Genomic DNA, 223,343 nt, shown 5'->3' on the forward strand with positions numbered 1-223,343 from the left:
TCGGACGGGTGGGCGCAGGAGGGCGCCGAGCGAGCGTCCTCGCTCGACGATGCGCTCGCCCGGGCGCACGGCGACGCCATCTGGGTGATGGGCGGAGGCCGGCTCTACGCGGAAGCGATCCATCGCGCCGATGTTCTCGAACTCACGCGTCTCGACGTCGAGGTCGACGGCGACACGTTCGCTCCCTCGATCGACGGGTGGACGCTCGAGACCGCCGACCCCGCCGAGGGCTGGCACACCTCGGCGAGCGGCATCCGCTACCGCTTCGAGACCTACCGGCGAGCGGGCGCCTGACGTGGCCGTCGCGCTCGTCACGGGGGCCAGCTCGGGCTTGGGCGCCGAGTTCGCACGTCAGCTCGCCGCCCGCGGTGCCGACCTCGTGCTGGTCGCCCGCGACGGCGCGGCCCTGGAACGGGTGGCGGTAGGCATCCGAGCGCGCTCGGGCGTCGACGTCCACGTGCTCGCCGCCGATCTTCTCGACGACGACGCGCTCGCCGCGGTCGAGAAACGCCTCGCCGCGGGCGTCGACGTGCTCGTCAACAACGCGGGATTCGGGCTCGACCTCGCCTTCGAAGAGAACGACGTCGCCGTCGAGGTGCGGCACCTGCGCCTGCACGTCGAAGCCGCGATGAGACTCATGCACGCCGCGCTGCCCGCGATGCTCGAGCGGGGGAGCGGCCGCATCGTGAACGTGGCCTCGGTGGCCGGGTTCGTGCCGCGCGGAACCTACGGCGCGGTGAAAGGTTGGCTCATCTCGTTCAGCCGCTGGGCCAACGTCGTCTACCGGCCTCGCGGTGTCACCGTCACCGCGGTGTGCCCCGGCTTCGTCCACACCAGTTTCCATGAACGGCTCGGCCTGCCCCCGGGTCACGAGGGTGTTCCCGCGGGCATGTGGCTCGATGCGGACAAGGTCGTCCGCGAAGGTCTCCGCGACGCCGCGCGCGGCCGCTCGGTCTCGGTGCCGTCGTGGCGGTACGCCGCGCTCGTCGCGGCCTCGCGTCTGCTGCCCGATGCGGTCGTGGTGCGTGCCGCCTCGCGCGGGCGCTGACGCGTCCTGGGCGGAGAGTCAGCGGAAGCGCCCGAGGCGGATACCCGCCAGAGCGAGCGCGCCGATCGTCTCGCCGTCCGACACCGCTCCGCTCGCGACGAGCTCGAGCGCCTCGGCGAACGGGATCCACCGCACGGCGTCTATACCCTCCTCGCGCTGTGAGACCGCGGCATCCGTCATCGTCAGCCCGCGCGCGAGAAACACGTACTCCGGGGCATCGGCGATGCCGTTCAGGGCGTTCATCCGGCCGAGGGAACTCCAGTCCGATGCCGTGACCCCGGTCTCCTCGAGCAGCTCGCGCTTCGCGGCGTGGAGCGGGTCCTCTCCGTCGGAACCGCCCGCGGGGACCTCCAGCGAGCGGCCGGTCGTGTACCGCTCGAGCTCGACGAAGCACACGCGTTCTCGCTCGTCGAGAGCCACCACGAACACCGCGGGGTGCTGCATCCGCACGACGCCGTAGATGCCGTCGCCGTGGGGACCGGTCACCTCGTCTTCGCGCACGTGGATCCAGCGGTTCTCGTAGACGGTGCGCGTCGAGCGGGTCGTCCAGGCCATGACGCCCACCCTAGGACGTCACCGCCGTCACGCATTGTTCACCCGCGCCGTGGAAGACGCCGAGGGCGTCTCCTCGTGAACCGATACCCTGGAGCCATGACGCACTCCGGCAATCCCTTCGGTCAGGTGCTCGTCGCGCTCATCACCCCGATGACCGCCGACGGCGAAGTCGATTGGCCCGCCACCGAGAAGCACATCGACGACGTGATCACCGCGGGGGCGGACGGCATCGTCGTCACCGGCACCACGGGTGAGACCTCCACCCTCACCGATCCCGAGAAGCTGCGTCTCGTCGAGGTCGGCAAGAGCGTCTCGGCCGGTCGCGCCAAGATCATCACGGGCGGCGGGTCGAACGAGACCGCGCACGCGATCGAGCTCTACAAGGCGAGCGAGAAGGCCGGCGCCGACGGCATCATGATCGTCACGCCCTACTACAACAAGCCCACGCAGGCCGGCATCCTGACGCACTTCCGTCTCGTCGCGGACGCGACCGACCTGCCGGTGATCCTCTACGACATTCCCGGTCGAACCGGTGTGCCCATCAAGTACGAGACGATCCTGCGTCTCGCCAAGCACCCGAACATCCTCGCCATCAAGGACGCCAAGGGCGACTTCAGCGAGGTCAGCCGCGTGCTGAACCAGACCGACCTCATGTACTTCTCGGGAGACGACGCCAACGTGCTGCCGCACCTGTCGATCGGGGCTTCCGGTCTCATCGGTGTGACGGCGAACATCACCGCGACGCCCTACCGCACGATCGTGGACGCCGTGAACGCGGGCGATCTGGCCTCGGCCACGGCCGCGCACAAGAGTCTCGAGCCGCTGGTCCGCGCTGTCATGACGCACGTGCCCGGCACGGTCGCGGCGAAGTACATCCTGCACGGCCTCGGCCGCATCGGCAGCCCGCGCGTCCGCCTGCCCCTCGTCGGGCCGGAGGAGTGGGAAGCCGCCGTCATCGAAGACGAGCTGGCCCTGGTGAAGGACGTGGCCGGCGCCGACTTCTCCAACTTCCGCCCCGACCGCAACGCGGCCGCCGGCGGTGCCCTGCCGAAGGTGCACGGCACCACGAGATAAGCATCGGCGTCCGCCGAACCGCGGCCAGGGACGCCACACGAAGGGATGCCGCGAGGCGGCATCCGAGGAGGCTCATATGCCCACTACCCCGCTCGACCCGCCGGCGCTGGCCGCCGGAACCCTCCGCGTCATCCCGCTCGGCGGTCTCGGCGAAGTCGGCCGCAACATGACCGTGTTCGAGTACGACGGGAAGCTGCTCGTCGTCGACTGCGGTGTGCTGTTCCCCGAGGAGCACCAGCCCGGCGTCGACCTGATCCTGCCCGACTTCGAGCCCATCAAGCACCGCCTCGACGACATCGTCGGCGTCGTGCTGACGCACGGACACGAAGACCACATCGGCGCGGTTCCCTACCTGCTGAAGCTCAAGAGCGACATCCCCCTCATCGGTTCCGGCCTCACGCTGGCGCTCATCGAGGCGAAGCTCAAAGAGCACCGCATCCGGCCGTACACCCTGACGGTGAAGGAAGGCCAGCTCGAGAAGGTCGGCCCGTTCGATCTCGAGTTCATCGCCGTGAACCACTCCATCCCCGATGCCCTCGCGGTCGCGATCCGCACGCCCGCGGGTCTCGTGCTGGCCACGGGTGACTTCAAGATGGACCAGCTGCCCCTCGACGGTCGGATCACCGACCTCCGTGCCTTCGCCCGCTTGGGTGAGGAGGGCGTCGACCTCTTCCTCGTCGACTCCACCAACGCCGACGTCCCCGGGTTCACCCCCACGGAGCGGGGCATCGGTCCCGTGCTCGACCAGGTCATCGCCCGCGCTCCGCGTCGCGTGGTGGTCGCGAGCTTCTCGAGCCACGTGCACCGCGTGCAGCAGGTGCTCGACGCCGCCCACGCGAACGGCCGCCGCGTCGCGCTCCTCGGTCGCAGTATGGTGCGCAACATGGGCATCGCGGCCGATCTGGGCTACTTGAACGTCCCCGATGGCGTGCTGATCGACTACAAGAAGGCGCGCGATCTTCCCGACGACCAGATCGTCTACATGTCGACCGGTTCGCAGGGTGAGCCGATGGCCGTGCTCAGTCGCATGGCCAACCTCGACCACGCGATCGAGCCGGGCGAGGGCGACACGATCATCCTGGCATCCAGCCAGATCCCCGGGAACGAGAACGCGATCTACCGTGTGATCGACGGTCTGACGAAGCTCGGGGCGACCGTGGTACACAAGGGCAACGCCAAGGTGCACGTCTCGGGCCACGCTGCTGCCGGCGAGCTGCTCTACTGCTACAACATCCTCAAGCCCAAGAACGTGCTGCCCGTGCACGGCGAGTACCGCCACCTCATGGCCAATGCCAAGCTCGCGCGTGAGACCGGTATCGCCGAGGAGAACACGATCCTCGGTGAGAACGGCACGGTCGTCGACCTGCGTGACGGCGTCGCGAAGGTCGTCGGTCAGATGGACATCGGCTTCGTCTACGTCGACGGCTCGTCGGTCGGCGAGATCACGGATGCCGACCTCAAGGACCGGCGCATCCTCGGCGAAGAGGGCTTCATCTCGGTCATCGTCGTCGTCGACTCGGCGACCGGCAAGATCGTCTCCGGCCCCGACATCCACGCGCGAGGTGTCGCGGAAGACGACAAGGTCTTCGACAGCGTCAAACCGAAGATCGCCGCGGCGCTGGCCGAGGCGGCGAAGTCGGGCGTCAGCGACAACCATGCTCTCTCGCAGGTGGTCCGTCGCACGATCGGCCGCTGGGTCAATCAGTCGCTTCGTCGTCGGCCCATGATCGTGCCGATGGTCATCGAGGCCTGATCCGCCTCGAAGCGCCGCGGGTTCGCCCGCGGCGCTTCGTCGTTCCCGCCCCGCGCGCGGACGACGCTCGATATCATGCGGGCATGCCCGGTCTCCCGATCCGTGCGGCGCTCCCCTCCGACGGCGCCTTCCTCGCCGACATGACGGTGGAGGCCGCCACCTGGCGTGCCGGTGTCTCGAGGCCGCGTCACGAGATCGTGAGCAGCGCGGAGCACCGTCGGTACATCTCGGGGTGGATGCGTCCCGGGGATGCGGGATTCGTCGCCGAGTCGCCGAGCGGCGAGCCCGTCGGGGCGGCGTGGTACCGCATGCTTCCGCGTGACGAGCCCGGCTTCGGGTGGGTCGGCACGGGGGTACCCGAGCTCATCATCGGTGTGCGCCCCGTCTGGCGCGCGCACGGCACCGGGCGCGCGCTGCTGCAGCGCCTCGTCGACCACGCCCGCGCACAGGGGTACGCGCGGATCAGCTTGAGCGTCGAGCGCGACAATTTCGCGGTGTCGCTGTACCGGTCCGAGGGCTTCGCTGTGGTGCGGAAGGGGATGGGGCGCGACGTCATGGTCAAGCGCCTGGCCTGAAGTCCGCGTCGGTACCCCGGAATGTCGGAGGTCCGGCCTACCGTGGAGGAATGCCTCGTACCTCGTCACCGTCCGGCGGCCGCGCTCCCGCCAAGGGGTCGTCGCGCGCGAAGGCCGCTGCCCCCGCGTCGAAGCGCGCCGCTCCGGCACCCAAACGCTACGTCGACGAGCCTGAGAAGCCCGCCGCTGCGGTCCGTGCGTGGATGGCCGTCGCCCACGGCGTCGGCGGCATGTTCCGCGCTTTCGGCCCCGAGAACCTCGAGCGCGATCAGCGTCGGGACGGCTTCCCGTTCTTTCTCGTGGTGCTCGCAGCTCTCGGCGCGGTGGTCGAGTGGTTCTTCATCGGGACGGATGCCGCTGCGCTGATCAGTGCATACAGCTTCGGCGGACTGGTGGGTCGGGTCGCTTTCGTTCTGCCGGTGCTGCTGCTTCTGCTCGCGGGCTGGCTGTTCCGGTATCCGGCGTCTGTGCACGACAACGGGCGCGTGGGCATCGGTTTCGCCCTGTTCATCGTGACGGTGGCGGGGTTCTGCCACGTCGCCGGCGATCGCCCCGCTCCCAACGTCGGGGGTCTGCCCGCTCTGAGCCCCGCGGGCGGGCTCGCCGGTTGGATCGTGGGTGAACCGCTCGCTCTCGTGCTCACGAACGTCGGGGCCTACATCGCCCTCTCGCTGCTCGCGGTTCTGAGCATCCTCATCCTCACCAAGACCCCGCCGAACCGCATCGGCCGCCGTCTGGGCGACCTCTACGCCTGGATGTTCGGGGCCGAGCGGGCGGAGCGCGACGACGCGACTGCGACGCAGGTGCTGCCTGTCGATGACTCCGACGAGGAGTCGAGCGAGAAATCGCTGCCGTGGTGGCGTCGCAACAAGACCGGTCGTGAAGAAGAGACCGATGGGTCTCTCGGGTCGAATGACCTGACAGAGCTGTTGTCGCCCGGAACGACGCAGGGGGGTTTCGAATCCGCCGTGGTCGAGCCCGAGTCGACGACCCGTCCGACGCCGCCGCCGTTGCCTCCGACACCCGACGCTCTGACCGAGGTCTTCGATGCCACGGCACTCGCGGGTGCCGCTACCGGCCGCGGTCTGCACGACGACTCGCCTCTCGGAGAGTCCGCCGACGACGACCTGCCCGGGATCTCGGGCCTGGGCGGCGATCACGCCGGTGCGCCCCCCGCGGCGAACTACCGCCTGCCCGCGGTCACCGCTCTCGCCGCCGGAACGCCGCCCAAGGCGCGCTCGGCCGCGAACGACGCCGTGGTCAAGGCCATCGAGAGCGTCATGGAGCAGTTCAAGGTCGACGCACGCGTGACCGGTTTCTCGCGCGGCCCGACCGTGACACAGTACGAGATCGAGGTCGGCCCGGGCGTCAAGGTCGAGCGCATCACTGCACTGACCAACAACATCGCCTACGCCGTGGCCTCCAACGAGGTACGCATCCTCGCGCCCATCCCGGGCAAGAGCGCGATCGGTGTCGAGATTCCCAATGCCGACCGCGAGATCGTGACCCTGGGCGACATCCTCCGCTCGGATGCCGCGACCTCGTCGACGCATCCGATGACGATCGGTGTGGGCAAAGACGTCGGAGGCGGGTTCGTGGTCGCGAACCTCGCGAAGATGCCGCACCTTCTGGTGGCCGGTTCCACCGGCTCGGGAAAGTCGAGTTTCGTCAACTCGATGATCACGAGCCTCCTCATGCGCGCCAAACCGTCCGACGTTCGAATGGTGCTGATCGATCCGAAGCGCGTCGAGCTCACGTCGTACGCGGGTGTTCCGCACCTGATCACCCCCATCATCACGAACCCCAAGAAGGCGGCCGAGGCGCTGCAGTGGGTCGTGAAAGAGATGGACATGCGATACGACGACCTGGCGTCGTTCGGCTTCCGGCACATCGACGACTTCAACCGTGCCGTGGTCGCCGGCGAGATCACGCTGCCAGCCGGTAGCGAGCGCGTCCTCAAGCCCTACCCTTACCTGCTGGTCGTCGTCGACGAGCTCGCCGACCTCATGATGGTCGCACCGCGTGACGTCGAGGACTCGATCGTGCGTATCACGCAGCTGGCCCGGGCCAGCGGCATCCACCTCGTCCTCGCCACCCAGCGTCCATCGGTGGACGTCGTGACCGGTCTCATCAAGGCGAACGTGCCCTCGCGCCTCGCCTTCGCGGTGACCAGCGTCACCGATTCCCGCGTCATCCTCGACCAGCCCGGTGCCGACCGTCTGATCGGACAGGGCGACGGTCTCTTCCTGCCCATGGGGGCCTCCAAGGCCCTCCGCGTTCAGGGCGCGTGGGTGAGCGAGCAGGAGATCGAGAAGGTCGTCGCGCACGTCACGCAGCAAGCGCGTCCCGAGTACCGTTCCGACGTGCAGGCCGCGGCCGAGAAGAAAGAGATCGATGCCGACATCGGTGACGACCTCGAATTGCTGCTCGCCGCCGCCGAACTCGTCGTGTCGACCCAGTTCGGCTCGACCTCGATGCTGCAGCGCAAGCTCCGCGTCGGCTTCGCCAAGGCCGGCCGCCTCATGGACCTCCTGGAGTCCCGAGAGATCGTCGGGCCGTCCGAGGGTTCGAAAGCGCGCGACGTCATGGTGACCAACGAACAACTCCCCGCGGTGCTCGCGCGACTACGGGGCGACGACGCTCCGGCGCCAGGGGCCGACGACCGTTACGGCTCCGATCCCGTCGAGGCGCAGTTCGCCGGTCTTCCCGTGGTGAACGCCGACGACGAAGAAGGCTCCGAAGACGCGTGGCAGCTGACGGGGCGCGACTGATGGCCGTGCACCCTCAGTTGCCCAACGCGATCACCGTCGCGCGCATCGTCTGCGCGCCGATATTCCTTTGGCTGCTGCTGGCCGATGCGGGCTCTGGCGGCGGCCTCCGTTGGGCCGCGGCGGTGCTGTTCATCGTGGCGATCGCCACCGACGGCGTCGACGGATACATCGCCCGCAAGTACGACATCGTCAGCGACCTGGGCAAGCTTCTCGACCCCATCGCCGATAAAGCTCTCACCGGACTCGCCTTCATCGGTCTCTCGATCCTGGGCGAGCTTCCCTGGTGGATCACCATCGTCGTGCTTGTGCGTGAGATCGGTATCACCGTCTATCGCTTCCTCGTGGTCAACGACCATGTCCTGGCGGCCGCCTGGATGGGCAAGCTCAAAACCGTCTTCCAAGCCATCGCTCTCTCGATCGCTCTGCTCCCGTTCGCGTCTCTGTCCGACGCGAGCGCCTGGCAGGCCACCGTCTGGTGGGGGAGCGTCATCACGATGACGATCGCGGTCATCCTGACGATCGCTTCGGGTCTCGATTACGTCGCGACCGAGGTCCGGGCGGCGCGGGCGAAGCGAGGCGCGCGGTGATCGACGGCGTGCCCGACGACCTCGACGAGACCCTCGTCCGCACGCCTCGCGAGAGCGCGTCGGTTCTACTGGAACGGCTCGTCGAGCTGGGATGGACGGTCGGCGTTGCGGAGTCGCTCACCGGAGGACTTGTGGTCTCGGCGCTCGTCGACATCCCGGGCGCCTCGCGTGCCGTGCGAGGGGGAGTGGTCGCCTACGCGACCGACTTGAAGCATGGTCTGCTCGGCGTCGACCAGACGCTCCTGGAGGCGCACGGGGCCGTGCACCCGCGCGTAGCGCGCCAGATGGCCCGCGGGGTGAGAGACGTTCTGGGCCGGGACGGCGTGCCGACCGATGTCGGGATCGCGACCACCGGCGTCGCCGGCCCGGAGGAACAGGACGGTCAGCCGGTCGGCACCGTGCACATCGCGGTGTCCACGCCGCTGGGCACCCGGGTGGACTCGCTCGTCATCGCCGGCGACCGCGAGCGCATCCGCCGCGAGACGGCCCATCTCGCGATCCGTCGCGCATTGGCCGCCCTGTGACGACACCCGCTTTCCGGCTTCGAAAAAAGCGGGAACAAATCATGGCACATCCCGGTTTTGTCTCACGATTCCCATCCGGTGCACAGCGCGCGGCATTAGGGTGACCACAGAAGGTGTTTCACAGTCGTTCACAGCGGACGGCGACGGAATCAGCAGTGAGGAGGGCCCCAACATGATCCTGGTTCGTCAAGAGATCGGCGAAGTCCTGCGTGACCTCCGCCAGCAGAAGGGTCGTACCCTCCGCCAGGTCGCCAGCCGTGCGAGTGTGGCCCTCGGCTACCTCAGCGAGGTCGAGCGCGGGCAGAAGGAGGCATCGAGCGAGATCCTCGCGTCGGTCGCGGAAGCCCTCGATGTCCCCATCTCGACCATCATGCGTGAAGTCGGCGATCGACTCTCGGTACTCGAAGGCCTCCAGACCTTCCCCGACGTGGTGCCCGACGAGCTCGTCGCCTCCGTCGAGCCCGAGCTCTCGCTCCGCTGATCGACGCTCGTGCGTCGTAGTGAGTTCGACCGCGCCGTCAGTGATGAGTTCGGCGCACGAGGCGGCTCGCTGTTGACAGACCTTGTGCTGTCGGCCGTGGGTGGGCGTACGAGCGTCGACGCTCTCTCCGCCGGCGTCGATCCGCGCGACGTCTGGCTCGCGCTGTGCGAAGAGACCGACGTCCCCGCTGATCGTCGTTACGGAGTCGGCCGGCTGGAACCGCGGCGCTCCTGACCCGTTCGCGTCCGCTGCGGCGCGCCGCTGAGGATTTCGGCTCTCGGTGTCTGCTCGTCGGCGTGTCATCGAATCTACGTTCGATACGGGCGTAGGCTCCTGCACATCAGGTTTCGTTCCTCACGTCTCCCCAGTTGGGGGCTTCTCCGCAGCCGATGTCGGAGGCCCTCTCTAACGTGGGAAACGTCGAACGACACCCTGAACGCCTTGTCGGGCAGGCCCACCGTCGGTGGGAGGCTCGACAGCCTATAGGCGACCGGAACGCGAGAAGAAAGAAGACGTCATGCCCTCACCCGCAGAGCGCGAAAAGGCCCTCGAGTCCGCGCTGGCTCAGATCGACCGTCAGTTCGGAAAGGGCTCGGTCATGCGACTGGGCAGCGACGATCGTGCGCCCATCGAGACCATTCCCACGGGCTCCGTCGCTCTCGACGTCGCCCTCGGCATCGGCGGTCTGCCTCGCGGCCGCATCATCGAGATCTACGGCCCGGAGTCGTCGGGAAAGACCACGTTGACGCTTCACGCGATCGCCAACGCCCAGCGCGCGGGCGGCATCGCCGCTTTCATCGATGCTGAGCACGCTCTCGACCCCGAATACGCGAAGAAGCTCGGCGTCGACATCGACGCCCTTCTCGTGTCTCAGCCCGACACCGGTGAGCAGGCGCTCGAGATCGCCGACATGCTGATCCGCTCCGGCGCGATCGATCTCGTCGTCATCGACTCGGTCGCCGCCCTGGTTCCCGAGGCCGAGATCAAGGGTGAGATGGGCGACTCGCACGTCGGCCTGCAGGCTCGCCTCATGTCGCAGGCGCTGCGAAAGCTCACCGGTGGTCTGAACACCACGAAGACGACGGCGATCTTCATCAACCAGCTGCGCGAGAAGATCGGCGTCTTCTTCGGCTCGCCCGAGACCACGGCCGGTGGAAAGGCGCTCAAGTTCTACGCGTCGGTGCGACTCGACATCCGTCGCATCGAGACGCTGAAGGACGGTACCGAGGCCGTAGGTAACCGCACGCGCGTCAAGGTCGTCAAGAACAAGATGGCGCCGCCGTTCAAGCAGGCGGAGTTCGACATTCTCTACGGTGTGGGTATCTCGCGTGAGGGAAGCCTCATCGACTTCGGGGTCGAGCACGCCATCGTCAAGAAGTCGGGCGCCTGGTACACCTACGATGGCGAGCAGCTCGGTCAGGGCAAAGAGAACGCGCGCAATTTCCTCATCAAGAACCCCGATATCGCGGAAGAGATCGAGACGAAGATCAAAACCAAGATGGGCATCGGTGGCGCTCCCGTTGCCAGTGCGCCGGCAGACGACGAGCTCGCCGCGCGGCGCCCGGCCTGATGACCGACGACACGTGGAGCCCCGGTCGTCGCCCCTCCGCGGGAGCGGGTGACGACCGGAGCTTCGCTGACGCCGACGAGCGGGACAAGTCGAAACACGGGGGCACTCTCGAGGAGTTCTCGGTGCGCGATGGGATTCGGGCCGTCGACGACACCCGCCTCGCTCCCATCATCCCTCTCTTCGGCACGGGTGCACAGCCGGGTGGAGAGCACCCCTCGCGTCGGCAGGTCGTCGAGGACACACCGGGCGGAGTGCCCCGTGCCGAGGTGACGGCGATGCGCGGCGTCGGCCGTCCCCGCCTCTCGGTCGTCGATGACGACCGCGACGACGCAGGATCGTCGCCGGGCCGGGTCGAGATTCGTGAACAGGCGGAGGCGATACTTCTGCGCAAGCTCCGGTCTCGATCTCTTTCGCTGTCCGAGGCGCGTGCCGTCGTACGCGGCGTCGATGGTGCCGATGATTCCCTTGCGGACGAACTCGTCGACCACTTCGTCGACCTCGGGTACCTCGATGACGCGGCGTTCGCCGAGCAACTCGCGATGTCAGCCGTCGAGCGCAAAGGGGAGGGGCGGCGCGCCGTCGCCGAGACGCTGCGCAAGCGCGGCATCCCGAGGGAGGTAGCCGAAGAGACCCTCGCCGCTCTTCCCGACGACGACGCCGAACGTGCGCTCGACTTCGCGCGGTCGAAGGTTCGTGGGGTGGAGGGCAAGGAGTACGACGCCGCCCTGCGGAGGCTCGCGGGCCAGCTGTCGCGGCGCGGGTACCCGTCGTCGGTAGCTCTCACGGCCGCGAGGACAGCCCTCGAAGAAGCCGGGATCGGGCGTAGCCGGTCGTTCTCGCGGCCGTCGTCGGGCGTGAGGTTCAGCCCCGACCAGTGACGTCGGGGCACTCGTCGTCGACGCCGGTTCTCGGAACCTCAGTGGGCGACGCCGGCCCCCGAGCCGCCGCCGGACACGGCGGCCACGACCCGACCGAGCTCTCGCCGCGAGGGCGCTCCGACCTTCATCCGCGCCTGGTAGACGTGCGACTCCACGGTACGGATCGACAAGAACAGGCGCGTAGCGATCTCGCGGTTGGTGAGACCCTCGTCGGCCAAGAGTGCGATCTCGCGCTCTCGCGTGGTCAGCTCCTCGACAGCCTCCTCGGGGAGGCCATGCATGGTTCCCCGCGGGATGGCGACAGGGGGCTGGGACTCGGGCGCGTCCGGGGCAGACCACAGGCCGTGCAGCCGGAGCTCATCGACCGGGAGCAGCTCTTCTTCGCTGGTGCGGGCCGCCACCCGACGGACGGCCGCGACGGCGAGAGGGAGGTCGGTGGTCGCCGCGAGCTGGACGAGCTCGTCGATTTCCGCCTCTTTCGCCTCTCCCAGCGTGATCAGCCGGAACAAGTCTCGGATGCGTAGTGCGGCGGCAGAGCGGCCACACGAGAGGTCCGCCGCGGCGCGGACGGCCTGCCGCGCCTCGTCGGTGCGTCCCTCCGCCGTGAGAATCGTCGTCTCCACGTACAGACGGCTGCGCACCAGGAGCGGCGCGGGTCCTGTTCGCAGACGGTTCAGCATCGATCGAGCCTCTTCCGTGCGGCCCGCCGTCGCCAGCTCGTCCGCAACGGCGAGCCCGATCATGTTCGCGTCCAGCGGCGTCATCGCCGACGGCTCCCGCGAGAGCGCGGTGGCGAGTTCCCGCTGCGAGGCCTCCGGACGGCCGATGCAGGCGAGGGCGATCGCGGAGGCGGCCCCGGCGATGGAGAGGTCCTCGGACTCCCCTTCTCTGGCCGTGATGCGCACTTCGTCCTCGAGACGCTTGTGTATTGCCGTGCCGTCGGCGCCCGCGATCTGGTGGCCGGCAAGCATGCTCAACAGCGCCCTGAGACGGTCGCGCACGCCGATACCCTCCGGACGTTGACGAGCGTCGAGGATCCGCTCGATCGCTCGGTAGTGCTCCTGGGCACGGCGCCAGTCTCCGCGGAAAGTCTGCGCGGATCCGGCCGCGATGAGGGCACGGAGCCGGGCCGCGGGGGTCGCGGAGGGCTCGGTCAGCGCGTGCTCCGCCACCGTCGCGGCCCGCGCCCCGTCCATGTCGGCGACCGCGCCCGCAGCGTCTTCGAGCAGCGCATCGATCCGGCCGTCCGCGATCGTCGACACGGTGGCGCGGTCCTCGGCCGTTCCACGAGCGACACGCGCAGCGCGGGATCGTGCGATGCGACGGCGCGTCTGCGTGCCGGCGGTCTGCGCGGGCTCGGGCGACATGCCCGGGTCATCGGGGGTGGCAAGGCGCGCTTCGAGCCGGAGTTCGGGGTCCTCCACCGCCCGCAGGCCCCGCGCGGCGTGTGCAGCGGCGTGCGCGGTGTCGCCCCGGTCGTTGGCTTCGCGAGCAGCGTCCAGCGCGACGCGGGCGCGCAACTCCGGGGAGTACGCCTCCTCACCGGAGGCGCCGACGCCGAGCCGGTGCCAGCGCTCCGACACAGAGACGGCGATGATCGAGCTCCACCATTCCTCCGCCTCGGTCAGCATGCGCGTGCCGGCCGCCTCCACCAGTGCGTCGATCATGGATGGGCCGAGCTGTCTCTGCGCCTCCTGGGCGACGAGGTCGTTGGCGGTGAGGCGGCGATCAACGGAGGCGTCGGCGTGCAGGAGCCCCGTCGCGACGAGTGCTTGCACGCTCTCGGCATCGAAAAGTCGTGTGGCGACGGCGAGTTCGAGGTGGGGGAGCCGCCGCACTCCCGCGAGGCAGGCGAGGTCCTCCCGGGGGAAGTCGGCGACGTGTTCCGAGAGCGCGACGGCGAGCCGGCTGTGCCGAGCCACGGTCTGCAACGCGGTCAGCGGGTCGCGCCCGATGCGCGCCGCGGCGATCGCCTCGATGATCAGCTGTCGTAGAAGGGTCCGGGACCCGTCGGCTCGCCACGCGATCGCGGCGCGGGTCGTGTTGTCCAGCAGATCGGCGCCCGGGAAGAGGGCGATCATATCGAGGGCGTCGTCTGTGCTGAGCTCGGCGAGGTCGATCCGGCGTGCGAGACCGTCGAGCCAGAGGTCGAGAACAGTACGGCGCACGATGTCCGAATCGTCAGGGCGGGAGAGCGATCGAGCGCGCGCCGTACGCATCCCCACGACCGCCGTCACCCGACCCGCGGCGATGCCTCGGGCGAGGGCCCGCGTCGACGCGACATCGAGCGAGTCGACATCGTCGACGACCACCACACCCTCGACGACGCTCGTGGCGGTGTGCTCGCTGAGGGCGCGGAGCCCGACGTGCCCGGAGGCGTCGATGGCTCCGAACTCGACGTTCGACAGCGCGCAGGACGTCCGCAGCTCGACAGCAAGAGCGTCGTGCCGCTTCAGTTCTGCGGCGATGGTGCGCAGAAGATAGCTTCGTCCGCTCCCGCGCGGACCCGCCAGCACCAGCGATGTGCCGCCTCGCGCTCGCTTCGCCAGCGCCGCGGCATCCCGGTCCGTTCCGACCAGCCCTCTCGACCACTTCGTCGAACGGTCTTCCCCCATACTCTTCTCCCCCCGGAGACCGCCCGTGGATCTTGTAGGCGGTGATGTGTCCCCCAAATTACCTACACGAGACGCACTTTCTTGTCCCGAATACGCACCCTTTGACCCGGTATGCGCCAGAAGGTGCGAGCTCCGTGGGGGAGGGGATCGCACGAGAACAGACGGTCGAGGCGGTGCCGACGTTTAGACTTGCTCGCATCATGACCACCCCCGTTTCGACCCCGACGCTCATCGAACCGTCCGCCGCCGCTCACGGTGTCGATGGCCCGCGCACTTACGAGGTCCGCACGTTCGGCTGCCAGATGAATGTGCACGATTCGGAGCGGCTTTCGGGCTCGCTCGAGAGTGCAGGATACGTCCGCGCGGACGCCGGCGCCGAGGCGGACGTCGTCGTGATCAACACCTGCGCGGTGCGCGACAACGCCGCCGGCAAGCTGTATGGAACCCTGGGGCACCTGAAGTCGCGCAAGGATGCGCACGCCGGGATGCAGATCGCCGTCGGCGGTTGCCTCGCCCAGATGGACAAGGACGCCGTCCGGCAGAAGGCTCCATGGGTCGACGTGGTGTTCGGCACGCACAACATGGGCTCACTGCCCGGCATGCTCGAGCGTGCACGTCACAACGGCGAAGCCGAGCTCGAGATCCTGGAATCGCTGGAGATCTTCCCCTCGACGTTGCCGACCAAGCGCGATTCCGTCCACAGCGGATGGGTGTCGATCTCGGTCGGCTGCAACAACACCTGCACCTTCTGCATCGTGCCGAGCCTGCGCGGGAAGGAGAAGGACCGCCGCCCCGGCGACATCCTGAACGAGATCCGCCTGCTGGTCGATGACGGCGCCATCGAGGTCACCCTGCTCGGGCAGAACGTCAACTCGTACGGCGTCGAGTTCGGAGACCGTCTCGCCTTCGGCAAGCTGCTGCGCGCTGCGGGCGAGATCGAGGGCCTCGAGCGCATCCGTTTCACGAGCCCTCACCCGGCTGCCTTCACCGACGACGTGATCGCGGCCATGGCGGAGACCCCCGCCGTCATGCCGCAGCTGCACATGCCGCTGCAGTCGGGCTCGGATCGCATCCTCAAGGCGATGCGCCGCTCGTATCGTAGCGACAAGTTCCTCGGCATCCTGGACCGTGTGCGCGAGCGAATCCCGAACGCGGCCATCACGACCGACATCATCGTGGGCTTCCCCGGTGAGACCGAGCAGGATTTCCAAGAGACGCTGCGGGTCGTGGAGGCCGCGCGCTTCTCGAGCGCCTTCACGTTCCAGTACTCGATCCGCGAGGGCACCCCCGCAGCGACCATGGCCGATCAGGTGCCCAAGGCCGTCGTGCAGGAGCGTTACGAGCGCCTGCTCGCGCTGCAGGACCGCATCGCGGCCGAGGAGAATCAGAAGCAGCTGGGTCGCACGCTCGAGGTGCTCGTCTCGGCCGGTGAGGGTAAGAAGGACGCCTCGACCCACCGTCTGACCGGTCGCGCCGAAGACAACCGCCTGGTGCACTTCGAGCTGCCGGAGGGGTCGCCTCTCCCGCGCCCTGGCGACGTGGTGTCCGTCACGGTGACCCACGCGGCGCCCTTCCATCTGCTCGCCGATGCCCCCGACGGAGCACCGCTGCGCATCCGCCGGACGCGCGCGGGCGACGCGTGGGATCGTTCGCAGGCCGAGTCCTGCGGCGTCCCGGTGCCGGCGGGCGAGAGCGGCGTGGCGCGCGCCGTGTCGCTGGGGCTTCCCACCCTTCGCGTCGGCGTGTGACCGCGCCCGTCCTCTGGGCCGTCGTCGGCGCGACCGGGACGGGCAAGACCGGTCTTTCGCTCGATCTCGCCGAGGCTGTGGCCGCCCACGGACGGCGGGCGGAGATCGTCAACGCCGACGCCATGCAGCTGTATCGCGGCATGGACATCGGCACCGCCAAACTTCCCGAGACCGAGCGTCGCGGCATCCCGCACCATCTCTTCGACGCGCTCGCGGTCACCGACGAGGCCGCGGTGGCCTGGTATCAGGATGCCGCCCGCACGGCGATCCGAGAGATCCACGGTCGGGGGTCCGACGCGATCCTCGTGGGCGGATCGGGGCTCTACGTCTCGAGCGTTCTCTGGGACTTCCGCTTCCCCCCGCGCGACGAGAAGCTGCGCGCCGAACTCGAGGACGAGCTCGAGCGACACGGTTCGGGTGTGCTCTTCGCACGTCTCCGCGAGGCCGACCCCGCGGCCGCCGAGCGCATCGACCCGCGCAATGGCCGCCGGGTCGTCCGCGCCCTCGAGGTGCTGGCACAGGGCGACCAGACGCACGGTGGTGCTCTCCCCGAGGCGCCGGAGTTCTGGCATCCGGCGACCCGGATCGTGGCCACCGCCGTCGACCGCGAGGAGCTCGTGCCGCTACTCGACGCGCGCGTCGAGCGGATGTGGGCGGACGGGCTGCTCGACGAGGTCGACGCGCTGCGCGCGGAGGGCCTCGAGCGCGGCGCGACCGCGGGGCGGGCGATCGGATACGCGCAGGCCCTCGGGCACCTCCGGGGCGAACTCACCCGGGACCAGGCCATCGCCGAGACTCAGGCGCTCACGCGGCGCTACGCGCGTCGGCAGGTGTCGTGGTTCCGGCGGTATGCCGGAGCCCTCTGGGTCGATGCGCGGACCGCGGATGCCGGGCTCCTGGCATCCCGAGTGGGGGAGGAATCGTGACGATCGACATCCGGGCATTCGAGGCGACCGATGAGGACGCCGTCGTAGCGCTGTGGGAAGAAGCGGGTCTCACCCGTCCGTGGAACGATCCGCGCGCCGACATCCGCCGCAAGCTGACCGTGCAGCCGGAGCTCTTCCTCGTGGCGGTCGACGACGCCCGGATCGTCGCCAGTGTGATGGCGGGATACGACGGCCACCGCGGCTGGCTCTACTACCTCGCCGCCGCGGCCTCGCATCGTGGCCGTGGAATCGGTCGGCTCCTCGTGGCGGAGGCGGAGCGTCTGCTCGAAGCGATGGGCTGCCCCAAGGTGCAGCTCATGGTGCGTCCCGACAACACCGGTGCACGTGGGTTCTACGACGCGCTCGGCTACGAGCCCTTCGACACCTGGGCGACCGGCAAGCGGCTCGTCGTGGACGGGCCCTCGTCCTCGACATGAGCGGCCAGCGCGCGGCGACCGCTCTCTAGACTGGGCGCATGGCGACTCTCGCGTTCACCAAGGGGCACGGCACCGGCAACGACTTCGTGGTGGTGGCCGACCCCGACGGGGAACTCGAGCTCTCCGACGCGCAGATCGCCGTGCTCTGCGACCGTCACTTCGGCATCGGAGCCGACGGGTTGCTGCGTGTTGTCCGTTCCGCCGCTCTCGATGAGGGCGCCGAGGCCGCGGCATCCGGTGCCGAATGGTTCATGGACTACCGCAATGCCGACGGATCGAAGGCGGAGATGTGCGGGAACGGCACGCGCGTGTTCGCCCGGTACCTGAGCGACACCGGTCTCGCCACGCTCGACGGAGGGCTGCGTATCGGCACGCGCGCGGGGGTGAAGACCCTCACGCGCAGCGAACGCGGTTACGAGGTCGACCTGGGCGTCTACGCGATCGAGGGCGATGAGACGCTCGTGCGCGCCAAGGGGGTGCCGGTCGCGCGCCCGGGGGTGGGAGTCGACGTCGGCAACCCGCACGTGGTGGTGGCACTGTCCTCGGAGGCGGAGCTCGAGGGGCTCGATCTCACGTACCAGCCGGTCCTCGACCCGTCTCCCCGTCACGGTGCGAACGTCGAGTTCGTCGTTCCGTCCGACCCGCTCGTGCGCGACGGGGTCGGCGCGATCCGCCTGCGCGTGTTCGAGCGCGGAGTGGGGGAGACGCTGAGCTGCGGCACCGGCGTGGCCGCGGCAGCCCTGGCTGTGCGGCACTGGGCCGGGGTGGCCGCCCCCGACTCCTGGGTCGTCGATACGCCCGGGGGAACGTTGGGCGTGCGCGTGGCCGAGGGTCGCGTCTTTCTGTCGGGCCCGGCATCGCTGGTGTTCACGGGCGAGGTCGCGCTCGCCTGAGGCGCGCGGCCGTCTCGTGGACGCGCGAGATCACACGGTGGCGTGAGGTGCCCCGATCGGCGCACGAGCGATCGGATGACAGAACGCGGACGGTGCGATCGCGGCATCCGGTCGCGGCGCGGCGAGGAGGAGTCTCGGCGTCAGGAGACGACGTCGATGAGCTCGCTCGGCGGCGAACCGTGCTTGCGCACGCGCAGCACACGGAAGCCGCGGCCGGTGGCGGCGCGCTGCACGCCGTACCCCTCCGGGAAGGTCGCCGCGAGCCAGCGCTGCAGGGAGTCGGAGCCGAGATTGCGCTGGACGACGAACCAACCGTCGCTGCGCTCCGAGAGGCGCGGGATCCAGTGCTGGAGCATGCTGTGCAACTCGGACTTGCCGACGCGGATCGGCGGATTGGACCGGATGGTGCGGAACGACACGTCGTCGGGAACATCCTCGGGCCGCACCGCGTTGATGTTGTGGAGGCCGTGGGAATCCGCGTTCCGCCTCACGAGATCGAGAGCACGCTCGTTGACGTCGACCGCCCAGATGGTCGCGTGCGGTGAGGCGAGCGCCAGCGACAGCGAGATCGGACCCCACCCGCACCCCAGGTCGAGGAAGTGCCCACCGGCGGGAGGGGGCGGGGTGTTCGCGAGCAGCACCGAGGTGCCGGCATCCACGTGGTCGGGACTGAAGACGCCGCCGGCCGTGACCACCTCGAGTTCTCGACCGGCCAGCGTCACGCGAAGGCGGCGGAGCTGCTCGGGACTCGACGGCGACGCGCTGAAGTAGTGCTCGCTCCCCATCACGCCAGGATATCCGACCGGCCCCCACGCCGCCGGGCCGGATAAAGTGCCAGAACACGCGGGAACACCGCGAACGGAAGGAACCCATGACCGAACAGACCACACCCCCGAGCACCGACGCGTCTCCGGTGGATCCGGTGGACCGTGTGCTCTCGCGCGCCGAAGCGCACCGAGGGGTCCGGGTCTTTGGTGCCGCGCAAGCTCTCCAGGACGTCACCACGGCCTACGGCGGCGACTCCGACGGCGACCAGTGGGACCGCGAGGAACGTGCGGCGTTGCGTCGCGTCGCCGGTCTCTCGACCGAGCTCGAAGACGTCACCGAGGTCGAGTACCGACAGTTGCGCCTCGAGAACGTCGTGCTCGTCGGCGTGCACCCCCAGGGCGAGCAGGCGGATGCCGAGAACTCGCTGCGCGAACTGTCGGCGCTGGCCGAGACGGCCGGTGCCGTCGTCCTCGACGGCGTGCTGCAGCGGCGGCCCCATCCGGATCCGGCGACCTACGTCGGACGCGGCAAGGCGGCGGAACTGCGCGACATCGTCGCCGCCGTCGGTGCCGACACCGTGATCGCCGACACCGAACTGGCCCCCAGCCAGCGGCGCGCCCTCGAAGACGTCGTGAAGGTCAAGGTGATCGATCGCACGACGGTGATCCTCGACATCTTCAGCCAGCACGCGAAGAGTCGCGAGGGAAAGGCTCAGGTCGAGCTCGCGCAGCTCGAATACCTGCTCCCGCGCCTCCGCGGATGGGGTGACTCGATGTCGCGCCAGGCCGGCGGACAGGTGGGCGCGGGCGGCGCCGGCATGGGCTCGCGCGGTCCCGGTGAGACGAAGATCGAACTCGATCGCCGTCGCATCCGCACGAAGATGGCGCTCCTGCGCAAGCAGTTGCGTGATTTCGCGCCGGCCCGCGAGGCAAAGCGCGCCGAACGCAAGCGGCACACGATCCCCTCCGTCGCGATCGCCGGGTACACCAACGCCGGTAAGTCGAGCCTGCTCAACCGCCTGACGAGCGCCGGAGTGCTCGTCGAGAACGCCTTGTTCGCGACCCTGGATGCCACGGTCCGTCGCTCCGAGACGAGTGACGGCCGCGTCTACACGTTGACCGACACGGTCGGCTTCGTTCGGAACCTCCCGCATCAGCTCGTCGAAGCGTTCCGCTCCACGCTCGAGGAGGTCGGCGACGCCGACGTCATCCTCCACGTCGTCGATGCCTCGCATCCCGACCCGGCCGCGCAGCTGATGACGGTACGCGATGTGATGGGCGACGTCGACGCGAACTTCGGTCAGGAGATCGTGGTCTTCAACAAGGCGGACCTGGTCGGCGAAGACGACCGTCTCGTGCTGCGAGGGCTCGCGCCGAACGCGAAGTTCGTCTCGTCCCGGACAGGGGAGGGCATCGAGGAGCTTCGCGCCGCCATCGAGGACGCCCTGCCGCGGCCGGCGGTCGAGGTGCAGGCGATCGTTCCCTACGACCGTGGCGACCTCGTCTCTGCCGTGCACGAGAGCGGATTGATCGTCGCCCAGGAGCACCGCGAGAGCGGGACGTTCCTGCACGCTCACGTGGGCGCGCGCCTCGCGGCGGAGCTCGCCGCGTTCGGAGCCTGATCCCCGGTCGGATCACGGGCCCCCGCGCTTCGGCGTGGGGGCCCGTCCCTTTTGCCTCTGTCGGCCGCGCGGGGCGCCTCCGCCCGGAGGGTTGTCTGCGCCTCCGGCGCCTCGAGAGGTCAGCTGAGCTCGAGTGCCCGGACGCCGGGGGTCTCGAAGCCGAACACCGCGCCGAGGAAGCCGAGCTCGCGCTCGAGCGAGTCGATCACCGTCTCGGACCGCCGGAAGCCGTGACCCTCGCCCTCGTACAGCACGTATGCGTGCGGCACGCCGTGCGCGGTGAGAGCATCGCGGATGGCCTCGGCCTGCGAGGGCGGGACGACTCGGTCTTCCGAGCCCTGCAGGATCAGCAGGGGTACGCGGAACAGATCCGGGCGCCCCAGAGGTGATCGCTCGACATACACCGCCTCGGCCTCGGGCAGGGGGCCGATGAGTCCGTCGAGGTAGCGAGCCTCGAAATCGTGGGTGTCCTCGGCGAGAGCGCGAGCATCTCCCACGCCGTAGCGCGAGATACCGGCCGAGAACACGTCGGTGCGGGTCACCGCGGCCAGCACCGTCCACCCGCCCGCCGATCCGCCGGCGACGGCGAGACGACCGGGGTCGGCGAGACCCGCCTCGGCGAGGGCGGATGCCGCGGCGGCGACGTCATCGACATCGACGACGCCCCACTGTCCCTTGAGTCGGTCGCGGTACCTGCGCCCGTAACCGGTGGAGCCGCCGTAGTTGACGTCGAGAACGCCGATCCCGCGACTGGTGAAGAACTCCGTCTTCGCCGAGGGGGCAGGACCCACGTGCGAGGTGGGTCCACCGTGGACGAGGACGACGTAGGGCGGCCGCTCGTCTGCGGCGGGAGTGACGTCGGGGTTGGTCGGGGCGTAGGCGAAAGCGTGCACCGGGCCGTGGGGGCCGTCGGTCGACAGGGCGCGGGCTACCGGCATCCATTCGTCCCCCCAGGAGCCGGCACCGCCGGTGACGAGCTCGACCGAGCCGGAGTCGAGGTCGACCAGCCAGAGTCCCGAGCGTCCGCCCGCATCGGACCCCGAGACGAGCACGCGCGCGTCACGGACATCGTCGATCGCTGCTCCCGCGACGACGGGGACCCCGACCGGGCGCACGCCGCTGGGGGCGATCTCGACGATGTCGTCGGCTCCGTTCGTGCGGACCGCGACGACGCGCCCGTCGGCGGCGGCCCCGAACCACCGGGTGCCGAGGACCCACAGGCCGCCGCCGGTGTCGGCGTCAGCGGGGGCGAGGGCCTGGGCGTCGCCGTCGAGAGGGCGGCGGAAGAGGTTCCAGCGCCCGTCGGGATCGTCGGCGTAGAGCAGCTCGTCGTCCGCTATCCAGACGGGCTGCAGCGGCGCGCGAGCCTCGCCGCCCGCCACATCGCGGACGGATCCCGTCTCGAGGTCGGCAACGCGCAGGACCGTGGCATCCCACGGCATGTCGGGGTGGTTCCAGGCGACCCAGGCCAGACGCAGACCGTCGGGGGAGAGGGCCGGCTGCGCGAGGAAGTCGCTGCCCTCGGCGAGCACCTCGACCGTTCCGTCGAGCGGGATGCGCACGATCGCCCGGCGCGGAACTCGGGAAGAGCCGTGGGTCTCGCGGACGGCCAAGAGGACGCCGTGCTCCCAGCGGAGGCCGCCGTGGCGTACGGCGTCGTCGGCGGGAGTCAGCGCCCGCGCGGTCTCGCCCGGACGGAGCGCGTATACGCGCTGGTCGGTCTTCTCGACGTAGTACAGCTCACCGTCGTCGGACGCCGTCCACGCGCCGCCGCCGTACTCGTGGACCGCGGAGCGCGCATTGGCGGGTGCGGGGAGCACCGTATCGATCGAGCCGTCGGCCCGGCGGCGTTTCACCGCGACGCGACCCGCTTCGTGGGGGACGGACTCGCCCCACCAGATCTCGTCGCCCACGAGCCGTGCTCCGTCGACCCGCGGTGACGCCTGCGCGACCGACCCGGCCGTGATCGGGGAGGGCCAGGAACCGTAGGGGAGCGTGTCAGTCATGACACCAGCCTAGGCAGGGGCTCCGACATTCGACCCGGCGATCGCCCCGCATCCGTGGGAACCCGAAGGCGGGTGAGGTGCCGAGCGGCCCGGAGCGTGCAGAGGGCCGGATGCCGCCGCGCGTGCGGGCATCCGGCCCTGGATGGTGCGATCAGACGGTGCGCAGCACGGCGACCACGCGACCGAGGATGACCGCCTCATCGCCGAGGATCGGCTCGAACGCGCTGTTACGGGGGAGGAGCCAGGTGTGGCCGTCGCGCCGGCGGAACGTCTTGACGGTCGCCTCGTCGTCGAGCATGGCGGCCACGATCTCGCCGTTCTCGGCGGTGGCCTGAGAGCGGATGACGACCCAGTCCCCGTCGCAGATGGCCGCGTCGATCATGGAGTCGCCCGAGACCTTGAGCATGAACAGGTCGCCCTTTCCGACGAGCTGGCGCGGGAGAGGGAAGATCTCCTCGACCTGCTGGTCGGCCGTGATGGGCACGCCGGCGGCGATGCGACCGACCAGGGGCACGAGGGCGGCGTCGCCCAGGGCGGGGGCGGTGTCGGCGGGGTTCTCGGCGGCGGCGCCGGGAAGATCGATGAGCACCTCCATCGCACGTGTCTTGCCGGGGTCGCGACGGAGATATCCGCTGAGCTCGAGCTGATTGAGCTGGTGGGTGACGCTCGAGAGCGACTTGAGGCCGACCGCGTCGCCGATCTCGCGCATGCTCGGCGGATACCCGTGCCGAGCGATCGAGCGCTGGATCACTTCGAGGATCGCCAGCTGCTTGTCGCTGAGGTTCTTCCGCCGCCGCGTCTGCGGCCGCTCGCGGCCGGCAGCGGTCGTCGCGTCGGTCATCTGTGCTCCCCTCGCGCCGCGGGAACCACGGCGGAAATTCGAATGTCGGAGGTTGGTGATGAGGTCTCCGTGTCGAAACCGTATCCGGTCGACGACCCGAATGACACGGAGCCCCACGCGTGTCGCGTTCGATTCGTATGCGATACACGACGTCTTGACACTCGAACAGGTTCGAAGATAGATTCGGAATACAGATTCGCACCACCGCCCTCCCGGCCGAGGGCGGGGTGCGAATCTCTCCCCACCAAGGAGCACATCATGAGCAGCATCGCCCTCACCGCCCCGTCCACCCGCCTGCGCATCACCGCGCGCGGCCGTCGTGTCGTGGCGTTCCTCGTCTCGCTTCCGATCGTCGCCGTGCTTGCCGTGGCGATCGTCGGCGGCGGGTCCGCCCTTGCGTCCGGCGACGCCGGCGCCCCCGCCGGGGCGTTCACCGAGATCACCGTCATGAGCGGCGAGACCCTGTGGTCCATCGCTGAAGACGTGGCCCCCTCGGCCGACCCGCGTGACGTGGTCGCCGAGATCACTCGCCTCAACGCTCTTCCCGGCGGCTCGGTGTCGGCGGGTCAGCGCATCGCGATCCCCGCCGAGTACGCCCCCGCGGCCTGAGCGCCCCGACCCGGCTCGCGCACTCCGCCCTCCCTCGACGCCTACGATGGGTGAGGTGACCGTACGCCTCGACGACCTTCCTCTTCGCGACGATCTGCGGGGCATGACCCCGTACGGAGCCCCGCAGGCCGCACTGCCCGTGGCGCTCAACGTCAACGAGAACACGCATCCCGTTCCGTCCGAGGTGGCTGACGACATCCTCGATGCCGTGGCTCGGGCGTTGCGGGACGTCAACCGCTACCCCGACCGTGAGTTCACCGGTCTGCGCGAGGCCTTCGCGGGATACCTCGGGCACGGTCTGAACCCCGACCAGATCTGGGCGGCCAACGGTTCGAACGAGGTGCTTCAGCACATTCTGCAGGCTTTTGGCGGCCCCGGTCGCACGGCGATGGGCTTCGCCCCCACCTATTCGATGTACCCGATCCTCACGCGTGCCACGGGCGCGCGCTGGATTGTCGGGGAACGCGAGCACGACTTCACCCTGTCGCCCGAGTCGGCCGCCGCCCAGGTGCGCGAGCAGCGCCCCGACATCGTCTTCCTCTGCGCGCCGAACAACCCGACGGGCACCCCCCTGCGCCTCGACGTCGTCGAGGCGGTGTACGACGCGACCGACGGCATCGTGATCGTCGACGAGGCCTATGAGGAGTTCGCCCCCCGTGACGAGCCCTCGGCGGTGTCGTTGCTTCCCGATCGCCCGCGTCTGGTGGTCTCGCGCACCATGAGCAAGGCCTTCGCCTTCGCGGGCGCCCGGGTGGGCTACTTGGCGGCCGACCCCGCGCTGATCGACGCCCTCCGCCTGGTGCGGCTGCCGTACCACTTGAGCGCCCTCACGCAGGCGGCGGCGACCGCCGCGCTCGGCCACGCCGAGACGATGCTGTCGATGGTCGACGAGATCGTCGCGCAGCGCGACCGGATCTCGGCCACGGTGTCGGCCCTCGGCTACACCGCCCACGAGTCGTGGACCAACTTCGTCCTGTTCGGCGGCGTCGACGACCCGGCGGCCACCTGGAAGGCGCTGTACGACCGGGGCGTCCTCATCCGCGACGTCGGCATCGCCCACCACCTGCGCGTCACCGCGGGAACGGCCGACGAGACCACCGCATTCCTGGACGCGCTGGCCTCGGTAGGATCGCGATCATGACCGGCCCCGCCTCGCCCCGTACCGCCTCGATCGCGCGCGAGACGAGTGAGTCCCGAGTCGAGCTCGAGCTCGACCTCGACGGACGCGGCGTCAGCGACATCTCGACGAGCGTGCCGTTCTTCGACCACATGCTCACCGCGTTCGCGAAGCACTCGCTGACCGACCTGCGCGTCCGCTCGACGGGCGACACCCACATCGATGCGCACCACACGGTCGAAGACACCTCGATCGTGCTCGGGCAGGCTATCCGCCAGGCGCTCGGCGACAAGTCCGGTATCGCTCGCTACGGCGACGCCCTCGTGCCGCTCGACGAGGCCCTCGCGCAGGCCGTGGTCGACATCAGCGGGCGCCCATACCTCGTGCACACCGGTGAGCCCGCCGGCTTCGAGCACCACCTCATCGGCGGTCACTTCACCGGTTCACTCGTTCGCCACTCCTTCGAGGCGATCTCGATCCACGCCGGTCTGACCGTGCACGTGCGCGTCCTGGGTGGACGCGACCCGCACCACATCGCCGAGGCCGAGTACAAGGCGCTCGCGCGCGCCTTCCGTCAGGCCAAGGCTCTCGATCCCCTCGTCGACGGTGTCCCGAGTACCAAGGGCGCGCTGTGACCCGCAAACCCGTCGTCGCCGTCTTCGATTACGGCTCGGGCAACGTCCACTCCGCGGTCAAAGCGCTCATCAAGGCGGGAGCCGACGCCCGGCTCACCGCCGATCGTTCCCTGCTGCTCGACGCCGACGGTCTGCTCGTTCCCGGCGTCGGCGCGTACGGCGCGGTCATGGGTGCGCTGAACAACAGTCGCGGCGGCGAGATCATCGATCGCCGTCTGGCGGGCGGTCGCCCCGTCCTGGGTATCTGCGTGGGCATGCAGGTCATGTTCGAGCGTGGCATCGAGCGGGGCGCCGACACCCCTGGGCTGGGGGAGTGGCCCGGTACCGTGGCCGAGCTCGAGGCGCCGGTGCTCCCGCACATGGGCTGGAACACCGTGGCATCCGGTGAGGGATCGCGCTTGTTCGACGGACTCGACGGCGAGCGGTTCTACTTCGTCCACTCGTACGCGGCGCAGGACTGGTCGCTCGAGGTCACCCCGCCGTTCCCTCAGCCGGTCCTGACCTGGTGCACGTACGGCGCGCCCTTCCTGGCGGCCGTCGAGAACGGCCCCCTGTCGGCCACGCAGTTCCACCCGGAGAAGTCGGGCGAAGCCGGTATCCGGTTGCTCGCCAATTGGATCGACGGGCTGCGCGCGACTACTGTGTGACCTCGTGCCCCGGCTCGGCGAGATGCGCCGAAGGGTGCGAGGAGCCATGAACGATTTCGCGTCCACGCCCGAACTTGTGCTGCTTCCCGCGGTCGACGTCGCCGACGGCAAGGCCGTCCGTCTGACCCAGGGTGAGGCCGGTACCGAGACCAGCTATGGCGACCCCGTCGACGCTGCCGCCGACTTCGCCCGCCAGGGCGCGCAGTGGATCCACCTCGTGGACCTCGACGCCGCGTTCGGCCGCGGTAGCAACGCGAGCGTCATGCGCAAGGTGATCAAGCAGGTCAAGGGCGTGCAGGTCGAGCTCTCCGGCGGCATCCGGGACGACCGTTCGCTCGAGGCGGCGCTCGAGAGCGGAGCGACCCGCATCAACCTGGGTACCGCGGCCCTCGAGAACCCCGAGTGGGCCGCCGACGTCATCAACCGCTACGGCGAGGCGATCGCGGTCGGTCTCGACGTGCGCGGCACGACTCTGGCGGCGCGCGGCTGGACCCGCGACGGCGGTGACCTGTGGGCGGTGCTCGAGCGCCTCGAGAACGCCGGCTGCAGCCGCTACGTCGTGACCGACGTCACCAAGGACGGCACGCTCCGCGGTCCCAACATCGAGCTGCTGCGCGAGATGGCCCAGCGCACGCCCAAGCCGATCGTGGCTTCGGGCGGCGTCTCGAGTCTCGACGACATCGCTGCGCTGCGCGAGCTGGTGCCACTCGGCGTGGAGGGCGCGATCGTCGGCAAGGCGCTCTACGCGGGTCAGTTCACCCTGGCCGAGGCGCTGGATGTCGCCGGACACTGACGATCCGCACGGCCACGGCATCCACGGGGATTCCGCCGGCGTTCCGTGGGAGGGCCGGAGCTTCCAGCCCAATCAGCACTCGGGCGACGACGGCTCCGCCGATCCGGCGCTGCTCGCTTCTCTTCTGGCGTTCCGTGCCGGCGAGGGCGATGCCCGCGCCATCGTCGATGCCTATCGCGACGCGCGCCTGCTGATTCCCCTGGTCGCCGAGAAGGGCGACCACGGCGTCGGTCCGCACGGCCTCGAGGTCGACAAGACGCAGGAGCTCTCGATCGTGACGGTCGCCGCACCGGACGGCCGCAAGGTGCTTCCGGTCTTCACCTCGGTGGCGGCTCTCCAGGCGTGGGATGCCAAGGCCCGCCCGGTCCCCGCCGACGGGCGCCGCACGGCCCTGGCGGCGGCGTCGGAGGACACCGAGCTCATCGTCGTCGACCCCGCGTCGGAGACGGAGTTCGTGATCCGTCGTCCGGCCGTCTGGGCGATCGCCCAGGGTGAGCCGTGGGAGCCCGCGCACACCTCTCCCTCGATCTTCACGGGTCTGCAGGAGAGCATCTCGGGCGAGCTCGCCGTGCTGGACCTCGCCGTCGAGTCAGGGGATCCCACCGGTCGCCTTCGCGGCCCGGAGCTCGTGGTCCACCTGCAGCTCATGTCGGGCCTCGAGCAGGAGGAGTTGGATGCCACGCTGGCGCGCCTCGCCCGCCGCTGGTCGGCGGACGACCGCATCGCCGTGCTGGTCGACTCGCTGACGGTCAAGCTCCACCGCAGCACCGACGTCTGACCCGTCTGTCGACCTCGGTCCGACGGCACGCGCTCCGAGACCCCCGCAGTCTCGGTGAAGTCGGCCTGCGGCACAGGACGAAGGCGGTGCCCCTTCCCGAGTCGATCGGGGTAGGGGCCCGCTCATACCCGTACGGGTGTCACGGAAGAGGCGGCCTGCGGCACAGGGCGCAGTGATGCCCCCTTCCCCAGGCAATCGGGGTAGGGGGCCGCTCCCACACCCTCAGCGGTCACAGAAGAGGCGGCCTGCGGCACAGGACGAAGGGGGTGCCCTTTCCCTGGTCGATCGGGGTAGGGGCCCCGCTCTCGACCTGGGAAAGGGCACCCCCGCAGTCCGGTACCCCCGTACGACCGACTTACGTGACCGGCCCCGTCCACTTCTCGCCCGGCCCCTTGCCGATCGGGTCCTGGATCGTGGATGCCTCGCGGAACGCGAGCTGCAGCGACCGGAGACCGTCGCGCAGCGAACGTGCGTGCATGTCGCTGATCTCGGGGGCCCCGGCGGTGATGAGGCCGGCCAGCGCGTTGATGAGTTTGCGGGCCTCGTCGAGGTCGAGCTGCTGTCCGGGGTCGTCTGCGAGGCCGGTCTTCACAGCGGCGGCGCTCATGAGGTGCACGGCGGCCGTGGTGATGACCTCGACGGCCGGAACGTCGGCGATGTCGCGGGTGGCGGACGAGGCCGCGCGCTCCTGCTCCTCCCAGCGGGCGAGGCGCTCGTCTTCGGCTCCGTGGCGGTGCGCGGCCTGGTCGTCGGCGGGCTGGTCGGAGGGGATCGTGTCCACGTGAATCTCTCTGCTAGACTATGGCGGGCTTCGGAGTGTCTCACTCCGTACGAAAGAGGATCACATCCCACCCGCGCTTGCCGCTCCAGGCTACCGGGTTCCCGCACTCCGCTCCGTTTCGCACGGGGCCGTCAGGGTGCAGAAGCCGGTGCCGAAAGCACCGTGCCGGGTGGCGTGTTCTCCTCTTCGCCCGCGATTCCGACGGATCGCGGCGGCCACCACCCGTACGAAAGAGGAGTTCCGCATCAGCGATCCCCGCACCAACGAGCGCATCCGAGTCCCGGAGGTCCGTCTCGTCGGACCCAACGGCGAGCAGGTCGGCATCGTCCGAATCGAAGCTGCGCTGCGCCTGGCCCAGGAAGCGGACCTCGACTTGGTCGAGGTCGCGCCGAGCTCGAAGCCGCCCGTGGTCAAGATCATGGACTACGGCAAGTTCAAGTACGAGGCCGCTCAGAAGGCCAAAGAGACGCGTCGTAACCAGGCGAACACCGTCCTCAAAGAGGTCCGGTTCCGTCTGAAGATCGAGGCGCACGACTACATCACCAAGCTCAAGCGCGCCGAAGGCTTCCTTCAGGCGGGCGACAAGGTGAAGGCCATGATCCTGTTCCGTGGTCGCGAGCAGTCGCGTCCCGAGCAGGGCGTCCGTCTGCTTCGCAAGTTCGCCGAAGACGTCGCCGAGTTCGGCACCGTCGAGTCGAACCCCACGATCGACGGTCGCAACATGGTGATGGTGGTCGCTCCTCACAAGAACAAGTCCGAGGTCAAGACCGAGCAGAACGCGCAGCGCACGGCGAACCGTGAGGCCGCGCGCAGCGCCGCTCGAGGAGACTCGGCACCCACAGACGAAGCTGCTCCGGCGTCCGCCGAGTAAAGCTCCCCGACTCCCGCTCCGGCGGGAACCCCAACGAAGGAAGACAGATGCCGAAGCAGAAGACCCACTCGGGCGCCAAGAAGCGCTTCAAGCTCACCGGTAGCGGCAAGCTCATGAAGCAGCAGGCCGGCATGCGCCACAACCTCGAGGGCAAGGCCTCCAAGCGCACTCGTCGCCTCAACCAGGAGCAGGTCCTGGCCAAGGGTGACTCCAAGGTCGCCAAGAAGCTCCTCGGCCTCTGAGCGCCGACGCACGTTAGGAAGAATGAGAAATGGCTAGAGTCAAGCGGGCGGTAAACGCCCACAAGAAGCGTCGCGTCATCCTGGAGCGCGCCTCCGGTTACCGCGGTCAGCGTTCGCGTCTGTACCGCAAGGCCAAGGAGCAGGTCACCCACTCCCTGGTCTACGCGTACCGCGACCGCCGCAAGCGCAAGGGCGACTTCCGTCGTCTCTGGATCCAGCGCATCAACGCCGCCTCGCGCGCGAACGGCATGACGTACAACCGCTTCATCCAGGGCCTCGGTCTCGCGGGTGTGCAGGTCGACCGTCGCATGCTCGCCGAGCTCGCCGTGAACGAGCCCGCCGTGTTCGCGTCGCTCGTCGCGACCGCGAAGGCTGCGCTGCCGACCGACGTCAACGCCGCGAAGACCGCGTAAGACACGTCCTCTCGAGCGGGCGTCCTCTTCGGAGGGCGCCCGTTTCGTTGTTCCTGCGGGTCGTTCGCGCGGCGTCCCGAGCAGCATTCCGCCGGGGTCATACACTGGTGACGTGCTCGAGAACCCTCGTTCGCCGCGGGTGCGCGCCGTGGCCAAGCTCAGCAAGCGCGCCGCCCGCCAAGAGACGGGTCTGTTCCTGCTCGAAGGCCCGCAGGCCGCTCGGGAGGCGCTCGCCTGGGCCCCCCAGACCGTGCTCGAGGTCTATGCGACTTCTGCCGCGCTCGAGAAGCACACGGATGTGCGCGAGGCTGCGGAGCGAGCGGGTGTCGATCTGCAGGTCACCACTGAGGCGGTTCTGGACGCGATGGCCGATACGGTCACGCCCCAGGGGATCGTGGCGGTGGCGCGTCAGTCACCCACCGCGCTGGAGGACATCCTGGCCGGGGAGCCGCGCCTCATCGCGATCTGCGAGGAGGTGCGCGACCCCGGGAACCTCGGCACCATCATCCGGGCCGCGGATGCCGCGGGCGCGGACGCCGTGATTCTGACCGGCCGCACCGTCGACCCCTACAACCCGAAGGTCGTCCGCTCGACCACCGGATCGCTGTTCCATGTGCCGGTTGCCGTCGAGCTCGAACTCTCGGACGTCGTCGCCAGCGCTCACCAGGCGGGGCTGCGCATCGTCGCCGCCGATGTCGAGGGCACCGACTTCTTGGCATCCCGAGGGCTTCTATCGGAGCCGACGGCCTGGCTCTTCGGCAATGAGGCCCGGGGACTCGACGAGTCCGCCCTCGCCCAGGCGGACCTCGCTCTGCGCTTGCCGATCTACGGTCGCGCCGAGTCTCTGAACCTGGCCACGGCGGCGAGCGTGTGCCTGTACGAGACGGCTTTCGCCCAGCGAGCGCGCTGACGCCTGCTGTTACAGAACGGTTAAGGCGTGCGCCGGAATGTGGTCGGGCGCCCAGCATCCTCATAGGGTGAAGGCATGGCATCCGTTCCCCCGAAGACCGAGCCCCTGGTCGTCGTCGCCGACGTCCAGAAGCATTACGGGCAGTTCCAGGCTCTGAAAGACATCGACCTCACCGTCGACCGCGGCGAGGTCGTCGTGGTGATCGGACCCTCGGGGTCCGGCAAGTCGACGCTGTGCCGCACCATCAACCGCCTCGAGACCATCACGAGCGGTTCGATCATGATCGATGGCAAGGAGCTTCCCAAAGAGGGGAAGGGTCTGGCCGAGCTGCGTGCCGACGTCGGCATGGTGTTCCAGTCGTTCAACCTCTTCGCACATCTGACGATCCTCGAGAACGTCACGCTCGGGCCCATCAAGGTCCGCAAGATGAAGAAGGCGGATGCCGAGAAAGAGGCGCGTGCGCTTCTCGACCGCGTGGGCGTCGGACACCAGGCCGACAAGCTCCCGGCCCAGCTCTCGGGCGGTCAGCAGCAGCGCGTGGCGATCGCCCGCGCGCTGGCGATGAAGCCCAAGGTCATGCTCTTCGACGAGCCGACCTCGGCTCTCGACCCCGAGATGATCAACGAGGTGCTCGACGTGATGGTCGGCCTCGCCAAAGACGGCATGACGATGATCGTCGTCACGCACGAGATGGGCTTCGCCCGCAAGGCCGCGAACCGCGTGGTGTTCATGGCCGACGGGCAGATCGTCGAGCAGGCGACGCCCGAGCAGTTCTTCACGCGCCCCGAGTCCGACCGGGCGAAAGACTTCCTCTCGAAGCTCATCACCCACTGACGAGCCCCCATCATGACGGCGACGGACGAAGAGGTTCCTCGCCGAAGCGCGCAGTTCCGCCCCGGGCGATTCGCCGCGTGCTCTCCAGACTCTTGTATCCGCACAGCACACGTAACCAAGGAGACATCACATGCGTAAATCTCGTTTTCTCGCCGGCGCGAGCATCGTCGCCGCCGGCCTGCTGGCCCTGACGGCCTGCAACAGCGGCACCCCGGGCGCTGCACCCGGCTCCGACGGCGGCAGCGGCTCCGACACCCCCGTGTACGGCGCGGTCGCCAGCGACGTCAAGATCGACGGCAGCAAGACCTTCGACAAGATCACCTCCGCCGGCAAGATCGTCGTCGGTGTGAAGGAAGACCAGCCCGGTCTCGGGTACCTCGACCCCGTGACGGGCGAGCGCAAGGGCTTCGACGTCGACGTCGCACGCTGGATCGCCGCCTCGCTCGGCTACGACCCGGCCGACACCTCGAAGGTGGAGTACAAGGCGATCGCGTCGGCCAACCGCGAGCAGGCGCTCATCAACGGCGACATCGACTACTACGTCGGCACCTACTCGATCACCGACAAGCGCAAGGACCAGATCTCGTTCGCCGGTCCGTACTTCCTGACCGGTCAGGGCCTGCTCGTCGCCGCCGACAACGACACCATCACGGGCAAGGACTCGCTCACCGCCGAGACCACCGTGTGCTCGGTGACCGGTTCGACGCCGATCCAGCGCATCCGCGAGCAGACTCCGGCCAAGGTCGTCGAGTTCGACACCTACTCGCAGTGCGTCGAGAAGCTCAAGAACGGCGAGGTCGACGCGGTCACGACCGATGAGGCCATCCTCCTCGGCTACGCCGCCCAGGATCCCGACAACCTCAAGATCGCGGGCGAGCCCTTCAGCGAGGAGCGCTACGGCGTCGGCATCACCAAGGGCGACACCGCCTTCCAGGAGTTCGTGAACACCATGTTCACCGACGGCGGTTCCACCTGGGAGGCCATCTTCGAGAAGAACCTCGGCGCCTCGGGCGTCAAGGGCGAGCAGCCGGCGGTCGACCCCGTCAGCTGATCTCCCGGTGCGGGCGGCGCACTCCGCGCCGCCCGCGCCCCCGACGAGCACGACGAGAAAGAACGGACAGCGTACGGTGAACCAGATCTTCGACTACCCCGACCTGTGGGCGCAGGCGCTCTGGGGGACGGTCGTGCTCTTCGTGGGCGGCGGCCTGATTGCGCTCGTGCTCGGCTTCATCGTGGCGGCCATGCGCGTTTCGCCCGTGCCCATCGCCCGCGCGGTCGGCGCGGTCTACGTGAACTGGATCCGCAACACCCCGCTCACGCTGGTGCTGTTCTTCTTCGCGTTCTGCGTGCCGCTGCTGATCGACGTCCCGCGCGGGAGCTTCCTGACCCTCGCGGTGTGCGGCCTCGGCATCTACACGGCGACCTACGTGGCCGAGACACTGCGCTCGGGCATCAACACCGTGCCCGTCGGCCAGGCGGAGGCGGCCCGCGCTCTCGGTCTCGGCTTCGGCCAGGTCATGACGCTCGTGGTCCTGCCCCAGGCGACCCGTTCGGTCATTCCCCCGATGATGAGCGTCTTCATCGCCCTGCTCAAGAACACCACCGTCGCCGCCGGATTCTCGGTGGTCAACCTCGGGAACATCCGCGCGACGATGAGCGAGAACGGCGAGAACCAGCTCGTCACCATCCTTCTGGTGATGGCGGTCTTCGTCATCCTGGTCCTGCTGCTCGCGGCGCTGCAGAACGCGGCCGAGAAGAAGTGGAAGGTCGTCCGATGAGCTCCTCCGTCCTCTATGACGTACCGGGTCCCCGCGCACAGCTGCGCAACCGCATCCTCGGCGTCGTCACCCTCGTCCTCGTCGCCGCCGTCATCGGCTTCGTCGTCTGGCGCTTCATCGACACCGGCCAGTTCTCGGCGGCGAAGTGGAACGTCTTCAGCTACAGCGCGATCTGGGAGCGTTTCGGCCAGGCGACCCTCGCGACGCTCGCGGCGTTCGCCGTCGCGGCCGTCGGCGCGCTCGTCCTCGGCTTCATCCTGGCCATCGGCCGCATGTCCGACCACCGATGGGTGCGCCTCCCCGTCGGCTGGGTCGTCGAACTGCTCCGCGCCGTCCCCGTCCTCGTCTTCATGCTGCTGCTGTACTACGGTCTGCCCGTCATCGGCATCAAGATGTCGTCGTACTGGGCGGTCGTCATCGCCCTGATCCTCTACAACGGCTCGGTGCTGTCCGAGGTCATCCGCGCCGGCGTCGAGGCGCTCCCGCGCGGACAGAGCGAGGCCGGCTACGCCGTGGGGCTCCGCAAGGCCGGTGTGATGCGCCTGATCCTGCTCCCGCAGGCCATCCGCGCCATGCTGCCCGTGATCATCGCCCAGCTCGTGGTGACCCTGAAGGACACCGCTCTCGGCTTCATCATCACGTACCCCGAGCTGTTGTACTTCGCTCGTCTTCTCGGCTCCAACGGCGAATACGGGTCGCCGCTGATCCCGGCCGCGATGGTCGCCAGCGTCATCTACGTCGCGATGTGCCTCGCCCTGTCGTACACCGCGCACCGCGTCGAGCTCGGCCTCCGCCGCTCGCCCAAGGGCGGCAACGTCGCTCCCGCGGAGCCCGCGGGACAGACCAGCACCGACACCGAGCTGATCGTCGCCCAGCGCGGCCTCGGCAAGTACGACGCGGGTAGCGGCGGCGGAATCTGAGTCATCGGTCCGACGGGCGGGGGAGTGTCCCCGCCCGTCGGTAGACTCTCATCTCGTGTCCGACGCACCCGAGATCACCCCTGAGGCCGTCGCCTCCGCGGTCGATGAGGCCCTTGCCGCCATCGCCGCCGCCGCGACCACGGCCGAGCTCAAGTCCGCCCGCTCCGCGCACACGGGGGAGCAGTCCTCCCTCGCGCAGCTGAACGCCCAGATGCGCAACGTCGCCCCCGAGCACAAGGCCTCTTTCGGCAAGCTCGTCGGGCAGGCCCGCGGTCAGGTGAACCAGGCGCTCGCCGCCCGCGAGAGCGAGTTGGCCGAAGCCGAGACCGCCGCCCAGCTCGAGGCCGAGCGCATCGACGTCACGGCGCTGCCGCAGCGCGCACGCGTCGGGGCGCGGCATCCGATCTCGCTCCTGCAGGAGCAGGTGTCGGACATCTTCGTCGGCATGGGATGGGAGATCGCCGAGGGCCCCGAGCTCGAGCACGAGTGGTTCAACTTCGACGCGCTCAACTTCGACGTCGACCACCCCGCGCGTCAGATGCAGGACACCTTCTTCGTCGACCCGGTGGCACGCCACCTGGTGCTGCGGACCCACACCAGCCCGGTTCAGGTGCGGTCGATGCTCGAGCGCGACCTGCCGATCTACGTGCTCTGCCCCGGCCGGGTGTACCGCACCGACGAGTTCGACGCGACGCACCTGCCGGTGTTCACGCAGTTCGAGGGTCTCGTGATCGACAAGAACATCACGATGGCCCACCTCAAGGGCACGCTCGACCACGCCGCGCGCGTGCTGTTCGGGCCAGAGGCCAAGACGCGCTTCCGCGCGAACTTCTTCCCGTTCACCGAGCCGAGCGCAGAGCTCGACCTGTGGCATCCCACCTTCAAGGGCGGGGCGCGCTGGATCGAGTGGGGCGGCTGCGGAATGGTGAACCCCAACGTCCTGCGGGCCGCCGGTATCGATCCCGAGGAGTACTCGGGCTTCGCGTTCGGCATGGGCATCGAGCGCACGCTCATGTTCCGCAGCGACGTACAAGACATGCGCGACATGGCCGAGGGCGATGTCCGATTCAGCGAGCAGTTCGGAATGGTGGTCTGATGCGCGTCCCGCTCTCCTGGTTGCGCGAGTACGTCGACGTGCCCGCCGAGGCCACGCCCGAGGACGTCCTCGCGGCTTTGGTGTCGGTCGGCTTCGAAGAGGAGGACGTGCACCGCTTCGAGCTGTCCGGCCCGATCGTGGTCGGCGAGGTGAAGGAGTTCACTCCCGAGCCCCAGTCCAACGGCAAGACCATCCGCTGGTGTCAGGTCGACGTCGGAACCGAGAACGGGGGAGTGCGCGGCATCGTCTGCGGTGCGGGCAATTTCTTCGAGGGCGACAAGGTCGTGGTGACCCTGCCCGGCTCTGTGCTGCCCGGACCCTTCCCGATCGCGGCTCGCAAGACCTACGGCCACGTCTCCGACGGCATGATCGCTTCGGCGAAAGAGCTCGGTCTCGGCAGCGAGCACAGCGGCATCCTGCGTCTGATCGATCTGGGAATCGATGCGCCCGTCGGCACGGATGCCATCGCGCTGCTCGGTCTGGATGACCTCGCGGTCGAGATCAACGTCACTCCCGATCGCGGCTACGCCCTGTCGTTGCGCGGGGTCGCCCGCGAGTACTCGCACGCGACCGGCGCGGACTTCCGCGATCCGGGCCTCGGCCACGACGGCGCCGCGGGACGCACGCCCTCGGGCTTCCCGATCACGGTCGCCGACCAGGCTCCCATCCGCGGACGCAAGGGCGCCACGGAGTTCGTCGCGCGGATCGTCCGCGACGTCGATCCCTCGCGTCCGACCCCGCCGTGGATGATCACGCGCCTGTCGCTCGCCGGTATCCGCTCGCTCGGCGTGCTGATCGACATCACGAACTACGTCATGCTCGAGCTCGGCCAGCCGATCCACGGCTACGACCTCGACCGGCTGCAGGGCGGCATCACGGTGCGCCGCGCGGAGCAGGGCGAGAAGCTCGAGACCCTCGACGGTCAGGTGCGCACGCTCGACTCCGAAGACCTCCTGATCACCGACGAGTCGGGCCCCATCGGCCTCGCCGGTGTCATGGGCGGCGGTCCGACCGAGATGAGCGACGCGACTCGGAACGTCCTCATCGAGGCGGCGACGTTCGACCAGGTGTCGATCGCCCGAACGGCGCGTCGGCACAAGCTCCCCTCCGAAGCATCGCGGCGCTTCGAGCGCGGCGTCGACCCGCTCGTGCCGTACGTCGCGGCGGAGCGTGTCGCCTCGCTCATGGTGGAGCTGGCCGGCGGCACGCTCGACACCGAGCTCGGCGGGTCGCTCGGCTCGAGCTACCGTCGCGAGGCGATCACGCTCCCCGCGGGCTTCGTCCCCGGACTGATCGGCGTGGAGTACACCGATGACGAGATCGTGTCGGCGCTGCGACTCATCGGATGCACGGTCGAGGAGCGCGACGGAGGGTGGTCGGTGACCGCCCCGTCGTGGCGCCACGACCTCAGCGACAAGTGGACGCTCGCCGAAGAGGTGGCGCGCATCGAGGGCTACGACCGCATCCCGTCCGTGCTGCCGACGCCCCCGTCCGGTCGCGGGCTCACCGCCGCGCAGCAGGGGCGCCGCCGCGTGGCCAACGCCCTGGCCGCGGCCGGCTTCGTCGAGACGCCGTCGTTCCCGTTCACGACGGAGGAGCAGAACGCCCTGCACGGTTCACCGTCCGGTGACCCGCTGCCGAGCGTGAAGCTGGCGAACCCGCTCGACGGACTGGCGCCGTTCCTGCGTCGCTCGCTCGTTCCGGCCCTGCTGCAGGTCGCGCACCGCAACGTGTCGCGCGGCATCGTCGACCTCGCGCTGTTCGAGACCGGCACGGTCTTCCTCCCGAAGCCCGGCGTGCGATACGGCACCTCGTCGGTCCCGCCGCTGGCGGTGCGACCGGATGCCGCGACGCTCACGGCCCTCGACGCGTCGATCCCGCCGCAGCGTCGCCACGTCGCTGTGCTCCTGACGGGACACACCGTTGCCAAGCAGCCGGGTCAGCCCGCGGTGGCCGCGGACCTCGCCGCCGCCGTGGATGCCGTCCGAGTGCTCACCGCCGCCGCCGGCCTCGATGTGGAGCTGGTGCAAGCGCAGCGCGCGGCCCTGCACCCGGGTCGCACGGCTCGCGTGCTCGCCGCGGGCACCGACATCGGTTACGTCGGAGAGCTGCTGCCCGTCGTCGCCGCGGCCGCCGATCTGCCCGGTCGCGTTCTCGTGGCCGAGCTCGACCTCGACGCCATGCTCGAGCTCGCACACGCGCGCGTGGTCGCGGCATCCCTCTCGGGCTTCCCGGCCGCCACGCAGGACGTGTCTCTGACCCTGCCGACCGATGTCGCCGCCGGCGCGGTGCGCGCCGCGCTGCTCGAGGGCGGGGCTCCGCTGCTCGAAGGCGCCCGGCTCGTCGACGACTACCGCGGCCCGGGCCTCGCCGAGGGAACGAAGAGCCTGACCTTCGCGCTGCGTTTCCGCGCCGAGGACCGCACGCTGACCGCGGCCGAGGCGACCGCGGCGAAGCTCGCGGGTGTCGCCGTGGCCGCCGAGCGCTTCGGTGCCGCCATCCGCGACTGACCGTTCTGCACGACCCGGAGCGCCGCCGGCCCGCGCCGTGCGGCGCTCCGGCGTTCCGAGGGTCTCGTCGTGCGGGGCGGTGTGTGACGGCCGCGAGGCTGGACCGGGCCGCCTCGGCACGCGCCCGGGAGGGAGGCGCTCGCGTGCGCACAGGAGTCTGCCCTCATCGCCGGTAAGGGGGCAGTCGGACGTGCGCGGCGATGAGGGCAGGTTTCACAGCATACGTCCTTCGTGTCCCCCATTCGGGGGACGTGGTGGGAGGGTGTCGCCGGCGCGGCGTCTCCCCGAAGTCTGCGGCGACACCGGCGTTGATTTGCCCCTCCGCCTCCGCTGCCGTTACCCTCGCCACATGTCGTCGATCACCGTGCGCACCGAGGAGCTCTTCGTGAGCACCGGTGGCGAGCGTCGACGTCGGGTCGCGCGCCGATTCTCGGCGACCTCGTAACCCGCCACAGGTCGGGCATACGGGCGTCGCCGCCCCGGTTCATGCGGATTTCCGCACCAGCCCCGACTCGTAAGGTGGATACATGACCCTCTCGGTCGCCGTCTCCGGCGCTTCCGGCTATGCGGGTGGCGAGATCCTCCGCCTCCTGGCCTCTCATCCCGACGTCCAGATTCGTACCGTCACCGCGCACTCCAGCGCGGGACAGCCCCTCGTCGCCCATCAGCCGCACCTGCGGTCCCTCGCGCACCTCGTGCTGCAGCCGACCACACCCGAGGTGCTCGCCGGGCACGACGTGGTGTTCCTGGCTCTGCCGCACGGTCAGTCCGCCCAGTACACCGACGCCCTTGGCGGCACCCCCCTCGTGATCGACGCGGGTGCCGACCACCGGCTCACGTCAGCGGAGGACTGGGCGGCGTTCTACGGCGGACCGCACCCCGACCCGTGGGCGTACGGCGTTCCCGAGCTCCCCGTCGCGGGCGGCAAACAGCGTGAGAACCTCCGCGGGGCCACGCGCATCGCTGCCCCCGGCTGCAATGCGTCGACGGTCGCTCTCTCCCTCGCACCCGGCGTGGCCGCCGGGGTCATCGTGGCTTCCGATATCGTGTCCGTGCTCGCCGTCGGCCCGAGCGGTGCCGGGAAGTCGGCGAAGACGAACCTCCTCGCGAGCGAGATCCTCGGTTCCGCGAACCCCTATGCCGTGGGTGGCACGCACCGCCACATCCCCGAGATCCGGCAGGCGCTGATCGCCGCCGGTGCGCCGAGCGACGGCATCCGGTTGTCCTTCACCCCCGTGCTCGTACCGATGTCGCGGGGCATCCTCGCCACCTCGTCCGCTCCGATCCGGGAGGGGGCGACGGATGCCGAGATCCGCAGCGCCTGGGAGACGGCTTACGCCGACGAGCCGTTCGTGGAGCTCCTCCCAGAGGGGGTGTTCCCGCGTACGGCTGACGTGCTCGGCGCGAACGTCGCGTCGATGGGAATCGCCATCGATCGCGCGGCGAACCGGGTGACGATCGTCGCCGCGGTCGACAATCTCGTCAAGGGCACCGCCGGCGCTGCCGTCCAGTCCATGAATCTGGCGTCGGGTCTCGCCGAGACCACCGCCCTTCCTTTGAACGGAGTCGCCCCGTGAGCGTGACCGCCCCCGCAGGATTCGAAGCCGCCGGTGTGGCCGTCGGCCTGAAGTCGACGGGCGCGCGCGACGTCGCCCTCGTGGTGAACCGCGGTCCGCTCAAGGTGGGAGCGGCGGTGTTCACCTCGAACCGGGCCAAGGCCAACCCGATCCTCTGGTCGGAGCAGGTCGTCACGGACGGCACGATCGAGGCCGTGGTGCTCAACTCGGGCGGAGCCAACTGCTTCACCGGCTCGTTCGGCTTCCAGACCACGCACCAGACCGCCGAGCGCGCCGCCGCGCTCCTCGGCGTCGGAGCGGGCGACGTGGTGGTGTGCTCCACCGGCCTCATCGGCACGGGCGACGAGGTGTTCCGGGCCAAGGTCCTGCAGGGCGTGGACGAGGGCGTGGCTGCCCTCTCGCCCGAGGGGGGAGAAGACGCGTCGCTGGCGATCATGACCACCGACTCGAAGCCGAAGCGCGCCGTCCACACCGGCGAGGGCTGGTCGATCGGCGGCATGGCCAAGGGCGCCGGGATGCTCGCTCCGGGCCTGGCCACGATGCTGGTCGTACTGACGACCGACGCGGTCCTCGACGCCGCGGGGGCCGACGCGGCGCTCCGCTCCGCGACGCGCGTCAGCTTCGACCGGCTCGATTCCGACGGCTGCATGTCGACCAACGACCAGGTCACGCTCCTCGTGAGCGGCGCCAGCGGCATCCGCGTGGATGCCGAGGAGTTCGCCGCAGCCCTCGCCGCGGTGTGCGACGATCTCGCCGCTCAACTGCAGGGCGATGCCGAGGGATCCAGTCACGACATCACGATCCGCGTCGTGAACGCCGCGAACGAGGACGACGCCGTCGAGGTCGGTCGTTCGGTCGCGCGCAACAACCTCTTCAAGGCCGCGATCTTCGGCAACGACCCCAACTGGGGCCGCGTTCTCGCCGCGATCGGCACCACCGACGCCGCCTTCGACCCCTACGACGTGGACGTCTGGATGAATGGCGTCCGTGTGTGCACGGCCGGCGGTCCCGATCGCCCCCGCGACGACGTCGACCTCACGCCGCGTGCCACCGACCTCGTCATCGACCTGCGGGTCGGAGACGCCGCGGCCACGATCCGCACCAATGACCTGACGCACGATTACGTCCACGAGAACAGCGCCTACTCCTCATGACCCATGTCGATCTGCAAGACACCGATCCCGCCGAAGCCAGTGAACGGGCGGTCACGCTCGTCGAGTCGCTGCCCTGGGTGCGCAAGTACCGCGACCAGGTGGTGGTGGTGAAGTACGGCGGCAACGCCATGGTGAGCGACGAGCTGCAGGATGCTTTCGCCGCGGACATCGCCTACCTGCGCTACGTGGGCGTCAAGCCCGTCGTCGTGCACGGTGGGGGACCCCAGATCTCGTCGATGCTCGACCGTCTCGACATTCCCAGCGAATTCCGCGGCGGCTACCGGGTCACCTCGACCGAGGCGATCAGCGTGGTCCGAATGGTGCTGACCGGCCAGATCAACCCGCAGCTCGTGGCTAAGGTGAACGCCCACGGGCCGCTGGCCACCGGCCTGAGCGGCGAGGACGCGGGCCTCTTCGGGGGCCGCCGTCGCGGCGTCGTCGTCGACGGTGTCGAGCACGATCTCGGTCGTGTCGGCGACGTCGTCACGGTCGACCCGCAGCCGGTGCTCGACCACCTGGCCGCGGGCCGTGTGCCCATCGTGTCGAGCATCGCGCCCGACCTCGACAACCCGGGCACCTCGTTGAACGTGAACGCGGATGCCGCGGCGGCGGCGCTGGCGACGGCCCTCAACGCCAAGAAGCTCGTCGTCCTGACCGACGTCCCCGGGCTCTACGCCGACTGGCCCAACCGCGACTCGCTCGTGTCGCACCTGACCTCGACGGAGCTGCGCGCGATGCTGCCGACGCTCGAGTCGGGGATGATCCCGAAGATGCAGGCGTGCCTCGACGCCGTCGACGGGGGAGTGCCCACCGCGGCCATCATCGACGGACGGGTGCCGCACTCGGTGCTCGTCGAATTGTTCACCAGCAAGGGAATCGGAACGGAGGTGGTCGCATGACCACCGCAACCTGGCAGGACGACGCCGGACGCGATCTGGTCCGCAGCTTCGGCGACCGCATGGCGCTTTTCGTGCGCGGAGAGGGGGCCTACGTCTGGGACAGCGAGGGGGCGAAGTACCTCGACTTCCTCGCCGGCATCGCCGTGAACGCCCTGGGCCACGCGCACCCGGTCTTCGTGAAGGCCCTCACCGAGCAGGCGGCGACGCTCGCCCACGTCTCGAACTACTTCGCCACGCCCCCGCAGCTGGCGTTGGCCGCCCGTCTGAAGCGTCTCGCCGGTACGGGGGAGTCGGGTCGGGTGTACTTCGGCAACTCCGGTGCCGAGGCGAACGAGGCGGCGCTCAAGCTCGCTCGTCTGCACGGTCGCGGCACCGACCGCACGCGCATCCTGACCTTGAAGGGCGGCTTCCACGGCCGCACGATGGGTGCTCTCGCCCTGACGGGGAAGCCCGCGCTGCAGGCCGACTTCCTCCCCATGGTGCCGGGTGTGGAGCACATCGACGCCACCGTCGCGGCCCTCGAGGCCGCAATGGACGAGCGTGTCGCCGCTCTCCTCGTCGAGCCCATCCAGGGCGAGGCCGGGGTCGTCGAGCTGCCCGAGGGCTACCTTCAGGCGGCCCGTGAGATCACGCAGCGCCACGGTGCGCTGCTGATCGTCGACGAGATCCAGACCGGCGCCGGCCGCACCGGCGCCTGGTTCGGTTTCCAGCACGCGGGCATCGTGCCCGACGCGATCACGGTCGCCAAGGGCATCGGCGGCGGATTCCCGATCGGCGCGCTTGTCACCTTCGGCGCGGCGAGCGACCTCTTCTTCCCCGGCACGCACGGCTCGACCTTCGGCGGCAACGCCCTGGGCACCGCCGTGGGCGGCGCCGTGCTCCAAGAGATCGAGTCCGCGGGCCTGGTCGAGAACGCCGCCCACCGCGAGACCCAGCTGCGCGAGGGGATCGCCGCTCTCGGCTCCCCGCTCGTCGCGGGTGTGCGCGGTCGCGGTCTGCTGCTCGGCATCGGCCTCACGAGTCCCGTCGCCAAGGCCGTGGTCGCCGCCGCCCAGCAGCACGGTCTGATCGTCAACGCCGCGAACGACACCACGATCCGCATCGCACCGCCCCTGACGATCCAGGATGCCGAGGTCTCGGCGTTCCTCGACCTCTTCGGTGCCGCGCTGGCCACCGTCTCCGATGCCCTGATCCTCGAAGGAGCCCCCGCGTGACCCGCCACCTGCTGCGTGACGACGACCTGACCCCGGCCGAGCAGGCCGAGATCCTCGACCTCGCGATCGAGCTGAAGAAGGACCGCTGGGCGCAGAAGCCGCTCGAAGGTCCTCAGACCGTCGCCGTGATCTTCGACAAATCCTCGACCCGCACGCGCGTGTCGTTCGCGGTCGGGATCGCCGACCTCGGCGGCTCGCCCCTGATCATCTCGACCGCCAACAGCCAGCTCGGCGGCAAGGAGACCCCCTCCGACACCGCCCGCGTGCTCGAGCGGCAGGTCGCCGCGATCGTGTGGCGCACCTACGCGCAGGCGGGACTCGAAGAGATGGCGAGGGGAACGCGCGTTCCGGTGGTCAACGCGCTGAGCGACGACTTCCACCCGTGCCAGCTGCTGGCCGACCTGCTCACGATCCGCGAGCACAAGGGCGAGCTGAAGGGCCTGACCCTCTCGTTCTTCGGCGACGGCCAGAGCAACATGGCCCACTCGTATGTGCTCGCGGGGGTCACCGCCGGCATGCACGTGCGCGTCGCCGCCCCGGCGGACTACGCGCCGCGGGCCGACGTGATCGTGGATGCCGAGCGCATCGCCGCCGGGACCGGCGGGTCGATCACCCTGATCGACGACCCCGAGGTCGCGGCATCCGGAGCCGATGTCGTCGTCACCGACACCTGGGTGTCGATGGGCAAAGAGGAGGAGAAGATCGCGCGCATCCGCGACCTGGGCGGCTTCAAGGTCACGAGCGAGCTCATGACGCGTGCCGCCGACGACGCGATCTTCATCCACTGTCTGCCCGCCGACCGCGGCTACGAGGTCGACGCCGAGGTCATCGACGGCCCGCAGAGCGTCGTCTGGGACGAGGCCGAGAACCGTCTGCACGCCCAGAAGGCGCTCCTGGTGTGGCTTCTGCGCCAGCAGTGACCTCTTCGCCGCTCGGCCGCGCCTGGTCCCGTTTCGACGGACCGGGCCGGCTGGTCGGCGTGGACCTCGCGCGCGGGCTGGCCGTGCTGGGCATGCTCGCCGCGCACCTGCTCGACACCGAGCGCACCCTCACTGCGGATCCGAGCACGTGGGTCACCCTCGTGAACGGTCGTTCGTCGATCCTGTTCGCGGTGCTCGCGGGCGTGTCCGTCGCCCTCGTCACCGGTGGGCCCCGACCGCTCGCTCCGCAACGGCGCCCGCGTGCGGCGGCCCGGCTGGCGCTGCGGGGAGCCCTGCTCTGGGTGATCGGCCTGCTGCTGGTCATGACGGGGGTACCCGTCTACGTCATCCTCCCCGCCTACGCCCTGCTGTTCGTGCTGGCGCTGCCCTTTCTCGGCATGCGGGCGCGCACCCTGTTCCTCGTGGCCGCAGTCCTCGCGGTCGTCATGCCGTGGATCCAGCCGTTCCTCGACGCGGCGCCCGTGTGGGCGGGCCCGGCGGGTGCCGAACTCGAAGCCGCGGTGGGGTGGGCGTACCCGTTCACCGTATGGATCGCGTTCCTGCTGGCGGGGATGGGCGTCGGCCGACTCGACCTGCGCAACATCGCCGACCAGGGCCTGCTCGCCATGGCGGGTCTGTCGCTCGCGCTCGCCGGTTACGGCTTCGCGATCGCCACGGCACCGGTCGCCGAGGACACCCCTTTCCTCACGGCGGTGCTGACCGCCGAGGACCACTCCTCGGGTCTGTGGGAGGTCATCGGCTCGGGCGGCTTCGCCGTGATGACGATCGGGGTGTGCCTGCTGCTGTGCCGCACGCCGCTGCGCTGGGTTGCTGTGCCGTTGCGCGCGGTCGGCTCGATGCCGCTCACCGCGTACGTTCTGCAGCTGGTGGTCTGGGCCATCGTGGCGCAGGTCCTGCTGGGGGATACGTCCGACCTCGTCGGTATCCGTGAGGCGGGGCTGTTCGTCCCGCTGACGCTCGGGCTCATCGCGGGCTGCACGGTGTGGGCGCTCACGATCGGGCGAGGACCCCTCGAGATGTTCGTCGATAACGTCGTACGCCTGATCGTGGGGCGGGATGCCACGCCGGGAGCCCGGTCGTCGGGGCCCGCGCCCGTCACGGGCTCCGACGGTGTCGGCGGCCCTCGGTAGGCTGGGGGCATGAGCAGCGAGACCGGTCAGTCGACGAACGAGGGCGCCCTGTGGGGAGCCCGTTTCTCGGGCGGACCGTCTCCCGAACTGGCGGCGTTGAGCCGCTCGACCCACTTCGACTGGGACCTCGCCCTGTACGACATCCAGGGCTCGCACGCCCACGCCGCCGCCCTCGAAGCCGCGGGGTACCTCTCCGCCGACGAGGCGCAGTCCATGCACGACGGCCTCGACGAGCTCGCGGCGCGTGTGCAGGACGGCTCGCTCGTCGCCGCCCCCGGTGACGAAGACGTGCACGGCGCCCTGGAGCGCGTGCTGATCGAGACGGTGGGCCCGGCCCTCGGCGGAAAGCTTCGCGCCGGGCGCAGCCGCAACGACCAGATCGCCACACTCGTGCGGCTGTATCTGCTCGACCACTCGCGCACCCTCACGCGCGAGGTTCTCCGGCTGATCGACGCTCTCGTCGCGCAGGCCCAGGCGCACGAGAGCGCGATCATGCCCGGCCGCACCCACCTGCAGCACGCGCAGCCGGTGCTCCTGGCCCACCATCTGCAGGCCTACGGCTGGGCATTCGTGCGCGGCCTCGAGCGCCTGCGCGACTGGTCCGCCCGCGCCTCGGTCTCGCCCTACGGCGGCGGCGCGCTCGCCGGGGCGACCCTCGGCCTCGACCCGCAACTGGTCGCCGACCGCCTCGGTCTCGCCCGCCCGGCCGAGAACTCCCTCGACGGCACCGCCTCGCGCGACGTGGTCGCCGAGTTCGCCTTCATCACCGCGATGATCGGCGTCGATCTCTCGCGTCTGGCCGAAGACGTGATCCTCTGGAACACCCGCGAGTTCGGCTTCGTCACGCTCGACGACTCGTACTCGACCGGCTCGAGCATCATGCCGCAGAAGAAGAACCCCGACATCGCCGAGCTCGCGCGGGGAAAGGCCGGTCGCTTGATCGGCAACCTGGCGGGTCTGATGGCGACGCTCAAGGGGCTGCCCCTGGCGTACAACCGCGACCTGCAGGAAGACAAAGAGCCGGTCTTCGACTCGGTGCGCACGCTCGAGCTCGTGCTGCCCGCGTTCTCGGGCATGATCGCGACCCTCCGCTTCCACACCGATCGCATGGCCGAGCTCGCTCCGCAGGGGTTCTCGCTCGCGACCGACGTCGCCGAGTGGCTGGTGCGCCAGGGCGTGGCCTTCCGCGACGCCCACGAGATCTCCGGCGCCCTCGTGCGCGCGTGCGAGGAGCGCGAGATCGGGCTCGAAGACGCCGACGACGCCCTGCTCGCCTCCGTTTCGGCAGAGCTCACCCCGCGGGTACGCGAGGTGCTGACGATCGAGGGGTCGGTGTCGAGCCGTACGGGTGTCGGAGGCACTGCTCCGGAGCGCGTCCGCGAGCAGCGGGAAGAGCTGGTCGCTCGAGCGCAGGCGGCATCGCGATCCCTCATCGGCTGAATATCAGTTATTCGCTTATCAAAAAGAGATCATAAGCGTTAGGCTTATCGCATGACCGTCGCCGTGATCGCCGACATCGTCGCCTCCCGGCGGCTGGACGATCGCGCCGGGGCGCAACGGTCCCTCGTCGACGCCGTGCGCGCCGTCGAGCGCGATCTGCCCGTCGCCGCGGCGCCCCTCGCGTCCGTGGTGGGCGACGAACTGCAGGGCGAGTACGACGATCTCTCCGCTGCCCTCGCCTCTTTGCTGCTGCTGCGCCTCGCCCTGCCCGACGAGGTCGACTGCCGTTTCGGAGTGGGCGTCGGAGAGGTGCGGCCGATCGAGCTCGCCGATCGAACCGTTCCCGAGGGCCCGGCCTGGTGGGCCGCTCGCGAAGCCATCGGCCACATCGAACGACTGCAGCAGCGCGCCGCGCCGCTCGCGCGCACCTGGATCGTTCTGGCCGAGGGGCACGATCCAACCATGACCGAGACCGTCGCTCTCGCCCGCGCCTACGTCCTGAGTCGCGACCAGCTCGTGTCGGCGATGAGCGAGAGGTCGCGTCGACTGACCTACGGGCGCTGCGTCGGCCGTTCCCAGCGAGAGCTCGCCGACGCCGAGGGGATCAGTCAGTCTGCGGTCTCGCAGGCTCTCGCCGCCGCTGGCGCTGCCGTCCTCGTCGAGGGCTTCGAAGCCCTCACCGCGACGGTGCGCTCATGATCGCGGCCGGTCTCCTTCTGCTCGCGGTCGGGGCGGTCGATCTCATTCGCCAGATGATACGGAGGCGGCGCTGGCTGGCCATGGCGGTGGCATCGGTCGTGCTCGTCCTGATCTCGGCGGGGTTGGATGCCGTGATCGCGGGGCTCCTCGCCGTCGCCGTCGCCGCCATCTGGACGTGGGTCGTGCCCGAAGACGGTCCTGCTCGCGCGGGCCTGTGGCCGGTCGCCCTGCTCGCACTGGCCGCGGCGGCGTGCGTGGTCATCGCGCCGGGGCGCGCGAGGCCGGGGTTGCTCGGCGAGACGTGGGCCGCGTACCGGCCGGGGGCGACGGTGTCGATCGACGTCGCCGTCCTGGTCATCGGCTGCCTGGTGTTTCTGCTGGAGTCCGGCAACGCGGTGGTGCGCATCGCCCTGCGCTCCGAGATGGGCGGGCGCGTGGCCGACCCCGAGGGCGACGCGAGACCGACCCTCAAGGGCGGTCGTCTGATCGGGCCGCTCGAGCGCATTCTGGTCTTCGTGCTGACGCTGGCGGGCGCATACACGCTGCTCGCCGCTGTGCTCGCGGCGAAAGGGATCGTGCGTTTCCCCGAGATCTCGCGGGACCGCGACGACGGCGACCGCGCAGAGTACTTCCTCATCGGCAGTCTCGTGAGCTGGGTCACCTCGCTGGCGGTCGCGTTCCTCGTGTGGTGGGGCGTGCACGCGCGCTGACGCGTTTCGTGACCGACGCAGGGAGGGACCGGTACGGTCGAGGGACACTCCAGGGGGAGATGACGTCATGAACGCTGCACCGGGTTGGTACGAGGCGGAGACGCCGGGGCGCGTCCGCTGGTGGGATGGAACGCAATGGACGGCGCACGAAGCGCCGGCCGGGCCGTTCGCGACACCGCAGCCTGCGGCGCTCCCGCCGGCAGGTCCGCAGCCGGGTTGGTATCCCACCAAGCCAGGGGAACTGCGCTGGTGGGACGGCCGCATCTGGACGGGCTCGCGCGTGCGCGAGGGCAGAGCGGGAATCGACTGGGCCACCCTCGAGCAGCCCGTCTTCGGGTGGGTCGCGGGCGGGATGTTCCTGTTCGCGGCCCTGTGCTTCGTGCTGTCGGGCGTTCTCGCGCGAAACCCGACCGTTCTGCCCCTGTTCCTGCTCGCGCTGTCGGCACTGTGGTTCGCGATGGCCGCGCAGAGCACGCGTGTCCGGCGTCTCCCGATGCCGGCCGGAGCCCCGGCCGCACCCGACCACCTGCGCCCGTTGCCCGGTGAGGTCGACGGACCCGGCGCCGGGTGGTACCCGATCACCCACGCCGCCCATCGGTGGTGGACGGGTGAGCGGTGGGCGGCGTACCTCTCCTCGCGTTTCGGCGTGCGCCCCACCTTCCACGGCGAGCAGTCGCTTCGGACACTCCGTGTCGTGATGATCGTGTTCGCCGCGCTGACAGGCCTGGCGATCCTCACTGGCATCGCGCTCGTCGTGATCGCCGTCGGCCCCGTGCAGCTCGCGATCGGATGGTTGATGATCGTGTGCGCGTCCGTGTTCGGCGCCGTCATCGGCGTCATCTGGGGGGTCTCGCGGTCGCAGACCCGCCTCCTCCTGCTCCCGACGGAACCGCCCGGCCGGGCGGCCCACGGCGCCGGCCAGCCGGCGCAGCGACCGTGGTGAGCGTTCGAGGGGATGGCATCCAGAGTCGGACACCCCCGCTGATACCCTGAACCGGTGTCTGCCTCCACCGATGCGGCGCCCGTGAGCGCCCTCGCCCCCGCCAACGACCCGGCCTTCGACAACGTCTGGGACGAGCTCGTCTGGCGCGGTCTGGTGCACGTCTCGACCGACGAGGGCGAGCTGCGCGAACTGCTCGGCGCAGGCCCCATCACCTTCTACTGCGGCTTCGACCCGACCGCGCCCAGCCTGCACCTGGGAAACCTCGTCCAGCTGCTCACGATGCGTCGCCTGCAGCTGGCCGGCCACCACCCGCTCGGACTGGTCGGCGGGTCGACCGGTCTGGTGGGCGACCCGCGTCCCACGGCCGAGCGCACGCTCAACGCACGCGAGACGGTCGAGGAGTGGGTGGGCCTGCTGCGCGGCCAGGTCGAGCGCTTCCTCAGCTTCGAGGGCGAGAACGCCGCGCGCATCGTCAACAACCTCGATTGGACCGCGCCGCTCAGCGCCATCGACTTCCTGCGCGACATCGGCAAGTACTTCCGCGTCGGCACGATGCTGAAGAAAGACGCGGTCAGCGCGCGCCTCAACTCCGAGGCGGGCATCAGCTACACCGAGTTCAGCTACCAGATCCTGCAGGGACTCGACTACCTCGAGCTGCACCGTCAGTACGGCTGCGTGCTGCAGACCGGCGGCAGCGACCAGTGGGGCAACCTCACGAGCGGCACCGATCTCGTGCGCCGCGCCGAGGGGGTCTCGGTGCACGCCATCGGCACGCCGCTGATCACCAACAGCGACGGCACGAAGTTCGGCAAGAGCGAGGGCAACGCCATCTGGCTGGATGCCGACATGTGCAGCCCCTGGGTCATGTACCAGTTCTGGCTGAACACCGACGATCGCGACGTGATCGAGCGTCTCAAGGTGTTCACGTTCCTCACGCGCACCCAGATCGAGGAGTACGAGGGACTCGTCGCGTCCGAGCCGTTCCGCCGCGCCGCGCAGAAGCGTCTCGCGCGCGAGGTGCTGACGACCGTGCACGGCGTCGAGGCGACCGAGGCCGTCATCGCGGCCACGGAGGCGCTGTTCGGTCAGGGTGATGTGACCGTCCTCGATGCCGCGGTGCTGCGCAGTGCGCTCGAAGAGCTGCCGCACGCGACCGTCGCCGCCGGCACCACCGTCGTCGAGGCGCTCACCGCCACGGGTCTGTGCGCCAGCCTCAGCGAGGCGCGTCGCGCGATCTCGCAGGGCGGCGTCTCGCTCGACGGCGAGAAGGTCACGAGCGACGAAGCGGTCGTCGCGGGAACGCTGCCCGGCGGCGTCTCGGTGCTGCGCCGCGGAAAGAAGACGCTCGCGGGGCTTTTCCTGAGCTGACATGCCGTTCACGCCGAGCCACGCCGTCGTCGCACTGCCCTTCGTGCGCACGCGGCTGGTGCCGGCGGCGATCGCGGTCGGGGCCATGACCCCCGACCTGCCGCTGTTCGTGCGGGGGATGTGGCCCGGCTACGGTCTGACGCACGACTTCGCGTGGCTGCCGGTGACCGTCGCGGTCGCCTTCGTGCTGCTGTTGATCTGGCGGTGCGTGCTGCGTCCGGCGACCCGCGAGCTGCTGCCGCGACCGGTGGCGCAGAGGTTGCCCGTCGAGTGGGATACCGGTGCCCGCGCGGCCTTGCGCGAGAGCGTCGGCGGGGGACTCCCCGGCATCCTGTGGCTCGTCGTCTCGCTCGCGCTGGGCGTCGCGTCGCACATCGCGTGGGACCTGTTCACCCACGAGGGTCGAGTGGGGGAGCAGCTGCTGCCCGCCCTTGCGGGGCAGTGGGGGCCGTTCACGGGGGCCAAGTGGCTGCAACACGCCTCGAGCGCTCTCGGTGTGGTCGTGCTGGGGATCTTCGCCCTCGTGTGGTTGTCGCGGCGGCGGCCCGAGCCCTTGCGGCGCGTGATCCCGGATGCCGCCCGCTGGGCGTGGTGGGTCTCGCTCCCTGTCGCACTGATCGGCGCCTCGCTCGCGGCCATCGCGGTGCAGGGGCCGTTCGACGCGGACTACACCCCCACGCACCTGATCTACGGCGTCCTGACGAAGGTCGCCGCGGCCTGGGCGGCGCTGACGCTCGCCCTGGCGCTGTTCGTACAGTCGCGGCAGGCGCGGGCGGCGACTCGCGAGACGGCGTCTCGCTGACGAGTCGGTTGCAGGCTGTCACGGTGTTGTCAGCGAGATGCCGTCTCGGCGGTCGGGGGCGGTCCCGGCGCGGTCGGATGCTCGTGCAGGTGTGGCGACCACCCGCGGGTCACACGGGCCGGGCGACGGGCGGCGGCTAGACTCGGGGACGTTATGACGAAGGCGGGAGACTCGGTGTCGGCGAGCACAAAGGGCCAGAAGACGGGCGCAGACGAGGTCATCCTCGGACCCACCGGTCGCCCCTACCAGGGGTTCCCCACCCCGAAGCCGCTCGACAGCCACGGCCCCGCGCGCATCATCGCCCTCTGCAACCAGAAGGGCGGCGTCGGCAAGACGACCACCACCATCAACCTCGCGGCCTCTCTCGCCGGGTACGGCCGTCGCGTGCTCGCGATCGACTTCGACCCGCAGGGTGCGCTGTCGGCGGGACTCGGCATCCAGACGCACGACGTGCCGACCATCTACGACCTGTTGCTCGACACCAAGCGCGACCCGCGCGAGGTCATCGTCTCGACCCGCGTCGAGGGTCTCGACATCCTCCCCGCGAACATCGACCTGTCGGCGGCCGAGGTGCACCTGGTCAACGAGGTCGCGCGCGAGACGATCCTCGCCCGGGTGCTCCGCAAGGTCGCGGCCGACTACGACGTGATCCTCATCGACTGCCAGCCTTCGCTCGGTCTGCTGACCGTCAACGCGTTGACCGCCGCGCACGGGGTGCTGATCCCGCTCGAGTGCGAGTTCTTCGCGCTGCGCGGTGTGGCCCTGCTGGTGGAGACGATCGACAAGGTGCGCGACCGCCTCAACCCGGCGATCGAGCTCGACGGCGTCCTCGCCACGATGTACGACCCCCGCACGCTGCACTCGCGCGAGGTGCTCGAGCGCGTGGTCGAGGCGTTCGGAGACGACGTGCTCGAGACGGTCATCGGTCGCACGGTCAAGTTCCCGGATGCCTCGGTCTCGGGCATGCCGATCACGGAGTTCGCGCCCGAGCACGCCGCCGCCCAGGCCTACCTGCGGCTCGCGCGGGAGCTGGTCGCCCGTGGCGCCGTCGCCTGACGACACCCCCGCCGGTGCCGCTCTCGCGGTGCCATCGGTCCCCGAGCTCGGCGAAGGACCCGACGCCCCCGGCTTCCGCGTCACCCTTCCCGACTTCGACGGTCCTTTCGACCTCCTCCTCACCCTCATCTCGCGCGCCGAGCTCGACATCACCGAGGTCGCGCTGAGCCGCGTCACCGACGAGTTCATCGCGTACCTGCGCGCGATGGGCCCGGAGAGCGACCTCGACGAGGCGTCCGAGTTCCTCGTCGTCGCCGCGACCCTTCTCGATATGAAGATCGCCGGCCTCCTCCCGCAGGGAGAGCTGGTCGATGCCGAGTCGGTCGCGCTCCTCGAAGCACGAGACCTGCTGTTCGCCCGCCTGCTGCAGTACCGAGCGTTCAAGGAGGTGTCGGCTTGGTTCGCACGCTGCCTCCAGCGCGAGGACAGACGGCACACGCGCAACGTGCGGCTCGATGAGAAGTACCGCAGCGCGGTTCCCGAGCTGAAGTGGACGTTGAGCGCCGACGACTTCGCCGCGCTGGCGGTCGTCGCCTTCGCGCCCAAGCAGATCCCCACCGTGGGTCTCGACCACCTGCACGCGCCGCTCGTGAGCATCCGCGAGCAGGCCGCGATCGTGGTGACCCTGCTGCGGTCCGCGGGAACCCTGAACTTCCGCGACCTCGTCGCCGGCGTGACCGAGACCGGGGTCGTCGTCGCGCGGTTCCTGTCGATCCTCGAGCTCTACCGCCACGCGGCGCTGTCGTTCGAGCAGCTCGAACCGCTGGGAGAGCTGACGCTCCGCTGGACCGCCGAGAGGTGGTCGGAAGAGAACCTCGCCGCCCTGGGAGCCGATTATGACCGATGACGCCACGCCGCACCGCATGACGGAGGCGGCTCCTCCCGTGCGCCCGAGCGACCCGGCATCCGTCGCTCGTCGCCTCGAGGCGATCCTGCTGGTCCTCGACGAGCCGCAGAGCCTCGTGAGCCTCGCCGCCGCCGTCGGGGCGCCCGTTCCGGCCGTCCGCCAGGCTGTCGAGGCCCTCGTCGCCGACTACGACGGCGAGACAGGTGGACCGGTGCGCGGCTTCGAGCTGCGCGAGGTCGGCGGCGGCTGGCGCCTCTACGTGCGCGAAGAGTACGACGACGTGGTCGGCGAGTTCGTGAACACCCAGGCGCCCTCACGACTCTCCCAGGCGGCGCTCGAGACCCTGGCGGTCATCGCGTACAAGCAGCCCGTCACGCGCGGACAGGTGGCATCCATCCGGGCCGTGAACGTCGACTCGGTGGTCCGCACGCTGCTGTCGCGCGGACTCATCACGGAGGTCTTCACCGACTCCGACACGGGCGCCATCCATTACGGGACGACCGACCAGTTGCTGGTCAACCTCGGCATCAACTCGCTCGACGAGCTGCCGCACATCTCGCCGTTGCTCGACGACGGCTCGGACGGATTCGACGGAGAGGTATTGAAATGAGCGACGATTCGACAGGCTCGGCGGCCGAGGGCTCGGGCTCCGCGAGCGATGACGGGATCCGCCTGCAGAAGGTGCTGGCGAACAGGGGAGTGGCGTCGCGCCGCGTCGCCGAGCAGATGATCGTCGAGGGACGCGTGCGCGTGAACGGGCTCGTCGTCACCGAGCTCGGCCGTCGCATCCACCCCGAGACCGACCTCGTCGACGTGGACGGCACGGCCATCCAGCTCGATGAGTCCAAGCGTTACGTCATCCTCAACAAGCCCACCGGTGTCGTCAGCTCGATGAGCGACGATCGCGGCCGCCCCGACCTGCGCCAGTACGCGAAAGACTGGGACGAGCGGCTGTACAACGTCGGACGACTGGATGCCGACACGAGCGGCCTTCTCGTCCTCACCAACGACGGCGACCTCGCGCACGTGCTCGCGCACCCGTCGTTCGGGGTGACCAAGGTGTACATCGCGAAGGTCGAGGGGCAGGTGCTTCCCCAGACGATCCAGCGCCTCATCCGAGGTGTCGACCTCGAAGACGGGCGGATCGCAGCCGACAAGGCGCGGTTGCTCGACGCCTCCCGCGGCGAGAGTCTGGTCGAGCTGACCCTGCACTCCGGCAAGAACCGGATCGTCCGCCGCATGATGGCGGAGGTCGGTCACCCGGTCGTCGAGCTGGTCCGGCGTCAGTTCGGGCCGCTTCACCTGGGAACTCTCCCGGTGGGCAAGGCCCGCGAGTTGACTACAGTAGAACGCGGTGCCCTGCTCACGCTGTCCCGCCAGGACGACAGTACTCCGGCCGATCCGGCGGAGTGAGCCTCTCGGGCGCTTCGCGGTGCCAGCGGCGCCGCCCAGGGTAGGAGACCCGATGAGCCAAGTCAACGGAACGTCCGCGCGCGCGGCCGGGCCCTTGGCGACCCGTACGAGCGGCACCGTCCGCGTCGTCGGCTCGGGCCTGCTCGGGGCCAGCGTCGGTCACGCGCTCACCGCGCTCGGCGTCGACGTCGTGCTCGTCGACGCGTCTCCCTCACAGCTGCGCCTCGCGATCGACTACGGCGCCGGCCGCGCCGAGCGTCTCGACGACCGTCCCTCACTGATCGTGGTGGCCGTGCCGCCCGACGTCACGGCCGACGTCGTGCAGCGCGAGCTGGAGAGATTCCCGGATGCCGTCGTCACCGACGTCGCGAGCGTGAAGCTCGAGCCGCTGCGCACCCTGCGGGAACGCGGCGTCGACCTCACGCACTACATCGGCTCGCACCCCATGGCCGGTCGTGAGCGCGGGGGAGCCATCTCGGCCCGCGCCGACATCTTCGTCGGGCGCCCGTGGGTGGTGTGCCGCGACGGCGAGACCTCTGCGCACGATCTCTCGCTCGTCGAGGGGCTCGCCCTCGATCTCGGCGCGACCCTCATCGAGATGACGCCCGAAGAGCACGACGAGTCGGTCGCACTCATGTCGCACGTACCGCAGCTCGTGGCGAGTCTTCTCGCCGGGCGCTTCGTCGAGGCCCCCGACGGGTCGCTACGGCTCGCGGGCCAGGGCGTGCGCGATACGACGCGCATCGCGGCATCCGCCCCCGAACTGTGGGTGCAGATCCTCGGGGCGAACGCGGCACCCGTCGTCGCGGTGCTCGATCAGCTCGCCGCCGACCTCGCCGACGTCGCCGAGGCGCTGCGCGACCCCGAGGTGCCCGGCGCGCGGCGCGCGGTGGCCGACACCATCCGCCGCGGCAACGAGGGTGTGGAGCGTCTGCCCGGCAAGCACGGCCAGAACCGCCGTTTCGATACGTTCGTCGTTATGGTCGACGACACCTCCGGCCAGCTGGGGCGCCTGTTCGGCGAGCTCGGCGATCTCGACGTCAACGTCGAAGACCTACGCCTCGAGCACTCGCCCGGAGCCCCGTTCGGCTTGGCCGAGATCAGCGTCGTCCCCGACGCGGTCCGCCGCGCCGTCGACGGCCTCCAGCAGCGCGGTTGGCGGATTGCGAGCACCACCCATGACTGAGCCCACCCCCGCCCTCTTCCGGCCCGGCCTGGCCGCGCCCGCCGAGGGCTCGGCATCCGCCCCCGTCGTCGTCGCGATCGACGGCCCCGCCGGAAGCGGCAAGTCGAGCGTGTCGAAGGCCGCCGCCGCCCGCCTCGGGTACGGCTTCCTCGACACCGGCGCCGCCTACCGCGCCCTCGCGTGGCACGCCCTCGCTCACGAGGCCGACACCTCCGACGCGACGGCGGTGCTCGAGGTCTTCGGCGACTTCGAGTACGCCATCTCGCTCGACCCGACCGACCGCTGGGTGCGCGTCGGTGGCACCGACGTCACCGCGGCGATCCGCGAACCCCGGGTGACCGATGCCGTCAGCGGAGTGGCCCGCGTCGCTCCCGTGCGCCATGCGGTGAACGAGCTGTTCCGCCGGCTCGTGGCATCCGCGGTTCTTCCGGGCGTCGTGGTCGAAGGCCGCGACATCACCACGGTCGTGTTCCCCGACGCGCCCGTGCGCATCCTCTTGACCGCGGCCCCCGAGGTGCGCGCCGCGCGCCGCAGTGCGGAGTTGACGGATCAGGATGCCGCCAAGGTCGCCGCAGCCCTCCACCAGCGCGACGCCGCCGATTCCACGGTCGTCGACTTCCTCACCGCCGCCCCCGGCGTGCAGGTCGTCGATTCGACCCACCTCGATTTCGAACAGACCGTCGACGCCGTGCTGAGCGTCGTCGACAACACGATGGGAGCCCGCGATGGGCGTTGAAGACGAGTACGAAGGCGGGCCCGACCAGCTCGCCGAGAAGATGGAGCAGCTCGACGAGGTGCTCGCCGAACAGCGGGCCGAAGCGCTGCGCGCGGGCCTCGAGGACTTCGACCTCGACGAGGAGGACGCGGCTCTTCTCGCGGGTCTCGCCTCGGGTGAGGGAGCGATCGAGTTCCTGCCGGCGCTGCCGGTGGTCGCGATCGTCGGTCGGCCGAACGTGGGCAAGTCCGCGCTGGTGAACCGCATCCTCGGCCGCCGCGAGGCCGTCGTCGAAGACACCCCCGGCGTCACGCGCGACCGCGTCACCTACAAGGCGGAGTGGCTCGACCGCCGCTTCTCGCTGGTCGACACCGGCGGCTGGGAGCCCGACGCGAAGGGCATCGACCGCTCGGTCGCAGCGCAAGCCGAGGTCGCGATCGATCTCGCCGACATCGTGCTGTTCGTGGTGGATGCCACGGTGGGGGCGACCTCGACCGACGAGCACGTCGTGAAGCTGCTGCGCAAGAGCGGCAAGCCGGTGTTCCTCATCGCGAACAAGGTCGATGACGCCCGCCACGAGCCCGAGGCCGCTGCCCTGTGGAACCTCGGACTCGGCGAGCCGCACCCCGTCTCGGCGATCCACGGCCGCGGCGTGGCCGATCTGCTCGACGAGATCATGAAGGTGCTGCCCGACGTGTCGGCGGTCGCCAAGTACGAGATCGGCGGACCGCGCCGCGTGGCGATCCTCGGTCGCCCGAACGTCGGCAAGTCGTCGCTCCTCAACAAGGCGGCCGGCGAAGAGCGCGTCGTCGTCAACGAGCTCGCCGGCACGACCCGCGACCCGGTCGACGAGGTCGTGGAGCTCGGTGGCAAGCTCTGGACGCTGGTGGACACCGCCGGCATCCGTCGCCGCGTGCACCTGTCGCAGGGCGCCGACTTCTACGCGTCACTGCGCACCTCGACGGCGCTGGAGAAGTCCGAGGTCGCGGTCGTCGTCATCGACGTCTCGCAGCCCATCAGCGTGCAGGACCTCAACATCATCGACCTCGTGCTCGAGTCGGGTCGCGCGCTCGTGCTGGCGTTCAACAAGTGGGACCGCCTCAACGACGACGACATGGAGAACCAGGATCGTCGCCGCTACCTGGAGCGCGAGATCGAGCAGGACCTGGCGCACGTCGCGTGGGCTCCGCGCGTGAACATCTCGGCTCGCACCGGTCGTCACCTCGACAAGCTCGTGCCCGCTCTCGAGCAGGCGCTCGAGTCGTGGGACACCCGCATCCCGACCGGCAAGTTCAATGCGTTCCTGTCGGAGCTCGTCGCCGAGCACCCGCACCCGCTGCGCGGAGGAAAGCAGCCGCGCATCCTGTTCGGCACGCAGGCGGCCACGCGTCCGCCGACCTTCGTGCTGTTCACGACCGGGTTCCTCGACCCGGGCTACCGCCGGTTCATCCAGCGGCGCCTGCGCGAGATCTACGGCTTCGAGGGCACGCCGATCGTGCTCAACATGCGCATCCGCGAGAAGCGCCAGCGCTGAGTCGCGCAGCGAGCGCCCCGGTCCCCGTGTGGGGGTCGGGGCGCTTTCGCGCGCTGAACATGCGCCTCGCGCCCACGGCGGTGGGGCGGCGGCGTGTGCGCTCTGCGTCTGCGGGCCCGGATCTCGCGCGAGACGGCACGTCGCTGACGAGTCGGTCGCAGGCTGACGCGGGTGTGTCAGCGAGATGTCGTCTCGCGCGCGGTGGGTGCCGTCACGTACGGACGGGCACGAGCGCAAGCGGGGTCGGGCCGGACCGGGCGGTCGATAGAGTGCTCTCGCGACGGCGACGCCGTGGCATCCGCCCTCTGTCGACGCCGGGAGACCCCATGACCGCCGCCGCCCCGACGCTCGACCAGCCCTACTACGGCGCGCCGCTGGGCGCTGCGGTGCGCCGCATCTTCGCGAAGTACGCCACCTTGCGTGGGCGCGCGAGCCGCAGCGAATACTGGTGGTGGGTGGTGACCGCCGCCGTCGTGGGCACGGTGCTGAACGCGCTGCCCACGCTGACCGATGGCATCCGCATCGAAGCCGACGGCTCGACGACCATCACCGGACCGCTCGGGGTGATCCTCGGGGCGATCTGGCTCGTGTGGGCTCTCGTCACCATCGTCCCGACGTTCGCCGTGCTCGTGCGACGCCTGCACGACACCGATCGGAGCGGGTTCTGGGTGCTGATCGGGGTGGTGCCGCTCATCGGCGTCCTGGTTCTCTTCGTCTTCACGCTCCAGGGGCCGCGGCCGGAGGGCGCGCGCTTCGACGAGTGAATGTCGACGCATTACACGACGAGAGCTGCGGAATCGGTACAGTTCATGCGCACCGACATCCATGCCGGTGCGCATTACTCGCCAATGTGTCAGGGGGACACTCATGTCGTACTCGCAGAACACCGTCGCGCTGGATCAGCCGTACTACGGCGCGCCGCTGGGGGCAGCCGTCCAGCGCTTCTTTAAGAAGTACGCCACTTTCACCGGTCGGGCCAGCCGGAGCGAATTCTGGTGGTGGGTCCTGGTCAATGTCGTGGTCGTCGGCGTGCTGAACATCCTCTCTGCCGTCACGGGCGGCGCCGGTGGCGTCGATGAGTACGGAATGCCCACCGGCCCCTCGGGCCTCGGCGTGGTGTTCCTCGTCCTCACGGCCCTCTGGAGCCTCGCCGTGCTCGTCCCGGGCATCGCGTTGACGGTGCGTCGTCTGCACGACACGAACAAGAGCGGCTTCTGGATCTTCATCGCCCTCGTGCCCGTGATCGGGCCGATCGTCCTGCTCGTGTTCGAGCTGCTCCCGTCCGACCCGGCGGGCGTGCGATTCGACGCGTGATCCGCCGACGAGCGCCCCGGCCCGATGGGGCGGGGCGCTCGTCGTCCCGGATGCCGTGACTCCGACGCTCCACTCGCGCTCGGGCCTCAGCGGTGGGGGATGACGGACGGTGACCGACGTGTCAGCGGGATGCGGTGGCGTCGGCGGGGGCATCCGGTGTCTCAGAGGGGCGCCGCGGGGCGGACGAGAGCCGTCTGATCGGGCTCGGCGAAACCGAACCGACGGTAGAGGCCGTGCGCGTCGCTCGTGAAGAGAGTCCAGCGGAAGTGAGGACCCGGACCCTCGTCGATCATCAGCGAGACCAGGCCCTTGCCGAGGCCGTGGCCGCGGTGCGCGGCGACGACGAAGACGTCGGCCAGGTAGGCGAATCCGACGCCGTCGGAGATCGCCCGCGCGAAGCCCACCAACGCGCCCGTCTCTCGGTGGTACGCGGCGACGACACGCCAGGCGTTGTCGAGCTGGGCTTCGACGTCGGCGCGGGTGCGCCAGCGACCCCAGTACGCCTCGGTGCTCAGCCATTGCCAGACCGCGTCGCGGTCGATCCGGTCGGGGTCGTCGTCGAATTCGTACTCCATGCGACGATTGTGGCAACTCGAGGCGGTTCCGACTTCCCCGCGGTCGAGGAGCGGCGGTCATATTGCGATTCTCGGCGCGAACTGTGCGGCGGCGCGGGTGATCTCATGGCGTCTCGTGACGCTGGACGGGGACCGTCGGTCGTGTGTGTGCCAGGCTGGAGCCGATGACGATCGAGCCCCCTGCCCCCGGCGAGCCGCGGCGTCCGCACGGACCCCGCGACCCCGGCGACGCCTGGGTCGTCGCGCCCACGGGCGAGAAGTACTGGGGGCGTTTCGGTGCCGCGGGGCTGCTCGCCCTCGACCCCGAGCGCGGCGTGCTGCTGCAGCATCGCGTCTCGTGGAGCCATTTCGGCAACACGTGGGCACTGCCGGGGGGAGCGCGGCACGAGGGCGAGTCCGCTCGCGACGGCGCGCTGCGCGAATCGGGCGAGGAGGCCGGAGTGCCGGCGTCTGCCGTGCGGGCGCGCTTCGAGAGCGTGCTCGACCTCGGCATCTGGTCGTATTCGACCCTGGTGGCTGACGTCACGACGCCGTTCGAGCCCGTGATCAGCGATCCCGAGAGCGTCGCCCTGGAGTGGGTCGCTGTCGACGAGGTCGATTCCCTCCCGTTGCACCCCGGATTCGCGGCCTCGTGGCCGGCCCTGCGCGAGGCACTGGCCGTGCGCCCGGCGATCGTCGTCGACGTCGCCAACGTCATGGGCTCTGTTCCCGACGGGTGGTGGAAAGACCGCGCCGGCGCGGCGACCCGCCTGGTCGCGAAGGTCTCGCGGCTGACGGAGCGGGGACTGGATGCCGAGGCGCTCGGGCTTTCCGCGACGCGCTGGTTCCCGTCGGTCACGGCGGTGCTGGAGGGTCAGGCGCGGTCCGCCGAGCCCGTGGCACCTGCCATCGAGGTGCGGCATGCGCCGGGTGACGGCGACGACGAGATCGTCGCCGCCGTGCGCGACATCGCGGGGGCGTTTCGTCCCGTGGTCGTCGTGACGAGTGACCGCGAGCTGGCGGTACGCGTCGAGGAGCTCGGGGCGAGCGTGCAAGGTACGCGCTGGCTGTTGGATCAGCTGGACTGACGGCGGAGTCTTCGGCCCCGGAAGTCGTGCGTGAACCGAGGGACCGGCGGTGTCGCTCGATGAGTGATTCGCGCGAGGTCGGTGATTCGCGCGCGGTCAGTCTGCTGGCGGGGGATGCCGCTGAGGTTGTGCGGATTGCGGACGTTGCGCGGGCGGTGATCCGCGTGAAGTCAGTTACTCGCGCGATGTCAGTCGGCGGGTGGGGGATGCGACTGAGGTCGTGCGGATCGCCGAGTGTGTGACGCGACGGTCAGTGGCCGCGGAGCTTCTCGATGTCGCGGCGATCGCGCTTGGTGGGGCGTCCGGCACCGCGATCGCGTACCGGCACGAACGGCATGCTTTCTTTCGAGGGCGGTGGGGGAGTGCGGTCGTCGACGGACTCGGCGACGAGGGCCGCCCCGACACGCTTCGCGATCGTCTTCTTCACGACAAGAATCCGGTCGAAGCCCTGGATCCGCACGCGCAGTTCGTCGCCCGGACGTACGGGCTGCGCCGCTTTGGCGCGTTCCCCGTTGACCCGAACGTGCCCCGCGCGGCACGCGGTGGTCGCCGCGGACCGGGTCTTGTAGACGCGCACCGCCCAGAGCCACGCGTCGACGCGGGCGGTGGTCGTGGCATCCGTCATGTCGGGTCTTTCGTCGGTGAACCTCCATCGTAGGTCGGGCGGTCAGTCGTGGAGAGTCAGCGCGACGAGCGCGCGGTCGGGTTTGGGGCGATCGACGACGTCGAAACCCGCCTGCTCGAACATCGACACCGTGCCGCGATAGAGCTGGTTGGCCGAGCGTTTCGTGACGGTGGGATCGAGGGGATACGCCTCGACGACACGGGCACCGGCCGTGCGGGCGGTGGAGACCGCGGCATCCAGGAGCTTCTTCATCAAGCCGGTGCCGCGGTGCGCCGTGCGGACCACGAAGCACGAGACCGACCAGACGTCGTCGGCGTCGAGGGGCTCCTCTGTCGCGGTCGTGACGTCGCGGGTGCGGAGGAGGCGGGCCTGGTCGACGCGGGGGCCGACGCGCACCCAGCCCGCGGGTTCGCCGTCGACGTAGGCGATGAGCCCCGGCGAGCGATCACCGTGCATCTCGGCATGAAAGCGCGTGGTGAGGTCGTCGCGCGAGCTCTGCTGGAACTCCGCGTTCGTGAGCAGCCACCACTGGCACTGGCACCCGGGACCGTCTCCGCTGTCGAGCGCCGTCTCGGCGTCGTCGAAGCGGTCGCCGGTGGCGGGGAGGATCTCGATCGTCATGACCGAGACCGTAGCGAGGGGTCCCGACGTCGACAAGGGAGTGCGCACACGCCCGGGGTGGCCGTTGGTTCGCGGGGGAGTCGGCGAGGGGCTAATATAGGGGAGTTGCCCGCTCGCGGGTAACGGGATGTGGCGCAGCTTGGTAGCGCACTTGACTGGGGGTCAAGGGGTCGCAGGTTCAAATCCTGTCATCCCGACCAATTGATAGTTACTCAAACCATTGGACAAGTTGTCCTTCTGGTTGGTCGACGAGGAAGAGCCTTCCGCGGATACGCGGGAGGCTCTTTCGTTTGTGCTGGAGTTTGCTTGCCAGTTGTGTAGCGCTTAGTTGACGTCGGTCCTGATCGGACGAATCGACACGGTCGTTGGATTCTTGCAGCGGCGGAAGGACGGCCGGAAGTTCAGCGTGCAAAGCTCCTACCGAACGTTCCACTTCAACTGACCGTTGGCTCCGGTGGACTCAGGCCCCCGAGCCGGTTTGCTCGGCGGACGACGGGTCACGGCTTAGACGAGTTGTGAATCGGCGAATGCCGTTTCGTCGACGTACCAACGCGCCGCTAACTCCCCGGCGGTCTGTCCCGACTACTTTGTGAAGCGACGACCATCGGCGCTGATGGAGGGTGACGAGATGAGTGCACGAGGCGAAGGGCCGGTCCGTGGCTGATCCCTCCTACGACTGGGCGGCTCTGTATCAGAAGCATCGCGACGCGATGTGCGGGGTCGCCTACGAAGTGCTGCGCGGGAGTGGGCGTTGGGATCTGGCCGCCGATGCGGTCCAGGAGGCGATGGTGTCGCTCATGAAGGCGCCTCCGACGGAGCCTCCACGTAGTTGGGAAGCGTTGCTGGTGGCCACGTCGAAGCGACGGGCGCTCGACATCGTGCGATCCGCCGCGGTCGTGCGGGGTGTGGAGTACACCGAAGAGTGCGTGCCCGGAGTGGCGGCGCCAGATGAAGACCGTCAACGGCGCGACCGGTAAGTATCTCCGCACCGATCGGGACGACACGACCCGCAACAACCTGGACGACCTCCCGGACCTGTGACGGTAGCGCCGAACAGGTGAAGGACCGCCCCGTCTATACAGGTGCGGTCCTTCACCTGTTTGACGGCCGAACGGCAACGTTACGCGGTCTTTGCCTTCGTCGGCTCACGCAGCACGACACCAGCCCTCAGGATGGCTGTGTTGCCTCCGCGTTTACGTGCAAGTACCCGGCACCCTCGCGACCGCCAGAAGCCTCTAGACCGTCTGGCGCGGCCCCCACCGCAACTGCTGCCGACCGCCCCATGCGCACGCCGGTCTTCGCACCTTCGCCTCACAGCCCCTCCAGCGCAAAGCGCGGCTCTCGCATCTTCGTAGATGCGAGAGCCGCGCTCATGGGGGCGACGTCAGCTGATCTTTACTGTCGTCGGCTGCCCAAGACGTGCCGGGGCGATGACGACGTAATCGATGTCGGGGGCCCACGGTCCGTCGTTGCCGAGGATGATGGCCCCGTTTGTCGACGTCAGCGTGACCGGGATTGTGCGCTCCCAGAAGCTGTTCCACGCATATGTGTAGCGGAAGTAGCCTTCGCCGACCCGGCCCTTTCCGGCCTCCGTCACCTGGAGCCGACGGTCCACCACCTGCGGGTTGTAGTCGTGGCGACCTGACACCTCGGCGTTGGCATACTTCACCACGATGTTGAAGTCGCCTGCGGTGTTGAACCCATCGCTGCGCGCAATACTCAACGTGTTGCCGGTGCCGTTGCCGAGGTTTCCGACGAACTGGCCGCCTGACACGTTTGTGCCCGACGCCGCGTCGTACGTCCCGATCCGGGCACCGCCCGCCCGCGTACCCGACTCAGCTTCGACCTTGATCGCCGCCGAATCCGCGGAGGCCACGCGGGTCGTGGTCACCGCCGTCAGAGCGATACCCGCCTGCGAGCGCACCTCGATCTCGTTGATGCCCTCCGACATGTGCAGCCGCGCCGTGGTCGACCACGTTCCGGCCGCGTTCGCCGTGCCCGTCGCCGCGCGCCGGCCGTTGAGATCGACCGCGACATCAGACGCGCCCGTCGTGCGATAGTCGACCTTGACGTCGTAGTAGCCCGACTGGAAGGCCGTGGCGTACACGTCGGCGCGTCCGTCCGCACCGACGCGCGCCGCGCCGCGGCTACCCGACACGTCGTAAGCGAGAGCGGCCGAGCCGGCCAGGCGGATCGTGGATGCCGGGTAGACCGTCGCCTCACCGTCGGTGACATCAGTGAGCACGAACTTGTCGAGTGTGATGTCGGAGTTCGGCAAGACGCTTGACCCGTCGGCGCTCGCCCGCAGTGACAGCGTGTGCGTACCCTTCGTCAGCGCGATCTGCACCTCGGCGCTGCCGCGGTACTTCCACCGGCTGTTGTCGTTCAGCGCAAGGTCGGCGGTGTACTGCACGGTGGTGCGGTTAACCCCATCGACGAAGAGCGCGTGACGGCCCGGGGTCCCCGGCGTGGCGCCAATCACCTGGAAGCGGTATGTGCCGTCACGCGGGACGGTCACGCTCCAGTCCGCCTTCGCGGATGCGTTGTTGAACGAGCCCACGTCACGGCCGTGCGAGGCCAGGAACATCCACCCGCCGTTGCCGGTCGGAGACTGGTCGTAGACGCGCGCGCCCGTGATCGCGGTGTTCTCGGCCTCGATCGAGGTCGACCACACCTGCGCGGTCGACGGCACGGCATCTCGTTGCGGCGTCACGACCACCTGGTATCCGGCGTACCGGTCGTAGTTGGGCACACTGACCTGCAAGGAGCCGTTGCTCACGGCCACTCCCGAGAGTCTGGCGACCACGCGCGGCGTCGCTGCGAGGCCCTCGGCGCCGGAGAGCGGCGCCTCCCGGACCTCGACGTCTACACGCGAACCAAAGGTGGACGAGCTCAGTCCGTTGAGTGCCAGCGACACGGTGTCGGCGCCGGAGCCGCCGTAGAGAACGGTCGCCTTCTTATCCGTCGTGTCGATCGCACCGATGCCCTGCAGGGTGTCGGCGACGTTCAGCTGGGGAGGAGTGACCTTCACGGTCTTGCTACCGGCGAGATCTCCGTACCACTTGAACATCCACCAGCCGGCGTTGGCCCCGTTGGGGCGGGCGGAGTTGTCGGAGAAGTTGCCCGCGTAGTTCCAGTAGGCGGTCTGCGCGTCGACCTTGGTGTCTTCGAACATCGAGAACCACTGGATCAGCTGCCCCGGTACGCCCATGTCGCGCAGGAGGCCGTACTCGGTGATGTTGATCTGGCGCGGGCTGATGCCGCGCTCGGCTTCGAGCTTGCGGTACTCGTTGTAGTGCGAGCGGTAGGTGGCCAGGTTGTCGATGCCGAGTTCGTGCCAGATCATGAATTCGGGCAAGGTATTGGTCTGCTTGGCATAGTCCAGCCAGACGGCGGTCCGGTCGGCGCGCCACGCGGCATCGCCCGGGCCACCGATAACGGGCGTCAGCCCGTGGCGAGCATAAACCTGACGGATCTTGTCGACGGCCGCTTTCCAGTCGGGCAAAAACTGCTGATTGAAGAAGTCCCAGTTGGCGTACCAGTTGCCGGCGTCGGGCTCGTTGAAGGGGATGAAGACGTACTTGTCGGGGTACGCCGATTTCGTTGCGACGGCCTCAGTGACGAACTCCACCACTTCGAGGTAATCCCAGATGCCGTTGGGCTGGTTCGTGTAGGTGCCATCGGCCTGGTTGTAGGTGCGATCGTCGCCGGGGCGGTTCCCGCCGTTGTACGCCCAGTCGGGGTAGTAGTCCTGCACGTAGATGTCGAGCTGGGTACCGTTCTTCGAGAAGAATCCCTTCTCGATCTTCAAGGCATCGCCACTGGGGTGCTGCGTCCCGTAGGGCGCCTTCTGTGAGGTGTTGGTGATGTGGGCGCCGTTGATCAGCGCCTGTGTGGGGGCTCCGTCGTCACCCAGGCCGTACAGGGTGCCGGACGCGCCGCCGCGGAAGTCGCCGGTCGTGGCGGCGAAGTCAACGGACAGATTATCGGTTGTTGCAGCCGTCGCCGGGGGCGCGGCGGCCGCGAGTGTGCCGAGTGCGAGGGCTCCGGCTGCACCCGCTGCAATCCATCGGGGGTGTCTCATCGGGGTCATGTCTCCATCGATCAGAGGGCGCGGCGTTGCGCCCGGGAGCAATGTAACCGGAGTTTGATAGCGATTTCAAGAGAGAGTTGATAACGCTTTCACAATGGGCTAGCGTCCTCGACAGTTCGACACGACGGAGAGACGAATGACGACGATGCAGCCCGTGACCACCGGCGCGGCTCCCACCTCCACCCTGGACTGGGGCAACGACCTGGTGACGTTGACGTTCGGGTGGGATGCCGAGAAACCCGTCGCGTGCACCGCCGTCGAAGTCTCCGGGCACACGAGGACCGTGCACCGCGTGCCGTTCGTCGAGGTGCTCACCGCCGACGCCGGCCACCGCCCCGCGTCGGGACGCCTCGCCCACACCGAGCACGGAGCCCGCATGCGCTACGTGGCGCACGACGAGAGCGTCGAGAACGACCTGCACACCCTGGCGATCCTGCAGCGCTCGGGCGATCTCGAGGCGCGCATCGAGCTGACCGCCCACGCCGGCGTGGCGGCCGTGACAAGCCGGGTCGTCGTCGGAAACGTCGGCGAGGGGCGCATCGTCCTACGCGCCGTGGCATCCTGGGTCAGCGGGTTCACCGACCAGGGCAGTGAGGGCGACGCGCTCTCTGAGTGGGAGCGCCTCACAGGCGTCAGCGACTGGCTCGGCGAAGGACGCTGGTCCCGCACGCCCCTGCGCGGCCCCGACTTCGTCCCCCTCGCCGAGCACTTGACCGGACACAACCCCCGCGGCAGCCTCGCGGCCGTCTCCACGGGCACATGGTCCACCGCGCACGAGCTTCCCACCGGCATCCTCGAGTCCCGCGCGGCGCACCTCGCACTGGCGTGGCAGATCGAGCACAACGGCGCTTGGCGATGGGAGATCGGCGAAGACACCGCCGGCGGCTACCTCGCCCTCTCGGGCCCGACCGACGCCGACGCAGGGTGGTCGCACGTTCTCGCTCCCGCCGACCGTTTCGAGAGCGTCCCCGCAACAGTGGCCTTCGGCTCCGCGGCTCCCGCCGCCGCCGACGCGCTGACCGATCACCGACGTGCCAGTCGGCGCCCACACCCCGACAACGCGGCGATGCCCGTCATCTTCAACGACTACATGAACACACTCGACGGCGACCCGACCACCGAGAAGCTGCTTCCGCTCATCACAGCCGCAGCCGAGGTCGGCGCCGAGGTGTTCTGCATCGACGCCGGCTGGTACGACGACTCGGGCCACTGGTGGGACACGGTGGGTGAGTGGCTGCCCTCCACCACGCGCTTCCCCGGGGGTCTCGGCGAGGTGATCGACGCCATCCACGCCGCGGGCATGGTGTCAGGGCTCTGGCTCGAACCGGAGGTCGTCGGCATCCGGAGCCCGCTCGCCGAGCGTCTCCCCGCAGAGGCTTTCCTGCAGCGCAACGGCGAGCGTGTCGTGGAGCACGACCGGTTCCACCTCGACCTCCGCCACCCCGCGGCCCGCGCGCACCTCGACGCGGTCGTCGATCGGCTGATCGCAGACTTCGGCGTCGGCTTCTTCAAGATGGACTACAACATCAACCCTGGCCCCGGCACCGACCACGACGCCGACAGCGTGGGCGACGGACTGCTCAAGCACAACCGCGCCGTCCTCGACTGGCTCGACGGGGTACTGGATCGGCATCCCGCGCTGATCATCGAAAACTGCAGCTCGGGCGCGATGCGCATGGACTACGCGATGCTGTCGCGCCTGGCGATGCAGTCGACCTCCGACCAGCAAGACTTCCGCAAGTACCCCGCGATCGCGGTGAGCTCACCCCTGTCGATCCTTCCCGAGCAGGCCGCGAGCTGGGCATATCCGCAGCCGGAGATGGATGCCGAGGAGTCGGCGTTCTGCCTCGTCACGGGTCTGCTCGGACGCTTCTACGTCTCGGGGCATCTGAACCGCATGGATGCCGCGCAACGCGAGCGCGTCGCGACCGCCATCACCGTCGCGAAGGACCTGCGCATCGAGATAGCTGCGTCCCACCCGCACTGGCCCCTCGGCTTGCCGCGCTGGGACGACCCGTGGCTCGCCCTCGGGCTGCGCGGAGCGGACGGCGACCTCGTCTCCCTTTGGCGCCGCGGCGGCACCGCGGACGTCACGCTGAACTTCCCTCACCTCGTCGGCGCATCCGTCGAGGTGACCCCGGTCTTCCCCCTGGACCTCCCCTCTTGGCACACCGACTGGGATGCCACGACGGGAACCCTCCACGTGCACGGCGTCGACACCCGACTCGCCGCGCGCACCCTGCGTCTGACGACACGGCCCGCCGCGTCGATACCGACGCCAGCACCAGGTCACACTGATCACACCGAAGGAGCAATTCAATGAAGAAGCGGTTCATCGCCGCCGCGGCGCTCACCACCGTCGCGGCCATCGCCCTCGCCGGCTGCTCGGACCCCGGCGCTGGAGGAGGCGCCGCGGCCGGGCCCGCCGACTGGCCCGCGCAGGACACCAAGCTCGACGGCACCACGCTGACGATCTGGGCCGCGCAGAACTCGAACAAGATCCCGGACAGTGTCGTCAAGGGATTCGAGGCGGCCACCGGCGCCACCGTCGACGTCGTGACTATTCCCGACCCGTACGAGCAAAGCGTGCAGACCAAGGTCGCCACGGGAGACAAGCCCGATCTGGCGTTCTGGCAGCCCACCGCGTCGCAGCTGACGGCTCTGAATGCGTCGACCAACCTGCAGCCGCTCGATGGTGCGCCCTTCATCGACAAGTACACGCCGGAGCTGAAGGACATCACCGGCATCCTCGACGACACCCGCTACGCAGCGCTCATCACAACGCCGGCCGTGGAAGGCGTGTACTACAACAAGGAGGTGTTCGCGAAGGCGGGCATCACCCAGACGCCCGGCAACTGGGACGAGTTCCTCGCCGACGCACGCCAGCTGAAGGCCGCGGGCGTCACGCCGTTCTTCGACTTCGGCGGCGGCACGCCGTGGGCCACGCAGTGGTGGGTGCAGGTGCAGCTCGCCGACGCCGCCAAGGAAGGCCTGTGGGAGCGCGTGAACGAGAACAAGGAGAAGTTCACAGACCCGACGATCCAGGGCGCCATCGACACCTACCAGGGTCTGATCCAGGAGGGGCTGTTCAACAGCAACCTCAAGACCGCCACGTTCGAGGACCAGGGCCCGGCCCTGCTGTCGGGCGAGGCCGCCATGGCCGTCCAGGTGAACTCGTTCTTCGGCCAGCTGCAGTCGCTCGCCGACACGTCGGAGCTCAACCAGAAGATCGGCTTCTTCCCCATCTCCCCTACCGGCAACGTCGGCACCTTCATCCCCGACCAGGCGAACGCTCTCGTGGCCTTCAAGACGGGGGATGCCAAGCGCGAGGCCGCTGCGCGTCAGCTTCTGTCGTACTGGCTCGGTGACGGGTACCCGGACTTCGTCACCACTCAGAAGACGGTGTCGCTGCAGGCAGAGGTCGCGTCCTCGTCGGAGGTCCCGCAGGCGCTGCTCGACGTGAGCAAGTCTCTGGGCGGCTCCGTCGGCTCGATGCAGGCGCTCGCGGTCGCGAATCCCGACCTGTACCTCAATCTCGGCGACATGATCCAGGGCACCAAGACGCCCGTTCAGGTAGCCGAAGCCACCCAGGCGCAGTTCGCTGAACTCGCCAAGGCCATCGGAACACCCGGCTTCTGACCCACCCGGGGCGCCGGAACCCGATCCGGCGCCCCCTTCCCCGGGAGGAACCCCTCATGACTTCGACCCTCGAGCGTCCTCGTACGGTGACGCCGCCGCCACGGTCGGCCAGGATCGCCCCGCGAGGGCGACACGCAAAGGACCATCCCCTGTGGTTCCTCATCCCGGCACTCGCGGTGCTGGTTGTGTTCTTCGCCATTCCCACCGTCTTTAACTTCGTTTACGCCTTTACGAACTGGTCGAGCTTCAAGAGCTCGATCGACTTCATCGGCCCCGGCAACTTCGTCTCGCTGTTCTCGAACGGCTCCCTCGTGAACGCCCTCACGGTGACCCTCGTCTACGCCGTGCTCGTCGCGATCTTCCAGAACCTCTTCGGCCTCGCGCTCGCACTCCTCCTCGAATGCGACACCCGCGTAAACCGGACGCTGCGCGTCGCCTTCTTCGTGCCCGTGATCATGTCGGCCCTTGCCGTCGGCTACATTTTTCAGGCCATGCTCAAGCCGGACGGCGCCCTCAACGGCATCCTGAGCACCCTCACCGGGCAGAACATCGACATCGCGTGGCTCGGCAGTACGACGTGGACGATCGTCGTCGTCGCCCTGATCCACGCCTGGAAGTGGATGGGCCTGTCGATGCTCATCTACCTCGCGGGACTCAAGACCATCAGCGACGACGTCATCGAGGCCGCGCGTCTGGACGGCGCCGGGTGGTGGACGACCTTCCGCTCGATCCGTTTCCCGCTGCTCGCTCCCGCGGTGACCTTTAACGTCGCGACCGCTCTGCTGGGCTCGATGAACGGATTCGACATCGTGCAGGCGACCACCGCCGGAGGCCCCGGCGGCACCACCGAACTGCTGAACATCTTTATCTTCCGGACCTTCGGCCAAGGCCTGTTCGCACAGGCGACGACGATGAGCCTCGTGCTCTTCCTCGTCGTCGCGGTCCTCGCCTTCCCCGTCATCCGGGTTCTGCGCAAGCGGGAGGACGTGCTGTGAGCCAGACGATGACCATCACCACCGGGCGCACGCGCCGAGAACCGCGCCGACGACGCCCCTTCGCCCGCGTCGCGCAGCCTGTGGCCGCGATCATCGTCGCCGTCGCGCTGCTGGGCATCCCGTTCCTGCTCACGGTGCTCACGGCGTCTAAGACGCAGGCCGAGGCGTTTGTGCCCACTTTGGCGCTGCCGTCGGAGTGGCACCTCCTCGACAACTTCGCCACCGTGATCGGCGACGGTCGCATGCTCGCGGCCTTCGGCGGGAGCGTCCTGGTGATGGTGCCAGCCGTGCTGGGCGTGCTGATCCTGGGCTCGATGGCGGCCTGGATCCTCGGTCGCCGGAAGTCGAAGGGGTTGGCCTTCGTCTACGCCGTCGCTATCAGCGGGATCGTGCTGCCTCCGGCGGTCGTCACGATCGTGCTGCTGCTGCGTCAGCTCGGTCTCGCGGGTACCGCGATCGGCATGATCGGGGTGTACATGGGCATGTACATATCGACGGTGATCTTCTTCGTCACCGGGTTCGTCCGCACCATTCCGCTCGAGCTGGAGGAGGCGGCTCGGGTGGACGGCGCGTCGCCCGTGAAGGTGTTCGTGAAGATCATCCTGCCCCTGCTCATGCCGGTGCTGGCGACGGCGACGATCCTCATCTGCCTCTACATCTGGAACGACGTGTTCTACGCGCTGTTCGTCGTGGGGGGTCGACTCGACACGCTTCCGCTGAACCTGTACCAGGTAGCGAGCGCGGGTCTGTACCTTCAGAACTGGCACCTCATCTTCGCGTACATCATTCTGATGAGCCTGCCCCTGCTGATCACCTTCATGGTGGCCCAGCGCAAGATCATCTCAGGCATCACCAGCGGCGCCGTCAAATGACCATCGCCGCGTCCCAAGGACGGAGCACGATGGAGAACCCCCGCACCAAGCCGGCGACGATCGCCGACGTGGCCGCTCGGGCGGGGGTCTCGGTTCCGACGGTGTCGCGCGTGCTCACCGGCGCCGCAAAGGTGAGTGCGGGCAGGCGCGAGGCGGTGGAGGCGGCGATCGCGGCGCTGGACTTCCGGCCGAGCGCTGCGGCGCGCGTCCTCGCCTCGCGCAAGGCCCAGGTGATCGCTGTCATCGCCGGTGACACCTCGCAGTACGGCTACGCCGAGACCATCCGAGGCATCGAGGAGGCCGCCCGCGCCGAGGACTACACGGTCATGATCACCGTGGTCGAGAGCACCGACGAGGCCGAGATCGACCGCGCGATTGCCGCGACGCTCGCGCAGCCGCTCGCGGGGGTCTGCGTGTTGAAGTTCGACCCGCCCGGAGTGGCCGCGCTGCACCGAATCCCATCTGCCCTGCCGGTCGTGGCACTGTCGGGTGTTCGGGAGCCTGGACTGCGTCAGGCAGTCCTCGACGAGGCTCGGGCGGCAGAAGAGCTCACCGATCATCTCCTCGACTTGGGTCACGCCACCGTCCACCACGTGCGCGTGCCCCCCTCGCGCCGCGAGGACGGACGGACTACCGGCTGGAGACGCGCTCTTAAGCGCCGCGGTGCGGCCATGCCGCCGTTAGCCGACGCCACATGGGATCCGCGGTCCGGCATCGAAATCGGACGGAAGCTTGCAGACGACCCAACAGTGACCGCCGTATTTTGTGGCAATGACGAGATCGCTATGGGTGTGATTCGCGGAATCGTCGCATCTGGTCGCCGCGTTCCCGACGACATCTCCGTCGCGGGCTTCGACGACCATCCTCTGGCGGCGCTCTGGACGCCCGCGCTTACCACCGTGGACCAGGACTTTGCTGGCCTCGGCCGGCGCGGTCTGCAATTGCTGCTCAACGAGATCGCGGGCGAGACCGGGCGCCGCTTCTCTTCAGAGCGACCGCAACTTGTCGTGCGCGAGAGCACTGCGCCACCTCCGCCCAGCGCTGCGATGAGGCGCATTTCCTCGTTCCTGGGATAAAGCGTCAGGCCGCGACGTCCCACTCTGCCCGGTAGGCGGCGGACGCAGAGCGCAGGAACGCGATGCGACCGGGGGCGAGAGCCTAGCGATGGGTGATGCCGCGAGTAGGCCTGCCCCAACCCCGTTTCGCCGACGGCCTTCCTCTCGTCGGCGAGTGTTACTAGAGCTTCCCTTTCGAGAGGCGTGCAAAGGGGTGTCAGGCGCGTCCCAGCAGCTCGCGTAGACGGCGGGAGCCTTTGCCTGATACGCCTTGTGACATGACGTAAGACGCGGCCGCATCGGCATCCAGTCGGCTATCTCGGACGTGCTGCAAGAGGAGGTTCCGGGCATGTTGCTTCTCATGCGAGCCGCTCCAGCCGTTGTTGCCGCCGAAGAAGACAGCGCGGTCAAGATCACATCAACGCGCTGATTGTCGCTCAAACGGTTCCAGCCACGCTTCACGCGCGGTTGCAACTCGCGCCCACAACTCCCGATGCAGTCGGAAACCTGGCGGAGTTGCGCCGCCGTAACCGAGGTCGTCGATTTGTTGGAACAGAGGTAGACAATGTCGACCGAGAGGACTGTTTGCGAAACGGCCCGGTGTTGTCGTGGCGATCATGTTCTCTCAGAACTCGCGGTCTCGAAGCCGTTCCCCCTCGAGCGGCGGGATCACCTGTGCGGGGTCTTCGAGGTCAGCCGGCGTCGCCGGAACGCTGGAACCGAATGCGTCCTGCGCGTGCTGCGACGGCATCGATGCGGGTGCCCTCCGCGCCGGCTGCGTCCTCGACGAGCTTGCGTGCCGTGGCTTGTTCTTCGCGAATGTGCGAGGTGATCAATGCGAATTGATCGGCGAGGACGGTTGCCAGTCCCGTCTCGAGCTGTTCGAGGGTCGTATTGCGGATCTCGAGGCGCCGGTCGGAGACGCGCACGGTCACGGACGGGTATCCGGCGGTGGCCAGCGCCTGCTGCGTCGCTGCGGAATGGATCGCCACCACCTCTTCCGGGAGGGGGCGGCGAGAGAACACCGCGTCGACCTGGTAGGTGTCGGGAGTTTCGGGGGTGCCCAGGGTTCGAGGAAGCGAGCCCGCCAACACCGTCGTGAGACCGAGCAGATCCGAGCGATCGGAGGCGGGCGAAGGGGAACTGGTCATATGATCTCGACTTTTCGGCAGGCGTCGCAGAGCGAACTGAACGCGAGGGTCCCCCGTCGAAATGGCTCGAACGAAGGCTGGTTCTAGGAGGCGCGCCGACGTGTCCGAGATCGGATCACGCCGAACAGGAACGTGCCGACGAACAGGATGATGCCGATGATTGCGAGCCAGAGCAGCCCCTGGAAGGCGAATCCCACGACTGTCAGCACCGCCCACACGGCGAGCAGAATTACGAGAGTGCGCCACATATCGCCGACTCTACGCTCATTATTTTTTCTCGTCATTTTCTTTTTACGGGCATTTTGTGAAATCGAATAGTTCACCGATTAGCGCGCCGCACTTCGCGGGGAGCCGGTGATTCCACGGTCGACGGATGATGTCGGGTGCACATTCACAGCCCGTAGTAGTCTTCGTCGTCCCACGACGTGACGGGGGCCGGGTCCCAGGTTTCGAGTGACGAGGGCGCGATGGTGATCGCCGTTCGTGGGTAGGACGCCTGCATCCGCATCATGGTGACCTGATCGGAGAAGTCGGGCACCTCGCCGACCCAGGCGAGGGGCACACTCAGCATCGCGGGCGATGGGCCGACGGTCATCCACGCGGTTTCCTGGCCGCCACCGTCGCCCTCGACGACGATGGGCACCTCAACCCGCTGAGGAACGCCGGTCGCGGCGATCCCCACGACGAGGTGAAGGAGCGCGTCGGCGACTTCGTCGGTGGTGACGAACCGTCCACCCGCGTAGCTGACCTGTCGCATCTTCCCCAGTGTGCGCCCCGTCTTGCGGGGGCAGACGGTTTCGGGGGGTGGGTTGCTTATCGTCGCAACTTGCTTCATGGTTCCGAACCGTTCAGGCGGGCGGCTCGAAAGCACGTGCCGTCGAGGTCGTCGATGACACGCGCCACCTGATCGGCGCCTCGGACGCATCGAAAAGAACGTTCTGTGTCCTGAGGCTGGCAATTGTCTGAGCAGAATGTGCGCGCGGGGCGGCGAATATGCGGATTTCCGCCGATTCCGGCGTCGGCGTATACGTCGTGGCGCATACCGCCCCCGTAGCGTGGCCCTCACGTCGTCGGCATCCGCTTTCGTCGTCGAAGACTTCGGTCACCCCCACCGAGGAGCACGCATTGGCTGCACCCGTCATCGAGTCCCGGATGGGACCGATCCGTCAGACCTACAAGGGAACGACGGAGTTCCCGCCCATGGCCAAGGCCTACACCGAGTTGTCGCAGGTCGTCCGAGAGACGGGCCTGCTCGTTCGCGCCCGCCGGTTCTACGCGATGGTCGGCACCGTCCTCGCCCTCGGGTTCGGCGGGGCGATCACCGGATTCGTCCTGCTCGGCGACAGCTGGTTCCAGTTGCTGATCGCCGCGGCGCTCGGCATCCTGCTCACCCAGGTGGCGTTCCTCGCCCACGAGGCCGCGCACAAGCAGATCTTCTCCTCGGGTAAGGCCAACGACCGCCTCGCGCTGTGGCTCGCTGCCGGCGTCGTGGGCATGAGCCTGTCGTGGTGGACCTCCAAGCACACGCGTCACCACGCCAACCCCAACCGCGTGGGCAAAGACCCCGACATCGAGATCGACACGATCTCGTTCATCGAGGTCGACGCCGCCAAGGCGCGCGGCCTGCAGCGTTGGATCACCCAGCGCCAGGGGTGGGCGTTCTTCCCCCTGCTCACGCTCGAGGGCGCCAACCTTCACTTCATCGGTCTGCGCCACCTGCTCTCGAAGGAGCCGGTCAAGGGTCGCTGGACGGAGCTCGGCCTGATCGCCCTGCGCTTCGCGGTCTTCGTGGCTCCGGTGTTCGTCTTCCTGCCGCTCGGCATGGCCTTCGCCTTCGTTGGCGTGCAGCTCGCGGTGTTCGGTCTGTACATGGGCGCCTCGTTCGCGCCGAACCACAAGGGCATGGCCGTCATCGCTCCCGATGCGAAGCTCGACTTCTTCAGCAAGCAGGTGCGCACTTCCCGCAACATCTCCGGCGGCTGGTGGGCCACGTGGCTCATGGGCGGGCTGAACTACCAGATCGAGCACCACCTGTTCCCGAACATGCCGCGCCCGCACCTCAGCAAGGCACGCGCGATCGTCAAGGAGCACAGCCAGACGCTCCACGTCCCCTACGTCGAGACCACGTTGTTTGAGTCGTACGGCATCGTCATCCGTTACCTGAACCAGGTGGGGCTCGCCGCCCGCGACCCGTTCGAGTGCCCCATGACCTCGGCGGCCGCGCGGGCCTGACGCCCGCACGACCATTCATCCCAGAGGGCCCCGCATCGCGCGGGGCCCTCTGTCGTGGTTTCGGTGACAAATGTCACCGCGAGTGGTGACCGAAGGCTCTCCCGCCCACGGGCAGCCACTGGTCGACTGGAGGAACCTCGACCCGAAGGATCCCTGTGAAGAAATCCACCCGCCTCGCCCTCCTGCTCCCACCCGCCGCGATCGTCGGCGTCCTCGCGGTGACGCTGGCCACCACGGCCACCGTCAACGCCGTGGCCACCCGCGCCGAGGCCGCGGAGATCACCCCGTACGGCGAGCGGGTGCCCGTGGGGGATCGTTCGATGAACGTCGTCATCAACGGTGACCACGCGGAGACCATCGTGCTGCTGCCGGGCCTGGGCACCGCGGCGCCCGGCCTCGATTTCGCGCCGCTCATCGACCAGCTCGACGACACCTATCGTGTCGTCGCCGTCGAGCCGTTCGGCACGGGGTTGAGCGATCAGACCGACGAGCCGCGCACGGCCGCGAATATCGCGCGCGAGGTGCACACGGCCCTGGAGTACCTCGGCGTCGACCGCTACGCGCTCATGGGGCACTCGATCTCCGGCATCTACGCGCTGACCTACGTCGAGGCGTATCGCGACGAGGTGACGGCCTTCGTCGGCATCGACAGCAGCGTGCCGGACCAACCCGGCGGTGACGAGCCGATCGCGACCGACTCCCTCGCCCTCCTGAACACCCTCGGCCTCACCCGCGCCCTTCGAGCGCTCGCCCCCGACCCGTACGAGGGACTGCCGTACGGCGCGAACGAGAGGGAGCAGATGCGTCTGCTCACGAACGCCAACTCCGCGGCGCCGACCGTGCTCGACGAGATGGCCCACGCATCGACGAACGTCGCCGACGCGAGCGGTCGACGCTTCCCCGCCGACCTCCCGGTGCTGCTGTTCGTGCGCGAGGCCGACGATGACGTCGAGGGATGGGTCGATCTTCACCGCGCCCAGGCGGCATCCGTCGACCGGGGCGAGGTGATGCAGATGGCGGACGAGCACTACCTGCACCACACGCTCTCGCGCGAGATCGCCGAGGATACGCGCCGGTTTCTCGAAGTCTCGCGCTAGGGCACGTTGCTGAACCCCCGGTTGCGCTCCTCGGGCGATTCTGGATGTCGTGTCGCGTGAGGTGATCTCGGATGAGGCGTGGGCCGTGATCGGTCCGCTGTTCCCGGAAGCGTAGGCCACCGGGCGGCCTCCGGTTGATCGTCGGACGGGGTCGCGGCGATCGCGGCTATCAGGCCGAGCCGCCGGTACGGAGCCTTTGCCCGAGGAGCACGATCGTCATCAGGAAGGCGAACAGCGGCAGTCCCACGGCACCGAGCGCGAGCAGGGTGCCGGCGGGATAGTCGACGTTTCCCATCCGTCCGAGCCCCACGCCGCTACCGCCGCCGGTCACGTCGCCGGCCAGCCGGAACTTCCCGTCGTACGCGTCGAGCCGCGACGAACACGTGACGGATGCGGCGGCGCCGCCCGCATCCGCGATGCTCTGCACAGGTGAGAAGCCGTCGCCGTGGGTCATCCACCACAGGGTGTCGTCCCACCCCGGTGACGGGACCGACCAGATGCCGAGTGCGCGCCCGTCGGCGGTCTCGGCCCGGCACTCGACGAGTCCCAGCAGCGGTGCCACGCCCGACGCCCACACTCCCGTGACGCCCTCAGTGGGCAGCTCGACCGTCTGGCCCAGCGGCACCGTCTGCGCCTCCGCGACCGACCGCGACACCGGCATGACCCACAGACCCCAGATGAGTGCGCTCGCCCCGACGCACACCACGACGAGCGTCCATAGCAACAGCACCCTGTGCCGCATTTGCATCCGCGAGTCCTGCGCGCGAAACGCTTCGTCGGCGGGCGGTGGGGTCACGTGTCGAGTGTACGGATTGCATGCTGGCGGCAGCGGAGCATTCCCCCAGATCAGGCGCTCCACACGGGCCCGAGGCCGCGGTGCTACACCGAGTCGCGCGCGCCGGCCGCCACCCCTCACACGACCCCGGCCAACGCCCTCCCCGCCGTCCGCCCGGTGAACAGACAGCCCCCGAGGAAAGTCCCTTCCAGGGCGTTGTACCCGTGGGCCCCGCCGCCGCCGAAGCCCGCGGCCTCGCCCGCCGCGTAGAGGCCGGGGATCGGCATCCCGGATCCGTTCAGGGCGCGGCCGTCGAGGTCGGTCTGGATGCCGCCGAGCGTCTTGCGCGTGACGATCCAGAGTCGTACGGCGATGAGCGGGCCGTGGCGGGGGTCGAGGATCGCGTGGGCGGGGACCGTGCGGAACAGCCGGTCTCCGCGGAAGCGTCGACTGTTCTGGATGCCGATGGTCTGAGCGTCTTTCGAGTACGGGTTCACGACCTCGCGGTCACGCGCCTCGAGCTGCCGGCGGATCGAGTCCTCGTCGAGAAGGTCGTCGCCGGTGAGGGCGTTCATGCCGCGCACGAGTTCGGCCAGGGTGTCGGCGACGACGAAGTCGGCTCCCTCCCGCTTGAAGTCCTCGACGGGGCCGGGAGCGGCACGCCCGAGCCGCGTGCGCAGCAGCAGAGCCAGGTCGCGGTCGGTGATGTCGGGGTTCTGCTCCGACCCCGACAGGGCGAACTCCTTCTTGATGATCGTCTGATCGAGCACGAACCACGAGTAGTCGTACTCGACCAGATCGGGCGTCGATCGCAGGATCTTCAGGGTGCCGAGGGTGTCGTACCCGGGCAGCCCCGGGAGGGGCAACCGGCGACCGCGCGCATCGAGCCACATCGACGACGGACCGGGCAGGATCCGGATGCCATGACCCGGCCACACGGGATTCCAGTTCTGCAGCCCCTCGGTGTAGTGCCACATGCGATCGCGGTTCACCAGGCGCACTCCCTGGTCCGCGGCGATGTCGAGCATGCGGCCGTCGACGTGGGCGGGCACGCCGGTGACCATGGTGCGCGGGGGAGTACCGAGGCGCTCGGGCCACCACCGGCGCACGCGCTCGTGGTCGCCGCCGATGCCGCCCGACGCGATGACGACGGCCTGCGCCGAGAGCTCGAACTCGCCGACCACCTCGCGTGACGACGACACCCCGCGCGGGGAATCGTCGGGGGCGAGGACCGCGCCGCGCACGCCCGTCACGGCGCCGTCGGTGAAGACCAATTCGTCGACCCGGTGGCGGAACCGCAGGTCGACGGCATCCGCTTCTCTCGCTCTGTCGGCGAAGGGTTCCGAGATCCCGGTGCCCGTTCCCCACGGAACGTGGAAGCGGGGAACCGAGTTGCCGTGGCCCCCGGCGCTGAGCGACCCGCGCTCGGCCCAGCCGACGACGGGGGTGAACCTCACGCCCTGCTGCTGCAGCCACGAGCGCTTCTCGCCGGCGGCGAACTCGACGTACGCCCGCCCCCACTTCTGCGCCCACTCGTCTTCGGGGTGTGCGCCGTCGAGGCGGTCCCAGCCTGCGGAACCCTGCCAGTCCTGCCAGGCGAGGTCGAGGGAGTCCTTCACCCCGAGGCGGCGTTGCATGGGGGAGTCGACGAGGAAGATCCCGCCGAACGACCAGAAGGCCTGCCCGCCGAGGTTGGCCGCATTCTCCTGCTCGACGATGATCACGTGCTTGCCCGCGCGCACCAGTTCATTGCTGGCGACGAGGCCGGCGAGGCCCGCCCCGATGATGATGACGTCGGCGTCCATGTTCTCCCTCGGCGTCGAGTAGCGGGTCCACGTTACGCCGTCGACGCGTCCAGGGCCGGTGCCCGAGAATGTTCCCGCGCACCGGCCCTCGACTCACTCGTACCGCAGCGACTCGACCGGGTCGGCGCGCGCGGCACGCGCCGCCGGCAGTGTTCCGGCGAGGAAAGCGATCCCCATCACCGCCAGCGTCGTCACGACGATCGACACCGGATCGAAGGCGATGAGCTGCAGGCCGGGGAGGTCGCTGAACAGGCTCGTCGCGAGTTGGGCGCTGACCGCCGTCCCCACCCCGATCGCCACGACTGCGCCGAGCGCACTGCCTAGCAGACCGATGAAGATCGCCTCGAGGCTGAAGAGCGAGAACACGCGTCCGCTCCCCATACCCATCGCCTTCATCAGGCCGATCTCGCGGGTCCGCTCCTGCACCGACATGAGCAGGGTGTTCACGATGCCGAAGCTCGCGGCCAGCAGCGCGATGATCGCGAAGGCGTTCAAGACCAGCACGATCCCGTTGATCACCGCTTCGAAGGTGCCCAGCTGATCGGCGACCGTCGTGCCCGTGTAGCCGGCATCGGTGAGCGCGGCCTTCACCTCGGTCGCGTCCGCGTCCGCTGTCATCGTCGCGCTCGCCGAGGCGTACCGGTCGAGCTGGTCGGCGGGGACGCCGGTGTTCTGCGCGGCCGACAGGGCGTTCTCGAGCGCGGCGTTCGTCGTCAGCGTCGTGGTGCTGCCGAACGCCTCCTCGGTCACCCCGGTCACCGTCGCCTCGACCGTGTGTTGCGTGCGCACCGGATCGGTGACCGCGATGGTCACGGTGGCACCCACGGCCGCTTCGGCGCCGGCGAAGCCCATCGGCACCACCAGGGCGTCGGGGAGGGCGACCTCCAACGTCTCGGAACCGTCGTCGGGCGCTGCCCCCGCGCCCAGCTGCGGCGTCTGTCCCGCCACGAGGCTCCCGGCCCGCGCGACATACGGGTCACCGCCGGGCGCCTGCACGTAGTCGATCGTCACGGACTTCACCGGTACGACCCGCGCGATGCCCGGCACCGCCGCGAGCGTCGTGATGTCCTGATCCGTGAGCGCTGTCACCTCGCTCGTCGATCCCGGAGGGCCCGCCTGACGCCCCGACGAGATGGCATCCGGATCGTACTTCTGAGGAGCGGTGGATGCCGCGGCGTCGGTGCTCGTCTTCGTCACCGTCAGCGCGTCCGAGGCGCCCATCGCGCTCACGGTGCTGTCGATGAAGGCGTTGATGCCGGTTCCGAGTCCGTTGGTGATGGTGAGGGTGAAGGCACCGACGAAGATCGCCAGCACCGTCAGGATCGTGCGGGTCTTCGAGCGGAAGGTGTTGGCGACGGCGGTGCCGACGAGGTCGAGGGTTTTCATACCGCGCTCCGCTCTTCGGCGACGATCAGTCCGTCGCGGATCTGCACGCGGCGGTCGCACCGGGCCGCGAGCTCTTCGTCGTGCGTCACGACGATGAGGGTGATGCCGTGCTCCCGGTTGAGGCGGAAGAGGATGTCCTCCACCACCGCGCCGGTCGCCGAGTCGAGGTTGCCGGTGGGTTCGTCGGCGAAGATCACCTGCGGGTCGTTCACGAGCGCTCGCGCGATCACCGCGCGCTGCTTCTGTCCGCCCGACAGGGCCGTGGCCTTGTTGCGGGCTTTGTCGCCCATGTCGAGCTCGGCCAGGGCGGCCAGCCCTCGACGCTTGCGCTCGGCGCGCCCCACGCCGGCGATCTTCAGCGGCAGCACGACGTTGTCGAACACCGACGCGGTCGGCGTCAGGAAGAACTGCTGGAAGACGAAACCGAAGGTCTTGTTGCGCGTTCGGTTGAGCCGGCGTCCGCGCAGGGTCGTGGCATCCACTCCGTCGAGGCGCACGGTGCCGCGCGTGGGAGCGTCCATCAGCGCCAAGAGGTGCATGAGCGTGGACTTGCCCGAGCCGCTCTTGCCGAGGATGGCGATGCTCTCGCCGCGGTGGATGTCGAGGGTCACCCCGCGCAGCGCGTCGAAGCGGGCGGAACCTCGGCCGTACGACTTGTGCAGGTCGGTGACCGAGAGGAGTGGGGGAGCGGGATCGGATGCCATGACCCCACCCTCGCGCTCGGACCCCGGCTGCCGCGTCCCACCGCCGGGGAGGACGCCTCCCCCCACGGGGGTATTCGCGAATGACCCGCCGGGGCGATCGCCGGACAGGGAGCGAGGGGACAGACTGGTCGGGTGAGCGCCCCCGGATCGACCATGCCCGCGGGCCGCGCGCTGCGGTCGGCGCGTCCGTGGCTCGTCGACCTCGGCTTCGCCCTCCTCATCGTCGGACCCGCGTTCGCACCGATCCCCGTCGCCGAGATGCGCCCCGCCAACACTCTCGCCCTCGTTCTGGTGCTGCTTCCGGCCGCGGTGCTGCCGCTGCGACGCGTGCGTCCTCGGGTCGCGCTCGCCGCGTGCGCGGCCCTGTACCTGGGGGCGCTGAGCCTGGGGACCCTCTCGCCCGGTGCGACCCTCGCGCTGATCGTCTCGATGTACGCCGTCGCCCAGCGCACGACCCGCCGGGTGTCGGTCCCGGCCGGTCTCGTGGCCGTGGCGATCGTGGCGGGGGTGAGCATCGCGATCACGCTCGTCACCGGCACGGACACGCGTTTTCTGCAGGTGGCCCTCGCTCTCGCGCTTGCTGGCGCGGTCGGCGACGCATCCCGATCGCGACGCGCGTACGTCGAGGCGGTGGAGGAACGGGCACGACGGGCCGAAGAGACCCGCGAGGCCGAGGCCCGCCGCCGCGTGACCGAGGAGCGCCTGCGCATCGCTCGCGACCTGCACGACGCGGTCGCGCACCGCATCTCGGTGATCAGCCTCAACGCGGGCGTCGCATCGTCGTCGCTCGAGACGCGGCCCGAGAAGGCACGCGAGGCGCTCGCCACCATCCGCACCACCTCGCGCGACGTGCTCGGCGAGATCGGGGCGATGCTCAGCGTGCTCCGCGCTCCCGACGAGGCCGCGGCGCTCGAGCAACCAGGGCTCGCGCGCGTTCCCGAGGTGGTCGAGTCGGTGCGTGTGGCGGGGTGGGACGTCGTGGTGCGCGACGAGATCGGAACGGATGCCGAGGCCTCCGGCATCCCGATCGGAATCGGCATCGTGGCCTACCGCGTCGTGCAAGAGGGCCTCACGAACGCGGTGAAGCACGGCGCCGCGCGCCGCGCGCACGTCCTGATGCGTCGCGACCGAGGTGCCCTCGAGATCGTGGTGACGAACCCGCTCGATCGCGTCTCCGACCCCGAGGACGCGCCGCCGACATCGGGGTTCGGGCTCCTCGGCCTGCGCGAGCGCGTCGACGCCGTGCGCGGCGAGCTCGCCGCCGGTGTCGCCCCCGGCGGCTTCCGGCTGGCGGCGCGTCTTCCCCTCCCCGCCCCCGATCGTTCGGAGACCGCCCCGTGACCACTGTCCTCGTCGTCGACGATCAGTCGCTCATCCGCTCCGCCGTCCGCGACCTGCTCGACGCGGCCGAAGGGATCACGGTCGTGGGCGAGGCCGCCGACGGCGAAGCGGCTGTCGCGCTCGCCCGGAGCCTCCGACCCGATGTGGTCGTGTGCGACATCCGGATGCCGCGGATGGACGGCATCGACGCCACCGCGGTGATCTGCGCCGACCCGGCCCTCACCGACACCCGCGTGCTCATCCTGACCACTTTCGAAGAGGATGAGTACGTCGTCTCGGCCCTGCGCGCCGGGGCCAGCGGGTTCATCGGCAAGGGTGCCGAGCCCGACGACATCGTCCGCGCCGTGCTGGCGGTGCACGAGGGCGGAGCCCTCCTCTCGCCGGCGGCGACGCGCGCGTTGATCGAGACCTGGGTGCGCGCGGCGCCCGCGCGGGTGGGCGCGCCTGCGTCGCTCGAGGCGTTGACCGATCGCGAGCGCCAGGTGCTGCTGCTCGTCGCCCGCGGACGCTCGAACGACGAGATCGCCGGGGAGCTGTTCATCTCGCCGCACACGGCGAAATCGCATGTCAAGAACACGATGCTCAAGCTCGGGGCTCACGATCGCGCGCAACTTGTGATCGCGGCGTACGAGAGCGGGCTGCTCCGTCCCGGTCGCTGACTGTTCTCGCTCGTATGATCGGGTGGTGGCGATCACGACGAAAGAGATCGGTGAGCTCCGTCGGCGCTGGAAACGGGAGAACTACCGGATCGATCGCCAGGACCTCATCGACACGCTCCTGGACACAGCGACCCCGGTGGAGTTGCGCGGCACTGATCTCGCCGGCGTCGCCCTGAACATCACCGCGGCTCCCGAATTGTGGAGCGCGTGGATGCGCGGTTCCCATCTCGAACGCGTCGACTTCCGTTTCGCGCGTCTCGGGAGCACGTTCAACGACGCCACCATTTCGGCGTGCGACTTCACCCGCTCCACGATCGAGCGCGCCACCATGCTGGGGGCGCGGGTGATCGACACGTTGTTCGTCGAGACGAAGATCCGCCATGTCCTCATGGACAGAGCCGTGTTCGACCACTGCACCTTCGCGGGTGCGCATTTCGAGGGCAGCCTGCGGGCGACCACGACGAGCGGGGGTCGCGGTGTGGTGTTCCGCGGGTGCGACTTCGAAGGTGCCCGATTCACGGGACAGCAGTGGCGACAGGCAGCATTCGTCGACTGCCGGTTCCGGCACACGGTCGTCACGCAGTCGGATTTCGGTGCGGCGACGTTCTCCGAGTGTCGATTCGAGGGGGGTTCTTGGGACCCGGACTCGATCTCTCGAGCGAGATTCGACGGGGAGCAGCCGCGCGTCCGCAGCGAGGCGCACTGACCCGGAGGCTCATGTGCGGATCATGCGCGCACTCCCTCGCCGGGACGGGTGGTCCTCACGTCGAAGCTCGGGAGGGAGGCCTCGGCGGTCGGCCGTCTCCGCCCCGCTCCCTCACGATTCTCAGCGTGGGACGACGGGCGCCTCCGCTCGCCGCGGTGGGTAGTCGCGAAGCGAGATCTCGCGGCTGTCGAACATCCCTCGGCGTGCGCGGACCATGGTGACGCCGGAGCGGCGCAGGTTCTCGGCGAGTTCCGCCGTCAAGGGTGCGTGGTGCGTCTTCTGCCAGCCGCCCGCCAGCGTGTAGGTGTGGGTCACCGTGCGGGGTCGAGTCATGGATGCCTCCTGAGGGGAACCGTAGCGCCCGTGAATCGCACACGTCTCAAATGTTTCGCACCCGTCATCTGCCGGTTTTCCGGCGTAACCCGGTCGGTCACGAGGGGAGCCGCAGCGACACCCCCGATAATGTCGCGATGACCACCGCGCGCATCGTGATCCTGTTCGCTCTAGCCGCGGTCGCCGAGATCGGTGGCGCGTGGCTCGTCTGGCAGGCCGTTCGCGAGAACCGCGGCTGGTGGCTCGGGCTGCTCGGCATCCTGGCACTCGGCGCCTACGGGTTCATCGCCGCTCTGCAGCCCGAGGCGAACTTCGGGCGCGTGCTCGCCGCGTACGGCGGGGTGTTCATCGCGGGCTCGCTCGCGTGGGGGATCGTCGTCGACGGGTTCCGACCCACGGTGTGGGACTACGTCGGCTCGGCTGTCGCGCTGGTGGGCGCGGCGATCATTATGCTCGCGCCTGCGCTGGCAGGGACGGATCAGCCCGTGGGTGCGTGAGGCGTTTTACGCTGGCGCCATGACGAATGCCGCCGATGGCTCGAATCCGCTGCGCACCGTGCTCGCCAAGATCGACGCCGACGTGCCCCTCAAGACCCCGTTGCACTCCAACCAGGCCCACATCAGTCCGCGGCTCGACCGGCTCGAGGCGAAGCTCGCCTACATGGCCGACTACATCGCGTTCCTCGAGCAGCGCATCCAGTCTCTCGAGGGACGAGTAGTTAGCTAGGCGAGATATTAGGCGGTTGTCAAGCGCCCTCCGCGGCGAGGGCCTCTCGCGGACACTTGATCCATGAAGAACGAGAACACGCCTCACGAGGGCCTTGCCGACGACTTCGCCGATCTCGACACCGCGCGCCCCTTCGGCTCGTACCTGTCGGTGATCAACGGCGGCAACTAGTCGTCCGGAACCTCCGAGCGGGGTTCGCACGAGAGGGCCGGATGCCGTGGGCGTCCGGCCCTTCGTCGTCCCCTCACGCGTGGAACGTCGCCCCCTTGACCACCCGGTCGACGACGTTGCGCGGCCCGCGCACGGCGATGCCGACCAGATCGAGATCGGATGCCGTCACGGCGGCGACCGCGGCGCGGTTGGCGGCGTCGTGCGACGTCCCGAAGAGCTCGCGGGTGTAGATCGCCAGGGCGACGTCGTCGCGTGCGGCGGCCTTGGCCCGTGCTCGGGACAGGGCGTCGCTGTCGCCCGTGAGCACGATGACCGGTTGGCGCAGCATCGGCAGGTAGGTCGTGCCGTCGGCGTCGCGGTAGGGCTCTCCGAGGAGGCCGTCGGCGCTGGTGGCGATCCCCGACATCAGGAAAGCCGTCACGTTGAGTTCCTGCCACGCGGCGAGGTCGGCTGCGAGCAAGACGACCACCTTCGTGTCGAAACGGGGCGGGTCAATCACATCGGTCATGGATCCAGCTTCGGCCCGCGGTGTCGGAGGCGTCTTGTACGTTTCTTGCATGGTCGATCGCGTACGGGCTTGGCATCCCGAGGTGCCGTTCCTGCGCGAGACGTACCACGCCGATCTCGATCATGCCTATCCCGTGCACACGCACGACGACTGGGCCGTCATGCTCGTCGACCGCGGGGCCGTGTCGTACGGTCTCGACGGCGCGGCGCATCAGGCGGTGCCCGCGGCGGTCACGCTCCTGCCTCCGGGCATCCCGCACGACGGGCGTCCGGCGCGCGCGGGCGAGGGGTACCGCAAGCGCGTGCTGTACCTGTCAGGCGACTGGTTGTCCGAAGCGACGGCAGCTCGTATCGCGCGACGGCCGACCCTCGCCCGCGACTCGGCGGTGGCCGCAGCACAAAGGATCCACGCGGCGCTTCGGCATCCCGGAGATGAACTCGCCGCCGAGCACTGGCTGATCGCCGTACGCGAGGCCGTGCTGTCGCACGCGGGGTCGGAGGCGGCGGTGTTTGCCGATGTGCCGTTGGCGAGGCGATTGCGCTCGTTCCTCGACGACCGGTGGGGGGAGTCGTTCACCCTCGCCGACGCCGCCCGTGAACTGCACGCGCACCCCAGCCACCTGGTGCGCGTGTTCTCGCAGACCTACGGCATCGCCCCGCACCGCTATCTCGTGACGCGTCGGGTCGACGCCGCGCGCCGCATGCTCGTCGACGGCGGCCGGCCTGCCGAGGTCGCCGCCCGCACGGGCTTTCACGATCAAGCCCACCTCACGCGTCACTTCCGCCGGGTGTTGGGCGTCACTCCGGCGGTCTTCGCCGGCTCCGGACGAGGGATGCCATGACCCCGCGCACCATCGAGATCGACGGTGCGGCGGTCCACGGCATCCCTTCGTTGTACTCCGAACTGAACCGCGTGTTCATGCCCGACGAGGACTGGACGCTGGGGGAGAGCCTGGATGCCCTCGACGACCTGCTGTACGGCGGGTTCGGGGTGCTCGACGGGGCGGAACCGGTGCGGGTGGTGTGGGAACGCTCGGACGTCGCTCGAGAAGCGTTGGGGGTGGAGGCCACCCGCGAGTACTACCGCGCGAAGCTCGCTCGGCCGCAGGTGTATTCCGTGGCCACCGCTCAACGCGCCCTCGACGCGCTCGAGGCGGGCGTGGGAGAGACGTACTTCGAGCTGGTGGTGCGGGTGTTCCGGGATCACGGGAACATCGAGCTCGTGCTCGATTGAGTCGGCGCACGGGGGCCGCAGGGTGAGGCTCACCGCGCGTTGCGGGTGAGGACGGATCGAACCAGACGCTCCGCGGCCGCGGGGTAGAGGGGAACGGCATCGGTCTCGGCATCGATCGGTCGCCAGACCACCGGCACCACGGAGCCGTCGGACTCGGTGAGGCTGCCGCCGTGCTCTCCGGGCGAGGGATCGAGTCCACCGGAGTAGAGCGCGACGATCTCGTGACCCCTCTCGCCGTCGGAGCGGAAGAGGCTCTCGACCGTGTCGAGGTAGGTCAGATCCGTGATGCGCGCACCGAGCTCCTCCTCGACCTCGCGGACGATCGCCTCGCGATGCGTTTCGCCAAATTCGACGCTGCCGCCGATCAGGCGATGGAAGCCCCGCGGGTTCTCGAGGGTCGGGGCGTGGGCGCTCACAAGGTGGGCCGGTGAACCAGGGTGAGGGACGACGAGCATGGCTTTCACGCGGATCCGTGAAGGGGCGTGCCGGGATTCTTCGGTCCGGTCGACATCAGGCATGGTCGCGCAGATGCTCGTTCATCCGAGCCAGGATCGCGCTCCGATAGGGCAGCTTCGTGGCGGCGGTCAGAGGGGAAAGCCGGGTGGCGTCTCCGGTTCGGTACGTCGCAAGGAAGTCCGCGACGGGCCTCAGGTAGGCGGTGAGAAAAATGTCCATGAGTTTCTCCTCGGGCAGGCCCGCTAGCGACGACCGACGCAGTGCGACGCGGCCGCGGAGACGACATGCGTTTGAGGGGTCACGTCATCGCGAATGCGCGCGGACATAGCTCTCCATCCGGTCCACGACGGAGCCGCGGAACGGGAGCTTCTTGGCGAAACTGATCGGGGACACTCCGTGTACCGATACCAACGTGAAATCGGCATCTTCACGCTCGAACCACAGGTCGTAGATCGGATTCAGGTCCTCGTCGCTGTACTTCATGTTGAGGACTTCGAGGAAAGGGACGCGTCCGTTCTCGTCCAGCGCGTTGATATCGGCGCCGGCATCGATCAGACGTCGCGCGATGCGCGCGTCTTCTCCGACGTCGTGGGAGACCTGACCGAAGAGGACGTGAAGAGCGGTTGCCCCACCATCACCAGCCGTGAGGGGGGCGCCCTCGTCGAGCAAGAAGTGGCCGAGGCTGTATCTACTCGGCAGGTCTTTATTGGCGAGTGCCTGCAGCAGGAGCCCACGTCCTCTCGCGTCCACCTTTTGAGCGTCGCCGGGGCGAAAGAGTGAAAAGAAGGTGTGTGCGGGTTCCCTAGAGGCGGTTGCGAAGAGATCGATGATCAACTCGCAAACGGAATCGGCCCCGCTAGCTGCGTGGTGAACGCGATGTGCTCGAAAATGCGGGAACGGGTCAGGTACTCGACCCCTTCTGGACCTCCTGCAGGCAACGGAAGCTTGTACGCATAGATGTAATCGAAATCCTCGAGGGTGTTGAGTGAGCCATACGTCACGGCAGCCTCGGCGTACGGCGCGTAGTCCATGAATCTGTTGAGCCAGCTCTCCTGGGCTGCGAACAGTCCGATGAGGTCCAGACTCGATCCGACTCCGCCGGTGGCCCGGGCATAGCGGAACTGCAGGACGCGGTACTTCCCGTCGAACGAGACCACCACGTCCCCCATGGCCGTGGCGAGGACCGGAATCATGTCCGACCGGGGAAGAAATTCTCCGATCATCGAGGTGTAGTAATCCGGGTTCACCACGCGCAGGAACCCGTCGGCAGCCAGGCCGAATCCTTGCGCCTGCCACAGCTCGACGAGAGCCGGCTCTACCGACGGGCGGTATCGGTCGATGACCGCCTCGGGAACCGGGGCAACCGGCACGAAATCTCTAAACAGTTCGACACTCATCATCGAAATCCTATCCGCCGAGTTTGATGTTGAGGAGGGTGTTCCGGAGTTGCTCCGGCGTCATAGTCGCAGCGATGTCTCTAACCGCTTGCTCGAGATCCGGGACGCGTGACCGCCACTGAGAACCGATTGATGAGTTGACAGCGGCATCCCCGACTCCGTCGAAGTCGAGGGGATCCCCGCCAGCCACAGCATCCAACCGATGGATGGCATGTTGAGACTTCATCCACTCAAGGGCAGCTTGCTCCGCCTCGTCGTACGGCATGCCAGACCGCACGCGCTGGGCGATCGCGTCACTCAGGGCGACCTCTCTCACCGCGGCCTGTTCGGCCTTCACTGCGCTCGAGCGGTCCCCCGTGAACTCATCCCTTCGCTGCAGCCATGTCTCGAACGTCGTGTTGTCCAAGACGTCCTGAGCGTTGGTGATCTGACGATCCCACTCGGGGCGACTGTGCTTCGGGTTGTACGTGAAGTCGACGTTCAACTGAGTCGGATGGCGCACGAGGCTCTCGGCTGCAGTTTCCGCGGCGTGTACCGTGCTGGAGCCCTTGTTGCCCCCGGCCCACTTCGTCAGGAACTGCAGCGCCTTGCCCGCCATGCCACTCAGCTCGTCGACGAGCCCGCGCAGCTTCGTGAAGGCGTTGACGACCGTGGTGATGGTCTTGCTGATGCGCGGCACAAGCGCAGAGACCCGCGAACCGACCTGCGCGGCGATCACGGGTGTCGCGAGGCCGACCGTCGCGACCGCGGTGATGGCGGCCGAGATCGCCATGCCGACGATCTGACTGATGGCGTCTCGCACGAGATCGTGGGTCATCTGCACGAGAGAGGACGCCATCGACAGTCCCGTCGAGATCGCCCCCGCCCACTGGCCCGACGTCGTCAGGTGCTGCGACAGCCCCTGCACGTGCGCCGTGTACGCGGTGATGGTCTCACCCGACAGTCCGTCGAGGTCAGCGAGCCGGTTCTGCGCGGTGACGCCGAGCTCGCTCATCCGGGCGCCCACGTTGCTCCAGGTCGCGGCGAATGCCTGCACTTCGGCCGCGTTTCCGGTCAGATCGTTCAGCCACCCCTTGAGCGGCTCGATGTGGTCGAGCAGCCACCCCAGGCCGTTGGCGATCAGCGTGCCGATGGGGTCCATCACGGCGGCGACGGTGTCCATCGCGGCCGAGAATCCCGCGATCCCTCCCTCGACCCAGTTACCACTCTGGATGGCATCGGCCAGAGCCTGCCCGTCGGTGATGAGGAACGCGCCCGAGAACGCGGACGTCGTGTCCACGGGAGCCGCCACGAGCGAGTTGCTCATCCAAGGCCTCCCTCGAGGTGCTTCGTCACCTGGATGACGGTCTCTTCGAACGTGTCGAAGTCGGCGACGACTCCGCGTAACTCCTGCCCCGTGCGTTCGAGTACGCCCTCCGCGCCGCTGATGTGCTGAGAGACCGCCCCCGACACCATTCCGACAGGGGGAACGATCCAGGCGCAGAGAACGCCGAACGCCCCTCCGCCGAGGTTGACGCTTTGAATCGCCGATGCGGCCTCGGCAGCATCCGAGGCCAGCTGCTGCACGCGCGAGGCGTGCTGCAGCAGAATGTCCGAATCCATCCGGATCTGCTGGCTCATCGCAGCCCTCCTCGGCGCGTCACTCCGTCGTCTTCCTGGTCGGGAATGAGCTCCGCGGCGACGACGCCGACGATGGGGTCGGATTCGCCCATGATCTCGGTGGTCACCTCCAGGGTGCGAACGCGGGCGTTCTTCGTCGCCTTCGCGACCAGCTCCATCACCTCGGCGCTGACGCGTCGGCCCCCGCGGTCGAGCGCCGAGTCCGCGATCTCGAGGTCACGGATGACCCCCGCCGCGTCCACCTCGACCGAGATGTCCCGGGTGCGTGCCACGGCTTTCGCCCGTACATCCGCGATCGCGGCCTGGAGCATGGGCAGCTTCTCGCCGCGTTCCTGCGCCCGACGCGTATCTTCTTCGATCCGCGCGAGCGTCTCTTCCGGTGATCCGTACACGCTGCGCCCCCACCCCAGGCCACACGCGGCAGACGTTCCTCCACAACGCGCGGCAATCGTCACTTATCCACAGACGAGGTTAGGTCGGAAAGCCGTCGAACAGGATGAGAATCGTCTCATCCGCGTGCGAGCGCCTGGCTCAGTCGACGGCCTGCAGGGCACCCGCGCGCGCGGCGACGCCGACGGGCCGTGGGACCTGGTGGGCGAGGTCACGGTCACCGGGCCGCCGCCCGCGACGCTGTCGCTCACGATGATCGACGGGTACGTGCCGGTCACGTGTTCGATGCGCTACCTCGGCGCAGATCCCCATCAGGTCGCGGCGATCGTCCGTTTTTTCCGCGACCATCCCGAAGAGCGCGGTGTGCTCGAGACCGGGGGAGAGGCGGCGCTCAACCGCGCAGCAGACGTGCTCCGTCCCGTCGGAGGCTGATTACGACGCGGGACATCCCGCCGATCCCCCTACTCGCTCGCCTTCTCGAGCCCCCGCGTGCGGATCTCCTCGAGGTCGAGGCCCGCGAGGATCTTCCGCGCGACGAGGTCGTCGATCGTTCCCTCGCGGCGTAGGCGCAGCAGCACCTCGCGTTTGCGCTCGAGGACGGCAAGCCGCAGTCGTTGCGCTTCCTTGTGGCGTAGCAGAGGAGAACGTTGGGTGACGTCGATGTCGTCGCTCACGGCGATCATCTGCAGGGGCCCGGTGAAGGCCGCTGCCTCGTCGGGGCTGTCCGCCGTGCTGTCGGCGCCCGCGCGGCGACGCTCGGCTTCGGGACCATCCGGCGGCACCGGTCCCGTCGATGAGGGGTCATCGCCGAGCGACGCGTCGAGCTCGGCGAGGTCACGCTCTTCGATCGCGCGTTGCCGCGCGATGGCGCGGGCGTTCGCCAGCTCGAGACGCTCGTAGCCTTCGCGTCGCGCACGGTCGCGCACGCGATCGCTGATGCCGTGCTCGGTCGCCAGATCGTCGAGGGCCGCGAGGGCGGCACCCGAGATCGCGCGCTCGGCGAGCTCGTACTCCTCGATCGCGGCGTCGTCGTTCGGAAGCTTCGCCCACCGGATCACGGCGGGCAGCAGGGGGCCCTGGACGAGCAGGGTGAGCACGATCACACCCGCCGTGACGAACACGATGGCGTCGCGACCCCCCACGGGCGCGCCCTCGGCTGTGGTGACCGGCACCGACAGGGCGATCGCGAGCGATACAGCGCCGCGGAATCCCGCGACCGTACTCACCACGCGAGATCGATGCCGCAGCGAGCGTGACGATCCGGCGGCGGGTCGCGAGAACGGCGAGAAGAGCCACTGGAACAGATACCGCACCACGAAGAGGGCGATCCACGCCGCAACGGTGACCAGGAGCAGCAGACCGATCTCCGACCCGGAAATTTCGTGCAGCACGAGTTGCACCTCGAGCCCGATCAGCACGAAGAGCGCACCGTTGAGCAGGTAGACGCCGAAGGGCCACGTGGCATCCGCCGCTCGTCGCGACATCGCGGTGGTGATGCGCGGCGACACCCACGCCATGATCAGACCCGCGAACACCACGGCGAGCACCCCTGAGGCCTCGACGAGTTCGGCGATGAGGAATGACACGAACGGGACGAGCACCATCGTGAGGTTGATCGTGAGCGTCGACTGCATGCGGCGCAGGGCGAAGAAGGCGGCCGCCGCCACCGCGATACCCGCCGCCGCGCCACCGAGGTACGACAGCAGCACCATGCCGGTGATCTGCAGCGGCGTGATCTGATCGCCGAGCAGAAGAGCGACGGCGATCGCGTAGAGCACGAGCGCGGTGCCGTCGTTGGTGAGGCTCTCGGCCTTGAGTTTCATGAAGGTCTTGGCGGGCAACAGACGTCCGAGCGCTGCGACGGCCGTGGCGTCGGGCGGAGCGACTGCCGCACCGAGCACGAGGGCTGCCTCCCACGGCACCCCCATCCAGGTCGCGACCCCGGCGACGGCGAAAGCGGATGCCACGACGAGAAGGGTGCTCATCGGGATGATGTAGCGCAGCGACCGGCGCACCGACCTCAGAGAGGTCGTCCACGCCTCGCGGAACAGCATGACGGGCAGGAAGAGCAGGAGAACGGTCTCGGGCGGGAGCTCGATCTGACGGAGCTCGGGGATGAAGCCGAGAGCGAGGCCGATGACCAGCAGCACGAGCGGTGTCGCGACGCGCAGTCGGGGAGCCAGGACGGTGCCCACGAGCATCGCCAATCCCAGCAGAACCGTGATTTCGAGTCCTTGCATGTCTGCCGCCTTCCGCCGTGCCCCTGAGCACAGCGTAGAGATGTGCGTGGACATTCCCGATTTCTTGCCCATGCGTTCGCAGGAGTGTCCACGGGCAACCTACGGGCGATCCTTCACGGCCGCACTAGTCTGGCTAGACGTTCGGCGATCGGGGATCTTTGATGTCGCTCGTCGGAAACGGCGGAGACACGATGCGGCGCGAGGTCATCGTGCCACCCGCTCTCTACCTGCCTCTCGCGGACGATCCCGATAGGCGCGGGCGACTTGCCGTCGTCCAGAAGCTCGCCGGCAACGTGATCGACGTCGTCTCCCTCGCCGCTGATGTCGCAGAGGGCGGTTCGCTCAGCTCCGGCATCGCGGAGATCGCGGGAGGCATGGCCGGCGGTGCCGGAGGTGCGGCGGCCGGTGGAGCTGCGGCAGCCGCCCTCGGAAGCAACCCGGTCGGGTGGGTCATCGGCGGAACGGTCATCGGCGGCCTTGCCATTGGAGCCGGTGCCAGGTGGTTGTGGGAGGCCGCGGTCCCCCTGGACTCACGCGAAACCGTCGACGACTTCTTCACCGGGCGTCAGGCGAGGTTGGAAGGGTATGTTCCCCCGTCCCCCCGATCGCAGCCGTCTCAAGGAGCGAACTGACCGTGGCCATCAGCACGATGTCACCCCGACTTCCGTCCACCGACCCGCGCATCCCCGTCTTCCCGAATGGTCGGCGCCCCACCTGGCTCGTCGCCGTCGTCATTCTGTTCGCCGTCCTCCCCGTCCTCATGGCGGTCGCCGACGACCGGGTCGGGCTGCGCCTGATGATGGGAGCGCTGACCCTCACCATCCTCGGGGCGGCGGCGTGCCTGCATGTGCTTTTCCGCACGATCCAGGAACGCCTCCTGCGCGTCGACCAGTCGGCATCCGGAATCTGGTTCCGTCCGGCTCCGGCGGCGACCGCGGTGCCCTTCGTGTGGGGAGCGCTGCTCCTTCTTCCCGCGATCGCCCAGATCGTGGTGGATGCCGGGAACCTTGCAACCATGCCGTCGTTCCTCCTGACCCGCGCGCCCTATGCCCTGGGCCTCTTCGGCGTCGGCGTACTCGTCGTGAGTGCTCTGCGTCTGCGCGAGCCCGCCGGTCTGCATCTGACGCCGGAAGGTCTCACAGGCATCCGGGGTAGAGGTCGAGTGAACTGGTCGTGGGATGAGCTCGCCGAGGTCGGGGTCGGCTCGGGTCCGGTCGCCAAGCTTCACCTCATCGCCGCGGGGGCTGGCCCGCGCGTCGAGGCACCGATGCTCGCGCTCGGCTCAGACCCCAATCAGGTGGCGACCGTCGTCCGGTACTTCCGCAACGATCCGGCGGCTCGTTCGCAGTTGAGCGAGAAGGGCCCCATGGTCCTTCGCCGAGTGGACGACTCTCTTCGCGCTCTCGAGCGCTGACCGACGGCGCGCAGGAATCCCGCGATACCGCGAGCGCGGACCCCGCGAGCCCTCGCGGCGCTCACTCCGCCGCCAGCCCCACCTTCGCCTTCGCCCACGATCGGCCGCGCGTGTCCTTGAGGATGTCGTACTCGACGTCGACGTGCGGCTCGATCGCGCTGTACTTGTCGTTCGGCGCCCCGATGACGAGCTGGAAGCCCAGTCCGCGCCACGCGCCGATCGCGCGCTTGGTGAAGTGCGCGTCGGCTTTGATGAGCGCCTCGTCGAGGAAGACGGGCGCGTATCGCGGCCGCTCCGCACCGGCATCCCCGAGCTGATACCTCAGCGCAGCGCCGACGATGAAGGCGATGAGCTCCTGCGACTCGCCTCCCGACTTCTCGCCGATGTGGTCGTAGAGGGCGACGTGCTCGCCGGTGTCGGCGCGGAAGCGCTCGGCGCTGACCCGCACGTGGTTGCGCACGTCGACGAGGTCGGCGAAGTCGGGTGCGGTCGGCCGGATGCGGCCGATGAGCCGCGCCATCCGCCCGTACACGGCTTCGCGCTCCTCATCCGATGAGGCGGCGTCGATCGCGGCTCGCACGTCGCGGAGCTCCCGGCGGAAGCGCTTGCGCACCTCCGACTGGCTCTCGCGCGGCACGATCTGCAGCCGGTGCTCGTCGTCGTAGAACGGAAGGTCCCGCATGATGTCGTTGATCGGCGCAATCCGCTCGCGGATCTCGCGCAGGGCCCGGGTGAGAGCGGAGTCGAGGCTCGTGAGGTCGTTGCCCGACAGGCGCAGCAGTGAGTCGCGCCACTCCGCCTCGAGCTCGTGCAGGCCGCTGGCCTCGAGGTCGGCGAGGATCCGCTCGAAGTCGCCGAGCGACTCGTCGGGGTCGGCGAGCAGGTTCGGGCTCGGCCACCGGTCGGTGAACGCGGTCATCGTGCGGCGGAGGCTCTCGCGCTGGTCGGCCCACGTCTCCTGCGCCGCGCGCTGCTCCTCGAGCAGACGCTTCGACGCCGACTCCAGGGCCGCGTCGAATCGGGCGAGCTGCTGTGACGGCGTGGCGTCGGACGAACCGGGCGCCACGAAGAGGCTGTCCAGATAGCCCGCTTCGTCGTCGGTGAGCGTGAGACCCGCGTCCTCGGCGCGTTCGAGACGCACGTGCGCGGCATCCACGTCGTCGGTGATCTGCGCCCACCGCGCCGCGAGCGCCTGCTGCTCGGTCTTGGCCCCGCCGATCTCTTCGCGCAGACGCGCGGCGCGGGCACGGGTGCCCGAGATCTGTTCCTGCAGTTCGGCGATCCGCGGGTTTCCGGCGGTGATCTCGACGATCGTCTCGTTCCAGCGGTCGAGTTCGCGCTGGACGGATGCCACGTCGACCTGGTCCCAGGTCAGGTCGGCGATCTTCTCGTACGCGCCGCGCCGGTCGTCGAACGCGTCGAGCGCGGCCGCGGCTTCGTCGACCGCGGCCTTGGCGGCGGTCAGATCCCGGCGCATCGTGACGATCTGCTCGCCGAGCTCTGTCAGCCGCACGCGGGAGGAGAACCCGAGAACGCTGTGACGGATCGACCCGCCGTGAGCACCGCGCGCGCCCTGGCTCGTCTGCCCCGAGATCGTCAGCGCCATGCGGTGCCGCGACAATTCGGCCGCGGCATCCACGCAGACGAAGGCGAACTGCTGATCGAGCCGGTCCTGCAGCCACCCGGTGAAGGGGGAGCGCCGGTACTCCAGGCGCCCCGGCAGCGTCGCGGGGTCGAGCCCGGTGCGCTCGGGCAGGGCGGTCGACACGCCCTCGAACCGCAGGCGCTCCGACAGCCGCACGCCGTCGATCGCGGAGCGGAAGGATGCCAGGTGTGGGGCATCCACGAGCAGCGTCGTCGCGAATCCGCCCAGGGCGAGCGTGAACGCTCCGCGCCAGGGCTCGTACTCGGTGCGGACGTCGACGAGCTCGGCGACGAACGGCAGCTCGGCGGCGGTCAGCCCGGCGGCCTCGGCCAGCGCCTCGCGGGCCTCGTGCAGGCGCGGGGGGATGTTGTCGTCGCGGGTCTGCGTGCGCCGGTGCTCTGTCTCGAGGGCGGACAGCTGCTGGCGCAGATCGGTGTGCCGGCTGCTCGCGGCGACGAACGCGTCGCGCACGGCGGCCTTCGCATCCGCGTCGCCCAGGGTCTGCCGGGCCTCCTCGACGAGCGCGGCGAACTGCTTCTCGGACGACACCTCGGTCGACAGCACCGCGAGCGCCGCTTCGAACCGCTCGCGGTCGCGCTGCATGCCGGCGAGGCGCCGCTCGAGGTTCCGCAGCTCGCGCTGGGCGGCGTCGAGTCGATCGCCGCCGGCCGCGCGCAGCACGTCGCCGAGCCCCTCGCGCTCCGCTTCGGCGGCGTCGGCGAGGGCCTGGCGTTCGCGCACGAGCGCATCGGTGGCGTGCGTACGATCACGCAGCTCGGCCTCGACGGCGCCGAGCAGGTCGACCCGGCGCTGGGCGCGCCAGAGCGAGGCGCGCGAGTCGGGGTCGCCGAGGCGCCCGAGCGCGTCGATGAGGCGCAGGCGCTCGGCGGCGTCGTCGATGCGTGTCTTCATCCCGCGGATGGGCTGCAGCGCCCGCACCTGCTGGCGGGCTTCGAGCATGCGCGTGCGCGTCGATTCGAGGCCGTCGAAGTGCGTGACGACGGCGTCGGCGACCGCGAGCGTCTCGGGCTCCTCGAGCACCATGCGCTTGTACAGGTCGTCGACGGTGGTGATCTGCTGACCGGCCTGGATGCGCGCGAGCAGGCTCATCGCCTTCGTCCCCGCTCCCGCCGCCCCGATGCCGAGAACCGCGTGCAGCCGCGCCGAGAACTCGCGGTCGGTCGCGAGGGTGTCGAGGCCCGTGGCCCGTACCGCGGAGTCGGAGAGGTGGCTCTGTGCCGCCCGCTCGAGCTGGCGCAGGTCGAACGCGCCGTGCACGCTCGCGCGCACCTTGACGGCGTCGTCGAGCGTGCGGGCGGCGGCGGGGAAGTACCAGGCCCGCACCGCGGTGAACCGTGCGCCGTCGTGGTCTGCCCAGGTCATGCCGATCGCGGTCCACGTGTCGACGCCGTCGCCGCGCAGCACCCGCACCTTCGTGCCCTCGTCGGTGCGCGACTCGTCGAGCTTGCCGCGGCCGTACGAGAGGATGTTGCGCTGCTCCTGCCCGCGCGGCCGACCCACGACGGCACCGTTCGAGGCGCCGTTGAAGGGGGTCGTGTGCGGCATCATCAGCGCGACGTACGCGTCCATGAGGGTGGACTTGCCCGAGCCCGATCCGCCGCACAGCAGCGTCGCGGTCGGCGCGAAGCGCACGCGGTGCGTGCCGTCGTATCCGCCCCAGTTGATCAGCTGCAGGTCTTCGGCGACCCACTGCTGCCCGCGGGAGGCGGCGGGGATCAGCCCGAACAGCGTCTCGAGCATGGTCATGCGCGCTCCTCCTCGAGGATTCCGGATGCCACGGCGTCGGCGTCATCGGTCAGGGGCGTCGGGGTGTCGGCATCCCGTGTCTGCTCCTCCAACCACCGCTGCAGATCGCGCAGCACCTCGGCGCTGAGCACGATCTCGATGAGCGGCCCGATGCGGTAGCGCCCCTCGGACTCCTCCTCGATGATGCCCTCGCGATCGAGACGGGCGATGGCGGTGCGGACGGCGCGTTGCTGGCTCGCGCGCGTGCCATCCGTTTCGCTGAAGTAGGTGAGCACGGTCTGCTCCACCTCTTCGACGTCGACGCGGGCGGATGCCGTGCCCGCGGTCGTCTCGCGCTGGAACACCGTCCGCAGGTACACCAGCACCAGCGTCTCGGCGCGCGAGTACGCCTCGTCCTTCAGCAGGATCGGCACGTCGACGTCGTCGCTGCGGACCTGCTCCTTGTACGCGACCCCGCGGGCGTGGTCGACGACGAGGCGCACGAACAGGTCGTTCAGGCGCGACTCGATCATCTGCTGGTGCTCGAGCAGCAGCTTCCACTCGGCGGGGGAATTCTCGGCGACGAGGAAGCGGCGCTGCAGAATGCGCACGAGCACGCGCCGCACGTCGGCGTCGAGGATGCCGCGATCGCCGGCGAACAGCGCGTCGGGGTCGTTCTCCATCGCCACCGGGGCGATGAAGGCGGGGGTGTCCGTGTCAGGGGCGGACGGGTCGATGTCAGTCATCGGCATCCGTTTCTGTGGCAGTCGGGGGTTCCGCGTCCGAGACGCGGGCGGGCGCAGCGGTGACCGCGCCGAAGGCGAAGCGCCGGGTGGTGCCGTCGGGGCGCACGGCCTCGACGATCGAGACGTCGTCGGTCTCGACCAGGCCCTCGCGGTGGACGATCTCGAGCAGACCGACGAGGTCGACCGGGCGCCGGGTCTCGGCATCCGCTCCCGCGAAGGCCGTCGCGAGGTCGAAGCCACCGGGAAGCGTGGCCACGTACGCCTCCAGCTCGGCGTAGTGCGGGCCGCCCCACGCGCGCGTGTCGGCGTTCACGAACTCGACGTCGGAGTCCCCGGATGCCAGCGGCTCCGGCGCCCCGGGAGGACGCACGTCGCTGAGGGAACGACGCAGGTGCCCGATGTCGGCGAGGGGGAGCGTCCGCACGGGCTCGACGCGGCCGGGGGAGCGGGTCTGGCTCCAGCGGTGCAGCCCCGCCATGACAGAGCGCAGCAGGTCGTCGACGTGTCGGTCGCGGATCGGGTCGTGCGTGCGCACCTGCGCGGTGATCACGTGCGAGGCCCGCCGCTGGGCGGTGAGCACCTCCTGCACGCCGGCCTCGACGCGGCGCGCGATCGCGTCGAGCTCTCCGCGCTGCTCGGGGGTCATCAGGCGCGAGAACGGCTGGGTGAGCACGGCGTGCAGCTGGTCGGTGAGGTCGTCGATGTTCTCGGGGTCGCCGATCAGACGCAGCGCACCCTGGAACGCGCGGCCCTCGGGGGTCGCCTGCATCACCTGGCGCCCGCGCTCGAGGTACTCGCGCAGCACCTCGCCGGTGGGGCGCACGTCGCGACGCAACTCGGTGACCACGTCGCGCTGCATCGCGGCGATCGACTCGGCCACGCGCGAGAAGTCGGCGGGGAGTTCTCGCGCGAGGTGGATGACGTTCTCGGCCTCTTCGAGCAGATGATCGTCGTCGAGCGGTTCGACGACGCCCTCGTCGAGGGCGGCGATCTCGGCGTCCAGGGCCGCTCTCTCTTCGAGCAGCGCCTCGCGGCGACGACCGGGGTCGCTCTCGGCGTCGCGCGCGAGCCGGTCGACGGCATCGAGCAGGGTCCGCACGCGAGAGCGCGAGACGCGCGCGCGCCCGCCGCCGGCGCGACCGGCGATCTCGAGGGCGCCGACCGCGTGCGCCGAGAGCCGGTACACCTCGACGTCGTCTTCGATCTGCAGACCGAGCCATCCCACGCGCACCCACCCGCGGCAGATCTCTCGAGCGGAACCCGCGGGGATCCGCCGGTCATCGTCGGTGTCGATGCCCGCCGCGCGCAGCTCGTCGATCGCCTCGGCCACCTCGACGTGGGCGTCGGCGACCGCGACGGCGGGTCGGTCGGGGGTGAAGACGATCGACAGCACCGCGACGACGAACGGCGCGAACCGTCCGTGCAGCAGGTCGAGCGTCGGGTTCTTGAACGCCGTCACCGAGCGCAGGTACGCGGCTTCGGTTCGGGTGCTGCTCACTGGCTGAAGTCTACCGGCGGCGCGGCGCGCGCCGTGGCGCGGTCCGTGGAGGGCGGATCACTCGCCCGCGCACTCGTAGAGGGTGGCGCCGGTGACCTTGTTGACCTCGCCGCCTTCCTTCGACTGGCTGAAGTCCCACTCCTTCACCTCGTGGCATCCGGGGCCGGTCGCCACGCGTCTCACCGGGTCGCCTTCGGGAGCACCGGATGCCACGACGAACAGTCGCGCGTGGCCGCTGCGGACCATCTGCTCGAGGTCGTCCGTCGTGAACACGGGCACGTGTCCGCTGTAACCGCCGTCGGTCAACACGCTCGCCCCGGTGGCGTCGATCACTTGCGACGACAGGGCCCACGAGTCGGTGACGAAGAGCGGCGTGCCGTTCTCTCCGCCGCCGTGCTGACGAGCCGCCGCCACCATCTGCGTGACCGCCGGGCTCATCTGCGGGGTTCCGCCCCAGATCGAGGGGGACGAGACCGTGAACGTCTCATCGGGGTGGCCGCCGCGCGCGGTGACACCGACGTACGCGTCACCGCCGCTGCCGTCGCGCGCATCATCGAGCACCTGCAGGCTGGTCGCCACGGGCAGGCAGAGTAGGGCCACGGCGAGCGCGGCGGGGGCGACCCGTCGCAGGTGAGACAGCGTCCCCCGCATCGGCAGCGCGGCGAGTGCGCCGACGACCAGCCCGGTCCCGCCGATCGCGACCGCGGGCACGAGGAGGACCGCGGGAAGCCGCGCTCCGCCGATCAGGACGACCCACCACACCGCCTGCACGGTCACGACGGCGGGCAGCACGAGGCGGAGGTGTCGGCGCGTCGAGCGCAGGAGGCGCGCACCCTCCCGCCACGCGATGGCGACGAGCAGCACAGTCGGGACGCCGAGCGATGCGACGTAGGCCGTGTGCGGTACGCGCGTGACCGTGAGGACCGCCGCTGCGGTCGCGAACCACGTCGCGGCGACGACCACCAGAGGAAAACGCGCGACGGACACCGGCGTGCCGGGGCGGCCGCGTCTGGGCAGGTACCGCCAGAAACCGAGGGCGATGCCCGCGAGAGCCGCCGGGTACAGCCAGCCGATCTGTGTGACGAGCGGCAGTTCCAGCAGCTTGGTGAGCGTCGGCGAACCCCCCGAGCCGGAGGGGGCCGGCGTCGTGAGTGCGTGGCCCAGAGCGGCGAGGGTTGCGCCCAGCCCGCCCGCCGAACTCGAGGCGCCCACCGACCCCGGCACCGCTCCCGGGGCGAGGCGGTCGAGGCCGTTGTATCCGAAGACCATCGCGAAGATGTCGTCGTTCGTCGAGCCGTCGACGTAGGGGCGCGCATCGGCCGGCACGAGGGCGAAAACGGTGATCCAGGCGACGGATGCCACGACGGCTGCGCCCGTGACGACTCCGGCGCGGACGAGGCCGCGGCGCCACCCGGGGGTCGCGGCGAGCGTGCCCGCGACGAGGGCGGGAAGGAGGAACCACGCGGCCATCATCTTCGCCTGGAAGCCCACGCCGATGAACACCGCACAGACCACCAGGGGCCACCACCTGGCGGTGAGCACCGCGCGCTGCCACCACACGAGGGCGACGGCGAGGGCCATCGTGAGCAGTCCGTCCTCCATCGGGTGGGCGAACATCGACACGAAGATCGGCGTCGAGGCCGCTGCGGCGGCGGCGAGCAGCCCGGCGCCGCGTCCTCCCCAGCGCAGTGCCAGCACCGCGCACGCGACGATGGTCACGACGCCCTCGATCACCTGGGGGAGGGCGATGGCCGAGATCGACATCCCGAACAGCCGGATGCTGAGCGCCTGGGGCACGGCGAAACCGCTGAGCTTGTCGAGGGTGACCGTGGCATCCGGATCGAACGCTCCGAAGAAGAGCGCATGCCAGGACTGCGACATCGACCGGGCCGAGGCCTCGTAGAACGAGAAATCACCGCCGCGAGCCAAATTCCAGCCGGTCAGCACGACGAAGCCCGCGACGATCAGCGTCAGCGAGATCCGCGCCCACCAGGGTTCGCGCCACCAGCGCGCGAGGGGGGCGGAGAACGGCACGGTCCACAGCATCGACCTTCCGGTGCGGGCGATCGTATGCGCGAGGTATCAGTCTGCTGTGACGCGGGAAGCGCTCAAGTAGGGGGGACCGAAGGGTGGGGTGCGCAGGAACTGGGGTGCGTCGGTTCGTCACGGCCCGTCCACGGGGCGGCCGCGACACCCCTGCAGAAGGGATGCCGCGGCCGAGGCGATCAGACCTCGGAATGAGGCCCGGGGACGGTCTTGTTCACCCCGGTCACCGGCTCGTTCTCGTCGAAGGAAGCGATCGGTCGACGGAAGCCGCGCGTGAGGATCACGAGGTAGATGACGCCGAGCGCGGTCCAGATCAGCCCGCCGATGAGGGCGTGCATGTCGAGGTTGACCCACAGCAGGCCGGTGAGCAGCATGCCGATGCCGGGCATCACGATGTAGCGCAGGATGTCGCCGGGGGTCTTGTGCAGGCCCTTGCGGACGGCGAACCACGCGATCACCGAGATGTTCACGAACGTGAAGGCGATGAGCGCGCCGTAGTTGATGTACGCCGCGATCTGCTCGAGCGTGAACTCGATCGCCAGCAGGCTCACGAGCCCCACGATGACGATCGAGAACGTGGGGGTGTGCGTCTTGGGGTTGATGAAGCCGAAGACTCTCCGCGGCAGCACGTTGTTGCGCCCCATCACCATGAGCATGCGCGACACCGATGCGTGCGAGGCGAGCCACGAGGCGAGCGTCGCCGCGAAACCCGCCGCGGTGAGCACCGCCTGCAGCACGGGGCCGCCCACCTGCACGCCGATCTCGGGCAGCGTGCTGTCTTCGATCGCCTCCTGCGGGAACGCGGTCGAGTCGGGGAAGCGCAGCTGCGTCACGTACGAGGCGATGAGGAAGATGAGACCGCCGACGACGAGCGTCAGCACGATGGCGCGCGGCATGATTCTCGGGGTCTTGGCTTCTTCGGAGTACATCGACACCGCGTCGAATCCGATGAACGAGAAGCACACGACGGTGGCTCCCGCGAGCACCGCGCCGAACTGCACGTCGCTGTGGGCGAAGGGGGCGATCGACACGGGCGTGCCGGCTCCCGCGCCGCCGACGAGCTGCACGACGACCATGACGACGAAGACCGTCATCACGAGGATCGAGAACACCAGCAGCAGCATGTTGACGTTCGAGGTTCCGCGCATCGTCAGGTAGATGATGCCCGTCACACCCGCCGTGAAGACGACGACCCAGAGCCAGCCCGGGACGTCGGGGAACAGGGCTTCCATGTAGCTGCGCAGGATGAGCGCGTTCACCATCGGCAGCAGCATGTAGTCGATGAGCGCGGTCCACCCGACGACGAAGCCGACGCCCGGGTGGATGGACTCGCGCGCGTACGTGTAGGCGGAACCTGCGCTGGGGATGACGCGGACCATCTTCCCGTAGCTGATGGCGGTGAAGATCAGCACGACGAGCGCGACCGCGTAGGCGGCCGGGACGACGTTGTCCGTCTTCTCGGCGACGAGGCCGAAGGTGTCGAACACGACGGTCGGGGTCATGTAGCCCAGGCCCAGGCCGACGATGGACCAGAGCCCGAGCGTGCGGGCGAGCTTGGCGCTCGAGTGGGACGGGGCCGCCGAGGCGGCGAGGTTCTCGTTCGTGGCTCCTCCTGGAGGGTGCGGGGCGCGACGTCGTCGCGACCGGAGATGGTGTCGGGTACAGCATCGAGAGCACCGCTCGCGGGTGGGAGCGGGAGTACCGGCGGGGGTGGTGCCGGGAGAGCGGCGGGCGCCGCCGGTGGAGCGGGAGGGATGCCGACAGGGGTGGCGCCGGCATCCCGAGGTCAGAGGCGGGTCCAGGCCTCGGTCAGGACGGAACGGAGGATCTGTTCGATCTCGGTGAACTCGCCGGGGCCGATCGTGAGGGGCGGGGCGAGCTGGATGACGGGATCGCCCCGATCGTCTGCGCGACAGTAGAGTCCGGCGTCATACAGGGCCTTCGAGAGGAAGCCGCGCAGCAAGCGCTCGGATTCGTCGTCGTCGAAGGTCTCTTTCGTCGCCTTGTCTTTGACGAGTTCGATGCCGAAGAAGTATCCGTCGCCGCGCACGTCGCCGACGACGGGCAGGTCCAGCAGCTTCTCGAGCGTCGAGCGGAAGACGGGGGAGTTCGTGCGGACGTTCTCGAGCAGCCCCTCCTCCTCGAAGACGTCGAGGTTCTCCAGCGCGACCGCGGCCGACACGGGGTGTCCGCCGAACGTGTAGCCGTGCGGGAAGGTCGCATCGCCGTGGGCGAAGGGCTCGTACACCCGGTCGCTGACGATCGTGCCGCCCAGAGGCGAGTAGCCGCTCGTGACGGCCTTGGCGAACGTGATCATGTCGGGTTGGTAGTCGTAGGCCGTGGCGCCGAAGTAGTGGCCGAGGCGGCCGAAGGCGCAGATGACCTCGTCGGAGACGAGCAGGACGTCGTAGCGGTCGCAGATCTCGCGCACTCGTTGGAAGTAGCCGGCCGGGGCGGGGAAGCAGCCGCCGGCGTTCTGCACCGGCTCGAGGAAGACGGCCGCGACGGTCTCGGGCCCCTCGAACTGGATCATCTGCTCGATGCGGTCGGCGGCCCACAGGCCGAACTCTTCGGGGGTGCCGCCCCCGAACCCCGATTCCTCGGCGCGGTAGAAGTTCGTGTTCGGGACGCGGAATCCCCCCGGCGTCACGGGCTCGAACATGTGTTTCATGACGGGAAGGCCCGTGATGGCCAGGGCGCCCTGCGTGGTGCCGTGGTACGCGATGGCGCGCGAGATGACCTTGTGCTTGGTCGGCTTCCCCTGCGTCTTCCAGTACTGCTTCGCGAGCTTGAACGCCGTCTCGACGGCCTCGCCCCCGCCGGTGGAGAAGAACACGTGGTTCAGATCACCGGGGGCGAGATGGGCGATCCGCTCGGCGAGCTCGATCGCGGCCGGATGGGCGTACGACCACAGCGGGAAGAACGCCAGTTCCTCCGCCTGCTTCGCCGCGGCCTGAGCGATGCGTCGTCGGCCGTGGCCCGCGTTGACGACGAAGAGCCCGGCGAGACCGTCGATGTACCGCTTGCCCGCGGCATCCCAGATGTGGTGTCCCTCGCCTTTGACGATGATCGGCACCCCGGGGCCGTCCGTCATGACGGACTGCCGGGCGAAGTGCATCCAGAGGTGATCCCGGGCCTTGGCCTGGAGATCGGACTGCTGATCGGTGCCGAGAAGGGTCATCGCGTCCCCCAGTTGTAGAGCTGACGGTGGAGTTTGAGGTAGACGAACGTCTCGGTCGAGACGACGTCGGGCAGGGCTCGGATGCGGTCGTTGAGCAGATCGATGAGATCGTCGTCGCTCTCGCACACGACCTCGACGAGCAGATCGAACGAACCCGCGGTCGAGACGACGTAGGTGACTCCGGGAAGATCCGCCATCGCGGTGGCCACGACCCGGGTGTCGCCAGAGACGCGGACGCCGATCATGGCCTGGCGCGCGAAGCCCAGCTGCATCGGATCGGTGACCGCGACGATCTGCAGGATGCCGGCATCCTGAAGTTTCTGCACGCGCTGGCGCGTCGCGGTCTCGCTCAAGCCCACCGCCTTGCCGATCTCGGCGTAGGAGCGGCGCCCGTCCTCCTGCAGCTGCTCGACGATGGCCTTCGAGACGGCGTCGAGGGCGGTGCTGCGTTCGATCGATGGGCTCATGATGGGCGACGGTATCAGCGGGATCATCCGCAGTACAGCGCTGGATCCGACGTTTACAGCCGCGTAATGGAGCGGAAACCGCGGTCCACGCGGAGTCGGTTCGAGGGGGCTCGTTGTCCCAGTACGATGACCGCGGGGGTGCACATGTCCGCACTGCGCACGAACTGGTCGTCCACGCGTCGCGTCCTCCGCCGCGCGGCGGCCTTCGTCGCGGGCGCGACGCTGGTCGCCGCGGGCGCGATCGCCTCTCCCGCATCGGCCGCGTCGACGCTTCCGGGCTGGCTCTCGACCAACGGGTCGACGATCGTGACGGCGGCCGGTGCTCCGTTCACGATCAAGGCCGCCGCGTGGTTCGGGATGGAGACCTCGAACTGCGCTCCGCACGGACTGTGGTCGATCTCGCTCGACGACGGTCTCGCCGCGATCGCGGGCATGGGATTCAACGCGATCCGCCTGCCCTTCTCGAACGAGTGCCTCACCGCGAAAGCGTCGAACTCGATCAACGCGGCCGTCAACCCGGGACTGGTCTCGCTCACTCCGCTCCAGCTGATGGACACCGTCGTCGCTCGCGCCAAGGCCCACGGCCTCTCGGTGATCCTCGACCGGCATCGCCCCGATTCCGCCGCGCAGAGTGAGCTCTGGTACACCGCGCAGTACAGCGAGCAGCGGTGGATCGACGACTGGAAGATGCTGGCGGGCCGCTACAAGAACGAGCCCTCGGTCATCGGCGTCGACCTTCACAACGAGCCCCACGGCGCCGCCTGCTGGAACTGCGGCGACCCGGCACGCGACTGGCGCGCGGCGGCCACCCGCGCCGGCAATGCCGTGCTCGCGGTGAACCCGAATCTGCTGATCATCGTCGAGGGTGTCGAGCGCCAGAACGACGGGTCGAGCACGTGGTGGGGCGGCGGGCTGAAAGATGCGGGTGCCGCACCGGTGACCCTGGCGGTGAAGAACCGGGTGGTCTACTCCCCGCACGACTACCCCGCGAGCGTCTACGCGCAGCCCTGGTTCTCGGCATCCGGCTATCCCGCCAACCTCGAAGCGGTGTGGGATGCCAACTGGGGTTACCTCGTGCGCAAGAACATCGCTCCCGTGCTGCTCGGCGAGTTCGGCACGAAGCTCGAGACGGCCAGCGACCGCGCCTGGCTCGACGCGCTCGTGGGGTATCTCGCGAAGACGAAGATCAGCTACGCCTACTGGTCTTTCAACCCCAACAGCGGCGACACCGGAGGGCTCGTCGGCGACGACTGGCGTACGCCGCAGAAAGCGAAGCTCGCGGCTCTCGCGCCGATCCTGACACCGGCCGCGGCACCGGCACCGCAGCCGAACCCCGCGCCGACAGCGACTCCCCAGCCGACGCCGAAGCCCAGCGCTTCCGCGTCGACGACCCCGAAGCCCACGGCGACGCCGAAGCCCACGGCGACGCCGAAACCGGCCACGCCCAGCGCGTCGCCCACGCCCACCGCACAGCCGGGGGCGAGTTCACCCGCCGGCATCACCGCCGCGTGGGTTCCGCAGAGCACGTGGGGCGAGGGATACGTCGCCGAGGTCACGGTGACGGCCACCGGGCCGGTCAAGAAGTGGTCCGTGTCGTTCGACGCCCCCGGTACCACCGCGGTGTCGAACGCGTGGGGCATGAGCTGCTCCGTCGCCGCGGGCCGGGTGACGTGCACCGGTCGCGACTGGGCGGCTGCGCTCGCGCCCGGTCAGACCGTGCGGGTGGGTCTGCGGGCCGCGGCCACGCGAGCGCCATCCGCTCCGACGCTCACCGTCTCGGCATCCTGAGTCGCCTCCGCGGAATGAGCGGAACCTCATCCATCGCTTGCACATAGCCTCCGCAGGGCTGCGGTGAGGCAAGCGCTGCCTACGATGCGCCGGTGACCGCTGCTTCTCCTCACCTTCCCGCACCGACGCTCCCGCTGGCGTCGACCTTGCGCCGCCCCCGCCGGTGGACCGTCGGTCTCCTGGCCATCGGGCTCGTCTCGCTCGTCCTCACGGGGTGGCAGATATGGGCGGGGGCGCCGAGCGAGTACTACGCATCGATCGCTCTGTCGATGAGCCGATCCTGGTCGAACTTCTTCTTCGGAGCCGTCGACCCCGCCGGGACCGTGACGCTCGACAAGATCCCCGGGTCGTTCTGGATCCCCGCGCTGTTCGTGCGGGCCTTCGGGTATTCGGCGTGGGCGGTGATCCTGCCGAACGCCCTCGCGGCGGTGGCCGCGGCCCTCGTCACCGCCGTCACCGCACGACGCGTCGCGGGAGAACGTGCCGGGCTGATCGCCGGAGCGGTGGTCGCCGTGACGCCGATCCTGGTGGCGGTCGCGCGCTCGAACCAGCCCGAGACGTTCTTCGTGCTCGGTCTGTCGCTGACGGCCTGGGCGGCGGTGCGAGCCGTTCAGGCGCGGAGCCTCGGGTGGCTCACCGCCGCGGGAGCCCTCATCGGCCTGTCGTTCCAGTTCTACGAACTCGAGGCCTGGGCGGTCTGGCCGGCACTGGCCGCCGCGTACCTCTTCACCCGGCAGTCCTGGGGCCGACGGATCGGCCACCTCGCGCTCGCGGGGCTGGTGAGCCTCGCGGCCTCGCTGTGGTGGGTCGCGATCGTCTCGCTCATCCCCGCCGGAAGCCGGCCGTACATCGGCAGTACGATCGCGAACAACCCGTGGGAGATGGTGTTCGGCTACAACGGACTGGGCCGTTTCTCGGCGACCGCCGACAGCGGAGCCTATGAGTCGTTCACTCCGCCTTTCTCGGGGGAGCCCGGGGTGCTGCGCCTGTTCAACGCCCAGCTCGCGGGCCAGGTGGCGTGGCTCATCCCGGCCGCCATCGTCGGCCTCATCGTGCTGTGGGTGCTGCGCTTCTCGCGTCCACTCACGGTGCTGCTGACCGTGTGGCTCGTGACGTTCGCCGCGATGTTCTCGGCCGTCGCGGGAATGCACCAGTTCTACACGGCCTCACTCGCGGTACCGCTCGCTCTCGCGGTCGGCACCGCGCTCGCCGCGGCACATCGCGCGGGGAAAGTCTGGCCGCAGATGGCGATCGTCTGCGCCGCGGGGGCGACGGCTCTGGGCATCGGCTTCTCTACCGGCGGGTACAGCGTGCCCGTGTCGATCGCCCAGGCGCTTGCGGCGGTCATCGCGATCGTGCTGCTGTCGACGCGTCATCGCGGGCGCCCGGTGGCGACCGTCGCACTGATGGTGGGTCTGCTGCTGACCCCGGCCGTCTGGTCGGCGGTCACCGTCGCGCACCCCAACTCGATCAACCCCGTCGCGGGAGGGGTCTCGGAGAGCTCGGGTTTCGGCGGCCGGGGTTTCGGTGGAGGCGAGTTCGCCGGGGGGATGCCGACTGGCGGGCGCGGTAGTCAAGGACTGGGTGCCGCGCCCGGTGGCGCAGGAACGCCAGGGCAGGGCTTCGGGCAGGGATCCGGCCGGGGAGGAGCGCCCGGCGGCTCGACCTCGGGGCACACGCGCGGGGGATCAGGTGGGGCGCCGACCGGTGGGGCGGGCTTCGGTGCGGGCGGCGGCGAGGACAATGCCGCACTCCTGTCGTGGTTGCAGGCCCGCAGCGCGGGGTCGACGTACCTGGCCGCGACCTTCGGGGCGCAGTCCGCAGCGCAGTTGATCATCGGTTCGAACGGCGGGTCGTTCCTCCCGATCGGTGGATTCAACGGCACGGACGACGTGCCGACCCTGCAGGCGTTCACCGCGATGGTCAATTCCCGTCAGGTGCGGTACGTCATCGGCGGCGATCAGCGCGGCGGCGGCACGTCCATGGCGGCCGCGGCCACGACCACCGCGTCGTCGCAGATCCGCACCTGGGTGACCCAGCACTGCGCGACCGACGCGTCCGCCCCCGCGACCGTCTACGACTGCGGCTGATTCGGCATTCCCGCGTGGAGCGAGCCCCGAGCACGTCGAGTGTCCGAAACACCCGGACGACTTCGAAAACGCCCCGGGTGTCTTGGACACTCACCACGCGGCGCGGGATCCGCCGCGATGCACGGCGCGAGATGCCGGCGGGCGGCGCGACAGGCACAGCGCCCGTAGCGTGAGTCAGCGCCCCAGGAAGTCCATGCCGGCCTCGCGGAACGCCCGCGCGCCGGGAGCGTTGACGTGGTGGCGGCCGGGGATGTCGGCGAACTCGCCCCGGGGCAGAAGCCCCGCCAAGTGCTTCGACTGGTCGTGGATGGGGTCTTCCGTTCCCGTAGCGATGAGCACGGGCTGCTGCGGGGGCGACGAGGGATCGGGGTCGGTCTCGCCCAGGCGCATCCCCTCGGCGATCGCGACGAGCGCACGCAGGTCGTTCCCCGGGACGCGTTCAGCGAGCGAGACGTAGCGCAGGGTCGTGGCATCCTGAACCGGTTCTCCGTGGTCGAGGAAAGCGCGAGCCTGGTCGACCCGCAACCGGGCGAGTGGACGACCGTCCGGGATGCCGCCGAGCACGGCGCGCTCGACATGTTCGGGCGCGTCGACGGCGAGCTGCCAGCCGACCCGCCCGCCCAGGGAGTATCCGAGATAGCGCACCTGATCGAGCAGGTACGTGTCGAGCACGGCGACGAGGTCGGAGACCAGCGTGGGCATCGTGTACGACGCGGCGTCGTGCGGCTTGTCGCTCGCGCCGTGGCCGCGCTGGTCGACCGCGATGACGCGGTATCCGGCCCGCAGCAGGTCGCGCACCCATCCGGTGTTCACCCAGTTGTCGCGGGTGCTGGACCCGAAGCCGTGGACGCAGAGCACGGGGTCGGCCTCGACGTCGCCCCACGAGTAGGTGGCGAGACGCACGTTGTCGCCGACGATGACGAACTGCGCGGGAGGGACCTCGGTCAGGGCGGGAACGGCATCCATTCCTCCGATCCTGGCAGAGCGGGCCGGCCCGTACGCGGTAGTGGTCATAGTGGTCTCATGGGATATACGCGCGCCGAACTCGAGTCGTATCGGGATGCCACGCGGCCCGACCTCGTGGAGTCGGGCGTGCGGCTGCTCTTCGTCGGCATCAATCCGGGACTGTGGACAGCGGCGACCGGCACCCCGTTCGCGCGTCCGGGCAATCGCTTCTGGCCGGCGCTGGTGAGGGCGGGGATCCTTCCGCGTCTGCCCGCGTACTCGAAGCCTCTTGGCGACGAGGACCGCCGCATGATCTTCGACGCCGGGGTGGGCGTGTCCAACCTCGTCGCGCGGGCGACCGCGCGGGCCGACGAGCTGTCGCGGGAGGAGCTGCGCGCGGGTGCGGCGTCGCTCGTCGAGCGGGTCGCCGGGTGGCGGCCTCAGGCTGTCGCGGTCGTCGGGCTGACCGCCTACCGTCAGGGCTTCCAGCGGCCCCGCGCGACCGCGGGGCGACAGCAGGAGTCGATCGCGGACGTCCCCACCTGGGTGCTGCCGAACCCCAGCGGGCTGAACGCCCACGACACCGTCGACTCCCTCGCTCGCGCGTACGCCGACCCGGCGCGGGCCGCGGGGGTCATCCGCTGACGCGGGTCTCACGTCGCGGCGGAAGGTGTCACGATGGCAGGATGCCGCCCACCCGACGCCGCGTGATCGCCCTGTTCGCCCTGGCCGCGGTCGTCGCCGCGGGGCTCGTCGTCCACCTCGTGCTGCCCTCGAGCGCCGCGACCGACATCGCGGGGGACGCGCTCTACACGGTCGCGATCTATGCCGGGGTCGTGGTGGTTCTCCCGCGGCTGCGGCCGTTCTTCGTCGGCCTGACCGCCGGAGGGTGGAGCGTCGCCGTCGAGCTGTTCCAGGCCACGGGGATTCCTGTCGAACTGGCGGAAGGGTTCCGGCCCATCGCGCTGGTGCTCGGGACGGGGTTCGACGCGCGCGATCTCGTCGTCTACCTCTGCGCGGCGGTGGTCGCCGTCGGAGCGGATGTCGTCGTCGGGCGTTCGCTGGAGCGCGGCACGGGAGCATCGAGGCTCCTCCCCAGGGGATGACGTCCTCCGTCGGTCGTTCCTCGCCGGTATCGTGACCAGCTCGTGAGAGAAGAGGAGCGGCGATGAGGGTGCGGTTCGAGGGAGACGTCTTCCGCTGGGCAGCACGCAGCGACAGCGACTGGTACTTCGTCGCGCTGCCACCCGAGCCGAGCGCGGAGATCCGCGAGACGCAGACGTACCGCCGCGGTTTCGGCGGGGTGCGGGTCGACGCCACGATCGGCCGCACGACCTTCCGCACCTCGATCTTCCCGCAGGCCGGGGGCGTCTACGTCCTCCCTCTCAAACGCGCGGTACGCGACGCCGAGGCGATCGACCCCGGGTCGGTCGTGCGGGTCGATCTCTTCGTGCTCGACGCCTGAGCGGTGCCGGTGTTGGTCGCGCTCGCCGCCGCCGTGTTCGCCGTGGCCAGCGTCGGACTGGTCGTGGTCGACGTGCGCACCCACCGCTTGCCCGATGCCGTCGTGCTGTCGGCGCTCGTCGTGGTCGCGGGGCTCCTGACAGCCGAAGCCCTTCGCGTGGGCGACACACCGCGCGCGGTCGGCGTCGTCGGGGGTGCGGGAGCGACGTTCGCCGTCGCCCTCGCGCTGCACCTCGGCCGCCCCGGGGCGTTCGGAGGCGGAGACGTCAAGCTCGCCGCCCTCGTCGGCGCGCCGCTCGGATGGTACGGGCCCGAGGCCGTGGCATCCGGTCTGCTCATCGCTCTTCTTCTCGGCGGGGTCGCCGCAGCGGGCGTGCTGCTCGCCGGCGGTCGGCGCGTGCAGATCGCCTACGGCCCCTGGCTGTTGCTGGGCGCGTGGCTGCGCCTGCTGAGCGGCCCCGGAGAGCCGACACCGTCGAGCTGACCTGTCGCTCCCGACCCCGGCGGTCAAGCCCGAGGGGCTCGCCCCCTCGCGCCGATACCCTGACCACATGGCTGACCTCATCCGTCGTGTCACGGCGTGGGCGCTGCGGCTCCGTCTCGTGCGCGCGTTCCTCGTCTATTCGGGGGCGCGCGGCCCCATGCTGGCCGACAGTGTGACCTATCGCACCCTGTTCAGCCTGTTCGCTGCGGTGCTCATCGGGTTCTCGTTCGCGGCGATCTGGCTCTCGGGCAACCCGGAGGGTCTTCAAGCTCTCGAACGTTCGGTGAATAGCGTCGTTCCAGGCCTCGTCGGGCAAGACGGACTGCTACAGGTCAGCGATATCAAAGCCCCGCCGGAGTTCACCGTCGCGGGGGTCATCGGAACCATCGGTCTGCTCGGCGCCGCGATCGGTGCCGTGGGCTCGTTGCGCTCGGCGCTGCGGCAGATCGCCGGCGTCGCCACCGACGACACGCTCCCCATCCTCGTCATCGTGCGCAACCTCGCGGTCGCGATCGGCATCGGCGTCGCTCTCGTCGGCGCGGCCGTCGTGACCTTCCTCGCCACCGCGGGGCTCACGTTCGTGCGGGAGCTGCTGGGCATCTCCGCCGACTCCTGGATCTCCGCGGTATTGACCTGGCTGGTCTCGACGGTCGTCGTCCTGGTTCTCGACACGGCCGCCGTGGCCGTGGCCTTCGCCGCCCTCTCGGGCGTCAAGACGCGCCGACCCACGCTCCTACGGGGTGCCCTTCTCGGCGGTGTGGGACTGGTCGTCCTGCAGCAGTTGTCGGGGCTATTCGTCGGCGGGGCGGGGAACAACCCGCTGCTCGCGACGTTCGCCTCGCTCATCGCTCTGCTGCTGTGGCTGAACCTCTCCAGCCAGGTGATCCTCATCGCGGGCGCGTACATCACCGTCGCCACCGAAGAGGACCACGACCGCGTCCGCGCGAAGTACGGCGCGTCGACCATGATCCAGTTCCGCGTCCGCCGGGCCGAGAAGGCGGTGCGGGCTGCGACCGGCGAGCTCGACGCCGCCCGCGCCGCAGAGGCGAAGGAGCGTGAGAACCTCGCGAAGAACGACCCTGCCGCGGCCGCTCGCGAGGACCGCGCCGAGGCTCGCGCGGGGTCCCCCGATGAGTGAGTCCGCGAGCGGGCTGCTGGCCTCGGGGGAGCGCGTCGCCGCGTACAGCGCCGACGCCGTCCGTGCCGCTGAGAAGCCTCTGCTGGAGGAGGGCCTGCCGCTCATGCGCTGGGCCGCCACGGCCCTGGCCGACATCGTCGCGCAGCAGCTCGCCGCGCGCCCCGGAAGAGTTCTCGTCCTCGTGGGCGCGGGCGACAACGGAGGAGACGCCCTGTACGCCGCGGCCGACCTCTGTGGCGTCGCCGAGCGAGTCGATGTCGTGCTCGTGCGCGATCGCGTGCACCGAGCGGCGCTCGATGCCGCGGTGGCCGCGGGAGCGCGCGTGCGTTCGGCATCGGAGGCCTGCGGCGACATGGCCGACTACGCGCTGGTGCTCGACGGCATCCTGGGTATCGGCCGTCTGGCGGACCGGCGCCTGCGCGGGGGAGCGCGAGCCCTCGTGGAGTGTGTCCTCGGCCTCGAGAAGCAGCCGCTCGTCGTCGCGGTCGACCTGCCCAGCGGTCTCGATCCCGACGACGGGACAGCGGATGCCGCCGTGCTCGCCGCCGACGTCACGGTCACGTTCGGTGCCCTCAAGTCGGGCCTGGTCCGTGGACGGGGTCCGGAGCTATCGGGACGCGTGCATCTGGTCGACCTGGGGCTTGGTCCGTACCTTCAACTCGCGCATCCCGCCGTCACCGCCTCGGTCGAGGTCGTGCGGGTCACTGCGCCGCAACGCCGGTGACGACGACGCCTCAGCGGGCGTAGCGCTCGACGAACGTCCGCAGCATGCGCGAGGGAGAGGTCACGGGCGCTCGGCGAACGGCGGCCAGCGTCAGGCCGAGTTCGTCCGCCGCGAAGTAGCCGTAAGAGGCGTAGGCATGGATGCGCGTGACGATGCCGTCGAGGTCGAGCTCGGGGTGGAACTGGGTCGCGTAGACGTTCTGCTTGACCCGGAACATCTGGACGGGGCACGTCGGCGACGACGCGAGAAGGGTCGCCGCGGGCGGAAGAGAGCGGATCGCCTCTTTGTGTCCGACGAATGCGGGGAAGGTCGCGGGGAGGCCTTCGGCGAGCGGATCGGCGCGGCCGGCCGGGGTCAGCGACACATCGACCACGCTGATCGGCTCGGCGAACGTGCCGTCGATGGGCGCGGCGAGGTGCGTCCCCAGGGTGCCGACCCCGTAACAGGCGCCCAGGAAGGGGAGGTCTCGGGCGACGACCTCGTCGACGAGGGCGGCCATCTCGGCTTCGACGCGCTGCTGAACGGCGGATTTCCGCTCGATCGGATCGGAGGCGTTGAAGGGGCTTCCACCAACCAGGATTCCCGACACCTCGTCGAGGTCGAACTCGGGCATCGGATCACGCTCGAGCCGCACGCGGAGCAGTCGCTCGGGCGGCAGACCCGTGAACCGCAGGAAGAGGGCGTACTCCTCGTCGGCCGGCTGGTTCTCGGCGCGCGTCGCCAGCAGCACGAAAGGGCGGTCGCCGGGTAGGTCGGTCGAGGTCACTCCAGCGATTGTAGGTCAGCGCTGTCAAGGCGCCGGGCGGTGTCGGTGCCGCGGTCTACGCTGGCGTCATGGCTATTGCACGACTGACCGGAGGCCCGCTCGACGGGCAGGTGCTCCCTCTCGAGAACGAGTCCGACGACACGCTGATCATGCCCTACAGCGAGGGCCAGCTGGTGTACCGACGCGACGGCGGCCTCGCGAACGAGGGCGAGTCCGATGGACCCACCGAGGCCGTCTTCGTCTACGCGGAAGAGACCGAAGACATCAACCCCGACGCCGACGGACGCGACGATTGAGCGGAGCCCCGAGCGGGTCGTCGAACGTCGAGATCGAGTCGAAGTACGACGTCGACGATGAGACGCCCCTTCCCGACTGGGCGGCCCTTCCGGGCGTGACGCGGGTCGGCAGCCCCGAGCCACGCGATCTGGACGCACGCTACCTCGACACCGCCGACGCCGACCTGGCGCGGGCGGGGATCGCGGTCCGCCGACGCGCGGGTGGCCCCGACGCCGGATGGCACGTGAAGGGTCCCGTCGAAGGCGCCGGGCGCAGCGAGACGCAGTGGCCGCTCGAGGACGCCACCGATTCCGACACCGATCCGGTGGTGCCCGAAGCGATTCAGCATGCCGTCGCCGCGGTCGCGACGCCGCCGTTCACGCCCCTCGCCCGCGTGCGAAATCACCGCACGGCCTACGCCCTGCTCGACGCCGACGGGAACGAGGTCGCCGAGTTCGTCGACGATCGCGTCCGTGCGCGCGACGAGCGACGCGGTGTGGAGTCCGCGTGGCGGGAATGGGAGGTCGAGCTCGGTCCCGCAGCTCCCACCGACGACGAGGGCCGCGAGGCGTTCTTCGCGGCGGTCGATGCGGCGGTGTTCGCTGCGGGCGGCCGCCCCGCGGCATCCGGATCCAAGCTCGCGCGCGCTCTGGGACACTGACCCCTTCGCGCCACGCGTACCCGGGGCGTCTGCCCGACGACACGGTTGTTTCGCGCAGCCGAGACGTCGAGCAGGCGCCCTCTCGCGTTCATGCCCGCGGAGACGACGAAGGCCCGCCCGGTCGAACCGGGCGGGCCTTCGTGCGTCACGCGATCAGAGGTTGATCATGTGTCCCGTCAGGCCGTGGAAGGCCTCCTGCAGACCCTCCGACAGCGTCGGGTGGGTGTGCACGTTGCGGGCCGCCTCGAGGGCCGTGAGGTCCCACTTCTGGGCGAGGGTGAGTTCGGGCAGCAGCTCGGACACGTCGGGGCCGATGAGGTGGCCGCCGATGAGCTCGAGCGTCTCGGCGTCGGCGACGAGCTTGACGAAGCCGACGGGCTCGCCCAGGCCGTTGGCCTTGCCGTTGGCCGAGAAGGGGAACTTCGCGACCTTGATGTCGTGACCGGCGTCGCGAGCCTGCTGCTCGGTGAGGCCGAACGAGGCGACCTGCGGGTTGCAGAAGGTCGCGCGCGGCATGTTGCGGTAGTCGCCGAGGGTCTGCGTCTCGGCGCCGGCGATGGTCTCGGCGGCCACGACGCCCTGCGCCTCGGCCACGTGGGCCAGCTGCAGCTTCGCGGTGACGTCGCCGATCGAGTAGATGTGCGGGACGTTGGTGCGCATGTGGTCGTCGATCTCGATGGCGCCGCGCTCGGTGAGCTTCACGCCGGTGTTCTCGAGACCGAAGCCGTCGACCTTGGGAGCGAAGCCGATCGACATGAGCACGCGGTCGGCGTCGATCGAGCCGGTCGAGCCGTCTTTCGCGGTGTAAGCGACGGTGACCTTGTCGCCGTGGTCGGTCACAGAGTCGACCTTGGTCGAGGTGAGGATGTCGACGCCGTAGCCCTTGTACTGCTTCTGGATCTCTTTCGAGACCTCGGCGTCTTCGTTCGGGAGGGCACGGTCGAGGAACTCGATGATCGTGACCTTCACGCCGTAGTTCGTCATGACGTAGGCGAACTCCATACCGATGGCGCCGGCGCCGACGATGACGATCGACTCGGGGAGCTCGCGGGTGAGGATCTGCTCCTCGTAGGTCACGACGTTCTCCGACAGGCTGACGCCGGGGAGCAGGCGGACGGTGGAGCCGGTGGCGATGATCACGTTGTCGAAGGTGACCTGCTCCTTCGAGCCGTCGGTCAGCGCCACGTCGAGCGTGTGGTCGTCGGCGAAGAAGCCGCGGCCCTCGTACTCGGTGACTTTGTTCTTCTTCATCAGGTAGTGGATGCCCTTGACGTGGCCGGCGGCGACGCTGCGCGAGCGGTCGAACGCCTTGCCGAAGTCGAAGGTGACATCACCCGAGATGCCGAACAGGTCGGCCTTCGCGTGGAACGTGTGCGCGAGGTCGGCGTTGCGCAGGAGGGCTTTGGAGGGGATGCAGCCCACGTTGAGGCACACACCGCCCCAGTACTTCTCTTCGACGATCGCGACCGACAGTCCGAGCTGTGCGCCGCGGACGGCGGCGACGTACCCGCCGGGACCCGCACCAAGAATGACCAGATCGTAATGAGGCATGGTTCCAGCCTATCGCCCGGTGCCGCCGCCGCCGGCGGTCTTGCGACCCGCGCGCGAGGCGAAGACGTAGACGAGGACGCCGGCCACGACCACCAGGAGGACGGCGAGCAGGATCCACGGCAGAGGGGACGTTTCCGAGGTGTTCTCAGACGGCGCCGCGGTGTCCTCCGTCGGGGCCGAAGCTGAGGCGCTCTCGGCGGGCGTGGGGCTCGCCGAGGCCGTGGGGGTCGCGGTCGCGGTGGTGGTGGGGGCGGCCGCAGGGACGGTGAAGGCGAAGTCGCCGTCGATGGGGTGCCCGTCGCTCGAGACGACGCGCCACTTCACGGTGACGGTCCCGGATGCCGGCCCCGCCAGGGCCTGCGTCACCTCGGCGCCCGAGACGGTCGGGGCGCCGTTCGCGAGCGAGACTCCGGAGGAGTCGGTGACCTCGATGACGGTCGCCCCGGCGTCGGTGAGGATGTCGGCGCTGTACGAGAAGGTGATCTGCGCGGGCAGCGATTCGAGCGTCGCGCCGGCGGCGGGGTCCGTCGAGACGAGTTCGTCGTGGGCGGCGGCGGGCAGTGCCGGCACGAGGAGGGCCGCTGCCGCCAGCAGGCCGGCGGCCAGGATGGCGGGAAGGGTGCGTCTGCGAGGCGTCTCGGTGGAAGTCACGCATCGAGCCTAGCCAGGGTGAACGCGGCCGGGCTGGGGCGTGCACGGGACCCCGGCGGCCGTCAGGGCGGTCCGGGGTGAAGACGGCGCGCCGACAGCAGGTGATGCGGACTCGACAGGGGCACGTTCGGGTCGATAGGTTCGAGTGTCTCGTCGACCGCCTCCGCATCCCCCAAACCGCGGTGTCCCGGTTTCGGCGAATACAGACACATCACGCCTCACCATGGCCTGCTCGAAGTCGGTCGACCCCGCCGCTGGCGACCGATCGGTTATGGTGAATATGAAGGAGAAGCCGTGGACGAGACCAGCCGATTCGAGCGAGACGAGATCCGGCGCGCGGCCGATGCCGCCGCAGCCGGTGGTTCGCACGACACGACCCAGACCCACGACGCCGACCTGTCGTTCGTGCCCTTCGGAGCCGACCTCACCGAGGCGGAGCTCGAGGCGATCGAGGCTCTCCCCTCGGGGGCTGCCCTGCTCATCGTGCGCTCCGGCCCGACGACCGGCGCTCGTTACCTCCTCGACACCGACGTGACCACCGTCGGGCGTCACCCCGAGGCCGACCTCTTCTTCGACGACGTCACCGTCTCGCGTCGGCACGCCGAGATCCTTCGCTCCGGCAGTTCGTTCGAGATCGTCGACCAGCGCTCGCTCAACGGCAGCTATGTCAACGGCGAGCGCGTCGACCGCTCGGCTCTCGTCAACGGCGCCGAGGTGCGCATCGGCAAGTTCCGTCTCAACTTCTTCGGTTCGCCGGTCGACCTGCCCGCGGCAGAGCACTGATGGCGGCAGCCCCCTCCCGTAGTCGACAGGCGGCTGCGGGGCTGCTCAGCATCGGGCAGGTGCTCGCGCGGCTGACCCCCGACTTCCCGGCACTCACTTCGAGCAAGCTGCGCTTTCTCGAGGTGCAGGGGATCGTGTCGCCGACGCGCACGGAGTCGGGCTATCGCAAGTTCTCGCCCGCCGACCTCGAGCGCCTGCGTCTCGCGCTCACCCTGCAGCGCGACCACTACCTTCCGCTCGTCGTCATCCGCGACTACCTCGCCGATCTCGATGCGGGGCGCAACCCGGCACCGCCCACCTCGATTCCGTCCATGACGAGCGCTCCGCGCCGCTATCGCCGCGAAGAGCTCTTGTCCGCCGCGGGTGCACGCCCGCAGCTCCTGAACGACGCCGTCAGCACCGGCGTGATCGCCGGTGCCGACACCTATTCCGAGCAGACCGTCACGCTGCTGCGGGCGCTCGTGGCCCTCGATCGCCACGGCATCGAGCCACGCCACATCCGCTCGCTCCGCCAGAGTGCGGAGCGCGACGTCTCGCTGGTGGAGTCGGCGCTGTCGGCCCTGCTGCGGCGCCCCGACGCGCCGTCCCGGGCCCGTGCGAGCGAGCTCGCACCCGAGCTCGCGGCTCGTCTCGACGAAGTGCGGACCATGTTCGTGCGCGACGCTCTCGAGCGCATCCTGTCCTGATCGCGACACGCCGCGGCCCTCGGAGCGGATGTCATTGCCGGGGGACCTCCGCTGATCTAGCGTGGAGGAAACGAACCGATGAGGAGGACGCGAGCATGAACGCTGGCGACGCGCTCGGTGAACCTCGGTTCGCCGCTGATCTCCTCTTCACCGACGGTCTGCCCGAGATGGACGACGACACCGGTTACCGCGGAGCCGTCGCTGCACGTGCCGCCGGTATCACCTACCGCCAGCTCGACTACTGGGCCCGCACCGAACTCGTCGTCCCGACGGTGCGCGGGGCGAGCGGTTCGGGTTCGCAGCGCCTCTACGGGTTCCGCGACATCCTCGTGCTCAAGCTCGTCAAGCGCCTTCTCGACACCGGCATCTCGCTGCAGCAGATCCGCACGGCGGTCGAGCAGCTCCGCGCCGCGGGTATCCGCGACCTCGCCGGCACCACGCTCATGAGCGATGGAGCGTCGGTCTATCTGTGCACCTCGAACGACGAGGTCATCGACCTCGTCAGCCGCGGCCAGGGCGTCTTCGGGATCGCCGTCGGCAAGGTCCTTCGCGAGGTCGAGTCGACGTTGGTCGATTTCGAGAGCGCGACGCCCGACGCCGTTGACGAGCTCGCCGCCCGTCGCGCCGCGCGCACCGCCTGACAGCGGCCCCGACTCCACGGTTCCCGGATGCCATGGCATCCGGGATTCTCATCGTGGGCAAGGTCGTTCAGTGCCGACGAGGTCTGGAGCGGCGGAGAGCGCCTTCTCCCGCGATGACGCGTTTCCGAAACGGGAGACGCCGTCCGGCTGCGGGGCAGCGGGACGGCGTCTGACGGGACGTCTGCTCAGGCCTGGGGTGCTTCGTTGTCGACGGGGATGCGGCCGGTGCGGACGATCCGGTCGAGCAGCGCGTCGAAGTCTGCGGCGAGCTCCTGCGCCGAGTCGCCGGGCCAGACGTGCAGCGGCTTGGCCGCTCCCTGCGCCTGCTGGAGCGAGGTGCGCTCGGGCAGCTGCGGGTTGAGCACGAGAGGGCCGAACATATCGCGCAGTTCCTTGATGCGGAACTGGTGCTCGATCGACTGGGGGCGCACGCGGTTGACCACGACACCGAGGGGTTGAAGACGCGGCGAGAGGCCGCGACGGATCTCCTCGATCGCGCGGAGGGCGCGATCGGCGGCGGCCACGGAGAACAGACCCGGCTCGGTGACCACCACGACGCGATCGCTCGCCGCCCACGCGGTGCGCGTGAGGGCGTTGAGCGAGGGGGCGCAGTCGATCAGCACGAGGTCGTAGTCGGCCTCGATCGTCGCCAGGGCCTCTTCGAGCTTCCAGACATCGCGGACGCTGGGGTGCGGACCGTCGAAGTTGATCGCCGAGGGGCTGCCGATGAGCACGTCGATCGTGCCCGGATGCACCTTCGCCCACCCGCTGGAGGTGATCGCCTGTCGGACGACCTTCTCTTTCGGGTTGGCCAGGACATCGGCGATGTTGAGCCGACCGGCGACCTGGATGTCCATCCCGGTCGACACGTCGGACTGAGGGTCGAGGTCGACGACGAGAGTGCGGACGCCACGTGCGAAGGCCGCGGAAGCCAGCCCGAGTGTCACGGTCGTCTTGCCGACCCCGCCTTTGAGAGAGCTGACGGAGAGTACGTGCACGAGAGTCCACGTTACCGTCCCCTAGGCTGTGAGCACATTCAGCTCCGCCAGCTTGACGTGAGGTGCGCATGTTCTCGAAAATCCTGGTCGCCAATCGCGGAGAGATCGCGATCCGCGCCTTCCGCGCTGCATACGAGATCGGAGCCCGCACCGTCGCGGTGTACCCGTACGAGGATCGTGCTTCCCTCCACCGCCTGAAGGCCGACGAGGCCTATCAGATCGGGGAGCGAGGCCACCCGGTCCGCGCCTATCTCGATGTCGACGAGATCATCCGCGTCGCGCGCGAGTGCGGTGCGGATGCCATCTACCCGGGTTACGGCTTCCTCTCCGAGAACCCGGAGCTCGCCGAGAAGGCGGCCGCCCACGGCATCACCTTCATCGGACCTCCCGCCGAGGTGCTCGCGATGGCCGGTAACAAGGTGACCGCGAAGGAACACGCGATCTCCGCCGGAGTGCCGGTGCTGCGCTCGACCCCGGCGTCGGACGATATCGACGACCTGCTCGCTCAGGCCGACGACATCGGGTTCCCCGTCTTCGCGAAGGCCGTCGCCGGCGGGGGCGGGCGCGGCATGCGGCGGGTGGAGTCGAAGGGCGAACTCGCCCCCGCGCTGGCCGAGGCCATGCGCGAGGCCCAGAGCGCCTTCGGCGACCCGCGCATGTTCCTCGAGCAGGCCGTTCAGCGTCCGCGCCACGTCGAGGTGCAGATCCTCGCGGATGCCGCGGGCGAGACGGTGCACCTGTTCGAGCGCGACTGCTCGGTGCAGCGGCGGCACCAGAAGGTCATCGAGATCGCGCCCGCGCCGAACCTCGACCCCTCGGTCCGCGACGATCTGCACCGCTATGCCATCGCGTTCGCCCGCTCGATCGGCTACCAGAACGCCGGAACCGTGGAGTTCCTGCTCGAGACCGCGGGCCCGCGCACCGGCGAGGTCGTCTTCATCGAGATGAACCCGCGCATCCAGGTCGAGCACACGGTCACTGAAGAGGTCACCGACGTCGATCTCGTGCAGTCGCAGATGCGGATCGCCGCGGGCGCCACGCTCGCCGATCTGCACCTGCAGCAGGACGACATCCGCCTGCGTGGTGCGGCGCTGCAGTGCCGCATCACGACCGAAGATCCCACGCAGGGGTTCCGCCCCGACACCGGAAAGATCACGACGTACCGTTCGCCCGGTGGGGCCGGCATCCGTCTCGACGGAGGCACGACCGCCGCGGGTTCGCAGGTGAGCCCGCACTTCGACTCGATGCTGTCGAAGCTCACGTGCCGAGGCCGCGACTTCGAGGCGGCGGTGTCCCGCGCGCGTCGGGCCCTCGCCGAGTTCCGCATCCGCGGTGTCTCGACGAACATCCCGTTCCTTCAGGCCGTTCTCGACGACCCCGCCTTCGTCGCGGGCGATCTCAGCACGTCGTTCATCGACGAGCGTCCCGGTCTGCTGAAGGGCCGCGAATCGAAGGACCGCGGCACCAAGATCCTCTCGTGGCTCGTCGACACGACCGTCAACCGCCCCCACGGGGAGAACCCGCTCTCGATCGACCCGAGCGCGAAACTGCCCGCACTCGATCTGGTCGCCCCGGCTCCGGCGGGCTCGCGCCAGCGGCTTCATGAACTCGGCCCGATCGGCTTCGCGAAGGCCCTGCGCGAGCAGACCGCCCTCGCCGTCACCGAGACGACGTTCCGCGACGCGCACCAGTCGCTGCTCGCCACGCGGGTGCGCACGCGCGATCTCGTACGGGTCGCCCCCTACGTCGCACGTCTGACACCCGGACTCCTGTCCGTCGAGGCGTGGGGCGGAGCGACCTACGACGTCGCGCTCCGCTTCCTCGGCGAAGACCCGTGGGAGCGCCTCGATGCGCTGCGCGAGGCCCTACCGAACGTGGCGATCCAGATGCTCCTCCGTGGCCGCAACACCGTCGGCTACACCCCGTACCCCACGGAGGTCACCGATGCCTTCGTGGCCGAGGCCGTGGCATCCGGAGTCGACATCTTCCGAATCTTCGATGCGCTCAACGACGTCTCGCAGATGCGGCCGGCGATCGACGCGGTGCTGCGCACCGGCACCGCCGTCGCCGAAGTGGCCTTCTGCTACACCGGCGACCTGCTGGATCCCGCCGAAGACCTGTACACGCTCGACTACTACCTGCGTCTGGCGGAGCAGATCGTCGACGCGGGCGCGCACGTGCTCGCGATCAAGGACATGGCGGGACTTCTGCGTCCCGCGGCCGCGGCGACGCTCGTCTCGGCCCTGCGCGAGCGCTTCGACCTGCCGGTCCACGTGCACACCCACGACACCGCGGGCGGGCAGCTCGCGACCCTGCTGGCCGCGTCGGCGGCGGGAGCGGATGCCGTCGATGCGGCGTCGGCGCCCATGGCGGGAACGACGAGCCAGCCGTCGCTGTCGGCGCTCGTCGCCGCCCTCGCGCACACCGATCGCGACACGGGTCTCGACCTCGCGGCCGTGAGCGACCTCGAACCGTACTGGGAGGCCGTGCGTCACCTGTACCGCCCGTTCGAGTCGGGGCTGGCGGGCCCCACCGGGCGCGTCTACCGGCACGAGATCCCCGGCGGGCAGCTGTCGAACCTGCGCCAGCAGGCGATCGCCCTGGGGCTCGCCGACGACTTCGAACTCATCGAGGACATGTACGCCGCGGCGAACCGCATCCTCGGGCGCGTGCCGAAGGTCACGCCTTCGTCGAAGGTCGTGGGCGACCTCGCCCTGCACCTCGCTGCGGTCAAGGCCGACCCCGACGACTTCGAGCAGCACCCCGACACGTACGACGTTCCCGACTCCGTCGTGTCGTTCATGGCGGGCGAGCTCGGTGACCTGCCCGGCGGGTGGCCCGAGCCCTTCCGCTCGAAAGTCCTCGCCGGTCGGGATGCGAAGGTGGGCACGACCCCGCTGACCGACGACGATCAGGCCGCCCTCGCGGGGGAGTCCGCCGACCGGCGCGCCCGCCTGAACCGGCTGCTGTTCCCCGGGCCGACACGCATCTTCGAGCAGGCCCGCGAGACGTACGGCGATCTCAGCGTGCTCGACACGGCCGATTATCTCTACGGACTGCGTTCCGGAGGCGAGCACACCGTCGAGATCGAGCGGGGCGTGCAGCTCTTCGTCGGGCTGGAGGCCGTCGGTGAGGCCGACGACAAGGGCATGCGGACCGTGATGACGACGCTGAACGGTCAGCTGCGCCCGGTCTTCGTGCGCGATCGTTCGATCGACGTCGAGGCGCGCCAGGCCGAGAAAGCCGACACCTCGAAGCCCGGGCAGATGGCGGCGCCGTTCTCGGGGGTCGTGACGATGAAGGTGTCGGCAGGCGATCGCGTCTCACTCGGTCAGGCGGTGGCGTCGATCGAGGCCATGAAGATGGAAGCGGCCATCACCGCGACCGTCGACGGCGTGGTCGAACGCGTCGCGATCGGTACCACACAACAGGTGGAAGCAGGAGATCTTTTGCTGGTAATCCGTCAAGCGCAGTAGCCTGGGAGGGGGCGCTTTCGCGCCCTCTTCCCGTTTGGAGACTGCAGTGACCCCCGACCGCACCGACGCGAACCCCGACGAGAACGCCGAGCACGGCGTGCTCGAGGACGGCGGGAACCTCGATACAGCCAGCATCACGATCCTCGGCGGACACATCGCGCAGGTCAATGTCGACCTTCCCGTGACCGGCGACGATGACGACCTCGACGACGACGTGATCGAAGATGAGATCCCCCTCGACGAGGCCGATCTCGCCGCCCTCGACGCCCCGCGCATCCCCTCTGCCGCGCCCGCCGACGATCACGCCGACGTCGTTCACCACCCGCACGTCGAGCAGATTCCGACGGGCGACATCATCATCGAGCCGCATCACACCGACGCCGACGAGGAGTCGTTCGCCGACGACGACGTGCACGACGCGGAGATCGTCGACGAGACGCCCCGTGGCGGCTCCGAGCACGAGATCCCGGATGCCGATCACCCGGCCGCCGAAGAGAGCGTCGGCGACGAGGTTGCTCTTCGCGCGACCACCGAGACCTCGGACGACCTGCCGGGAGCGGACGGACTCGCGGAGGGGGCGGACGAGTCCCGCGTGGCGGCCGAAGCCGAGAACCTTCCCGCCGACGACCCGACGGGAGCGGACGACCGCTCCGACGACGACGTGCCCGCGCAGAGCGATCCGGTGGAGACCGAGCGGCGGACCGATGATCGCGCGGGTGCCGAGATCGTCGACGACGTCGAACTGCTCGAGACGGACGCGGCCGAACCGGTGGACGCGTTCGACGACGTCCCCCTCGGAGCGCACGACCTCGAGCACGATCACGCGTCGGTCGATCCGGAAGAGCCCGGCACGCACGACGAGCCCGCGACGTACGGCGAGGCCGCAGACATCGCGGAACCGCTGACGCGCGCGCCCTGGATTCCCGCGGCCTCCGACGAGGCGGAGGCCGGCAGCTCCGGCATCGGCGAGGCGCACGAGCTCGAGCCGGGGGATGCCACTCCCGAAGACGCGGAGCCCTCCCACCCCGAGCCGGAAGATGTCGCCGACGACGGCGCCGATGACGCAGAGGTCGAGGAGACCGAGATCGTGGCACAGACGCCCGCAGACGCCACGCAGCCGGTCGACGCGCCGCGCCCGGAAGCCGCGGCCGAGCCGCAGACCGCCGCTTCGACGGCCGCCGCCGAGATCGAGGCCGATGCCGCCGTCGCACGGGCCGGTCTCGAGGCCGCCCCGGCCTCCGCCCCGGCACCGACCACGCGCGCCGAGCGCGCCGCGACGGGCGTCATCGGAACGATCCCGCTCACGCGCCGCGGCGCCCAGCAGGCCGACGACGCCGCCCGCGTCGATCGCTCGCATTCGCTGGAACGCGTGCGCACGCCGGCCCCGAGGTCACGCTCGCCTCGAAGCGCATCGGGCAGATCGACGACGCGCGCGAGAGCTCCGATCTGCTCACCGCCGACCGTCTGCTCGACCCGCGGCAGATCACGCGTCCGGAGCCCGAGGGCCTGTGGCAGCAGCTGGTCTACTCGGTCTCGCGCCACCGCATCAACCTGGGTGACGGTCGTCGCGCCCGCCAGCGCAAGGATCTCGACCGTCGGATCGCCGCACCGCTCGCCGGCGGCGCTCGGTTCGTGCCGGTGCTCTCGCGCAAGGGCGGCGTGGGCAAGACCACCGTCACTTCGCTGTTGGGCATGGCCCTGGCAGACGCCCGCGACGACCGCATCATTGCGGTCGACGCCAACCCCGACCGCGGTACGCTCGCCGACCGCGTGGGTCGCGCGAACGGCCGCACGGTTCGCGACCTCGTGCGTTCCCACGACGAGATGGTCGGCTACAACGACGTCTCGTCGATCGTGGCACGCGATGCCACGCGTCTCGACGTGCTGGCATCCGACTCCGATCCGCGGGTGTCGGAGGCCTTCAGCGACGAGGACTACCGCCAGGTCGCCGACGTCGCCGCGCACTACTACTCGATCGTCCTGACCGATACGGGCACGGGGATCGTGCACTCGGTCATGGGTGCCACGCTCGAGCTGGCCGACACACTGGTCATCGTCGCGGGTCTCTCGGTCGATGAGGCGCGCCTGGCGTCGGAGACACTGACCTGGCTCGAGACCAACGGGTACGCATCGCGCGTCCGCGACGCTGTGGTGGTGCTCAACACCTCTCGCCCCGGCACGCCGCTGGTGCGCGAGAACGAGCTCGAGGCGCACTTCCGCTCGCGTGTGCGCACGGTCATCCGCATGCCGTACGACGCCCGTATCGCCGCGGGCAGCGCCATCACTTTCCGCGAACTCCAGCCCTCGACCCGACAGGCCGCGCGCGATCTCGCCGCCGCCGTCGTCGAAGGCCTGCGCACCCCGGCGGCCGCCGCATGACCGTCCGCCCGATCCGCCTGTTCGGCGACCCCGTCCTGCGCGCGACGAGCGCGCCCATCGAACAGATCGACGACGGCATCCGTGCTCTCGTCCAGGACCTCGTCGATACCGTCGAGCTCCCCGGGCGCGCGGGCGTCGCGGCCCCGCAGATCGGTGTGGGGCTGCGCGCCTTCAGTTACAACATCGACGGTGATATCGGCTACGTACTGAACCCCGTGCTCGTCGAGACGCGCGGAGAACCGCAGCCGGTGGGCGAGGGCTGCCTCTCGGTACCGGGTCTGTGGCATGACGCGCTCCGCTACCCGTGGGCGAAGGTCGTCGGGAGGGACCTCGACGGCAACGAGGTCGTCCTCGAGGGCGAGGGGCTGCTCGCCCAGGCCCTGCAGCACGAGACCGACCACCTCGACGGCATGCTCTACCTGTCGCGCCTGTCACCCGAGACCCGCCGCGAGGCCATGCGCCAGGTGCGCGAGAGCGACTGGTTCTGACCTGATCTCTGCAGAAGGGCCCGGATGCCGGCATCCGGGCCCTGTGTCTGCCCCCGCTCGTCACGAGAACAGGAGGGGCGCGACGAGAACAGGCCGATTCGAGGCGATCGTCCTGTATCCGTGACATCTCCTGTTCTCGCGACGCGAAACGGCCCGGCCCCGCGAGGGAACCGGGCCGTCGTCGTCGCGCGTGTCAGGGAAGAGACACGTTGGTCGTGTTGACCGGCACCGCGTAGATGTCCTCGATCGCGTCGGCGAAGTCCGACGTGATGACGTTGCGCTTGATGCTCATCTTCGGGGTGAGGTGGCCGCTGGCCTCGGTCCATTCGGTCGGCAGGATCGTGAACTTGCGAATCGACTCCGCGCGCGAGACCCGCGTGTTGGCGCGGTCGATCGCGCCCTGCACCTCGGCGCGGACCTTGTCGTTCTCGGCCGCCTCGGTGAGCGGCATGTCGGCGGGGAGGCCGTTGTTCGACAGCCACGTCGGCAGCATCTCGGTGTCGAGCGTGACCAGCGCCGCGATGAACGGCTTGTGGTCGCCCACCACGACGACCTGGCCGACGATGGGATTGGCGCGGATCGGATCCTCGAGGGCCGCGGGAGCGACGTTCTTGCCGCCGGCGGTGACGATGATCTCTTTCTTCCGTCCGGTGATGGCGAGGAAACCGTCGCTGTCGAACGCCCCGATGTCGCCCGTTTTGAACCACTCCCCGTCGAAGGCCTCGGCCGTGGCCTCGGGGTTCTGCCAGTACTCCCGGAACACGTTGATGCCGCGCACCTGAATCTCGCCGTCATCGGCGAGACGGATGCCGACACCCGGCAGCACGGGACCGACGGTGCCGATCTTCGACTTGGTGGCGAGGTTCACGGTGGCCGGTGCGGTGGTCTCGGTGAGGCCGTAGCCCTCGAGGATCACGACGCCGAGGCTGCGGAAGAAGTGGCCCAGGCGAGTACCGAGAGGAGCCGACCCCGACACCGCGTAGACGATGTTGCCGCCCATGGCATCCCGGAGCTTGGAGTAGACCAGCTTGTCGAAGAGCGCGAACTTGATCTTGAGCAGCAGGGGGATCGGCTTCCCCTCCTGCAGGCGCTGGGAGTGCTCGATCGCGGCGTCGGCGGCGGCTCGGAAGATCTTGCCTTTGCCACCCGCCTCGGCCTTCTGCTCGGCGGAGTTGTAGACCTTCTCGAACACGCGGGGGACCGCGAGCAGGAAGGTGGGGCGGAAGCTGCCGAGTGCCGGGAGCAGCTGCTTCGTATCGGGCTGGTGGCCAGTCTTCACGCCCGCGTGCACGTTCAGCAGCGAGATGAAGCGTGCGAACACGTGCGCCGTGGTGATGAACAGCAGGGTCGAAGCGCCAGGGGTCTCGACGACCTCGTGCAGCGACTTCGCGGAGTTGCGCGCCAGCTCGACGAAGTTGCTGTGGACGAGCACGCAGCCCTTCGGGCGACCGGTGGATCCCGAGGTGTAGATGAGAGTCGCGACATCGGAGGCCTTCGCCAGGTGGCGGCGGCGCTCGATCTCTTCGTCGGTGATGTGCGTGCCGCCCGCGACGAGCGCGTCGAGAGCGCCCGAGTGCATCGCCCACACGTCGCGGACGAGGGGAAGGTCGCTGCGCACCTCGTCGAGACGCGCGGCGTGATCGGTCGACTCGACGACCACGGCGATCGCGCCGGAGTCCGACAGGATCCACGAGATCTGCGACGGCGAGCTGGTCTCGTAGACCGGGACCATGATGGCGCCGGCGTAGAACAGCGCGAAGTCGACCAGGGTCCAGTCGTAGGTGGTGCGTGCGATGAACCCCACCTTCTCGCCGGGCTGGATGCCGGCGGCGACGAAGCCTTTCGCGAGGGCGATGACCTGCCGTTCGAATTCGACGGCGGTGACATCGCGCCATCCGTCTCGGTCGGGAACCGCGAACAGCGGTCGGTCGGGGGTGGCGCGGACGCGGTCGGCGAGCAGGTCGGACGCGTTCGCGTCGGGGTCTGCGGGAATGAGGGCGGGTTGATCGAACTGGATCACGGCAACTCCTTTGGCACCGGAAGAACGTCGAGCTGTGGGACGAGTCTATCCGCACCGAGGCGCTCTACCCGGGGAGCGCAGCGCATCGTCGTCGGTTGCACGGCATGGCTAGACTTCTCCGGGCCGAGCCGCACGGTGGGCCCGGAAGGGAGCGCGGTGCGCAACGTCGGCATCGATATCGGGGGAACGAAGATCGCGGGGGGCGTCGTCGACGAAGACGGCACCATCGTCGAGAAGCTTCGAGTCGACACTCCCATCGACCCCGCGGCTCTCGTGGATGCCGTGGTCGACATGGCCGATCACCTGCGCCGGGCACACGAGATCCACGCGATCGGCGTGGCCGCGGCCGGTTTCATCAGCCGCGACCGCAGCACCGTGATCTACGCACCGAACATCGACTGGCGCGACGAGCCCCTCCGTGCGCGCCTCGAGCAGCGCCTCGACGCCTCGGTCACGATCGAGAACGACGCGAACGCGGCGGGCTGGGGGGAGTACCGCTTCGGCGCCGGCCGAGGCGTGCGCGACATGGTCATGCTCACGATGGGCACCGGCGTCGGCGGCGCCGTCGTCACCGACGGCGAACTCTTCCGCGGCGGGCACGGCATCGGTGCCGAGCTCGGTCACATGCGGTTCGTGCGTGGCGGCCACCCCTGCGGATGCGGACAGAACGGCTGCCTCGAGCAGTACGCGTCGGGGCGCGCGCTGCAGCGCGAGGCCAACGCGATCGCCGACGAGGGCGGCATCGGCGCGGCCCTCGCGGCCGTTCGCGAAGAGCGGGGCGCGATCCCCGGGCCCGCCGTCTCGCGCCTCGTCCTGGCCGGAGATCCCGGGGCCGTCGAGGCTCTCCGTCGCGTCGCCACCGCCCTGGGCGAGGCGTGCGGCGGTTTCCAGGCCGTTCTCGATCCCGAGGTCTTCGTGATCGGCGGGGGAGTGGCGCAGCTGGGCGCCGACCTGCTCGAGCCCGTGAAGCTCGCGTACGAGACCTCCCTCCCGGGGTACGGTGAACGTCCGGTCGCGGAGTTCGCGATCGCACGCCTGGGCAACGATGCCGGTCTCATCGGGGTCGCGGACCTCGCCGGGAAGGAGCGCTGACGATGTTCTACTGGCTCATGAAGTACGTGGTGATCGGACCGGTGATCAAGGCCGTGTTCCGTCCGTGGATGGTGGGCCGGCGCAACATCCCCGTCGAGGGGGCTGCGATCCTTGCGAGCAACCACCTGTCGTTCTCCGACTCGATCTTCCTGCCGCTCATGATCGACCGCCGCATGGCGTTCCTCGCCAAGAGCGACTACTTCACCGGTAAGGGCCTCAAGGGGTGGGCCACCCGCATGTTCTTCACCGCGACGGGCCAGCTGCCCATCGACCGATCGGGGGGCAAGGCGTCGGAGGCCTCGCTCAACACGGGCCTCGGGGTGCTCGGGCGGGGCGAGCTGCTCGGCATCTATCCCGAGGGCACGCGCAGCCCCGACGGCACCCTGTACCGCGGCCGCACGGGCATCGCTCGGATGGCGCTCGAAGCGCACGTCCCGGTCGTCCCCGTCGTCATGGTCGACACCGGCGCCGTCATGCCCATCGGGCGGCGTCTGCCCCGCGTGGGGCGCGTCGGCATCGTGATCGGCGAGCCCCTCGATTTCTCGCGTTTCGAAGGGATGGAAGGCGATCGTTACGTCCTCCGCTCCGTCACCGACGAGATCATGGTGGCCCTGCAGCGTCTCGGCGAGCAGCGCTACGAAGACGTCTACGCCTCGACCGTCAAGGACCGTCTCGCCGCGTCACAGGCGGCGAAGGCGCCGGTCTCCCGCCACTAGACTTCAGGGGTGAATCAGCAGCTCCACGACCTCGACCACTGGCGAACCCTGCCCATCAAGCAGCAGCCGCAGTGGTATGACGAGGCCGCTGTGGCCGCGGCATCCGCAGAACTCGCCACCCTTCCGCCGCTGGTGTTCGCCGGCGAGGTCGACATCCTGCGCGACCGCCTCGCGCGTGCCGCCGCCGGCCAGGCCTTCCTCCTGCAGGGCGGTGACTGCGCCGAGACCTTCGCGGGCGCGACCGCCGAGCAGATCCGCAACCGCATCAAGACCGTGCTCCAGATGGCCGTCGTCCTCACCTACGGCGCTTCGATGCCGGTCGTGAAGATGGGCCGCATGGCGGGCCAGTTCGCCAAGCCGCGCTCGAGCGACGTCGAGACGCGCGGCGATGTGACGCTCCCGGCCTACCGTGGCGACATCGTCAACGGGTACGACTTCACCGAGGAGTCGCGTAAGGCCGACCCCGCACGCCTGCTCAAGGGCTACCACACGGCCGCATCGACCCTGAACCTCATCCGTGCGTTCACGCAGGGCGGCTTCGCCGACCTGCGCGAGGTGCACAGCTGGAACAAGGGCTTCGCCAGTACCCCGGCCAACCAGGCCTACGAGAGCATGGCGACCGAGATCGACCGGGCCATCAAGTTCATGGAGGCCGCCGGGGCCGACTTCGACGAGCTCACGCGCGTCGAGTTCTACACCGGGCACGAGGGCCTGCTCATGGACTACGAGCGTCCCATGACGCGCATCGACTCGCGCACGGGTCAGCCCTACAACACCTCGTCGCACTTCCAGTGGATCGGTGAGCGCACGCGCGAGCTCGACGGCGCACACGTCGACTACTTCTCGAAGATCCGTAACCCCATCGGTGTGAAGCTCGGCCCCACCACCACGGCCGAAACCGCGCTGGCGCTGATCGACAAGCTCGACCCCGAGCGCGAGCCCGGGCGTCTCACCTTCATCACGCGCATGGGTGCGGGCAAGATCCGCGACGCCCTGCCGCCGCTGCTCGAAGCCGTCCGCGACTCGGGCGCGACCCCGCTCTGGGTCACCGACCCGATGCACGGCAACGGCATCACCACCCCCACCGGTTACAAGACGCGTCGCTTCGACGACGTGGTCGACGAGGTGCGCGGGTTCTTCGAGGCACACCGCTCGGTGGGTACGCACCCCGGTGGCATCCACGTGGAGCTCACCGGCGATGACGTCACCGAGTGCCTGGGCGGCTCGGAGCAGATCGACGAGGCGACCCTCGCGACCCGCTACGAGAGCCTGTGCGACCCGCGTCTGAACCATCGTCAGAGCCTGGAGCTGGCGTTCCTCGTGGCCGAGGAGCTCGAGAAGCGCTGACCCCCGTCCGAACGAGACGACGCCCCCGGCCCCGAGGTCGGGGGCGTCGTCTCGTTCCGGATGCCGTGAACGAGTGCGCTGCGTCGAGTCACACACGTCGTCCGAAGCCGTGCGGCGCGGGAGGGGCACCGCCGGGAAGCGTTACAGCGTCGGCGTCAGCGTGATCGTCGAACCCTGCGGCGCGGTCGTTCCGGCCTTGGGGTTCGTCGCTCGCACCTTGTAGATGTCCCAGTACTTGAAGCCGAGGGGGAGCGTTCCGTCGTCGATGCCCGCGTTGACCTGGAAGCCGAGTGCTTCGAGGGTCTTCACGGCATCCCGGATCGACATTCCCACCACGTTGCCCGGGATCTCGACGGGCTTCGGACCGATCGACACCCGCAGGGGAACCGTGTCGCCGGGGCGCCAGTTGCCGCCCCCGTCGCGCTGGCCCATGGCGATGACGTTCCCGGATGCCACGGAGTTGCTGTACTCCTCGGTCACCGAGGACTTCAGCCCGACGCCGTCGAGGGCTCGCTGAGCCTGTGAACGCGAGTCCCCGGTGACGTCGGGGATGGGGCCGAGGGAGACGACGAGCGTGGCCGCGTCTCCTTCGTAGACGGTGCAGCCCTCGGTGCAGTCGATCGCGTCGCCGCCGGAGCGGGGAATGACCGAGGCACCGAGCACCGTGCCGTTCGCCGGATCGGCGAACTGACGCTCGGGGTCGCCCGCGACACCCACGAAGGCCTGTTCGAGGATGGCGCGCACCTCGTCGGCGCTCTTGCCGGCGAGGGCCGGTATCTGATGGGTCGCCGGCCCGATCGAGACGAAGACCGTGACGACCGTCTCTTTGTCGAGCCGCTCGCCCGGGGCGGGGTCGGACCCGACCGTGGTCCCCGAGGGGATCTCTCGATCGGTGACCTCCTGCGCCTGCGCCCGCAACTGCTGCTCGGTGAGCAGGGTCTCGGCGTCGGCGAAGCTCCGGCCCGAGATGTCGGGGACCGCGACGAGCGAGCCCGGTCCTGAGCCGAAGTACCAGCCGGTGAATCCGGCGCCCCCGGCGAGGAGCAGCACGAGCACGAGGATCCACGCGCCCCGCGTCGTGCGCCGACGAGTGCGCGTGCGCAGGCGTGCGGCGTTGTCGGGCTCGTCGATGGTGGCGGAGGGGAGGGATGCCGTCTGCGGCAGCACCTTGGTCAGCTCGCGCGACTCCGCCGCGTTCGGGGGGCTCGTGGTGCCCACCGCGACGGCGCGGGCCACCTGGGGGGCGAGGCCGAGCTCCTTCTCGATCGCGCGCAGGCGCTCGAGCATCGCACCCGCGTCGAGGGGGCGATCGCCCGGCTCCCGCTCGGTCGACCACAGGACGAGCTCGTCGAGTTGCTCGGGCACCCCGGGATTCTTGGCGCTCGGGCGGGGCACCGAGTCGGTGGCGTGCTGGTAGGCGATCTGCATCGGCTGCTCGCCCTTGTAGGGCTGCTCGCCGACGAGCATCTCGTAGAGCATGATGCCGAGCGAGTAGATGTCGCTGCGGGCGTCGGCCGTGCCGCGCGTGACGAGCTCGGGTGCGAGGTAGGCGATGGTGCCCATGAGCTGAGCGCCGCTCGCGGTGTTCGCGGTGGTCGCGCGGGCGAGGCCGAAGTCGCCGATCTTGATGCGGCCGTCCTCGGCGAGCAGGACGTTCTCGGGCTTGACGTCGCGATGGACGATCCCGGCCCGGTGCGCGGCCGCGAGCCCCGAGAGGATGGCATCCATGATCGTGAGGGTCTGATCGACCGTGAGGCGCCGGTGCTCGCGGAGCAGTTCGCGCAGGGTGATGCCGGGCAGGTATTCCATCACCAGGTAGGCCATCTCGCCGTCCTGACCCTGGTCGAAGACGTTGACGACGTGCGGGTCGCTCAGCCGGGCGGCCGAGCGGGCTTCCTGGATGAAGCGGCTCTGGAACACGGTGTCGTCGCTGAGGTGGCCGTGCATGACCTTCAGGGCGACGCGGCGCTCGAGGCGCAGGTCGGTCGCGACGTACACGGTCGCCATGCCGCCGCGCGCGATGCGCGCGCGCACCCGGTACCGGCCGTCGACGAGACGGCCGATCAGCGGGTCTGCCTGCTGACTCGTGCTCACACGTCGAGTCTACGGAGCGCCCCCTGTGAGCCAGGGGAGCGGCTCGCCTTCACCTCGGTCGAGAAGCTCAGCCGAGAACGGAGAGCCAGACGGTGGCGGGTTGCTCCCATTGGGCGTAGCGGTCCGGGTAGGCCGAGATCTGTACTGCCTGCGCGGCGTCGGCGTAGGGCAGTTGCTCCCATCCGGGGATATCGAGCAGCCCGCGGGTGGCGGCGCCGTTGGGATCGCCTGCTCCGCCGAAGAACACGCGGGTCGAGCGGTCCCGGTCGAGGATCTGGTCCGGCGTACCCCAGCCGGTGCTGGGTCGCTGCTGGAAGAGGCCGAGCGAATCGCGGTCGCCCCAGTCGAGGTTGCGCAGCCACGATTCCTGCATCGCGGTGCCGAGGGCGATGACGATGCCGCGGTCCGAGACGCCGAGTTCGCGCCCGATGCGGATGATCAGACGAGCGTTCTCGCTCTGTTCGGCGTCCAGCCCGGGTGCGGTGGCGGGAGCGACGGCGGCCGGGGCAGGGGCCGGCGCGGGGGTTCCCGAGGGAATCTGCAACACGTCGCCGGGGTAGATGATCGAGGCACGCGTGAGCCCGTTCGCGCCGAGGATGGCGTCGACCGAGACGCCGTTGGCGCGAGCGATCGCCGAGACGGTGTCGCCCGGGCGGACCTCGTGCGATCGAGGCGCGGCCTCCGGCGTCGTGGGAGTGGTCGGAGCGGGAGACGCCGCGGGCGTGAGCGCGAGCACCTGACCCGGGCGGATGACGCTGCCGGGCGTCAAGCCGTTGGCCGCGAGGACCGCGGCGGTATCGAGGCCGTGCGCGCGGGCGATGCCCCACACCGTGTCACCCGCGGATACCGTGTAGGTGGTCGGGGCGGCGAGAGCGGTGAGAGCCGGCATCCCGAGACCGCGGGGAACGGGCGGCAGGACGGTCAGTGCCGGTTCGGGGGGAGCGGCGTGGGCGGAGTGCTCGGCGGTGAGGGTCAGAGCGATCGTGCCGGCCACGGCGGCCGGCCAGATGGCGACCGCGCGGCGTCGCGAGGGCAGGGGGGACAGCGTGAGTCGTCGCATGGTGGGGGGATTCCGTTCGTTCGACTGCCCGCAACCGTGGCATGCCCGGGGGCGGATGTCAACGGAAGTGGCTCCTGTGACGCATGGGACTCACCGCACAGGCGTCCTCGGGAGCGGTCCGGTGCGGCGGAAATGAGAGGATGGGGGAGTGAGCGAGACTTCCCGGTACGAGACAGCGTGGCTGACCATCCCCGACCTGGTCGAGTTGCTCGACGAGTCGCTCGGACGCGTCCGCCGCCTCTTCGACGAGCACTACCTCGTCGGTTCGCGCCGCGAGGGCGTGTTCAAGGTGCCCGCGGTCTTCATCGTCGACGGGCGCCCGTTGGCGTCGCTGCGCGGCACGATCATCGTTCTGCACGACGCCGGGTTCGACCCCGACGAGACAATCGATTGGCTCCTCAGCCCGGAAGAGACCATCGGCATGGCGCCGATCGAGGCTCTGCTCGCCGGGCGCAAGAGCGAGGTTCGCCGAGTCGCGGCGACTCTCGCCTGAGCCGTTTCGGCGTCAGGCGGCCCGCTCGGTGGCCGCGCGCGCAAGAGCGCGGAGGTCTTCGAGAGCCGCGGTGTCGACCCGCGCGGCGTCGAGCGCAAGATCGGCCTGCCTCGCGTAATCGGCGATCAGGCCCTCCGTCCGCTCGAGCGCACCGGTGTCGGCGATCGTGCGCTGGAGTGCCGCGATCTGCGCCGCGTCGAGATCCGGATCGCCCAGAAGTGTGTCGAAACGCGCACGATCGTCGGCCGAGAGGATCTCGCGGGCGTAGGCCACGAGGACCGTGCGCTTGCCCTCGCGCAGGTCGTCCCCGACCGGTTTTCCGGTGACGACGCTGTCGCCGAAGACGCCGAGCACGTCGTCGCGCAGCTGGAAGGCCATGCCGACGTCGTGACCGAACCGACCGAGGGAATCGAGCTGCGCCTCATCGGCACCGGCGAGAGCCGCCCCGATCTGCAGGGGCTGCTGGATGCTGTACCGCGCCGACTTGTACGACGCGATGCGCAGAGCTCGCTCCGCGTGGCTGTCGTCGGGGTAGACGGCGTACGCGGACTCCTCGGCGACGTCGAGGAATTGCCCGACGGTCACGTCGCGGCGCATCCGCGCGTAGGCGCGGCGGGTCGAGGCGGCGTGGGGGTGGCTCTCGAGGCCCGCTTCGAGCAGGTCGTCGCTCCAGGCGACGAGGAGGTCTCCGAGCAGGATGGCCCCCGACCGGCCGAACGCGTCGGGATCACCCGCCCAGTCGGCGTCCTGATGCGCTTTCTGCAGAGCGCGGTGCGCCGCGGGCTGACCTCGGCGCGTGTCGCTGTTGTCGACCAGGTCGTCGTGGACGAGGGCCGCCGCATGGAAGATCTCGAGCGAGGTGGCCACGGCCAGAGCGGGTTCGTCGAACGGGGGAGAGGTCGGCGCCTCGAGAGCGCGGACGGCACGCCAGCCGGCGAGGCAGAAACGGGCTCGCAGGCGCTTGCCGCCCTGGAGGGCGGATGCTCCCGATCGGGTGAACGACTCGGCCTCCGGGCCCAGGGCGGAGGCGTACGATATCTGTTCGGAGAGGAACTTGTCGAGTCGCTGGGAAACAGCTTCGATCGGTTCCGAGGAGGTCGCCACGGGCCTAGCCTAGTGATCTACGTGGCGCGTAGAATCGCCGGCAACGAACAACAGAGGGGGATGCATGCCACTGTCAGAGCAGGAGCAGCGTCTGCTGGACGAGATGGAGCGCCATCTCATGAGCAACGACACCGATGTCGTCTCGGCCCCCAGTCGCGCCCTCAGCTACCGCAACATCGTCCTCGGCTCGATCCTCGTCCTCGCGGGTCTCGGTGCGCTCGTCGCGGGTGTGTCGATCGGATTCACCACGGGCTTCGTCGGCATCGCCGTCGGCGTCCTCGGCTTCCTCCTGATGGTGGGGGGCGTCGTGTTCGCCGTCACCCCGACGCGCGGCGCCGCGCAGGCATCGCCCTCCGTCGCCAAACCCCGCCCCGCGCGCGCCTCCGGCTCGTCGTTCATGGATCGCATGAACGAACGCTGGGATCGCCGCCACGACGGGCCCTAAGCCTCCAGCCCCCCTCATCTCAGCACCGGCTCTTCGGAGCCGGTGCTTTTTCGTGCGCCCGGGAACCCCGTGCACCTCGGGAGCGGGGAGTGCGGCGGAAACGGCACGCATCCGACCTCGGGCGCTCCTTTTTCCTCCACCCCGACGTGCACCCGGGGTGATCTGCCGTGATCGGCCGCGGGATTCTGCGGGTTGCGCTCCCGGGTGTCGCGACGGAAGGACACAGTACACGGCTGTGGTTTTCCGCAGAAGACCCCCGATTTCGATAGCGAAGTGGAGGGCTGTGGAGTAAAGTGGGGGAAACTTCGCAGGCCGGACGAAGGGGGTGGACGCCCGAATGCTGCTCGGAACGCACACACCCAAGCTCGACGACAAGGGTCGGGTCATCCTGCCGGCGAAGTTCCGTGACGATCTCGGCGCCGGAGTGGTGATCACGCGCGGGCAGGACCGCTGCCTCTACGTGTTCAGTACCGAGGAGTTCGAGCGCGTTCACGAGCGGATCCGCGAGGCCCCGCTCAGCAACAAGCAGGCCCGCGACTTCCTGCGCATGTTCCTCTCGGGGGCCAGTGCCGAGAAGCCCGACAGTCAGAACCGCATCACCGTCCCGCCCGCGTTGCGTACCTACGCGGGGCTCGGGCGTGAACTCGTCGTCACCGGTGTCGGAGCTCACGCCGAGATCTGGGATGCCGAGGCATGGAACTCCTACGCGGAGAGCAACGAAGAGACGTACGCCGAGATGGAGCAGGAGGTGATCCCGGGACTTTTCTGACCCTTCGGCTGTGATGCCCAGCCGCTCGCCCTGACGCACTTCCCCGGCGCCAGGTCGATGCGGATGGGGATCAGAGTCCGAAGGTTCGGCCCGAGACATCATGGATATCCGCGACATCCACACCCCCGTCCTGCTCGAGCGCTGCGCCGAGCTGTTGGGTCCTGCCCTGCAGAAGCCCGGCTCCGTGTTCGTCGATGGCACGCTCGGCATGGGCGGCCACTCGGAGGCGTTTCTCCAGCGGTTCCCCGAAGCCCGCCTCATCGGCCTCGATCGCGACACCGAGGCCCTGCGTATCGCGGGCGAGCGCCTCCAGCGCTTCGGCGACCGCGTCACCCTCGTGCACACCGTGTACGACGGGATCGTCGAGGCCGTGGCGTCAGCCGGAGTCGACAAGGTCGACGGGATCCTTTTCGACCTCGGTGTCTCGTCTCTGCAGCTCGACGTCGCCGACCGCGGCTTCGCCTACGCGCAGGACGCGCCGCTCGACATGCGCATGGACCAGACCGCCGGCGTCACGGCCGCGGAGGTTCTCGCGACCTACGGCGAGGGCGACCTGCGTCGCATCTTCGAGCGCTACGGCGAAGAGAAGCTCGCCGGCCGCTATGCCCGCGCGATCATCGCCGCTCGTTCCGAAGCGCCCCTCGAACGCTCCGGCCAGCTGGTCGACATTCTGCAGGCAGCAACCCCCGCCGCCGTGCTGCGCGAGCGTCACCCGGCCAAGCGCGTCTTCCAGGCCCTGCGCATCGAGGTCAACGCCGAGCTGTCGGCGCTCGAGCGCACGATCCCGGCGGCGCTGAGCGTGCTCGGCGTCGGTGGGCGCATCGTCGTGCTGTCGTACCAGTCGCTCGAAGACCGCTTGGTCAAGCGCGTCTTCGCTGACGTGTCCACGTCCACCGCTCCGCGCGGACTGCCCGTGGAGCTTCCCGAGCACGCCCCGAAGTTCCGACTCCTCGTGCGCGGCGCCGAACTCGCGAGCGACGAAGAGCGCGCGGCCAACCCCCGCGCCACCCCCGTGCGTCTGCGCGCGGCCGAGAGAATCCGGGAGGACGCATGAGTGCACCCCAGGCCGTCGATGCAGTTTTCCTGCCCGACTTCCCGACGCCCGTTCGCGAGCGCCGGCTCACCGTCGTCCCCGCCACCGCGCGTCGTCGTGCCCCGCGGCGCGTGTTCGGCGTCATCGCCGTGCTCGGCGCGCTGGCGATCGTGCTGGTGCAGATGGGCCTCGGCATCCTGACGACTCAGAGCTCCTTCGAGATCTCCTCGCTCACCCAGCAGCAGCGTGATCTGACCTACCAGAAGCAGATCCTCTCCGACGAGAGCGCGGGGCTCAGCTCGCCCCAGTACCTTGCGGCCAACGCCGCAGCGCTCGGCATGGTCATCGACGAGTCGCCGACCTACCTGCGTCTGAGCGACGGGGCCGTGATCGGTTCCGACAAGCCGGCCGACACCGCCTCCTCGGTCGACGCCAAGGGCCGCGGCTCGGTCGGCAACGCGCTGATCTCGGGCGTTCCGCTCGTCACCGACCCGGCAGCGTCCACCACCGAGAACGGTACGTCGACCCCTGCCCCCGCGGCGCCCGGACAGCCCGCGCCCACCGAGGCCGCCCCGGCCACCCCATCCGCGACACCCCCGCCGATCAGCGACGGTTTGCCGACTCCCGCGACACGATGAGAGCCATGACGACGACAACCTCCCGTTCCCCGCGGCGTCGCACCGTCGTCGCCCTCGCGGTCGTGCTGATCGTGATCATCGCCTTCGTCGTCCGCCTGGTCGACATCCAGGTCGTGAACGCCCGCGACCACGTGGACGACTCGCTCTCGATGGGTCTGCAGAACTCCCGCATCGAGTACGCCTCGCGCGGATCGATCGTCGACGACAACGGGGTGCCGCTGGCCACCAGCCTCAATCGCTACGACGTGCAGATCGACCCGATGCTCGCCGCGAAGGGCGTGACCACCCGCGACGACGACGGCGACGAGACCACGACGGCGTGGCCCGACCTGGCCGCTCAGATCGCCGGCGTCACCGGTCAGAACGCCGCGGACGTGCAGAAGATCGTCCAGGACGCCGTGGCCGACAACCCCGAGTCGCGCTACGCGATGATCGCGAAGAACGTCTCGACCGAGCAGTACCGAGCCCTCGTGGCCCTGGGGCTGCCGTTCCTCAGCTTCCCGCCTCAGGCGGGCCGCATGTACCCCGACGGCGCGGTCGCCGGTAACCTGCTCGGGTTCGTCGGCGGCGACGGTCAGGCCCTCGCCGGCCTCGAGGCGGCCGACAACGACTGCCTGGCCTCGACCAACGGCAAGGTCGTCTTCCAGCAGAGCCGCGACGGCGTGGTGCTCCCCGGTACCGAGGTCGTCACGCAGCCCGCGGTCGACGGCGGCACCCTCAAGCTCACGATCGACCGCGACCTGCAGTGGTACCTGCAGCAGCTCATCGCCGAACAGGTGCAGAACACCGGGTCGCTGCGCGGCACCATCACCGTGGTCGAGGCGAAGACGGGCAAGATCCGCGCACTCGCGGAGTACCCGACGGTCGACCCGAACGACCCCACCGCCACCGCGCCCGAAGATCGCGGCAGCCGCGCGTTCTCGAGCCCTTTCGAGCCCGGTTCGACCTTCAAGGCGCTCACGACCGCGATCGGCCTGGACAGCGGCTCGTACACGCCGCAGACCACGGTGACGGCCTCGGGTCGGGAGGTGCTGGACGGCGACGCGCGCGTTTCCGACGCGTTTTCGCACGGCCCGAACGTCTACACCCCCACGGGCGTCCTGATCGACTCCTCCAACGTGGGTATCTCGAAGTTCGCCCAGATGATCCCCGCCCAGACGCGCTTCGACTACCTGCAGAAGTTCGGCATGGGAACGACGAGCGCGATCGACTTCCCGGGGGAGTCGGGCGGCATCCTGCACCCCGTCCAGGACTGGGACAAGCAGACCTTCTTCAATACCGCGTTCGGCCAGGGTCTGTCGGTCACCGTGCCCCAGCTCGTGGGGGCGTACCAGACCATCGCCAACGGCGGCGTGAAGAAGCCGCTGTCGATCGTCGAGGGCTGCACGGCGGCCGACGGCACCGTCACCGACGTCCCCTCGACCGAGGGCACGCAGGTCATCTCGACAGACACGGCGAAAGAGGTCTCGCTCATGCTCGAGAACGTCGCCACGCAGGGCGAGCTCGCGTCGAAGATCGCGATCCCCGGTTACCGCATCGCGATCAAGACCGGTACCGGCGAGAAGGTCGACGAGAACACGGGCGCCTACAAGCCCGACGCGTACTTCACCACGATGATCGGTTTCGCCCCCGCCGACGACCCGCAGTACGTGGTCGCGGTCAACCTCGACGAGCCGCGGACGGTAAAATCGTCGGCGGCCACCGCCCCCGCGTTCCAGAAGGCCCTCACCCAGGTTCTCAAGTCCTACCGGGTGATCCCGTCCGGAACCACGACCCCCGAACTGCCCAAGTTCGGCTGAGAAAGAGCCCGCATCGGTCTCGTCTCGGTAACGAATGCGACCGGAAAGGGCGTCCCACAGCAATGATCTCCCTCAGCCTCTCCCACCTCGCCGACGTGCTCGGCGGCCGCCTCGTCGTCCGAGGTGACGACACCCCCGACACGCTCGTATCGGGTCTCGTCGATACCGACTCGCGCCTCATCGGACCCGGTGGGATCTTCGTCGCCAAGCCCGGCGAGACCACCGACGGCCACCTTTTCGTCGGCACCGCCGTCGAGCGCGGCGCGGCCCTCGCGATCGTCGAACGCGAGCTCGACGACGCGGTGAGCCAGATCGTCGTCCCGGATGCCGTGGCCGCCCTCAGCGACCTGGCCCGCGACGTGGTGGCCCGGGTGCGCGACGCGGGCCCCCTCCAGATCGTCGGCATCACGGGATCCAACGGGAAGACGACCACGAAGAACCTCCTCGCCCGCATCCTCGAGGACGAGGGCGAGACGGTGGCGCCGCGCGCCTCGTTCAACAACGAGGTCGGCGCTCCGCTGACGATGCTGCGCGTCACCGAGAACACCCGCTACCTCGTGAGCGAGTTCGGAGCCAGCGCCCCGGGCGCCATCGCGCACCTCGCGGGTCTGGTCACACCCGACGTCGGCGTCGTGCTGATGGTCGGCATGGCGCACGCCGGCGGCTTCGGCGGAATCGAGTCCACCTTCCACGCCAAGAGCGAACTGGTGAAGGCCACCCGCGAAGGCGGCCTCGCCGTGCTCAACGCCGACGACCCCCGCGTCGCCGCGATGGAGCCCATCGCACGCGAACGCGGGCAGGAGGTGCGGTGGTTCGGCCGAGGCGAGCGGGCCGAGGTGCGCGCCCTCGACGTCGAGGTGTCGGCATCCGGAACCCGCGCCGATCTGCTGGTCGACGGAGAGCCCTTCACCCTCACCCTGCGGGTGCTCGGCGAGCATCACGTGATGAACGCCCTCGCGGCCCTCGCCGCCGCCACGGCGCTCGGCGTCGCCGCCGCCGATGCGATCGCGCGTCTCGAGACCGTCGAGATCGCCGAGCGCTGGCGCATGCAGCCGCTCGGCTCCGACCGCGTGCGCATCATCAACGACGCGTACAACGCCAGCCCCGACTCGATGGCCGCCGCTCTGCGCACCCTCGCGCAGATCACCGGCCCCGACGAGCGCACCGTCGCCGTGCTGGGTGCGATGAGCGAGCTGGGGGAGTACGCCGACGAAGAGCACGATCGCGTCGGGCTGTTGGCCGTGCGCCTGCGCATCCAGCGCATCGTCGTGATCGGCCCCGAGGCGCGCCGCATGTACCTCGAGGCGATCGCCCAGGGCTCGTGGGACGGCGAGGCGGTCTTCTTCGCCGATGCCGACGCGGCCTACGACTACCTTTCGACCGAACTGCGCGACGGTGATCGCGTGCTGGTGAAGTCGTCCAACTCGGCGGGGCTCCGGCACCTCGGCGACCGTCTGGGAGACTTGTTCGCGTGAGATCACTTCTGACGTCGGCTGCGATCTCGCTCGCCTTCACCCTTTTCCTCACCCCGGTCTTCCTCCGGTGGTTCCGCAAGTGGGGCTGGGGTCAGGTCATCCGCACCCCCGAGAACGTGCACAACCCCTCGCACGGGGCCAAGCGCGGCACGCCCACCATGGGCGGAACGATCTTCATCCTCGGCACGATGGTCGGGTACTTCATCGGCTCGTACGCCGGCAACAACCCGCCCACGGTCTCGGGCCTGCTCGTGCTGTGGCTCATGCTCGGCTTCGGCGTGGTCGGTTTCATCGACGACTACATGAAGATCCGCCAGCAGCGCAGTCTGGGGCTCTCGGGCTGGCGCAAGATCGCCGGTCAGGTCATCGTCGCGGTGCCCTTCGCGATCATCGCGTTGAACTTCCCGAACACCGTCGGACAGACCGCCGCCTCGGGGTACGTCTCGGTGTTCCGCGACATCCAGCTGCTGTCGTTCTTCGCCCTCGGGCCGATCCTCGGCTGGCTGCTCTACCTCGCGTGGATCTCGCTGATCGGGACCGCGACGTCCAACTCGGTCAACGTCGCCGACGGCCTCGACGGCCTCGCAGCGGGCTCGGGCATCTTCGTGGTCGGCGCCTACAGCCTCATGGCGTTCTGGCAGAACAAGCAGGTCTGCGCCGACGTGCTCGACCCCACCGTGCAAGCCGGGTGCTACGCCGTGCGCGACCCCTTCGATCTCGCGATCGTCGGTGCCTCGTTCGTGGGAGCCCTCGTCGGATTCCTCTGGTGGAACGCACCCAAGGCGAAGGTCTTCATGGGCGACTGCGGTTCGATGGCGATCGGCGGCGTGATCGCGGCGATGGCGATCTTCACCCGCACCGAACTCCTGCTCATCCTCATCGCGGGCGTCTACGTCATCGCTTCGGGCTCGGTCATCCTCCAGCGGGCCTACTTCAAGATCACCCGGGGCAAGCGCCTCTTCCTCATGAGTCCCCTGCACCATCATCTCGAGATGCGCGGATGGCCCGAAGTCACGATCGTCGTGCGCATGTGGATCATCGCCGGCCTCCTCGCCGTCTCGGGCATCGGATTCTTCTACGTCGAATGGCTCTCACGCGTATGACCGACCTCTCCACCCTCACCAGCTGGCACGCCGACTGGAAGGGGCTGCGCGTCGTCGTCCTCGGCCTGTCGGTGACCGGGTTCTCCGTCGCCGACACCCTCGCCGAGCTCGGCGCCGAGGTGCTCGTGGTGACGGAGCGGGCGGATGCCGAGTACTCCCGCCTCCTCCCCGTGCTGGGCGTGAGCCTGCACGAGGGTCCGCTCGAGACCGTGCCCGCCGAGATGACCGACTTCGCGCCCGAGGTGGTCGTGGCATCCCCGGGCTTCCCTCCGCACCACCCCGTGATCACGTGGACGCGGGAGCGGGGCATCGCACTGTGGGGCGATGTCGAACTCGCGTGGCGCGTGCGCGACAAGGTCGTGCGGCCCGATGGGCGCCCCGCCGACTGGGTGCTCATCACCGGCACGAACGGCAAGACCACGACCACGCGTCTCACGGCAGAGATGCTCATGACGGCGGGTCAGCGGGCGGTACCCGTCGGCAATATCGGAACGCCGGTGCTCGACGCGGTGCGCGATCCGGGGGGCTTCGACGTCTTCGTCGTCGAGCTGTCCAGCCATCAGCTCTGGTATCTGAACCTCCAGAGCGGGCCCGACGCCCTGTCACCGCATTCCGCGGTGTGCCTGAACCTCGCGGACGACCATCTCGAGTGGCACGGCGGCGCCGACGCGTATCGCGCGGCGAAGTCCGGCGTGTACACCCGCACGCGGGTGGCCTGCGTCTACAACAAGGCCGACATCGCGACCCGCGAGATGGTCGAAGACGCCGAGGTGATCGAGGGCGCCCGCGCCATCGGCTTCGACCTCGGCGTCCCGGGTCCCAGCGACCTCGGCGTGGTCGATGGCATCCTCGTCGATCGCGCATTCCTCGAGGAGAGGGCCACCTCGGCCCTCGAGCTGACGACGGTGACCGACCTCGCCCAGCGGGGACTCGCCGCTCCCCACATGGTCGCGAACATCCTCGCCGCGTCGGCCCTCGCCCGTTCCCTCGGCGCGACACCCGCGCACATCCATGACACGCTCGAGCGCTTCCGTCTGGACCCGCACCGCATCCAGGTCGTCGGCGCCCACCTCGGCGTCACCTGGGTCGACGACTCCAAGGCGACCAACCCTCACGCGGCCGCCTCGTCGCTCGCGGCCTATCCCGGCGCCGTGTGGGTGGTCGGGGGACTGCTCAAGGGTGTCGACCTCGGCGACCTCGTCCGAGCCCGCGGCGCGTCGGTGCGCGCGGTCATCGTGATCGGCACCGAGCGCGACGAGATCGTGACCGCGTTCCAGCGACACGCCCCGGCGGTGCCGCTGTTCGAGGTCGACCACGCCGAGACTGAAGACGTCATGGCCCAGGTCGTCGAGCTGGCGGCGGGTGTGGCCCGGGATGGAGACACCGTTCTTCTGGCTCCCGCGGCGGCCTCGTTCGATCAGTTCGCGTCCTACTCCGACCGCGGCGACCGCTTCGCCGAGGCGGTGCGGGAGTGGATCGCGGGCCACGACGGAGATTCTCGACCGCACGACTGAGGGGACTCGCGTGACCACGACGGCGCCTCCTCCGCGGCAGACACCCGACGAACCCGAGCGCGCCGGCCTCGCGGCCCGCGTCTCGCTCGGTCGGGCGTTCCGCCCCGTGCCGAGCGAGTTCCTGCTCATCACCTCCGCGGCGCTCCTGCTGACCGGTTTCGGTCTGGTCATGGTGCTCTCGGCGACCTCGGCCCTCGATGGCGCGCAGAACCCCTTCGATCACGTGCTCAAGCAGGGCGTGTTCGCCGTCATCGGCATCCCGCTGATGTTCGTCCTGAGCCGGGCGCCCCTGCGTTTCTGGAAGCGCATGGCCTGGCCGGCGCTGATCTTCGCGACCCTGTTCCAACTCCTCGTGTTCACGCCGTTGGGCATCTCGGCGAACGGTAACCGCAACTGGATCAACCTCGCGGGCATCCAAGCTCAACCGGCGGAGTTCCTCAAGCTCGCCCTGGCGCTCTGGCTCGGTTACGTCCTGTATCGCAAGCAAACGCTGCTGGGCGACTGGCGGCACGTGTTCATCCCGATCGTTCCGGTCTTCGCCCTCGTCGTCGCCACCGTCATGGGCGGTAAGGATCTGGGCACGACGATGATCCTCGTGCTCGTCCTGCTCGGCGCCCTGTTCTTCTCGGGCGTGAAGCTGCGCATCTTCGTCCTCCCCGCCCTCGCGGCCGTCGGCGCCATCGCCCTCTTCGCCATCACGAGCGCAGACCGCATGCGCCGCATCATGAGCTTCCTCGACCAGGACTGCATCGCCAACTACCTCGGCGACTGCTATCAGCCGCTGCACGGCATCTGGGGGCTCGCCGCGGGCGGCATCTTCGGTGTGGGTCTGGGCAACTCCGCCGAGAAGTACGACTGGCTCCCCGCCGCGGCGAACGACTACATCTTCGCCATCGTGGGTGAGGAGCTCGGGCTCATCGGCTGCATCGTGGTCCTCCTGCTCTTCGGCCTGTTCGCCGTCGGCGCCTTCCACATCATCCGCCGCACCGACGACCCCTTCGTGCGCATCGTCGCGGGTGGCATCACCATCTGGATCGTCGGCCAGGCCATGATCAACGTCGCGGTCGTGCTCCGCGTCTTCCCCGTGCTGGGCGTGCCGCTGCCGTTCATGTCGCAGGGAGGTACGTCGTTGCTGTCGGTGCTGATCGGGTGCGGCGTGCTGCTGTCGTGCGCGCGGACGCTGCCCGACCGCCGCGCGGTGAGCGAGGCGCCCCCGCGCGCGGCGCGACGGGCCGCGGCATCCCCCCGTCGTCCGCGCGGCTGAGCGCCCCCGACCGCCGCGCGTGCGCGTGCGAGGTGGTTAGGGTCGAACGGTGACGACTTACCTTCTCGCCGGCGGCGGCACCGCCGGGCACGTGAACCCCCTGCTCGCGGTCGCCGACGGACTCCGCGCCCGCGACGCCTCGGCCGACGTCCTCGTGCTGGGCACCCGCGAGGGCCTCGAAGCGCGCCTCGTTCCGCTGCGCGGTTACGAGCTGCTCACCGTCGCGAAGGTTCCGTTCCCGCGCCGACCGAACGGGGCGGCCGCAGCGTTCCCGGTGCGGTTCCTGCGCGCGGTCGCCCACGTGCGCCGCCTGATCCGCTCGCGCGGCGTCGACGTCGTCGTCGGATTCGGCGGATACGCCGCGGCTCCCGCCTACGTCGCGGCGCGCCGCGAACGCGTGCCGTTCGTCGTGCACGAGGCCAACGCGAAGCCGGGCCTCGCCAACGTCCTGGGCGCCCGGGGCGCGGCGGCGGTCGGCGTGGCCTTCGCGGACACACCGCTGCGCGGAGCCCGAGAGGTCGGGATGCCACTGCGGCGGGAGATCGTCGAGCTCGACGCCCCGGCCCTGCGCGCCGAAGCGGCCGCCCACTTCGGGCTCGATGCCGATCGCCCCACGCTCCTGGTCTTCGGCGGATCGCTCGGCGCTCTGCGCCTGAACACGGCCTTCGGTGGAGCGTGGCGCGACGTCCTCGACGCGGGCTGGCAGTTGCTCCACGTCACGGGCCAGAATTCCGACCTGGCCGACCCCGGCGTCGACGGGTATGCCGTCGTCCGCTACGTCGACCGCATGGACCTGGCCTTCGCCCTCGCCGATCTCGTCGTCTCGCGTTCGGGCGCGGCGACCGTCAGCGAGATCAACGCCCTCGGTATCCCCGCGGTCTACGTGCCCTACGCGGTCGGCAACGGCGAGCAGAGTCTCAACGCCGCCGCGGCTGTGCGTGCGGGGGCCGCTGTGCTCATCGCCGACGCCGATCTCACGCCCGAGCGCGTCCGCTCCGACATCGTGCCCCTGCTCGCCGACGAAGACCGCCGGACCGCGATGCGGGACGCTGCGGCGCAGACCGGCATCCGGACCGGGACCGAGAACGTCATCGCCCTCGTCGACGAGGCCCTCGGCGGCTGACGTATCCGGCCCGCCGTAGCCGGCACCCTCCGCTCGTGCCATCGTGCGGAGTTCGCCGGAGACACGGGCGGTTCGAGCTGTGTGCGCTCGGTGCGTCGTCCGATGACTCCGCCCGATGGCCCGCCTCGGGCAGCTGGCCCGCGCTCGTCTGTCTGACGGCCGGCCGCCGACGACCGGCCCGACCGCCCCGCCTCCCCAGCGCGCCGGGGCCGACGCGCAGGATCGGCGACGTAAACTCGCAAGCGCCATGATCAGACCCGACCTGAGCCTCCCCATCCCCGAGACCATCTCCTCCGCGCATTTCATCGGCGTGGGTGGTTCGGGCATGTCGGGACTCGCGCGCATGTTCCTCGACCGCGGGATCCGCGTCTCCGGCTCCGACCGCGCCGACAGCGCTGCGCTGCGCGACCTCGCCGCGCGCGGTGCGACGGTCCACGTCGGTCACGACGCGGCCTATCTGGGAGATGCCGACACCGTCGTGCACACCGGCGCGATCTGGCCCGAGAACCCCGAGTTCGTCACGGCCAAGGAGCGCGGGCTGCACGTCATCCACCGGTCGCAGGCGCTGCACTGGCTCATCGGCGGTCGGCGTCTCGTCTCGGTCGCCGGTGCCCACGGCAAGACCACCTCGACGGGCATGATCGTCACGGCCCTCCGCGCTCTCGACGTCGACCCCACGTTCGTCAACGGCGGCGTCATCGCCGATCTCGGAGCCTCGAGCGGCACGGGGAGCGACGACCTCGTCGTGATCGAGGCCGACGAGTCCGACGGCACGTTCGAGCTGTACGACACCTCCGTCGCTCTCATCACCAACGTCGACCCCGACCACCTCGACCATTACGGCTCGCGTGACGCCTTCGACGCCGCGTTCGCCCGATTCGCGGATGCCGCGAGTGAAGCGGTGGTCATCTCGTCCGATGACGCTGGCGCCCGCTCGGTGCGCGAGCGCATCACGCACGCGAACGTCGTGACCTTCGGCGAAGACGCGGCCGCCGACGTGCGGCTCAGCGGCATCCGGACCGACGGTCCCGTCGCTTTCACGCTCACCGCCGACGGCGAGAGCGTCGAGGTGCGCTTGCGCGTTCCTGGGGCCCACAACGCCGTCAACGCCGCCGGTGCGGTCGCCGTGCTCCGCGTGCTCGGCCACTCGCTCGGGGAAGCGGCGCGCGCCGTCGAGGGTTTCGGCGGCACGGTCCGCCGTTTCGAGCTGCACGGCGTGCAGCAGGGAGTGAGCGTCTACGACGACTACGCGCATCACCCCACCGAGGTCGCCGCCGCGCTCTCGGCCGCGCGCACGGTCGTCGGCGAGGGACGCATCATCGCGATCCAGCAGCCGCACACCTACTCGCGCACGCAGGAGATGTACCGCGAATTCGCCGAGGTGCTCGAGACCCACGCCGACCACACGGTCATGCTCGACGTGTACGGCGCCCGCGAAGATCCAGTGCCCGGGGTGACCGGTGAGCTGGTCAGCGGCGCCTTCGCCGACCCCGCTCACGTGCAGTACGTGCCCGATTGGCAGGCGGCGGCCGATTACACGGCCGAGATCGCCCGCCCCGGCGACTACGTCATCACCCTCGGCTGCGGCAACGTGTACCAGATCATCCCGCAGGTGCTCGAGGCGCTGTCCCGCACCGAGGCCACGGCGGTCTGAGCATGAAGCGGCCCTCGCCTCTGCCGTCGACGCCGGAGTCCGCGCGCCGCGCCGCGACCTCCCGGTCCGCAGCCTCGCGGCACCCGGGTTCCGTCGACGACACCGCGGCGGCCAGGCGCTTCGCGTCGTCCGACACCGGCCCGGACGGGAAGGATCCGGATGCCGGGGGAGCGGGGCTGCGTGACGTGTGGCGCGCGTCGCGGGCCCGGCGTCGGGCGCTCTCGGCCGAGGTCCGCCGGTTCACGGTGCGTCAGCGGCGACGGAGACGGGTGTGGATCGGGGTCGTCTCGGCCTTCCTGGTCATGGCGCTGGGAACGGCGGGTGCGGCCTACAGCCCGCTGTTCGCGGTCGAGAAGGTCGACGTGGTCGGTACGGCGCAGCTCGACCCGGCGGCCGTCTCCGCCGCCCTGAGCGATCAGCTGGGTGTTCCGCTCGCGATGGTCGACGACAGTGCGGTCAAGGCGGCGCTGGTGCGCTTCCCGCTCGTCGAGTCGTACACGCTCGAGGCGCGTCCGCCCCACGACCTCGTCGTGCGCATCGTCGAGCGCACCCCCATCGGAGCGATGCAGTCCGCAGCAGGTTTCACGGTGGTGGATGCCGCCGGCGTCGCGCTGTCGACGACTCCCGACGCGCCCGCGGGTCAGCCCGTGCTCGACATCACGGGGGGGACCGATTCGGCCGCCTTCCGCGCGGCGGGCCGCGTGGTGCGCTCGCTTCCGGAGGCCGTGCGCTCGCAGGTCACCGCGGTGTCGGCCTCGACGCCGGACGACGTGACGCTGACGCTCGGCGCCTCCGGATCGAAGGTCGTATGGGGAAGCGCCGACCGCTCGGCCGAGAAGGCGGTCGTCCTCGACCGTCTCATGCAGAAGAGCCCGCCGGATCGGGCCAAGGAGTACGACGTGACCTCGCCCGAGGCGGGCGTCGTCCGCTGATCTTCGAGGCGATAATCCAACACGCCGCGTGTCGGGCGGGCGGGGTCGGGTCCGCCGCATACCTTCGAGCTAAGGAATTGCATACCGGGCAATTCTTTAACCCTCAACATGAGGTTTAAAGTTTCGGGTTCGGGGACAAACGGAGGCCGGCATGAGCCACAACCAGAACTACCTCGCCGTGATCAAGGTCGTCGGTGTGGGCGGGGGCGGCGTCAACGCCGTCAACCGCATGATCGAGCTCGGCCTTCGCGGCGTGGAGTTCATCGCGATCAACACCGACGCCCAGGCGCTGCTGATGAGCGACGCCGACGTCAAGCTCGACGTCGGTCGTGAGCTGACCCGCGGCCTCGGTGCCGGCGCTGATCCCGAGGTCGGCCGACGTGCCGCCGAGGATCACGCCGAAGAGATCGAAGAGGCCCTGCGCGGTGCCGACATGGTCTTCGTGACCGCGGGCGAGGGCGGCGGCACGGGCACCGGAGGCGCCCCCGTCGTCGCGAAGATCGCCAAGTCCATCGGTGCACTGACCATCGGTGTCGTGACCAAGCCCTTCTCGTTCGAGGGGCGCCGTCGGCAGAGCCAGGCCGAGGGCGGTGTGCAGCGCCTGAAGGAAGAGGTCGACACCCTCATCGTCGTCCCCAACGACCGTCTCCTCGAGATCAGCGACCGCGGCATCTCGATGATCGAAGCCTTCGCGACCGCCGATCAGGTGCTGCTCGCCGGTGTGCAGGGCATCACGGACCTCATCACGACCCCTGGTCTCATCAACCTCGACTTCGCCGACGTCAAGTCGGTCATGCAGGGTGCCGGTTCCGCCCTCATGGGTATCGGCTCCTCGCGGGGTGCCGACCGCGCCATCAAGGCCGCTGAACTCGCCGTCGAATCGCCTCTGCTCGAGGCGTCGATCGAGGGAGCGCACGGTGTGCTGCTGTCGATCCAGGGCGGCTCGAATCTCGGCATCTTCGAGATCAACGACGCCGCTCAGTTGGTCAAGGAAGCCGCTCACCCCGAGGCGAACATCATCTTCGGAACGGTCATCGACGACACTCTCGGCGACGAGGTGCGCGTCACCGTCATCGCCGCCGGTTTCGACGGTGGAGAGCCCTCCCTGCGTATCGACGCGGTCGGGGCCCAGCGTCCCGTCTCGGCGCCGGTCGTCCCCGTCATCCCGGCCGACGACGTCGCCCGTGACCTCGACGCCGCCGAAGAGCAGAAGGCAGCGACCGAGCGCGCACCCGAGCGTCGCCCCGAGCCCGCGCCGGTGACCGCGCGCGTGCCCGAGAACTCGTACGACGGCGGTTACGCCGACGACGACCTCGACGTGCCCGACTTCCTGAAGTAAGAGCGAACGCTGCGACGAGCGGGTCCGGTGTCCACCGGGCCCGCTCTCGTCGTCGAAGGAGCACCATGGACACCGCCCTGGCCGACCGCCTCGCCGCCGTCGACGAGCGCATTCGGGATGCCGCCGTCGCCGCGAACCGCGACCCCGGCGAGATCACCCGTATCGTGGTGACGAAGTTTCACCCCGCCTCTCTGGTCGCCGAGCTGCACGCCCTGGGCGTGCGGCACGTGGGGGAGAATCGTCAGCAGGAGCTCACCGCCAAGCGCGCCGAGCTCGACGGCATCCCGGATCTCGTCTGGCATTTCATCGGTCAGGCGCAGACGAACAAGGCGCGCGCGGTGCGGGCGGGGGCGGATGCCGTGCACTCCGTCGACCGATCGCGGATCGCCGACGCGCTGCACGCCGCAGGCGCCGGGGGCGAGATGCTGGACGTGCTCGTGCAGGTGAACCTCACGGATGATCCCGGTCGCGGGGGAGTCGGTCCCGGCGCCGTGGAAGAGCTCGCGGCGCACGTCGCGGGGCTCTCGACGCTGCGCCTGCGCGGGGTCATGGCCGTCGCCCCGCTCGACGAGGAACCCGCACGAGCCTTCGAGCGACTGCGCCGCTGTGCCGACGCGGTGCGCTCCGTCGTCCCCGACGCGCGCTGGATCTCGGCCGGTATGACCGGAGATTTCCCCGAAGCCATCGCAATGGGCGCGACACACCTGCGGATCGGCTCCGCAATCACGGGCCCGCGCCCCCCGCGCGACTAGCCTCAAACCAGACGAGCGAACGGAGGATGCGATGTCGAACCCCCTCAAGAAGACGATGGTGTACCTGGGCCTCGCCGACGAGGAAGAGACCTATGAGGAGACCGCGCCGCAGCCCATCGCGCGCAAGCAGCCCACAGCTGCCGCTCCCCTCGAGAAGGCCGCGCCGGTGACCCCCTTGCACCGTCCCGCCGTGGTGCGTCAGCCCGCGGCCGGACCCGTGAGCGAGATCCTCACGGTGCACCCGAAGCAGTACCGCGACGCGCAGACGATCGCCGAGAACTTCCGCGAGGGAATCCCGGTCATCATCAACCTGTCGCAGATGAGCGACGCCGACGCGCGCCGTCTCATCGACTTCGCGAGCGGACTCTCGCTCGGGCTGTACGGTCGCATCGAGCGGGTCACGAGCAAGGTCTTCCTGCTCTCGCCCGAGAACATCGCCGTCTCCGGCGATGGTGCGATCGCGCAGGCCGATCCTGAGGCTGCGCCCTTCGCGTCCCAGTAACAGTGGCCGTTCTGAGCCTCGTCGGCTCCATCCTCAGTGCGATCCTGTTCATCTTCATCGTGCTGCTGCTCGCGCGCCTCGTGCTCGAGTACATCCCGATGTTCAACCGGGAGTGGCGTCCGCGCGGCGTCACGCTCGTGTTGGCCGAGATCGTTTACACCGTGACGGACCCGCCTATCAAGCTGATCCGTCGCTTCATCCCGCCCCTGCGCATCGGGGGGATCGCCATCGATTTCGGTTTCGCGATCGTCATGTTCGTCTGCTTCATGCTCCTGAGCGTCACACGGTCCCTCGCGGCCGTGTGATCTCTTCGCCGCCGCTTTCTCACCGGTGATCTTCGACACCGGTGGAGGGCGGCGGCTATGCTGTTCCGAAGCGGTACGCCCCGGTGCGACACCCCCCGCAGTTCCAACATCAGAGCTCTCGAAAGAGGAAACACCATGGCACTGACCCCCGATGACGTCGTCACCAAGCAGTTCCAGCACGTGCGCTTCAAGGAGGGCTTCGACCCCGACGAGGTCGACGACTTCCTCGACGAGATCGTCGTCGAGTGGCGCAAGACGATCGCCGAGAACGAAGAGCTGAAGACCAAGCTCGCGGCCTACGAGTCCGGCGAGGCCTCCCCGTCCGCAGGCAGCGCCCCCGTCGAAGCCCCCAAGGTCGAAGAGCCGGTCGTCGCCGAGACTCCTGCTGCCGCTCCCGTCGCCTCCGCGCCGACGAACGACGTCGAGCCCGCCGCCCAGAGCGCCGGCATCATCGAGTTGGCCCAGCGTCTTCACGACGAGCACGTCGCCGAGGGTAAGGCCCAGCGCGACCAGCTGATCGGCGAGGCCCAGGCCCAGGCCGCGTCCATCGTCGCCGAGGCCGAGCAGAAGGGCCGCGAAGAGCGCGCCCGTCTCGAGAAGGAGCGCACGACGCTCGAGGGTCGCATCACCGAGCTGCGCAACTTCGAGCGCGACTACCGCTCGCAGCTGCGCTCGTACATCGAGGGTCAGCTCCGCGACCTCGACACCACCGCGACGTCCTCGGGCTCGACGCCGGTGTCGGCGATCGGTCTGTAGGCCGACTCTTTGCGCAGTCGACCTCCTCTGCGTTCGGCGGCGGCCGGCATCACCATCGCGGTTCTCGCGGTGCTGGTGCTGGCCGCCGACCAGTTTGCGAAGAACGCCGCGATCGCCGCTCTCCCTTCGGAGCGCGTGGTCCCGATCCTCGGTGACTTCCTGCAGTTCTACCTCGTCCGCAACCCCGGTGCGGCGTTCTCTCTCGGCGAGGGCGTCACGTGGGTGTTCACCATCGCTCTCGCGGTGGTCGCCTGCGTGATCGTCTATCTCGGTGCACGCCGGGTACGGTCCCGCCTCTGGGCGGTCGCGCTGGGTCTGCTCCTCGGCGGGGTGCTCGGCAACCTCACCGACCGCCTGGTGCGAGAGCCCGGCTTCCCCGTCGGACACGTCGTCGATTTCATCTCGACGCCCTGGATGATGCCGGCGATCTACAACGTCGCCGATATGTTCATCGTCACGATGATGATCTCGGTGGCGGTCCTCGTGCTCTTCGGGCTCAAACTCGATGGCACCCGCGAGACCAAGGCCTCACGTGCCGCGGCGGATGCCGCCGAGGGCGAGGTCGAGGCTCCCGTCGACCCGGGCGCTCGCTGACATGGAGTCGCGGAGCCTGCCCGTCCCCGACGGGCTCGACGGGACGCGCATCGACCAGGGCCTGGCCAAGATGCTGGGCTTCTCGCGCACCTTCGCGGCCGAAGTGGCCGATGCCGGAGGGGTCAACGTCGACGGCCGGGTGGCCGGTCGTTCCGACCGCTTGCGCGCCGGTACCTGGCTGAGCGTCGAGTGGGAGCCCAAACGCGATCCCGAGATCGTGCCGGTCGAGGTCCCCGACCTCGGGATCGTGCACGACGACGACGACATCGTGGTCGTCGACAAGCCCGCGGGCGTCGCCGCTCACCCGTCCGTCGGGTGGGACGGACCGACCGTGCTCGGGGCCCTCGCCGCGGCGGGGTTCCGGATCGCCACCAGCGGCCCGGCCGAGCGGCGTGGTGTCGTGCATCGCCTCGACGCGGGCACGAGCGGCCTCATGGTGGTCGCCAAGACCGAGCGCGCCTACACGCTGCTCAAGAGTGCGTTCAAAGACCGCGAGGTCGACAAGATCTACCATGCGGTCGTGCAGGGGCACCCCGATCCGCTCTCCGGCACGATCGACGCGCCGATCGGTCGGCATCCGCATCACTCGTGGAAGTTCGCGGTGACGCCGGACGGCAAGGACTCGGTGACGCACTACGAGACGCTCGAGGCGTTCCCGCGCGCCTCGCTGCTCGAGATCCATCTCGAGACCGGGCGCACGCACCAGATCCGCGTGCACATGGCGGCCCACCGCCATCCGTGCGCCGGCGATCCTCTGTATGGTGCCGACCCCACGCTGTCGGCCCGCCTGGGACTCACGCGCCAGTGGCTGCACGCGCATCGGCTCGCTTTCACGCACCCCGGCTCGGGGGAGTGGGTGGAGTTCGAGTCCCCGTACCCCGCCGATCTCGCGCATGCCCTCGAGCTGCTCGGCGACGGGGTCTGACAGAACGATCGACATGCGTCCGGGCGCAGACCAATGCGCCGGATGCCGGGACCCCGGCGACGCGCCCGGGGGAGCGTGTCGAACTGAGCGCCGGCTGCGAACTTCCGTGGTCGATGTCGGGGGCCGAACGTAGACTCGACCCGTGGCAGCAGACTCCTTCGTTCACCTTCACGTGCACAGCGAGTATTCGATGCTCGACGGCGCGGCCCGCATCGGCCCGATGGTCCAAGAGGCCGTCAGGCAGGGCATGCCGGCCATCGCGGTGACCGACCACGGCAACACGTTCGCGGCGTACGAGTTCTACAAGACCGCGAAAGACGCGGGCATCAAGCCGATCATCGGGATCGAGGCCTACGTCACCCCCGGGACGCACCGCTCCGACAAGACGCGTGTGCGCTGGGGGACGCCCGAGCAGCAGAGCGACGACGTCTCGGGTTCGGGGGCGTACACGCACATGACCCTGCTGTCCGAGACGACGCAGGGCATGCACAACCTCTTCCGTCTCTCGTCCAAGGCGAGCATGGAGGGCTACTACTTCAAGCCCCGTATGGACCGCGAACTGCTGCAGACCTACAGCAAGGGTCTCATCGCCACGACCGGCTGTCCCTCCGGCGAGGTGCAGACGCGCCTGCGCCTCGGCCAATACGAAGCCGCTCGGGCGGCCGCCGCCGAATTCCAGGACATCTTCGGCAAAGACAACTACTTCGCCGAGATCATGGATCACGGTCTCTCGATCGAGCGCCGCGTGATGGGCGACCTGCTCAGGCTGTCGAAAGATCTCGGCATCCCTCTGCTGGGAACCAACGACCTCCACTACACGCACCAGCACGACGCGACGAGCCACGCCGCCCTGCTGTGCGTGCAGTCGGGCTCCACGCTCGATGACCCGAAGCGCTTCAAGTTCGACGGCGACGGCTACTACGTCAAGTCGCCCGCCGAGATGCGTGCGGTGTTCCGCGACCACCCCGAGGCGTGCGACAACACACTGCTGATCGCCGAGCGCTGCGACGTCGAGTTCGATACCTCGGCCAACTACATGCCGCGCTTCCCCGTGCCCGACGGCGAAACCGAGGGCAGCTGGATGATCAAAGAGGTCGAGAACGGTCTCAACGACCGTTACCCAGGCGGCATCCCGGATGCCGTGCGCAAGCAGGCCGAGTACGAGACCGACGTCATCCTTCAGATGGGGTTCCCCGGCTACTTCCTCGTCGTCGCCGACTTCATCAACTGGGCGAAGAACAACGGCATCCGGGTCGGACCCGGCCGCGGTTCGGGGGCAGGTTCCATGGTCGCGTACGCGATGAAGATCACCGATCTCGACCCTCTGCAGCACGGCCTCATCTTCGAGCGCTTCCTCAACCCCGACCGCGTCTCGATGCCCGACTTCGACGTCGACTTCGACGACCGTCGCCGCGGCGAGGTCATTCAGTACGTCACCGAGAAGTACGGCGACGAGCGCGTCGCTCAGATCGTGACCTACGGCACGATCAAGGCCAAGCAGGCCCTGAAAGACGCCGGACGCGTGCTCGGCTTCCCCTTCAGCATGGGAGACCGCCTCACGAAGGCCATGCCTCCGGCCGTGATGGGCAAAGACATGCCGCTCGACGGCATGTTCAACCCCGAGCACCCCCGCTACAAAGAGGCGAGCGAATTCCGCACCCTCATCGAGACGGACGCCGAGGCGAAGACGGTCTTCGACACCGCCCTGGGACTCGAGAACCTGAAGCGTCAGTGGGGCGTGCACGCGGCCGGTGTCATCATGTCGAGCGAGCCCCTCATCGACATCATCCCGATCATGCGCCGCGAACAGGACGGCCAGATCGTCACGCAGTTCGACTATCCGGCGTGCGAGTCGCTCGGCCTGATCAAGATGGACTTCCTGGGGCTTCGCAACCTCACGATCATCAACGATGCCCTCGACAACATCGAGGCGAACCGCGGCCACCCGCTCGTGCTGGAAGATCTCGAGCTCGACGACGCCGCCTCGTACGAGCTTCTCGCGCGCGGAGACACGCTCGGCGTGTTCCAGCTCGACGGTGGGCCGATGCGTTCGCTCCTGCGTCTCATGCGCCCCGACAATTTCGAGGACATCTCGGCCGTCCTCGCCCTGTACCGTCCCGGCCCGATGGGCGTGAACTCGCACATCAACTACGCGTTGCGCAAGAACAAGCAGCAGGAGATCGAGCCGATCCACCCCGAGCTCGAAGAGCCGCTGGCCGACATCCTCGACACGACGTACGGCCTCATCGTGTACCAGGAGCAGGTGATGGCCGTGGCACAGCGCGTCGCGGGCTACACGCTCGGTCAGGCCGATCTGCTGCGTCGCGCGATGGGTAAGAAGAAGAAGAGCGAGCTCGACAAGCAGAAAGAGATCTTCTTCGGCGGCATGACCGAGCGCGGCTACGGCGATGTCGCTCAGCAGACCCTGTGGAAGGTGCTCGAGTCGTTCGCCGACTACGCCTTCAACAAGGCGCACACCGCGGCTTACGGTCTCGTGTCGTACTGGACCGCCTACCTCAAGGCGCATTACCCCGCCGAGTACATGGCCGCGCTGCTCACGAGCGTCGGAGACTCGAAAGACAAGATGGCGGTGTATCTCAACGAATGCCGTCGCATGGGCATCAAGGTGCTCCCGCCCGACGTGAACGAGTCGATCCGCTTCTTCGCGGCCGTCGGCGAAGACATCCGCTTCGGCCTGGGCGCGGTCCGCAACGTCGGAACGAATGTCGTCGACGGCATCGTCTCGGCCCGGCAGGATGCCAAGTACACGTCGTTCCACGACTTCCTGTCGAAGGTCCCGATGCACGTGGCGAACAAGCGCACCGTGGAATCCCTCATCAAGGCCGGTGCCTTCGACTCCCTCGGCTCGACCCGTCGCGCCCTCGTCGAGATCCACGAGGACGCGTGCGAAGGGGCCGTGCTCGACAAGCGACGCGAGGCGAACGGCGAGGTGGGCTTCGACTTCGACTCGCTGTGGGACGAACCGCAGCAGGTCGAGAAGGTCCCCGAGCGACCCGAGTGGACAAAGAAGGACAAACTCGCGTTCGAGCGCGAGATGCTCGGGCTCTACGTATCCGATCACCCTCTGGCCGGTCTCGAGGTGCCGCTCGCGAAGCACGCCTCGACATCGATCCACGATCTCCTGGCCTCGGAAGACGTTCAAGACGGAGACCAGGTCACCGTCGCGGGCTTGTTGACGAGCGTCCAGCACCGCGTTGCGAAGCAGAGCGGCAACCCCTACGGCATGGTCACCGTCGAGGACTTCAACGGCGAGGTGACCGTGATGTTCATGGGCAAGACCTACGCGGAGTTCGCGCCGATCCTGCAGGGCGACTCGATCCTCGTCGTCCGCGGCCGCGTGTCGCGTCGAGACGACGGGCTGAATCTGCATGCGCAGAGCGCTTTCGCTCCCGACCTCGAGGGCCTCGACGATGCGGGCGGACTCACCCTCGTCGTTCCCGAGCAGCGCGCCAACGAGGCGCTCGTCGGCGAGCTCGCGCAGATGCTGCGTCGGCATTCCGGGTCGACCGAGGTCGTCCTCAAGTTGCACAAAGGCGGGACCGCCAAGGTATTCGAGGTGCCGATGCCCGTTCGTGTGACCGCCGACCTGTTCGGCGAGCTCAAGGGCCTCCTCGGCCCGAACTGTCTCGGCTGAACGACGCACCTCCGCAGCGAGGTGCAACCCCAGCGAACGCTGGAGACCCCCTGGTTAGGATGACCGGGCGCTTGCCGCCCTCCGAAAGGACCACCGTGACCGATCCGACCCCCCACGACGGCTTCACACCCAGCGACCCCGACCGACTCGACGGCGCCCCTTCCGACCCGCGCGCGCCCTATGAGCCGACCGGCGCCCGCCGCAAGGGCTCCGACGGCGCCGACGCGACCGACCTCGCGGGTCATGACACCGGTGCTCTCGACGCCGCATCCCGCGGGGCGTTCCTTCCTGCCACCGCCCACGCGAACGCTCACGCCGGCGGTCATCCGCACATCGACGCAGACGCCGACCGCCCGAACTACGGCGTCGGCCCGTTCTCCGTTCGCGAGGTCTCGCTTCTCGGTATCTGGGTGGTGGCGTTCTTCGTCTCGTTCTTCCGCACCAACATCCTCGAGTCGGGGTCCGGCGTCCTCGTCGGCGGTGCCAACGTCTGGCTCTCGGGCCTGTGGTGGATCCCCGCCATCGCCCTTCCCACCGTCGCCGTCGGCCTCATCGTGCTCCGGCGCCTTTCTCCCCAGGGAATCCGCCGCGTCGGTTCGCTCGGCATCGACCAGTTCTCCTCCGTCGCGTTCACGGTTGCGGCCCTGGTGTGGGTCGCGTGGGTATGGGATGCTGTCGCGGTCTTCGACTCGAACGGGGTCTGGACGCGCTCCTGGGTCATCTGGGTCGAGGCCGTGCTGCTGCTCGCAGGCGTCGTTCTCACGGTGTTCGCGCCGTTCATCCCGCCCTTCTCCGCCGACTTCCGCGGTCGAGAAGAGATTCCCGCTCACCGCACCGCGCGTCCGATCCGTCCGGTGGTGGTGCGGCCTCGTACGCCGCGCACCCCCAAGGCCCCGACGGCCGCGCAGGCGTCGATCCCCACGGCGGCCACCCCGTCGGGCGCTGAGGTCGGGGCAGAGGTCCCCGCCCCGGGGAGCTACACCGGCTCGACCGATCTCGCGCACGACGCCGCACCGGCGACAAGTGTTCTCCCGGCCCACGCCGATGAGAACGACACTGACGTGTTCGCTCCGCTTCGTGCCGACGACGACGATCGCGACGACCACTCGCGGTGGGTCGCTCCGGTCGGTGACGAGCCGACGGCGGAGCAGCGCGCCGCTCACGACGACCACCCGCACGCGCAAGCGTTCTGGGCTCTCGCTCCGGAGCAGCGCGAGATCGTCGACGACTACGGCTCACCGATCTTCCACATCGGTCCCACGGCATGGGCGCTCGTGATCGAGGACCGCGGCGAGACCTTCGTCGTCCGCCACGACGACGGTCGTATCGGGTACCTGCACGACGTCTCGGGCGTCACGCGCGGCTGAGCGGAGCCTGCGAGCCACCCGCCTCGCGCGAGGCGGCTCGCGGGCGCCGGTAGCCTGGGATACATGCTTCGCACGATCGATCTCCGCGGCCGCGTGCTCTCGCCGGCCGAGCTTCTCGCCGTCGTCCCGCGCGCCGACGCCGCGCGCGACGAGGCCCTCGCCACCGCCGCTCGGCTCGTCGACGACGTCGCGCGGCGCGGTGAAGAAGCACTCCGCGAGCAGGCTGCGCGTTTCGACCGGGTCAGCGATCACGCCCTGCGTGTGCCCGCCGACCACCTCGACGAGGCCCTGCGCGATCTCGATCCCGGCATCCGTGCCGCTCTCGATGAGGCGATCGTGCGCGTGCGCGCAGCTTCCGCGGCGCAGGTGCCCGCCCCCGTCGTCACCCAGCTCGGCGCGGGAGCCCGCGTCACGCAGCGCTGGCAACCGGTGCGCCGTGTGGGCCTCTACGTTCCGGGCGGCAAGGCCGTCTACCCCTCCAGCGTCGTCATGAACGTCGTGCCCGCTCAGGTGGCCGGAGTGCGCGATGTGGCCCTCGCCTCCCCGCCACAGGCGGCGTTCGGCGGTCGCGTCCACCCCGTCATCCTCGCCGCGGCGAAGTTGCTGGGCGTCACCGAGGTCTACGCCATGGGCGGCGCCGGGGCCATCGGCGCCTTCGCGTACGGCGTCGGCGAAATCGGGCTCGACCCGGTCGACGTCGTGACCGGACCCGGCAACAATTTCGTCGCCTCGGCCAAGCGCGCCGTCGCGGGTCGGGTGGGCACCGACTCCGAAGCCGGAGCGACCGAGATCCTCGTCGTCGCCGACGACAGCGCGATCCCCGCCCTCATCGCCGCTGACCTGATCAGCCAGGCCGAGCACGACGAACAGGCTTCCGCGGTGCTGGTCACCGCTTCCGCCGACCTGGCCGAGGCTGTCCGCGCTGCCCTCCCCGAGCGTGTCGCCGCGACGCGCCACACGGAGCGCGTCACGGCGGCGTTCCATGGTCCCCAGTCGGCCGTCGTGCTGGTAGACGACCTCGCGCAGGCCACCGCGTTCAGCAACGCCTACGCACCCGAGCACCTCGAGCTGCACCTCTCCGATCCGCGTCCGGAGGATTTCGTGAATGCGGGTGCCGTGTTCGTCGGCCCTTACACCCCGGTCAGCCTCGGCGACTACCTGGCGGGCAGCAACCACGTGCTGCCGACCGGGGGACAGGCGCGCTACGGCTCCGGACTGTCGGCGGCGACCTTCCTGCGCCCCCAGCAGGTCGTCGAGTACGACCGCGATGCGCTCGCGCGTGTGCGCGATGCCATCGTGACCCTCGCTGACGCGGAGGCGCTGCCCGCGCACGGTGAGGCCGTTACCGCCCGTTTCGACGCGTAGTCTGGCGGCGTCATGCACTGCCCCTTCTGCCGCAACCCGGACTCCCGCGTCATCGATTCGCGCACGAGCGACGACGGTCTGAGCATCCGCCGGCGGCGCCAGTGTCCGAAATGCGGCGGGCGCTTCTCGACGGTCGAGACCGCGAGCTTGAACGTCATCAAGCGATCCGGCGTCGTGGAGCCGTTCAGTCGCGAGAAGGTCATGTCGGGCGTCCGCAAAGCCTGTCAGGGGCGACCGGTGACCGATGGCGACCTCGCGGTGCTCGCCCAGCAGGTGGAAGAGAACATCCGCCAGACCGGGTCCTCGCAGATCGAGGCGAACGAGATCGGCTTGTCGATCCTCGGCCCCCTTCGTGAGCTCGACGAGGTCGCCTACCTTCGCTTCGCGAGCGTCTACCAGGCCTTCGATTCGCTCGACGACTTCGACGCCGCGATCGCTCAGCTGCGCGCCGATCACGCCGAGCGGTCTGCGGGACGGATCGGCGAAGGCGACACGGTCCAGTAATCTGGCGGGGATGTATCCCCTCCTCTTCCGCACGGTCCTGACCCGCTTCGACCCCGAGTTCGCGCATCATCTCGGCGCTCTCGTGATCCGTGTCGCGGGCGTGGAGCCGGTGGCATCCCTCATGCGCCGCCTCACGGCACCCGGGCGCACGCAGAAGGTCCACGCGCTCGGTCTCGAATTCGACTCGCCGTTCGGCGTGGCCGCGGGTTTCGACAAGAACGTCACGATGGTCAGCGGTCTCGGCGCCCTCGGCTTCGGCCACGTCGAGGTCGGGACGGTCACCGCCCTTCCACAGCCGGGCAATCCCAAGCCCCGCCTGTTCCGTCTCGTCGCCGACCGGGCGGTCATCAACCGCATGGGGTTCAACAACGACGGAGCCGCCGCGGCCGCCGCGAAACTGCGACGTGTGCGTCGCTCGCGTCGGCGCCCGGTGATCGGCGTCAACATCGGAAAGAGTCGCGTGGTCGCCGTCGAGGACGCCACGACCGATTACGTCCGCAGTGCCCTGCTACTGGCCCCTCTCGCCGACTACCTCGTCGTCAACGTCTCCTCGCCCAACACGCCCGGTCTTCGCGGTCTGCAGGCGGTCGAGACGCTGCGTCCCCTGCTGACGGAGGTTCGGGATGCCGCGGGCGACACGCCCCTGCTCGTGAAGATCGCCCCGGATCTCGATGACCCCGAGGTGCAGGACATTGCGCGCCTTGCCGTCGATGCCGGGCTCGCGGGCATCATCGCAACGAACACCACGATCGCCCGGTCGCACCTGGCCACCGACGCAAAGGCGGTCGAGGCGATGGGGGCCGGCGGTCTGTCGGGTGCGCCGCTGAAAGCGCGAGCTCTGCAGGTGCTGCACCTCGTGCGCGACGTCGTGCCCGAGGAGTTCGTCGTGATCTCGGCAGGGGGAGTGGAGACAGCCGACGATGTGCGCGAGCGGCTCGCCGCCGGAGCCACGCTCGTACAGGGGTACACCGGTTTCCTCTACCGGGGCCCGCTGTGGGCCCGGCAGATCAACCGCGGTCTCGCGCGCGGACGCTGAAAGCGGCGGCCGCGCGTCGTGCAGCCGACCACGCGTGGGTCGCGCAGGTCACGGTGCCGCACGCGTCGGTTGCCCGCGCCGGGGGCGTCGCCACGCCCGGCGGCGGCGATCTCGCGACGTCTGCCGCCCTGCGGCGCGCCTGGCGCCGTCCGAGTGTCCAGAGCAGCCCCCGCTCGCGGGTCGCGCGGCGCGTCGTGAGCACTCCACCGGGGTGAAAGAGAAGCGGCACGCCCGAAGGCGTGCCGCTCGATAACGTCGGAACCGGTCAGACGGGGTACTGCCCGCGCTTGACCTGTGCCTTGGGCAGGCGCATGAAGCGCATCTGCACGGTGCGCATGGCGGCGTACCAGCCCAGGCCCTTCTCGAGGCGGCTCTCGCCGAACTTCTCTTTCGCGGCGCGCTTGATGCGGATCGACGTGATGATCATGTCGCCGACGACGAAGAGGATGAAGATCCACAGCGCCACGAACGACCAGTACTGGAAGAACGAGACGGGAATCAGCGTCGCCACGATCACCACGATCATGAAGGGCATGACGCCCTCGCCGAGGTGCCAGCCGGCGTCGACGAAATCGCGGGCGAAGCGACGCTGCGGGCCGCGGTCGCGGGCGGGCAGGTACTTCTCTTCGCCGGCGGCCATGCCGATGCGTGCCTTCTCGCGTTGAGCGGCGAGCTCGGCGCGGGCGCGGGCCTTGGCCTCTTTGGTGTCGGGCACCAGCGGACGCTTACGAGCGGCCTCCTGCTCGGCGCGCGACGGGGTTGCACGCCCCTTGCCCGAACCGAGCTCCGTCGGCTCGACGGGGGTGTCGTTGGGGGCGGGGGCGGGGGACTTGGCCACGGGAAACCTCGGTGCTTCGCTGATCGGGAGATTTAAGATTACCCGCATGACCCTCGACCTGTCCCGGCAGGACGCTGTGCAAAAAGCAGCGGACGCCGGCATCCCCTCCGCCCTCGCCGATCTCGGCTCCCTCGTGCGCATCCCCTCCATCGCGTGGCCGGCCTTCGACCAGTCCGCGCTCGTCAAGAGCGCGGATGCCGTGGCCGCCCTCCTCGAGGGCACCGGCGTCTTCGATTCGGTCGAGGTGAAGCGCGCCGCGATCCCCGGAACAGACGAGACCGGCCAGCCCGCCGTCCTCGCCACGCGCGCGGCCCGCAACGGGCGCCCGACCGTGCTGCTGTACGCGCACCACGACGTGCAGCCTCCCGGAGACGAGGCGCTCTGGGACTCCCCGCCCTTCGAGCCCACCGTCCGCGACGGGCGTCTCTACGGGCGCGGCGCCGCCGACGACAAGGCCGGCGTCATGGCGCACGTCGGTGCGATCCGCGCTGTCTCCGAGGTGCTCGGCGACGACCTCGACCTTGGCATCGCCGTCTTCATCGAGGGGGAGGAGGAGTACGGCTCCCGCTCGTTCGGGCAGTTCCTCGCCGACAACGCCGACGTGCTGCGCTCCGACGTCATCGTCGTGGCCGACTCCGGCAACTGGGACGAGCGCACTCCCGGTCTGACGGTCTCGCTGCGGGGCAACGCCCGATTCACCCTCACCGTCCGCACCCTCGAGCATGCCTCCCACTCCGGGATGATGGGCGGAGCGGTCCCGGATGCCATGCTGGCCACGGTCAAGCTGCTCGCGACCCTGTGGGACGACGACGGTGCCGTCGCGGTCGATGGCCTCGCGGTGCGCGACGCCGAGACCCCCGTCTACGACGAGGCCACGCTTCGCGCGGAGTCCGGCCTCCTCGAGGGTGTGAGCCCGATCGGCCGCGACTCGATCCTCAGTCGTATCTGGAACAAGCCTTCCATCACGATCACCGGATGGGATGCCACGCCCGTCGAGGCGGCATCCAACACCCTCTCTCCGCAGACCAGCGTCGTGATCAGCGCGCGTGTGGCTCCCGGACAGAACGCCCAGGACGCCTTCGCCGCCGTCGAGGCGCATCTGCGCGCCCACGCCCCGTTCGGGGCGCAGCTCGAGTTCACCGACGTCGACTGCGGTGACTCCTTCCTCGTCGACACGACCGGCTGGGCCGTGGAGGAGGCGCGTGCGTCGTTCGCCGAGGGCTATGGCGTCGACTCGGTGGACGTCGGTATCGGCGGCTCCATCCCGTTCATCTCCGATCTCGTGCGCGAGTTCCCCGAGGCGCAGATCCTCGTGACCGGTGTCGAAGACCCCCACGCCCGCGCGCACAGCCCGAACGAGTCGCTGCACCTCGAGACGTTTCGTAACGCGCTGGTCTCCGAGGCCCTGCTGCTCGCCCGCCTCAACGCGCGCGGGCAGTGATCGAGGCCGCGGGGGCGGGACGGGCGTAGACTCGTCTCGTCCCCGCGACCGAACAACCCGAAGGGCATCGCCATGACCGACACCACACTGTCGTCCTCCGCCGAGACCCGCGAGCACGGCGTCGGCCTGACCGCGGCCGCCTCCGACAAGGTGAAGAGCCTGCTCTCGCAGGAGGGTCGCGACGACCTGCGCCTGCGCGTCGCGGTTCAGCCCGGCGGCTGCTCCGGCCTCATCTACCAGCTGTACTTCGACGAGCGGTACCTCGACGGCGACAAGGTCGTCGACTTCGACGGCGTCGAGGTCATCGTCGACGACATGAGCGTCCCGTACCTCGACGGCGCCAACATCGACTTCAAGGACACGATCTCGGAGCAGGGTTTCACGATCGACAACCCCAACGCGCAGGGATCCTGCGCCTGTGGAGACAGCTTCCACTGACACCCCGACGCCGTTCTCCGGCGTCGAATCGAGAGCCCCCGGAACCCCGGATCACCCCGTGGAAACCGGGGGCTTTCGATGTCTCGGCACTGGACGAATGGCCTGAGAACGGTGAGAGGTTGCTCTAGACTGTCAGAGCAACATCCACGACCCGGAAAGGTGCATTGTGCCCTCCAAACGTCGCCTTCGCTGGGCAGCGCTTCCCCTCGGGATCGCATCCGTCGCGGTCCTCTCCGGCTGCACCACCACTCAGCTTCACGGCTTCCTGCCCGGCTTCGTCGATGACGGCCCGGCCGCGACGAACCACACCGACATGGTCGCAGGGCTCTGGGTCAACTCGTGGATCGTGCTCCTCGCCGTGGGTGTCATCACCTGGGGCCTCATGCTGTGGTCGGTCATCGCGTATCGCCGCCGCAAGGGCCAGTCCGGTCTCCCGGTGCAGCTGCGCTACAACATGCCGGTCGAGATCTTCTACACCGTCGTGCCGCTGATCCTCGTCGTGGGATTCTTCGCCTTCACGGCGCGCGACCAGAACACGCTCGAGACGCAGTACGAGAACCCCGACGTCTCCATCACCGCCTACGGCAAGCAGTGGGCGTGGGATTTCCAGTACAACGGCACCAAGGAAGACAATTCCGACGCCGTGTACTCCATGGGTGTGCAGGCCAAGGCCACGTCCGACGGCTACGACCTCCAGGACGTCCCGACCCTCTACCTGCCGGTGAACAAGACCGTGAAGATCGACCTCCGCTCGCGCGACGTCATCCACTCGTTCTGGATCATCGACTTCCTCTACAAAAAAGACATGTACATCGGTCGCGACAACGAGTGGTCTTTCACGCCCACCCGTGAAGGCACCTACGAGGGCAAGTGCGCGGAGCTCTGCGGTGAGTACCACTCCGCCATGCTCTTCAACGTCAAGGTCGTCAGCGAAGACGAGTACAACACCTACCTCGACTCGCTGCGCCGTGCCGGCGACGTGGGCGACATCAGCGACCTGTCGCGTCTTCAGAACCTGACGACGGCCGGTACCGAAGGGAACGAGTGATCATGGCCACGACGCTTCCGCTCCAGGGGACGGGCCCCTCGCGCCCGACGACTCTCCCGCCGCGTCAAGCCGCACTGCTCAGCACCACGCGTGTGGAGCAGAAGGGCAATCTGGTCGTCAAGTGGATCACCTCCACCGACCACAAGACCATCGGGTACATGTACCTGATCGCCTCCGTCATGTTCTTCATGCTCGGTGGCGTCATGGCGTTGATCATCCGCGCCGAGCTGTTCGAGCCCGGCATGCAGATCATCCCCACCAAAGAGCAGTACAACCAGCTGTTCACGATGCACGGCACGATCATGCTGCTCATGTTCGCGACGCCGCTGTTCGCGGGGTTCGCCAACGCGCTGCTGCCGCTGCAGATCGGTGCGCCCGACGTGGCCTTCCCGCGCTTGAACGCGTTCGCGTTCTGGCTGTTCCTCTTCGGCTCGACCATCGCCGTCTCCGGCTTCCTCACCCCGCAGGGTGCGGCCGGGTTCGGATGGTTCGCCTACCAGCCGCTCGCCAACGCCAGCTTCTCTCCGGGCGTAGGCGGAAACCTCTGGATGCTCGGTCTCGGCATCAGCGGTTTCGGCACGATCCTCGGCGCGGTCAACTTCATCACCACGGTGCTCACCATGCGTGCACCCGGTATGACCATGTGGCGCATGCCGATCTTCTCGTGGAACACGCTGATCACGAGCATCCTGATCCTGCTCGCGTTCCCCGTGTTGGCCGCCGCGATCTTCGCCGCCGCTGCCGACCGCGTGCTCGGCGCGCACATCTACAGCCCCGAGAACGGTGGCGTGCTCCTCTGGCAGCACCTCTTCTGGTTCTTCGGTCACCCCGAGGTCTACATCATCGCGCTGCCGTTCTTCGGCATCGTGTCCGAGATCTTCCCCGTCTTCAGCCGAAAGCCGATCTTCGGTTACAAGACGCTCGTGTACGCGACCATTGCGATCGCGGCCCTGTCCGTCGCGGTGTGGGCGCACCACATGTACGTCACCGGCGGTGTGCTGCTTCCGTTCTTCGCCCTCATGACGATGCTGATCGCCGTTCCGACCGGCGTGAAGATCTTCAACTGGATCGGAACGCTGTGGCGGGGCTCGGTCACGTTCGAGACCCCCATGGTCTTCGCCCTCGGCTTCCTCGTGTCGTTCGTGTTCGGTGGTCTGACCGGCGTCATCCTCGCCTCGCCCCCCCTCGACTTCCACCTCTCCGACTCCTACTTCGTCGTAGCGCACTTCCACTACGTCGTGTTCGGCACCGTGGTGTTCGCGATGTTCGCCGGCTTCTACTTCTGGTGGCCCAAGTGGACGGGCAAGATGCTCAACGAGCGTCTCGGCATGGTGCACTTCTGGATGCTGTTCATCGGCTTCCACATGACCTTCCTCATCCAGCACTGGCTGGGCGTCGACGGCATGGTCCGCCGCTACGCCGACTACGCAGCCGCCGACGGGTGGACCTGGGAGAACCAGCTCTCCACCGTGGGCTCGATGATCCTCGGCGCCTCGATGATTCCGTTCCTCCTGAACGTCTGGATCACCGCCCGCAAGGCACCGCGCGTCACGGTCGACGACCCGTGGGGGTACGGAGCGTCGCTGGAGTGGGCCACCTCGTGCCCGCCCCCGCGTCACAACTTCACCTCGATTCCTCGCATCCGTAGCGAGCGCCCTGCCTTCGACCTGAACCACCCCGAGGCCGGTATCCCGGTCGGTGTGGGGCCCGCGAAGGATGCACCCGAGGCGCCCGTGGTCGACTCCGCGGCCGGAGAGGTCAAGTAAGAATGCGTACCAACGTTGGACTCTGGTGGCTGCTGGCCGTCTTCGGTTTCCTGATCGCCGCCGTTTACACCGTCTGGAGCCTCCTCCAGCACGGTGGCGTCGAGTGGGTCGGCAGTGTCGCGCTCGTCTTCCTCGGCCTCATGTCGTCGATGATTGCGTTCTACATCTCGCGCGTCATGAAGGCGCAGCGCGGTGACCTGCCCGAAGACACCCTGACGGCTGACATCGACGACGGCGACCCCGAGATGGGCGAGTTCAGCCCGTGGTCGTGGTGGCCCATCGTGCTCGCGGCCTCCGCCGCCATCGCGGTGATCGGTCTCGCGGTCGGCAGCTGGCTCGTCCCCGTCGGCTTCGCGGTGTTCGTCATCGCCATCGTCGGCTGGGTGTACGAGTACTACCGCGGGTACTTCGCGCGCTGACCCCGTGCCCATTCGGCTGAACGCGGCCGCCGTCTCCGACGCCGGCTCCCACCGTCCCACCAATCAGGACGCCGCCTTCGCGGCGTCCTGGGGTGCGGCGGTGGCCGATGGCGTCGGGGGAGGGCCCTCCGGGGACCTTGCCTCCGCCGCTCTTCTGCACCGTCTCGTGGCGACGCGAGGTGGTGGAATGGATGCCGACGGCCTGCTCGTCCGCATCCGCGAAGCGAACTGGGACATCCGTGCCCACGTCGAGCGCGATCCTGCGCTGCAGGGCATGGCGACGACGTTCACTGGCATCTTCCTCAGCGTGAGCGGTGAGCTCCTGCTCGCTCACACCGGAGACTCGCGGGCCTATCTGCTCCGCGACGGCGAGTTCACACGCGAGACGCGTGACGACTCGTACGTTCAGGCGCTCGTCGACCACGGCATCATTCCCCCCGAGGCAGCTCAGGCACACCCGCGGCGTAATATCATCACCGCCTCTCTCGGTGGTGCCGAGGGAGATGTCGTTTCCGTCGCTGAACGTCCGCCGGTAGCCGGAGATCGTTGGGTCCTCTGCAGCGATGGCTTGACCGACTACGTGCCGGAGGCTGACGTCGCTCGCCTTGTCGCTGAGTCATCAGACCCGCGCTCGGCTGCGGCCGCTGCCGTGGCTTTGGCACTCGAAGCTGGTACGCGTGACAACGTCACCGTCGTCGTGTGCGACGTCATCGACGACGATCAGACGGTGAGCAGCGATCCGGTGTTCTTCGGCTCCGCCGCCCGTTGGTTCGCCGAAGACGTCGAGACCGCCTGATCCGTTTCTCGACCGCGCATTCGGCTCGGCTCCAGGGTTCGTGATCTGCGTTCAGCGCGATGCCCGGGCGAACTCGTCCATCGCATCCTGAGCCAGCTGGGCGCTCCGCGGACCGCCGTGGCCGTCTTCCTCGACGATCTCGAGGCGAGAGCCCGGCCAGGCGCGGTGCAGCTTCCACGCGGTCAGCGACGGCCCGCTGATGTCGCGCCGCCCGTGGATAAGGACACCGGGGATGTCCGCGAGCTGCTCTGCGCGATCGAGGATGGCTGTGTCGCCGGGGAGGAAGCAGTCCCGCGCCCAGTAGTGGGTCACGAGGGTGGCGAAATTCAGCCGGTGCCGCTCATCGTCGTGCAACGGTTCCGGGGTTGAGAGGGGCCCGAGGGACATATGCGTCGCTTCCCACTCGTCCCACTGGTCGGCGGCTGTCTGACGCGCGGATGGGTCAGGGCCGGTGAGAAGTCGCGCGTATCCCTCGATCGTGCGCTCATCCCTACGCAGAAGCGAGCGGAGGCGCTCGTACGCTTCAGGGAAGACCGGGGCGATCCCGTCGGTGATCCAGTCGATCTCCCAGCGTCCTCCGGTGGTGACGGCGAAGTTGACGATCTCGCTGACGCGGTCGGGATGCTCGAGGGCGTACGCGAGTGCCAGGGTGGAACCCCATGACACCCCGTGCAGGAGCCAACGGTCGATGCCGAGGTGGACCCGCACCGCTTCGATATCCGCGAGCAGGTTGTCCATCGTCTGGTGCCGCAGGCTGGCGAGATCATCGGCGGCCCAGGGCTCGCTCCGCCCGCATCCTCGCTGGTCGATCCCGATGATGAGATGAAGGTCGGGATCAAAGCGGCGCCGGTACCCACCTTTGCCGAGCCCACCGCCGGGGCCGCCGTGCAGATACAGGGCCGGCCGCCCCCGGGGGTTTCCCGAGGTCTCCCAGTACACCCTGGCACCGTCCGGTCGCTCCACGAATCCGGAGGCGAACGGCTCGAGAGGAGGATGTTGCATGTCGCAAGCCTAACCGCGGGGCTGATCGCACTCGAGGATCAGGAGCGCACCACCATGACGGTCGGGTCGAAGACCCGTTCGCACGGCCCGTCGTCGTTCTCGGTGGGCTGGCCCTCGCGAACCCAGTACTCGTAGCCGCCGATCATTTCGCGCACGTCGTACCCGAGCTGCGCGAAAGCGAGCGCACCCTTCTGGCCGGCATTGCAGCCCGGGCTCCAGCAGTAGACCACCACCGGCGTGCCCGCCGGGATCTCGTGTGGAGCGCGTTCGGCGATTTCACGGTAGGGCATGTGGATGGCCCCGCAGATGCGTCCCTGCGCCCACGCGTCGTCGCCGCGCACGTCGACGAGTACCAGCTCGTGTCCGGACTTCTGGGCAGCATAGACGTCGCTCGGGTCGGTCTCGAAGGCGAGACGGCGAGAGAAGTAGTCACGGGCGTCGCTCATGGCTCTCACGCTAGAGGCGCGGACGGGATGGGGAAAGACAGCGGATGCCATGCTGCTACGCTTCCCTGCCAGATGGCGCTGGCGGGGGAGCGGACCTCTGGGACGGCGTCGCGCGACACGCGCGCTCCCCGCGCACTGAGCACGGTTCGTCCCGGGCAGGAAACGCGAAACCCCGGTGCCTCGGCACCGGGGTTTCGTCGACGGGCGATTACTCGCTCTTATCGCCCTCCGGGCGGTTGCGCTCTTCGAGACCCTTAGGAGCCGGGATCTCGACCTCGGCACGCTCGCCCACCGCGTTGCGGGGTCGACCGTCCTCATCGGCGCGAGCGTTGGCTCCGGCGATCTCGTCGGCCTCCTCGTGGTCGATGTGATCGAGTTCGTGGTGCTGATGAGCGACCGCGGCGTCGAGCTCGGCCTGGGTGAGGGGAGCGAGCCGGTCCTCGAAGAACCAGCGCGAAACCGCACCACGGACGTTCTCGTACCAGGGGATCTCACCGTTGGCGTTGGGACGGACGACGAGGGGCTCGTACGTCTCGTTGTCGACCAGCTTCCAGCGCTCGTACTCGTCGACCGGCTGGTGGACCTCGATGTACTCGCCACCGGGGAGGCGGACGATGCGGCCGGACTCGTAGCCATGCAGGGCGATCTCGCGGTCTTTCTTCTGCAGCGCGATGCAGACGCGCTTCGCGATGAAGTAGGCGAGGATCGGGCCCAGGATCAGCAGGGCCTGCAGGACGTGGATGACACCTTCCATGGTGAGGTGGAAGTGCGTCGCGATGATGTCGGACGACGCGGCCGCCCACATCACGGCGTAGAACGTGACACCGGCCGCGCCGATCGCCGTGCGCGTCGCGGCATTGCGCGGACGCTGGGCGATGTGGTGCTCGCGCTTGTCGCCGGTCACCCACGCCTCGATGAAGGGGTACACCAGCACGAGAACGATGAAGAGACCCAGGACACCGACGGGGATGATGATGTTCCACGAGAAGGTGTGGTCCCAGAGCACGAACTCGAGGTGCGGCGGGATCAGACGGAGCATGCCGTCGGCGAAGCCGATGTACCAGTCGGGCTGCGTACCGGCGGACACCGGGGACGGGTCGTACGGACCGTAGTTCCAGATGGGGTTGATCGTCACCAGCGCGGCGATCAGAACGATCACACCGAACGTGATGAAGAAGAAGCCACCCATCTTGGAGGCGTACACCGGGAGCATCGGGTAGCCCACGACGTTGCTGTTCGTGCGGGCGGGCCCGGCGAACTGCGTGTGCTTGTTGATGATCATCAGCATGAGGTGCACGGCCAGCAGGGCCACGAGGATCGCGGGCAGCAGCAGGATGTGCAGCGTGTACAGGCGTCCGACGATCGCGGTACCGGGGAACTCGCCGCCGAAGAGCAGGAACGACGTCCAGGTGCCGATGATCGGCAGGCCCTTGATCATTCCGTCGATGATGCGCAGACCGTTACCGGAGAGCAGGTCGTCGGGGAGCGAGTAGCCGGTGAAGCCCTCGGCCATCGCGAGGATGAAGAGGATGAAGCCGACGACCCAGTTGAGCTCGCGGGGCTTGCGGAACGCACCGGTGAAGAAGACGCGGAGCATGTGGACGCCGATACCGGCGACGAACACGAGGGCGGCCCAGTGGTGGATCTGTCGGACGAGCAGGCCGCCGCGCAGGTCGAACGAGATGTGCAGAGCCGACTCCATGGCGGCCGACATCGCGATGCCGCGCATGGGCTCGTAGGCGCCGTTGTAGTGCGTTTCGACCATGGACGCCTGGAAGAAGAACGTCAGGAACGTGCCCGAGAGCAGCACGACCACGAAGCTCCACAGGGCGATCTCGCCGAGCATGAACGACCAGTGGTCGGGGAAGACCTTGCGGCCGAGCTCCTTGACGATGCCCGACATGCTCGTGCGCTCGTCCATGTAGTTCGCGACGGAGCCGACGAAACGGCCGCCGAGCGGCTTTCCGTCGCGTCCGCTCGTCGCCGGCGCACCCGCGTGCACTGCGGGTTCGGTGGTGACGTTCTCGGTGGGATGGGTACCGATGCTCATGAGCGCTCCCAGAAGCTGGGGCCGACGGGCTCGTGGAAGTCACTCTGCGCGACGAGGTAGCCCTCGGCGTCGACGGTGATGGGGAGCTGCGGCAGGGGACGGGCGGCCGGGCCGAAGATGACGGCCGCACCGTTGGCGACGTCGAACTGCGACTGGTGGCAGGGGCACAGGAGGTGGTGGGTCTGCTGCTCGTAGAGCGCGACGGGGCAACCGACGTGGGTGCAGACCTTCGAGTACGCGATGATGCCGTCGTACGACCAGTCCAGGTTGTTGGTCTCGGGGTTGAGCTGCTCGGGCTGCATGCGCATGAGCAGGACGATCGCCTTGGCCTTCTCTTCGAGGTAGCCCTCGTCATGGCCGAGTCCCGCGAGTTCTTCGGGGATGACGTGGAATGCGGAGCCGAGAGTGACGTCAGCCGCGCGGATCGGACGACCCGAGGGGTCGTGCGTCAGGCGCATGCCCTCTTTCCACATGGTGTGGCTGAGGAGCTTGACCGGGTCCTGGTCCTGCGGAGCCAGGCCGCGGAACAGCGTGATGCCGGGGATGACGGATGCGGCCAGAGCGGCGAACATCGAGTTGCGGATGATCTCGCGACGACCGAAGCCGGAGTCCTTGTTCGCCTCTTCGAAGACGTTGATCGCGCCCTCGCGCACCTCGTCGCGACCACGAGTGGCGTGGCGGTCCTCGATGTACTCCTTGTCGGACATGACCGACTTGCCCCAGTGAATGGTGCCGATGCCGATCGCGAGCAGCGCGAACGCGATGCCGAGCCCGATGAACAGGTTGTTGTAGCGGATGTCGATCAGCGCGCCCGACTCGATCGGGAAGATCATGTAGGCGATGCTCGCCCAGATGCTCGCCGCAACCGAGAAGTAGAACAGCGTGTAGACCGTGCGAACCGCACGCTTCATCGACTGCGGGTCCTGGTCGGTCATGCGCTGACGGTGGCCGGGAAGGCCGGGGTTCTGTACGGCGTCGGGAACCGCGACGGCGAGCCCCGAGGTGGGCTTCCAGGAAGCCCTCTCGTGCTCGAGTGCGTCGTCCTCGTGTGCCATGGTGCTCCTCGTGCGTTTACGTAATGTCGAAGACGACGGTCAGTTGGACTTCGCCGTGATCCACACGGTCAGGGCGATGAGCGCTCCGATACCGAAGATCCAGATGAACAGGCCCTCAGAGACCGGGCCGAGCGAGCCGAGGGCGTAGCCGCCGGGGGACTCGTTCTTCTGCAGGTACATCAGGTACGAGATGACGTCGCGCTTGTCTTCGGGGGTCAGGTTCAGGTCGTTGAACACCGGCATGTTCTGCGGGCCGGTGACCATGGCCGCGTAGATGTTGACCGGCGAGACCGTGTGCAGGTCGGGGGCGTACTTGCCCTCGGTCAACGCTCCACCGGCGCCGGCCACGTTGTGGCACATGGCGCAGTTGATACGGAACAGCTCGGCGCCGTGAGAGAGGTCGCCCTGACCGTCGACGATGTCCTCGCTGGGGTAGCTGGGGCCGGGCGCAGAGGACTGCACGTAAGCGGCGATCGCGTTGATCTGCTCTTCGGTGAACTGCACCGGCTTGACCGGAGCCTGCGGCCCCTGCGCCTGCAGCGGCATACGACCGGTCGACACCTGGAAGTGCACCGACAGTTCTCCGACGCCGAAGAGGGACGGACCCTGCTGGCTGCCCTGCAGGTCGAGACCGTGGCACGTGGCGCAGTTGGCCTGGAAGAGCTTCTGCCCTTCTTCGACCGCCGACGCCGAGTTCGCCTCGCTCGTGGGGGTGCTGGAGGTGGCGGCCATCGCGGCCGATGCGCCGGCGTAGACGCCTCCGGTCAGGAGGAGTCCGATGCCGATGAGCGCGGCGGCGGCCAGGGGGCTACGACGCCCGGACGCCCGACGAGTCTTCTTCTCGCGTGCCATGTGGAGTACTGCTCTCTTACTTGAGGAAGTAGATGACGAAGAACAGGGCGATCCAGACGACGTCGACGAAGTGCCAGTAGTACGACACGACGATCGAGGTGGTCATCTCTTTCCGACCGAAGTTCTTCACGGCGTATGCACGACCGATCACGAGCAGGAAGGCGATGAGGCCACCCGTCACGTGCAGGGCGTGGAAGCCGGTGGTGATGTAGAAGGCCGAGGCGTAGGGGTTGGCGCTGATGGGCATGCCTTCGGCCACCAGGGTCGCGTACTCCCACACCTGACCCGACACGAACACCGCGCCGAGGATGAAGGTGAGGTAGAACCACTCCACCATTCCCCACTTCAGGAAGCCGGTGCGTCCGCCGGTGCGGTACGGCTGGTACCGCTCCGCGGCGAAGACGCCCATCTGGCAGGTGACCGAGGACAGCACGAGGATGATCGTGTTGACGGTCGCGAAGGGAACGTTCAGCAGCTGCGTCTCTTCGGCCCACAGAGAGGCCGACGTGCTGCGGAGAGTGAAGTAGATCGCGAACAGGCCGGCGAAGAACATGACCTCGCTGCCCAGCCACACGATGGTGCCCACGGCGACCGGGTCGGGCCGCTTCACGGCACGCACAGCCTGGGAATACGTCGCTGAGGTCGTCACCGTTCCATTATGCGCGATCCGGGAGCTCGATATTCCCATCCCCACCCTGCGATATTCCATCGTCGAGACTTAGGGAAGCCTCAGAATCTGCACATAAGCCCCGGTACGGAGGCTGTTTCATCGCCGGGTCCCGGGGGCCGCCGCGCGACACGCGTGTGGAAGGATCGTGGCATGGCGGAACGCTTCACCTGGCCCGATCTCCTCTCGTCGCTGCTGGCCGGCACCGACCTCAGCGTGTCGGAGTCCACCTGGGCCATGCGCAAGGTCATGGCGGGGGAGGCGACACCGTCGCAACTCGGCGGATTCCTCATGGCGTTGCGGGCCAAAGGCGAGACGGTCGAGGAGATCGTCGGCTTCCGCGACGCGATCCTCGAAGCAGCGGTGCCGCTCCCGGTCCGCGCCGACGTCCTCGACATCGTGGGTACGGGCGGTGACCGCTATGGCACCGTGAACATCTCGACGACGGCGGCCGTGGTGGCCGCGGCATCCGGAGTTCCCGTCGTCAAACACGGCAACCGCGCCGCGAGCTCCGCCTCGGGCTCGTCGGACGTGTTGTCGTCGCTGGGCATCGGGTTGACGCTCTCTCCCGAGAACGTCGCCGAGATCCTCGACCGGACGGGAATCACCTTCGCCTTCGCCTCGGCGTTTCATCCGGGCTTCCGCCACGCGGCGGCCACCCGTTCGGAGCTCGGTGTGCCGACGGTGTTCAATTTCCTCGGTCCGCTCTGCAATCCCGCGCGTGCCGAGGCCAACGCGGTCGGCGTCGCGCACCTCGACCGCGTTCCACTCATCACGGGGGTCTTCCGCACGCGCGGGGCGACCGCCCTGGTGTTCCGCGGCGACGACGGTCTCGACGAGCTGACCACCACCGGGCACAGCCGTGTCTGGGAGATCAGCCGTGGCGACGTCCACGAGCACGATCTGGATCCCCGGGATCTCGGCATCCCTCTCGCCGACATGGACGACCTGCTGGGCGGGTCTCCCGATCACAACGCCGCCGTGGTGCGGCGGGTGCTCGGCGGCGACCGCGGGGCCGTGCGGGACATCGTGCTGCTGAACGCGGCGGCGGGGCTCGTGTCGTTCCGTCTGTTCCAGGATGCCGCGCAGGTGCAGCGGCCGATCCTCGAGCGGCTGGGTGAGGCCATGGCCGACGCGGCCGCGGCGATCGACGACGGCCGCGCATCGGCGAAGCTCGACGACTGGGTCGAGGCCTCGAAGGCGCTGGCGGAGTAGGCGTGGACCCGCTCGACGCGCTCACCGAGATCGCGTACCTGCTCGAGCGGGAGCGGTCCTCGCGGTACAAGTCGAAGGCGTTCCGCACGGCGGCCGCCGCGATCGAGGGGCTGAGCGACGCGCAGTTGCGGGATCCGTCGCTTCGTCGCCGCGCGGGCATCGGGGAGTCCACCTTCGCGGTCATCCAGCAGGCGCTGAGGGGCGAGGTGCCCGAACGCCTGGCGACGCTGCGCGCGGAGTCCGCCCCCACCGGAGGCGCGGAGCTGCGGGCGCAGCTGAAGGGCGACCTGCACAGCCACAGCGAATGGTCCGACGGACTGACCCCGATCGAGACCATGATCGACGCGGCGCGCGGACTCGGTCACGAGTACCTCGCTCTCACCGATCACTCTCCGCGACTCACCGTCGCGAACGGACTCTCGCCCGAGCGGCTCCGCGCGCAGATGGACATCGTCCGTGGTCATCGGGGCGACGGGTTCACGCTCCTCAGCGGTATCGAGGTCGACATCCTCGACGACGGAGCCCTCGACCAGGAGGACGAGCTGCTGCGCGCGCTCGATGTGGTGGTGGCATCCGTTCATTCGAAACTGCGCATGGAGCGCGGGCCGATGACGAAACGGCTCGTCGCGGCGGCGAGCGACCCGCGGGTCGACGTCCTCGGGCACGTGACCGGCCGTCTCGTGGAGGGGGCGCGCGGAACACGACCTCCGTCGGAGTTCGATGCACGCGAGGTTTTCGCCGCGGCCGCGGCCTCGGGGGTGGCGGTGGAGATCAACTCGCGGCCCGAGCGGCAGGATCCGCCGGACGACCTGCTCGCCCTCGCGATCGACGCCGGGTGCCTCTTCTCGATCGATTCGGACGCGCACGCTCCCGGTCAGCTCTCGCTGCTGGACTTCGGTGCCGCGCGCGCCGAGGCTCTGCAGGTGCCCGTCGACCGGATCGTCACGACCTGGCCGCTCGAGCGCTTGCGCGCCTGGCTCGAGCGCGGTCGCTGAGACCGCTCAGGCGGGGAGGGCGGCCAGCGCCCTCGTCATCGACGACCCGAGGTTCCAGCGCTCGGCGAGTTCTTCGGCGGCGGACCGGTCCACGGGACCGAGGCGGTCGTCGAAGGGCTCGAGGTCGAGCTCGCGCGCGACACGCACCACGGTCGGGGCGACCTCGAGGTAGTCCGCGGCGGCGGCGATCTTCGCGCGCTGGGCGGGTGTTCCCGCGGTGCCCTCGAGGACCCCCGCGCGGATGCCATCGAGGTCGCCGCACGCGGTGAGCAGCGCCGCCGCGGACTTCTCTCCGATGCCCGACACGCCGGGCAGCCCGTCGGAGGGGTCGCCGCGCAGCACGGCGAAGTCGGCGTATTGCTTCGCGTGGACGCCGTACTTGGCGAAGACGGCCGCGTCGTCGACGAGTTCGAGATTGCTCATCCCTCGAGCGGTGTAGACGATCCGGATGCCGCGATCGTCGTCGACCAGCTGGAAGAGGTCGCGGTCTCCGGTGACGATGTCGACCGGGACGTCGGAACGGGTGGCGAGGACTCCGATCACGTCGTCGGCCTCGTGCTCGGCCGCCCCCACCACCGGGATGCCGAGCACGGCCAATGCCTCGCGGATGAGGGGGATCTGCGCCTCGAGGGGGTCGGGCACCTCCTCGACGTCGGGTCCGGCCGGAACGGCTTCGACCACGCGGTGGGCCTTGTAGCTCGGCAACAGGTCGACGCGCCAGGCGGGGCGCCAATCGTCGTCCCAGCAGGCGACGAGACGCGAGGGCTCGTAAGCCGTCGCGAGCTTCGCGATCATGTCGAGCAGCCCGCGCACGGCGTTCACCGAGGACCCGTCGGCCGCCTTGACCTTGTCGGGCACCCCGTAGAACGCGCGGAAATAGAGCGAGGCGGTGTCGAGGAGCATGAGGCGATCGGTCACGCTGTCGATCCTGGCACGCGGGGTGGCCCGCTGACCTAGAGTGGCCGGATGTCCTTCGGCTCCGTCTCACGTCGTCCGGCACCGGATGCGACGTGTCCGTGCGGTCGCGCGCCGTTCGGCGAGTGTTGTGGACCGATCCTGGACGGTGCGACCGCTCCGAGCGCAGAGCGGTTGATGCGGTCTCGATACACCGCCTTCTCGGTCGGCGATGCGGTGCACCTCGCCCGGTCATGGCATCCGCGCACCCGCCCCGACGACATCACCGTCGACGACGGCACGGAGTGGACGGGGCTCGTGATCGAGGATGCGTCCGAGGACGGGGACGCCGCGACCGTGGCGTTCCGCGCCGCCTGGCGGCACGGCCGTGAGCGCGGCGAGGTGCGCGAACGCAGCCGGTTCTCCCGGCGTGGCGGGCGCTGGGTCTACGTGGACGGCGACATCGACTGAGTCGGGGCGGCTCGCCGAAGCCGTCAACCCCGCGGGCGATGTCGGGGGTCGTGCGTAGGGTCGGTCGCGGATCCTCGGCGAAAGGACACGGATGATCCCCGACGACCAGCGCGATCTTCTCGAGAACGCGAATTACGGCAGCCTCGGCACCGTCCGTCCCGACGGCACGGTGCAGGTCAACCCGATGTGGTTCGAGTTCGACGGTGAGCATGTGCTCTTCACGCACACCACGACGCGTCAGAAGTTCCGCAATCTGCAGCGGAACCCCTCGATGAGCCTGATGGTGTTCGACCCCGAACGCCCGTACCGGTACATCGAGGTGCGCGGGCGCCTCGTCGCGGCGGAACCCGACCCGACGGGGGCGTTCTACGTCCGCCTCGGACAGCGTTACGGCAACGCCCAGCAGGAGGCGCCGCCGGACAGCGCCGACCGAGTGATCCTGAAGATGTCGATCGACAAAGTAGGAGGACAGTGACATGGAACGCATCGTGATCATCGGAGGGCACGGCAAGGTGGCCCTCCACCTGGCTCGGCTGCTCGCCGACCGGGGCGACGAGGCGACGTCGGTCATCCGCAAGACGGAGCAGTCGTCCGACGTCGAGAAGGCGGGCGGCACGCCGCTCGTGCTCGACGTCGAGAAGGCCAATGTCGACGAGATGGCCGAGGCCTTCTCGGGAGCCGACGCGGTGGTCTGGTCGGCGGGAGCGGGCGGCGGCAGCGCCGAGCGCACCTACGCGGTCGACCGCGATGCCGCGCAACGAGCGATCGACGCGGCCTCGAAGGCCGGCGTCCGGCGCTTCGTCATGGTGTCGTGGATCGGCTCGACGCCGGACCACGGCATCGACCCGGACGACTCCTTCTTCGCCTACGCCGACGCGAAGCTCGCGGCCGACGACCATCTCCGCTCCAGCGATCTGGACTGGACCATTCTGGGTCCCGGGACGCTCACGACGGACGAGCCCACCGGCCGCATCACCACCGCGCCCCAGGGCAAGGCGGAGGTCTCTCGTGCGGACGTGGCGGCCGTCGTCGCCGCGGTGCTCGTGCAGCCCGCCTCGGTGGGGCGGTTCATCCGCTTCGGCGCGGGTGAGACGCTCATCGCCGAGGCCATCGTGGCCGATGCCGGTCGTTCGGAGGGGGGACAGGCATGAGCGCCCTGAGCGAAAGGGCCGAGTCCTTTGCGAAGCTGCACACCGCCCCCGAGATCCTGCGGGTCGTGAACGTGTGGGACGTCGTCTCGGCCCGCGCGATCGCGGCCCTGCCCGAGACCCGGGCCCTCGCCACGGCCGGACACTCGATCGCCGCGACCTTCGGGTACGAGGACGGAGAGAACATCCCGCTCGAGGTGATGCTCGACATGGTGGGGCGTATCGTCGCCGCGGTGGACGTGCCGGTGACGGCCGACCTCGACGCCGGCTTCGGCGACCCGGGCGAGACGACGCGTCGCGCGATCGGGGTGGGCGTCGTCGGCGCGAACGTCGAGGACCGGGTCAAGCCGTTCGATGAGGCGGTGGCCGCGGTCGAGGCCGTGATCGCGGCGGGTGAGGCCGAGGGCGTCCCCTTCGTGCTCAACGCGCGCACCGACGTCTTCGTCAAGGGTGGCGATCGTCCACTCGACGACAAGATCGCGGATGCGGTGAAGCGCGGCCGCGCCTTCCTCGACGCCGGAGCGACCTCGGTGTTCGTTCCCGGTCTGCTCGACGCCGAGACAACCCGTCGACTGGTCGAGGGGCTCGGAGACCAGCGGTTGAGTGTCATCGGCTTCCCCGGAGCACTGTCAGCCGGAGAATACGAGAAGCTCGGCGTCGCTCGGATCTCGTACGGCCCGCTCACGCAGCGCGTCGCCCTGACCGCGCTGCAGGACCTCGCCATCGACCTCTACGGCGACGGGGTCATTCCGTCGTCGGTGCGCGAACTCAACTGACGAGAGGGTCGGGGCGTCACTCGCCCCGCGTGGCGTCCCGGCCCTCTCCGGGTGTTCGCGGGCTCAGTCCTCGTCGGTCGGTCCCTCGTCGTCGACGACGATCACGCCGTCGGGAACGGGGTCGCCGAGCAACGGCTCGGCCGCGAGGGTGAGGTCGATCGTGGCGCGCAAGAGGCCGCCGAGAGTCATCGACCGCAGCAGCTCCATCTGGTCGAGCTCTCCGAGCGGGGCGATCGCCGCGACCTGCCATGCGCGGGGGAGCGGCTCCTCCGCCAGCTCCACCTCGGGATCCCACCGCGTTCCGCCGAACAGTTGCGCGCGGCCGAGCACGCGACGCACGATTCGCTCGGCTTCCTCGAGGAGGGGGAGAAGAGCATCGTTCCACTCGAGGTCGGGAAGCGCGCGTATGTCGGCCCTCGGGTAGGGGTCGTCGTCGAGCCACGCGACGATCTCGAAACGTTCGGTTCCCCGCGCGACGATCTGCATCTGGCCGGCCTGCGGAACCACCTGGCTGAGCTGCGCCATCGTGCCGAGGGGGAAGCGCTGATCCCCACCACCGGTCTCGCTGCCACGCTCGATGAGGACGACGCCGAAGGCGGGATCCGTCTCATCGAGCAGGCGTCCGAGCATGACGAGATAACGCTCCTCGAAGATCCGCAACGCGAGGGGCGTGTGCGGGAAGAGCACGGCCCCGAGGGGGAACATCGCGGTACCCATGTCCTCAGTCAACCAGGGGAGGACCGACCCGGGGGCGAGTGGGCGCGATCAGCGAGAGAGTTCCCAGGTGGAGGTCACTCGTGCTCGTCGCGCAGCGTCTGGTGGACGCGGTGGAGGTCCATCAGCAGGGAGCCCACGAGCACCCAGTGCGCGGTCGACGGCGTTCGGATCTGCAGGGGACGCGTGAGGGCCGGCTCCTCGTCGACCGCGCGCTCGGGGCCCGCGTCGAGGGCGAAGGCCAGTCGCACGTCGTGCGCGGCGCGATGCAACTGCTCGGCGATCGCGCGGACGGCGGGTTCGTCGGCGATCGTCTGCTCGTAGCCGTCGTAGACCGCGCGGGTCATCCCGATGGTCTGCGTGACGACGGGGCTGAAGCGGTCGACGAGTGCATCCATCTCCGCGAGGTCGGTGCGGTGTCGGCCGCTGCGGGGGTTCAGCGCCAGCGAGTCGGCTCCGTCGCGGATCGCGTCGGCTGCGGCATCCCGAACCGGACGGAGAAGGCGTGCTTCGAGGAGAAGTCCCTCGAGAGAGGCCGGCGTCTGCGGAGTTTCGAGGGCATCGGCGAGACGCTCGAGCGCCGCGGCGAGTTCGCGACCGAGGACGTCGACCTTCGTCCGAGCGGGGGGAACGAGCACGGGAGGCACGAGGACGGCGTTCACGACGATGCCGATGGCCGCGCCGATGAGGGTCTCGAGCACGCGGTCGAGGGCGTAGTTCGGGGTCGCCGTGCCCAGGGCGAGCACGAGCAGGGCGCTGATGGCGATCTGATTGGTCGCTCCGGGGGAGATGCGCGCGGCCCATGCCACCAGGAGCGCCACCCCGGCGGAGAGCAGCGCCACCCAGGGCTGCGACCCGAAAACCAGACCGAGCAGAGCCGCGATGAGGACGCCGACGATCACGCCCACACTGCGCTCGACCGCCCGGGTGAAGGACTGATTGATGCTCGGCTGCACCACCAGCAGCGCGGCGATGGCGGCGAAAATCGGCGGAGGACCCTGCACGAGCCACCCGGCGAGCAGCCACGCGGCGACGATCGCGATGGCCGACTTGGCAACCTGGAGCAGGGGCACACGGCGCGGGGCGCGGAAGGTGAGACTGTCGCGCATGGCGCGGGCAGAGGGAACGCGCACGCTCACTCCCGCGGGCCGACGATGTCGTTCGCGTTGTCGGCCACCCAGCCCATGAGGGGGATGACGTGCGTCATGAGGTCGTGTCCGAGGTCGGTCAGCGCGTACTCGACGCGCGGCGGCACTTCGGGGTAGGCGGTGCGCAGGACCAAGCCGTCGGCCTCGAGCGTCTTCAGCGTGCTCGCGAGCATCTTCTCGCTGATCCCGTCGATGTTGCGCCGCAGAGCTCCCCATCGCTGGGTGCCGTCCGAGAGCGTGAGAAGCACGAGGATGCCCCACTTGCCCATCACGTGATCCAGGACCGTGCGGGTCGGGCACCCGTCGGCGAAGATTCCGGGGTGTTCGGCGCGCATCGACGCAAGACTGACGCTCATGTGAGTACCTAACCACAAAGTGGGTACCGGCATTTCGGAATGTTGAGGTCGACGGGGCGTTGAGCCCCACGAACCCATCGAAAGGATTCCACCATGACCCTCCTCGTCACCGCCGCTTCCGGTCACCTCGGTCGCCTCGTCATCGACGCTCTGCTCGAGCGCGACGTTCCCGCATCCGACATCGTGGCGGGCGTGCGTACGCCCGCCCGGGTCGACGACCTCGCGGCCCGCGGAATCCGCGTCGCCGAGCTCGACTACGCCCGCCCCGAGACCTTCGCCCCCGCTCTCGCGGGCGTGACGCGCGTGCTGCTCATCTCGGGCACCGACGCCGACCGCGTCGCTCAGCACCGCGCCGTCGTCGAGGCCGTCCGCGCCGCCGGCATCGAGCGTCTCGTGTACACCAGCGCTCCGCGCGTCGACGAGGTCGATTACGCCCTCGGCGCCGACCACAAGGCCACCGAGCAGGCCATTGCGGACTCGGGAGTGAGCGCCACGATCCTGCGCCACAACTGGTACACCGAGAACTACCTCGACACCGTCGCGCGTGCAGCAGACACCGGCGAGATCGTCGCGGCGACCGGCGATGCCCGCGTGGCGAGCGCGAGCCGTCGCGACTATGCCGAAGCGGCGGCGATCGCCCTGACCACCGACGAGCTGGCCGGTCGGACCGTCGAGGTCGGTGGCGACGTCGCATGGACCTACGACGAACTCGCCGCGGCCGCGTCCGAGGTGCTCGGCCGACCGGTGACCTACACGCGCGTCTCGGTCGAGCAACTGACGGAGGGGCTGAAGGCGGCGGGACTGGATGCCGGCACCGCGGCGTTCGTGGCCGGGATCGACGACGCGATCGCCCGCGGCGCGCTGGGCACGACCGACGGCTCGCTGTCGCGCATCATCGGTCGCCCCACCACCCCGCTGGCCGAGGGCCTGCGTCAGGGTCTCGCCGCGCGCTGAGCGCTCGCGTCGCGACGTCCAGGCTGAGGGTCCGGTGCGCCTCATGAGAGGCGTGCCGGACCCTCTGCGGCGAGGGCGGTGATGCGCCGCTGGCGCATCGCGAGGAACAGAGGGAAGGTGAACGCGAAAGCGGTCACCCCCGAGAGCACGACGTACAGCCACACGAAGCGCATGCCGAGCCGTCGCCCCTCGACGATCACGAAGATGCTCCCCGCGACCGCGACGACGAGCAGGTCGACGGTGATCGACGACACCGCCGGTCCGCTGGACACGAGATCGCCGAAGAAGTCCCGCATCTGCACGATCGCGAAGACGTTGAAGGTCCACGTGCCCACGAGACCGGCGAGGGCCAGCACGAGGAAGGCCGCGGCGGTGGGGGTCCAGTGTCGTCGGAGTGCGCTCATGAGCCGATCCTCCCGCAGCCCGCATGTCGGCGGTGGGGGCTAGCGTCGAAGGATGGATGCCACGACGGCGACGCGCATGCTCGACGACCGCGAGCGCGAGGTGGAGCACCGCCTCTCGCGCTTGCGCGACGATGAAGCGAGCCTGCGGCACGACCGTGCCGATGCCACGGCCGACGATGAGCACGACCCCGAGGGCTCGACGCTGTCGGGGGAGTGGGCCCAGGTCGATGCCCTCCGCCGGGGCGCCGAAGCGGAGCAGGCCGAGATCGCCGCGGCGCGCGAGCGAGTGGCATCCGGGACGTTCGGCGTGTGCGAGAACTGCGAGCAGCCGATCGCCGACGCCCGGCTCGAGGTGCTCCCATTCGCGCGCCGCTGCATCGCGTGCGCGGCGTGAGCTCCGGGTCGCGGCTGAAGAAGCGAGGGGCAGGCGGCGCTTAGGCTCGACGCATGGAACCCGTCCTCATCGCGCTGCTGTTCGCCAACGCCGTCTTCAACGTCGTCGTCTGGCCGCGTTTCTACGTGCGAGTCGCGAAAGACCCCCGCGCCAAGAACGCCGCGGGCAAGGCCACACCGTTCCTCATCGTGCACACGGTGCTCATCGGTCTGGCCCTCGTGCTCGCGGTCGCGTCGGTGATCGCCGCGATCGCCGCTCTCGTCAGCTGATCCCGGGCGCCCAGGCGCCCCGGAGGTGCCCGCGGTAGACTCATAGCGCGGGATTTCCCGCCGCACTCTGTGCAACTACCTACCGGTCCGGCAAGGCGGCACGTTCCATCGCCCCTCCCTGGAGACCCGCTACATGACCGCGCCCGCCGTCGACCATCGGCCCCTGATCCACCACACCGGCTTCTGGTATTTCCCGGTCGCCTTCGTGGCTCGGTTGCCGTTCGCGATGATGACCGTCGGCGTCCTCGCCCTCGTCGTCGCGCTGCGCGGTTCGGTCGCCCTTGGCGGGTTGACCTCCGCGGCCGTGGGTCTCGGCGTCGTCGTCGCGGGCCCCGTGCTCGGTGACCTCGCCGACAGGTACGGGCAGCGTCGCGTGCTCGTGCCGGTGGGGCTGGCCAACGGCATCCTGCTGGCGGTCTTCCCCCTCGTGGTGGAATTCGCGACCTCCGACGCCCTGCTGCTCGGAGCGGCCGTGGCGATCGGCCTGACCGGTCCTCAAACCGCGGCGATGTCGCGCAGTCGCGTGATGGCGCTCATCGGTCTGCGCGTGCACCCCGAGCGGCGCGACCGGACATTCTCGCGCGCCATGGCCTACGAGTCGGCGGCCGACGAGACCGCCTTCGTCATCGGGCCGTTCGTGGTCGGTGTGCTGGCGGCGGTGATCGCTCCCTGGGCGCCGATCGCGGGGGCCGCGATCCTCAGCTTCGTCTTCGTGACCGCCTTCGCCCTGCACCCCACCGGCCGCGCTGTCCCCGAGCGCTCGGAGCGTACCGCGATGGCGCCGATGCGCGAGGTGATGCACCCGCGCATGCTCGTGCTCGTGGCCGCCGTGTTCGGCGTCGGTCTGTTCTTCGGCTCCACTCTCACCTCGTTGACGGCGTTCATGGAGGCGCAGGGGGCGCCCGAGGCGGGTGCGCTGCTGTACGGCGTGATGGGCGTGGGCTCCGCGGTGCTGGCCCTCGCCGTCGCCCTCGTGCCCGAGCGTTTCCCGTTGCGCTGGCGCCTCGTGCTGTTCGCCAGTGTGCTGACGGCCTCCGCCGGGGCGTACTCGGTCGGCGGATCCGTGCCGACCGTGACCCTCGTGCTGTGCCTCATGGGCATCGGGGTCGGCCCGGCTCTCGTCACGCTCTTCAGCCTCGCCGGACACCGCGCGCCGCGCGGCCGGTCGGCCTCGACGATGACGATCCTCGCCTCGGCGCTGACTCTCGCGCAGGCGCTGTCGTCGGCCGTGGCCGGGGCGGTGGCCGAGAACGTGTCCGTCGCCACCGCGATGCTCTTCCCCGCCGGAGCCGCGCTCCTCGTGCTCGCCATGGCGGCGGTGAACGCCGCGGCCGCACCGCGGTGGGACCGGGCGTTCCCCGCCGCCGGTCTCAGCGCGGCAGCGGGTAGCGTCGCCGCAGCAGCAGACGCTGGCACAGCGTCCACGCGGTCGTCACGGTGAGGTAGAGCCCAGCCGCCAGCGGCACGAACAGTGCCACGCCGGCCGTCGTGAACGGCAGGATGCCGACCATCCCCGTCGTCCACGCGGGAGCCGAGGGATCGACCGCGGGGCGCAGCAGCCGACGCGTCAACTCGGCGACGCCGGCGATCACGGCGACGAGCACCGCGAAGACGGCGAGGGTCGTGGCATCCGCCGTCCCCGTCGACAGGGCGCCGACGAGACTCCGGCCGAGCGGAGCGCCCAGGACGTCGTATTCGAGCAGGGTGTTGACGTGTCCGCCGACCTGCGGGTGCAGGAACACCGCGTAGAGCAGTCCGACGACGGGCGCCTGCGCCAGGACGGGCAGGCATCCGGCGAAGGGCGAGGCGCCCTCGTCGCGGTACAGCTGCATCGTCTCGCGCTGCAGGCGTTCGCGGTTCTTGGCCCACCGCTTCTGCAGGGTGCGAAGCTGCGGAGCGAGGCGGGCCCGCGTCTGCTCGGCGCGCGCCTGCGACACTCCGACGGGGACGAGCAGCACCCGCACCGCCAGCGTCACGACGACGACGGCGACAGCGGCGGCGAGACCCCCGGTGAGGGGTTCGAGGAACGAGGTGAGAGCGAGCAGAGCGCGCGTCGTCAGGTCGAGCAGGAGGGCGAGGGGCGGAAAGGCGAAGAGGTCCACGGGGCATCCCATCAGAGCGAGTGATCACGGGCTGATCGGTCGCGGGGCGCACCGACGGCGCGCGGGCGACCGGCGTCGCGGTCACCGCCGAACCGTCGCCGAAGCGACGAGGCAGGAGCTACGCGACGCGGGTCACGAGCCCCGGCGCTCGAGGGCGCGGGTGACCCGCGGCGTCGGGATCGCTCTGGGGAAGGGATGCCGAGGGGTCGATCGGCCGTGCGGACGGCGGCGGTGTCGCGGCGACGAGCGCCGGTGCCACGACGAGGACGATCACGGCGGTCAGCACGACGGCCGCGGCGAGAACCACCGCCAGCAGGGGCGCGCCGCCGCCGGGGGTCAGCGCGAGCTCGGCCGTGGACAGGAGCAGGTTGAACGCGGCGATCAGCGATGCGATCACGAACTCACCCCCTCCGGTTGAACACCCACGGTAGCAGCGCGGGTGTCGCTACGCTGTCGCCATGACCACCCTCGTCCTCACCGTCGTCGGCGACGATCGCGCGGGCCTCGTGTCCGCGGTCGCCGACATCGTCGACGCCCACGGCGGCAACTGGGAGAACAGCGAGCTCGCCGAACTCGCGGGGGCCTTCGCCGGGATCATCGAGGTCTCGGTCGCCGCCGAACGCGCCGACGCGGTGCGTACGGCGCTCGAAGGACTCGCTGGCACGCTCACCGTCACCGTTCACGCGGGAGCGGGATCGGCCGGGCCGGCGGGGCGTACCGTCACGTTCGACGTGGTCGGCAACGACCGCCCCGGGATCGTCCGCGAGGTCTCGGCCGCCCTCGGCGCGCACGGCGCGAGCATCGAACGCATGTCGACCCAGACGACGGATGCCGCGATGGCGGGCGGACGCCTGTTCGAGGCGTCGATCACCGCGACGGTGGAACCCGACGTCTCCGTCGACGACCTCGTGGCGCAGCTCGAGCGCCTCGCGACCGAGATCCAGGTCGACGTCACGCTCGCGGACTGAGTTCTGCGGGTCCGAGGCCGCAGCTCGACGCGCCCGGGGGTTTCCACGGAGCGGGAAGGGAGCCGCGGGCCCACGCATGCCGCGTCTGACGCGAGCGCAGACGCTCGGCTTCAGGCCCGCCGCGACCGCGACGCGAGGCGGGCGATCGCGCGCCACCCCAGTAGCAGGACCGCCAGCGTGATCGTGGCGACGATGACGAACGCCACCGCGACCCCCTGACCGCTGAGCGCGCGCAGCACCATGCCCAGGGCCACGGTGATGGCCCACACGGGCAGGCCCGTCTTGACGACGGCGACCGGGCGTCGCCAGGCGCGCGTCGCCAGCCAGCCGACGAGCAGCGCCACCGCGAACGGCCAGGCGGTGGTGGCGAGCCCCGAACCGAACGGACCCAGCACGTCGCCGTCATGGGTCGCCCGGCCGATCGCGGCGAAGACGACGACGAGCACGACGTCGATGATCAGGGCGAGCACGGGGAAACGGCGCGAAGGGGACACGCTCCCATTGTCCCGCGAGCCGGCGGGCCTATCGTCCGCGTATCGCGAGACCGAGACACCGGGGCAACAGCTCGGTCGATGGGATGGATCCTTCCGAACCTGGAGGCCGCATGTCCGCTCGTTCCATCTTCACCCCCGCGCGCGTGCTGACCGCGGGGGCCGTGCTCGCCGCCGTCGTCGCGCTGACCCTCGCGCCTCGCGCGATCGCGTGGCCGGCCCGCACCCTCGTCCTCGACGCGCTCGATCACCTGCCGCCGTCGTGGAGCGCGCTCGTGCTCGGCGCGGGCGCCGACGTCGCCCTCAACATCGCGTTCTTCGTGCCCCTCGGTGCCGCGATCGCATTGCTGCTGCCGTTGCGGTGGGCGCCGGCATCCCTCCTGCTGTGTGCACTCGTGTCCCTCGCGGTCGAGGCGCTGCAGGCGGGGATCCCCGGTCGGGTTCCGGATGCCGAGGACGTGGTGTCGAACACGATCGGCGCCGCGATCGGGACGGTCGTCGTCATCGCTGTTCGCCTGACGGCGCGGGGAGCGGGGCGCCGCTGATCCTCCGTCAGCGCGGCAGGCGCAGTCGGGCGTGCAGACCGCCGCCCTCTCGCGGCCATAGCTCGAGGCGGCCGCGGTGCGCGCGGGCGATCGAGGCCACGATCGCGAGCCCGAGTCCCGTGCCGTCGGCGCGCCCGCGCGTGCGGCCGGTCCCGCGCACGAAGGGCTCGGGGAGGGTGGCCACGAGCTCGCGGGAGAGCTCCTCGCCGCTGTTGACGACGTCGACGATCACCTCGTCGAGCTCGCCGCTCACCGCGACGCGCACCCAGCCGTTCTCGACGTTGTGCACGAGGGCGTTGCGAACCAGGTTCGTCACCGCCTGGTGCACGAGCGTCTCGTCGAGCCGTGCGATCCCGCCCGAAGCTCCGGCCAGCGCCAGGTCGAGACCCGCGGCGCCGCCCTCGGCCTCGGCCAGCACGGTCGCGACGAGGTCGTCGATTCCCGTCGGCTCGGGAGACAGAGCGCCACCGCGCGTCGATCGGGCGAGGGCGAGCAGTGCCTCGGTCAGACGGATCGCGCGCTCGTTCGTGAGGTCGAGGCGATGGAGGAGCCGCTCCAGGTCGACGCCCGCGGGGTCGGCCCGGGCCACCTCGAGGAGCGTGCGCATCGTCGCGTGCGGCGTGCGCAGTTCGTGGGACGCGTTGGCGGCGAACCGTCTCTGCTCGTCCAGCGTCTCCTCGACGCGGGCGAGCATCGCGTCGAAGGTGTCGGCGAGGTCGGTGAGTTCGTCGCGGCGCCCCGGCAGGTCGACGCGGTGCGCGAGATCGCCGTCGCGCACCGCACGGGCGGCATCCGTGATCCGATGAAGCGGGCGCAGCATGAGCCCCGAGACGATCCAGCCGCCGCCGAGGCCGACCACCGCGAGAGCGCCGACGGCGAACCACGTGTACCGGACGAACACCTCGGTGAGGTCGCGGCGCCGCGGGGTGAAGATGCCGCTCTCGGAGTAGAGGTTGCCCTCGGGAAGGAACCGCAGGACCAGGAACCCCACCACGAACACCGCGATCCCCACGATCACGACGAAACCGGCGTAGCTCAGGGTCAGCTTGAGGCGCACCGAGAGCCCGGGGGCGCGTTCACGCATCGGCGGGGCCCATGCGGTACCCGACGCCCGCGACCGTCTGGATGAGCCACGGCTCGCCGAGGCGCTTACGCAGCGTCGAGATCGTGATGCGCACGGCGTTGGTGAACGGGTCGGCGTTCTCGTCCCACGCGCGCTCGAGCAGGTTCTCTGCGCTGACCACCCCGCCGCCCGCATCCATGAGCACCTGGAGCACCGCGAACTGCTTACGGGTCAGCGACACGTAGCGCCCGTCGCGATAGACCTCGCGGCGGAAGGGATCGAGCCGGATGCCGTGCTGCTCGAGCACCGGCGGGGTCGAGGCCGCCGGGCGACGCGCGAGGGCGCGCAGGCGCATCACCAGCTCACGCAAGACGAACGGCTTCGTCAGGTAGTCGTCGGCGCCGCTCTCGAAGCCGCGGGCCTTGTCGTCGAGCCGGTCGGCGGCCGTGAGCATGAGCACCCGCGGGGCGGCGGCTTGCGCGCTCAGATGGCGGGCGATCTCGTCGCCGTCCGGACCGGGGATGTCGCGGTCCAGCACCACCACGTCGTAGGCGGTGTAGCCGAGCACCTCGAGAGCCGTGTCGCCGTCGCCGGCGATGTCGGCCGCGATCGCCTCGAGACGGAGCCCGTCGCGGATGGCCTCGGCGAGGAAGGGTTCGTCCTCGACGATCAGCACGCGCATCCCGTCATCGTAGGCGGGGACGTGTATCGCGGACGTATGCGCGGGTGCGACGTTCGGTCGCCCGGTCACCGAGACCCGTGGGTAGCGTGGGGGCATGGCGACCCGACTGCTCCTCGTAGCCGATACGCACGTGCCGAAGCGGGCGCGCGCTCTACCCGCGGCGGTGCGCGAGGCGGCATCCCGGGCCGATCTGATCGTGCACGCGGGCGACTGGGTGAGCGCGAGCGTGCTCGACGACCTCGAGAGGCTCGGTCCGGTGCTGGGCGTCTGGGGCAACAACGATGGCGACGACCTGCGTTCGCGGCTGCCCGAGATCGCACGCGCCGAGTTCGAGGGGGTGCGCGTCGCCGTCGTCCACGAGACGGGGACGTCGGCCGGGCGAGAGAAGCGGATGGATGCCGCCTTCCCCGACGTCGACCTGCTGGTGTTCGGGCACAGCCACATCCCGTGGGACTCCGTCACCCCGAACGGTCTGCGCCTTCTCAATCCGGGTTCGCCGACCGACCGCCGCCGTCAGCCCGCGTGCACCCTGATGACCGCGACCCTCTCTACCGGCGAGATCCGCGACGTGGTGCTGCACGAGGTCTCACGCGACTGAGCTATCGACTCGGGGGTATCGCCGTCGTATGGTCCCCGCCATACGGCCCGGCAACGCGGGCCCGGCTCGAATGGGGGCATGGCATCTTCGGCATCCCGCACTCGATCCCCCTCCCGCGGCCGTATCGCATTCGTCGCTGTCGCGGTCGGTCTCGCCATCGTCCTCACCGCGGTCGCGGCAGTGCTCGCGATGAGCACGGCGTCGTCGTTGTCGGCCGGGCTGAGCGCGCACGCGCCGTTCTCGCCGACCGAGGCCGAGGGGATGATCCCCGCCGAGGCGGCGCTGACGGTCGACGACGATCAGCACCCCGCGATGACCGGGCTCGACGGTGAGCTGCGCGATGCTCTGCGCTCGGCCCAGCGGGCCGCTGAGGTCGACGGGATCGTCTTCGACGTCACCAGCGGATGGCGCAGCGCCGACTACCAGCGGTGGCTGCTGGGGGATGCGATCCGCACCTACGGCTCCGAAGCGATCGCGCGACAGTACGTCGCCTCGCCCGAGGGGTCGAGTCACGTCACCGGTCACGCCGTCGACATCGGCTCGCTCGACGCGCAGCTGTGGATCATCGATCACGGACGCGAGTGGGGTCTGTGCCAGACCTACGCCAACGAGCGGTGGCACTTCGAGAAGGCCACGGACGCCGGAGGAGAATGCCCCGCGCCGATGGCGGACGCGCGCGGGTGAACGACGACGGCGCCGCCCCGGAGGGGACGGCGCCGTCGTCGGGATGCCTACTCGACGTTGAGCTGACGCGTCGGAGAGGTCAGCGGGCAGTCGAAGGGGTCGCGGGCGGCCAGGCCGACCCGGTTGAGGTACGCGATGACGATGCCGTACGACTGCAACAGCGTGGTCTCGACGTAGGGCACGTTCAGGGTGGCGCAGTGTTCGCGCACGATGACACGGGCCCTGCTGAGGTGCGTTCGCGGCATGTTCGGGAACAGGTGGTGCTCGATCTGGTAGTTCAGACCACCCATGAGCCACGTGGCCCACCAGCCGCCGGAGATGTTGCGCGAGGTGCGCACCTGCTTGCTGAAGAAGTCGAGCTTCGCGCCGGGCGCAATGATCGGCATGCCCTTGTGGTTGGGAGCGAACGACGCTCCCATGTATATGCCGAAGACCGCCACCGAGACGCCGAAGAAGGCGAAGGCGAGCCCCACGGGCAGGAAGATGAAGATCGGCGCGATGAAGAGCGCGTGCCGCAGCGTCAGCAGGGCGATCTCGACCCAGCGCCCCTTGACCTCGCCGCGCGAGAAAAGGTGTCGGAAGGCCAGGACGTACAGGTTGATGCCCTCGAACGCCAGCAGTGGGAAGAACAGGTACCCCTGACGTCGGGTGATCCAGCGTTGGATACCGCGGGCTTTGGCGGCGTCGACGTCGAGGAACGAGATCGTGTCGATCTCGATATCGGGGTCTTTGTCCACCCGGTTCGGATTCGCGTGGTGGCGCGTGTGCTTCGACGCCCACCACGAACGGCTCATGCCCACGATGCCGTTGCCGATGAGCAGGCCCAGGCGGTCGTTGGCGGGTCCCGAGGCGAAGATCTGCCGGTGCGCGGCCTCGTGGGCGAGGAAGGCGACCTGCGTGAACAGGATGCCGAGGACCGCTGCGACGATCAGCTGGAACCAGCTGTCGCCGAGGAGGATGAAGCCGGTCACGCACCCGGCGAAGCCGAGCACGATGGCGCCGGCGACGACGGAGTAGAACACCGGAGTGCGAACGAGCAGTCCGCTCTCACGGACGACCTGAGACAGCTCTGTGTAGGCCTTGGTGATCGGGGGGAATTCGGTGGTACCGGAATAGGTCTGACGAACGGGGCCGAGACGGGACTCGACGACGGTGGAGGCTATGTTTTGCTCCTCGGATCGGGAAGGACCGGGGTGGACGGCGGAGCGGCTACTCCGTGCTGAGGCCCACACTACGGCTGGCCGTATGGGCGACTCGGAATACGTCGCGATGCTCAGCGGGCTCTCGGGAAACCGAAACCCAGCGAGCGAAAACGTGCCGGAAACCGACGAAAGCCGGGTCGTCGCGATGGCGACGAACCCGGCTCTCGAGGTAAGCGGAGCTTAGAGGGGGCGGATGTTCGCCGCCTGCATGCCCTTGGGGCCCTGCTCAGCGTCGAATTCGACCTTCTGTGCTTCCGTGAGCTCCTTGAAGCCGTTGCCCTGGATCGCGCTGAAGTGCGCGAACAGGTCGGCGGAGCCGTCGTCGGGAGCAATGAAGCCGTAGCCCTTTTCGGAGTTGAACCATTTCACGGTGCCAGTGGCCATCGTGTTCTTCCTTTATTCATGTTGGGCCGCAATGCGGCCGTGGGCGCCGCTCCGACGAGTGCGGAGCGGACGGGGACGCCGCGTCACCGTGGTGGTGGCGCGTACGCGATGCCCGTCGACGGCGGCCTGAGCCGCGTCGACGGACGTGTGGACACCGAGATTCTCGCCGAGGGGGCCCTGGGCTTCGAAGCCCGAGGTTCCCGCGCCGACGAAACCGGCGTAGTCGGATCCGACCGTCGCGACGTACACGTCGAGATCGGCCTGGCGCCACGATAGTGGCGAGGGGTGAAGCAGAGACACAAGAACTTTCCGCGAGTGCGAGGCGAGGACCGAAGCCGTCGAGCGAGGCACGCGATGGTGAGAGGGGGGATTGCTGTCGGAAACGGCTCGGCGCCGTGCGCCCGGCATCTCAGCGATGAGGCGGGCGTCGATGAAGCAAGTCCCAGAACGAATACTGACGACGGTAGCACGGATGCTGCTCTGATGCCCGAGAGATTTCCCGACCGACGTCGAGCGGGTGCACTGGGGTCATGGCATCCGGAGACGACACCACCGACGATCAGCGCTGGCTCGTGGTCGACGGGCGGCGCTGGCGGCGGACCGATCCAGAGCTCCCCGACGACGTGACGACGCGGCTGCGGTCGCACCTGGGCGCGGCGCGGTCCGCCGTGCGCGTGGCGAAGAAGAACGGCGATGACGACGCGGTCGCCGCCGCGCGCGAGCGCGTGGGCCACGCGAAACACGGTCTGGGGGAGCGGGGGCCGCGCTGGTGGGACGACGAGGTCGAGGCCCGTGTGAGCCGGGCCCGCGACGCGCTGGAGCAGCTCGACCTGCTCATGCCTCCGAAGAGAGCAGACGGGGCGGCCGACGTCAACGCGTAGCGCGGGGGGTCCCCACGCGATTCGCTGGAGGTTCGAACCGAGGGAGTCCCATGTCCACCACCGCATCCGAGCTCGACACGCTCAACGACCTGCTCAAGAAGTTCCGCTTCGCCATGGTCACCACTCGCGCCGAGGACGGCGCGCTGCACGCGCACCCGCTGACGGTGCAGGAGAACGAGTCCGACGGCGACCTGTGGTTCATCGTCGGCACGCACGCCTCGGCCGTCGAGCACGTGCGCCGCGACCCGAAGGTCGGTCTGTCGTTCAGCACCGACGGTACCTGGCTCTCGCTCGCGGGTGAGGCCGAGGTGATCGACGACCTCGCCAAGCTCAAGGAGCTGTGGTCGACGAGCGTCGAGGCATGGTTCCCCGACGGCCCCGAGTCGCCCGGCGTGACGCTGCTGAAGGTGTCGGCGCTGTCCGGCGAGTACTGGGGGAGCGCCGGGGGACGCCTCGCCACGGCGATCGCCCTGGTCACCTCGAAGGTCACGGGGGAGCGACCCCAGGGTGGCGAGAACGAGAAGTTCGACCTGACCGACTGAGAGCACTGCCCGGAGCCCCGCACCGCGAGAGTGCGGGGCTCCTTTCGTGTCAGCCCCCCGAGGGGTTGTCGACCGGGGCGCCGCCCTCGTCGGTCGTGTCGGGGATCGCGGGGGCGTCGGCGGTCTCGAGCTCGTCGGGCTCGTCGGCGGTGTCGTGCGTGCGGCGCGGTGTCGTGTCCATGGCCCCACCCGACCACGCCGGTGGCGGCTGCCGCGCGGGCCTTGCGCGAACCGGATCGGCGTGCTGGCGCAAGCCCCCGGACGCCGCGGGTGCGCTTTGCGACGATGACGGCATGTCACGACCCGAGGTGCGCTCCAAGCCCTGCGCTCACTGCGGACGCCCGTTCACCGACCGCAAACGGTGGAGCGGGCGTGACCAGTGGGACCAGGTGCTGTACTGCTCGCGCGGTTGCCGGGCGAATGCCGCGAAGCAGAGGAGGCGCGCGTGAAGGCCGCGCTGATCCTCGCGACGCAGCAGTTCGCCGAGCACCCCGCGTACTCCGACGAGGACATCCAGGAGTTCTTCTTCATCGAGTCGGCACCTCGCTTCGCCAAGTTGCCGTACCACCGGCACAAGATCGTGCTTCTGCTGTCGGCGATGCGCCACACGGCCGCCCGCCTCGAAGCCGAGGGGAGGACCGTCCGCCGGATCACCCTCGACGACGGCCTCTCTTTCAAGGCCGGCCTCGAGAAGCTGTTGAAGACGCACCGGGTGACCGAGCTGACGTGGATGAGCGATCCGAACCGACCCGTCGACGAGCGGATCGCCCGCATCTGCGCCGATCACGACATCGAGACCGACGTGCTCTCGGACGGGCTCTTCCTCACGCCCGAAGAAGACGTCGACGGCTGGTTCGCCGAGCACCCGACGCCGCTGATGGAGGACTTCTACCACTGGCAGCGCCGGCGCACCGGCATCCTGATGGACGGGGGTAGACCCGCCGGTCGCCGCTGGAACTTCGACGCCGACAACCGCAAGGCGCTACCGAAGAAGGGCGTGGAGATTCCGCCCCTGCCGCAGGTCGAGCACGACGAGATCACCCGCGCGGTCATCGCCGAGGTCGACGAGCGCTACCCCGAGCATCCCGGCAGCGCCGGGGACTTCTGGCTGCCGGTCACCCCCGAGCAATCCCGCGACTGGCTCGACGTCTTCGTCGCGGAGCGCCTCTACGACTTCGGCCGCTACGAAGACGCCATGAGGGCCGACGAGCCGTTCCTCTTCCACGCGATCATCTCGCCGTTGTTGAACATCGGTCTGCTCACCGTCGAAGAAGTGGTCGCCGCGGCGACCCGGACCGACGCACCCCTGGCATCCGTCGAGGGGTTCGTCCGTCAGGTGATCGGATGGCGCGAGTACATGCGCGGCATGTACCGGGCGCACCCGAAGCTCGAGCACGTCAACGCGCTGCACCTCGAGAAGCGCATCGAGAAGTACTGGTACTCGGGCGACCGGATGCCGCGGGACCTGCCTCTCCCCGTGCGCACGGTGCTCGAGCGGGTGCACCGGTGGGGCTACGCGCACCACATCGAGCGGCTGATGGTGCTGGGCAACTGGTTCCTGCTGCAGGGATACGCGCCGCGGCAGGTGAACGCGTGGTTCCTCGCGCTCTTCGTCGATGCGTACGACTGGGTGATGGTGCCGAACGTCATGGGCATGAGCCAGTTCGCCGACGGCGGGTTCGTCGCGACCAAACCGTACGTGTCGGGCGGGGCCTACCTGCAGAAGATGGGCTCGTGGTGGCCCTCGGCCCAGGATGCCAAGGACTCGGTGTTCACCGACGCGTACTGGGCGTTCCTCGAACGGCACGAGGACGTGCTGGCGGGAAATCACCGCCTCGGGCTGGCGCTGGCGCAGATGCGGAAGCGGCGGGACGAGCGGGATCCGGACGGTGACGGGCCGAACTCCTGAGAGACACGCCGTGCGCTCCGCCGACGCGCGCGAGGAGGCTCTCCGGTGCCACCGACTCAGGAGTTCGGCCCGGCGTTCAACTCTTCAGCTTGTTCAGCGCCGAACCCTTGTGCGCGGCCTTCGAGCCGGACTTCTCGGACTTCACGATGTAGGCCGGGTCGTCGTCGGATGCCGTGAACTTCTGGCCGTCGTGCTGGAAGTCCTTCGTCTTCTTCTCCACGACCTCGCCCTGCGTGCGTCCCTGCGGGGTGTCCCAGCTGACGCGGTCGCCCTTCGACAGATCCTTCGACATGCTCTCGTTCCTCTCGTTCGGTTCCGCCATGCTGTCGAGTCGGGGCGGAGCCTCTCGGGGGATTGACACCATCGGGGGGCCTACGTGTTCGGCGGCGGACGCGCAATGCCTCGGCGATGTCGGACCCCCTGCGTACCGTCTAAGTGGGCCTTCGTTTCGCGGCCCACGACGTGAGGAGAGCTATGACCGAGCCGACCACCACAAACGGCGGGGCGCCCGTCGCCAGCGACGAGCATTCCCAGAGCGTCGGAGCCGATGGCTCGATCGCTCTCACCGACCATTACCTCATCGAGAAGCTCGCGCAGTTCAACCGCGAGCGAGTGCCCGAGCGGGTGGTCCACGCCAAGGGCGGCGGCGCGTTCGGAACGTTCCGCACGACCGGTGACGTGTCCGCATACACACGGGCAGCGCTGTTCCAGCCGGGCGTCGAGACCGAGATGCTCGCACGCTTCTCGTCGGTCGCCGGCGAGCAGGGCAGCCCCGACACCTGGCGCGACCCGCGCGGTTTCTCGCTGAAGTTCTACACGACCGAGGGCAACTACGACCTCGTGGGCAACAACACCCCGGTCTTCTTCGTGAAAGACGGCATCAAGTTCCCCGACTTCATCCGCTCGCAGAAGCGCCTCCCGGGCAGCCACCTGCGCGACAACACGATGCAGTGGGACTTCTGGACGTTGTCCCCCGAGAGCGCGCACCAGGTCACCTGGCTGATGGGCGACCGTGGCATCCCGGCATCCTGGCGCCACATGAACGGCTACGGCTCGCACACGTATCAGTGGATCAACGCCGAGGGCGAGAGGTTCTGGGTCAAGTACCACTTCCACACCGATCTCGGTCACAAGACGCTGACCCAAGACGAGGCCGACCAGATCGCGGGCCAGGATGCCGACTTCCACATCCGCGACCTGTACGCCGCGATCGAGCGGCAGGAGTTTCCGACGTGGACGCTCAAGGTGCAGATCATGCCGTACGAGGACGCGAAGACGTACCGCTTCAACCCGTTCGATCTGACGAAGGTGTGGCCGCACAGCGATTACCCCGAGATCGAGGTGGGCACCATGGAGCTCAACCGCAACCCGGGTAACTACTTCGCCGAGATCGAGCAGGCCGCCTTCGAGCCGTCGAACTTCGTGCCCGGCATCGACGGCAGCCCCGACAAGATGCTGCAGGCGCGCATCTTCAGCTACGCCGACGCGCACCGCTACCGCGTGGGCACGAACTACCAGCAGCTGCCGGTGAATCGTCCGCACACCGAGGTGCATTCGTACTCGAAAGAGGGAGCGATGCGCTACGAGTACAACCCGCCCGAGGTGCCCGTCTACGCGCCGAACTCGGTGGGCGGCCCGGCGGCCGACCCGCGCCGCGCGGGCGACGGGGGATGGCACAGCGACGGCGAACTCGTACGCTCGGCCGCGACCCTGCACGCCGAGGACGACGACTGGGGCCAGGCAGGAGCCCTCGTGCGCGAGGTCATGTCGGCTGAGGAACGCGACCGTCTCGTCGAGACGGTCACCGGACACGTCGGAGGGGTGACGCGCGCCGAGGTGCGCGATCGCGCCGTGCAGTACTGGAAGAACGTGGATGCAGAGATCGGCTCGCGTGTCGAGGCGGGGCTCCCGCCGCTCGAGGGGTCGACCGCCCCGGGCGAACAGCTCAGCGAGCCCAACCCCGACGGCGATCTCGTCGGACGGGATGTGGCGGGTCGCGTCTGACCGCGGGGTGATCCGGCCGGCGGCATCCGTTCACGCGGATGTCGCCGGTCGCTGTCCGTGCCGCTGGACGAGCGAGACGCCGCCTTCTTCCGGGGGAGAGGGCGCGAGTCGGCATCGATGCGTCAGCGAGATGCCGTCACCCGTCCGAGTGGGTGGCTACAGTGCGGCGCGGTCCGCGCGAGTCAGAGAGAACCGGGATGCCAAGACCCCGGCGATCAGCGCGCCCGCGCCGCCGGCCAGCATGTCGCCGATCGTGTCGTCGTACGTGACGAAGATCGCGTCGGTGATGAAGCGGTATCCGAACCACTCGATCATCTCCCAGATGGCGCTCAGCGCGAGGCCGGCGATCGTCGCGACGACGATGGGCGTGCGGCGGCGGCCCGTCGCTTCGATGACGCGCGCGTCAGCGAGGATGACGAGAGCCACCGCGGCGAGAACGCCGGTGCAGGCGAGGTGCACCACGAGGTCCCACCCCGTCCACGCGCGGTACAGGTCGACGACATTGCTCCCCGCGGCCACGAACACCGTGACGCAGGTGACGAGGTCGAGGCCCGGGCGCAGACCGGCCATGCGTGACAACATCACGGCGGGTAACGACATCGACAGCACGGCGACGTCGGTGAACGGCAGGGTGAACAGCGATACGATCACGACGACGATCGCCACGGCTCGCACGGCGTCGGCCAGCCAGGCCGTCGCGCTGCGCGGCGGGCGCTTCAGGTTCGCGTACATCGCGCCGATCACGGCGACACCGGGGGATGGATACGCACCACCGCCTGTACCGGAAGGTGGTCGCTCGGCCACTGCGTGCCGGTCGGGCGCGGATCGATGCCGACCGCGCGAACGCCCACATCGGGGGTCGCGAGCAGGGCGTCGATACGCCGAGCGCCGACCTTGGGCGCCGCGTAGTTGTTGAAGGTTCCCCACTCGGCGGTGCGACGGGCGGGGGCGTACGACCACGTGTCCACGAGCAGACCATCGGCGAACATGTCCTCGAGCTCGCTCGAGCGCACGTGGGCGTTCACATCGGCGGTGAACAGCAGCGGGACCTCGCGGCGCGCCACGAGATCGTGCAGCCACGTCGCCGACCGCCGCCGCGCGCGGCGCGAGAACGCGTCGAAATGCGTGTTCACGAAGGTGAACCGGGCATCGGTGGCCCGGTCGCGCAGCTGCGCGATGACCGCGATGCGCGGGATCGTGTTCCCCCAGCCGGTCGAAGCGGGCACGTCCGGGGTGTCGGACAGGGCGACCTGCTCCCAGTCCTCGACCTCGATGCGCTCGCGGTCGTAGAAGAGCGGGGTGCCCTCGCCGTCGCGTCGAGGTCCGCGACCGAGACCGATGCGCCCGTACGCGGAGCCGAGCGAGGCCTGCACCCACTGCGCCTGATCGGGCATGGCTTCCTGCGTCCCCAACAGGTGCGGCGTGTTGGCGCTCAGGAAGGTGCGCAGCCGCTCCTTGCGCATCGGCCACCGGTCAGCGGGCGGCCAGGTGATCCGGTCGAAGCGGCGCCGGATGTTGAAACTCATCACGTGCAGTTCGGGCGGCTCGACGTTCGGGAACAGGATGCCGGTCACGAGCGCGCTCGCCGTCCGAGTCGCACCCATCGTGCCGGGGGGATGTCGGCGGGCCAGTGCGCGAACACCGTGCCCGCACCGCGACGGAAGCACCGCGCGAACCGACGCGGCTCGACCGTGCGCGAGGAGACGCGCATGTGTGCTCCCGACACCCGCGCGATGCGGTGCCGCCGACCCAGGTGATACGCGAGGTCGAGGTCGTCGTGAAGCTCGGGGTCGAGGTGCACCTCGCCGCGTACGTCCTCCCACGCGCGACGGCGGAACGCCATGTTCGACCCCCACAGCGGCGTGTGGCCGAGGGCCGGGGTCGCGAACGTCGCGTACGTGCCGAGAAACAGCCTCGCCATCGCCGCACGCCGCCGTGCGGGACCGTCGTGGAACACGGCGCCTCCGGTCACGGCATCCACCGTCGGGTCCTCTAGCGCCGCGACCATGCTCTCGACCCACGTCGGGGCGGGAATGCTGTCGGCGTCCAGACGGAGAACGAGGTCTCCGTGCGCGGCGTCGTACCCGGTCGCGGCCGCGGCGGGAATGCCGCGCTCGCCGCAGAACACCACGCGGGCGCCCGCGGCCCGGGCGATCGCGGCGCTGTCGTCGGTCGAGTCGTTGTCGACGACGACGATCTCGGTCGGGGCGAGCGTCTGCCCGGCGAGCGCGCGCAGGCAGCGCCAGAGGTGCGCGCCGTCGTCACGGCAGGGGATGACGACGGACACGGTGACGGCCGGCGCGACGGGGCCTTGGGGCACGCTTCCTCCCGGGGACGAGTGCTTCCACGCTAGGCGATGGGCGAGGGGCGTTTCCCGGCTTGACGCCTGCGTCGTCGGCCGACAGGGTGCTCCTTTCGTATCGTGGATGCCATGGCATCCGTCTTCAACGTCTCGGCGTACCTGTTCACGCGCATCGACGACCCCGCGTCCGTGCGCGCGGTCCTTCTCGAGCGTGCGGGCGCGGCGGGTCTGCGCGGGACGATCCTGTTGGCGGAGGAGGGCATCAACCTGTTCCTCGCCGGAGAGGAGAACGCCCTGCGCGGCTTCCTCGGCGACCTGCGCTCCGACGCCCGCTTCGCGGCGCTCACCGCCACGGAGAGCTGGTCGGACGAGGTGCCTTTCGGCAAGCTCCTCGTCAAGGTCAAGCGCGAGATCATCCGTATGGACCGCCCCGAGGTGCGCCCGCAGGACGGTCGTGCGCCCGCCGTCACCCCCGACACCCTGCGCCGCTGGCTCGACCGCGGCGCGGACGACGAGGGCCGCGAGGTCGTGCTCGTCGATACGCGCAACGCGTTCGAGGTCGACTACGGCACGTTCGCCGGCGCGAAAGACTGGCGCATCGACCGCTTCACCCAGTTCCCGGATGCCGCGGACTCCCACCGCGACGAGCTCGAGGGCAAGACCGTGGTGAGTTTCTGCACCGGTGGCATCCGCTGCGAGAAGGCCGCCCTGCATCTGCGCGCGGAGGGGCTCGAGGCCTACCAGCTCGAGGGCGGCATCCTGGGGTGGTTCGAGGCGCAGGGCGCCGCTCACTGGAACGGCGACTGTTTCGTCTTCGACGAGCGCGAGGCCCTCGACCCCTCGCTCTCTGTCCGGGTCGTGTCCTGACGTGCTCTGGGATCAGCATGCCTGCGTCGAGCTCGTCGAGTCCGCCGACCTCGGCGACCTGCGGCGGTATCGCGGGGCCGGGGGCGGCTACGTCTCGGTCAACGTCGGCTACGCACCCCATGCGCCCGAGCTCACGGCATCCCTCCTCCGTTCCTTCCGCGCCCAGGTGGACGCGGTCGACGGGCTGGAGCTGGCCGCCACGGTGGCGGACATCGACCGGATCTCGGCGCGTGGCGACACCGCCGTGGCCTTCGACCTCGAAGACAGCGGGCCGCTCGGCGGAGATCTGGATGCCGTGGCCACCCTCGTCGCGCAGGGGGTGCGCACCCTCGGCCCGACCTACAACCACGCCAACCGCGCCGGCGGCGGGTGCCTCGACGCGGCCGACGACGGACTCACCGCGTGGGGCCGCGCCCTCGTCGCCGAGATGAACACGTGCGGCATGGTGCCCGACGGTTCGCACGTGGGCGCGCGGACGACGTTCGACATGTGCGCGGTGTCGACTCGGCCGGTGGTCTTCAGCCACTCGAACATGCGCTCGGTGTGGGAGCACCCCCGCAACATCACCGACGACCAAGCCCGCGCGGCGGCCGCGACCGGGGGAGTCGTCGGTATCACGGGCGTGGGCATCTTCCTCGGGCCGAACACCCCGACCCTCGAGGCGATGATCCGCCACCTCGAGCACGCCGTCGAGATCGTCGGTATCGAGCACGTGGGCGTCAGCACCGACTTCTCGTTCGACTGGGAGACTTTTCGCGACGAGATCGTGCGCATGCCCGAGCTGTACGACGCGAGTTACACCCGGTGGGGACCGATGGAGTGGATGCCGCCCGAGACCTTCGTGCTCCTGGGCTCAGCGCTCGCCGCGCGAGGATGGAACCACACCGACGTCGCCGCCGTGCTCGGCGGGAACTTCCGCCGCGTGGCGGCCGAGAGCTGGGAGCCCCTGTCATGACCGACCTGAAAGACGGCGCCGTGCTGCGCCCCGCCCGTGCGGGAGACGAAGAGGGAATCCTCGCGTGCATCCAGGCGCTCGCCGACTACGAACGCGAACCGGATGCCGTGGACAACACCGTCGCGATGCTCACCGAGACGCTGTTCGGCGACGACTCGCGCGCGTTCGCCTTCGTGGTCGATGGCCCGGAGGGCGGCATCCGGGCGATCGCGATCTGGTTCCTCACGTACTCGACCTGGACCGGACGCCACGGCATCTGGCTCGAAGACCTCTACGTGCACGAGCGGTACCGCGCCAACGGCTACGGCGTGGCCCTGTTGGCCGCGCTCGCGGCAGAGTGCCTCGACAGGGGCTACTCGCGCCTGGAGTGGACGGTGCTCGACTGGAACGAGCCCGCGATCGGCTTCTACCGCGCGCTCGGCGCCGAGGCGATGGACGAGTGGACGACCCGTCGTGTGACCGGCGACGCGCTGACTGCGCTGGCGGCGCGGGGCCGGTAGCGTTCGCGGCGCGCTCAGACCGCGACGATCTCGACCTTGAAGCCGGCGGCGTTCTCGAGCCATCCGGCATAGTGCTGCGCACCGCCGGCGTGCGGGTACCGCTCGGCATACAGGGGCCGCCAACCGTGCGCTGCAGCCTCCGCCATCAGCGTGTCGACTTCGGCCGAGGTCCCACCCGTGAAGGCGAGGTGGTTCAGACCGGGACGCCGCCGGTCGTGTGGGAAATTCGCGGTGTTCGGGGTCGTCGTGACGGTGATGTAGACGGCGCCGGCGGCGAATGTCGCGCCACCCGTCCACGAGGCGTCCGAGTTCCATCCGAGCCGCGCGAACAGCCACGACCAATCGTCGAGCTCGTCCGCGTGGGCGATCCAGACGTCGAGGGGTGCAGACCGGGCATGCCTCCAGTGTGCCGTGGCTGCGCGCATTCCGTGCCGGGTGCGAGCCCCGGCTCAGCCCCCGAGGTCGGCCAGGACGGCCTCGGCGGCACGCTGCCCCGACACGAGCGCTCCCTGGATCGACGCGGTGTCGCGATGGTCCCCCGCGACGTAGCGACCGTCGTCGAGCCGCACGGGGCGGCGCAGGCGCAAAGGCGGATCCTGCACGGGGAGCGCGTGGGTGATGTCGTCGCGTCGCAGCAGACGCCACGGCCGGGTGTCGGCCTCCCAGACGTCGCCGAGCTGACGCCGCACCTCGTGCTCGGTGGCGGCGGACGGCATGACGCACGTGGCTTGGACGAGGTGCTGCCCGCGTGGGGCGTACGTGGGCGCGGTGTTCGTCATGACCGCGGTGTTGACGATCGGCCCGCGGCGACGGCCGTCGACCCGCAGCGCGGCATCGCCCGATGGGGCCTCTTCGGCGGCGAACCACCAGGTCTGAAGGCCCCGCGTGGGAGGGTGCGGGGCGTCGAGGGCGTGGTCCAGGCCGCTCGCGAGCACGAGGGTGTGGGCGGTCACGGCATCCCGACCCTCCACCCCGATGTGCCAGCCGCGCGCGCGCCGCCGGGTCGACACGACGCGGTGCGAGAGGCGGATGCCGACACCCGCACGTCGCGCGGTGTCGGCGAGCTGCGCGGGGAGGGCGCCGATCCCCGCGGCGGGAACGCCCGGACGCCCGAGCGCGAAGCTGCGGATCAGCAGGCGCACGAAGGCGTCGGACGTCCGCTGGCGGTCGTCGGCGATCACCCCGGCGAGGAACGGCTCGAGCACCGCTTCGCGGAGGGGGCCGCGCAGGCCGGCCCGGTCCCAGCCCTCGTCGAGCGATACATCGCGGCCCTTCTTGGCGGCCCGTGCCGACAGCAGCGTGGGGCCCACCCATCGCGCAAGGGCGGCGACATCGGCGGGGCGAACGAGTCCGCTGCGCAGTGTCTCGGGGAATGCGGACGGGTGACGCAGCGGGTGCGCCAGTCGAGCGATCCGGTCATCGAGCCGTACGCCGACGGCGACCGGGAACCGCCGCAGGGCGAGGGCGTCGATGTCCACCCAGCGCCGCACGGCCGGGTAGGCCGGATTGAGCACGTGAAACCCGAGGTCGAGGCGGAAACCGTCCACGATGTCGGTGCGTTCACGCCCGCCCACCGCGGTGTTCGCCTCGAGGATCACGACGTCGCGCCCGGCCTCGGCCAGCCGGGTCGCGGCGCGCAGCCCCGCGAGACCGGCTCCCACCACGATGACGTCGTAGTCGTTCATGGGGCGAGCCTAAGGAGGGTCGAGCCGGGCGGACCGGGGGTTGCGAACGTCAGCGACGGGGCGCGATTGCCGCAGCGACGCTGTCGAGAGCGCCCGGCACGAGCGAGAAGTACGCCCACGTGCCGCGCTTCTCGCGGGTCAGGATGCCGGCATCCACCAGCACCTTCGTGTGGTGCGAGACCGTGGGCTGCGAGAGGCCCAGGGGCTCCTGCAGGTCGCACGCGCAGGTGGCGCCGGCGTCGTGCGCGGCGATGATCGACACGATCCGCAGGCGAGCCGGATCGGCGAGCGCTTTGAGTGTCTTCGCCAGGGTCTCCGCTTCGGCGGGGGCCATCGCGGCATCGCCCGATGAGACGCAGCAGGGGGCGTCGAGCAGGGGCAAAGCGATACCGGGGGTCATGGCATCCATCATCGCTGGCTCATCGATGAACGTCAATATTGACGAACGTCGATGTACTGCGTCATGCTGTTCCCGTTCGTCCCGACTCGAAGGAAACGTCATGTCCGACACCGCCACGATCCTCTTCGTCTGCGTGCACAACGCCGGCCGCTCGCAGATGGCCGCGGGCTACGCCCGCACCCTGGGCGGCGACCGCGTGCGCGTGCTCTCGGGTGGCAGCGCTCCCGGCGACGCTCTCAACCCGATGGCGGTGGCCGCGATGGCCGAAGAGGGGATCGACATCAGCTCCGAGGTGCCGCAGCTGCTGCTCACCGACGACGTGCGTGCCTCCGACGCCGTCATCACGATGGGCTGCGGAGACGCGTGCCCGATCTTTCCCGGCAAGCGCTACGAGGACTGGGAGCTGACCGACCCGGCCGGCAAGGGTCTCGACGAGGTACGCCCCATCCGCGACGACATCAAGGCGCGGGTGACCACGCTGCTGCGCGAGCTCGGGGTCGACGCATGAGCCTGACCCTCACGGTCCCGCCGCGGCTCGAGGCCGATCGCCGCGCGGGTCTGCCCGTCGCGATCATCGGCGCCGGCCCCGTCGGCCTGGCTGCCGCCGCGCACCTCATCGAACGCGGGCTGCCGGTCGTGGTCTTCGAAGCGGGCGACACCGCCGGCGCGGCCGTTCGCGCGTGGGGGCACACCCGTCTCTTCTCGCCATGGCGCTACGTCGTCGACGCCGCCGCGCGTCGCCTGCTCGAGGCCGAGGGGTGGACCGCCCCGGATGCCGAGGGACTCCCCACCGGAGACGAGCTGGTCGACGGCTACCTCGAACCCCTCGCGCGCACCGCCGCCCTGGCATCCGTCATCCGGTACGGCACGCGCGTCGAGGCCGTGGCCCGCCAGGGCATGGACCGCACGCGGTCGGTGGGTCGGGCGGCCACTCCTTTCGTGCTGCGACTGCGCACGGCCGAGCAGACGACGGATGCCACGGCTCGCGCCGTCATCGACACCTCGGGCACCACGAGCTCGCCGCGGTCGCTGCTGTCGTCGGGTCTCGCGCACGACGACCTCGGTGATCGCGTGACGACGGCGCTCCCCGACGTGCGAGGACGCGACCGCGATCGTTTCGTCGGTCGTCGCGTGCTCGTCGTCGGTGCGGGGCACTCGGCGGCGAACACCCTGATCGCCCTCGCCGCTCTCGCCGAGGAGGATCCGGCGACGCGTGTGTCGTGGGCGGTGCGCAACGACGGCACCGCACGCCTGGCCGCCGACGCCGCCGACGACCTCGCCGCGCGCGGACGCCTCGGCACGGCGGTCCACGACCTGGTCGCCGACGGCCGGGTCGAGCAGGTCGTCTCGTTCGAGATCGACGACGTGTGCGTCGTCGACGACGGAGTGCGGGTGACGGGTCGACGGTCGGGGGAGCCGTTCGCCCTCGAGGTCGACGTGATCGTCAACGCGACCGGCTTTCGCCCCGATCTGTCGATGCTGCGCGAGATCCGCCTCGGTGTCGATGAGATCGTCGAGGCGCCGCGCGCGCTGGCCCCGCTGATCGATCCGAATCTGCACTCGTGTGGATCGGTACCGCCGCACGGCGTCGCCGAGCTCACGCATCCGGAGCCCGACTTCTACCTGGCCGGCATGAAGTCGTACGGTCGCGCGCCGACGTTCCTCCTGCTGACCGGGTACGAGCAGGTGCGGTCGATCGCTGCGGAACTCGCGGGCGACCGAGCTGCCGCGCGGCAGGTCGATCTCGTGCTGCCCGAGACGGGCGTCTGCACGACCGACGCGGGGTCCTGCTGCGCGTGAGCGCCTCGCTGCGCCCGCTCACCACGAGGGACTGGCCGGAGGTGCGCCGCATCTACGCCGAGGGCATCGCGACCGGCCACGCGACTTTCGAGACGGAGCCCCCGGCGACATGGGACGACTTCGATACCGGCAAGCTGGCCGCGCATCGCTTCGTCGCGGTCATCGACGGTCGCGTCGTCGGCTGGGCGGCCGTGTCGGCCGTGTCGTCGCGGTGCGTCTACCGCGGAGTCGTGGAGCATTCCGTCTATGTCGAGGCTGACGCTCGCGGACGGGGGATCGGTCACCTGCTGGTCGAGGCCGTCATCGCCTCGACGGAAGGCGACGGCGTCTGGACCATCCAGTCGTCGATCTTCGCCGACAACCACGCCTCACTCGCCCTGCATGCGCGCCACGGGTTCCGCACCGTCGGGTTTCGCGAGCGCATCGCCCGCGACGCCGGCGGCGTCTGGCGCGACACGGTCCTCATCGAGCGGCGCAGCCCCGTTGTCGGCTGATACGACGAGGGCCCGGATGCCGCGGCATCCGGGCCCTCGTCCTCGACTTACGCCGAGGCTTCCTCGCGCTTGGGCAGCACCCAGCCGGGGCGCACGAAGTGGCACGTGTACCCGTTCGGGATGCGGACCAGGTAGTCCTGGTGCTCGGGCTCGGCCTCCCAGAAGGGCGCCTCGGGCTCGATGGTCGTGACGACCTTGGCGGGCCAGATGCCCGACGCGTCGACGTCGGCGATCGTGTCGCGCGCCACCTTCTCCTGCTCGGGAGAGAGCGGGAAGATCGCCGAGCGGTAGCTCGTGCCGATGTCGTTGCCCTGACGGTTCAGGGTCGACGGGTCGTGGATCTGGAAGAAGAACGCCAGGATGTCGCGGTACGAGGTCTGCGTCGGGTCGAAGAGGATCTCGACGGCCTCTGCGTGACCGGGGTGGTTGCGGTAGGTCGCGTGATCGTTCTGACCGCCGGTGTAGCCGACGCGCGTGTCGAGCACACCGGGCTGGCGCCGGATGAGGTCTTCGACGCCCCAGAAGCATCCGCCCGCGAGGACGGCGGTCTCGGTGCCGGGGCGGCGGGTGATCTCGCCAGTGTCGGAAGGTCCGCTGGTCATGGTGGTGCTCCTTTTGCGGTTGCGGAAGGGGAAGAGGTTCATGAGGCCCGGCTCTCTCGGAACAGGGGGAGGTAGGCGCCGTAGCCCTGTGCCTCGAGCTCGCCGACGGGCACGAAGCGCATCGCCGCCGAGTTCATGCAGTATCTCAGTCCGCCGGCGTCCCGGGGGCCGTCGTCGAAGAGGTGTCCGAGATGGCTGTCGGCTCCGGATGAGCGCACCTCGGTGCGTGTCATCCAGAGCGAGCGGTCGGTCTTGTTCACGACGGCGGCGTCGTCGATCGGTTTGGTGAAGCTCGGCCACCCCGAGCCGCTCTCGAACTTGTCGGTCGAGGAGAACAGCGGCTGTCCCGACACGACATCGACGTAGATGCCGTCCTCGTGGTTGTCCCAGTACTCGTTGCGGAACGGCGGTTCGGTGGCGTCGTCCTGCGTGACGGCGAACTGGCGGTCGGTGAGGCGACTCAGCGCCTCCGACGTCTTCCGGTACTCCGTGCTCACGGTGCATATCCCTTCGTCGTGTCGCCCTGTGGCGGGCGTCACGGGTAAGAACGCGGGGCACGTCGGTTTTGGTCCCGTGGGGCTGGGAGCGGGCTGTGAGTTCTCCGCGACAGTGGATGCCGAGAGCAAGCCCCGGAGTTCTCATCGGTGCCCGCACTAGCGTGGCGACATCGACCAGGAGGTACGCATGACCCGCACGATCGTCATCACCGGAGCCAGCGACGGCATCGGCGCCGCAGCCGCGAAGCAGCTCACGCAGGTGGGCGAGGAGGTCGTGGTCGTCGGGCGCAATCCCGACAAGACCGCCCGCGTCGCGCGGTCGCTCGGGGTGGATTCCTTCGTCGCCGACTTCAGCGACCTGGCGCAGGTGCGGGAGCTCGCGGCATCCCTCCTCGAGAAATACCCTCGCATCGACGTGCTCGCCAACAACGCCGGCGGCGTCTTCGGCGAGCGCACCCTGACGAAGGACGGCTACGAGACGACGTTCCAGGTCAACCACCTCGCGCCATTCCTGCTCACCAACCTGTTGCGTGAGCGCCTCATCGAGTCGGACGCCTCGGTGATCCAGACCTCGAGCGCCGCGGCGAAACTCTTCCCCCGCTTCGACATCGACGACCTGCAGGGCGAGCGCCGCTACTCCTCGACCGCGGCGTACGGCAACGCGAAGCTCGCGAACGTGCTGTTCACCAAGGAACTCAACCGCCGGTTCGGCGACCAGGGTGTGTCGGCCGTGGCCTTTCACCCGGGGGTCATCGCCTCGAACTTCGGATCGTCGAGCGATGGACCGTGGAAGTTCCTCTACGGGGGCCCGCTCGCGAAGAGCCTCATGACCTCGACCGCGGTGGGCGGCGCACGTCTGACCTGGCTCGCGCTCGGCAAGCCCGGTGTCGACTGGACCCCCGGAGGCTTCTACTCGAACAACAAACCCGCCACGACCAGCCGCATCGCCGATGACCCCCTGGTCGCGCGGCAGCTATGGGAACGCAGCGCGGTGCTGGTCGGTCTCGACGACTGACTCCGACGACGGCGGGCTAGCGCACGCCTCGCTCGAGGGGCAAGCTACCTCCTCGGGGAGCCGATCTCGGCCACGATGGTGTTCTACGCACGGAGAGTGGGACATGGGCGAGAACATCGTGGACACCGAACGGACGAACACCCCTCGGCTCAGCCGGGACGCGATCCTCGATGTGGCCCTGTCGCTGATCGACGAGCGGGGTCTCAACGAGCTGTCGATGCGCCATCTCGGCAAAGCGCTCGGGGTCGAGGCCATGTCGCTGTACCGGTACGTGAACGGCCGGGAGGATCTCCTCGAGGGCGTCGTCGATCGGCTCATGGGGGGTCTCACCGACGCACTGCTCGTGGCGGAAGACAACGGGTGGCAGCGGTATCTCCAGGTCGTCGCCCACGAAGTCCGTCGCATCGCGATCGAACACCCGAAGGCGTTCCCCCTTGTCGCCACTCGTCACCCGGCGGCACCCTGGCTGCGCCCGCCGCTGCGGAGCGTGGAGGTGGTGGAGCATTTCCTCACTGCGATGATCGGTTTCGGCTTCGACGATGAGCGGGCGGTGAGGGCCTACCGCTCGTTCAGCAGCTTCCTGCTCGGAAACCTGCTCCTCGAAGCGGCCGTGCGCGGCGCCGAGACCGCGCCGGTCGAGGAACCTCTCAACGAGGGCGGAGCCGCGATCGGGCAGGGCGACGCCGAGAAGGAGCTCGCAGACACTCCTCACGTGCAGCGACTGCGCGGTCTTCTCAGCAGGGATCGCTCCGAGGACGAGTTCGAGGAATCGCTCGAGGCGCTTCTGGACCGACTGGACCGTGAGCTGTCCCAGTAGTGGCCGGCCCGCGCCTCATCCGCGGTGCCGATCGGGTGCGTCTTCGGGGTGGGCTGCTGGCCCGAGGAGAGCATTTAGGCGTGCGCGGAGGGCGGAGACGGCCTCCGTCCGACTGCGGCCCGTGTGCGCCTGCTCCGCGATCTCGATCGCGATCTCGGCCAACAGCGCCGTTCCCAAGAAGAGATCGGCCCCGCCGGCGATGCGCAGATCTTCGTCGGCCGCGTGTCTGACCCGCATGATCACGGCGGGGGACCCGAAGTTGCGCGCCACCTCGGCCCTCTTCTCGGCGCTGACCTCCCAGAACGGGCGTTCCATGGCGGCGCAACGGTCGAGGATGTTCGACAGGAGTTCGTGCGCGTCATCCTGAGGCATCTTTCGCCCCTCCCGCCATGTGGCGTCCGCTTGCTCGGTCCCACTCCAGCGACTTCCACTGCAGGTAAGCGCAGAGGTTGCCGGCGACGACGAGGTCGGCCGCGAGCCCCGCCAGCGCGTAGGGCGACAGCATGACGTCGTCGTCCCCACCGGTGAGGGCGGCCTGCCAGACGGGATCGTCGTATCCGCGGGGTTCGAGCGAGACCCATCCGCCGCCGTGGATGAGCTCGACGACGACGAGGCCGGTGTCGCGTCCGTCCGCGTCCTCTTGCTCCGCAACGCGGATCCGGCTGGCGATCGGGTGCCCGAGATCGACGAATTCCTGCACCCACTCCTGCAACTGCACACGAGAACGGCGCGGAGGCGAGTCTTCGATGCTCTCGTGTTCCACGGCATCAGCTTACGCTGTAAGTCGACTGGTCGGGCAATGTCCGATCCGCTCGTCCCCGCCCATCGAGACGGGTGACGGCATCCTTCCAGGCGTGATCTGCGCCAGTACCTCACTGAGGCGTCGCGGAGTGCTCCGGGCGACGAGGCGTCCGATGATGGGGGAGTGAACCGCACCGATCGTCTCTATGGCCTGGTGGAAGAACTGCGGGCCGTCTCGCCGCGACCGCGAAGTGCTCGTCGTCTCGCGGAACGGTTCGAGGTGTCGGTGCGCACCATCGAAAGGGATCTCTCGGCGCTACAGCAATCGGGTCTGCCGATCTGGGCGGAGCCCGGCCGCACCGGTGGGTATGTGATCGACGCGTCCGCCACGCTGGGCCCGGCCGGGTTCACGCTCGACGAGGCGCTCGCGGTACTGATCGGGCTCGGCACCCTCGGGCGCAGCCCGTTTCGGCTTTCCGCCCGCACGGCAGCCCTCAAGATGCTCGCGGTCATGCCGGAGGGCGAGGCGGCGCGCGCCAGCGCCCTCGCCTCACGCGTTCACCTTCTCGAGGGTGAGGACGAGGTCGTCGCCCCGCCCGAGTTCGCTGCAGCCCTGCGCGCCGACCGCGTCGTGCGCTTGCGCTACCAAGATGCCGGCGGCACCGAGTCCGTTCGAGAGGTCGAGCCCCTCGGGTCCATCGGCAAAGACGGGCAGTGGTACCTCATCGCGTGGTGTCGACTGCGCGACGGGGTCCGAGCCTTCCGGGGAGATCGGATGCTGGCGATCGAGGTGACCGAGGAGCGACCCCCGCAGCGCGCACTGCGTGCCGCCGACCTCGCGATCCCGTACGGACGATTGCGGTCGGTGATCGAGGACTGAACGGAAAGGACTTCGCGAAACACCGACAGGACGGTGTCGCGCTCCCCGGTGAGGCTGGAGCTTCCCTCCACCGACCTCACCGAAGGAATCCCATGTCGTTCGCCTCCGTCCGCATCGTCACCGATCACCTCGACGCGCTCGTCGCGTTCTACGAGCGGGTCACCGGTCAGCGGGCCGAGCGGCCCGCCCCCGTCTTCGCGCAATTCAGCGGCCCCGGCGCGACCCTCGCGATCGCCAGCACCGCCACGGTCGCGATGCTCGACGGAGCCCTCGTGCCCGCCGCGAACCGGTCCGTGTTCATCGAGTTCGAGGTCGCCGACGTCGACGCCGCGTTCGCCGCGCTTCAGGCGCCTGGTGGAGACGTCGTCCTCGAACCGACCACCATGCCGTGGGGCAATCGGTCGGCCCTGATGCACGACCCCGACGGCAACGTCGTGAACCTCTTCAGCACGCCCGTCGCGAGGTAGCCGACTCGGCGCGGGCGAAGCCGTAACCTACGCAATTCCTATGCATCACCTCCGTGCGCCGCATTCTTGGAGCCGTCTGGGGAGCACGCGGGCACGCTGACCGCATGGCCACCGCACCCGCCCTCGCCGCCCCGCCCGTCGCCACCGTGCGCCGCGCTCGCCAGGTCTCGCGGAGCAGGCCGAATACCCGGCCGCTGTGGAACCTCGCCGCGATCGTCGTCATCTGGGCGACGAGTCTCGTCGTCGTGGCCGTCTGGGTCGCGGGTGGCGAGGTGCAGTCGCTGCTGGCCGGGGGAGTCGACTCGCTCAACTCCCTCGGTCGCGCCGCGGGCCTGGCATCCGCGAACCTGCTCTTCTACCAGGTGCTGCTCATGGCCCGCGTGCCGCTGTTCGAGCGCGGTTTCGGCCGCGACGGCATCACCCGCCTGCACCGCATCGTCGGCTTCTGGTCGTTTGCCCTCTTCACAGCGCACATCGGGCTGCAGATCCTCGGCTACGCCGTGCAGGCGGGTATCAACCCCCTCGAGCAGGCGTGGCAGTTCGTGTGGGAGTACCCGGGCATGCTGCTGGCGACCGCGGGGACCGCCCTGCTGCTGCTGGTCGTGGTCACCTCGGTGCGCAAGGCGCGCAAGCGTCTGCGGTACGAGTCGTGGCACCTGCTGCACCTGTACGGCTACCTCGGCGTCGGCCTCGCTATTCCGCACATGCTGTGGACGGGCGCCGACTTCACCGTCTCGCCCGCCGCCACCGTCTACTGGTGGGCGATGTGGGGCGTGACCGTGGCGACAGTCGTCGTCTTCCGCCTCGGGCTTCCGCTGGCGACGTCGCTGCGCCACGGCATCCGGGTCAGCGCCGTCGAACGCGACGGCCAGAGCGGCGTCTCGGTGCGCATGACCGGGCGCCGGATCGACGCCCTCAAGGCCCGAGGCGGACAGTTCTTCGTCTGGCGCTTCCTCGACGGGGCGGGCTGGACGCGCGGACACCCCTTCTCGCTCGCCACCGACCCGGCCGGCGGTGAGCTCGTCATCTCGGCCCGCCTCGTCGGCGACGGCACGCAGCGGCTCGCCGCGCTCCGCCCCGGCACGCGCGTGCTCATCGAGGGCCCCTACGGCACGATGACCGCCGACGAGCGCCGCGGCGGACACCTGCTCATGATCGGCGCGGGTGCGGGAGTCGCGCCGCTGGTCGCCATGCTCGAAGAGGCCGACTGGGCCCCGGGCGAGGCGACGCTCATCGTGCGCGACCACAGCGCCGCCGACGCCCTCCGCGCCGACGCGATCGATCACCTCGTGCGGGAGCGGGGCCTGCGCCACGCGCCGCTGCCCGGCCGTCGCGCCCTGACCACCTCGTCGTGGCTACCGACCTCGCACGCCCCGTGGGCCGGGGCCGACCTCATCCGCTACGTCTCGCCGCACCCCGCCGACACCGACGTGTTCCTCTGCGGACCCCAGCCGTGGATGGATGCCGTGCGCGCCGACCTGCGCCGCGCCGGGGTCCCCGCCGAGCGCGTCCACCTCGAAGCCTTCACCGTCTGAGGACAATCCGATGAAGAAGATCGTCTACGCCCTCATGGCGACCGTCACCGGCCTCGTGCTGCTGTTCAGCTACCGCACCTCGACGGTCCCCGAGTCGACGAGCGCGCTCGCCGACGCCCCCTCGTCGGGTGTCGCGACGGTGCCGAAGACCACGCCGAGTCCCTCGGCATCCACCTCCTCGGGTTCGAGCTCGACCTCGAGCGGCTCGACCTCCAGCGGATCGTCCAGCGTGCAGACCTCGTCGAGCGGCCTCACCGACGGCACCTACACCGGCCAGGCGGCGAACACCCGCTTCGGTCCCGTGCAGGTGCAGATCACCGTGTCGGGCGGCGCGATCACCGACGTGCAGGTGCCGCAGTACCCCTCCGAGAGCGGACGCGACCAGCAGATCAACTCCCGCGCCCTTCCCGTGCTGGTGAAAGAGACCGTGCAGGCGCAGAGCGCCGAGGTCGACATGGTCTCGGGTGCCACCTACACCAGCACCGGGTACCGCACCTCGCTGCAGTCCGCCCTCGACCGGGCCCGCGCATGACCGGCGGGTTCACGGTCGTCGAACCCGTGATGGGGACGGTCGCCTCGATCACCGTCATCGGCGAGCGCACGGCGCGGGTCGAGCGGGCAATCGCCGCGTGCGTGGCGCGCCTGCGCGACGACGAACGGGTGTTCTCGACCTACCGCGACGACTCCGACATCTCGCGGCTGCGCGACGACGGTCTCGAGCTCGGCGACGTCGATCCGCGGGTGGCCGAGGTCGCAGCGGACTGCCGCGACCTGCGCGAGCGCAGCGGCGGCCGCTTCGACGCGCACTGGCGCGGGTGGTTCGACCCGACCGGGTACGTGAAGGGATGGTCGACGGATGCCGCGACCCGAGCCTTCGACGAGCTTCTCGCCGACGGCGCGATCGAGGCGGTCGGCGTCAACGTGGGCGGCGACATGCGCCTGCGCACGGCCGCGACGAGCGAGCACGTCTGGCGCATCGGCATCGCGCACCCGACCCACGAGGGGGAGCTGCTGGCCACGGTCGAGGTCGTCGACGGGGCCGTGGCCACTTCGGGCACGTCCGAGCGCGGCGCGCACCTCGTCGATCCGCGCACGGGCGTACACCTCGCGGGTCCCGTGAGCGCGACGATCGTCGCCGACGACCTCACCACCGCCGACGCCTGGGCCACCGTGGCGGCCATCGCCGGGATCGACGACCTCGACTGGCTGCCGGTGGCCCCCGTGGCATCCGGGATCGTCTGGGAACACGGCCGCACGCGTCGCTTCGCCGGGCGGGTCGAGGTGTCGGCGTTCCACGACGCGCTCGTCGGCTGAGTCCGCTCGTCAGCTGGCGCGGGGGAGTCGCAGGGCGAACACCGTGCCCGTGGGAGAGGTGCGCTCCACCTCGATGCTGCCGCCGTAGCGGGTCGCCGCCTCGCGCACGAGCGCCAGCCCGAGCCCGAAGCCGCGGCGCCGGCCCGACTCCGCCCCGCGCGCGAAGCGTTCGAAGATGCGGGGCAGATCGTCGTCGCGGATGCCGCTTCCCCCGTCCTCCACGCGCACGACGACCTCGCGTTCGTCGGCGTCGGCGGTGATCGTGACCTCCGAGCCCGCGGGCGTGTGCCCGATGGCGTTGTCGAGCAGGGCGGTGCACATGCGCACGACGGTGACCGCCGGCATCGCGACCGTCGCGTTCGTCAGCGCGCCTGGACGCAGGTGCACGCCCGCGTCATCCGCGAGAGAGGCGAGGGCGTCGGTCGCCGCACGCACGCTGTCGTCGACCCGCGCGGTGCCCGTGTGCACCTCGCCCTCGGCGGTCAGCAGCATGTCGGCGAGCACGTCGTCCATGATCTGCGCGTCGCGCCGCAGCTGATCCAGCGGCTCGTCGGCGGGTTCTCCGCGGTGCAGGCGACGCTGCACGATCTGGATGCGGCTCGTCAGGGCGGTCAGGGGCGTGCGCAGCTCGTGGCTCGCGTCCGAGACGAACGCGCGCTGCCGGCGCAGGGCCTCATCGAGTGGTCGCACCGACCAGCGAGCCGCGGCCCAGCCGACGAGCCCGAGCACCACGACCCCGACGAGGCCCAGGCCGATGACCCACGGCAGCACGTCGTCGAGGTCGACGACGAAGCGATCGCCCGTCGGTGCGCCGCCCGGGCCGTGCCGACCGCTGCCCTCGGTGCGCGCCTGCGCCACCAGAACAGAGACGAGAACGCCGACCCCCACGGCGATCGCGACGGCCGACGCGCCCGCGACGAGCGTGCCCACCCGCAGGGCGGCCCGCCGGACGACCCGCCGGTCGTCGTCGGCGCTCACCGCTCGGCCCCCGCGCGATACCCGCGCCCGCGCACGGTCTCGACGAGGTCGGTCGCGGTCTTGCGGCGCAGGTAATGCACGTACGTGTCGACGGTGGTCACGGCATCCGGAGACGAGAACACCGCGCGGGCGATCTCCTCGCGAGAGTAGACGTGGTCGGGGCTCCGGGTGAGCAGCTCGAGCACGGCGTTCTCGGTCGAGGTGAGGGCGACGCGCTCGCCGGAGGGACCGTAGACCACGGCCGTGTCGGGGAGATAGGTCCAGTCCGAAACGTCCCGACGACGTCCCTCGGCCCGGTAGCCGCGCCGCAGCGCCCGCAGTCGGGCGAGCAACTCGTCGAAGTCGAACGGCTTGAGCAGATAGTCGTTCGCTCCGGCGTCGAGTCCCTCGACGCGATCGGCGACCGCCCCCAGCGCCGTCAGCAGCAGCACGGGGGTCGTGATGTGCGCGGTGCGCAGGTCGCGCACGATCTCGGCGCCGTCGCGGCCGGGAAGACGCCGGTCGAGCAGGATCACCTCGAAGCTGTCGCGCAGCGCCCGATCGCGGCCCGCGAGCCCGTCGGCCTCGTGCGCGACCTCGTAGGTCTCGCGGAGCACCTCGAGCGTCATCGCGGCGATCTCGGCGTCGTCCTCGACGTAGAGCAGTCGCGGCCGCGGTGCGGCGGCCTCGCTCACTGCACTCCCGCGCGCGGCGGGCTCACGTTCCAGCCGAAGCGCTCGAGGGCGTCGAGCAGGCGGCGGGCCTGCGCCCACGCCACCGCGCCCGAGACGTCGGAGTACACGTCAATCGCGAACGGCGGGGGATCGGCGAACTTGGGGATCTCGACCTCGGCCCACGCGTGCGGGGCGAGCCAGACGCGCGGGCTCATCGTGCCCGCACCGTCGACGCCTCCGTCGGCGGCGAAGGCGATCGCGTCGAGGGCGTCGATCTTGGTAATCGGCATGTTCACGACGAGGGTCACGGCGTGCAGCGTTCCGGTCATCGCGTACCTCCCTCGTTCATCCTGACACGCGCACCGGGGTCGGGGACGGTGAATACCGTGCGGATCCAGCGCGCATAGCCGGTCCATAGATTCGGTGAGGGAGGGGGCAGGGTCGCTGCGTCATCGTCGCTTCATCGACACCCGCAGCGACCAGTGGAGCAGACCATGAGCAGAATCCCCGACACCCAGATGACCCCCGACGGTCCCGCCTACGAAGGTCGCCTGCTCGACCGCGCCGACGAGCCCGTCGTCGATCAGGGCGCGCCCTTCGACATCCGCACGCTGGTTTCGCGGCGCGGCATCCTGGGCCTGGTCGTGCTGGGCGCGGGCACCGCCACGCTGGCCGCGTGCGCCCCGTCGGCCTCCGGCGCCGCCACGACGGCCGCGACGGCGACCTCGACAGCGACGCCCACGGCGAGCGCGACCCCCAGCGCCACCGCGACGAGTGCGGCCGCCGCTCTTCCTTCGGGCGAGATCCCCGACGAGACCGCCGGCCCCTACCCGGGCGACGGTTCGAACGGCCCCGACATCCTCGAACAGTCCGGAATCGTCCGCAGCGACCTGCGCTCGAGCCTCGACGGCGGAGCCACGGCCGCGGGCGTTCCCATGACCTTGAACCTCACGATCTTCGACACCGCCACCGGCGACGTGCCCCTCACGGGGGCCGCGGTGTACGTCTGGCACTGCGACGACCAGGGGCGCTACTCGATGTACTCCTCGGGGATCGAGAACGAGAGCTACCTCCGCGGCGTCCAGGTGGTCGGGAGTGACGGTGTCGTGTCGTTCACCTCGATCTTCCCCGGCTGCTACGACGGCCGGTGGCCGCACATTCACTTCGAGGTGTACCCGAACGTGGATGCCATCACCGACGCCTCGAACGCGATCGCCACCTCGCAGGTCGCCCTGCCGCAGGCCGCGTGCGACGTGGTCTACGCCGACGCGGCGTATCCCTCCTCGGCATCCAATCTGTCCCGGGTGTCGCTGGAGAGCGACAACGTCTTCGGCGACGACGGGGGAGCCCTGGAGCTCGCCACCGCGACCGGCGACAACTCCATTGGCTGGACGGTCGCCCTCGGCGTGCGCGTCGACACCACCACCACCCCGACCGCGGGCGCCATGCCCGGCGGCCGCTGATGTCAGGGAGCGCAGCGAAAACGACGCGAAGCGACGAGGTGAGCGAGGCGGCCGGGGTTGCGCTTGCGTCCGCGACCCCGATCTGGTCTGCTGAGCCGTGGCGACGCGAAGGGGCGTGGCTCCTGTTCTGGGGGGAACATCTCGATGACCGTTGTGAACGATCGCGCCGTGGCGCGCCCGCGCCTCACCCGATGGGGGCGGTCCGTCTCCATGCTGACAGCGGTGACGGCAGCGCTTCTGCTCGTCTCGGGGTGCTCGTCCTCGACCTCCGCTGCCGATCCGGCCGCCACCGACAACGCCCGTCGAGTGTCGGCACCCTCTCCGTCCGCGACGCCGTCACCGACACCCGTCGTCGTCGTTTCCGAGCAATCCGTCACCTCCGCGGTACCGTTCGAGCGGGCGACCGTGGATGACGCGACGATCCCGTCGGGGCAGTCGCGCATCTCGACGCCGGGCGTCGACGGTGAGAAGGTCTCGGTGTTCCGCGTCACGACGATCGACGGTGTGGAGTCCGAGCGGGTACTGATCAGCGAATCCGTCGGACGAGCGCCGGTCTCCGAGGTCACCTCACGAGGGACATTCGTCGCTCCGCCTCCTCCCGCTCCGGTCGAGAAGGCGTCGGGCGGCGGGGGCGGATGCGACCCGAACTACGCCGACGCGTGCGTGCCGATCGATTCCGATGTCGACTGCGCGGGCGGAAAGGGCAACGGCCCGTCCTACTTCGACGGCGTCGCCCGGGTCGTGGGTTCCGACATCTACAAGCTCGACGGCGATGGAGACGGCCTGGCCTGCAACGGCTCCCGCTGACGGCATCGCTCGACACGGCCTGCCGGCGACGCGGCTAGCCTCGAGGAATGCCCTCACCCCGCGCCCAGCTCGAGGCCCTGCTCGCGCGCGGTCTCGGCGACGTCTCCCCGGCGCTGCAGGCGCTACCCGTCGAGGGCGAGGCACGAGCGGCCGCGGTGCTCATCCTTTTCGGTGTGCTCGACGGGGTACCCAGCCGCCGGGTCTCGCGCACCGTCCCGCGCGATCTCGACGTGCTGCTGCTCGCGCGGGCGAGCACCCTGCGCGCTCACCCGGGCCAGGTCGCGTTCCCCGGTGGCCGGGTCGATCCCGAAGACGCGGATGCCGTGGCGGCGGCGCTGCGGGAAGCGCGCGAAGAGACGGGGCTCGAGCCCGACGGTGTCGAGGTGCTGGGCACCCTCGAGCCGCTGCCCCTGGCCTTCTCTCGCCACGAGGTC

237 protein-coding genes and 1 tRNA gene (2 of these 238 running past the window's edge) are annotated in these 223,343 nt (G+C 69.5%); 159 read left to right on the forward strand and 79 right to left on the reverse strand.

Annotation, left to right across the window (positions count from 1 at the left end):
* On the forward strand, positions 1-294 hold the 3' portion of the coding sequence (locus NE358_RS05460; protein WP_289942191.1) for a dihydrofolate reductase. It extends 207 nt beyond the left edge of the window; 294 of the gene's 501 nt are visible here — the last part of the coding sequence; its start codon lies off the left edge, out of view; the stop codon is at positions 292-294.
* A 1-nt stretch (position 295) separates the two neighbouring features.
* A complete protein-coding gene (locus NE358_RS05465; RefSeq protein WP_289942193.1) occupies positions 296-1,048 on the forward strand; it encodes an SDR family NAD(P)-dependent oxidoreductase in 753 nt (250 codons plus the stop codon).
* Positions 1,049-1,066: 18 nt separating this feature from the next.
* On the opposite strand, the gene NE358_RS05470 is transcribed toward NE358_RS05465, so the two are convergent.
* On the reverse strand, positions 1,067-1,603 hold the full coding sequence (locus NE358_RS05470; RefSeq protein ID WP_289942195.1) for an NUDIX domain-containing protein: 537 nt from the start codon (positions 1,601-1,603) through the stop codon (positions 1,067-1,069).
* A 96-nt stretch (positions 1,604-1,699) separates the two neighbouring features.
* On the opposite strand from NE358_RS05470, the gene dapA reads away from it, so the two are divergent.
* From dapA to NE358_RS05520, 10 genes are all read left to right on the forward strand, one after another.
* Entirely contained in the window at positions 1,700-2,677 is a 978-nt protein-coding gene (dapA, locus tag NE358_RS05475; protein ID WP_103210415.1) for a 4-hydroxy-tetrahydrodipicolinate synthase, read from the forward strand.
* A gap of 76 nt (positions 2,678-2,753) precedes the next feature.
* Positions 2,754-4,430 (forward strand): ribonuclease J, encoded by a 1,677-nt coding sequence (locus NE358_RS05480; protein ID WP_141375618.1) that lies wholly within the window; start codon positions 2,754-2,756, stop codon positions 4,428-4,430.
* Between the two features lie 83 nt (positions 4,431-4,513).
* The gene (locus NE358_RS05485) at positions 4,514-5,005 is read left to right on the forward strand and encodes a GNAT family N-acetyltransferase (protein ID WP_116238386.1); all 492 of its coding nucleotides are present in this window, start codon (positions 4,514-4,516) and stop codon (positions 5,003-5,005) included.
* 50 nt (positions 5,006-5,055) lie between these two features.
* A complete protein-coding gene (locus NE358_RS05490) occupies positions 5,056-7,776 on the forward strand; it encodes a DNA translocase FtsK (RefSeq protein ID WP_289942201.1) in 2,721 nt (906 codons plus the stop codon).
* Positions 7,752-8,363, forward strand: coding sequence for a CDP-diacylglycerol--glycerol-3-phosphate 3-phosphatidyltransferase (gene pgsA / locus NE358_RS05495; protein WP_499318368.1), 612 nt, complete (start codon positions 7,752-7,754; stop codon positions 8,361-8,363). The genes NE358_RS05490 and pgsA overlap by 25 nt, the downstream gene beginning before the upstream one ends.
* A complete protein-coding gene (locus tag NE358_RS05500; RefSeq protein WP_103210426.1) occupies positions 8,360-8,887 on the forward strand; it encodes a CinA family protein in 528 nt (175 codons plus the stop codon). Before pgsA ends, NE358_RS05500 begins: the two co-directional genes overlap by 4 nt.
* A 172-nt stretch (positions 8,888-9,059) precedes the next feature.
* Complete coding sequence (locus NE358_RS05505; protein ID WP_055835145.1) at positions 9,060-9,368, forward strand: helix-turn-helix domain-containing protein; 309 nt, start codon at positions 9,060-9,062, stop codon at positions 9,366-9,368.
* A gap of 9 nt (positions 9,369-9,377) precedes the next feature.
* A complete protein-coding gene (locus NE358_RS05510) occupies positions 9,378-9,602 on the forward strand; it encodes a DUF3046 domain-containing protein (RefSeq protein WP_103210429.1) in 225 nt (74 codons plus the stop codon).
* Positions 9,603-9,885: 283 nt separating this feature from the next.
* Positions 9,886-10,938, forward strand: coding sequence for a recombinase RecA (recA, locus tag NE358_RS05515; protein WP_103210431.1), 1,053 nt, complete (start codon positions 9,886-9,888; stop codon positions 10,936-10,938).
* Positions 10,938-11,816, forward strand: coding sequence for a regulatory protein RecX (locus tag NE358_RS05520; RefSeq protein ID WP_289942210.1), 879 nt, complete (start codon positions 10,938-10,940; stop codon positions 11,814-11,816). Before recA ends, NE358_RS05520 begins: the two co-directional genes overlap by 1 nt.
* Positions 11,817-11,854: 38 nt before the next feature.
* Here NE358_RS05520 and NE358_RS05525 read toward each other — a convergent pair whose 3' ends face one another.
* A complete protein-coding gene (locus NE358_RS05525; protein ID WP_289942211.1) occupies positions 11,855-14,431 on the reverse strand; it encodes a helix-turn-helix transcriptional regulator in 2,577 nt (858 codons plus the stop codon).
* 200 nt (positions 14,432-14,631) lie between these two features.
* Between NE358_RS05525 and miaB the strand changes: the two genes are divergently transcribed.
* Genes miaB through dapF form a run of 4 tightly spaced genes read left to right on the forward strand, consistent with a single transcriptional unit; the run spans position 14,632 to position 18,435 of the window.
* Complete coding sequence (miaB, locus tag NE358_RS05530) at positions 14,632-16,179, forward strand: tRNA (N6-isopentenyl adenosine(37)-C2)-methylthiotransferase MiaB (RefSeq protein WP_289942213.1); 1,548 nt, start codon at positions 14,632-14,634, stop codon at positions 16,177-16,179.
* Entirely contained in the window at positions 16,176-17,105 is a 930-nt protein-coding gene (miaA, locus tag NE358_RS05535; protein ID WP_289942215.1) for a tRNA (adenosine(37)-N6)-dimethylallyltransferase MiaA, read from the forward strand. Before miaB ends, miaA begins: the two co-directional genes overlap by 4 nt.
* A complete protein-coding gene (locus tag NE358_RS05540; protein WP_289942216.1) occupies positions 17,102-17,542 on the forward strand; it encodes a GNAT family acetyltransferase in 441 nt (146 codons plus the stop codon). The genes miaA and NE358_RS05540 overlap by 4 nt, the downstream gene beginning before the upstream one ends.
* A gap of 38 nt (positions 17,543-17,580) precedes the next feature.
* Complete coding sequence (dapF, locus tag NE358_RS05545) at positions 17,581-18,435, forward strand: diaminopimelate epimerase (protein WP_289942218.1); 855 nt, start codon at positions 17,581-17,583, stop codon at positions 18,433-18,435.
* A 140-nt stretch (positions 18,436-18,575) separates the two neighbouring features.
* Here dapF and NE358_RS05550 read toward each other — a convergent pair whose 3' ends face one another.
* Complete coding sequence (locus NE358_RS05550) at positions 18,576-19,220, reverse strand: class I SAM-dependent methyltransferase (protein ID WP_103210445.1); 645 nt, start codon at positions 19,218-19,220, stop codon at positions 18,576-18,578.
* Positions 19,221-19,306: 86 nt separating this feature from the next.
* Here NE358_RS05550 and hflX point away from each other — a divergent pair, with 86 nt between their 5' ends.
* Positions 19,307-20,824, forward strand: a complete 1,518-nt coding sequence (gene hflX, locus NE358_RS05555) for a GTPase HflX (RefSeq protein WP_103210447.1) — start codon at positions 19,307-19,309, stop codon at positions 20,822-20,824.
* Between the two features lie 119 nt (positions 20,825-20,943).
* On the opposite strand, the gene NE358_RS05560 is transcribed toward hflX, so the two are convergent.
* Together NE358_RS05560 and lexA are read right to left on the reverse strand one after the other, a co-directional pair.
* Positions 20,944-22,830, reverse strand: coding sequence for a S9 family peptidase (locus NE358_RS05560; protein WP_289942223.1), 1,887 nt, complete (start codon positions 22,828-22,830; stop codon positions 20,944-20,946).
* A 151-nt stretch (positions 22,831-22,981) separates the two neighbouring features.
* Entirely contained in the window at positions 22,982-23,671 is a 690-nt protein-coding gene (gene lexA, locus NE358_RS05565) for a transcriptional repressor LexA (RefSeq protein ID WP_103210451.1), read from the reverse strand.
* Between the two features lie 258 nt (positions 23,672-23,929).
* On the opposite strand from lexA, the gene NE358_RS05570 reads away from it, so the two are divergent.
* The 6 genes from NE358_RS05570 to NE358_RS05595 are packed head-to-tail and all read left to right on the forward strand — an operon-like array spanning position 23,930 to position 28,250.
* Positions 23,930-24,280, forward strand: coding sequence for a LysM peptidoglycan-binding domain-containing protein (locus tag NE358_RS05570; protein WP_116238379.1), 351 nt, complete (start codon positions 23,930-23,932; stop codon positions 24,278-24,280).
* A gap of 55 nt (positions 24,281-24,335) precedes the next feature.
* Complete coding sequence (locus tag NE358_RS05575) at positions 24,336-25,421, forward strand: histidinol-phosphate transaminase (RefSeq protein ID WP_499318372.1); 1,086 nt, start codon at positions 24,336-24,338, stop codon at positions 25,419-25,421.
* Positions 25,418-26,032, forward strand: a complete 615-nt coding sequence (hisB, locus tag NE358_RS05580; protein ID WP_103210459.1) for an imidazoleglycerol-phosphate dehydratase HisB — start codon at positions 25,418-25,420, stop codon at positions 26,030-26,032. The genes NE358_RS05575 and hisB overlap by 4 nt, the downstream gene beginning before the upstream one ends.
* Positions 26,029-26,679, forward strand: a complete 651-nt coding sequence (hisH, locus tag NE358_RS05585; RefSeq protein WP_289942234.1) for an imidazole glycerol phosphate synthase subunit HisH — start codon at positions 26,029-26,031, stop codon at positions 26,677-26,679. Before hisB ends, hisH begins: the two co-directional genes overlap by 4 nt.
* A gap of 46 nt (positions 26,680-26,725) precedes the next feature.
* On the forward strand, positions 26,726-27,472 hold the full coding sequence (gene priA, locus NE358_RS05590; protein ID WP_289942235.1) for a bifunctional 1-(5-phosphoribosyl)-5-((5-phosphoribosylamino)methylideneamino)imidazole-4-carboxamide isomerase/phosphoribosylanthranilate isomerase PriA: 747 nt from the start codon (positions 26,726-26,728) through the stop codon (positions 27,470-27,472).
* Positions 27,456-28,250 carry an SseB family protein gene (locus NE358_RS05595; protein ID WP_289942236.1) on the forward strand — a complete coding sequence of 265 codons (795 nt, stop codon included), beginning with the start codon at positions 27,456-27,458 and terminating at the stop codon, positions 28,248-28,250. Before priA ends, NE358_RS05595 begins: the two co-directional genes overlap by 17 nt.
* A 355-nt stretch (positions 28,251-28,605) precedes the next feature.
* On the opposite strand, the gene NE358_RS05600 is transcribed toward NE358_RS05595, so the two are convergent.
* Complete coding sequence (locus NE358_RS05600) at positions 28,606-29,031, reverse strand: DUF1844 domain-containing protein (protein WP_371861588.1); 426 nt, start codon at positions 29,029-29,031, stop codon at positions 28,606-28,608.
* A gap of 169 nt (positions 29,032-29,200) precedes the next feature.
* Between NE358_RS05600 and infC the strand changes: the two genes are divergently transcribed.
* The 31 genes from infC (at position 29,201) to NE358_RS05755 (ending at position 59,547) form a co-directional block, all read left to right on the forward strand.
* Positions 29,201-29,902 carry a translation initiation factor IF-3 gene (gene infC, locus NE358_RS05605; protein WP_499318375.1) on the forward strand — a complete coding sequence of 234 codons (702 nt, stop codon included), beginning with the start codon at positions 29,201-29,203 and terminating at the stop codon, positions 29,900-29,902.
* Positions 29,903-29,949: 47 nt separating this feature from the next.
* Positions 29,950-30,144: a 50S ribosomal protein L35 gene (rpmI, locus tag NE358_RS05610; RefSeq protein ID WP_013583375.1), complete on the forward strand. Its 195-nt coding sequence runs from the start codon at positions 29,950-29,952 to the stop codon at positions 30,142-30,144.
* Positions 30,145-30,173: 29 nt separating this feature from the next.
* Positions 30,174-30,557: a 50S ribosomal protein L20 gene (gene rplT / locus NE358_RS05615; RefSeq protein WP_056227445.1), complete on the forward strand. Its 384-nt coding sequence runs from the start codon at positions 30,174-30,176 to the stop codon at positions 30,555-30,557.
* Between the two features lie 112 nt (positions 30,558-30,669).
* A complete protein-coding gene (locus NE358_RS05620; protein WP_103210468.1) occupies positions 30,670-31,467 on the forward strand; it encodes a TrmH family RNA methyltransferase in 798 nt (265 codons plus the stop codon).
* A gap of 75 nt (positions 31,468-31,542) precedes the next feature.
* Positions 31,543-32,301 (forward strand): amino acid ABC transporter ATP-binding protein, encoded by a 759-nt coding sequence (locus tag NE358_RS05625; protein WP_435302734.1) that lies wholly within the window; start codon positions 31,543-31,545, stop codon positions 32,299-32,301.
* 130 nt (positions 32,302-32,431) lie between these two features.
* Positions 32,432-33,352, forward strand: a complete 921-nt coding sequence (locus tag NE358_RS05630; RefSeq protein WP_103210473.1) for a glutamate ABC transporter substrate-binding protein — start codon at positions 32,432-32,434, stop codon at positions 33,350-33,352.
* A 76-nt stretch (positions 33,353-33,428) separates the two neighbouring features.
* A complete protein-coding gene (locus NE358_RS05635) occupies positions 33,429-34,079 on the forward strand; it encodes an amino acid ABC transporter permease (protein ID WP_094733477.1) in 651 nt (216 codons plus the stop codon).
* The gene (locus NE358_RS05640; RefSeq protein WP_289942257.1) at positions 34,076-34,999 is read left to right on the forward strand and encodes an amino acid ABC transporter permease; all 924 of its coding nucleotides are present in this window, start codon (positions 34,076-34,078) and stop codon (positions 34,997-34,999) included. Before NE358_RS05635 ends, NE358_RS05640 begins: the two co-directional genes overlap by 4 nt.
* Before the next feature lie 55 nt (positions 35,000-35,054).
* Positions 35,055-36,095, forward strand: a complete 1,041-nt coding sequence (pheS, locus tag NE358_RS05645) for a phenylalanine--tRNA ligase subunit alpha (RefSeq protein WP_103210477.1) — start codon at positions 35,055-35,057, stop codon at positions 36,093-36,095.
* Positions 36,095-38,605, forward strand: coding sequence for a phenylalanine--tRNA ligase subunit beta (gene pheT, locus NE358_RS05650; RefSeq protein WP_289942260.1), 2,511 nt, complete (start codon positions 36,095-36,097; stop codon positions 38,603-38,605). Before pheS ends, pheT begins: the two co-directional genes overlap by 1 nt.
* 527 nt (positions 38,606-39,132) lie before the next feature.
* A complete protein-coding gene (gene argC / locus NE358_RS05655; protein WP_103210482.1) occupies positions 39,133-40,182 on the forward strand; it encodes an N-acetyl-gamma-glutamyl-phosphate reductase in 1,050 nt (349 codons plus the stop codon).
* On the forward strand, positions 40,179-41,336 hold the full coding sequence (gene argJ, locus NE358_RS05660; protein ID WP_103210485.1) for a bifunctional glutamate N-acetyltransferase/amino-acid acetyltransferase ArgJ: 1,158 nt from the start codon (positions 40,179-40,181) through the stop codon (positions 41,334-41,336). Before argC ends, argJ begins: the two co-directional genes overlap by 4 nt.
* A complete protein-coding gene (gene argB, locus NE358_RS05665; protein ID WP_103210488.1) occupies positions 41,333-42,235 on the forward strand; it encodes an acetylglutamate kinase in 903 nt (300 codons plus the stop codon). Before argJ ends, argB begins: the two co-directional genes overlap by 4 nt.
* The gene (locus NE358_RS05670; RefSeq protein WP_103210490.1) at positions 42,232-43,449 is read left to right on the forward strand and encodes an acetylornithine transaminase; all 1,218 of its coding nucleotides are present in this window, start codon (positions 42,232-42,234) and stop codon (positions 43,447-43,449) included. The genes argB and NE358_RS05670 overlap by 4 nt, the downstream gene beginning before the upstream one ends.
* Positions 43,446-44,369 carry an ornithine carbamoyltransferase gene (gene argF, locus NE358_RS05675; protein WP_116238372.1) on the forward strand — a complete coding sequence of 308 codons (924 nt, stop codon included), beginning with the start codon at positions 43,446-43,448 and terminating at the stop codon, positions 44,367-44,369. The genes NE358_RS05670 and argF overlap by 4 nt, the downstream gene beginning before the upstream one ends.
* On the forward strand, positions 44,366-45,520 hold the full coding sequence (locus tag NE358_RS05680) for a heparan-alpha-glucosaminide N-acetyltransferase domain-containing protein (RefSeq protein ID WP_289942266.1): 1,155 nt from the start codon (positions 44,366-44,368) through the stop codon (positions 45,518-45,520). Before argF ends, NE358_RS05680 begins: the two co-directional genes overlap by 4 nt.
* Positions 45,521-45,529: 9 nt before the next feature.
* On the forward strand, positions 45,530-46,960 hold the full coding sequence (gene argH / locus NE358_RS05685) for an argininosuccinate lyase (RefSeq protein WP_289942267.1): 1,431 nt from the start codon (positions 45,530-45,532) through the stop codon (positions 46,958-46,960).
* A gap of 51 nt (positions 46,961-47,011) precedes the next feature.
* A complete protein-coding gene (locus NE358_RS05690) occupies positions 47,012-47,659 on the forward strand; it encodes a SatD family protein (protein ID WP_116238370.1) in 648 nt (215 codons plus the stop codon).
* On the forward strand, positions 47,656-48,369 hold the full coding sequence (locus NE358_RS05695) for a hypothetical protein (protein WP_289942271.1): 714 nt from the start codon (positions 47,656-47,658) through the stop codon (positions 48,367-48,369). The genes NE358_RS05690 and NE358_RS05695 overlap by 4 nt, the downstream gene beginning before the upstream one ends.
* A gap of 67 nt (positions 48,370-48,436) precedes the next feature.
* A complete protein-coding gene (locus tag NE358_RS05700; protein WP_103210505.1) occupies positions 48,437-49,312 on the forward strand; it encodes a DUF2510 domain-containing protein in 876 nt (291 codons plus the stop codon).
* A gap of 54 nt (positions 49,313-49,366) precedes the next feature.
* Positions 49,367-50,680, forward strand: coding sequence for a tyrosine--tRNA ligase (tyrS, locus tag NE358_RS05705; protein WP_103210507.1), 1,314 nt, complete (start codon positions 49,367-49,369; stop codon positions 50,678-50,680).
* 1 nt (position 50,681) lies between these two features.
* Positions 50,682-51,482 carry a DUF4184 family protein gene (locus tag NE358_RS05710; protein WP_289942274.1) on the forward strand — a complete coding sequence of 267 codons (801 nt, stop codon included), beginning with the start codon at positions 50,682-50,684 and terminating at the stop codon, positions 51,480-51,482.
* A 153-nt stretch (positions 51,483-51,635) separates the two neighbouring features.
* Positions 51,636-52,538, forward strand: a complete 903-nt coding sequence (locus NE358_RS05715) for a ParA family protein (RefSeq protein WP_056227506.1) — start codon at positions 51,636-51,638, stop codon at positions 52,536-52,538.
* Complete coding sequence (locus NE358_RS05720) at positions 52,522-53,385, forward strand: segregation and condensation protein A (RefSeq protein ID WP_103210513.1); 864 nt, start codon at positions 52,522-52,524, stop codon at positions 53,383-53,385. The genes NE358_RS05715 and NE358_RS05720 overlap by 17 nt, the downstream gene beginning before the upstream one ends.
* The gene (gene scpB, locus NE358_RS05725; RefSeq protein WP_396652077.1) at positions 53,375-53,995 is read left to right on the forward strand and encodes an SMC-Scp complex subunit ScpB; all 621 of its coding nucleotides are present in this window, start codon (positions 53,375-53,377) and stop codon (positions 53,993-53,995) included. The genes NE358_RS05720 and scpB overlap by 11 nt, the downstream gene beginning before the upstream one ends.
* Positions 53,992-54,798, forward strand: coding sequence for a pseudouridine synthase (locus tag NE358_RS05730; protein WP_103210516.1), 807 nt, complete (start codon positions 53,992-53,994; stop codon positions 54,796-54,798). The genes scpB and NE358_RS05730 overlap by 4 nt, the downstream gene beginning before the upstream one ends.
* Positions 54,799-54,850: 52 nt before the next feature.
* The gene (locus NE358_RS05735; protein WP_116238365.1) at positions 54,851-55,984 is read left to right on the forward strand and encodes a prephenate dehydrogenase; all 1,134 of its coding nucleotides are present in this window, start codon (positions 54,851-54,853) and stop codon (positions 55,982-55,984) included.
* On the forward strand, positions 55,977-56,720 hold the full coding sequence (gene cmk, locus NE358_RS05740) for a (d)CMP kinase (protein ID WP_289942281.1): 744 nt from the start codon (positions 55,977-55,979) through the stop codon (positions 56,718-56,720). Before NE358_RS05735 ends, cmk begins: the two co-directional genes overlap by 8 nt.
* Positions 56,710-58,233, forward strand: a complete 1,524-nt coding sequence (gene der / locus NE358_RS05745) for a ribosome biogenesis GTPase Der (protein WP_056227518.1) — start codon at positions 56,710-56,712, stop codon at positions 58,231-58,233. The genes cmk and der overlap by 11 nt, the downstream gene beginning before the upstream one ends.
* A 326-nt stretch (positions 58,234-58,559) precedes the next feature.
* On the forward strand, positions 58,560-58,997 hold the full coding sequence (locus NE358_RS05750; RefSeq protein WP_289942283.1) for a DUF805 domain-containing protein: 438 nt from the start codon (positions 58,560-58,562) through the stop codon (positions 58,995-58,997).
* Positions 58,998-59,100: 103 nt separating this feature from the next.
* Positions 59,101-59,547, forward strand: a complete 447-nt coding sequence (locus NE358_RS05755) for a DUF805 domain-containing protein (protein ID WP_103210522.1) — start codon at positions 59,101-59,103, stop codon at positions 59,545-59,547.
* Between the two features lie 161 nt (positions 59,548-59,708).
* Here the strand turns inward: NE358_RS05755 and NE358_RS05760 are convergent, their stop codons facing one another.
* Complete coding sequence (locus tag NE358_RS05760) at positions 59,709-60,122, reverse strand: GNAT family N-acetyltransferase (RefSeq protein ID WP_289942285.1); 414 nt, start codon at positions 60,120-60,122, stop codon at positions 59,709-59,711.
* A 164-nt stretch (positions 60,123-60,286) separates the two neighbouring features.
* Between NE358_RS05760 and NE358_RS05765 the strand changes: the two genes are divergently transcribed.
* Complete coding sequence (locus NE358_RS05765; RefSeq protein ID WP_289942286.1) at positions 60,287-61,189, forward strand: NUDIX domain-containing protein; 903 nt, start codon at positions 60,287-60,289, stop codon at positions 61,187-61,189.
* A gap of 250 nt (positions 61,190-61,439) precedes the next feature.
* On the opposite strand, the gene NE358_RS05770 is transcribed toward NE358_RS05765, so the two are convergent.
* Positions 61,440-61,814: an RNA-binding S4 domain-containing protein gene (locus NE358_RS05770; RefSeq protein ID WP_289942287.1), complete on the reverse strand. Its 375-nt coding sequence runs from the start codon at positions 61,812-61,814 to the stop codon at positions 61,440-61,442.
* 42 nt (positions 61,815-61,856) lie between these two features.
* The gene (locus NE358_RS05775; protein WP_289942290.1) at positions 61,857-62,435 is read right to left on the reverse strand and encodes a GNAT family N-acetyltransferase; all 579 of its coding nucleotides are present in this window, start codon (positions 62,433-62,435) and stop codon (positions 61,857-61,859) included.
* 123 nt (positions 62,436-62,558) lie between these two features.
* On the opposite strand from NE358_RS05775, the gene NE358_RS05780 reads away from it, so the two are divergent.
* Together NE358_RS05780 and NE358_RS05785 are read left to right on the forward strand one after the other, a co-directional pair.
* A tRNA-Pro gene (locus tag NE358_RS05780) sits at positions 62,559-62,635 on the forward strand.
* A gap of 456 nt (positions 62,636-63,091) precedes the next feature.
* On the forward strand, positions 63,092-63,412 hold the full coding sequence (locus NE358_RS05785) for an RNA polymerase sigma factor (protein ID WP_289942292.1): 321 nt from the start codon (positions 63,092-63,094) through the stop codon (positions 63,410-63,412).
* A gap of 407 nt (positions 63,413-63,819) precedes the next feature.
* On the opposite strand, the gene NE358_RS05790 is transcribed toward NE358_RS05785, so the two are convergent.
* A complete protein-coding gene (locus NE358_RS05790) occupies positions 63,820-66,519 on the reverse strand; it encodes a carbohydrate-binding protein (protein WP_116238867.1) in 2,700 nt (899 codons plus the stop codon).
* 145 nt (positions 66,520-66,664) lie between these two features.
* Between NE358_RS05790 and NE358_RS05795 the strand changes: the two genes are divergently transcribed.
* From NE358_RS05795 to NE358_RS05815, 5 genes are read left to right on the forward strand one after another with little or no spacing between them, the layout of a single operon-like run.
* Positions 66,665-68,851 (forward strand): glycoside hydrolase family 36 protein, encoded by a 2,187-nt coding sequence (locus NE358_RS05795; protein ID WP_289942296.1) that lies wholly within the window; start codon positions 66,665-66,667, stop codon positions 68,849-68,851.
* Positions 68,848-70,167, forward strand: coding sequence for an ABC transporter substrate-binding protein (locus tag NE358_RS05800; RefSeq protein WP_116238357.1), 1,320 nt, complete (start codon positions 68,848-68,850; stop codon positions 70,165-70,167). Before NE358_RS05795 ends, NE358_RS05800 begins: the two co-directional genes overlap by 4 nt.
* Before the next feature lie 56 nt (positions 70,168-70,223).
* Entirely contained in the window at positions 70,224-71,162 is a 939-nt protein-coding gene (locus NE358_RS05805; RefSeq protein WP_181904529.1) for a carbohydrate ABC transporter permease, read from the forward strand.
* Entirely contained in the window at positions 71,159-72,034 is an 876-nt protein-coding gene (locus tag NE358_RS05810; RefSeq protein ID WP_258873295.1) for a carbohydrate ABC transporter permease, read from the forward strand. The genes NE358_RS05805 and NE358_RS05810 overlap by 4 nt, the downstream gene beginning before the upstream one ends.
* Positions 72,031-73,110 carry a LacI family DNA-binding transcriptional regulator gene (locus NE358_RS05815; RefSeq protein ID WP_258873294.1) on the forward strand — a complete coding sequence of 360 codons (1,080 nt, stop codon included), beginning with the start codon at positions 72,031-72,033 and terminating at the stop codon, positions 73,108-73,110. The genes NE358_RS05810 and NE358_RS05815 overlap by 4 nt, the downstream gene beginning before the upstream one ends.
* Before the next feature lie 671 nt (positions 73,111-73,781).
* Here NE358_RS05815 and NE358_RS05820 read toward each other — a convergent pair.
* The 3 genes from NE358_RS05820 to NE358_RS05830 all read right to left on the reverse strand — a co-directional run bounded on the left by NE358_RS05820 (position 73,782) and on the right by NE358_RS05830 (position 74,997).
* Positions 73,782-74,240 carry a hypothetical protein gene (locus NE358_RS05820; RefSeq protein WP_103210536.1) on the reverse strand — a complete coding sequence of 153 codons (459 nt, stop codon included), beginning with the start codon at positions 74,238-74,240 and terminating at the stop codon, positions 73,782-73,784.
* Between the two features lie 83 nt (positions 74,241-74,323).
* A complete protein-coding gene (locus NE358_RS05825; protein WP_170210598.1) occupies positions 74,324-74,488 on the reverse strand; it encodes a hypothetical protein in 165 nt (54 codons plus the stop codon).
* A 143-nt stretch (positions 74,489-74,631) separates the two neighbouring features.
* A complete protein-coding gene (locus tag NE358_RS05830; protein ID WP_289942307.1) occupies positions 74,632-74,997 on the reverse strand; it encodes a hypothetical protein in 366 nt (121 codons plus the stop codon).
* A 368-nt stretch (positions 74,998-75,365) separates the two neighbouring features.
* Here NE358_RS05830 and NE358_RS05835 point away from each other — a divergent pair, with 368 nt between their 5' ends.
* On the forward strand, positions 75,366-76,472 hold the full coding sequence (locus NE358_RS05835; protein ID WP_499318383.1) for a fatty acid desaturase family protein: 1,107 nt from the start codon (positions 75,366-75,368) through the stop codon (positions 76,470-76,472).
* Positions 76,473-76,627: 155 nt separating this feature from the next.
* Positions 76,628-77,569 (forward strand): alpha/beta fold hydrolase, encoded by a 942-nt coding sequence (locus NE358_RS05840; protein ID WP_289942308.1) that lies wholly within the window; start codon positions 76,628-76,630, stop codon positions 77,567-77,569.
* Between the two features lie 169 nt (positions 77,570-77,738).
* Here the strand turns inward: NE358_RS05840 and NE358_RS05845 are convergent, their stop codons facing one another.
* The 4 genes from NE358_RS05845 to NE358_RS05860 form a co-directional block, all read right to left on the reverse strand.
* Positions 77,739-78,365: a hypothetical protein gene (locus NE358_RS05845; RefSeq protein WP_289942310.1), complete on the reverse strand. Its 627-nt coding sequence runs from the start codon at positions 78,363-78,365 to the stop codon at positions 77,739-77,741.
* 116 nt (positions 78,366-78,481) lie between these two features.
* Positions 78,482-80,149: an FAD-binding dehydrogenase gene (locus tag NE358_RS05850; protein ID WP_289942311.1), complete on the reverse strand. Its 1,668-nt coding sequence runs from the start codon at positions 80,147-80,149 to the stop codon at positions 78,482-78,484.
* 93 nt (positions 80,150-80,242) lie between these two features.
* Positions 80,243-81,535 (reverse strand): ABC transporter permease, encoded by a 1,293-nt coding sequence (locus NE358_RS05855; RefSeq protein WP_289942314.1) that lies wholly within the window; start codon positions 81,533-81,535, stop codon positions 80,243-80,245.
* Positions 81,532-82,239, reverse strand: coding sequence for an ABC transporter ATP-binding protein (locus tag NE358_RS05860; RefSeq protein WP_289942315.1), 708 nt, complete (start codon positions 82,237-82,239; stop codon positions 81,532-81,534). Before NE358_RS05860 ends, NE358_RS05855 begins: the two co-directional genes overlap by 4 nt.
* A gap of 132 nt (positions 82,240-82,371) precedes the next feature.
* On the opposite strand from NE358_RS05860, the gene NE358_RS05865 reads away from it, so the two are divergent.
* Genes NE358_RS05865 through NE358_RS05875 form a run of 3 tightly spaced genes read left to right on the forward strand, consistent with a single transcriptional unit; the run spans position 82,372 to position 84,945 of the window.
* Positions 82,372-83,580: a sensor histidine kinase gene (locus NE358_RS05865; RefSeq protein ID WP_289942317.1), complete on the forward strand. Its 1,209-nt coding sequence runs from the start codon at positions 82,372-82,374 to the stop codon at positions 83,578-83,580.
* Positions 83,577-84,239, forward strand: a complete 663-nt coding sequence (locus tag NE358_RS05870; RefSeq protein WP_289942320.1) for a response regulator transcription factor — start codon at positions 83,577-83,579, stop codon at positions 84,237-84,239. Before NE358_RS05865 ends, NE358_RS05870 begins: the two co-directional genes overlap by 4 nt.
* A 25-nt stretch (positions 84,240-84,264) precedes the next feature.
* Positions 84,265-84,945, forward strand: a complete 681-nt coding sequence (locus NE358_RS05875; RefSeq protein ID WP_289942323.1) for a pentapeptide repeat-containing protein — start codon at positions 84,265-84,267, stop codon at positions 84,943-84,945.
* A gap of 120 nt (positions 84,946-85,065) precedes the next feature.
* Here NE358_RS05875 and NE358_RS05880 read toward each other — a convergent pair whose 3' ends face one another.
* Positions 85,066-85,278, reverse strand: a complete 213-nt coding sequence (locus NE358_RS05880; protein ID WP_103210564.1) for an alternative tryptophan synthase beta-subunit — start codon at positions 85,276-85,278, stop codon at positions 85,066-85,068.
* A 137-nt stretch (positions 85,279-85,415) separates the two neighbouring features.
* Here NE358_RS05880 and NE358_RS05885 point away from each other — a divergent pair, with 137 nt between their 5' ends.
* Together NE358_RS05885 and NE358_RS05890 are read left to right on the forward strand one after the other, a co-directional pair.
* The gene (locus tag NE358_RS05885; RefSeq protein WP_289942327.1) at positions 85,416-85,775 is read left to right on the forward strand and encodes a YnfA family protein; all 360 of its coding nucleotides are present in this window, start codon (positions 85,416-85,418) and stop codon (positions 85,773-85,775) included.
* A gap of 19 nt (positions 85,776-85,794) precedes the next feature.
* On the forward strand, positions 85,795-86,004 hold the full coding sequence (locus NE358_RS05890) for a hypothetical protein (protein WP_289942330.1): 210 nt from the start codon (positions 85,795-85,797) through the stop codon (positions 86,002-86,004).
* Positions 86,005-86,248: 244 nt separating this feature from the next.
* Here the strand turns inward: NE358_RS05890 and NE358_RS05895 are convergent, their stop codons facing one another.
* Positions 86,249-86,683 carry a DUF2000 domain-containing protein gene (locus NE358_RS05895; protein WP_289942332.1) on the reverse strand — a complete coding sequence of 145 codons (435 nt, stop codon included), beginning with the start codon at positions 86,681-86,683 and terminating at the stop codon, positions 86,249-86,251.
* 49 nt (positions 86,684-86,732) lie between these two features.
* Here NE358_RS05895 and NE358_RS05900 point away from each other — a divergent pair, with 49 nt between their 5' ends.
* Complete coding sequence (locus NE358_RS05900; RefSeq protein WP_141375679.1) at positions 86,733-87,524, forward strand: helix-turn-helix transcriptional regulator; 792 nt, start codon at positions 86,733-86,735, stop codon at positions 87,522-87,524.
* Positions 87,521-87,916, forward strand: coding sequence for a barstar family protein (locus tag NE358_RS05905; protein WP_103210577.1), 396 nt, complete (start codon positions 87,521-87,523; stop codon positions 87,914-87,916). The genes NE358_RS05900 and NE358_RS05905 overlap by 4 nt, the downstream gene beginning before the upstream one ends.
* Positions 87,917-87,945: 29 nt before the next feature.
* On the opposite strand, the gene NE358_RS05910 is transcribed toward NE358_RS05905, so the two are convergent.
* From NE358_RS05910 to NE358_RS05940, 7 genes are all read right to left on the reverse strand, one after another.
* Positions 87,946-88,332, reverse strand: a complete 387-nt coding sequence (locus NE358_RS05910) for an NUDIX domain-containing protein (RefSeq protein WP_218026315.1) — start codon at positions 88,330-88,332, stop codon at positions 87,946-87,948.
* A 94-nt stretch (positions 88,333-88,426) separates the two neighbouring features.
* The gene (locus NE358_RS05915) at positions 88,427-88,591 is read right to left on the reverse strand and encodes a hypothetical protein (RefSeq protein WP_170210600.1); all 165 of its coding nucleotides are present in this window, start codon (positions 88,589-88,591) and stop codon (positions 88,427-88,429) included.
* A gap of 84 nt (positions 88,592-88,675) precedes the next feature.
* Positions 88,676-89,206: an ankyrin repeat domain-containing protein gene (locus NE358_RS05920; protein WP_141375683.1), complete on the reverse strand. Its 531-nt coding sequence runs from the start codon at positions 89,204-89,206 to the stop codon at positions 88,676-88,678.
* On the reverse strand, positions 89,203-89,769 hold the full coding sequence (locus NE358_RS05925; RefSeq protein ID WP_170210601.1) for a GAD-like domain-containing protein: 567 nt from the start codon (positions 89,767-89,769) through the stop codon (positions 89,203-89,205). Before NE358_RS05925 ends, NE358_RS05920 begins: the two co-directional genes overlap by 4 nt.
* Positions 89,770-89,779: 10 nt before the next feature.
* Positions 89,780-91,075, reverse strand: a complete 1,296-nt coding sequence (locus tag NE358_RS05930) for a polymorphic toxin type 15 domain-containing protein (RefSeq protein ID WP_141375687.1) — start codon at positions 91,073-91,075, stop codon at positions 89,780-89,782.
* Positions 91,072-91,389, reverse strand: coding sequence for a hypothetical protein (locus NE358_RS05935; RefSeq protein ID WP_141375689.1), 318 nt, complete (start codon positions 91,387-91,389; stop codon positions 91,072-91,074). Before NE358_RS05935 ends, NE358_RS05930 begins: the two co-directional genes overlap by 4 nt.
* A complete protein-coding gene (locus NE358_RS05940; protein ID WP_141375691.1) occupies positions 91,386-91,781 on the reverse strand; it encodes a YbaB/EbfC family nucleoid-associated protein in 396 nt (131 codons plus the stop codon). Before NE358_RS05940 ends, NE358_RS05935 begins: the two co-directional genes overlap by 4 nt.
* 124 nt (positions 91,782-91,905) lie before the next feature.
* Here NE358_RS05940 and NE358_RS05945 point away from each other — a divergent pair, with 124 nt between their 5' ends.
* Entirely contained in the window at positions 91,906-92,211 is a 306-nt protein-coding gene (locus tag NE358_RS05945; RefSeq protein WP_289942348.1) for a hypothetical protein, read from the forward strand.
* A 29-nt stretch (positions 92,212-92,240) separates the two neighbouring features.
* Here NE358_RS05945 and NE358_RS05950 read toward each other — a convergent pair whose 3' ends face one another.
* Positions 92,241-94,019: a Na+/H+ antiporter gene (locus NE358_RS05950; RefSeq protein ID WP_289942351.1), complete on the reverse strand. Its 1,779-nt coding sequence runs from the start codon at positions 94,017-94,019 to the stop codon at positions 92,241-92,243.
* Positions 94,020-94,180: 161 nt separating this feature from the next.
* Here NE358_RS05950 and NE358_RS05955 point away from each other — a divergent pair, with 161 nt between their 5' ends.
* Together NE358_RS05955 and NE358_RS05960 are read left to right on the forward strand one after the other, a co-directional pair.
* On the forward strand, positions 94,181-94,651 hold the full coding sequence (locus tag NE358_RS05955) for a hypothetical protein (RefSeq protein ID WP_289942353.1): 471 nt from the start codon (positions 94,181-94,183) through the stop codon (positions 94,649-94,651).
* Positions 94,652-94,653: 2 nt separating this feature from the next.
* Complete coding sequence (locus NE358_RS05960) at positions 94,654-95,433, forward strand: hypothetical protein (RefSeq protein ID WP_289942356.1); 780 nt, start codon at positions 94,654-94,656, stop codon at positions 95,431-95,433.
* 61 nt (positions 95,434-95,494) lie between these two features.
* Here the strand turns inward: NE358_RS05960 and NE358_RS05965 are convergent, their stop codons facing one another.
* From NE358_RS05965 to NE358_RS05995, 7 genes are all read right to left on the reverse strand, one after another.
* Positions 95,495-98,845 carry an ATP-binding protein gene (locus tag NE358_RS05965; RefSeq protein ID WP_289942359.1) on the reverse strand — a complete coding sequence of 1,117 codons (3,351 nt, stop codon included), beginning with the start codon at positions 98,843-98,845 and terminating at the stop codon, positions 95,495-95,497.
* Positions 98,842-99,570, reverse strand: a complete 729-nt coding sequence (locus NE358_RS05970; RefSeq protein WP_246077952.1) for a DUF4194 domain-containing protein — start codon at positions 99,568-99,570, stop codon at positions 98,842-98,844. The genes NE358_RS05965 and NE358_RS05970 overlap by 4 nt, the downstream gene beginning before the upstream one ends.
* The gene (locus NE358_RS05975) at positions 99,563-101,068 is read right to left on the reverse strand and encodes a DUF3375 domain-containing protein (protein WP_289942362.1); all 1,506 of its coding nucleotides are present in this window, start codon (positions 101,066-101,068) and stop codon (positions 99,563-99,565) included. Before NE358_RS05975 ends, NE358_RS05970 begins: the two co-directional genes overlap by 8 nt.
* A gap of 57 nt (positions 101,069-101,125) precedes the next feature.
* Positions 101,126-103,102, reverse strand: a complete 1,977-nt coding sequence (locus tag NE358_RS05980; RefSeq protein WP_289942365.1) for an ArnT family glycosyltransferase — start codon at positions 103,100-103,102, stop codon at positions 101,126-101,128.
* A 191-nt stretch (positions 103,103-103,293) separates the two neighbouring features.
* Positions 103,294-104,916, reverse strand: coding sequence for an APC family permease (locus NE358_RS05985; protein ID WP_499318568.1), 1,623 nt, complete (start codon positions 104,914-104,916; stop codon positions 103,294-103,296).
* The gene (locus NE358_RS05990) at positions 104,901-106,295 is read right to left on the reverse strand and encodes an aspartate aminotransferase family protein (RefSeq protein ID WP_289942367.1); all 1,395 of its coding nucleotides are present in this window, start codon (positions 106,293-106,295) and stop codon (positions 104,901-104,903) included. The genes NE358_RS05985 and NE358_RS05990 overlap by 16 nt, the downstream gene beginning before the upstream one ends.
* The gene (locus NE358_RS05995; protein ID WP_289942369.1) at positions 106,292-106,762 is read right to left on the reverse strand and encodes an Lrp/AsnC family transcriptional regulator; all 471 of its coding nucleotides are present in this window, start codon (positions 106,760-106,762) and stop codon (positions 106,292-106,294) included. Before NE358_RS05995 ends, NE358_RS05990 begins: the two co-directional genes overlap by 4 nt.
* A 144-nt stretch (positions 106,763-106,906) precedes the next feature.
* Between NE358_RS05995 and NE358_RS06000 the strand changes: the two genes are divergently transcribed.
* Complete coding sequence (locus NE358_RS06000) at positions 106,907-108,550, forward strand: cellulase family glycosylhydrolase (RefSeq protein ID WP_289942371.1); 1,644 nt, start codon at positions 106,907-106,909, stop codon at positions 108,548-108,550.
* Positions 108,551-108,642: 92 nt separating this feature from the next.
* Positions 108,643-110,640: an ArnT family glycosyltransferase gene (locus NE358_RS06005; RefSeq protein ID WP_289942374.1), complete on the forward strand. Its 1,998-nt coding sequence runs from the start codon at positions 108,643-108,645 to the stop codon at positions 110,638-110,640.
* Positions 110,641-110,814: 174 nt separating this feature from the next.
* On the opposite strand, the gene NE358_RS06010 is transcribed toward NE358_RS06005, so the two are convergent.
* The gene (locus NE358_RS06010) at positions 110,815-111,606 is read right to left on the reverse strand and encodes an alpha/beta fold hydrolase (protein WP_289942375.1); all 792 of its coding nucleotides are present in this window, start codon (positions 111,604-111,606) and stop codon (positions 110,815-110,817) included.
* A gap of 57 nt (positions 111,607-111,663) precedes the next feature.
* Here NE358_RS06010 and NE358_RS06015 point away from each other — a divergent pair, with 57 nt between their 5' ends.
* From NE358_RS06015 to NE358_RS06040, 6 genes are all read left to right on the forward strand, one after another.
* Positions 111,664-112,230 carry a mismatch-specific DNA-glycosylase gene (locus NE358_RS06015; protein ID WP_289942376.1) on the forward strand — a complete coding sequence of 189 codons (567 nt, stop codon included), beginning with the start codon at positions 111,664-111,666 and terminating at the stop codon, positions 112,228-112,230.
* Between the two features lie 41 nt (positions 112,231-112,271).
* Entirely contained in the window at positions 112,272-112,691 is a 420-nt protein-coding gene (locus NE358_RS06020; RefSeq protein WP_103210619.1) for a ribosomal maturation YjgA family protein, read from the forward strand.
* Between the two features lie 62 nt (positions 112,692-112,753).
* Positions 112,754-113,050, forward strand: a complete 297-nt coding sequence (locus NE358_RS06025) for a DUF1905 domain-containing protein (RefSeq protein ID WP_103210621.1) — start codon at positions 112,754-112,756, stop codon at positions 113,048-113,050.
* A 3-nt stretch (positions 113,051-113,053) separates the two neighbouring features.
* The gene (locus NE358_RS06030) at positions 113,054-113,533 is read left to right on the forward strand and encodes a prepilin peptidase (protein WP_289942377.1); all 480 of its coding nucleotides are present in this window, start codon (positions 113,054-113,056) and stop codon (positions 113,531-113,533) included.
* Between the two features lie 67 nt (positions 113,534-113,600).
* Entirely contained in the window at positions 113,601-114,671 is a 1,071-nt protein-coding gene (locus NE358_RS06035; protein WP_141375718.1) for a YihY/virulence factor BrkB family protein, read from the forward strand.
* Entirely contained in the window at positions 114,664-115,395 is a 732-nt protein-coding gene (locus NE358_RS06040) for an NAD(P)H-hydrate epimerase (protein WP_289942378.1), read from the forward strand. The genes NE358_RS06035 and NE358_RS06040 overlap by 8 nt, the downstream gene beginning before the upstream one ends.
* Before the next feature lie 10 nt (positions 115,396-115,405).
* On the opposite strand, the gene NE358_RS06045 is transcribed toward NE358_RS06040, so the two are convergent.
* Complete coding sequence (locus NE358_RS06045) at positions 115,406-116,161, reverse strand: glutamine amidotransferase (protein WP_103210627.1); 756 nt, start codon at positions 116,159-116,161, stop codon at positions 115,406-115,408.
* Between the two features lie 68 nt (positions 116,162-116,229).
* Between NE358_RS06045 and NE358_RS06050 the strand changes: the two genes are divergently transcribed.
* Together NE358_RS06050 and NE358_RS06055 are read left to right on the forward strand one after the other, a co-directional pair.
* Complete coding sequence (locus NE358_RS06050; protein WP_103210629.1) at positions 116,230-116,457, forward strand: response regulator; 228 nt, start codon at positions 116,230-116,232, stop codon at positions 116,455-116,457.
* Positions 116,454-117,098 carry a CYTH domain-containing protein gene (locus NE358_RS06055; RefSeq protein ID WP_289942379.1) on the forward strand — a complete coding sequence of 215 codons (645 nt, stop codon included), beginning with the start codon at positions 116,454-116,456 and terminating at the stop codon, positions 117,096-117,098. The genes NE358_RS06050 and NE358_RS06055 overlap by 4 nt, the downstream gene beginning before the upstream one ends.
* A 153-nt stretch (positions 117,099-117,251) precedes the next feature.
* On the opposite strand, the gene lpdA is transcribed toward NE358_RS06055, so the two are convergent.
* Both lpdA and NE358_RS06065 read right to left on the reverse strand, forming a co-directional pair.
* Positions 117,252-118,649, reverse strand: coding sequence for a dihydrolipoyl dehydrogenase (gene lpdA, locus NE358_RS06060; protein WP_103210632.1), 1,398 nt, complete (start codon positions 118,647-118,649; stop codon positions 117,252-117,254).
* A gap of 9 nt (positions 118,650-118,658) precedes the next feature.
* The gene (locus tag NE358_RS06065) at positions 118,659-119,300 is read right to left on the reverse strand and encodes a copper resistance CopC family protein (RefSeq protein WP_103210635.1); all 642 of its coding nucleotides are present in this window, start codon (positions 119,298-119,300) and stop codon (positions 118,659-118,661) included.
* Positions 119,301-119,594: 294 nt separating this feature from the next.
* Between NE358_RS06065 and NE358_RS06070 the strand changes: the two genes are divergently transcribed.
* From NE358_RS06070 to NE358_RS06080, 3 genes are all read left to right on the forward strand, one after another.
* Positions 119,595-120,083: an FHA domain-containing protein gene (locus NE358_RS06070; RefSeq protein ID WP_174799632.1), complete on the forward strand. Its 489-nt coding sequence runs from the start codon at positions 119,595-119,597 to the stop codon at positions 120,081-120,083.
* A complete protein-coding gene (gene ftsR, locus NE358_RS06075) occupies positions 120,083-120,769 on the forward strand; it encodes a transcriptional regulator FtsR (protein WP_103210636.1) in 687 nt (228 codons plus the stop codon). Before NE358_RS06070 ends, ftsR begins: the two co-directional genes overlap by 1 nt.
* 95 nt (positions 120,770-120,864) lie before the next feature.
* On the forward strand, positions 120,865-121,410 hold the full coding sequence (locus NE358_RS06080) for a MerR family transcriptional regulator (protein ID WP_103210638.1): 546 nt from the start codon (positions 120,865-120,867) through the stop codon (positions 121,408-121,410).
* Positions 121,411-121,595: 185 nt separating this feature from the next.
* Here NE358_RS06080 and NE358_RS06085 read toward each other — a convergent pair whose 3' ends face one another.
* Complete coding sequence (locus tag NE358_RS06085; RefSeq protein ID WP_103210640.1) at positions 121,596-122,408, reverse strand: ParA family protein; 813 nt, start codon at positions 122,406-122,408, stop codon at positions 121,596-121,598.
* A 68-nt stretch (positions 122,409-122,476) separates the two neighbouring features.
* Between NE358_RS06085 and NE358_RS06090 the strand changes: the two genes are divergently transcribed.
* Positions 122,477-125,884, forward strand: a complete 3,408-nt coding sequence (locus tag NE358_RS06090) for a pyruvate carboxylase (protein WP_289942380.1) — start codon at positions 122,477-122,479, stop codon at positions 125,882-125,884.
* Here the strand turns inward: NE358_RS06090 and NE358_RS06095 are convergent.
* Positions 125,784-127,241 carry a hypothetical protein gene (locus tag NE358_RS06095; protein WP_499318392.1) on the reverse strand — a complete coding sequence of 486 codons (1,458 nt, stop codon included), beginning with the start codon at positions 127,239-127,241 and terminating at the stop codon, positions 125,784-125,786. The genes NE358_RS06090 and NE358_RS06095 overlap by 101 nt on opposite strands.
* Before the next feature lie 281 nt (positions 127,242-127,522).
* Between NE358_RS06095 and NE358_RS06100 the strand changes: the two genes are divergently transcribed.
* Together NE358_RS06100 and def are read left to right on the forward strand one after the other, a co-directional pair.
* Positions 127,523-128,263: a MinD/ParA family ATP-binding protein gene (locus NE358_RS06100; RefSeq protein ID WP_499318394.1), complete on the forward strand. Its 741-nt coding sequence runs from the start codon at positions 127,523-127,525 to the stop codon at positions 128,261-128,263.
* Positions 128,260-128,751 carry a peptide deformylase gene (gene def, locus NE358_RS06105; RefSeq protein WP_289942382.1) on the forward strand — a complete coding sequence of 164 codons (492 nt, stop codon included), beginning with the start codon at positions 128,260-128,262 and terminating at the stop codon, positions 128,749-128,751. Before NE358_RS06100 ends, def begins: the two co-directional genes overlap by 4 nt.
* A 193-nt stretch (positions 128,752-128,944) precedes the next feature.
* Here the strand turns inward: def and NE358_RS06110 are convergent, their stop codons facing one another.
* Complete coding sequence (locus tag NE358_RS06110; protein ID WP_289942383.1) at positions 128,945-130,771, reverse strand: AMP-dependent synthetase/ligase; 1,827 nt, start codon at positions 130,769-130,771, stop codon at positions 128,945-128,947.
* A gap of 156 nt (positions 130,772-130,927) precedes the next feature.
* Here NE358_RS06110 and NE358_RS06115 point away from each other — a divergent pair, with 156 nt between their 5' ends.
* Genes NE358_RS06115 through NE358_RS06125 form a run of 3 tightly spaced genes read left to right on the forward strand, consistent with a single transcriptional unit; the run spans position 130,928 to position 133,926 of the window.
* Positions 130,928-131,863 (forward strand): ROK family glucokinase, encoded by a 936-nt coding sequence (locus tag NE358_RS06115; protein ID WP_103210649.1) that lies wholly within the window; start codon positions 130,928-130,930, stop codon positions 131,861-131,863.
* 2 nt (positions 131,864-131,865) lie between these two features.
* Entirely contained in the window at positions 131,866-132,579 is a 714-nt protein-coding gene (locus NE358_RS06120; protein WP_103210651.1) for a lysophospholipid acyltransferase family protein, read from the forward strand.
* Between the two features lie 9 nt (positions 132,580-132,588).
* On the forward strand, positions 132,589-133,926 hold the full coding sequence (locus NE358_RS06125) for a class II 3-deoxy-7-phosphoheptulonate synthase (RefSeq protein WP_103210653.1): 1,338 nt from the start codon (positions 132,589-132,591) through the stop codon (positions 133,924-133,926).
* Between the two features lie 141 nt (positions 133,927-134,067).
* Here the strand turns inward: NE358_RS06125 and pknB are convergent, their stop codons facing one another.
* Both pknB and NE358_RS06135 read right to left on the reverse strand, forming a co-directional pair.
* A complete protein-coding gene (gene pknB, locus NE358_RS06130; RefSeq protein WP_289942384.1) occupies positions 134,068-136,020 on the reverse strand; it encodes a Stk1 family PASTA domain-containing Ser/Thr kinase in 1,953 nt (650 codons plus the stop codon).
* Between the two features lie 67 nt (positions 136,021-136,087).
* Positions 136,088-137,080: a LysM peptidoglycan-binding domain-containing protein gene (locus NE358_RS06135; RefSeq protein ID WP_499318397.1), complete on the reverse strand. Its 993-nt coding sequence runs from the start codon at positions 137,078-137,080 to the stop codon at positions 136,088-136,090.
* 148 nt (positions 137,081-137,228) lie between these two features.
* On the opposite strand from NE358_RS06135, the gene NE358_RS06140 reads away from it, so the two are divergent.
* Positions 137,229-137,573: an Rv2175c family DNA-binding protein gene (locus NE358_RS06140; RefSeq protein ID WP_103210659.1), complete on the forward strand. Its 345-nt coding sequence runs from the start codon at positions 137,229-137,231 to the stop codon at positions 137,571-137,573.
* A 12-nt stretch (positions 137,574-137,585) separates the two neighbouring features.
* Here NE358_RS06140 and NE358_RS06145 read toward each other — a convergent pair whose 3' ends face one another.
* Positions 137,586-138,677 (reverse strand): polyprenyl synthetase family protein, encoded by a 1,092-nt coding sequence (locus tag NE358_RS06145; RefSeq protein WP_289942386.1) that lies wholly within the window; start codon positions 138,675-138,677, stop codon positions 137,586-137,588.
* Between the two features lie 64 nt (positions 138,678-138,741).
* Here NE358_RS06145 and NE358_RS06150 point away from each other — a divergent pair, with 64 nt between their 5' ends.
* The 24 genes from NE358_RS06150 to NE358_RS06265 all read left to right on the forward strand — a co-directional run bounded on the left by NE358_RS06150 (position 138,742) and on the right by NE358_RS06265 (position 165,526).
* Positions 138,742-139,122 (forward strand): SCO2097 family morphological protein, encoded by a 381-nt coding sequence (locus NE358_RS06150; protein WP_103210664.1) that lies wholly within the window; start codon positions 138,742-138,744, stop codon positions 139,120-139,122.
* Between the two features lie 325 nt (positions 139,123-139,447).
* Positions 139,448-139,891, forward strand: a complete 444-nt coding sequence (gene mraZ, locus NE358_RS06155) for a division/cell wall cluster transcriptional repressor MraZ (protein WP_499318400.1) — start codon at positions 139,448-139,450, stop codon at positions 139,889-139,891.
* Between the two features lie 100 nt (positions 139,892-139,991).
* Positions 139,992-140,945 carry a 16S rRNA (cytosine(1402)-N(4))-methyltransferase RsmH gene (gene rsmH / locus NE358_RS06160; RefSeq protein WP_289942387.1) on the forward strand — a complete coding sequence of 318 codons (954 nt, stop codon included), beginning with the start codon at positions 139,992-139,994 and terminating at the stop codon, positions 140,943-140,945.
* The gene (gene ftsL / locus NE358_RS06165; RefSeq protein WP_103210668.1) at positions 140,942-141,562 is read left to right on the forward strand and encodes a cell division protein FtsL; all 621 of its coding nucleotides are present in this window, start codon (positions 140,942-140,944) and stop codon (positions 141,560-141,562) included. Before rsmH ends, ftsL begins: the two co-directional genes overlap by 4 nt.
* A 5-nt stretch (positions 141,563-141,567) precedes the next feature.
* A complete protein-coding gene (locus NE358_RS06170) occupies positions 141,568-143,361 on the forward strand; it encodes a peptidoglycan D,D-transpeptidase FtsI family protein (protein ID WP_289942388.1) in 1,794 nt (597 codons plus the stop codon).
* A gap of 62 nt (positions 143,362-143,423) precedes the next feature.
* Complete coding sequence (locus NE358_RS06175; protein WP_289942389.1) at positions 143,424-144,836, forward strand: UDP-N-acetylmuramoyl-tripeptide--D-alanyl-D-alanine ligase; 1,413 nt, start codon at positions 143,424-143,426, stop codon at positions 144,834-144,836.
* The gene (gene mraY / locus NE358_RS06180) at positions 144,833-145,939 is read left to right on the forward strand and encodes a phospho-N-acetylmuramoyl-pentapeptide-transferase (RefSeq protein WP_116238327.1); all 1,107 of its coding nucleotides are present in this window, start codon (positions 144,833-144,835) and stop codon (positions 145,937-145,939) included. Before NE358_RS06175 ends, mraY begins: the two co-directional genes overlap by 4 nt.
* Positions 145,936-147,453, forward strand: a complete 1,518-nt coding sequence (gene murD / locus NE358_RS06185) for a UDP-N-acetylmuramoyl-L-alanine--D-glutamate ligase (protein WP_289942390.1) — start codon at positions 145,936-145,938, stop codon at positions 147,451-147,453. Before mraY ends, murD begins: the two co-directional genes overlap by 4 nt.
* A 10-nt stretch (positions 147,454-147,463) precedes the next feature.
* Positions 147,464-148,717, forward strand: coding sequence for a putative lipid II flippase FtsW (gene ftsW, locus NE358_RS06190; RefSeq protein ID WP_246077956.1), 1,254 nt, complete (start codon positions 147,464-147,466; stop codon positions 148,715-148,717).
* Between the two features lie 49 nt (positions 148,718-148,766).
* On the forward strand, positions 148,767-149,840 hold the full coding sequence (locus NE358_RS06195) for a UDP-N-acetylglucosamine--N-acetylmuramyl-(pentapeptide) pyrophosphoryl-undecaprenol N-acetylglucosamine transferase (RefSeq protein ID WP_103210678.1): 1,074 nt from the start codon (positions 148,767-148,769) through the stop codon (positions 149,838-149,840).
* 247 nt (positions 149,841-150,087) lie between these two features.
* Positions 150,088-151,494, forward strand: a complete 1,407-nt coding sequence (murC, locus tag NE358_RS06200) for a UDP-N-acetylmuramate--L-alanine ligase (protein WP_103210680.1) — start codon at positions 150,088-150,090, stop codon at positions 151,492-151,494.
* Positions 151,495-151,496: 2 nt separating this feature from the next.
* Positions 151,497-152,426 (forward strand): FtsQ-type POTRA domain-containing protein, encoded by a 930-nt coding sequence (locus NE358_RS06205; protein ID WP_289942391.1) that lies wholly within the window; start codon positions 151,497-151,499, stop codon positions 152,424-152,426.
* A 151-nt stretch (positions 152,427-152,577) separates the two neighbouring features.
* On the forward strand, positions 152,578-153,765 hold the full coding sequence (ftsZ, locus tag NE358_RS06210; RefSeq protein ID WP_289942392.1) for a cell division protein FtsZ: 1,188 nt from the start codon (positions 152,578-152,580) through the stop codon (positions 153,763-153,765).
* Between the two features lie 65 nt (positions 153,766-153,830).
* The gene (locus NE358_RS06215; protein ID WP_103210684.1) at positions 153,831-154,517 is read left to right on the forward strand and encodes a YggS family pyridoxal phosphate-dependent enzyme; all 687 of its coding nucleotides are present in this window, start codon (positions 153,831-153,833) and stop codon (positions 154,515-154,517) included.
* 31 nt (positions 154,518-154,548) lie between these two features.
* Entirely contained in the window at positions 154,549-155,019 is a 471-nt protein-coding gene (locus tag NE358_RS06220) for a cell division protein SepF (RefSeq protein WP_103210686.1), read from the forward strand.
* 2 nt (positions 155,020-155,021) lie between these two features.
* A complete protein-coding gene (locus NE358_RS06225) occupies positions 155,022-155,324 on the forward strand; it encodes a YggT family protein (protein ID WP_094733641.1) in 303 nt (100 codons plus the stop codon).
* A gap of 135 nt (positions 155,325-155,459) precedes the next feature.
* Positions 155,460-156,080: a DivIVA domain-containing protein gene (locus tag NE358_RS06230; protein WP_116238323.1), complete on the forward strand. Its 621-nt coding sequence runs from the start codon at positions 155,460-155,462 to the stop codon at positions 156,078-156,080.
* 9 nt (positions 156,081-156,089) lie between these two features.
* Positions 156,090-156,674, forward strand: a complete 585-nt coding sequence (lspA, locus tag NE358_RS06235) for a signal peptidase II (protein WP_103210690.1) — start codon at positions 156,090-156,092, stop codon at positions 156,672-156,674.
* 1 nt (position 156,675) lies between these two features.
* Positions 156,676-157,599, forward strand: a complete 924-nt coding sequence (locus NE358_RS06240; protein ID WP_116238322.1) for an RluA family pseudouridine synthase — start codon at positions 156,676-156,678, stop codon at positions 157,597-157,599.
* Positions 157,600-157,741: 142 nt separating this feature from the next.
* Positions 157,742-161,254: a DNA polymerase III subunit alpha gene (gene dnaE, locus NE358_RS06245; protein WP_141375745.1), complete on the forward strand. Its 3,513-nt coding sequence runs from the start codon at positions 157,742-157,744 to the stop codon at positions 161,252-161,254.
* 95 nt (positions 161,255-161,349) lie between these two features.
* A complete protein-coding gene (locus NE358_RS06250; protein WP_289942393.1) occupies positions 161,350-162,621 on the forward strand; it encodes a hypothetical protein in 1,272 nt (423 codons plus the stop codon).
* 63 nt (positions 162,622-162,684) lie between these two features.
* Entirely contained in the window at positions 162,685-163,986 is a 1,302-nt protein-coding gene (gene hisD / locus NE358_RS06255; RefSeq protein ID WP_289942394.1) for a histidinol dehydrogenase, read from the forward strand.
* Positions 163,987-163,998: 12 nt separating this feature from the next.
* On the forward strand, positions 163,999-164,490 hold the full coding sequence (gene nrdR, locus NE358_RS06260) for a transcriptional regulator NrdR (RefSeq protein WP_103210699.1): 492 nt from the start codon (positions 163,999-164,001) through the stop codon (positions 164,488-164,490).
* A gap of 10 nt (positions 164,491-164,500) precedes the next feature.
* On the forward strand, positions 164,501-165,526 hold the full coding sequence (locus NE358_RS06265) for a quinone-dependent dihydroorotate dehydrogenase (protein WP_289942395.1): 1,026 nt from the start codon (positions 164,501-164,503) through the stop codon (positions 165,524-165,526).
* A 265-nt stretch (positions 165,527-165,791) separates the two neighbouring features.
* On the opposite strand, the gene NE358_RS06270 is transcribed toward NE358_RS06265, so the two are convergent.
* A complete protein-coding gene (locus NE358_RS06270) occupies positions 165,792-166,364 on the reverse strand; it encodes a DUF3043 domain-containing protein (RefSeq protein ID WP_289942396.1) in 573 nt (190 codons plus the stop codon).
* 46 nt (positions 166,365-166,410) lie between these two features.
* Between NE358_RS06270 and NE358_RS06275 the strand changes: the two genes are divergently transcribed.
* From NE358_RS06275 to NE358_RS06300, 6 genes are all read left to right on the forward strand, one after another.
* The gene (locus NE358_RS06275) at positions 166,411-167,805 is read left to right on the forward strand and encodes a dipeptidase (protein WP_116238318.1); all 1,395 of its coding nucleotides are present in this window, start codon (positions 166,411-166,413) and stop codon (positions 167,803-167,805) included.
* 72 nt (positions 167,806-167,877) lie between these two features.
* Positions 167,878-168,243 carry an iron-sulfur cluster insertion protein ErpA gene (gene erpA, locus NE358_RS06280; protein WP_056227791.1) on the forward strand — a complete coding sequence of 122 codons (366 nt, stop codon included), beginning with the start codon at positions 167,878-167,880 and terminating at the stop codon, positions 168,241-168,243.
* Positions 168,244-168,409: 166 nt separating this feature from the next.
* Positions 168,410-169,291, forward strand: coding sequence for an aa3-type cytochrome oxidase subunit II (gene ctaC / locus NE358_RS06285; protein ID WP_103210707.1), 882 nt, complete (start codon positions 168,410-168,412; stop codon positions 169,289-169,291).
* A gap of 2 nt (positions 169,292-169,293) precedes the next feature.
* Positions 169,294-171,057, forward strand: coding sequence for an aa3-type cytochrome oxidase subunit I (gene ctaD / locus NE358_RS06290; RefSeq protein WP_056227796.1), 1,764 nt, complete (start codon positions 169,294-169,296; stop codon positions 171,055-171,057).
* Between the two features lie 2 nt (positions 171,058-171,059).
* Positions 171,060-171,476 (forward strand): cytochrome c oxidase subunit 4, encoded by a 417-nt coding sequence (locus NE358_RS06295; protein WP_103210709.1) that lies wholly within the window; start codon positions 171,060-171,062, stop codon positions 171,474-171,476.
* 4 nt (positions 171,477-171,480) lie between these two features.
* A complete protein-coding gene (locus NE358_RS06300; RefSeq protein WP_103210712.1) occupies positions 171,481-172,272 on the forward strand; it encodes a PP2C family protein-serine/threonine phosphatase in 792 nt (263 codons plus the stop codon).
* Between the two features lie 51 nt (positions 172,273-172,323).
* Here NE358_RS06300 and NE358_RS06305 read toward each other — a convergent pair whose 3' ends face one another.
* The 6 genes from NE358_RS06305 to ctaE form a co-directional block, all read right to left on the reverse strand.
* Entirely contained in the window at positions 172,324-173,274 is a 951-nt protein-coding gene (locus tag NE358_RS06305; RefSeq protein WP_289942397.1) for an alpha/beta fold hydrolase, read from the reverse strand.
* Between the two features lie 38 nt (positions 173,275-173,312).
* Positions 173,313-173,720, reverse strand: a complete 408-nt coding sequence (locus tag NE358_RS06310; RefSeq protein ID WP_289942398.1) for a rhodanese-like domain-containing protein — start codon at positions 173,718-173,720, stop codon at positions 173,313-173,315.
* A gap of 208 nt (positions 173,721-173,928) precedes the next feature.
* The gene (gene qcrB, locus NE358_RS06315; RefSeq protein WP_103210719.1) at positions 173,929-175,770 is read right to left on the reverse strand and encodes a cytochrome bc1 complex cytochrome b subunit; all 1,842 of its coding nucleotides are present in this window, start codon (positions 175,768-175,770) and stop codon (positions 173,929-173,931) included.
* On the reverse strand, positions 175,767-176,825 hold the full coding sequence (qcrA, locus tag NE358_RS06320; RefSeq protein WP_141375753.1) for a cytochrome bc1 complex Rieske iron-sulfur subunit: 1,059 nt from the start codon (positions 176,823-176,825) through the stop codon (positions 175,767-175,769). Before qcrA ends, qcrB begins: the two co-directional genes overlap by 4 nt.
* 39 nt (positions 176,826-176,864) lie before the next feature.
* On the reverse strand, positions 176,865-177,677 hold the full coding sequence (qcrC, locus tag NE358_RS06325) for a cytochrome bc1 complex diheme cytochrome c subunit (RefSeq protein ID WP_103210724.1): 813 nt from the start codon (positions 177,675-177,677) through the stop codon (positions 176,865-176,867).
* 16 nt (positions 177,678-177,693) lie between these two features.
* A complete protein-coding gene (gene ctaE / locus NE358_RS06330; RefSeq protein ID WP_499318411.1) occupies positions 177,694-178,326 on the reverse strand; it encodes an aa3-type cytochrome oxidase subunit III in 633 nt (210 codons plus the stop codon).
* 171 nt (positions 178,327-178,497) lie between these two features.
* On the opposite strand from ctaE, the gene trpD reads away from it, so the two are divergent.
* Positions 178,498-179,559, forward strand: coding sequence for an anthranilate phosphoribosyltransferase (trpD, locus tag NE358_RS06335; RefSeq protein WP_289942399.1), 1,062 nt, complete (start codon positions 178,498-178,500; stop codon positions 179,557-179,559).
* A gap of 2 nt (positions 179,560-179,561) precedes the next feature.
* Positions 179,562-180,554 (forward strand): PHP domain-containing protein, encoded by a 993-nt coding sequence (locus tag NE358_RS06340; protein ID WP_289942400.1) that lies wholly within the window; start codon positions 179,562-179,564, stop codon positions 180,552-180,554.
* A gap of 6 nt (positions 180,555-180,560) precedes the next feature.
* Here the strand turns inward: NE358_RS06340 and NE358_RS06345 are convergent, their stop codons facing one another.
* Positions 180,561-181,472: a 5'-3' exonuclease gene (locus NE358_RS06345; protein ID WP_289942401.1), complete on the reverse strand. Its 912-nt coding sequence runs from the start codon at positions 181,470-181,472 to the stop codon at positions 180,561-180,563.
* Positions 181,473-181,520: 48 nt separating this feature from the next.
* Here NE358_RS06345 and NE358_RS06350 point away from each other — a divergent pair, with 48 nt between their 5' ends.
* The 4 genes from NE358_RS06350 (at position 181,521) to NE358_RS06365 (ending at position 183,843) form a co-directional block, all read left to right on the forward strand.
* The gene (locus NE358_RS06350; protein WP_141375760.1) at positions 181,521-181,919 is read left to right on the forward strand and encodes a YchJ family protein; all 399 of its coding nucleotides are present in this window, start codon (positions 181,521-181,523) and stop codon (positions 181,917-181,919) included.
* A gap of 91 nt (positions 181,920-182,010) precedes the next feature.
* Positions 182,011-182,394 carry a PPOX class F420-dependent oxidoreductase gene (locus tag NE358_RS06355; protein WP_103210739.1) on the forward strand — a complete coding sequence of 128 codons (384 nt, stop codon included), beginning with the start codon at positions 182,011-182,013 and terminating at the stop codon, positions 182,392-182,394.
* Between the two features lies 1 nt (position 182,395).
* Positions 182,396-183,070 (forward strand): SDR family oxidoreductase, encoded by a 675-nt coding sequence (locus NE358_RS06360; protein ID WP_289942402.1) that lies wholly within the window; start codon positions 182,396-182,398, stop codon positions 183,068-183,070.
* Positions 183,067-183,843, forward strand: a complete 777-nt coding sequence (locus NE358_RS06365; RefSeq protein WP_103210743.1) for an isocitrate lyase/PEP mutase family protein — start codon at positions 183,067-183,069, stop codon at positions 183,841-183,843. Before NE358_RS06360 ends, NE358_RS06365 begins: the two co-directional genes overlap by 4 nt.
* A 63-nt stretch (positions 183,844-183,906) precedes the next feature.
* Here NE358_RS06365 and NE358_RS06370 read toward each other — a convergent pair whose 3' ends face one another.
* The 3 genes from NE358_RS06370 to NE358_RS06380 form a co-directional block, all read right to left on the reverse strand.
* Positions 183,907-184,560 (reverse strand): LON peptidase substrate-binding domain-containing protein, encoded by a 654-nt coding sequence (locus tag NE358_RS06370; RefSeq protein ID WP_103210745.1) that lies wholly within the window; start codon positions 184,558-184,560, stop codon positions 183,907-183,909.
* Between the two features lie 74 nt (positions 184,561-184,634).
* Entirely contained in the window at positions 184,635-185,690 is a 1,056-nt protein-coding gene (locus tag NE358_RS06375) for an FUSC family protein (protein ID WP_307723121.1), read from the reverse strand.
* A gap of 2 nt (positions 185,691-185,692) precedes the next feature.
* Positions 185,693-186,061, reverse strand: coding sequence for a winged helix-turn-helix transcriptional regulator (locus tag NE358_RS06380; RefSeq protein WP_103210747.1), 369 nt, complete (start codon positions 186,059-186,061; stop codon positions 185,693-185,695).
* Positions 186,062-186,154: 93 nt separating this feature from the next.
* Between NE358_RS06380 and NE358_RS06385 the strand changes: the two genes are divergently transcribed.
* Positions 186,155-187,015, forward strand: a complete 861-nt coding sequence (locus NE358_RS06385) for an SDR family oxidoreductase (protein WP_103210749.1) — start codon at positions 186,155-186,157, stop codon at positions 187,013-187,015.
* 41 nt (positions 187,016-187,056) lie between these two features.
* Here the strand turns inward: NE358_RS06385 and NE358_RS06390 are convergent, their stop codons facing one another.
* Positions 187,057-187,419, reverse strand: a complete 363-nt coding sequence (locus NE358_RS06390; RefSeq protein ID WP_103210752.1) for a DUF2834 domain-containing protein — start codon at positions 187,417-187,419, stop codon at positions 187,057-187,059.
* Between the two features lie 52 nt (positions 187,420-187,471).
* Between NE358_RS06390 and NE358_RS06395 the strand changes: the two genes are divergently transcribed.
* The 3 genes from NE358_RS06395 to NE358_RS06405 all read left to right on the forward strand — a co-directional run bounded on the left by NE358_RS06395 (position 187,472) and on the right by NE358_RS06405 (position 189,523).
* Positions 187,472-187,813, forward strand: coding sequence for a TraR/DksA family transcriptional regulator (locus tag NE358_RS06395; protein ID WP_103210754.1), 342 nt, complete (start codon positions 187,472-187,474; stop codon positions 187,811-187,813).
* Between the two features lie 53 nt (positions 187,814-187,866).
* Positions 187,867-188,082, forward strand: coding sequence for an SCO4848 family membrane protein (locus NE358_RS06400; protein ID WP_103210757.1), 216 nt, complete (start codon positions 187,867-187,869; stop codon positions 188,080-188,082).
* A 133-nt stretch (positions 188,083-188,215) separates the two neighbouring features.
* Positions 188,216-189,523, forward strand: coding sequence for an MFS transporter (locus NE358_RS06405; protein WP_289942404.1), 1,308 nt, complete (start codon positions 188,216-188,218; stop codon positions 189,521-189,523).
* Here NE358_RS06405 and NE358_RS06410 read toward each other — a convergent pair.
* Together NE358_RS06410 and NE358_RS06415 are read right to left on the reverse strand one after the other, a co-directional pair.
* Positions 189,453-190,184 carry a YidC/Oxa1 family membrane protein insertase gene (locus tag NE358_RS06410; protein WP_289942405.1) on the reverse strand — a complete coding sequence of 244 codons (732 nt, stop codon included), beginning with the start codon at positions 190,182-190,184 and terminating at the stop codon, positions 189,453-189,455. The genes NE358_RS06405 and NE358_RS06410 overlap by 71 nt on opposite strands.
* Positions 190,185-190,302: 118 nt before the next feature.
* A complete protein-coding gene (locus NE358_RS06415; RefSeq protein ID WP_218026316.1) occupies positions 190,303-190,581 on the reverse strand; it encodes a DUF6412 domain-containing protein in 279 nt (92 codons plus the stop codon).
* A gap of 61 nt (positions 190,582-190,642) precedes the next feature.
* Here NE358_RS06415 and NE358_RS06420 point away from each other — a divergent pair, with 61 nt between their 5' ends.
* Positions 190,643-191,152 (forward strand): glycine cleavage system transcriptional repressor, encoded by a 510-nt coding sequence (locus NE358_RS06420; protein WP_289942406.1) that lies wholly within the window; start codon positions 190,643-190,645, stop codon positions 191,150-191,152.
* Positions 191,153-191,262: 110 nt separating this feature from the next.
* Here NE358_RS06420 and NE358_RS06425 read toward each other — a convergent pair whose 3' ends face one another.
* A complete protein-coding gene (locus NE358_RS06425) occupies positions 191,263-191,646 on the reverse strand; it encodes a DUF3054 domain-containing protein (protein ID WP_141375772.1) in 384 nt (127 codons plus the stop codon).
* Between the two features lie 110 nt (positions 191,647-191,756).
* On the opposite strand from NE358_RS06425, the gene NE358_RS06430 reads away from it, so the two are divergent.
* The gene (locus tag NE358_RS06430) at positions 191,757-192,188 is read left to right on the forward strand and encodes a VanZ family protein (protein WP_289942408.1); all 432 of its coding nucleotides are present in this window, start codon (positions 191,757-191,759) and stop codon (positions 192,186-192,188) included.
* Between the two features lie 7 nt (positions 192,189-192,195).
* Here NE358_RS06430 and NE358_RS06435 read toward each other — a convergent pair whose 3' ends face one another.
* Together NE358_RS06435 and NE358_RS06440 are read right to left on the reverse strand one after the other, a co-directional pair.
* Entirely contained in the window at positions 192,196-193,272 is a 1,077-nt protein-coding gene (locus NE358_RS06435) for a HAMP domain-containing sensor histidine kinase (RefSeq protein ID WP_289942409.1), read from the reverse strand.
* Positions 193,265-193,933 carry a response regulator transcription factor gene (locus NE358_RS06440; protein ID WP_116238304.1) on the reverse strand — a complete coding sequence of 223 codons (669 nt, stop codon included), beginning with the start codon at positions 193,931-193,933 and terminating at the stop codon, positions 193,265-193,267. The genes NE358_RS06435 and NE358_RS06440 overlap by 8 nt, the downstream gene beginning before the upstream one ends.
* 94 nt (positions 193,934-194,027) lie before the next feature.
* Between NE358_RS06440 and NE358_RS06445 the strand changes: the two genes are divergently transcribed.
* Both NE358_RS06445 and NE358_RS06450 read left to right on the forward strand, forming a co-directional pair.
* Positions 194,028-194,531, forward strand: a complete 504-nt coding sequence (locus NE358_RS06445) for a metallophosphoesterase family protein (protein WP_141375780.1) — start codon at positions 194,028-194,030, stop codon at positions 194,529-194,531.
* A 78-nt stretch (positions 194,532-194,609) separates the two neighbouring features.
* Complete coding sequence (locus NE358_RS06450; RefSeq protein WP_289942410.1) at positions 194,610-195,215, forward strand: M15 family metallopeptidase; 606 nt, start codon at positions 194,610-194,612, stop codon at positions 195,213-195,215.
* 47 nt (positions 195,216-195,262) lie between these two features.
* Here the strand turns inward: NE358_RS06450 and NE358_RS06455 are convergent, their stop codons facing one another.
* The 3 genes from NE358_RS06455 to NE358_RS06465 form a co-directional block, all read right to left on the reverse strand.
* Entirely contained in the window at positions 195,263-196,237 is a 975-nt protein-coding gene (locus NE358_RS06455) for a fatty acid desaturase family protein (RefSeq protein ID WP_499318417.1), read from the reverse strand.
* 360 nt (positions 196,238-196,597) lie between these two features.
* On the reverse strand, positions 196,598-196,801 hold the full coding sequence (locus tag NE358_RS06460) for a cold-shock protein (RefSeq protein WP_013583139.1): 204 nt from the start codon (positions 196,799-196,801) through the stop codon (positions 196,598-196,600).
* Positions 196,802-196,813: 12 nt separating this feature from the next.
* Positions 196,814-197,050 (reverse strand): hypothetical protein, encoded by a 237-nt coding sequence (locus NE358_RS06465; RefSeq protein WP_289942411.1) that lies wholly within the window; start codon positions 197,048-197,050, stop codon positions 196,814-196,816.
* Positions 197,051-197,331: 281 nt separating this feature from the next.
* On the opposite strand from NE358_RS06465, the gene NE358_RS06470 reads away from it, so the two are divergent.
* Both NE358_RS06470 and NE358_RS06475 read left to right on the forward strand, forming a co-directional pair.
* Positions 197,332-197,682, forward strand: a complete 351-nt coding sequence (locus NE358_RS06470) for a biopolymer transporter Tol (protein WP_103210783.1) — start codon at positions 197,332-197,334, stop codon at positions 197,680-197,682.
* A gap of 50 nt (positions 197,683-197,732) precedes the next feature.
* Positions 197,733-198,224 carry a pyridoxamine 5'-phosphate oxidase family protein gene (locus NE358_RS06475; RefSeq protein WP_116238302.1) on the forward strand — a complete coding sequence of 164 codons (492 nt, stop codon included), beginning with the start codon at positions 197,733-197,735 and terminating at the stop codon, positions 198,222-198,224.
* Between the two features lie 49 nt (positions 198,225-198,273).
* Here NE358_RS06475 and NE358_RS06480 read toward each other — a convergent pair whose 3' ends face one another.
* Entirely contained in the window at positions 198,274-198,405 is a 132-nt protein-coding gene (locus NE358_RS06480) for a hypothetical protein (protein WP_258027975.1), read from the reverse strand.
* A 112-nt stretch (positions 198,406-198,517) separates the two neighbouring features.
* On the opposite strand from NE358_RS06480, the gene NE358_RS06485 reads away from it, so the two are divergent.
* Entirely contained in the window at positions 198,518-198,673 is a 156-nt protein-coding gene (locus tag NE358_RS06485) for a DUF2256 domain-containing protein (RefSeq protein ID WP_103210787.1), read from the forward strand.
* On the forward strand, positions 198,670-200,133 hold the full coding sequence (locus NE358_RS06490; RefSeq protein ID WP_289942413.1) for a cryptochrome/photolyase family protein: 1,464 nt from the start codon (positions 198,670-198,672) through the stop codon (positions 200,131-200,133). Before NE358_RS06485 ends, NE358_RS06490 begins: the two co-directional genes overlap by 4 nt.
* A 76-nt stretch (positions 200,134-200,209) precedes the next feature.
* Here NE358_RS06490 and NE358_RS06495 read toward each other — a convergent pair whose 3' ends face one another.
* Entirely contained in the window at positions 200,210-200,425 is a 216-nt protein-coding gene (locus NE358_RS06495; RefSeq protein ID WP_103210869.1) for a hypervirulence associated TUDOR domain-containing protein, read from the reverse strand.
* A gap of 182 nt (positions 200,426-200,607) precedes the next feature.
* Between NE358_RS06495 and NE358_RS06500 the strand changes: the two genes are divergently transcribed.
* Entirely contained in the window at positions 200,608-202,137 is a 1,530-nt protein-coding gene (locus NE358_RS06500) for a catalase (protein WP_289942414.1), read from the forward strand.
* Positions 202,138-202,293: 156 nt separating this feature from the next.
* Here NE358_RS06500 and NE358_RS06505 read toward each other — a convergent pair whose 3' ends face one another.
* The 3 genes from NE358_RS06505 to NE358_RS06515 are packed head-to-tail and all read right to left on the reverse strand — an operon-like array spanning position 202,294 to position 204,457.
* Positions 202,294-202,881: a DUF2238 domain-containing protein gene (locus NE358_RS06505; RefSeq protein WP_103210793.1), complete on the reverse strand. Its 588-nt coding sequence runs from the start codon at positions 202,879-202,881 to the stop codon at positions 202,294-202,296.
* Positions 202,878-203,711: an endonuclease/exonuclease/phosphatase family protein gene (locus NE358_RS06510; protein ID WP_289942415.1), complete on the reverse strand. Its 834-nt coding sequence runs from the start codon at positions 203,709-203,711 to the stop codon at positions 202,878-202,880. Before NE358_RS06510 ends, NE358_RS06505 begins: the two co-directional genes overlap by 4 nt.
* Positions 203,708-204,457 carry a glycosyltransferase family 2 protein gene (locus NE358_RS06515; protein ID WP_289942416.1) on the reverse strand — a complete coding sequence of 250 codons (750 nt, stop codon included), beginning with the start codon at positions 204,455-204,457 and terminating at the stop codon, positions 203,708-203,710. Before NE358_RS06515 ends, NE358_RS06510 begins: the two co-directional genes overlap by 4 nt.
* A 111-nt stretch (positions 204,458-204,568) precedes the next feature.
* Here NE358_RS06515 and NE358_RS06520 point away from each other — a divergent pair, with 111 nt between their 5' ends.
* From NE358_RS06520 to NE358_RS06530, 3 genes are read left to right on the forward strand one after another with little or no spacing between them, the layout of a single operon-like run.
* Positions 204,569-205,306, forward strand: a complete 738-nt coding sequence (locus NE358_RS06520; protein ID WP_103210799.1) for a sulfurtransferase — start codon at positions 204,569-204,571, stop codon at positions 205,304-205,306.
* Position 205,307: 1 nt separating this feature from the next.
* The gene (locus NE358_RS06525; protein ID WP_289942417.1) at positions 205,308-206,261 is read left to right on the forward strand and encodes a dipeptidase; all 954 of its coding nucleotides are present in this window, start codon (positions 205,308-205,310) and stop codon (positions 206,259-206,261) included.
* A complete protein-coding gene (locus tag NE358_RS06530; protein ID WP_289942418.1) occupies positions 206,258-206,761 on the forward strand; it encodes a GNAT family N-acetyltransferase in 504 nt (167 codons plus the stop codon). Before NE358_RS06525 ends, NE358_RS06530 begins: the two co-directional genes overlap by 4 nt.
* A gap of 14 nt (positions 206,762-206,775) precedes the next feature.
* On the opposite strand, the gene NE358_RS06535 is transcribed toward NE358_RS06530, so the two are convergent.
* From NE358_RS06535 to NE358_RS06545, 3 genes are read right to left on the reverse strand one after another with little or no spacing between them, the layout of a single operon-like run.
* Positions 206,776-207,186, reverse strand: a complete 411-nt coding sequence (locus NE358_RS06535) for a VOC family protein (RefSeq protein ID WP_353853278.1) — start codon at positions 207,184-207,186, stop codon at positions 206,776-206,778.
* Between the two features lie 24 nt (positions 207,187-207,210).
* On the reverse strand, positions 207,211-208,446 hold the full coding sequence (locus NE358_RS06540; RefSeq protein ID WP_289942419.1) for an NAD(P)/FAD-dependent oxidoreductase: 1,236 nt from the start codon (positions 208,444-208,446) through the stop codon (positions 207,211-207,213).
* 49 nt (positions 208,447-208,495) lie between these two features.
* Positions 208,496-208,846: an ArsR/SmtB family transcription factor gene (locus tag NE358_RS06545; RefSeq protein ID WP_103210871.1), complete on the reverse strand. Its 351-nt coding sequence runs from the start codon at positions 208,844-208,846 to the stop codon at positions 208,496-208,498.
* 100 nt (positions 208,847-208,946) lie between these two features.
* Here NE358_RS06545 and NE358_RS06550 point away from each other — a divergent pair, with 100 nt between their 5' ends.
* From NE358_RS06550 to NE358_RS06560, 3 genes are read left to right on the forward strand one after another with little or no spacing between them, the layout of a single operon-like run.
* Positions 208,947-209,354 carry an arsenate reductase ArsC gene (locus tag NE358_RS06550; protein WP_103210809.1) on the forward strand — a complete coding sequence of 136 codons (408 nt, stop codon included), beginning with the start codon at positions 208,947-208,949 and terminating at the stop codon, positions 209,352-209,354.
* Positions 209,351-210,646, forward strand: a complete 1,296-nt coding sequence (locus NE358_RS06555; protein WP_289942420.1) for an FAD-dependent oxidoreductase — start codon at positions 209,351-209,353, stop codon at positions 210,644-210,646. The genes NE358_RS06550 and NE358_RS06555 overlap by 4 nt, the downstream gene beginning before the upstream one ends.
* A complete protein-coding gene (locus NE358_RS06560; RefSeq protein WP_103210813.1) occupies positions 210,643-211,140 on the forward strand; it encodes a GNAT family N-acetyltransferase in 498 nt (165 codons plus the stop codon). The genes NE358_RS06555 and NE358_RS06560 overlap by 4 nt, the downstream gene beginning before the upstream one ends.
* A 47-nt stretch (positions 211,141-211,187) precedes the next feature.
* On the opposite strand, the gene msrA is transcribed toward NE358_RS06560, so the two are convergent.
* Positions 211,188-211,742, reverse strand: a complete 555-nt coding sequence (gene msrA, locus NE358_RS06565; protein WP_289942421.1) for a peptide-methionine (S)-S-oxide reductase MsrA — start codon at positions 211,740-211,742, stop codon at positions 211,188-211,190.
* A 38-nt stretch (positions 211,743-211,780) separates the two neighbouring features.
* On the reverse strand, positions 211,781-212,239 hold the full coding sequence (gene msrB / locus NE358_RS06570) for a peptide-methionine (R)-S-oxide reductase MsrB (protein ID WP_103210816.1): 459 nt from the start codon (positions 212,237-212,239) through the stop codon (positions 211,781-211,783).
* Between the two features lie 187 nt (positions 212,240-212,426).
* Between msrB and NE358_RS06575 the strand changes: the two genes are divergently transcribed.
* Both NE358_RS06575 and NE358_RS06580 read left to right on the forward strand, forming a co-directional pair.
* Positions 212,427-213,254, forward strand: a complete 828-nt coding sequence (locus NE358_RS06575) for an SDR family NAD(P)-dependent oxidoreductase (RefSeq protein ID WP_103210817.1) — start codon at positions 212,427-212,429, stop codon at positions 213,252-213,254.
* A 103-nt stretch (positions 213,255-213,357) separates the two neighbouring features.
* Entirely contained in the window at positions 213,358-214,071 is a 714-nt protein-coding gene (locus NE358_RS06580) for a TetR/AcrR family transcriptional regulator (RefSeq protein WP_103210818.1), read from the forward strand.
* Between the two features lie 15 nt (positions 214,072-214,086).
* Here NE358_RS06580 and NE358_RS06585 read toward each other — a convergent pair whose 3' ends face one another.
* Complete coding sequence (locus NE358_RS06585; protein WP_289942422.1) at positions 214,087-214,443, reverse strand: hypothetical protein; 357 nt, start codon at positions 214,441-214,443, stop codon at positions 214,087-214,089.
* Entirely contained in the window at positions 214,430-214,834 is a 405-nt protein-coding gene (locus NE358_RS06590; RefSeq protein ID WP_103210820.1) for a hypothetical protein, read from the reverse strand. The genes NE358_RS06585 and NE358_RS06590 overlap by 14 nt, the downstream gene beginning before the upstream one ends.
* A 162-nt stretch (positions 214,835-214,996) precedes the next feature.
* Here NE358_RS06590 and NE358_RS06595 point away from each other — a divergent pair, with 162 nt between their 5' ends.
* From NE358_RS06595 to NE358_RS06615, 5 genes are all read left to right on the forward strand, one after another.
* Positions 214,997-215,692, forward strand: coding sequence for a helix-turn-helix transcriptional regulator (locus tag NE358_RS06595; RefSeq protein WP_103210821.1), 696 nt, complete (start codon positions 214,997-214,999; stop codon positions 215,690-215,692).
* Positions 215,693-215,784: 92 nt separating this feature from the next.
* Positions 215,785-216,159, forward strand: coding sequence for a VOC family protein (locus NE358_RS06600; protein WP_116238293.1), 375 nt, complete (start codon positions 215,785-215,787; stop codon positions 216,157-216,159).
* A 104-nt stretch (positions 216,160-216,263) separates the two neighbouring features.
* Positions 216,264-217,694, forward strand: coding sequence for a ferredoxin reductase family protein (locus tag NE358_RS06605; protein WP_289942423.1), 1,431 nt, complete (start codon positions 216,264-216,266; stop codon positions 217,692-217,694).
* Between the two features lie 10 nt (positions 217,695-217,704).
* Entirely contained in the window at positions 217,705-218,226 is a 522-nt protein-coding gene (locus NE358_RS06610; RefSeq protein ID WP_116238292.1) for an FMN-binding protein, read from the forward strand.
* Positions 218,223-219,008, forward strand: a complete 786-nt coding sequence (locus tag NE358_RS06615) for an FAD:protein FMN transferase (RefSeq protein ID WP_116238291.1) — start codon at positions 218,223-218,225, stop codon at positions 219,006-219,008. Before NE358_RS06610 ends, NE358_RS06615 begins: the two co-directional genes overlap by 4 nt.
* Positions 219,009-219,017: 9 nt before the next feature.
* Here NE358_RS06615 and NE358_RS06620 read toward each other — a convergent pair whose 3' ends face one another.
* The 3 genes from NE358_RS06620 to NE358_RS06630 are packed head-to-tail and all read right to left on the reverse strand — an operon-like array spanning position 219,018 to position 220,968.
* Positions 219,018-219,986, reverse strand: a complete 969-nt coding sequence (locus NE358_RS06620) for a sensor histidine kinase (RefSeq protein WP_289942424.1) — start codon at positions 219,984-219,986, stop codon at positions 219,018-219,020.
* Entirely contained in the window at positions 219,983-220,660 is a 678-nt protein-coding gene (locus NE358_RS06625) for a response regulator transcription factor (protein ID WP_116238289.1), read from the reverse strand. The genes NE358_RS06620 and NE358_RS06625 overlap by 4 nt, the downstream gene beginning before the upstream one ends.
* Positions 220,657-220,968 carry a hypothetical protein gene (locus NE358_RS06630; protein ID WP_289942425.1) on the reverse strand — a complete coding sequence of 104 codons (312 nt, stop codon included), beginning with the start codon at positions 220,966-220,968 and terminating at the stop codon, positions 220,657-220,659. Before NE358_RS06630 ends, NE358_RS06625 begins: the two co-directional genes overlap by 4 nt.
* Before the next feature lie 165 nt (positions 220,969-221,133).
* Between NE358_RS06630 and NE358_RS06635 the strand changes: the two genes are divergently transcribed.
* The 3 genes from NE358_RS06635 to NE358_RS06645 form a co-directional block, all read left to right on the forward strand.
* Positions 221,134-222,102 carry an intradiol ring-cleavage dioxygenase gene (locus NE358_RS06635; RefSeq protein ID WP_289942426.1) on the forward strand — a complete coding sequence of 323 codons (969 nt, stop codon included), beginning with the start codon at positions 221,134-221,136 and terminating at the stop codon, positions 222,100-222,102.
* A 144-nt stretch (positions 222,103-222,246) separates the two neighbouring features.
* The gene (locus NE358_RS06640; protein WP_246077961.1) at positions 222,247-222,909 is read left to right on the forward strand and encodes a G5 domain-containing protein; all 663 of its coding nucleotides are present in this window, start codon (positions 222,247-222,249) and stop codon (positions 222,907-222,909) included.
* A 47-nt stretch (positions 222,910-222,956) separates the two neighbouring features.
* Positions 222,957-223,343 carry the 5' portion of an NUDIX hydrolase gene (locus NE358_RS06645; protein ID WP_103210828.1) on the forward strand. The gene runs 339 nt beyond the window's last position, so 387 of the gene's 726 nt are visible here — the first part of the coding sequence; it begins with the start codon at positions 222,957-222,959; its stop codon lies beyond the right edge, outside the window.

The sequence above is a fragment of the Sphingomonas sp. G5 genome (genome assembly GCF_052660795.1).

What these genes read in the sequence shown, in the direction of transcription:
- NE358_RS06380 (WP_103210747.1), bottom strand. Translation starts at nt 186,061, where the DNA reads ATGAGCGTCAGTCTTGCGTCGATGCGCGCCGAACACCCCGGAATCTTC.
- NE358_RS05900 (WP_141375679.1), top strand. Translation starts at nt 86,733, where the DNA reads ATGGTCGATCGCGTACGGGCTTGGCATCCCGAGGTGCCGTTCCTGCGC.
- NE358_RS06350 (WP_141375760.1), top strand. Translation starts at nt 181,521, where the DNA reads ATGTCCTTCGGCTCCGTCTCACGTCGTCCGGCACCGGATGCGACGTGT.
- ftsL (WP_103210668.1), top strand. Translation starts at nt 140,942, where the DNA reads ATGAGTGCACCCCAGGCCGTCGATGCAGTTTTCCTGCCCGACTTCCCG.
- NE358_RS06360 (WP_289942402.1), top strand. Translation starts at nt 182,396, where the DNA reads ATGGAACGCATCGTGATCATCGGAGGGCACGGCAAGGTGGCCCTCCAC.
- NE358_RS05990 (WP_289942367.1), bottom strand. Translation starts at nt 106,295, where the DNA reads ATGACCCTTCTCGGCACCGATCAGCAGTCCGATCTCCAGGCCAAGGCC.
- NE358_RS05670 (WP_103210490.1), top strand. Translation starts at nt 42,232, where the DNA reads ATGACCACCGCAACCTGGCAGGACGACGCCGGACGCGATCTGGTCCGC.
- NE358_RS06020 (WP_103210619.1), top strand. Translation starts at nt 112,272, where the DNA reads ATGCCGCCCACCCGACGCCGCGTGATCGCCCTGTTCGCCCTGGCCGCG.
- der (WP_056227518.1), top strand. Translation starts at nt 56,710, where the DNA reads ATGGGCGTTGAAGACGAGTACGAAGGCGGGCCCGACCAGCTCGCCGAG.
- NE358_RS06585 (WP_289942422.1), bottom strand. Translation starts at nt 214,443, where the DNA reads ATGCCTCAGGATGACGCGCACGAACTCCTGTCGAACATCCTCGACCGT.
- cmk (WP_289942281.1), top strand. Translation starts at nt 55,977, where the DNA reads ATGACTGAGCCCACCCCCGCCCTCTTCCGGCCCGGCCTGGCCGCGCCC.
- rsmH (WP_289942387.1), top strand. Translation starts at nt 139,992, where the DNA reads ATGGATATCCGCGACATCCACACCCCCGTCCTGCTCGAGCGCTGCGCC.
- NE358_RS05995 (WP_289942369.1), bottom strand. Translation starts at nt 106,762, where the DNA reads ATGAGCCCATCGATCGAACGCAGCACCGCCCTCGACGCCGTCTCGAAG.
- NE358_RS06575 (WP_103210817.1), top strand. Translation starts at nt 212,427, where the DNA reads ATGACCCGCACGATCGTCATCACCGGAGCCAGCGACGGCATCGGCGCC.
- NE358_RS06405 (WP_289942404.1), top strand. Translation starts at nt 188,216, where the DNA reads ATGACCGCGCCCGCCGTCGACCATCGGCCCCTGATCCACCACACCGGC.
- NE358_RS06370 (WP_103210745.1), bottom strand. Translation starts at nt 184,560, where the DNA reads ATGGGTACCGCGATGTTCCCCCTCGGGGCCGTGCTCTTCCCGCACACG.
- NE358_RS05885 (WP_289942327.1), top strand. Translation starts at nt 85,416, where the DNA reads ATGACCACCGCGCGCATCGTGATCCTGTTCGCTCTAGCCGCGGTCGCC.
- NE358_RS05490 (WP_289942201.1), top strand. Translation starts at nt 5,056, where the DNA reads ATGCCTCGTACCTCGTCACCGTCCGGCGGCCGCGCTCCCGCCAAGGGG.
- NE358_RS05800 (WP_116238357.1), top strand. Translation starts at nt 68,848, where the DNA reads ATGAAGAAGCGGTTCATCGCCGCCGCGGCGCTCACCACCGTCGCGGCC.
- NE358_RS06610 (WP_116238292.1), top strand. Translation starts at nt 217,705, where the DNA reads ATGAAGAAGATCGTCTACGCCCTCATGGCGACCGTCACCGGCCTCGTG.
- nrdR (WP_103210699.1), top strand. Translation starts at nt 163,999, where the DNA reads ATGCACTGCCCCTTCTGCCGCAACCCGGACTCCCGCGTCATCGATTCG.
- NE358_RS05955 (WP_289942353.1), top strand. Translation starts at nt 94,181, where the DNA reads ATGTCGCTCGTCGGAAACGGCGGAGACACGATGCGGCGCGAGGTCATC.
- qcrC (WP_103210724.1), bottom strand. Translation starts at nt 177,677, where the DNA reads ATGGCACGCGAGAAGAAGACTCGTCGGGCGTCCGGGCGTCGTAGCCCC.
- hflX (WP_103210447.1), top strand. Translation starts at nt 19,307, where the DNA reads ATGACCGAACAGACCACACCCCCGAGCACCGACGCGTCTCCGGTGGAT.
- NE358_RS05485 (WP_116238386.1), top strand. Translation starts at nt 4,514, where the DNA reads ATGCCCGGTCTCCCGATCCGTGCGGCGCTCCCCTCCGACGGCGCCTTC.
- NE358_RS05480 (WP_141375618.1), top strand. Translation starts at nt 2,754, where the DNA reads ATGCCCACTACCCCGCTCGACCCGCCGGCGCTGGCCGCCGGAACCCTC.
- NE358_RS05710 (WP_289942274.1), top strand. Translation starts at nt 50,682, where the DNA reads ATGCCGTTCACGCCGAGCCACGCCGTCGTCGCACTGCCCTTCGTGCGC.
- NE358_RS06040 (WP_289942378.1), top strand. Translation starts at nt 114,664, where the DNA reads ATGAGTGAGTCCGCGAGCGGGCTGCTGGCCTCGGGGGAGCGCGTCGCC.
- NE358_RS06265 (WP_289942395.1), top strand. Translation starts at nt 164,501, where the DNA reads ATGTATCCCCTCCTCTTCCGCACGGTCCTGACCCGCTTCGACCCCGAG.
- NE358_RS05970 (WP_246077952.1), bottom strand. Translation starts at nt 99,570, where the DNA reads ATGACTGACATCGACCCGTCCGCCCCTGACACGGACACCCCCGCCTTC.
- NE358_RS05625 (WP_435302734.1), top strand. Translation starts at nt 31,543, where the DNA reads ATGGCATCCGTTCCCCCGAAGACCGAGCCCCTGGTCGTCGTCGCCGAC.
- qcrA (WP_141375753.1), bottom strand. Translation starts at nt 176,825, where the DNA reads ATGGCACACGAGGACGACGCACTCGAGCACGAGAGGGCTTCCTGGAAG.
- NE358_RS05760 (WP_289942285.1), bottom strand. Translation starts at nt 60,122, where the DNA reads ATGGAGTACGAATTCGACGACGACCCCGACCGGATCGACCGCGACGCG.
- NE358_RS05770 (WP_289942287.1), bottom strand. Translation starts at nt 61,814, where the DNA reads ATGACGGATGCCACGACCACCGCCCGCGTCGACGCGTGGCTCTGGGCG.
- recA (WP_103210431.1), top strand. Translation starts at nt 9,886, where the DNA reads ATGCCCTCACCCGCAGAGCGCGAAAAGGCCCTCGAGTCCGCGCTGGCT.
- NE358_RS06080 (WP_103210638.1), top strand. Translation starts at nt 120,865, where the DNA reads ATGAACGCTGGCGACGCGCTCGGTGAACCTCGGTTCGCCGCTGATCTC.
- NE358_RS06440 (WP_116238304.1), bottom strand. Translation starts at nt 193,933, where the DNA reads ATGCGCGTGCTGATCGTCGAGGACGAACCCTTCCTCGCCGAGGCCATC.
- NE358_RS06535 (WP_353853278.1), bottom strand. Translation starts at nt 207,186, where the DNA reads ATGCGCGCAGCCACGGCACACTGGAGGCATGCCCGGTCTGCACCCCTC.
- pheT (WP_289942260.1), top strand. Translation starts at nt 36,095, where the DNA reads ATGCGCGTCCCGCTCTCCTGGTTGCGCGAGTACGTCGACGTGCCCGCC.
- NE358_RS06435 (WP_289942409.1), bottom strand. Translation starts at nt 193,272, where the DNA reads ATGCGTGAACGCGCCCCCGGGCTCTCGGTGCGCCTCAAGCTGACCCTG.
- qcrB (WP_103210719.1), bottom strand. Translation starts at nt 175,770, where the DNA reads ATGAGCATCGGTACCCATCCCACCGAGAACGTCACCACCGAACCCGCA.
- NE358_RS05630 (WP_103210473.1), top strand. Translation starts at nt 32,432, where the DNA reads ATGCGTAAATCTCGTTTTCTCGCCGGCGCGAGCATCGTCGCCGCCGGC.
- NE358_RS06230 (WP_116238323.1), top strand. Translation starts at nt 155,460, where the DNA reads ATGGCACTGACCCCCGATGACGTCGTCACCAAGCAGTTCCAGCACGTG.
- NE358_RS06530 (WP_289942418.1), top strand. Translation starts at nt 206,258, where the DNA reads ATGACCGACCTGAAAGACGGCGCCGTGCTGCGCCCCGCCCGTGCGGGA.
- NE358_RS06495 (WP_103210869.1), bottom strand. Translation starts at nt 200,425, where the DNA reads ATGTCGAAGGATCTGTCGAAGGGCGACCGCGTCAGCTGGGACACCCCG.
- NE358_RS05820 (WP_103210536.1), bottom strand. Translation starts at nt 74,240, where the DNA reads ATGACCAGTTCCCCTTCGCCCGCCTCCGATCGCTCGGATCTGCTCGGT.
- NE358_RS06615 (WP_116238291.1), top strand. Translation starts at nt 218,223, where the DNA reads ATGACCGGCGGGTTCACGGTCGTCGAACCCGTGATGGGGACGGTCGCC.
- NE358_RS06310 (WP_289942398.1), bottom strand. Translation starts at nt 173,720, where the DNA reads ATGAGCGACGCCCGTGACTACTTCTCTCGCCGTCTCGCCTTCGAGACC.
- NE358_RS06600 (WP_116238293.1), top strand. Translation starts at nt 215,785, where the DNA reads ATGTCGTTCGCCTCCGTCCGCATCGTCACCGATCACCTCGACGCGCTC.
- NE358_RS06295 (WP_103210709.1), top strand. Translation starts at nt 171,060, where the DNA reads ATGCGTACCAACGTTGGACTCTGGTGGCTGCTGGCCGTCTTCGGTTTC.
- NE358_RS06120 (WP_103210651.1), top strand. Translation starts at nt 131,866, where the DNA reads ATGTTCTACTGGCTCATGAAGTACGTGGTGATCGGACCGGTGATCAAG.
- argH (WP_289942267.1), top strand. Translation starts at nt 45,530, where the DNA reads ATGAGCAGCGAGACCGGTCAGTCGACGAACGAGGGCGCCCTGTGGGGA.
- NE358_RS05525 (WP_289942211.1), bottom strand. Translation starts at nt 14,431, where the DNA reads ATGGGGGAAGACCGTTCGACGAAGTGGTCGAGAGGGCTGGTCGGAACG.
- NE358_RS05805 (WP_181904529.1), top strand. Translation starts at nt 70,224, where the DNA reads ATGACTTCGACCCTCGAGCGTCCTCGTACGGTGACGCCGCCGCCACGG.
- NE358_RS05550 (WP_103210445.1), bottom strand. Translation starts at nt 19,220, where the DNA reads ATGGGGAGCGAGCACTACTTCAGCGCGTCGCCGTCGAGTCCCGAGCAG.
- murD (WP_289942390.1), top strand. Translation starts at nt 145,936, where the DNA reads ATGACCGACCTCTCCACCCTCACCAGCTGGCACGCCGACTGGAAGGGG.
- trpD (WP_289942399.1), top strand. Translation starts at nt 178,498, where the DNA reads ATGGCGGAACGCTTCACCTGGCCCGATCTCCTCTCGTCGCTGCTGGCC.
- NE358_RS06635 (WP_289942426.1), top strand. Translation starts at nt 221,134, where the DNA reads ATGAGCAGAATCCCCGACACCCAGATGACCCCCGACGGTCCCGCCTAC.
- scpB (WP_396652077.1), top strand. Translation starts at nt 53,375, where the DNA reads ATGACCGATGACGCCACGCCGCACCGCATGACGGAGGCGGCTCCTCCC.
- NE358_RS06395 (WP_103210754.1), top strand. Translation starts at nt 187,472, where the DNA reads ATGGATGCCACGACGGCGACGCGCATGCTCGACGACCGCGAGCGCGAG.
- NE358_RS05895 (WP_289942332.1), bottom strand. Translation starts at nt 86,683, where the DNA reads ATGACCGATGTGATTGACCCGCCCCGTTTCGACACGAAGGTGGTCGTC.
- NE358_RS05560 (WP_289942223.1), bottom strand. Translation starts at nt 22,830, where the DNA reads ATGACTGACACGCTCCCCTACGGTTCCTGGCCCTCCCCGATCACGGCC.
- NE358_RS06170 (WP_289942388.1), top strand. Translation starts at nt 141,568, where the DNA reads ATGACGACGACAACCTCCCGTTCCCCGCGGCGTCGCACCGTCGTCGCC.
- NE358_RS06215 (WP_103210684.1), top strand. Translation starts at nt 153,831, where the DNA reads ATGGACACCGCCCTGGCCGACCGCCTCGCCGCCGTCGACGAGCGCATT.
- NE358_RS05905 (WP_103210577.1), top strand. Translation starts at nt 87,521, where the DNA reads ATGACCCCGCGCACCATCGAGATCGACGGTGCGGCGGTCCACGGCATC.
- NE358_RS05570 (WP_116238379.1), top strand. Translation starts at nt 23,930, where the DNA reads ATGAGCAGCATCGCCCTCACCGCCCCGTCCACCCGCCTGCGCATCACC.
- NE358_RS05965 (WP_289942359.1), bottom strand. Translation starts at nt 98,845, where the DNA reads ATGACCATGCTCGAGACGCTGTTCGGGCTGATCCCCGCCGCCTCCCGC.
- NE358_RS06050 (WP_103210629.1), top strand. Translation starts at nt 116,230, where the DNA reads ATGGCTATTGCACGACTGACCGGAGGCCCGCTCGACGGGCAGGTGCTC.
- dapF (WP_289942218.1), top strand. Translation starts at nt 17,581, where the DNA reads ATGGCGACTCTCGCGTTCACCAAGGGGCACGGCACCGGCAACGACTTC.
- NE358_RS05520 (WP_289942210.1), top strand. Translation starts at nt 10,938, where the DNA reads ATGACCGACGACACGTGGAGCCCCGGTCGTCGCCCCTCCGCGGGAGCG.
- NE358_RS06460 (WP_013583139.1), bottom strand. Translation starts at nt 196,801, where the DNA reads ATGGCCACTGGCACCGTGAAATGGTTCAACTCCGAAAAGGGCTACGGC.
- NE358_RS06205 (WP_289942391.1), top strand. Translation starts at nt 151,497, where the DNA reads ATGAAGCGGCCCTCGCCTCTGCCGTCGACGCCGGAGTCCGCGCGCCGC.
- NE358_RS06015 (WP_289942376.1), top strand. Translation starts at nt 111,664, where the DNA reads ATGGGATATACGCGCGCCGAACTCGAGTCGTATCGGGATGCCACGCGG.
- murC (WP_103210680.1), top strand. Translation starts at nt 150,088, where the DNA reads ATGATCAGACCCGACCTGAGCCTCCCCATCCCCGAGACCATCTCCTCC.
- NE358_RS06580 (WP_103210818.1), top strand. Translation starts at nt 213,358, where the DNA reads ATGGGCGAGAACATCGTGGACACCGAACGGACGAACACCCCTCGGCTC.
- rpmI (WP_013583375.1), top strand. Translation starts at nt 29,950, where the DNA reads ATGCCGAAGCAGAAGACCCACTCGGGCGCCAAGAAGCGCTTCAAGCTC.
- NE358_RS06135 (WP_499318397.1), bottom strand. Translation starts at nt 137,080, where the DNA reads ATGCGACGACTCACGCTGTCCCCCCTGCCCTCGCGACGCCGCGCGGTC.
- NE358_RS05750 (WP_289942283.1), top strand. Translation starts at nt 58,560, where the DNA reads ATGACCGCCGCCGCCCCGACGCTCGACCAGCCCTACTACGGCGCGCCG.
- NE358_RS05640 (WP_289942257.1), top strand. Translation starts at nt 34,076, where the DNA reads ATGAGCTCCTCCGTCCTCTATGACGTACCGGGTCCCCGCGCACAGCTG.
- NE358_RS05715 (WP_056227506.1), top strand. Translation starts at nt 51,636, where the DNA reads ATGACGAAGGCGGGAGACTCGGTGTCGGCGAGCACAAAGGGCCAGAAG.
- ftsR (WP_103210636.1), top strand. Translation starts at nt 120,083, where the DNA reads ATGGCGGCAGCCCCCTCCCGTAGTCGACAGGCGGCTGCGGGGCTGCTC.
- NE358_RS06420 (WP_289942406.1), top strand. Translation starts at nt 190,643, where the DNA reads ATGACCACCCTCGTCCTCACCGTCGTCGGCGACGATCGCGCGGGCCTC.
- miaB (WP_289942213.1), top strand. Translation starts at nt 14,632, where the DNA reads ATGACCACCCCCGTTTCGACCCCGACGCTCATCGAACCGTCCGCCGCC.
- NE358_RS06305 (WP_289942397.1), bottom strand. Translation starts at nt 173,274, where the DNA reads ATGCAACATCCTCCTCTCGAGCCGTTCGCCTCCGGATTCGTGGAGCGA.
- def (WP_289942382.1), top strand. Translation starts at nt 128,260, where the DNA reads ATGACCGTCCGCCCGATCCGCCTGTTCGGCGACCCCGTCCTGCGCGCG.
- NE358_RS05700 (WP_103210505.1), top strand. Translation starts at nt 48,437, where the DNA reads ATGAACGCTGCACCGGGTTGGTACGAGGCGGAGACGCCGGGGCGCGTC.
- NE358_RS06485 (WP_103210787.1), top strand. Translation starts at nt 198,518, where the DNA reads ATGTCACGACCCGAGGTGCGCTCCAAGCCCTGCGCTCACTGCGGACGC.
- NE358_RS06035 (WP_141375718.1), top strand. Translation starts at nt 113,601, where the DNA reads ATGGCTGACCTCATCCGTCGTGTCACGGCGTGGGCGCTGCGGCTCCGT.
- NE358_RS05830 (WP_289942307.1), bottom strand. Translation starts at nt 74,997, where the DNA reads ATGCGACAGGTCAGCTACGCGGGTGGACGGTTCGTCACCACCGACGAA.
- argB (WP_103210488.1), top strand. Translation starts at nt 41,333, where the DNA reads ATGACCCATGTCGATCTGCAAGACACCGATCCCGCCGAAGCCAGTGAA.
- NE358_RS06010 (WP_289942375.1), bottom strand. Translation starts at nt 111,606, where the DNA reads ATGGATGCCGTTCCCGCCCTGACCGAGGTCCCTCCCGCGCAGTTCGTC.
- NE358_RS06555 (WP_289942420.1), top strand. Translation starts at nt 209,351, where the DNA reads ATGAGCCTGACCCTCACGGTCCCGCCGCGGCTCGAGGCCGATCGCCGC.
- NE358_RS05505 (WP_055835145.1), top strand. Translation starts at nt 9,060, where the DNA reads ATGATCCTGGTTCGTCAAGAGATCGGCGAAGTCCTGCGTGACCTCCGC.
- NE358_RS06540 (WP_289942419.1), bottom strand. Translation starts at nt 208,446, where the DNA reads ATGAACGACTACGACGTCATCGTGGTGGGAGCCGGTCTCGCGGGGCTG.
- NE358_RS06470 (WP_103210783.1), top strand. Translation starts at nt 197,332, where the DNA reads ATGGCATCCGGAGACGACACCACCGACGATCAGCGCTGGCTCGTGGTC.
- NE358_RS06175 (WP_289942389.1), top strand. Translation starts at nt 143,424, where the DNA reads ATGATCTCCCTCAGCCTCTCCCACCTCGCCGACGTGCTCGGCGGCCGC.
- NE358_RS06220 (WP_103210686.1), top strand. Translation starts at nt 154,549, where the DNA reads ATGTCGAACCCCCTCAAGAAGACGATGGTGTACCTGGGCCTCGCCGAC.
- NE358_RS06640 (WP_246077961.1), top strand. Translation starts at nt 222,247, where the DNA reads ATGACCGTTGTGAACGATCGCGCCGTGGCGCGCCCGCGCCTCACCCGA.
- NE358_RS05925 (WP_170210601.1), bottom strand. Translation starts at nt 89,769, where the DNA reads ATGAGTGTCGAACTGTTTAGAGATTTCGTGCCGGTTGCCCCGGTTCCC.
- ftsZ (WP_289942392.1), top strand. Translation starts at nt 152,578, where the DNA reads ATGAGCCACAACCAGAACTACCTCGCCGTGATCAAGGTCGTCGGTGTG.
- NE358_RS06355 (WP_103210739.1), top strand. Translation starts at nt 182,011, where the DNA reads ATGATCCCCGACGACCAGCGCGATCTTCTCGAGAACGCGAATTACGGC.
- NE358_RS06605 (WP_289942423.1), top strand. Translation starts at nt 216,264, where the DNA reads ATGGCCACCGCACCCGCCCTCGCCGCCCCGCCCGTCGCCACCGTGCGC.
- NE358_RS05855 (WP_289942314.1), bottom strand. Translation starts at nt 81,535, where the DNA reads ATGAAAACCCTCGACCTCGTCGGCACCGCCGTCGCCAACACCTTCCGC.
- NE358_RS05880 (WP_103210564.1), bottom strand. Translation starts at nt 85,278, where the DNA reads ATGACTCGACCCCGCACGGTGACCCACACCTACACGCTGGCGGGCGGC.
- NE358_RS05690 (WP_116238370.1), top strand. Translation starts at nt 47,012, where the DNA reads ATGACCGTCGCCGTGATCGCCGACATCGTCGCCTCCCGGCGGCTGGAC.
- NE358_RS06550 (WP_103210809.1), top strand. Translation starts at nt 208,947, where the DNA reads ATGTCCGACACCGCCACGATCCTCTTCGTCTGCGTGCACAACGCCGGC.
- argC (WP_103210482.1), top strand. Translation starts at nt 39,133, where the DNA reads ATGACCCTCTCGGTCGCCGTCTCCGGCGCTTCCGGCTATGCGGGTGGC.
- NE358_RS06275 (WP_116238318.1), top strand. Translation starts at nt 166,411, where the DNA reads ATGACCCTCGACCTGTCCCGGCAGGACGCTGTGCAAAAAGCAGCGGAC.
- rplT (WP_056227445.1), top strand. Translation starts at nt 30,174, where the DNA reads ATGGCTAGAGTCAAGCGGGCGGTAAACGCCCACAAGAAGCGTCGCGTC.
- NE358_RS05595 (WP_289942236.1), top strand. Translation starts at nt 27,456, where the DNA reads ATGTCGCCGGACACTGACGATCCGCACGGCCACGGCATCCACGGGGAT.
- erpA (WP_056227791.1), top strand. Translation starts at nt 167,878, where the DNA reads ATGACCGACACCACACTGTCGTCCTCCGCCGAGACCCGCGAGCACGGC.
- NE358_RS05765 (WP_289942286.1), top strand. Translation starts at nt 60,287, where the DNA reads ATGACGATCGAGCCCCCTGCCCCCGGCGAGCCGCGGCGTCCGCACGGA.
- NE358_RS05730 (WP_103210516.1), top strand. Translation starts at nt 53,992, where the DNA reads ATGAGCGACGATTCGACAGGCTCGGCGGCCGAGGGCTCGGGCTCCGCG.
- NE358_RS06400 (WP_103210757.1), top strand. Translation starts at nt 187,867, where the DNA reads ATGGAACCCGTCCTCATCGCGCTGCTGTTCGCCAACGCCGTCTTCAAC.
- NE358_RS05795 (WP_289942296.1), top strand. Translation starts at nt 66,665, where the DNA reads ATGACGACGATGCAGCCCGTGACCACCGGCGCGGCTCCCACCTCCACC.
- NE358_RS06390 (WP_103210752.1), bottom strand. Translation starts at nt 187,419, where the DNA reads ATGAGCGCACTCCGACGACACTGGACCCCCACCGCCGCGGCCTTCCTC.
- NE358_RS05815 (WP_258873294.1), top strand. Translation starts at nt 72,031, where the DNA reads ATGACCATCGCCGCGTCCCAAGGACGGAGCACGATGGAGAACCCCCGC.
- NE358_RS06000 (WP_289942371.1), top strand. Translation starts at nt 106,907, where the DNA reads ATGTCCGCACTGCGCACGAACTGGTCGTCCACGCGTCGCGTCCTCCGC.
- NE358_RS06475 (WP_116238302.1), top strand. Translation starts at nt 197,733, where the DNA reads ATGTCCACCACCGCATCCGAGCTCGACACGCTCAACGACCTGCTCAAG.
- NE358_RS06365 (WP_103210743.1), top strand. Translation starts at nt 183,067, where the DNA reads ATGAGCGCCCTGAGCGAAAGGGCCGAGTCCTTTGCGAAGCTGCACACC.
- NE358_RS05775 (WP_289942290.1), bottom strand. Translation starts at nt 62,435, where the DNA reads ATGACGATCGAGATCCTCCCCGCCACCGGCGACCGCTTCGACGACGCC.
- ctaD (WP_056227796.1), top strand. Translation starts at nt 169,294, where the DNA reads ATGGCCACGACGCTTCCGCTCCAGGGGACGGGCCCCTCGCGCCCGACG.
- NE358_RS06520 (WP_103210799.1), top strand. Translation starts at nt 204,569, where the DNA reads ATGGCATCCGTCTTCAACGTCTCGGCGTACCTGTTCACGCGCATCGAC.
- NE358_RS05860 (WP_289942315.1), bottom strand. Translation starts at nt 82,239, where the DNA reads ATGGCATCCGATCCCGCTCCCCCACTCCTCTCGGTCACCGACCTGCAC.
- NE358_RS06025 (WP_103210621.1), top strand. Translation starts at nt 112,754, where the DNA reads ATGAGGGTGCGGTTCGAGGGAGACGTCTTCCGCTGGGCAGCACGCAGC.
- NE358_RS06630 (WP_289942425.1), bottom strand. Translation starts at nt 220,968, where the DNA reads ATGACCGGAACGCTGCACGCCGTGACCCTCGTCGTGAACATGCCGATT.
- NE358_RS06480 (WP_258027975.1), bottom strand. Translation starts at nt 198,405, where the DNA reads ATGGACACGACACCGCGCCGCACGCACGACACCGCCGACGAGCCCGAC.
- hisB (WP_103210459.1), top strand. Translation starts at nt 25,418, where the DNA reads ATGACCGGCCCCGCCTCGCCCCGTACCGCCTCGATCGCGCGCGAGACG.
- NE358_RS06500 (WP_289942414.1), top strand. Translation starts at nt 200,608, where the DNA reads ATGACCGAGCCGACCACCACAAACGGCGGGGCGCCCGTCGCCAGCGAC.
- NE358_RS06095 (WP_499318392.1), bottom strand. Translation starts at nt 127,241, where the DNA reads ATGCGAGCGATCGACGCGGGCGGCGTCGTCGGCCTGCTGGGCGCCGCG.
- NE358_RS05695 (WP_289942271.1), top strand. Translation starts at nt 47,656, where the DNA reads ATGATCGCGGCCGGTCTCCTTCTGCTCGCGGTCGGGGCGGTCGATCTC.
- NE358_RS05470 (WP_289942195.1), bottom strand. Translation starts at nt 1,603, where the DNA reads ATGGCCTGGACGACCCGCTCGACGCGCACCGTCTACGAGAACCGCTGG.
- lpdA (WP_103210632.1), bottom strand. Translation starts at nt 118,649, where the DNA reads ATGCCTCATTACGATCTGGTCATTCTTGGTGCGGGTCCCGGCGGGTAC.
- NE358_RS05755 (WP_103210522.1), top strand. Translation starts at nt 59,101, where the DNA reads ATGTCGTACTCGCAGAACACCGTCGCGCTGGATCAGCCGTACTACGGC.
- NE358_RS05850 (WP_289942311.1), bottom strand. Translation starts at nt 80,149, where the DNA reads ATGGACGCCGACGTCATCATCATCGGGGCGGGCCTCGCCGGCCTCGTC.
- NE358_RS05790 (WP_116238867.1), bottom strand. Translation starts at nt 66,519, where the DNA reads ATGAGACACCCCCGATGGATTGCAGCGGGTGCAGCCGGAGCCCTCGCA.
- NE358_RS05950 (WP_289942351.1), bottom strand. Translation starts at nt 94,019, where the DNA reads ATGCAAGGACTCGAAATCACGGTTCTGCTGGGATTGGCGATGCTCGTG.
- priA (WP_289942235.1), top strand. Translation starts at nt 26,726, where the DNA reads ATGAACGATTTCGCGTCCACGCCCGAACTTGTGCTGCTTCCCGCGGTC.
- dapA (WP_103210415.1), top strand. Translation starts at nt 1,700, where the DNA reads ATGACGCACTCCGGCAATCCCTTCGGTCAGGTGCTCGTCGCGCTCATC.
- NE358_RS05930 (WP_141375687.1), bottom strand. Translation starts at nt 91,075, where the DNA reads ATGAGCAACTCGCTCGTGGCGGCTCCCGTGGACACGACGTCCGCGTTC.
- NE358_RS06150 (WP_103210664.1), top strand. Translation starts at nt 138,742, where the DNA reads ATGCCACTGTCAGAGCAGGAGCAGCGTCTGCTGGACGAGATGGAGCGC.
- NE358_RS06240 (WP_116238322.1), top strand. Translation starts at nt 156,676, where the DNA reads ATGGAGTCGCGGAGCCTGCCCGTCCCCGACGGGCTCGACGGGACGCGC.
- NE358_RS06385 (WP_103210749.1), top strand. Translation starts at nt 186,155, where the DNA reads ATGACCCTCCTCGTCACCGCCGCTTCCGGTCACCTCGGTCGCCTCGTC.
- NE358_RS06090 (WP_289942380.1), top strand. Translation starts at nt 122,477, where the DNA reads ATGTTCTCGAAAATCCTGGTCGCCAATCGCGGAGAGATCGCGATCCGC.
- NE358_RS06450 (WP_289942410.1), top strand. Translation starts at nt 194,610, where the DNA reads ATGGCATCTTCGGCATCCCGCACTCGATCCCCCTCCCGCGGCCGTATC.
- NE358_RS05890 (WP_289942330.1), top strand. Translation starts at nt 85,795, where the DNA reads ATGACGAATGCCGCCGATGGCTCGAATCCGCTGCGCACCGTGCTCGCC.
- NE358_RS05915 (WP_170210600.1), bottom strand. Translation starts at nt 88,591, where the DNA reads ATGGACATTTTTCTCACCGCCTACCTGAGGCCCGTCGCGGACTTCCTT.
- NE358_RS05935 (WP_141375689.1), bottom strand. Translation starts at nt 91,389, where the DNA reads ATGAGCCAGCAGATCCGGATGGATTCGGACATTCTGCTGCAGCACGCC.
- hisD (WP_289942394.1), top strand. Translation starts at nt 162,685, where the DNA reads ATGCTTCGCACGATCGATCTCCGCGGCCGCGTGCTCTCGCCGGCCGAG.
- NE358_RS05825 (WP_170210598.1), bottom strand. Translation starts at nt 74,488, where the DNA reads ATGTGGCGCACTCTCGTAATTCTGCTCGCCGTGTGGGCGGTGCTGACA.
- lexA (WP_103210451.1), bottom strand. Translation starts at nt 23,671, where the DNA reads ATGACCGACGCGACGACCGCTGCCGGCCGCGAGCGGCCGCAGACGCGG.
- msrA (WP_289942421.1), bottom strand. Translation starts at nt 211,742, where the DNA reads ATGACCAGCGGACCTTCCGACACTGGCGAGATCACCCGCCGCCCCGGC.
- NE358_RS06430 (WP_289942408.1), top strand. Translation starts at nt 191,757, where the DNA reads ATGTCCGCTCGTTCCATCTTCACCCCCGCGCGCGTGCTGACCGCGGGG.
- NE358_RS06545 (WP_103210871.1), bottom strand. Translation starts at nt 208,846, where the DNA reads ATGACCCCCGGTATCGCTTTGCCCCTGCTCGACGCCCCCTGCTGCGTC.
- NE358_RS06445 (WP_141375780.1), top strand. Translation starts at nt 194,028, where the DNA reads ATGGCGACCCGACTGCTCCTCGTAGCCGATACGCACGTGCCGAAGCGG.
- NE358_RS05735 (WP_116238365.1), top strand. Translation starts at nt 54,851, where the DNA reads ATGAGCCAAGTCAACGGAACGTCCGCGCGCGCGGCCGGGCCCTTGGCG.